This window comes from Streptomyces sp. NBC_01689 (assembly GCF_036250675.1).
Classification (GTDB): domain Bacteria; phylum Actinomycetota; class Actinomycetes; order Streptomycetales; family Streptomycetaceae; genus Streptomyces.
This window is the reverse complement of record NZ_CP109592.1, coordinates 2,302,928-2,531,866: the sequence shown is the minus strand read 5'-3', so window position 1 is coordinate 2,531,866 and position 228,939 is coordinate 2,302,928. Positions and strand designations below refer to the sequence as shown.

At 72.4% G+C, this 228,939-nt stretch carries 197 protein-coding genes, 3 tRNA genes, 2 pseudogenes and 2 riboswitches (2 of these 204 only partly in view); of the genes and pseudogenes, 123 read left to right on the top strand and 79 right to left on the bottom strand.

Translation table 11 applies throughout. From position 1 onward, the window contains the following. A protein-coding gene (locus OG776_RS10775; protein WP_148007368.1) for a creatininase family protein crosses the window boundary here: on the bottom strand, positions 1-706 show its 5' portion. It extends 98 nt beyond the left edge of the window; 706 of the gene's 804 nt are visible here — the first part of the coding sequence; it begins with the start codon at positions 704-706; its stop codon lies beyond the left edge, outside the window. A 49-nt stretch (positions 707-755) separates the two neighbouring features. Here OG776_RS10775 and ribA point away from each other — a divergent pair, with 49 nt between their 5' ends. Genes ribA through OG776_RS10750 form a run of 5 tightly spaced genes read left to right on the top strand, consistent with a single transcriptional unit; the run spans position 756 to position 5,818 of the window. Next, complete coding sequence (ribA, locus tag OG776_RS10770) at positions 756-1,484, top strand: GTP cyclohydrolase II (protein WP_148007369.1); 729 nt, start codon at positions 756-758, stop codon at positions 1,482-1,484. Beyond that, entirely contained in the window at positions 1,481-2,467 is a 987-nt protein-coding gene (locus OG776_RS10765; RefSeq protein ID WP_148007370.1) for an ornithine cyclodeaminase family protein, read from the top strand. The genes ribA and OG776_RS10765 overlap by 4 nt, the downstream gene beginning before the upstream one ends. After that, positions 2,464-3,609 (top strand): NAD(P)/FAD-dependent oxidoreductase, encoded by a 1,146-nt coding sequence (locus OG776_RS10760; protein ID WP_148007371.1) that lies wholly within the window; start codon positions 2,464-2,466, stop codon positions 3,607-3,609. Before OG776_RS10765 ends, OG776_RS10760 begins: the two co-directional genes overlap by 4 nt. Continuing rightward, on the top strand, positions 3,606-4,667 hold the full coding sequence (locus OG776_RS10755) for a saccharopine dehydrogenase (protein ID WP_148007372.1): 1,062 nt from the start codon (positions 3,606-3,608) through the stop codon (positions 4,665-4,667). The genes OG776_RS10760 and OG776_RS10755 overlap by 4 nt, the downstream gene beginning before the upstream one ends. Then, positions 4,664-5,818 carry a saccharopine dehydrogenase family protein gene (locus tag OG776_RS10750; protein ID WP_148007373.1) on the top strand — a complete coding sequence of 385 codons (1,155 nt, stop codon included), beginning with the start codon at positions 4,664-4,666 and terminating at the stop codon, positions 5,816-5,818. The genes OG776_RS10755 and OG776_RS10750 overlap by 4 nt, the downstream gene beginning before the upstream one ends. 6 nt (positions 5,819-5,824) lie before the next feature. On the opposite strand, the gene OG776_RS10745 is transcribed toward OG776_RS10750, so the two are convergent. From OG776_RS10745 to OG776_RS10735, 3 genes are all read right to left on the bottom strand, one after another. Further along, positions 5,825-7,051, bottom strand: a complete 1,227-nt coding sequence (locus OG776_RS10745; RefSeq protein WP_148007374.1) for a serine hydrolase domain-containing protein — start codon at positions 7,049-7,051, stop codon at positions 5,825-5,827. Positions 7,052-7,093: 42 nt separating this feature from the next. Then, positions 7,094-8,140 (bottom strand): MFS transporter, encoded by a 1,047-nt coding sequence (locus OG776_RS10740; protein ID WP_329323689.1) that lies wholly within the window; start codon positions 8,138-8,140, stop codon positions 7,094-7,096. A gap of 266 nt (positions 8,141-8,406) precedes the next feature. Beyond that, the gene (locus OG776_RS10735; protein ID WP_148007376.1) at positions 8,407-8,985 is read right to left on the bottom strand and encodes a TetR/AcrR family transcriptional regulator; all 579 of its coding nucleotides are present in this window, start codon (positions 8,983-8,985) and stop codon (positions 8,407-8,409) included. A gap of 86 nt (positions 8,986-9,071) precedes the next feature. Between OG776_RS10735 and OG776_RS10730 the strand changes: the two genes are divergently transcribed. Both OG776_RS10730 and OG776_RS10725 read left to right on the top strand, forming a co-directional pair. Then, positions 9,072-9,512, top strand: coding sequence for a PPOX class F420-dependent oxidoreductase (locus OG776_RS10730; RefSeq protein WP_329320294.1), 441 nt, complete (start codon positions 9,072-9,074; stop codon positions 9,510-9,512). Positions 9,513-10,161: 649 nt separating this feature from the next. Beyond that, the gene (locus OG776_RS10725; RefSeq protein WP_148007378.1) at positions 10,162-11,124 is read left to right on the top strand and encodes a hypothetical protein; all 963 of its coding nucleotides are present in this window, start codon (positions 10,162-10,164) and stop codon (positions 11,122-11,124) included. 153 nt (positions 11,125-11,277) lie between these two features. Here the strand turns inward: OG776_RS10725 and OG776_RS10720 are convergent, their stop codons facing one another. The 8 genes from OG776_RS10720 to tkt form a co-directional block, all read right to left on the bottom strand. Further along, a complete protein-coding gene (locus OG776_RS10720) occupies positions 11,278-11,733 on the bottom strand; it encodes a tellurite resistance TerB family protein (RefSeq protein WP_148007379.1) in 456 nt (151 codons plus the stop codon). 79 nt (positions 11,734-11,812) lie between these two features. After that, positions 11,813-12,424 (bottom strand): histidine phosphatase family protein, encoded by a 612-nt coding sequence (locus tag OG776_RS10715; protein ID WP_148007380.1) that lies wholly within the window; start codon positions 12,422-12,424, stop codon positions 11,813-11,815. A gap of 9 nt (positions 12,425-12,433) precedes the next feature. Then, complete coding sequence (gnd, locus tag OG776_RS10710; protein ID WP_329323688.1) at positions 12,434-13,312, bottom strand: phosphogluconate dehydrogenase (NAD(+)-dependent, decarboxylating); 879 nt, start codon at positions 13,310-13,312, stop codon at positions 12,434-12,436. 14 nt (positions 13,313-13,326) lie between these two features. Beyond that, on the bottom strand, positions 13,327-14,976 hold the full coding sequence (gene pgi / locus OG776_RS10705) for a glucose-6-phosphate isomerase (RefSeq protein WP_329320290.1): 1,650 nt from the start codon (positions 14,974-14,976) through the stop codon (positions 13,327-13,329). Further along, the gene (opcA, locus tag OG776_RS10700) at positions 14,969-15,904 is read right to left on the bottom strand and encodes a glucose-6-phosphate dehydrogenase assembly protein OpcA (RefSeq protein ID WP_148013406.1); all 936 of its coding nucleotides are present in this window, start codon (positions 15,902-15,904) and stop codon (positions 14,969-14,971) included. Before opcA ends, pgi begins: the two co-directional genes overlap by 8 nt. Continuing rightward, complete coding sequence (gene zwf / locus OG776_RS10695) at positions 15,901-17,562, bottom strand: glucose-6-phosphate dehydrogenase (protein ID WP_148013405.1); 1,662 nt, start codon at positions 17,560-17,562, stop codon at positions 15,901-15,903. The genes opcA and zwf overlap by 4 nt, the downstream gene beginning before the upstream one ends. Next, on the bottom strand, positions 17,559-18,704 hold the full coding sequence (gene tal / locus OG776_RS10690) for a transaldolase (protein WP_148013404.1): 1,146 nt from the start codon (positions 18,702-18,704) through the stop codon (positions 17,559-17,561). The genes zwf and tal overlap by 4 nt, the downstream gene beginning before the upstream one ends. Positions 18,705-18,723: 19 nt before the next feature. Further along, positions 18,724-20,823 (bottom strand): transketolase, encoded by a 2,100-nt coding sequence (tkt, locus tag OG776_RS10685; protein ID WP_148013403.1) that lies wholly within the window; start codon positions 20,821-20,823, stop codon positions 18,724-18,726. A gap of 146 nt (positions 20,824-20,969) precedes the next feature. On the opposite strand from tkt, the gene OG776_RS10680 reads away from it, so the two are divergent. Beyond that, a complete protein-coding gene (locus OG776_RS10680; RefSeq protein ID WP_148013402.1) occupies positions 20,970-21,878 on the top strand; it encodes a helix-turn-helix domain-containing protein in 909 nt (302 codons plus the stop codon). Between the two features lie 67 nt (positions 21,879-21,945). On the opposite strand, the gene OG776_RS10675 is transcribed toward OG776_RS10680, so the two are convergent. The 7 genes from OG776_RS10675 to OG776_RS10645 all read right to left on the bottom strand — a co-directional run bounded on the left by OG776_RS10675 (position 21,946) and on the right by OG776_RS10645 (position 32,479). Then, positions 21,946-23,343 (bottom strand): glycoside hydrolase family 16 protein, encoded by a 1,398-nt coding sequence (locus tag OG776_RS10675; RefSeq protein WP_329320284.1) that lies wholly within the window; start codon positions 23,341-23,343, stop codon positions 21,946-21,948. A 293-nt stretch (positions 23,344-23,636) separates the two neighbouring features. Further along, a complete protein-coding gene (locus tag OG776_RS10670; protein WP_329323686.1) occupies positions 23,637-24,410 on the bottom strand; it encodes an IclR family transcriptional regulator in 774 nt (257 codons plus the stop codon). A gap of 820 nt (positions 24,411-25,230) precedes the next feature. Continuing rightward, positions 25,231-28,149 carry a glycoside hydrolase family 2 TIM barrel-domain containing protein gene (locus OG776_RS10665; protein ID WP_329320282.1) on the bottom strand — a complete coding sequence of 973 codons (2,919 nt, stop codon included), beginning with the start codon at positions 28,147-28,149 and terminating at the stop codon, positions 25,231-25,233. Further along, the gene (locus OG776_RS10660) at positions 28,149-28,985 is read right to left on the bottom strand and encodes a carbohydrate ABC transporter permease (protein ID WP_148011576.1); all 837 of its coding nucleotides are present in this window, start codon (positions 28,983-28,985) and stop codon (positions 28,149-28,151) included. Before OG776_RS10660 ends, OG776_RS10665 begins: the two co-directional genes overlap by 1 nt. Before the next feature lie 11 nt (positions 28,986-28,996). Further along, entirely contained in the window at positions 28,997-29,962 is a 966-nt protein-coding gene (locus OG776_RS10655) for a carbohydrate ABC transporter permease (RefSeq protein WP_148011575.1), read from the bottom strand. Further along, a complete protein-coding gene (locus OG776_RS10650) occupies positions 29,962-31,248 on the bottom strand; it encodes an ABC transporter substrate-binding protein (RefSeq protein WP_329320280.1) in 1,287 nt (428 codons plus the stop codon). The genes OG776_RS10655 and OG776_RS10650 overlap by 1 nt, the downstream gene beginning before the upstream one ends. Before the next feature lie 193 nt (positions 31,249-31,441). Further along, positions 31,442-32,479 carry a carbohydrate kinase family protein gene (locus OG776_RS10645; RefSeq protein WP_329320278.1) on the bottom strand — a complete coding sequence of 346 codons (1,038 nt, stop codon included), beginning with the start codon at positions 32,477-32,479 and terminating at the stop codon, positions 31,442-31,444. 126 nt (positions 32,480-32,605) lie between these two features. On the opposite strand from OG776_RS10645, the gene OG776_RS10640 reads away from it, so the two are divergent. The 3 genes from OG776_RS10640 to OG776_RS10630 are packed head-to-tail and all read left to right on the top strand — an operon-like array spanning position 32,606 to position 37,785. After that, positions 32,606-33,373 carry a DeoR/GlpR family DNA-binding transcription regulator gene (locus OG776_RS10640; protein WP_148014078.1) on the top strand — a complete coding sequence of 256 codons (768 nt, stop codon included), beginning with the start codon at positions 32,606-32,608 and terminating at the stop codon, positions 33,371-33,373. Then, positions 33,370-34,707: a 6-phospho-beta-glucosidase gene (locus tag OG776_RS10635; protein WP_329320276.1), complete on the top strand. Its 1,338-nt coding sequence runs from the start codon at positions 33,370-33,372 to the stop codon at positions 34,705-34,707. The genes OG776_RS10640 and OG776_RS10635 overlap by 4 nt, the downstream gene beginning before the upstream one ends. Before the next feature lie 27 nt (positions 34,708-34,734). Further along, positions 34,735-37,785 carry an alpha-mannosidase gene (locus tag OG776_RS10630; RefSeq protein WP_329320274.1) on the top strand — a complete coding sequence of 1,017 codons (3,051 nt, stop codon included), beginning with the start codon at positions 34,735-34,737 and terminating at the stop codon, positions 37,783-37,785. A gap of 80 nt (positions 37,786-37,865) precedes the next feature. Here OG776_RS10630 and OG776_RS10625 read toward each other — a convergent pair whose 3' ends face one another. Further along, the gene (locus tag OG776_RS10625) at positions 37,866-39,554 is read right to left on the bottom strand and encodes a carbohydrate binding domain-containing protein (RefSeq protein WP_329320272.1); all 1,689 of its coding nucleotides are present in this window, start codon (positions 39,552-39,554) and stop codon (positions 37,866-37,868) included. Between the two features lie 239 nt (positions 39,555-39,793). Next, complete coding sequence (locus OG776_RS10620) at positions 39,794-40,993, bottom strand: ATP-grasp domain-containing protein (RefSeq protein WP_329320270.1); 1,200 nt, start codon at positions 40,991-40,993, stop codon at positions 39,794-39,796. A 289-nt stretch (positions 40,994-41,282) separates the two neighbouring features. Here OG776_RS10620 and OG776_RS10615 point away from each other — a divergent pair, with 289 nt between their 5' ends. Together OG776_RS10615 and OG776_RS10610 are read left to right on the top strand one after the other, a co-directional pair. Next, a complete protein-coding gene (locus OG776_RS10615) occupies positions 41,283-42,191 on the top strand; it encodes a metallophosphoesterase family protein (protein ID WP_148013397.1) in 909 nt (302 codons plus the stop codon). Continuing rightward, on the top strand, positions 42,139-42,981 hold the full coding sequence (locus OG776_RS10610) for a 4'-phosphopantetheinyl transferase family protein (RefSeq protein WP_148013396.1): 843 nt from the start codon (positions 42,139-42,141) through the stop codon (positions 42,979-42,981). The genes OG776_RS10615 and OG776_RS10610 overlap by 53 nt, the downstream gene beginning before the upstream one ends. A 334-nt stretch (positions 42,982-43,315) precedes the next feature. Here the strand turns inward: OG776_RS10610 and OG776_RS10605 are convergent, their stop codons facing one another. Beyond that, positions 43,316-43,558 carry a hypothetical protein gene (locus OG776_RS10605; RefSeq protein WP_148013395.1) on the bottom strand — a complete coding sequence of 81 codons (243 nt, stop codon included), beginning with the start codon at positions 43,556-43,558 and terminating at the stop codon, positions 43,316-43,318. Positions 43,559-43,776: 218 nt separating this feature from the next. Between OG776_RS10605 and OG776_RS10600 the strand changes: the two genes are divergently transcribed. Continuing rightward, positions 43,777-44,820 carry an alpha/beta fold hydrolase gene (locus OG776_RS10600; RefSeq protein ID WP_148013394.1) on the top strand — a complete coding sequence of 348 codons (1,044 nt, stop codon included), beginning with the start codon at positions 43,777-43,779 and terminating at the stop codon, positions 44,818-44,820. Between the two features lie 680 nt (positions 44,821-45,500). Here OG776_RS10600 and OG776_RS10595 read toward each other — a convergent pair. Genes OG776_RS10595 through OG776_RS10580 form a run of 4 tightly spaced genes read right to left on the bottom strand, consistent with a single transcriptional unit; the run spans position 45,501 to position 49,406 of the window. Then, positions 45,501-46,961: an FAD-dependent monooxygenase gene (locus OG776_RS10595; protein WP_329320265.1), complete on the bottom strand. Its 1,461-nt coding sequence runs from the start codon at positions 46,959-46,961 to the stop codon at positions 45,501-45,503. Next, positions 46,945-48,171: an MAB_1171c family putative transporter gene (locus OG776_RS10590; RefSeq protein ID WP_148013392.1), complete on the bottom strand. Its 1,227-nt coding sequence runs from the start codon at positions 48,169-48,171 to the stop codon at positions 46,945-46,947. The genes OG776_RS10595 and OG776_RS10590 overlap by 17 nt, the downstream gene beginning before the upstream one ends. A gap of 15 nt (positions 48,172-48,186) precedes the next feature. Beyond that, positions 48,187-48,717 carry a toxin-antitoxin system, toxin component gene (locus tag OG776_RS10585; protein WP_148014076.1) on the bottom strand — a complete coding sequence of 177 codons (531 nt, stop codon included), beginning with the start codon at positions 48,715-48,717 and terminating at the stop codon, positions 48,187-48,189. A 32-nt stretch (positions 48,718-48,749) separates the two neighbouring features. Then, on the bottom strand, positions 48,750-49,406 hold the full coding sequence (locus OG776_RS10580) for a helix-turn-helix domain-containing protein (protein ID WP_148013391.1): 657 nt from the start codon (positions 49,404-49,406) through the stop codon (positions 48,750-48,752). Between the two features lie 219 nt (positions 49,407-49,625). Here OG776_RS10580 and OG776_RS10575 point away from each other — a divergent pair, with 219 nt between their 5' ends. After that, positions 49,626-50,279: an MmyB family transcriptional regulator gene (locus OG776_RS10575; protein ID WP_187285978.1), complete on the top strand. Its 654-nt coding sequence runs from the start codon at positions 49,626-49,628 to the stop codon at positions 50,277-50,279. Between the two features lie 49 nt (positions 50,280-50,328). On the opposite strand, the gene OG776_RS10570 is transcribed toward OG776_RS10575, so the two are convergent. Beyond that, positions 50,329-51,795, bottom strand: coding sequence for an aminopeptidase P family protein (locus OG776_RS10570; RefSeq protein ID WP_443077251.1), 1,467 nt, complete (start codon positions 51,793-51,795; stop codon positions 50,329-50,331). Positions 51,796-51,819: 24 nt separating this feature from the next. Between OG776_RS10570 and OG776_RS10565 the strand changes: the two genes are divergently transcribed. The 12 genes from OG776_RS10565 to OG776_RS10510 all read left to right on the top strand — a co-directional run bounded on the left by OG776_RS10565 (position 51,820) and on the right by OG776_RS10510 (position 66,180). After that, positions 51,820-52,971 (top strand): NAD(P)/FAD-dependent oxidoreductase, encoded by a 1,152-nt coding sequence (locus tag OG776_RS10565; protein ID WP_148013388.1) that lies wholly within the window; start codon positions 51,820-51,822, stop codon positions 52,969-52,971. After that, a complete protein-coding gene (locus tag OG776_RS10560) occupies positions 52,968-53,267 on the top strand; it encodes a (2Fe-2S)-binding protein (RefSeq protein ID WP_148013387.1) in 300 nt (99 codons plus the stop codon). Before OG776_RS10565 ends, OG776_RS10560 begins: the two co-directional genes overlap by 4 nt. After that, the gene (locus OG776_RS10555; protein WP_329320257.1) at positions 53,257-54,699 is read left to right on the top strand and encodes an NAD(P)/FAD-dependent oxidoreductase; all 1,443 of its coding nucleotides are present in this window, start codon (positions 53,257-53,259) and stop codon (positions 54,697-54,699) included. Before OG776_RS10560 ends, OG776_RS10555 begins: the two co-directional genes overlap by 11 nt. A 355-nt stretch (positions 54,700-55,054) precedes the next feature. Continuing rightward, positions 55,055-55,951 (top strand): dihydrodipicolinate synthase family protein, encoded by an 897-nt coding sequence (locus OG776_RS10550; protein WP_329320255.1) that lies wholly within the window; start codon positions 55,055-55,057, stop codon positions 55,949-55,951. A gap of 50 nt (positions 55,952-56,001) precedes the next feature. Continuing rightward, positions 56,002-57,003, top strand: coding sequence for a proline racemase family protein (locus OG776_RS10545; protein WP_329320253.1), 1,002 nt, complete (start codon positions 56,002-56,004; stop codon positions 57,001-57,003). Between the two features lie 163 nt (positions 57,004-57,166). Further along, positions 57,167-57,871, top strand: a complete 705-nt coding sequence (locus tag OG776_RS10540; protein ID WP_148013385.1) for a GntR family transcriptional regulator — start codon at positions 57,167-57,169, stop codon at positions 57,869-57,871. Positions 57,872-57,912: 41 nt separating this feature from the next. Then, complete coding sequence (locus OG776_RS10535) at positions 57,913-58,911, top strand: LacI family DNA-binding transcriptional regulator (protein ID WP_148013384.1); 999 nt, start codon at positions 57,913-57,915, stop codon at positions 58,909-58,911. A gap of 199 nt (positions 58,912-59,110) precedes the next feature. Next, on the top strand, positions 59,111-60,460 hold the full coding sequence (locus OG776_RS10530; RefSeq protein ID WP_148013383.1) for an ABC transporter substrate-binding protein: 1,350 nt from the start codon (positions 59,111-59,113) through the stop codon (positions 60,458-60,460). A gap of 8 nt (positions 60,461-60,468) precedes the next feature. Further along, on the top strand, positions 60,469-61,440 hold the full coding sequence (locus tag OG776_RS10525) for a carbohydrate ABC transporter permease (protein WP_148013382.1): 972 nt from the start codon (positions 60,469-60,471) through the stop codon (positions 61,438-61,440). Beyond that, complete coding sequence (locus OG776_RS10520) at positions 61,437-62,312, top strand: carbohydrate ABC transporter permease (protein ID WP_148013381.1); 876 nt, start codon at positions 61,437-61,439, stop codon at positions 62,310-62,312. The genes OG776_RS10525 and OG776_RS10520 overlap by 4 nt, the downstream gene beginning before the upstream one ends. A gap of 39 nt (positions 62,313-62,351) precedes the next feature. Further along, complete coding sequence (locus tag OG776_RS10515) at positions 62,352-63,953, top strand: glycoside hydrolase family 13 protein (protein WP_148013380.1); 1,602 nt, start codon at positions 62,352-62,354, stop codon at positions 63,951-63,953. Positions 63,954-64,005: 52 nt separating this feature from the next. Next, entirely contained in the window at positions 64,006-66,180 is a 2,175-nt protein-coding gene (locus tag OG776_RS10510) for a discoidin domain-containing protein (protein WP_148013379.1), read from the top strand. Here the strand turns inward: OG776_RS10510 and OG776_RS10505 are convergent. The 7 genes from OG776_RS10505 to OG776_RS10475 form a co-directional block, all read right to left on the bottom strand. Next, positions 66,149-66,961, bottom strand: coding sequence for an ABC transporter ATP-binding protein (locus OG776_RS10505; protein WP_148013378.1), 813 nt, complete (start codon positions 66,959-66,961; stop codon positions 66,149-66,151). The two genes, OG776_RS10510 and OG776_RS10505, sit on opposite strands and share 32 nt — an antisense overlap. Before the next feature lie 20 nt (positions 66,962-66,981). After that, positions 66,982-67,749: an ABC transporter permease gene (locus OG776_RS10500; RefSeq protein ID WP_329323685.1), complete on the bottom strand. Its 768-nt coding sequence runs from the start codon at positions 67,747-67,749 to the stop codon at positions 66,982-66,984. Positions 67,750-67,835: 86 nt separating this feature from the next. Then, positions 67,836-68,609: an ABC transporter permease gene (locus OG776_RS10495; RefSeq protein WP_329320246.1), complete on the bottom strand. Its 774-nt coding sequence runs from the start codon at positions 68,607-68,609 to the stop codon at positions 67,836-67,838. After that, positions 68,606-69,577, bottom strand: coding sequence for an ABC transporter substrate-binding protein (locus OG776_RS10490; RefSeq protein WP_148013376.1), 972 nt, complete (start codon positions 69,575-69,577; stop codon positions 68,606-68,608). The genes OG776_RS10495 and OG776_RS10490 overlap by 4 nt, the downstream gene beginning before the upstream one ends. 162 nt (positions 69,578-69,739) lie before the next feature. Further along, entirely contained in the window at positions 69,740-70,675 is a 936-nt protein-coding gene (locus OG776_RS10485; protein ID WP_329320243.1) for a PDR/VanB family oxidoreductase, read from the bottom strand. Next, entirely contained in the window at positions 70,672-70,854 is a 183-nt protein-coding gene (locus OG776_RS10480) for a hypothetical protein (RefSeq protein ID WP_148013374.1), read from the bottom strand. The genes OG776_RS10485 and OG776_RS10480 overlap by 4 nt, the downstream gene beginning before the upstream one ends. Beyond that, positions 70,851-71,915, bottom strand: a complete 1,065-nt coding sequence (locus OG776_RS10475) for an aromatic ring-hydroxylating dioxygenase subunit alpha (RefSeq protein ID WP_148013373.1) — start codon at positions 71,913-71,915, stop codon at positions 70,851-70,853. The genes OG776_RS10480 and OG776_RS10475 overlap by 4 nt, the downstream gene beginning before the upstream one ends. Positions 71,916-72,272: 357 nt before the next feature. On the opposite strand from OG776_RS10475, the gene OG776_RS10470 reads away from it, so the two are divergent. From OG776_RS10470 to OG776_RS10460, 3 genes are all read left to right on the top strand, one after another. Further along, a complete protein-coding gene (locus OG776_RS10470) occupies positions 72,273-72,464 on the top strand; it encodes a hypothetical protein (protein ID WP_222723875.1) in 192 nt (63 codons plus the stop codon). After that, entirely contained in the window at positions 72,461-73,156 is a 696-nt protein-coding gene (locus OG776_RS10465; protein WP_329323684.1) for an enoyl-CoA hydratase-related protein, read from the top strand. Before OG776_RS10470 ends, OG776_RS10465 begins: the two co-directional genes overlap by 4 nt. Positions 73,157-73,220: 64 nt before the next feature. Continuing rightward, complete coding sequence (locus OG776_RS10460; protein ID WP_329317956.1) at positions 73,221-74,423, top strand: IS110 family transposase; 1,203 nt, start codon at positions 73,221-73,223, stop codon at positions 74,421-74,423. A gap of 219 nt (positions 74,424-74,642) precedes the next feature. On the opposite strand, the gene OG776_RS10455 is transcribed toward OG776_RS10460, so the two are convergent. The 3 genes from OG776_RS10455 to OG776_RS10445 all read right to left on the bottom strand — a co-directional run bounded on the left by OG776_RS10455 (position 74,643) and on the right by OG776_RS10445 (position 76,661). Further along, positions 74,643-75,074 carry a TIGR03668 family PPOX class F420-dependent oxidoreductase gene (locus OG776_RS10455; RefSeq protein WP_148013371.1) on the bottom strand — a complete coding sequence of 144 codons (432 nt, stop codon included), beginning with the start codon at positions 75,072-75,074 and terminating at the stop codon, positions 74,643-74,645. Further along, positions 75,074-75,898, bottom strand: a complete 825-nt coding sequence (locus OG776_RS10450) for an LLM class F420-dependent oxidoreductase (protein ID WP_148013370.1) — start codon at positions 75,896-75,898, stop codon at positions 75,074-75,076. Before OG776_RS10450 ends, OG776_RS10455 begins: the two co-directional genes overlap by 1 nt. A gap of 424 nt (positions 75,899-76,322) precedes the next feature. Next, entirely contained in the window at positions 76,323-76,661 is a 339-nt protein-coding gene (locus OG776_RS10445; RefSeq protein ID WP_148013369.1) for a MerR family transcriptional regulator, read from the bottom strand. 485 nt (positions 76,662-77,146) lie between these two features. Between OG776_RS10445 and OG776_RS10440 the strand changes: the two genes are divergently transcribed. Then, positions 77,147-77,521, top strand: coding sequence for a hypothetical protein (locus tag OG776_RS10440; RefSeq protein WP_148013368.1), 375 nt, complete (start codon positions 77,147-77,149; stop codon positions 77,519-77,521). A 224-nt stretch (positions 77,522-77,745) separates the two neighbouring features. On the opposite strand, the gene OG776_RS10435 is transcribed toward OG776_RS10440, so the two are convergent. The 6 genes from OG776_RS10435 to OG776_RS10410 form a co-directional block, all read right to left on the bottom strand. After that, entirely contained in the window at positions 77,746-78,063 is a 318-nt protein-coding gene (locus OG776_RS10435) for an SCO5918 family protein (RefSeq protein WP_148013367.1), read from the bottom strand. A 51-nt stretch (positions 78,064-78,114) separates the two neighbouring features. Continuing rightward, positions 78,115-78,357, bottom strand: coding sequence for a CBS domain-containing protein (locus tag OG776_RS10430; protein WP_148013366.1), 243 nt, complete (start codon positions 78,355-78,357; stop codon positions 78,115-78,117). 170 nt (positions 78,358-78,527) lie between these two features. Next, positions 78,528-80,060 carry a DEAD/DEAH box helicase gene (locus OG776_RS10425; protein ID WP_148013365.1) on the bottom strand — a complete coding sequence of 511 codons (1,533 nt, stop codon included), beginning with the start codon at positions 80,058-80,060 and terminating at the stop codon, positions 78,528-78,530. A 364-nt stretch (positions 80,061-80,424) separates the two neighbouring features. Continuing rightward, the gene (locus tag OG776_RS10420; protein ID WP_030224351.1) at positions 80,425-80,628 is read right to left on the bottom strand and encodes a cold-shock protein; all 204 of its coding nucleotides are present in this window, start codon (positions 80,626-80,628) and stop codon (positions 80,425-80,427) included. 348 nt (positions 80,629-80,976) lie between these two features. After that, positions 80,977-84,210 carry a CHAT domain-containing protein gene (locus OG776_RS10415; RefSeq protein ID WP_329326399.1) on the bottom strand — a complete coding sequence of 1,078 codons (3,234 nt, stop codon included), beginning with the start codon at positions 84,208-84,210 and terminating at the stop codon, positions 80,977-80,979. Continuing rightward, entirely contained in the window at positions 84,210-84,599 is a 390-nt protein-coding gene (locus OG776_RS10410) for a hypothetical protein (RefSeq protein WP_148012219.1), read from the bottom strand. The genes OG776_RS10415 and OG776_RS10410 overlap by 1 nt, the downstream gene beginning before the upstream one ends. A gap of 76 nt (positions 84,600-84,675) precedes the next feature. On the opposite strand from OG776_RS10410, the gene OG776_RS10405 reads away from it, so the two are divergent. The 4 genes from OG776_RS10405 to OG776_RS10390 all read left to right on the top strand — a co-directional run bounded on the left by OG776_RS10405 (position 84,676) and on the right by OG776_RS10390 (position 89,124). After that, positions 84,676-85,071, top strand: coding sequence for a hypothetical protein (locus OG776_RS10405; RefSeq protein ID WP_148012218.1), 396 nt, complete (start codon positions 84,676-84,678; stop codon positions 85,069-85,071). Further along, the gene (locus OG776_RS10400; RefSeq protein ID WP_187285864.1) at positions 85,050-85,976 is read left to right on the top strand and encodes a hypothetical protein; all 927 of its coding nucleotides are present in this window, start codon (positions 85,050-85,052) and stop codon (positions 85,974-85,976) included. The genes OG776_RS10405 and OG776_RS10400 overlap by 22 nt, the downstream gene beginning before the upstream one ends. A gap of 198 nt (positions 85,977-86,174) precedes the next feature. Next, the gene (locus tag OG776_RS10395) at positions 86,175-88,226 is read left to right on the top strand and encodes a phosphocholine-specific phospholipase C (protein ID WP_329320232.1); all 2,052 of its coding nucleotides are present in this window, start codon (positions 86,175-86,177) and stop codon (positions 88,224-88,226) included. Positions 88,227-88,278: 52 nt separating this feature from the next. Continuing rightward, positions 88,279-89,124: a phospholipid scramblase-related protein gene (locus tag OG776_RS10390; RefSeq protein ID WP_148012216.1), complete on the top strand. Its 846-nt coding sequence runs from the start codon at positions 88,279-88,281 to the stop codon at positions 89,122-89,124. Positions 89,125-89,253: 129 nt separating this feature from the next. Here OG776_RS10390 and OG776_RS10385 read toward each other — a convergent pair whose 3' ends face one another. Next, a complete protein-coding gene (locus OG776_RS10385) occupies positions 89,254-90,240 on the bottom strand; it encodes a DMT family transporter (RefSeq protein WP_148012215.1) in 987 nt (328 codons plus the stop codon). Next, positions 90,237-91,079, bottom strand: a complete 843-nt coding sequence (locus OG776_RS10380) for a phosphatase PAP2 family protein (protein ID WP_329320228.1) — start codon at positions 91,077-91,079, stop codon at positions 90,237-90,239. Before OG776_RS10380 ends, OG776_RS10385 begins: the two co-directional genes overlap by 4 nt. A gap of 223 nt (positions 91,080-91,302) precedes the next feature. Between OG776_RS10380 and OG776_RS10375 the strand changes: the two genes are divergently transcribed. Beyond that, positions 91,303-91,917, top strand: coding sequence for a TetR/AcrR family transcriptional regulator (locus tag OG776_RS10375; RefSeq protein WP_148012213.1), 615 nt, complete (start codon positions 91,303-91,305; stop codon positions 91,915-91,917). A 171-nt stretch (positions 91,918-92,088) separates the two neighbouring features. Here OG776_RS10375 and OG776_RS10370 read toward each other — a convergent pair whose 3' ends face one another. Then, positions 92,089-93,108, bottom strand: coding sequence for a DUF2510 domain-containing protein (locus tag OG776_RS10370; protein WP_148012212.1), 1,020 nt, complete (start codon positions 93,106-93,108; stop codon positions 92,089-92,091). A 422-nt stretch (positions 93,109-93,530) separates the two neighbouring features. Between OG776_RS10370 and OG776_RS10365 the strand changes: the two genes are divergently transcribed. Beyond that, the gene (locus OG776_RS10365; protein WP_148012211.1) at positions 93,531-96,212 is read left to right on the top strand and encodes an ATP-binding protein; all 2,682 of its coding nucleotides are present in this window, start codon (positions 93,531-93,533) and stop codon (positions 96,210-96,212) included. Between the two features lie 46 nt (positions 96,213-96,258). Here OG776_RS10365 and pcaDC read toward each other — a convergent pair whose 3' ends face one another. From pcaDC to pcaH, 4 genes are all read right to left on the bottom strand, one after another. Further along, entirely contained in the window at positions 96,259-97,551 is a 1,293-nt protein-coding gene (pcaDC, locus tag OG776_RS10360; RefSeq protein WP_329320224.1) for a bifunctional 3-oxoadipate enol-lactonase/4-carboxymuconolactone decarboxylase PcaDC, read from the bottom strand. Further along, entirely contained in the window at positions 97,548-98,897 is a 1,350-nt protein-coding gene (gene pcaB, locus OG776_RS10355; protein ID WP_329323683.1) for a 3-carboxy-cis,cis-muconate cycloisomerase, read from the bottom strand. Before pcaB ends, pcaDC begins: the two co-directional genes overlap by 4 nt. Before the next feature lie 119 nt (positions 98,898-99,016). After that, positions 99,017-99,580: a protocatechuate 3,4-dioxygenase subunit alpha gene (gene pcaG, locus OG776_RS10350; protein ID WP_148012210.1), complete on the bottom strand. Its 564-nt coding sequence runs from the start codon at positions 99,578-99,580 to the stop codon at positions 99,017-99,019. A 2-nt stretch (positions 99,581-99,582) separates the two neighbouring features. Further along, on the bottom strand, positions 99,583-100,353 hold the full coding sequence (pcaH, locus tag OG776_RS10345) for a protocatechuate 3,4-dioxygenase subunit beta (protein ID WP_148012209.1): 771 nt from the start codon (positions 100,351-100,353) through the stop codon (positions 99,583-99,585). Positions 100,354-100,700: 347 nt separating this feature from the next. Here pcaH and OG776_RS10340 point away from each other — a divergent pair, with 347 nt between their 5' ends. Further along, positions 100,701-101,165, top strand: a complete 465-nt coding sequence (locus OG776_RS10340; RefSeq protein WP_148012208.1) for a MarR family winged helix-turn-helix transcriptional regulator — start codon at positions 100,701-100,703, stop codon at positions 101,163-101,165. 84 nt (positions 101,166-101,249) lie between these two features. Here OG776_RS10340 and OG776_RS10335 read toward each other — a convergent pair whose 3' ends face one another. Together OG776_RS10335 and OG776_RS10330 are read right to left on the bottom strand one after the other, a co-directional pair. After that, positions 101,250-102,254 carry a DUF3048 domain-containing protein gene (locus OG776_RS10335; protein WP_329326634.1) on the bottom strand — a complete coding sequence of 335 codons (1,005 nt, stop codon included), beginning with the start codon at positions 102,252-102,254 and terminating at the stop codon, positions 101,250-101,252. 142 nt (positions 102,255-102,396) lie between these two features. After that, a complete protein-coding gene (locus OG776_RS10330) occupies positions 102,397-103,467 on the bottom strand; it encodes an ATP-dependent DNA ligase (protein ID WP_329320221.1) in 1,071 nt (356 codons plus the stop codon). Between the two features lie 75 nt (positions 103,468-103,542). On the opposite strand from OG776_RS10330, the gene ligD reads away from it, so the two are divergent. Further along, complete coding sequence (gene ligD / locus OG776_RS10325) at positions 103,543-104,565, top strand: non-homologous end-joining DNA ligase (protein ID WP_148012206.1); 1,023 nt, start codon at positions 103,543-103,545, stop codon at positions 104,563-104,565. Positions 104,566-104,705: 140 nt separating this feature from the next. Beyond that, positions 104,706-105,752 carry a LacI family DNA-binding transcriptional regulator gene (locus OG776_RS10320; protein WP_329320218.1) on the top strand — a complete coding sequence of 349 codons (1,047 nt, stop codon included), beginning with the start codon at positions 104,706-104,708 and terminating at the stop codon, positions 105,750-105,752. A 224-nt stretch (positions 105,753-105,976) separates the two neighbouring features. Here OG776_RS10320 and OG776_RS10315 read toward each other — a convergent pair whose 3' ends face one another. Further along, positions 105,977-106,768 carry a VOC family protein gene (locus tag OG776_RS10315; protein ID WP_148012204.1) on the bottom strand — a complete coding sequence of 264 codons (792 nt, stop codon included), beginning with the start codon at positions 106,766-106,768 and terminating at the stop codon, positions 105,977-105,979. 278 nt (positions 106,769-107,046) lie between these two features. Between OG776_RS10315 and OG776_RS10310 the strand changes: the two genes are divergently transcribed. Continuing rightward, on the top strand, positions 107,047-107,295 hold the full coding sequence (locus OG776_RS10310) for a WhiB family transcriptional regulator (RefSeq protein ID WP_187285866.1): 249 nt from the start codon (positions 107,047-107,049) through the stop codon (positions 107,293-107,295). Between the two features lie 329 nt (positions 107,296-107,624). On the opposite strand, the gene OG776_RS10305 is transcribed toward OG776_RS10310, so the two are convergent. The 3 genes from OG776_RS10305 to OG776_RS10295 form a co-directional block, all read right to left on the bottom strand. Next, positions 107,625-108,602, bottom strand: coding sequence for an acyl-ACP desaturase (locus OG776_RS10305; RefSeq protein WP_148012203.1), 978 nt, complete (start codon positions 108,600-108,602; stop codon positions 107,625-107,627). A 343-nt stretch (positions 108,603-108,945) separates the two neighbouring features. After that, the gene (gene ddaH / locus OG776_RS10300; protein ID WP_148012202.1) at positions 108,946-109,722 is read right to left on the bottom strand and encodes a dimethylargininase; all 777 of its coding nucleotides are present in this window, start codon (positions 109,720-109,722) and stop codon (positions 108,946-108,948) included. A 192-nt stretch (positions 109,723-109,914) separates the two neighbouring features. After that, positions 109,915-111,540: an ABC-F family ATP-binding cassette domain-containing protein gene (locus OG776_RS10295; protein WP_148012201.1), complete on the bottom strand. Its 1,626-nt coding sequence runs from the start codon at positions 111,538-111,540 to the stop codon at positions 109,915-109,917. A gap of 308 nt (positions 111,541-111,848) precedes the next feature. Between OG776_RS10295 and OG776_RS10290 the strand changes: the two genes are divergently transcribed. Further along, positions 111,849-112,529, top strand: coding sequence for a GOLPH3/VPS74 family protein (locus tag OG776_RS10290; RefSeq protein WP_148012200.1), 681 nt, complete (start codon positions 111,849-111,851; stop codon positions 112,527-112,529). A 222-nt stretch (positions 112,530-112,751) separates the two neighbouring features. Here OG776_RS10290 and OG776_RS10285 read toward each other — a convergent pair whose 3' ends face one another. Beyond that, positions 112,752-113,168: an SsgA family sporulation/cell division regulator gene (locus tag OG776_RS10285; protein WP_148012199.1), complete on the bottom strand. Its 417-nt coding sequence runs from the start codon at positions 113,166-113,168 to the stop codon at positions 112,752-112,754. 266 nt (positions 113,169-113,434) lie between these two features. Between OG776_RS10285 and OG776_RS10280 the strand changes: the two genes are divergently transcribed. From OG776_RS10280 to mmpA, 3 genes are all read left to right on the top strand, one after another. Continuing rightward, entirely contained in the window at positions 113,435-114,526 is a 1,092-nt protein-coding gene (locus OG776_RS10280) for a WD40/YVTN/BNR-like repeat-containing protein (protein ID WP_187285862.1), read from the top strand. 127 nt (positions 114,527-114,653) lie between these two features. Then, the gene (locus OG776_RS10275; RefSeq protein WP_148012198.1) at positions 114,654-115,343 is read left to right on the top strand and encodes an endonuclease V; all 690 of its coding nucleotides are present in this window, start codon (positions 114,654-114,656) and stop codon (positions 115,341-115,343) included. A 107-nt stretch (positions 115,344-115,450) separates the two neighbouring features. Then, positions 115,451-115,606: a morphogenic membrane protein MmpA gene (gene mmpA / locus OG776_RS10270; protein ID WP_187285861.1), complete on the top strand. Its 156-nt coding sequence runs from the start codon at positions 115,451-115,453 to the stop codon at positions 115,604-115,606. A gap of 120 nt (positions 115,607-115,726) precedes the next feature. Here mmpA and OG776_RS10265 read toward each other — a convergent pair whose 3' ends face one another. Continuing rightward, positions 115,727-116,899 (bottom strand): saccharopine dehydrogenase family protein, encoded by a 1,173-nt coding sequence (locus OG776_RS10265; RefSeq protein ID WP_148012196.1) that lies wholly within the window; start codon positions 116,897-116,899, stop codon positions 115,727-115,729. 506 nt (positions 116,900-117,405) lie between these two features. Here OG776_RS10265 and OG776_RS10260 point away from each other — a divergent pair. From OG776_RS10260 to OG776_RS10245, 4 genes are all read left to right on the top strand, one after another. After that, positions 117,406-118,557 carry a CaiB/BaiF CoA transferase family protein gene (locus OG776_RS10260; RefSeq protein ID WP_329320212.1) on the top strand — a complete coding sequence of 384 codons (1,152 nt, stop codon included), beginning with the start codon at positions 117,406-117,408 and terminating at the stop codon, positions 118,555-118,557. Between the two features lie 301 nt (positions 118,558-118,858). Continuing rightward, positions 118,859-120,001: an acyl-CoA dehydrogenase family protein gene (locus tag OG776_RS10255; protein ID WP_148012194.1), complete on the top strand. Its 1,143-nt coding sequence runs from the start codon at positions 118,859-118,861 to the stop codon at positions 119,999-120,001. Positions 120,002-120,030: 29 nt separating this feature from the next. Beyond that, positions 120,031-121,245 carry an acetyl-CoA C-acetyltransferase gene (locus OG776_RS10250; RefSeq protein ID WP_329320210.1) on the top strand — a complete coding sequence of 405 codons (1,215 nt, stop codon included), beginning with the start codon at positions 120,031-120,033 and terminating at the stop codon, positions 121,243-121,245. Between the two features lie 47 nt (positions 121,246-121,292). Next, the gene (locus OG776_RS10245; RefSeq protein WP_148012192.1) at positions 121,293-123,497 is read left to right on the top strand and encodes a 3-hydroxyacyl-CoA dehydrogenase NAD-binding domain-containing protein; all 2,205 of its coding nucleotides are present in this window, start codon (positions 121,293-121,295) and stop codon (positions 123,495-123,497) included. Between the two features lie 301 nt (positions 123,498-123,798). Here OG776_RS10245 and OG776_RS10240 read toward each other — a convergent pair whose 3' ends face one another. Continuing rightward, positions 123,799-124,497, bottom strand: a complete 699-nt coding sequence (locus OG776_RS10240; RefSeq protein WP_187285860.1) for a MerR family transcriptional regulator — start codon at positions 124,495-124,497, stop codon at positions 123,799-123,801. Positions 124,498-124,694: 197 nt separating this feature from the next. Between OG776_RS10240 and OG776_RS10235 the strand changes: the two genes are divergently transcribed. From OG776_RS10235 to OG776_RS10220, 4 genes are all read left to right on the top strand, one after another. Further along, positions 124,695-126,545, top strand: a complete 1,851-nt coding sequence (locus tag OG776_RS10235; RefSeq protein WP_148012190.1) for an AMP-dependent synthetase/ligase — start codon at positions 124,695-124,697, stop codon at positions 126,543-126,545. Between the two features lie 186 nt (positions 126,546-126,731). After that, on the top strand, positions 126,732-128,201 hold the full coding sequence (locus tag OG776_RS10230; protein ID WP_329320206.1) for an amino acid permease: 1,470 nt from the start codon (positions 126,732-126,734) through the stop codon (positions 128,199-128,201). Between the two features lie 61 nt (positions 128,202-128,262). Then, complete coding sequence (locus tag OG776_RS10225) at positions 128,263-128,745, top strand: macro domain-containing protein (protein ID WP_329320204.1); 483 nt, start codon at positions 128,263-128,265, stop codon at positions 128,743-128,745. Positions 128,746-128,894: 149 nt separating this feature from the next. Then, entirely contained in the window at positions 128,895-129,371 is a 477-nt protein-coding gene (locus tag OG776_RS10220; RefSeq protein WP_148012187.1) for a hypothetical protein, read from the top strand. Between the two features lie 174 nt (positions 129,372-129,545). Here OG776_RS10220 and OG776_RS10215 read toward each other — a convergent pair whose 3' ends face one another. Then, positions 129,546-131,045: a M1 family metallopeptidase gene (locus OG776_RS10215; protein WP_148012186.1), complete on the bottom strand. Its 1,500-nt coding sequence runs from the start codon at positions 131,043-131,045 to the stop codon at positions 129,546-129,548. Between the two features lie 216 nt (positions 131,046-131,261). Here OG776_RS10215 and OG776_RS10210 point away from each other — a divergent pair, with 216 nt between their 5' ends. After that, the gene (locus OG776_RS10210) at positions 131,262-133,223 is read left to right on the top strand and encodes a Xaa-Pro dipeptidyl-peptidase (protein ID WP_329320201.1); all 1,962 of its coding nucleotides are present in this window, start codon (positions 131,262-131,264) and stop codon (positions 133,221-133,223) included. 71 nt (positions 133,224-133,294) lie between these two features. Here OG776_RS10210 and OG776_RS10205 read toward each other — a convergent pair whose 3' ends face one another. Further along, complete coding sequence (locus OG776_RS10205) at positions 133,295-134,266, bottom strand: FAD-dependent oxidoreductase (RefSeq protein WP_410093258.1); 972 nt, start codon at positions 134,264-134,266, stop codon at positions 133,295-133,297. A 245-nt stretch (positions 134,267-134,511) separates the two neighbouring features. Here OG776_RS10205 and OG776_RS10200 point away from each other — a divergent pair, with 245 nt between their 5' ends. Continuing rightward, positions 134,512-136,152 carry an ABC-F family ATP-binding cassette domain-containing protein gene (locus OG776_RS10200; RefSeq protein WP_148012184.1) on the top strand — a complete coding sequence of 547 codons (1,641 nt, stop codon included), beginning with the start codon at positions 134,512-134,514 and terminating at the stop codon, positions 136,150-136,152. 425 nt (positions 136,153-136,577) lie between these two features. Here the strand turns inward: OG776_RS10200 and OG776_RS10195 are convergent, their stop codons facing one another. Both OG776_RS10195 and OG776_RS10190 read right to left on the bottom strand, forming a co-directional pair. Then, positions 136,578-138,971, bottom strand: coding sequence for a Tex family protein (locus tag OG776_RS10195; protein WP_148012183.1), 2,394 nt, complete (start codon positions 138,969-138,971; stop codon positions 136,578-136,580). An 88-nt stretch (positions 138,972-139,059) separates the two neighbouring features. After that, entirely contained in the window at positions 139,060-139,926 is an 867-nt protein-coding gene (locus OG776_RS10190; RefSeq protein ID WP_329320198.1) for an SCO6745 family protein, read from the bottom strand. Between the two features lie 125 nt (positions 139,927-140,051). Here OG776_RS10190 and OG776_RS10185 point away from each other — a divergent pair. Then, positions 140,052-141,004, top strand: a pseudogene (locus OG776_RS10185) (GlxA family transcriptional regulator). A gap of 17 nt (positions 141,005-141,021) precedes the next feature. Then, on the top strand, positions 141,022-141,657 hold the full coding sequence (locus OG776_RS10180; protein ID WP_329320196.1) for a DJ-1/PfpI family protein: 636 nt from the start codon (positions 141,022-141,024) through the stop codon (positions 141,655-141,657). On the opposite strand, the gene OG776_RS10175 is transcribed toward OG776_RS10180, so the two are convergent. Next, on the bottom strand, positions 141,644-142,414 hold the full coding sequence (locus OG776_RS10175) for an enoyl-CoA hydratase/isomerase family protein (RefSeq protein ID WP_148012180.1): 771 nt from the start codon (positions 142,412-142,414) through the stop codon (positions 141,644-141,646). The two genes, OG776_RS10180 and OG776_RS10175, sit on opposite strands and share 14 nt — an antisense overlap. A 311-nt stretch (positions 142,415-142,725) precedes the next feature. Here OG776_RS10175 and OG776_RS10170 point away from each other — a divergent pair, with 311 nt between their 5' ends. After that, on the top strand, positions 142,726-143,232 hold the full coding sequence (locus OG776_RS10170) for an ATP-binding protein (RefSeq protein WP_148012229.1): 507 nt from the start codon (positions 142,726-142,728) through the stop codon (positions 143,230-143,232). A 30-nt stretch (positions 143,233-143,262) separates the two neighbouring features. Here the strand turns inward: OG776_RS10170 and idi are convergent, their stop codons facing one another. The 4 genes from idi to galE form a co-directional block, all read right to left on the bottom strand. Further along, positions 143,263-143,856, bottom strand: coding sequence for an isopentenyl-diphosphate Delta-isomerase (gene idi, locus OG776_RS10165; protein WP_148012179.1), 594 nt, complete (start codon positions 143,854-143,856; stop codon positions 143,263-143,265). A gap of 616 nt (positions 143,857-144,472) precedes the next feature. Then, positions 144,473-145,237 carry a class I SAM-dependent methyltransferase gene (locus OG776_RS10160; protein ID WP_443077247.1) on the bottom strand — a complete coding sequence of 255 codons (765 nt, stop codon included), beginning with the start codon at positions 145,235-145,237 and terminating at the stop codon, positions 144,473-144,475. Between the two features lie 410 nt (positions 145,238-145,647). Next, positions 145,648-146,586 carry a cation diffusion facilitator family transporter gene (locus OG776_RS10155; protein ID WP_148012178.1) on the bottom strand — a complete coding sequence of 313 codons (939 nt, stop codon included), beginning with the start codon at positions 146,584-146,586 and terminating at the stop codon, positions 145,648-145,650. Positions 146,587-146,727: 141 nt separating this feature from the next. Next, positions 146,728-147,705, bottom strand: coding sequence for a UDP-glucose 4-epimerase GalE (galE, locus tag OG776_RS10150; protein WP_329320193.1), 978 nt, complete (start codon positions 147,703-147,705; stop codon positions 146,728-146,730). Between the two features lie 380 nt (positions 147,706-148,085). Between galE and OG776_RS10145 the strand changes: the two genes are divergently transcribed. The 20 genes from OG776_RS10145 (at position 148,086) to OG776_RS10050 (ending at position 169,391) form a co-directional block, all read left to right on the top strand. Beyond that, positions 148,086-149,879 (top strand): DUF5941 domain-containing protein, encoded by a 1,794-nt coding sequence (locus OG776_RS10145; RefSeq protein WP_148012228.1) that lies wholly within the window; start codon positions 148,086-148,088, stop codon positions 149,877-149,879. Then, entirely contained in the window at positions 149,876-150,628 is a 753-nt protein-coding gene (locus OG776_RS10140; protein WP_148012176.1) for a phosphocholine cytidylyltransferase family protein, read from the top strand. Before OG776_RS10145 ends, OG776_RS10140 begins: the two co-directional genes overlap by 4 nt. Next, a complete protein-coding gene (locus OG776_RS10135) occupies positions 150,616-151,677 on the top strand; it encodes an iron-containing alcohol dehydrogenase family protein (protein WP_148012175.1) in 1,062 nt (353 codons plus the stop codon). Before OG776_RS10140 ends, OG776_RS10135 begins: the two co-directional genes overlap by 13 nt. Then, positions 151,655-152,434 (top strand): CDP-alcohol phosphatidyltransferase family protein, encoded by a 780-nt coding sequence (locus OG776_RS10130; protein ID WP_148012174.1) that lies wholly within the window; start codon positions 151,655-151,657, stop codon positions 152,432-152,434. The genes OG776_RS10135 and OG776_RS10130 overlap by 23 nt, the downstream gene beginning before the upstream one ends. An 8-nt stretch (positions 152,435-152,442) precedes the next feature. Further along, on the top strand, positions 152,443-153,315 hold the full coding sequence (locus OG776_RS10125; RefSeq protein WP_443077246.1) for a glycosyltransferase family 2 protein: 873 nt from the start codon (positions 152,443-152,445) through the stop codon (positions 153,313-153,315). 97 nt (positions 153,316-153,412) lie between these two features. Continuing rightward, complete coding sequence (locus OG776_RS10120; protein ID WP_148012172.1) at positions 153,413-154,342, top strand: ABC transporter permease; 930 nt, start codon at positions 153,413-153,415, stop codon at positions 154,340-154,342. Next, complete coding sequence (locus OG776_RS10115) at positions 154,335-155,108, top strand: ABC transporter ATP-binding protein (RefSeq protein WP_329320188.1); 774 nt, start codon at positions 154,335-154,337, stop codon at positions 155,106-155,108. The genes OG776_RS10120 and OG776_RS10115 overlap by 8 nt, the downstream gene beginning before the upstream one ends. A 358-nt stretch (positions 155,109-155,466) precedes the next feature. Next, positions 155,467-156,369 (top strand): squalene synthase HpnC, encoded by a 903-nt coding sequence (gene hpnC, locus OG776_RS10110; RefSeq protein ID WP_148012171.1) that lies wholly within the window; start codon positions 155,467-155,469, stop codon positions 156,367-156,369. Beyond that, the gene (hpnD, locus tag OG776_RS10105) at positions 156,366-157,316 is read left to right on the top strand and encodes a presqualene diphosphate synthase HpnD (RefSeq protein WP_148012170.1); all 951 of its coding nucleotides are present in this window, start codon (positions 156,366-156,368) and stop codon (positions 157,314-157,316) included. The genes hpnC and hpnD overlap by 4 nt, the downstream gene beginning before the upstream one ends. Beyond that, on the top strand, positions 157,316-157,456 hold the full coding sequence (locus OG776_RS10100) for a DUF6380 family protein (RefSeq protein WP_222723844.1): 141 nt from the start codon (positions 157,316-157,318) through the stop codon (positions 157,454-157,456). The genes hpnD and OG776_RS10100 overlap by 1 nt, the downstream gene beginning before the upstream one ends. Next, entirely contained in the window at positions 157,453-158,994 is a 1,542-nt protein-coding gene (gene hpnE / locus OG776_RS10095; RefSeq protein ID WP_329320183.1) for a hydroxysqualene dehydroxylase HpnE, read from the top strand. The genes OG776_RS10100 and hpnE overlap by 4 nt, the downstream gene beginning before the upstream one ends. Beyond that, positions 158,991-160,121, top strand: coding sequence for a polyprenyl synthetase family protein (locus OG776_RS10090; protein WP_148012169.1), 1,131 nt, complete (start codon positions 158,991-158,993; stop codon positions 160,119-160,121). The genes hpnE and OG776_RS10090 overlap by 4 nt, the downstream gene beginning before the upstream one ends. 149 nt (positions 160,122-160,270) lie before the next feature. Continuing rightward, the gene (gene shc, locus OG776_RS10085) at positions 160,271-162,274 is read left to right on the top strand and encodes a squalene--hopene cyclase (protein WP_329320179.1); all 2,004 of its coding nucleotides are present in this window, start codon (positions 160,271-160,273) and stop codon (positions 162,272-162,274) included. Beyond that, complete coding sequence (locus OG776_RS10080) at positions 162,274-162,915, top strand: phosphorylase family protein (protein WP_329320177.1); 642 nt, start codon at positions 162,274-162,276, stop codon at positions 162,913-162,915. Before shc ends, OG776_RS10080 begins: the two co-directional genes overlap by 1 nt. Positions 162,916-162,920: 5 nt before the next feature. Further along, positions 162,921-163,943: an adenosyl-hopene transferase HpnH gene (gene hpnH / locus OG776_RS10075; RefSeq protein ID WP_148012166.1), complete on the top strand. Its 1,023-nt coding sequence runs from the start codon at positions 162,921-162,923 to the stop codon at positions 163,941-163,943. A 4-nt stretch (positions 163,944-163,947) separates the two neighbouring features. Continuing rightward, positions 163,948-165,105, top strand: coding sequence for a flavodoxin-dependent (E)-4-hydroxy-3-methylbut-2-enyl-diphosphate synthase (gene ispG, locus OG776_RS10070; RefSeq protein WP_329320175.1), 1,158 nt, complete (start codon positions 163,948-163,950; stop codon positions 165,103-165,105). Positions 165,106-165,133: 28 nt separating this feature from the next. Then, complete coding sequence (dxs, locus tag OG776_RS10065) at positions 165,134-167,032, top strand: 1-deoxy-D-xylulose-5-phosphate synthase (protein ID WP_148012164.1); 1,899 nt, start codon at positions 165,134-165,136, stop codon at positions 167,030-167,032. Continuing rightward, positions 167,029-168,429, top strand: coding sequence for an aspartate aminotransferase family protein (locus OG776_RS10060; RefSeq protein WP_329326397.1), 1,401 nt, complete (start codon positions 167,029-167,031; stop codon positions 168,427-168,429). The genes dxs and OG776_RS10060 overlap by 4 nt, the downstream gene beginning before the upstream one ends. 159 nt (positions 168,430-168,588) lie before the next feature. Next, entirely contained in the window at positions 168,589-169,242 is a 654-nt protein-coding gene (locus OG776_RS10055) for a helix-turn-helix domain-containing protein (RefSeq protein ID WP_148012162.1), read from the top strand. Between the two features lie 32 nt (positions 169,243-169,274). Next, positions 169,275-169,391, top strand: a complete 117-nt coding sequence (locus OG776_RS10050; RefSeq protein WP_148012225.1) for a DUF6126 family protein — start codon at positions 169,275-169,277, stop codon at positions 169,389-169,391. 76 nt (positions 169,392-169,467) lie between these two features. Here OG776_RS10050 and OG776_RS10045 read toward each other — a convergent pair whose 3' ends face one another. Beyond that, positions 169,468-170,265, bottom strand: coding sequence for a tyrosine-protein phosphatase (locus OG776_RS10045; RefSeq protein WP_148012161.1), 798 nt, complete (start codon positions 170,263-170,265; stop codon positions 169,468-169,470). Between the two features lie 425 nt (positions 170,266-170,690). Next, positions 170,691-170,849, top strand: a riboswitch (cyclic di-AMP (ydaO/yuaA leader). Positions 170,850-170,852: 3 nt separating this feature from the next. Between OG776_RS10045 and OG776_RS10040 the strand changes: the two genes are divergently transcribed. Both OG776_RS10040 and OG776_RS10035 read left to right on the top strand, forming a co-directional pair. Then, positions 170,853-171,713 (top strand): LysM peptidoglycan-binding domain-containing M23 family metallopeptidase, encoded by an 861-nt coding sequence (locus OG776_RS10040; RefSeq protein WP_329320170.1) that lies wholly within the window; start codon positions 170,853-170,855, stop codon positions 171,711-171,713. A 227-nt stretch (positions 171,714-171,940) separates the two neighbouring features. Continuing rightward, positions 171,941-172,726, top strand: coding sequence for an SGNH/GDSL hydrolase family protein (locus OG776_RS10035; RefSeq protein ID WP_329323681.1), 786 nt, complete (start codon positions 171,941-171,943; stop codon positions 172,724-172,726). A gap of 101 nt (positions 172,727-172,827) precedes the next feature. Here OG776_RS10035 and OG776_RS10030 read toward each other — a convergent pair whose 3' ends face one another. Both OG776_RS10030 and OG776_RS10025 read right to left on the bottom strand, forming a co-directional pair. Next, complete coding sequence (locus tag OG776_RS10030) at positions 172,828-173,427, bottom strand: TetR/AcrR family transcriptional regulator (RefSeq protein WP_329320168.1); 600 nt, start codon at positions 173,425-173,427, stop codon at positions 172,828-172,830. 257 nt (positions 173,428-173,684) lie between these two features. Continuing rightward, positions 173,685-174,887: a glutamate dehydrogenase gene (locus tag OG776_RS10025; RefSeq protein ID WP_329320166.1), complete on the bottom strand. Its 1,203-nt coding sequence runs from the start codon at positions 174,885-174,887 to the stop codon at positions 173,685-173,687. A 695-nt stretch (positions 174,888-175,582) separates the two neighbouring features. Here OG776_RS10025 and OG776_RS10020 point away from each other — a divergent pair. The 13 genes from OG776_RS10020 (at position 175,583) to OG776_RS09960 (ending at position 188,078) form a co-directional block, all read left to right on the top strand. Next, the gene (locus OG776_RS10020) at positions 175,583-176,839 is read left to right on the top strand and encodes an MBL fold metallo-hydrolase (RefSeq protein WP_148012158.1); all 1,257 of its coding nucleotides are present in this window, start codon (positions 175,583-175,585) and stop codon (positions 176,837-176,839) included. A 355-nt stretch (positions 176,840-177,194) separates the two neighbouring features. Then, on the top strand, positions 177,195-179,315 hold the full coding sequence (locus OG776_RS10015) for an ATP-binding protein (protein WP_329320164.1): 2,121 nt from the start codon (positions 177,195-177,197) through the stop codon (positions 179,313-179,315). 68 nt (positions 179,316-179,383) lie between these two features. After that, complete coding sequence (locus OG776_RS10010; protein WP_148012156.1) at positions 179,384-179,818, top strand: roadblock/LC7 domain-containing protein; 435 nt, start codon at positions 179,384-179,386, stop codon at positions 179,816-179,818. 2 nt (positions 179,819-179,820) lie between these two features. Continuing rightward, entirely contained in the window at positions 179,821-180,192 is a 372-nt protein-coding gene (locus tag OG776_RS10005; protein ID WP_148012155.1) for a DUF742 domain-containing protein, read from the top strand. Continuing rightward, the gene (locus OG776_RS10000; RefSeq protein WP_148012154.1) at positions 180,170-180,769 is read left to right on the top strand and encodes a GTP-binding protein; all 600 of its coding nucleotides are present in this window, start codon (positions 180,170-180,172) and stop codon (positions 180,767-180,769) included. Before OG776_RS10005 ends, OG776_RS10000 begins: the two co-directional genes overlap by 23 nt. 100 nt (positions 180,770-180,869) lie before the next feature. After that, on the top strand, positions 180,870-181,460 hold the full coding sequence (locus tag OG776_RS09995) for a GAF domain-containing protein (protein WP_148012153.1): 591 nt from the start codon (positions 180,870-180,872) through the stop codon (positions 181,458-181,460). A gap of 284 nt (positions 181,461-181,744) precedes the next feature. Further along, a complete protein-coding gene (tdh, locus tag OG776_RS09990) occupies positions 181,745-182,773 on the top strand; it encodes an L-threonine 3-dehydrogenase (RefSeq protein ID WP_329320161.1) in 1,029 nt (342 codons plus the stop codon). A gap of 10 nt (positions 182,774-182,783) precedes the next feature. After that, complete coding sequence (locus tag OG776_RS09985; RefSeq protein ID WP_148012151.1) at positions 182,784-183,977, top strand: glycine C-acetyltransferase; 1,194 nt, start codon at positions 182,784-182,786, stop codon at positions 183,975-183,977. 31 nt (positions 183,978-184,008) lie between these two features. Continuing rightward, positions 184,009-184,914 (top strand): LysR family transcriptional regulator, encoded by a 906-nt coding sequence (locus tag OG776_RS09980; RefSeq protein WP_148012150.1) that lies wholly within the window; start codon positions 184,009-184,011, stop codon positions 184,912-184,914. Between the two features lie 54 nt (positions 184,915-184,968). Beyond that, entirely contained in the window at positions 184,969-185,541 is a 573-nt protein-coding gene (locus OG776_RS09975) for a helix-turn-helix domain-containing protein (RefSeq protein ID WP_329320158.1), read from the top strand. Then, positions 185,538-186,074 carry a GNAT family N-acetyltransferase gene (locus OG776_RS09970; RefSeq protein ID WP_329320157.1) on the top strand — a complete coding sequence of 179 codons (537 nt, stop codon included), beginning with the start codon at positions 185,538-185,540 and terminating at the stop codon, positions 186,072-186,074. Before OG776_RS09975 ends, OG776_RS09970 begins: the two co-directional genes overlap by 4 nt. Positions 186,075-186,218: 144 nt before the next feature. Next, positions 186,219-186,581, top strand: coding sequence for an MmcQ/YjbR family DNA-binding protein (locus tag OG776_RS09965; RefSeq protein WP_187285858.1), 363 nt, complete (start codon positions 186,219-186,221; stop codon positions 186,579-186,581). Between the two features lie 117 nt (positions 186,582-186,698). After that, on the top strand, positions 186,699-188,078 hold the full coding sequence (locus OG776_RS09960; RefSeq protein ID WP_148012146.1) for an MFS transporter: 1,380 nt from the start codon (positions 186,699-186,701) through the stop codon (positions 188,076-188,078). A 405-nt stretch (positions 188,079-188,483) separates the two neighbouring features. On the opposite strand, the gene OG776_RS09955 is transcribed toward OG776_RS09960, so the two are convergent. Then, on the bottom strand, positions 188,484-189,395 hold the full coding sequence (locus OG776_RS09955; protein WP_148012145.1) for a transketolase family protein: 912 nt from the start codon (positions 189,393-189,395) through the stop codon (positions 188,484-188,486). A gap of 137 nt (positions 189,396-189,532) precedes the next feature. Beyond that, positions 189,533-190,234 carry a transketolase gene (locus OG776_RS09950; RefSeq protein ID WP_148012144.1) on the bottom strand — a complete coding sequence of 234 codons (702 nt, stop codon included), beginning with the start codon at positions 190,232-190,234 and terminating at the stop codon, positions 189,533-189,535. 153 nt (positions 190,235-190,387) lie between these two features. Between OG776_RS09950 and OG776_RS09945 the strand changes: the two genes are divergently transcribed. The 8 genes from OG776_RS09945 (at position 190,388) to OG776_RS09910 (ending at position 198,702) form a co-directional block, all read left to right on the top strand. After that, positions 190,388-190,461 (top strand) — tRNA-Pro (locus OG776_RS09945). 407 nt (positions 190,462-190,868) lie between these two features. Further along, positions 190,869-192,038, top strand: a complete 1,170-nt coding sequence (locus OG776_RS09940) for a sensor histidine kinase (protein WP_329320153.1) — start codon at positions 190,869-190,871, stop codon at positions 192,036-192,038. Then, on the top strand, positions 192,035-192,436 hold the full coding sequence (locus OG776_RS09935) for a roadblock/LC7 domain-containing protein (protein WP_148012142.1): 402 nt from the start codon (positions 192,035-192,037) through the stop codon (positions 192,434-192,436). The genes OG776_RS09940 and OG776_RS09935 overlap by 4 nt, the downstream gene beginning before the upstream one ends. Next, a complete protein-coding gene (locus tag OG776_RS09930; protein WP_148012141.1) occupies positions 192,433-192,810 on the top strand; it encodes a DUF742 domain-containing protein in 378 nt (125 codons plus the stop codon). The genes OG776_RS09935 and OG776_RS09930 overlap by 4 nt, the downstream gene beginning before the upstream one ends. After that, a complete protein-coding gene (locus OG776_RS09925) occupies positions 192,785-193,378 on the top strand; it encodes a GTP-binding protein (RefSeq protein ID WP_148012140.1) in 594 nt (197 codons plus the stop codon). Before OG776_RS09930 ends, OG776_RS09925 begins: the two co-directional genes overlap by 26 nt. A gap of 8 nt (positions 193,379-193,386) precedes the next feature. Next, positions 193,387-194,733 (top strand): cytochrome P450, encoded by a 1,347-nt coding sequence (locus OG776_RS09920; RefSeq protein ID WP_148012139.1) that lies wholly within the window; start codon positions 193,387-193,389, stop codon positions 194,731-194,733. Positions 194,734-195,089: 356 nt separating this feature from the next. Next, on the top strand, positions 195,090-197,681 hold the full coding sequence (locus OG776_RS09915) for a tryptophanase (protein WP_148012222.1): 2,592 nt from the start codon (positions 195,090-195,092) through the stop codon (positions 197,679-197,681). A gap of 298 nt (positions 197,682-197,979) precedes the next feature. Continuing rightward, positions 197,980-198,702: a VOC family protein gene (locus tag OG776_RS09910; protein WP_329320150.1), complete on the top strand. Its 723-nt coding sequence runs from the start codon at positions 197,980-197,982 to the stop codon at positions 198,700-198,702. Positions 198,703-198,786: 84 nt separating this feature from the next. Here OG776_RS09910 and OG776_RS09905 read toward each other — a convergent pair whose 3' ends face one another. Then, positions 198,787-199,314, bottom strand: a complete 528-nt coding sequence (locus OG776_RS09905; RefSeq protein WP_187285865.1) for an NUDIX hydrolase family protein — start codon at positions 199,312-199,314, stop codon at positions 198,787-198,789. A 161-nt stretch (positions 199,315-199,475) separates the two neighbouring features. Between OG776_RS09905 and OG776_RS09900 the strand changes: the two genes are divergently transcribed. Next, the gene (locus tag OG776_RS09900; RefSeq protein ID WP_329320148.1) at positions 199,476-200,699 is read left to right on the top strand and encodes an N-acetylglucosamine kinase; all 1,224 of its coding nucleotides are present in this window, start codon (positions 199,476-199,478) and stop codon (positions 200,697-200,699) included. Positions 200,700-200,805: 106 nt separating this feature from the next. Here the strand turns inward: OG776_RS09900 and OG776_RS09895 are convergent, their stop codons facing one another. After that, entirely contained in the window at positions 200,806-201,717 is a 912-nt protein-coding gene (locus tag OG776_RS09895; RefSeq protein WP_148014454.1) for a MurR/RpiR family transcriptional regulator, read from the bottom strand. 192 nt (positions 201,718-201,909) lie between these two features. On the opposite strand from OG776_RS09895, the gene OG776_RS09890 reads away from it, so the two are divergent. The 5 genes from OG776_RS09890 (at position 201,910) to OG776_RS09870 (ending at position 209,477) form a co-directional block, all read left to right on the top strand. Further along, complete coding sequence (locus OG776_RS09890; RefSeq protein WP_148014453.1) at positions 201,910-202,674, top strand: sugar isomerase domain-containing protein; 765 nt, start codon at positions 201,910-201,912, stop codon at positions 202,672-202,674. A 1,432-nt stretch (positions 202,675-204,106) separates the two neighbouring features. After that, complete coding sequence (locus OG776_RS09885) at positions 204,107-206,500, top strand: M4 family metallopeptidase (RefSeq protein WP_329320145.1); 2,394 nt, start codon at positions 204,107-204,109, stop codon at positions 206,498-206,500. Positions 206,501-206,667: 167 nt separating this feature from the next. Continuing rightward, positions 206,668-207,855: a thiolase family protein gene (locus OG776_RS09880; protein WP_148012136.1), complete on the top strand. Its 1,188-nt coding sequence runs from the start codon at positions 206,668-206,670 to the stop codon at positions 207,853-207,855. An 80-nt stretch (positions 207,856-207,935) separates the two neighbouring features. Continuing rightward, complete coding sequence (locus OG776_RS09875; protein WP_148012135.1) at positions 207,936-208,709, top strand: sulfite exporter TauE/SafE family protein; 774 nt, start codon at positions 207,936-207,938, stop codon at positions 208,707-208,709. A gap of 21 nt (positions 208,710-208,730) precedes the next feature. Beyond that, positions 208,731-209,477 (top strand): cobalt-precorrin-6A reductase, encoded by a 747-nt coding sequence (locus OG776_RS09870; protein WP_148012134.1) that lies wholly within the window; start codon positions 208,731-208,733, stop codon positions 209,475-209,477. Between the two features lie 141 nt (positions 209,478-209,618). On the opposite strand, the gene cobF is transcribed toward OG776_RS09870, so the two are convergent. Together cobF and OG776_RS09860 are read right to left on the bottom strand one after the other, a co-directional pair. Beyond that, the gene (gene cobF / locus OG776_RS09865; RefSeq protein ID WP_187285856.1) at positions 209,619-210,389 is read right to left on the bottom strand and encodes a precorrin-6A synthase (deacetylating); all 771 of its coding nucleotides are present in this window, start codon (positions 210,387-210,389) and stop codon (positions 209,619-209,621) included. Between the two features lie 89 nt (positions 210,390-210,478). Next, a complete protein-coding gene (locus tag OG776_RS09860) occupies positions 210,479-211,009 on the bottom strand; it encodes a DUF309 domain-containing protein (RefSeq protein WP_148012132.1) in 531 nt (176 codons plus the stop codon). 101 nt (positions 211,010-211,110) lie between these two features. On the opposite strand from OG776_RS09860, the gene OG776_RS09855 reads away from it, so the two are divergent. The 6 genes from OG776_RS09855 (at position 211,111) to thiD (ending at position 217,659) form a co-directional block, all read left to right on the top strand. After that, a tRNA-Pro gene (locus OG776_RS09855) sits at positions 211,111-211,184 on the top strand. A 192-nt stretch (positions 211,185-211,376) separates the two neighbouring features. Continuing rightward, positions 211,377-211,730, top strand: a complete 354-nt coding sequence (locus OG776_RS09850; protein ID WP_148012131.1) for an SH3 domain-containing protein — start codon at positions 211,377-211,379, stop codon at positions 211,728-211,730. Positions 211,731-212,679: 949 nt separating this feature from the next. Next, on the top strand, positions 212,680-213,900 hold the full coding sequence (locus OG776_RS09845; RefSeq protein WP_148012888.1) for a type III PLP-dependent enzyme: 1,221 nt from the start codon (positions 212,680-212,682) through the stop codon (positions 213,898-213,900). 94 nt (positions 213,901-213,994) lie between these two features. Beyond that, a complete protein-coding gene (locus OG776_RS09840; RefSeq protein WP_148012887.1) occupies positions 213,995-215,101 on the top strand; it encodes a maleylacetate reductase in 1,107 nt (368 codons plus the stop codon). 185 nt (positions 215,102-215,286) lie between these two features. Continuing rightward, positions 215,287-215,381: riboswitch (TPP riboswitch) on the top strand. Then, positions 215,371-216,765, top strand: a complete 1,395-nt coding sequence (locus tag OG776_RS09835) for a purine-cytosine permease family protein (RefSeq protein WP_148012886.1) — start codon at positions 215,371-215,373, stop codon at positions 216,763-216,765. (Overlaps the previous riboswitch by 11 nt.) An 81-nt stretch (positions 216,766-216,846) precedes the next feature. Then, positions 216,847-217,659, top strand: coding sequence for a bifunctional hydroxymethylpyrimidine kinase/phosphomethylpyrimidine kinase (gene thiD / locus OG776_RS09830; RefSeq protein WP_148012885.1), 813 nt, complete (start codon positions 216,847-216,849; stop codon positions 217,657-217,659). A 57-nt stretch (positions 217,660-217,716) separates the two neighbouring features. On the opposite strand, the pseudogene OG776_RS09825 reads toward thiD, so the two are convergent. Beyond that, positions 217,717-218,992: pseudogene (locus OG776_RS09825) on the bottom strand (ArgE/DapE family deacylase). 161 nt (positions 218,993-219,153) lie between these two features. On the opposite strand from OG776_RS09825, the gene OG776_RS09820 reads away from it, so the two are divergent. The 5 genes from OG776_RS09820 to OG776_RS09800 all read left to right on the top strand — a co-directional run bounded on the left by OG776_RS09820 (position 219,154) and on the right by OG776_RS09800 (position 222,579). Next, a complete protein-coding gene (locus OG776_RS09820; RefSeq protein WP_410093282.1) occupies positions 219,154-219,597 on the top strand; it encodes an Lrp/AsnC family transcriptional regulator in 444 nt (147 codons plus the stop codon). A 165-nt stretch (positions 219,598-219,762) separates the two neighbouring features. Further along, positions 219,763-219,987, top strand: coding sequence for a hypothetical protein (locus OG776_RS09815; protein WP_187285933.1), 225 nt, complete (start codon positions 219,763-219,765; stop codon positions 219,985-219,987). Positions 219,988-220,294: 307 nt separating this feature from the next. After that, complete coding sequence (locus tag OG776_RS09810; protein ID WP_315986949.1) at positions 220,295-221,749, top strand: hypothetical protein; 1,455 nt, start codon at positions 220,295-220,297, stop codon at positions 221,747-221,749. A gap of 159 nt (positions 221,750-221,908) precedes the next feature. Beyond that, a tRNA-Pro gene (locus OG776_RS09805) sits at positions 221,909-221,982 on the top strand. Between the two features lie 135 nt (positions 221,983-222,117). Beyond that, the gene (locus tag OG776_RS09800; protein ID WP_329320138.1) at positions 222,118-222,579 is read left to right on the top strand and encodes an RpiB/LacA/LacB family sugar-phosphate isomerase; all 462 of its coding nucleotides are present in this window, start codon (positions 222,118-222,120) and stop codon (positions 222,577-222,579) included. Between the two features lie 46 nt (positions 222,580-222,625). Here the strand turns inward: OG776_RS09800 and OG776_RS09795 are convergent, their stop codons facing one another. Continuing rightward, positions 222,626-224,311 (bottom strand): FAD-dependent oxidoreductase, encoded by a 1,686-nt coding sequence (locus tag OG776_RS09795; RefSeq protein ID WP_329320136.1) that lies wholly within the window; start codon positions 224,309-224,311, stop codon positions 222,626-222,628. A 234-nt stretch (positions 224,312-224,545) separates the two neighbouring features. Between OG776_RS09795 and OG776_RS09790 the strand changes: the two genes are divergently transcribed. The 5 genes from OG776_RS09790 to OG776_RS09770 all read left to right on the top strand — a co-directional run. After that, the gene (locus OG776_RS09790) at positions 224,546-225,682 is read left to right on the top strand and encodes a SchA/CurD-like domain-containing protein (RefSeq protein WP_148009393.1); all 1,137 of its coding nucleotides are present in this window, start codon (positions 224,546-224,548) and stop codon (positions 225,680-225,682) included. 70 nt (positions 225,683-225,752) lie between these two features. Next, positions 225,753-226,235: a cupin domain-containing protein gene (locus OG776_RS09785; protein ID WP_148009392.1), complete on the top strand. Its 483-nt coding sequence runs from the start codon at positions 225,753-225,755 to the stop codon at positions 226,233-226,235. Continuing rightward, a complete protein-coding gene (locus OG776_RS09780) occupies positions 226,232-227,500 on the top strand; it encodes a beta-ketoacyl-[acyl-carrier-protein] synthase family protein (protein WP_148009391.1) in 1,269 nt (422 codons plus the stop codon). The genes OG776_RS09785 and OG776_RS09780 overlap by 4 nt, the downstream gene beginning before the upstream one ends. Continuing rightward, positions 227,497-228,753 (top strand): ketosynthase chain-length factor, encoded by a 1,257-nt coding sequence (locus OG776_RS09775; RefSeq protein WP_148009390.1) that lies wholly within the window; start codon positions 227,497-227,499, stop codon positions 228,751-228,753. The genes OG776_RS09780 and OG776_RS09775 overlap by 4 nt, the downstream gene beginning before the upstream one ends. 24 nt (positions 228,754-228,777) lie before the next feature. After that, a protein-coding gene (locus tag OG776_RS09770) for a phosphopantetheine-binding protein (protein ID WP_148009389.1) crosses the window boundary here: on the top strand, positions 228,778-228,939 show its 5' portion. It continues 96 nt past the right edge of the window; only the first 162 of its 258 coding nucleotides appear in the window; it begins with the start codon at positions 228,778-228,780; its stop codon lies off the right edge, out of view.

Here is a 228,939-nt window from a genome sequence, read left to right as displayed (position 1 = left end):
GCCCCGCGAGGAGCTCCTCGCCCTTCTCCGCGGACGCCTTCGAGGGACGGCCGATGACACCGGACTCGGTATAGCCGGCCATACCGAGGGTGAGCAGATGACGCCGGTCGTCCACGACGAAGTCGGACGTCTCGTAACCGGGCCGGATCAATTCCGGGTGAGTGTGCAGCAGAATGGAGGTCTCGATTTCTCCCGCGTGCATATCCGTGAGCAACGAGGTTTCCACACCGGCCCGTTCGAGCGCGGCTTCCCAGTCCTCCGCGGCCGGGAAAAGCGCCATGCGCGTACCGGTGCCCGCGGATTCCTGGACGACATTGCCCAACACGTAATTGCCGCCGTGCCCGTTGACGAGCACCAGGGTGTCCACACCGGAGTGGCGCAGCGATTCGGCTATGTCACGCACCACCGCGTGCAGCGTGACGGCGGAAATGCTGACGGTCCCCGGCCACGCGGCGTGTTCGTGCGAGCAGGAGATCGTCAACGGAGGAAGGAGGTGTACCGGATGGGCGGCGGCGATCTCACGCGCGACGGCACACGCGACCAGCGTGTCCGTCGCCAACGGCAGGAACGCCCCGTGCTGTTCGAAACTCCCCACGGGAAGCACCGCGATCTGACGGGCGACACCGGCCCCCCGCTCGCGCACATCCTCCGTGGTGTCCGCCGGCAACAGGCCGGACACCGTCGAGTGCGTTCCCGAACCACTCATGTTTCACGGCCTTTCGACTCTTCTTTCGACTCTGCTTAGGAACCAGATCATGACAGATGACTTCGCAGTACTTGCCGGGACCGCGCGCCGCTCTGGTGTCGAACGAGTCGTGATCGCCCCTCTGCCCACCGTGTACGGCAATTTCCAGGCGGTCGGGTACCTGGACCACGACCGCGGTGAGGAGCAGGTGATCCTGGTCCACGGGGAGGTCGGCGATCTCGCCGGGGGCGGAGGGGACGCGACGAAGGAAGGCGTCCTCACCCGGCTCCATTCCGAGTGCCTCACCGGCGACGCCTTCGGATCCACGCACTGCGAGTGCGGCGACCAGCTCGGCGCGGCACTGCGCGCCATCGTCGCGGAGGGACGCGGCGTCCTCGTCTACCTCCGGGGCCACGAGGGCCGCGGCATCGGTCTGCTCGCCAAGCTGCAGGCGATGAAGCTCCAGTCGGAGGGCCTCGACACGGTGGAGGCGAACGTCGCCCTCGGCCTGCCGGTCGACGCCCGCGACTACCGGGTGGCCGCGAACATGCTGCACGACCTCGGCGTACGGTCGGTGCGCCTGCTCTCGAACAACCCGCGCAAGCGTGAGTCGCTGCAGCGCAACGGCATCAGGGTCGCCGAGCAGGTGCCGCTGCTGATACCGCCGTGCGAGGAGAACCTCGCCTACCTGCTGACCAAGCGGGAGCGCCTCGACCACTTCCTTCCCCACCTGGACGGCGGCGACTGGACGAAGGCGATCTTTTGCGGAACGGCGAAGGCGGCTATCACTGAGGAATGACAGAAGACGACGCCGGACCGCTGTACCTGTCCCGTGAGCAGGTCGTGGAACTGCTGGACACCGACGCGGCGATCGCCTCACAGCGCGCGGCGTTCACCGCGCTCGGCGACGGCACCGCGGAGCTGCCCGGCAAGATCATGCACCCCAGCCGGTTCGACGACAGCGTGGTCTTCGCCTATCTGGCCCGGCTGTCCGCGGACACCGGTGCCGTCGCCAAGTTCGGCAGCGTCAACCCGGGGAACGCCGGAGCCGGTCTGCCGACCGTCCACGCGGTGATCAACGCGCTCGACCCGGTGACCGGGCGGCTCGCCGCGGTCATGGACGGCACGGCGGTCACGACCCTGCGCACCGCCGCCGCCAGCGCCGTCGCCCTCGACGCGCTGGCCACCGCGGACAGCGCGGAGCTCGGCCTGCTGGGCTCCGGCACCCAGGCGCTCGCCCACGCGCGGGCCGTCGCCCGGGTACGGGAACTGCGGTCCGTACGGGTGTGGAGCCCGCACCCCGGTCGGCGGGCGGAGGCGGCCCGGCAGCTCGCCGCCGAACTGGGCATCGCCGTCGAGGCGGCCGGCACCGCGCGGGACGCGGTCGCCGGAGCGTCGATGGTCGCGGCCTGCACCCTCAGCCGTACGCCCGTCGTGCGGGGGGAGTGGCTGGCGCCGGGGTGCACGGTCGTCAGCGTGGGATCGTTCGAACCCACCCGCAGCGAGGTGGACGCCGAGGTGGTGCGGCGTGCCGCGGCGGTGGTGGTCGACGATCCGGTGACGGCCGCCGAACACGCCGGACCGGTGGTCGAGGCGCTGGCCCGGGGCGTCCTCACGCCGGACGACCTGATCCCGCTCGGCGGCGTCCTGACCGGCGGCCACACGGCACGCACCGGCCCGGACGACATCGTCCTCTACAACAGTGTCGGACTCGGCATCCAGGACGCCGCTGCGGCCTGGGCCGTGATCGACGCGGCCCGCGCCCGGCGGGCACGGCGGTGAAGGGGACCGCTCAGGTCGTCGTCATCGGCGGCGGTGTGATCGGGACGAGCATCGCCTACCACCTGGCCCGCGCGGGTGTCCGGGACGTCGTGCTGGTCGAGCGCGGCGAACTCGCCTCCGGCTCCACCGCGCGGGCCGCGGGCGGCGTCCGCGCGCAGTTCTCCGACGAACTCAACATCCGGCTGGGCGCCCGCAGCCTGGAGGCGTTCGCCCGCTTCGGAGAGGAACCCGGCCAGGACATCGGTCTGCACCGGGTCGGCTACCTGTTCCTGCTCTCCACGCCCGAGGAGGTCGCGGCCTTCGAGGACGGCGTCAGGCTGCAGAACACGCTCGGAGTGCCCAGCCGGCTGATCGACCCCGCCGAGGCACGCCGGCTGTCCCCGCTCATCACCACCGAGGGCCTGCTGGCCGCCGCGTTCTCCCCGGACGACGGCCACTGCACTCCCGAGTCGGTGGTCCAGGGCTACGCGGCCGGAGCCCGCCGGCACGGGGCGACCCTGCTGCGGCACTGCGAGGTCACCGGCATCGAGACCCGCGGGGACACCGTCACCGGGGTGGTCACCACCGGCGGCCGGATCGCCACCGGCACCGTCGTCTGCGCGGCCGGTGCCTGGTCGCGGCGCGTCGGCGCGATGGCCGGAGTGGATCTGCCCGTGCAGCCGCTGCGCCGTCAGATCGCCGTCACCGGACCCGTCCCCGGACTGCCGCCCGGTCTGCCGATGACCATCGACTTCACCACCAGCCTCTACTTCCACGCCGAGGGCCCGGGGCTCCTCGTCGGCATGTCCGACCCCGACGAGACACCCGGGTTCGCCACCGGGACGCACGAGCGGTGGATCCCGCGGCTGGCCGGGGCCATGCGGCACCGGGCGCCCGCCCTGCTCGACCTGCCCCGCACCGGCGGCTGGGCGGGGCTCTACGAGATCACGCCGGACCACAACGCGCTGATCGGCGAGGCGCGTTCGTGCTCGCGCTTCCTGTACGCGACCGGGTTCTCCGGTCACGGGTTCCTGCAGGGACCGGCGGTCGGCGAGGTGGTCCGGGATCTGTACCTCGGCCGCGTACCCTTCCTCGACATCAGCCCCCTGAGCGTCGATCGCTTCGCCGCCGACGCCCCGCGCCCGGAGGTCAACCTCGTATGACCGGACTCCACTTGTGGCTGCGCCACGAGACCCGTACGACCGAACGGCGCACGCCCGTCGTGCCCTCGGACGCCGCACGGCTCGTCGACGCCGGCGTGACGATCACCGTGGAGGACTCGCCGCAGCGGGTCTTCCCGGTCGAGGCGTACGAGAGGGCGGGCTGCCGTACCGCCGGGGCGGGCTCCTGGGTCTCGGCACCACCGGACGCCGTGGTCGTCGGCCTCAAGGAACTCCCCAAGGGACCGGCCGAACTGACACACCGGCACATCCTCTTCGGGCACGCCTACAAGCGGCAGCCGGGGGCCGAGGCGCTGCTGCGCAGGTTCGTCGCCGGCGGTGGCGCCCTGCTCGACCTGGAGTACCTGGTCGACGACGAGGGGCGCCGGCTCGCCGCCTTCGGCTACTGGGCCGGATACCTGGGCGCGGCGCTGGCGGTGCTGCACCACCGGGGTGCCTTGAAGGCGCCGCTCGGCCCCCTGTCGAGGGAGGAACTGGACGCGGAACTCGCCGCGGGCGCCGGGCCGTTGCCGGCCCTCGTGATCGGCGCTCTCGGCCGCAGCGGCCGGGGCGCACGCGCCGCGTTCGGTGTCGCCGGGACGGAGCCGACCCGCTGGGACCTCGCCGAGACCCGTGATCTGGACCGGGCGGCCCTGCTGGACCACGAGGTGATGGTGAACACCGTGCTCACGACCCGGCCGATCCCGCCCTTCCTCACGGTCGAGGACCTCGACAGGCCAGGCCGCCGGCTGCGCACGCTGTGCGACGTGACCTGTGACGTCGGATCGCCGCTCAACGTGCTGCCGGTCTACGACACCACCACGGACTGGACGCGTCCGGTGCGCCGCCTGCGGGAGCGGCCCGTCCTGGACCTGATCGCCATCGACAACCTGCCGTCCCTGCTGCCGCTGGAGGCGAGCACCGACTTCTCGGCGGCGCTGCTGCCGCAGCTCCTGGACTTCGGTGCCGGCCGCCCCTGGGAGCGCTGTCTCGACCGGTTCCGGCGGGAGTGCCGTGAAATCGGCCTGGAGAAGGAGCCGGAAGCGGGAGGAGCGCGATGACGACCGGGGGCAGGGCGCCGAGCGGCACCGTGCACTGGATCGGCGCGGGTCTGTCCACCGGCAGCGGTCTGGCCGCGGTGTGCGATGTCGCCGACCGGGTGCGCCTGTGGCACCGCACCGAGGAGCGCGCGGCGCGGAGGCTCGAGGCGCTGGGCCTGACCGGGCGTGCCGATCCCCGTGCCCACACACGGCCCGCGCTCACGGCCGCGCTCGCCCCCGGGGACGTCGTGGTCTCCATGCTGCCCGCTTCCGAACACGCCGAGTTGCTCGCCGCCTGCGTGCGGAGCGGCGCCCACTTCGCCTGCTCCAGCTATGTGTCGGACGCGGTGCTAGCCCAGGTGCCCGCGGCGACGGCGGCCGGCACGGTGGTGCTGACGGAGTGCGGGCTTGACCCGGGTGTCGACCACCTCTTCGCGCAGAGTCTGGTCGACCGGGCCCGCCGGGCGATCGGGGACGGTACGGCCGCCTCGTACCGCCTCACGTCCTTCTGCGGCGGTGTCCCGGCGGTGCCCGACGACTTCAGGTACCGCTTCAGCTGGGCGCCGGCCGGCGTCCTGGGCGCCCTGCGCGCACCGGCCCGCCACATCGAGGACGGTGTGCCCGTCACGGTGGAGCGTCCCTGGGAGGCGACCCGGCCCCAGCTCGTCGACGGCGAGACCTTCGAGGTCTATCCCAACCGGGACAGCGTGCCCTTCGTCCGGCAGTACGGCCTCCCCGACGCCTGGACACCGGAGACGTTCGTCCGGGGCACGCTCCGCCTGGACGGCTGGCTGCGGGCCTGGGACGCCGTCTTCGCCGAGCTGAGGACGGGCGACGACCGGCGGATCGCGGACCTCGCCCGGGAACTCGCGGCGGCCCACCCGACGACGGACACGGACCGCGACCGCGTCGTCCTCGTGGTCTCGCTGGACGTGCGGGGCGAGCCGGGCACCGAGTGGTCCGGCCGCTACCTCCTCGACCTCGAAGGCACCGCGGACGAGAGCGCCATGGCGCGCTGCGTCTCCCGCACCCTCGCCCTCGGTGTCCGGCACATCCTCGACGGCTCGTTGCCCCCGGGTCTGTGCCGGGCCGCCGGGACGGCGGCCCGCTCCGCACAGTGGCTCGACGAACTCGCCCGGGACGGGGTGGAGTTCACCCTGAGGACCGAGTGAGCCGGGTCAGTCCTGCACGGCCTCGTGCACGAGCCGCTTCAGTTCGGGGTAGTGGGAGTGGGACCCCGCCGGGCGGACCTGGGTGAAGAACTGCACGGTCAGGTCCCGGCGCGGGTCGACCCAGAAGGTCGTACCGGCCACCCCGCTCCACCCGAACGCGCCCTCGGCGGAGGGGGAGCGGGTGATCCCCGGGTCCACGACGACGGAGACGCCCAGGCCGAAGCCCAGGCCCGCGTTGCCGGGCTCGCGGTGCAGCGGGCTGCCGAAGGTGCGCCGGTCGGCGCCTCCCGGCAGGTGGTTGGCGGTCATCGTGTCCACCGTCTCCGGCTTCAGCAGCCGGACACCGTCGAGTTCCCCGCGACGCCGGAGCATCTCCATGAAGCGGTGGTAGTCGTGCGCGGTGGCCACCATGCCGCCGCTCCCGGACAGGAAGCGCGGCCTGCCGCGCAGCGGGAGCCCGGTGATCGGGGCGAGCCGCCCCTCGGAGTCCTCCCCGTAGAGCTCGGCGAGCCGCCCGGCCTGCTCGTCCGTGACACAGAACCCGGCGTCCGTCATGCCGAGCGGACGGAAGATCCGCTCGGCGAGGTGGACGTCGAGGTCCTGGCCGGACACCACCTCCACGAGCCGGCCCAGGACGTTGGTGGACACCGAGTAGTTCCACTCGGTGCCGGGCTCGAACTGGAGCGGCAGACCGGCGTACACCTCGCAGGTTCCGGCGAGATCCGTGCCCGGCGCCACCGACGACTCCAGACCGGCGTCGCGGTAGAGGGCGTCGACCGGGTGGGAGTGGTAGAAGCCGAACGTCAGGCCGGAGGTGTGGGTCAGCAGCTGACGGATCGTCATCTCGTGCTCGGCCGGACGGGTCCGGGTGCCGGCGCCCGAGCCGTCGAGGTACACCCGCGGTGCGGCGAAGGCCGGCAGGAATCGGGCCACCGGGTCGTCCAGCCCGAAGTGGCCCTCTTCGAGGAGCATCAGCGCGGCCACCGAGGTGACCGGCTTGGTCATCGAGTAGATCCGCCACAGCGTGTCGGTCTCGACCGGGAGCCCCGCCGCGCGGTCGCGCCATCCGTGCGTCGCGAGGTGTGCGACCCGGCCGTGCCGGGACACGGCCACCAGGCAACCGGGCAGCCGGTGGTCGTCGACCAGGTGGGCGAAGTGCTGGTCCAGCCGGGCCAGCGCCTTCGGGTCGAGGCCGACCTCGGCCGGATCGACCTCATGTCGCAGGTGTCCCATCGCTCTCCTCCGCACTGCGGCTCATGGACCGCCGTCTCGTGTTCATCGTCCCGTACGGAGTTCCCGCGACCGCCGCGGGGCAGGCCGGCCCGCGGGTCGGCGGCCCTCACGTCCCGGCAGCCACAGGGTGAGGGGCATCGCGGCGACGGCCACGGTTGCCAGGAACGTGAGAGCGGGACCCGTCCTGACATCGCCCGAGAGGGGCATCAGTACGGCCGCCGCGGCAACTCCCAGTGTGGGCCTCACATTCATGGCCGTCTGCTGGAGACCGCCCGCGACCCCCGCCGACTCCGCGCGCACGTGCCGCACCACGACCGTCGCCGCGGCGAAACCGGCGCTCAGCAGGAGGAAACCGGTCCCGAGGGACACCGCCGTGGACTCCCGGCCGGTCCGCGACAGCAGCAGGACCCCCGTCGCGAGGACGCAGAGCGCGGCCGGAGTCGTCCGGCGAGCCCCGAAGCGGCGCATGAGGAGGGCCGCCGCGGGCGCGCCGAGCACCATCGCGACGGCCGCGGGCAGGGCCCGCAGGCCGGTCTCCAGCGGATCGAGGCCCAGCACCTCCTGGAGGAGGCAACTGCGCGCGAACACCGCGCCGGACATCGCCGCGGAGGCCGCCACCAGAATGCCCAGGGCCGCGCCGACGGTCGCGGAACCCAGCACCCCGGGCGGCAGCAGCGGGTTCGCGGTACGGCGTTCGTCGCGCACGAACACGGCCGCCGCGAACACCGCCACCACCAGCCCCGCTGTGCTCCCGGCCGTCCAGCCGGTCCCCGGGACCCCGACCGGTGTGCGGACCAGACAGGCCAGGGCCACCGCGAGCAGGCAGGCCCCGGGCAGGTCGAGGCGGGCCGCGGGAGCGGGGGAGCGCGCCGGTTCCCGGACGGCGAATGCCGACCCGCCGAGGGCCGGCGCGGGCACGACGTCGAGGAAGAAGACGGCCCGCCGGCCGAACGGGCCGACCAGCGCCCCGCCGAGGACCGGACCGGCGGCGGCCGCGAGTCCGATGGCACTGGTCCGCAGGGCGATGGGCCGGCCGATCCGGTCGGGTGGGTAGACGGCGCGCAGCATGCCGAGCGTGGCGGGTTGCAGCAGCGCGCCGAATACTCCCTGGGCGACCCGTAGTCCGATGACCCAGTCGATGCCGGGGGTCCCTCGTACGGGTCCAGTGGACCAGCACCGGCTATCTCATCGCGGTGGCGGGTCTGTTGGTGTTCGCCGGGCGGCTCGGGCGCCGAAGTCCCGTCGCAGGGTGGGCTGCGCGACCGTCAGAACGGTGCCGTCCAGGGCGACGATCACGGCCGCGACCACGCTGCTCGTGAGCGTGAGGCGGCGGCCGACCGCCGGGCCGGGCCGTCTCACGCCTCCTCCGGTCCGAGGTGCGCCTCCAGCGCGGCCCGCAGCAGGGGTACGAAGTCCGCCGTGCCGGTGCCGAGTTGGAGGCTGCCCCAGCTCCACAGCTGGGCGATGCCGTGCAGGTTCGCCCACAGGGCCCCCGCGGTGAACCGCGCCTCGGTCCCGGGCCTCGCCCGGCCGACGAGATCGACCAGCAGCCCGAACAGCGGCAGGCTCGTCTCCCGCAGCCCCAGCCGCCCGCTCTCCAGCAGGTCGTGACGGAACATCAGTTCGTACATGCCGCGGCGGGACATGGCGAAGTCCAGGTAGACCCGTCCGAGAGCGGTGAGCTGCGCGCGGGGGCTCGCGCCGCCGTCGCCGACCGCCTCGGTCACCCGGGCCCCGAGGTCGGCGAAGCCCCTCCGTGCGATGGCCGACAGCAGTTCCAGATGGGTCGGGAAGTAGCGGCGCGGCGCCCCGTGCGAGACCCCCGCCCTCCGGGCGATCTCCCGCAGGGTCAGCGCCTGTGCCCCCTCCTCGCCCACCAGAGCGACGCCGGCATCGACCAGTCGGGCCTTGAGTCCGGTCTCCCGTTCGTCCATGGACATGGTCTACCAGCCGGGCGTAGACAGTGTCTACCACTCGGCGGCCGGGGAATGACGATCCGCTCCGGAGGGTTGATCCCGGTATGACTGAGGACGCGACACAGGACGCACTGCTCAAGCTGCTCTCCGAGTACAAGGGCGGGGTGCTCACCACCCTCAAGAGGGACGGCCGCCCCCAGCTCTCGAACGTGGTCCATGCCTACAGTCCCGACGAGAGGGTGGTCCGGGTCTCCCTCACGGACGACCGCGCCAAGACCCGGAACCTGCGCCGGGACCCACGCGCGTCGTACCATGTGACCAGCGACGACCGCTGGGCCTACACGGTCGCCGAAGGCGCCGCCGAGCTCACGCCGGTGGCCGCGGACCCGCACGACGAGACCGTCGAGGAGCTTGTCCGGCTCTACCGGGACCTGATGGGCGAGCACCCCGACTGGGACGACTACCGCGCCGCGATGGTCCGCGACCGGCGGCTCGTGCTGCGCCTGCACGTGGAGCGCGCCTACGGCGTGCCCCGCGCACACTGACCGCGCCGTCCGACCGGTGGCGGGCTGCGGGGCCCGCCTGTGTCTGCCGGTGTCCGCCGCACGAGGATCGGCGGGAGCTCCGCGCATCCCGGCCGCCCCTGAATCCGGCCGGGGTGCGCGGAGCGGCTCCGTGCGGCCGCGCCGTCGCGCGCCGCCTCCGCCGTGATGACGGCCGTGGTCCCGCGCTCGGTCCCGGCCCGATGTTCTTGCCGTCCGACACCGGCTGTCAACCGGGGCCAGGGGCGGTGTTCACCAAGGAACACCCAAGTCCACGGTGGCGACGGCGAGTCGGGGACCCGGGCGACGGGGGGCGGCGGGGAGGTGTTCTCGGCCCCGCCGCCGCGCCGGCCCGGTTCGCGGGGCAGGTCACGGCCCCTCGGTCTCCTGCCCAGCGGATGTTACCGACGAGTTGACATTGAAACGCCAAACACCACCGCTATCATCACACCACCTGCGGAACACCTCCTGCGGAGCCATCGACGGCCGACAACAGCGGCCGTCGGACAACCGAAGCAGCGCATCCATGAACGACGACAGGGGCAGAGGGCTCTTCCAACCGGAGCCCTGGGTTCGTCCGACACGGTGGTGACGGCGGTCGAGCGGTCCTTTCTCCACAAAGGTCTCCCCACCGACTTCTGAGAGAGCCCGCATGGCGAGAGACCGCTTCACTCCCGATTTCGACCCCGACGGCGGAGACACGCTCCTCAGCTCCGCGCGCCAGGACATCGCCGTCGGCCGCTGGCAGAGCCTGCGCGACCTGTTGCGGGCCACCGGCCCCGCGTGGCCCGTGCGCGGCCACCGTATGCGGGTACTGGCGGCGGCCTGTGTGGACAACTCCTCGGTGGAGTCCTGGCTGGCCGCCGAACCCCGGGGCGGCGACGCCCTGGTGCTGCGGGCGGCGACCGAGGTGGCCCGGGCCTTCCACCTCGCCGGCCCGGCGGGCGGGGGCGCCCCGGTCGAACGGCGTCGCGTCGACCAGGCCGTGATGGCCTGCCTCCAGGGCGCCGAGGCCTACCCGGACGACCCCACGCCCTGGATCTGTCTCATCTCCGTCGCCCGGCTCTATCCCACGGGAGTGCGCCGCCAGGAACTCGGGCGCTGGTGGGACGAGTTGCACGCCCGTGATCCGTACAGCGTGGACGGGCACCTGCAGGTGCTGCGGTACTACTCGGCGCGCTGGCACGGGTCGCACGACCTCATGTACGACTTCGCGCGGGACGCGGCGGCCGTCGCCCCGGCGGGCTCCGCGCTGCCGGTGCTGCTGCAGGTCGCGCGCGTGGCGGAGTACCGCGCCGTACGGGAGGAGGCGAGCGGACGGCGGGACACACCCGACGGGTTCGACCGGCACTGGAACCACGACGAGGCCGTCGGTGACGTACGGCGGAGCTGGCAGCGCTGGCTCACCGCACGCGCCGAGGGGCCGCCCGCGCCCGACGAGGTGCGGCACTTCAACTACCTGGCGCACGCCGCCTGTTACGCCGGTCTGCCGGAACTGGCGGGCCCGCTCTTCCGGATGGTGGGGCCGCGCGCCAGCCGTTCGCCCTGGTCCTGCACCGGCGATCCGGAGAAGGAGTTCGTGAGGTGGCGCAAGCGGTCGTCGCGCGGCACCTGAGCCGTTCACGCGCCGCCGGGGCCGCCGCCCGGACCGGGTGACGGGTGGCGGGAGTGCGGGCGCCGCCGCGCCCCGGCCAGGACGGCGGGTCCCGGCCAGGACGCCGGTCCCGGCCCACGTCGGGCGACGCGACCAGAACCCGGCGGCTGGCTCCTACAGGTCGAACTCGTGCGGCGGCAGGTCGAGCGTGAAGCACGCCTCCCTGACCACGGCCTGCTCGGTCTTGTCGAAGTCGCCGTCGGCGCCGCCGATCACGATGCCGATCTGGATGACGGCACGCGCCTCGGCGGGCTTCTTCTTGGCCTTGGCGACCTCCTGGAGGACGCTGACCTTGCCGAAGGCGAAGTCGGCGGTCAGCTTGTTCAGGTTGTCGTCGAAGCGGCGGCGCAGGTCGTCGGCGTCGAAGTTCTGCAACACCTCGTTCGTGGCGATGAGCTGGGCGACGCGCTGCCGCTCGGACGGATCGACCGACCCGTCGGCCGCGGCGACGAGCGCGCACATCGCCATGCTCGCGTCGCGGAAGGCCCCGCTCTTGAGATCGTTCTTCTTCGCCACGAGCTGGGTCTGCATCGTCGACGCGGATTCCTTGACGCGGTCCCACAGAGCCATGAGAACTCCATACGTTGGGAGAGGTCCGGTCCGCCCGCGGGCGGACCGGACCTCCTCGTTTTCTACAGCACCGTAGAAACTAGCGGACCGGCGCAGAAGTTCCGGTGGCGTTCCACTCGGCGATCACCGGGTGCCCGTGTTCGGTGGACAGCCGGCTGACGGTTCCCGTCGAGAGCTGGAAGAGGCGTCCGGCGTCCGGCGCGAGGCCGAGCCGACGGGCCGTCAGCACCCGGAGGAAATGCGCGTGGGCCACCAGGACCACGTCACCGGGGTGGTCCTGGAGCGCCGCGTCCACGCGGGACAGGACCCGGTCGGCGCGCTCGCCCACCTCCCGCGGAGATTCGCCGGGGTGACCGTCCGGGCCGGGCGGCACCCCGTCCTCCCACAGGACCCAGTCGGGCCGGGTCCGGTGGATGGCGCGGGTGGTGATCCCCTCGTAGCCCCCGTAGTCCCACTCGTGCAGCTCGTCGTCGGTCACCAGCCCTGTCAGGCCCGCGAGTTCCGCGGTACGGACCGCCCGGTCGAGGGGACTGGTGAACACCTGCGCGAAGGACCGCCCGGCGAGGAACGGCGCGAGGGACTTGGCCTGTTCCTCGCCGTGGCCGGTGAGCGGCAGATCGGTCCAGCTGGTGTGCCGGCCCGACAGGGTCCACTCGGTCTCGCCGTGGCGGACGAGTATGAGGTCGCCCATGGCCCGGCCCTACTCCGCGGACTCGACGGCGTGGCCGCCGAACTGGTTGCGGAGTGCGGCGATCATCTTCATCTGCGGGGAGTCGTCCTGGCGGGAGGCGAATCGGGCGAAGAGGGAGGCGGTGATCGCGGGGAGGGGTACGGCGTTGTCGATGGCGGCCTCGACGGTCCAGCGGCCTTCGCCGGAGTCGTCGGCGTAGCCGCGGAGTTTGTCGAGGTGTTCGTCGTCGTCGAGGGCGTTGACGGCGAGGTCGAGGAGCCAGGAGCGGATGACGGTGCCTTCCTGCCAGGAGCGGAAGACCTCGCGGACGTCGGTGACGGAGTGGACCTTCTCCAGGAGTTCCCAGCCCTCGGCGTAGGCCTGCATCATGGCGTACTCGATGCCGTTGTGGACCATCTTGGAGAAGTGGCCGGCGCCGACCTTGCCGGCGTGGACGAAGCCGGAGTCGCCTTCGGGCTTGAGGGCGTCGAAGACGGGCTGGACGCGGGCGACGTTCTCGGCGTCGCCGCCGACCATGAGGGCGTAGCCGTTCTGCAGGCCCCAGACGCCGCCGGAGACGCCGGCGTCGACGAAGCCGATGCCCTTGGCGGCGAGTTCGTCGGCGTGCTTCTCGTCGTCGGTCCAGCGGGAGTTGCCGCCGTCGACGACGGTGTCGCCGGGTTCGAGGAGGTCGCCGAGTTGGTCGATGGTGGACTGGGTGGCGGCGCCGGCCGGGACCATCACCCACACCACGCGGGGGGCTTCGAGCGCGCCCACGAGTTCTTCGAGGCTGTGGACATCGGCGAGTTCCGGGTTGCGGTCGTATCCGATGACGGTGTGGCCTGCGCGGCGGATCCGCTCGCGCATGTTGCCGCCCATCTTGCCGAGGCCGATGAGACCCAGTTGCATCGCGGTCATGTCGTTCACTTCTTCCGGAGAGTGCGGTACGCGGCCACGAGGGCGGCGGTGGAGGGGTCGAGGCCGGGGACGGGGGTGCCGTCGGTGAGGGCGGGTTCGATGCGTTTGGCGAGGACCTTGCCGAGTTCGACGCCCCACTGGTCGAAGGAGTCGATGTCCCAGACCGCGCCCTGGACGAACACCTTGTGCTCGTACAGCGCGATGAGCTGGCCCAGGACCGAGGGAGTCAGCTCCCGGGCCAGGATCGTGGTCGTGGGGTGGTCGCCCCGGAACGTCTTGTGCGCGACGAGTTCCTCGGGCACCCCCTCCGCACGGACCTCCTCCGGCGTCTTGCCGAACGCCAGCGCCTGGGTCTGCGCGAAGAAGTTCGCCATCAGCAGGTCGTGCTGCGCGGCCAGCCCCTCCTCCAGCTCCCCGACCGGGTTCGCGAACCCGATGAAGTCCGCCGGGATCAGCTTCGTGCCCTGATGGATCAACTGGTAGTACGCGTGCTGCCCGTTCGTCCCCGGCGTGCCCCACACCACCGGACCCGTCTGCCAGCCCACCGGCTCACCCCGCCGGTCCACCGACTTCCCGTTCGACTCCATGTCCAACTGCTGCAGATACGCCGTGAACCGGCTCAGATAATGCGAGTACGGCAGCACCGCGTGCGACTGCGCGTCATGGAAGTTCCCGTACCAGATCCCCAGCAGCCCCATCAGCAACGGCGCGTTCGCCTCCGCCGGAGCCGAACGGAAATGCTCGTCGACCAGCCGGAACCCCTCCAGCATCTCCCCGAAACGCTCCGGACCGATCGCGATCATCAACGACAGACCGATCGCCGAATCGAACGAGTACCGGCCCCCCACCCAGTCCCAGAACTCGAACATGTTGTCCGTGTCGATCCCGAAGTCCGACACCTTCCCCGCGTTCGTCGACAACGCCACGAAATGCCGCGCCACCGCCTCCGGACCCGCCTTCAGCCCCGACAGCAGCCACGCCCGCGCCGACGTCGCGTTCGTGATCGTCTCGATCGTCGTGAACGTCTTCGACGCCACGATGAACAGCGTCTCCGCCGGATCCAGATCCCGCACCGCCTCGTGCAGATCCGCCCCGTCCACGTTCGACACGAACCGCACCACCAGACCACGGTCGGTGAACGCCCGCAACGCGTCGTACGCCATCGCCGGCCCCAGATCGGACCCGCCGATCCCGACGTTCACCACATTCCTGATCCGCCGCCCGGTATGACCCGTCCACTCACCCGAACGCACCCGCTCGGCGAACCCCGCCATCCGCTCCAGCACCGCATGCACCCCGGGGACCACATCCTCCCCGTCGACCTCCACCACCGCACCCCGCGCCGCACGCAACGCGGTGTGCAACACCGCACGCCCCTCGGTCGAATTGATCTTCTCACCACGGAACATCGCGTCCCGCAACCCGAACACGTCCGTCGCGACCGCGAGTTCCTGGAGCAGGGCGAGGGTCTCGTCCGTGATCAGGTGCTTGGAGTAGTCGATGAGCAGGTCACCGACCCGCACGACATACCGTTCGGCGCGGTCGGGGTCGGCGGCGAACAGGTCCCGCAGCCCCGTGTGGAGCATGCCGTCCGCGCGGTGGTCCTCAAGGGCCACCCACTCCGGACGTCGTGTGAGCTTGGGGGTGTCAGGCATGACGGGAGGTCTCCTTGGTGCCCTCGCCCCGCAGGGCGACGGCGTACATCTCGTCGGCGTCGAGCCGGCGCAGTTCCTCGGCGATCAGTTCGGACGTGCTGCGCACCTTCAGGGCGAGGGTGCGCGGGGGCTGTCCGGGCAGGGTCAGGGTGGCCAGCGGTCCCTCGGGGCGGTCGATGACGATCTCGCCGCCCGCCGTGCCGAGCCGTACGGCGGTGACCACCGGACCGGCGGTGACGACGCGTTCGACCGGGACGCCGAGCCGGGCGCCCAGCCAGCGGGCCAGCAGTTCGGCGCTCGGGTTGTCGGCCTCGCTCTCGACGGCGGCCGAGGTCACCTTCGTACGGGCCTGGTCGAGCGCGGCGGCCAGCATCGAGCGCCACGGGGTCAGCCGTGTCCAGGCCAGGTCGGTGTCGCCCGGCGCGTACGAGGAAGCCCGGGACTCCAGGGCCACGAGCGGGGCCTCGACGGCGTACATGTCGGTGATGCGGCGCTGCGCGAGAGCACCCAGCGGGTCCTTGGCGGGCACGTCGGGCGCGTCCACCGGCCACCAGACGACGACGGGCGCGTCGGGCAGCAGCAGGGGCAGCACGACGGAGTCGGCGTGGTCGGACACCTCGCCGTAGGTCCGCAGGACCACCGTCTCACCGGTGCCGGCGTCGGCGCCCACCCGGATCTCGGCGTCGAGGTGCGAGTTGGTGCGGTCGCGCGGGGAGCGGGCGTGCCGCTTGATGACGACCAGGGTGCGCGAGGGGTGTTCGCGCGATGCCTCCTCGGCGGCCTTGATCGAGTCGTAGGCGTTCTCCTCGTCGGTGACGATGACCATGGTCAGGACCATGCCCACCGCGGGAGTGCCGATGGCCCGGCGTCCCTGTACGAGCGCCTTGTTGATCTTGCTTGCCGTGGTGTCGGTCAGGTCGATCTTCATGGCCTGCGCCAGCTCCGTCCGTCTCGTGCGAGCATCTCGTCGGCTTCCTTCGGACCCCAGCTGCCCGAGGGGTACTGCGCGGGCTTGCCGTGCGTCTCCCAGTGCTCCTCGATGGGGTCGAGGATCTTCCAGGACTCTTCCACCTCCTGATGACGGGGGAAGAGATTGGCGTCGCCGAGCAGGACATCCAGGATCAGCCGTTCGTACGCCTCCGGGCTGGACTCGGTGAACGACTCGCCGTAGGCGAAGTCCATCGAGACGTCCCGGATCTCCATGGAGGTACCCGGCACCTTCGAACCGAAGCGGACCGTCATGCCCTCGTCGGGCTGGACACGGATGACGATCGCGTTCTGGCCCAGCTCCTCGGTGGCCGTCGAGTCGAAGGGGGAGTGCGGGGCGCGCTGGAAGACCACCGCGATCTCGGTGACCCGCCGGCCCAGACGCTTGCCGGTCCGGAGGTAGAAGGGGACGCCCGCCCAGCGGCGGTTGTCGATCTCCACCTTGACGGCCGCGTAGGTGTCGGTCTTCGACGCGGGGTCGATGCCGTCCTCCTGCAGATAGCCGCGTACCCGCTCGCCGCCCTGCCAGGCCGCCGCGTACTGCCCGCGCACCGTGTGCTCGCCCAGGTTCTCCGGGAGCCTGACCGACTTCAGGACCTTCAGCTTCTCCGTCAGCAGCGACTCGACGTCGAAGGCGATGGGCTCCTCCATCGCGGTGAGCGCCATCAGCTGGAGGAGGTGGTTCTGGATGACGTCACGGGCCGAGCCGATGCCGTCGTAGTAGCCGGCCCGGCCGCCGATGCCGATGTCCTCGGCCATGGTGATCTGTACGTGGTCGACGTACGACCGGTTCCAGATCGGCTCGTACATCTGATTGGCGAAGCGCAGCGCCAGGATGTTCTGGACGGTCTCCTTGCCGAGGTAGTGGTCGATCCGGAACACCTGCTCCGGGTCGAACACCTCGTGCACGATCGCGTTCAGCTCCCGCGCGCTGGCCAGGTCGTGGCCGAACGGCTTCTCGATGATCGCGCGCCGCCAGGAGCCCTCCGGGGCGTCCGCCAGCCCGTGCTTCTTCAGCTGCTGGACCACCTTGGGGAAGAACTTCGGCGGGACCGACAGATAGAAGGCGTAGTTGCCGCTGGTGCCCCGGGAGGCGTCCAGCTCCTGCACGGCCTCGCGCAGCTGCTTGAACGCGGTGTCGTCGTCGAAGTCGCCCGGGATGAACCGCATGCCCTCGGCGAGCTGCTGCCAGACCTCCTCACGGAACTCCGTCCGCGCGTGCTCACGCACCGAGTCGTGGACGACCTGGGCGAAGTCCTGGTCCTCCCACTCGCGCCGGGCGAACCCGAGGAGCGAGAAACCCGGCGGCAGCAGACCCCGGTTGGCGAGGTCGTACACGGCCGGCATCAGCTTCTTGCGGGACAGGTCGCCGGTGACACCGAAGATGACGAGACCGGACGGGCCCGCGATCCGCGGCAGCCGGCGGTCGCGCGGGTCGCGCAGCGGGTTGTCCCAGTCGTCGGGGTCCGCCGGGGCCGCCGGGCCGGGCCCGGGCGCGGCCTTCACAGCACCCGGTTCCACGGCCTGGTCACCGGATCCCTCCGGCGTGGCGGACGCATCCTGCGGGGCACCGTCGGGAAGCGCTTCATTCCTGGTCATTCCCCCTGTACTCCCTTCCCGCTCAGCGAGACCTGCACCGCGTCGAGCAGATCGCCCCACGCGGCCTCGAACTTGGAGACGCCCTCGTCCTCCAGCTGCTTGACGACCTCGTCGTACGAGATCCCGAGCCGCTCCACGGCGGCGAGGTCGGCGCGCGCCTGGGCGTAGCCGCCGGTCACCGCGTCGCCGTGGATGTCGCCGTGGTCGGCGGTGGCGTCGAGCGTCGCCTCCGGCATGGTGTTGACCGTGCCCGGCGCGACCAGCTCGTCGACGTAGAGCGTGTCCTTGTAGGCCGGGTCCTTGACGCCGGTCGAGGCCCACAGGGGCCGCTGCCTGTTGGCGCCCGCCGTGGCGAGGGCCGTCCAGCGGTCCGCGCCGAAGACGTCCTCGTAGGCCTCGTAGGCGAGCCGCGCGTTGGCCAGCGCGGCCCGGCCCTTGAGGGCCAGCGCCTCGTCGGTGCCGACCTTCGCCAGCCGCTTGTCGATCTCGCTGTCGACGCGGGAGACGAAGAAGGAGGCGACGGAGTGGACGCCGGCGAGGTCGACGCCGGCGGCCCGGGCCTTCTCCAGTCCGGCCAGGTAGGCGTCCATCACCGCGCGGTAGCGCTCCAGCGAGAAGATCAGCGTGACGTTGACGCTGATGCCGAGGCCGATGACCTCGGTGATCGCGGGGAGGCCCGCCTCGGTCGCCGGGATCTTGATCATCACGTTCGGGCGGTCCACCAGCCAGGCCAGCTGCTTGGCCTCGGCGACCGTCGCCACGGTGTGGTGGGCCAGGCGCGGGTCGACCTCGATCGAGACCCGGCCGTCGCGGCCGCCGGTCGCGTCGTACACCGGGCGCAGGATGTCGGCGGCGGCGCGGACGTCGGCCGTGGTCATCATCCGGACGGCCTCGTCGACCGTCACCCCGCGCACGGCGAGCTCGGCCAGCTGCTCCTCGTAGCCCGCTCCGGAGCCGATGGCGGCCTGGAAGATGGACGGGTTGGTGGTGACACCGACCACGTGCCTGGTCGCGACGAGTTCGGCGAGGTTGCCGGACGCGATGCGTTTGCGGGAGAGGTCGTCCAGCCAGATGGACACGCCTTCGTCGGAGAGGCGCTTGAGGGTAACCGCGGTCGCGGCTGCTTCGGTCACAGTGATCATCTTCCTTGGTGCGATCGGATCAACCGCGGGCGGCGGCGAGGGATTCCCGCGCGGCGGCGGCGACGTTCTCGGCGGTGAAGCCGAACTCGGCGAACAGGGTCTTGGCGTCGGCGGAGGCACCGAAGTGCTCCAGGGAGACAATGCGTCCGTGGTCACCGACGTACCGGTACCAGGTCAGGCCGATGCCCGCCTCGACCGCCACGCGGGCCTTCACGGACGGCGGAAGCACGCTCTGCCGGTACTCGGCGGGCTGCTCCTCGAACCACTCGACGGACGGCATCGACACCACCCGGGTGCCGACCCCCTCGGCCTCCAGCAGCTCGCGCGCCTCCACCGCGAGGTGCACCTCGGAGCCGGTGGCCACCAGCACCACGTCCGGCGTCCCGGTGGACGCCTCACGCAGCACGTAACCACCCTTCGCGGCCTCGGCGTTGACCTCGTAGACGGGTACGCCCTGACGGGTGAGGGCGAGGCCGTGCGGTGCCGGGTTCGTGGCGTGCCGGCGGAGGATCTCCGCCCAGGCGACCGTCGTCTCGTTGGCGTCGGCCGGGCGCACGACGTTCAGGCCGGGGATGGCGCGCAGCGAGGCGAGGTGCTCGACCGGCTGGTGGGTGGGACCGTCCTCGCCCAGCCCGATGGAGTCGTGGGTCCAGACGTAGGTGACGGGCAGCTGCATCAGCGCGGACAGCCGGACGGCGTTGCGCATGTAGTCGGAGAAGACGAGGAAGGTGCCGCCGTAGATGCGGGTGTTGCCGTGCAGCGCGATGCCGTTCATCTCCGCGGCCATCGAGTGCTCACGGATGCCGAAGTGGACGGTGCGGCCGTACGGGTCGGCCTCCGGCAGCGGGTTGCCCTCCGGCAGGAAGGAGGAGGTCTTGTCGATGGTGGTGTTGTTCGAGCCCGCGAGGTCGGCCGAGCCGCCCCACAGCTCGGGGAGCACACCGCCGAGCGCCTGCAGGACCTTGCCCGAGGCGGCACGGGTCGCGACGGAGGTACCGGGCTCGAACACCGGCAGCGCGGTCTCCCAGCCCTCGGGCAGCTGGCCGGCGACGACGCGGTCGAAGAGCTTCGCGCGCTCGGGCTGTGCGGCGCGCCACTCGGCGATCCGCTTGTCCCAGGCGGCGTGCTCCTCGGCACCCCGGTCGAGGGCGGTCCGCGCGTGCGCGAGCACGTCGGCGTCGACCTGGAAGGTCTGCTCGGGGTCGAAGCCCAGCACCCGCTTGGTGGCGGCGATCTCGTCGGCGCCGAGCGCGGAGCCGTGGGAGGCCTCGGTGTTCTGCGCGTTCGGGGCCGGCCAGGCGATGATCGTGCGCATCGCGATGATCGAGGGGCGCCCGGTCTCGGCCTGCGCGGCCCGCAGGGCCGTGTGCAGGGCGCGCACGTCGACGTCCCCGTCCGCGGTGGGCTCGATCCGCTGCACGTGCCAGCCGTACGCCTCGTAGCGCCCGAGGACGTCCTCGGAGAAGGCGGTCGCGGTGTCGCCCTCGATGGAGATGTGGTTGTCGTCGTAGAGGAAGACGAGGTTGCCGAGCTTCTGGTGGCCCGCGAGCGAGGAGGCCTCGGCGGAGATGCCCTCCTCCAGGTCGCCGTCCGAGACGATCGCCCAGATCGTGTGGTCGAAGGGGGACTCGCCCCGGGGGGTCTCCGGGTCGAACAGGCCGCGCTCGTAGCGGGCGGCCATGGCCATGCCCACCGCGTTCGCGACACCCTGGCCGAGCGGGCCGGTGGTCGTCTCGACGCCCGCGGTGTGCCCGTACTCGGGGTGGCCCGGCGTCTTCGAGCCGTGCGTGCGGAACGCCTTCAGGTCGTCGAGGCTCAGCTCGTAGCCGGACAGGAAGAGCTGGGTGTAAAGGGTCAGCGAGGTGTGACCGGGGGAGAGGACGAAGCGGTCGCGGCCGGTCCACTCCGGGTCGGCGGGGTCGTGCCGCATCACCTTCTGAAAGATCGTGTACGCGGCCGGAGCGAGGCTCATCGCCGTGCCCGGGTGGCCGTTCCCGACCTGCTGCACGGCGTCCGCCGCCAGGAGACGGGCGGTGTCGACGGCACGCCGGTCGAGTTCGGTCCACTCGAGTCCGTCGGGGGAGCGGTCCGGTGTCTGGGGGCTCTGCTGCGTGCTCATCTTCAAGAAGTCCTCATGGGAAGCGTCTCAACTGCTCGGACGCGTTCAAACTTAAAAGTCTGACTTTTGCCGGGAAAGGTGCCCCTGTGTCAGCCTTCGGTGAAAGTGGGACACGCAGTGCCGCACCGAGCCGACGCGAGAAGGACATGGCAGACAGAACCACCCAAGGCGGTGCCGGGGGCGAGGAGCCCCAGGACGGGATCAAGACCTTCCCCTTCCCCGCCGACCTGAGCCTCTCCGGCGTCGGCATGCAGATCGGCGCGATGGGGGAGGGGCGCACCTGGCACGTGGACGCGCCGCTGGAGCGCGTCCACCGCATCGACTTCCACGTCGTGATGCTGTTCCACGAGGGACCGGTCCGGCACATGATCGACTTCGCCGAGTACGAGGTGGGCGCGGGCGACATCCTGTGGATCCGCCCCGGCCAGGTGCACCGCTTCTCCCGCACCGACCGCTACCGCGGCACCGTCCTGAGCATGCAGCCCGGCTTCCTGCCGCGGGCGACCGTCGAGGCGACCGGCCTCTACCGCTACGACCTGCCCCCGTCGCTGCATCCCGACCCCGAGCAGCTCGCCGCCCTGGAACACGCGCTGGCGCAGCTGGAGCGCGAGTACGTCGACACGGCCACCCTGCCGCTGAGCCTGCACACCGCCGTCCTGCGGCACTCCCTCACCGCGTTCCTGCTGCGCCTGTCGCACCTCGCGGCCAGCTCCGCGGAGGCCGACCGGGAGCGGGCCGACACCACCTTCACCCGCTTCCGGGACGCGGTGGAGAAGGACTTCGCCACCAACCACAGCGTCAGCGCGTACGCCGACACCCTGGGCTACTCCCGGCGCACCCTGGTGCGCGCGGTGCGTGCCGCCACCGGGCACACCCCGAAGGGCTTCATCGACAACCGGGTGGTCCTGGAGGCCAAGCGGCTGCTGGCGCACACCGAGATGCCCATCGGGCGTATCGGGGTCGCCGTGGGCTTCCCGGACTCGGCGAACTTCTCGAAGTTCTTCCACCAGCACACGGGGACGACTCCGGTGGCGTTCCGGGCGGAGCTGAGCTGACCGAGGGGGCGGACCGCGCGGCCCGCCCCCTCGTCGTCCGTGCACCGTGCGGTGCCCGTGTCACCCGTCAGTGGCCGAAGTCGAACCAGTTGACGTTGACGAAGTCGGCGCCCTGGCCGCTGGTGAAGGTCAGGTAGACGTCGTGGGTGCCGGTGACGCCGGTGATGTTGGCCGGGACCGTCCGCCAGCTCTGCCAGCCCCCGGTGTTGCCCACCGCGAAGCTGCCGACGGGCGTGCTGGTACGGCTGTCGAGGCGGACCTCGACCAGACCGCTGACGCCGCTCGCCGCGCCGCTCGCGACCCGGGCGTAGAACTGCCCGGCCGCCGAGGAGCCGAAGTTGACGCCCTTGTAGAGCGCCCAGTCGCCGTTCGCCACCGAGCCGATGTCCTGGCCGCCGCCGGTGTCGGTGGTGGTTTCCGCGACGGTGCCGGACTGGCTGTCGTACGACTCGGCCTGGATGGCGCTGTACGCGTCCCGGTTGCCGGTCGGCGGCGGTGTGGTACCGCTCCCATTGGCCTGCAGCACCTGGACGTAGTCCACCACCAGCGGGTGGCCCGGCACCGTACCCGCGTCGGGGCCGCCGCCGAACGCGCCCGGGAAGCCGCCGCCCATCGCCACGTTCAGGATGATGAAGTAGCCGTGGTTCGTGGCGTTCGCCCAGGTCGTCGCGTCCACCTGGTTCGCCCGCACCGTGTGGAAGTTGACGCCGTCGAGGTAGAAGCGGATCTCCTCGGGGCTCGTGGACCTGTCCCACTCCATCGCGTACGTGTGGAAGCCGGCCTGGCACGTGGTGCCGGCGCAGGGGGTGTTGCCGCCGATGCCGCTCGTCTCGTTGCAGGGGCCGCCCGGGTTGGTGCCGCAGTGCATCGTGGCCCACTCGGTGTTGAGGCCCTGGACGTTCTCCATGATGTCGAGCTCGCCGACGCCCGGCCAGTTCTGGTAGTTGCCGCGGTAGGGCGCGCCGAGCGCCCAGAAGGCGGGCCAGTAGCCCTTGGCGGCGGCGCCGGTCACGTTCGGCATCTGGAGCCGTGACTCGACGCGCAGTTTGCCGCCGGCCGGTGGCCGGAAGTCGGTGCGGGTGGTCTCGATACGGCCCGAGGTCCAGTTGCCCGAGGCGTCCCGACGCGGGGTGATCAGCAGGTTGCCGTTGCCGTCCAGGGCGACGTTGTTGGTGCTGGAGGTCATCGTCTCGACCTCGCCGGTCCCCCAGTTGGCGGCGCCACCCGGATAGCTGGTCCCGGTGTCGTACTGCCAGTTGGAGGTGTTGACGCCGGTTCCGGCCGCTCCGTCGAAGTCGTCGAGGAAGACCTGGGACCAGCCGGAGGGGGGAGTGGGCGCGGACGCGTTCGCGGGGAGGGTGGCGGCCGCGGCGGCGGCCGCCACCAGGCTCAGGGTGCCGAGGACGGCCACGACGGTGCGCCGCAGGGGACCGCGTCTTACGAGGGTGCCGGAGGGTTCACGCATGGGTGCCTCTCAGGTACGGGGTGGGGGTGCGCGGGTGCTGCCGACGCACTCTGAGAGCGCTCTCAGAGTGCGTCGGCCAATGTGCTCTCCGGCACTCGTACCGTCAAGAGGTAGAACCGAGAAACTCCTTACGCCACAAGGGAGTTCACGGCATGAAGGGGGAAATGCCCAGACACGGAGACGGCCCTCGGAGGGCGCTGCCGGCCTGCCGGCCGGACCAGGCCGGGTTCCGGGTGCCGGTGCGTACGGCTTCCGCGGTGGGTCCGGGGTTCCGCGGCGGGCGGGCCGTCGTCCTACGGTTCCGGGGCGGCCGGCGGGGGAACGGCCACCCCCGTTCCGCCGGCCGGAGGCCCCGGCTGCCAGCCCAGGGCCCGTGAGATCCCGCGCGCCGCGAGCCGGACCGCCGGGACCAGCGCGGGGACCCCGCCGTCGTGCCAGGGGACCACGACCGAGACCGCCGCGACCACGGCCCCGCCCGCCCGCCGCACCGGGGCCGCCACCGACACGGCGTCGTCGGTGACCTGGCGGCTGCTCACCGCCACACCGGTACGGCGCACCTCGGCCAGCTCGCGGCGCAGCCGTTCCCCGTCGGTGATCGTGTACGGGGTGAACGCGACGAACGGACCACGGCAGTAGGACTCCTGCAGCGCGGGATCGCCGTGGGCGAGCAGGGCCAGCCCGACGCCCGTCGCGTGCAGCGGCCAGCGCGCGCCGACCTGGATGCGGACGCCCACCGCGGAGCGTCCGGACAGCCACTCGATGTAGACGACCTCGGCGCCGTCGCGCACCGCCATCTGCACGTTCTCGTGCGTGGCCTCGTACAGGTCCTCCAGGTAGGGCAGCGCGGCCTGCCGCAGCGCGAGGCCGCGCGGAGCGAGCGCCGCGAGCTCCCACAGGCGCAGCCCCACGTGGTACGCGCCGTCCTCGTCGCGTTCCAGGGCGCCCCACCCGGTGAGCGCGCCCACCAGCCGGTGCGTGGTGGTGAGGGAGAGCCCGGCCCGGCGGCTGATGTCGGTGAGACACAGGGCCGGGTGCTCGTGGTCGAAGGCGGCGAGCACCGAGAGCAGCCGGTCGGGCGCCGACCGCGGGGCACGCGCGGTCCGGCCGCCGCGGTCCGTCGCCGGGGAGCGCGGCGGGAGATCCGTCCGGCGGGGGCCGGAGGGCCGGAGCGGATCGCCGGTCGCCCGGGGACCCGCCTCGTCGGTGGCACGCTGCCGGCCTGCGATGGCGGACTCCCTGGGCCGGGCCCCGGGCGGGGCGGATCGTCCGTATCCCGCACAGCATGCCGCGCGGACGGGTCCGCAACAACCGTCGGGGCGGACGGCGGCAGACCTTCGTCCTGATCCCGTGGTCCGGGCCGGAGGCCACCGGCACGCCGGCGAACACCCGCGAACACCAGCGATCACCGGGGTACACCCGCGATCACCGGGGTACACCCGCGATCACCTGGGTACGCCCGCGGTCACCGGCGCGGACCCCGGTCGCGGGCCATCGGCGGTGACCGCGGGGCCGTCGGCCGAGGGAAGCCCGTAGCCGAACCCGCCCCTGCCCGCCGCGTCGCCTCAGCCGTGGCGATCACCTCCGCCGCCCCCGGTCGTCACCTCCGCCGCCCCTGGTCGACGGCCGCCCCCCATTGATCGTCGTCGTTCACGTGATCGTCGCCCTTCACGACCGGGAGCACGGATCTCCTGGCGCCCGGCGACCGCGGCGGTGGAACCGGGGCGCGGGTGAGGCGGGCCGCGGGGCCGGGGGTCCGCGTCGCGCCGCCCGGTCGGCGCACCCGTCGCGCCCGCGGGGGGGAGACCCCGGCCCGCGTCCCGGTGTGCGAGGTGCGCCTGTCTGTCACGTCTGCTCCATCGGGACGAGGGGGTGAGAGCGGGATCGGCGTCAGAGCGGGCGCAGCGTCCAGGACCAGCGATGGGTGCCGGGCCGGACGAGATGGCGCGGCGAGGTGTCGGGTCCGCAGGAGGCGGTGCCGAGACCCCGGTGGGCGGCGTCGAGCCGGACGACGCAGCCGGGCCGCGCCACCAGCTCGTCGTGGTGGGCGGCGGCGGCCAGATCCTCGGCGCGGTAGCGGGTCACGGACACCTGACGCGGTTCGTCCAGCGTGACCGCGAGGCCGGTGGCGTCCGGCGCCGAGAGCGTGAAGCGGCGCACACCGTGCCGCCCGCCGCTCTCCTGCGGCCGCAGATACGGGGTGAACAGGTCGTCCACGGCGAGCGCGTGATGATCCACGGGCGCGCCCGCGCTGCGGTCCGGATAGGACTCCCAGGGGCCCTGTCCGTACCACTCCAGGAGATCGAGCCCGGGGACCGTCTCGAAGACGGAGCCGACGCGCGGTACGTCGGTGAGCCCCTCCGGCAGTTCGGCCGTCTCCTCGATCCGTATCCCGCCCTCGAACCGGGTGAACACCTGCTCGTGCCGGACGGCTCCGGCGAGGGTCGCGTACGCGGACACCACCGTGACGCCCGCGTTCCGGCGCCGCACGTCGAGCACCTCGCGCCGCGGCGCGTCGAGCCCCCAGGCCCGCCAGCGCGCGGCCATGCCGCCCAGTTCGTCGTTGTCGGTGGGGGTCCGCCACAACGAGAGCACGGGGGCGGCGGTGAGCAGCGGATGGACGAGCAGCCCGTCCTCGTCGACCTCGACGGGCGGGCCCGGCAGGCCGGCCGGTGTGGTGGGGACGGCGGCCCGCAACCGCACCTGCGGCAGGCACACCTCGGTGCCCCGCGGCGCCCACGCCTCCTCGCCGGCCGTCGTCACCCGCAGCGTCAGCCAGGCCTCGCCACCCTCCGCGGGCAGGGGGAACGGCATCGGGACCACGGCCGATCCACCCGCGGCGACGGCGGGCAGTTCGGCCGGCGCGACACGGGTGCCGCCGTCCGCGAGGGACAGCCGCCACTCGGCGGCGAGCCAGTCGAGACCGCGGAAGTGCTGATGGTTGCTCACCCTCAACTCGCCTTCGCTGAAGGTGAGTCGGACCGGCGCGGCGATCTCCCGGTGCTCGAACATCACCGGCTTGGGGGTGCGGTCGGGGAAGACCACCCCGTCGGCGACGAAGGCCCCGTCGTGCACCGCCTCGCCGAAGTCGCCGCCGTAGGCCCAGCGATGGCCCGGGGCGGTGACGCCGTGGCCGTACAGTCCGGCTCCGCCGCGTCCGGCCGGTCGTCCGTCGCTCACGCGCTGAAGGATGCCGTGGTCCCAGAACTCCCAGATGAAACCGCCCTGAAGCCCGGGGGTGGACTCGATGGCCGCCCAGTGCTCGGCGAGCGTGCCGTTGCTGTTGCCCATGGCGTGCGAGTACTCGCACTGGATGAGCGGCTTGGTCTGCCGGCCGGAGAGGGCGTGCGCGACGCAGTCCTCCAGGGGCGCGTACATGGGGCAGGCGATGTCGGAGGCGATCGTCGCACCGGCCCAGTCGAGCTTGGCCGCGCCCTCGTACTGGAGGGGACGGGTGGGGTCGTGGCGGCGGACCCAGCCCGCGGCGGCGTCGTGGTTGGCGCCGTGGTCGGACTCGTTCCCGAGCGACCAGACGATGACGCAGGGGTGGTTCTTGTCGCGCAGCACCATCCGGGAGACGCGGTCCACGAAGGCGCCGAGGTAGCGCGGGTCGTCGGCGATCTCGTGCGCGTGGTCGTGGGCCTCGATGTCCGCCTCGTCGACCACGTAGAAGCCGAGTTCGTCGGCCAGGTCGAGCAGGGAGGGGTCGTTGGGGTAGTGGGCCGTGCGGATCGCGTTGAAGCCGAAGCGTTTCAGGGTGACGAGGTCCGCGCGCATGTCCTCGTACGACACCGTGCGGCCGGTCAGGGGATGGAAGTCGTGCCGGTTGACGCCCCTGATGTAGACGCGCTCGCCGTTGACGAGCAGGTCCCGGCCGCGGATCTCGACCTCGCGGAAGCCGACGCGGTGGTGCGAGGTGTCGGCGACCGAACCGTCGGCGCGGTGCAGCCGTACGGTCAGCGGGTGGAGCACGGGTGTCTCCGCGGTCCAGGGGCGCACGCCGGTGACGACCGTGCGGAGGCGGGCCTCGCCGAGGAAGTCCGAGACCCGCCCGTCCTCCTCCTTGAACCGCTCGAACTCCGCGTCCTGGGTGAGGAGAAGTCCGTCCAGTTCACCGGTGACGTACCAGCCGGCGGGCAGCGCGCCCGCCGCGTCCCGCACCTGGCAGTCGACGCGCAGTGTGCCGTCGGACCGGGTCCGCACGGTCACGTCGGCGAGCCGCAGCGGATCGGTGGCGTAGAGCAGGACCGGGCGGGTGACCCCGGCGTGCCACCACTGGTCCTGGTCCTCCAGGTGCGAGGCGTCGGACCACTTGACGACGGTGAGCCGCAACACCGCGCGCCCACCGGGTCGTACGACAGCCGAGAGGTCGAACTCGGCCGCGAGATGGGAGTCCTTGGAGACGCCCACCGGCCGCCCGTCCACATGGACCAGCAGCACGCTCCCGGCGGCACCGACCTGGAGCACGATCCGGCGCCCGGCCCATTCGGCGGGAACGTCCACCTCCCGCTCGTACACCCCCGTGGGGTTGTCGGCGGGGGAGGCGGGCGGGAACTCGGCCCACGGCATCGCGAAGTTGGTGTACTGCGGCAGGTCGTCGGTGTCCTGGACGGTCCAGGCGCCGGGGACCGGCTGGCTGGACCAGTCGGCGTGGACGGGGGCGTCCGGGGAGGGCAGCAGCTGGAAACGCCAGTCGCCGTCCAGCGAGAGGGCGCCCGCCCGGCGGTCCAGCGCGTTCATCGGCAGCCGCCCCCAGGAGGTCACCTCGGGGGACTCCCAGGGGCGGAGCGTGCGGAGCGGGTCGCTCATCAGCGGATGGCCCCCTTGCCGAGGTCCGCGATGATCTGCCGGGCGCCGATCGCGAAGACGATCAGCAGGGGGACGAGGGCGAGCAGTGCGCCGGTCATGACCATTCCGTAGTCGGTGGTGCCGTGGACGCCGTTGAGCTGGGAGAGCGCGACCTGCAGCGTCACGTTGTCCGGATTGGTGAGGGCGATCAGGGGCCAGGCGTAGTCGTTCCACTGGCCCATGAAGGTGAAGATGCCGAGGAAGGCGAGACCCGGCCTGACGACCGGGAGCGCCACATGCCAGTACTGGCGCAGGAAGCCGGCCCCGTCGAGCTTCGAGGCGTCCAGCAGCTCGTCGTGGATGGCGCTCTTCATGTACTGGCGCATCCAGAAGATGCCGAACGCGTTGGCCGCCGCGGGCACGATCAGCGCGGTCATCGAGCCGATCCAGCCCAGCTTCGCCATGATGACGAACTGCGGGATGGCCTGGAGCTGGGCCGGGACCATGAAGATGGCCATCATCAGCGCGAACAGCACGCGCCGGCCGGGGAAGCGGAACTTGGCGAAGACGAACGCGGCGAGCGAGTCGAAGAACAGGACCAGGACGGTCACCGAGCCCGCCACCAGCAGCGAGTTGGCCATCGACCCGAAGAAGTCGACGTTGTCGAAGAGATGGCGGGCGTTCTCCAGGAAGTGCGAGCCGGGCAGCAGCTTCGGCGGGTAGGAGAAGATCTCGGTCGACGAGTGCGTCGACATGATGACGGCCCAGTAGAACGGCAGGACCGAGAGCAGCAGACCGGCGATCAGGACGAGGTGGAGACCCGCGCCCCGGCGCCGTGAACCCTTGAGGGATGCCATGGTGGGGCCTCCTAGTCTTCGCCCCGGCGCTGCACCAGCCGCCAGTTGATGATCGAGAAGATGATGACGACGAGGAAGATGCCCCAGGCCACGGCGGCGCCGTAGCCGAAGTCGTTGTTGTCGAAGGTCTGCTGGAAGAAGTAGAGGACCATGGTCTGGCCCGAGTGGCCCGGTCCTCCCGCGAACGACGAGTTGTTGTCCGTGGACTGCAGCAGCACCTGGGGCTCGGAGAACGTCTGCAGACCGGTCACCGTGGAGATGACGAGCACGAAGAGCAGCACCGGCCGCATCAGCGGGAGGGTGATCCGGAAGAACGTCTGCACGGGACCGGCGCCGTCCATCCGCGCCGCCTCGTACAGCTCGCCGGGGATCGTCTGGAGCCCGGCGAGGAAGATGATCGCGTTGTACCCGGTCCACTGCCAGGTCATCAGCGTCGCGACGGCGACCTTGATGCCCCAGGGGGTGTTCAGCCACGCCACCTGGTCCAGTCCGACCGCCTGCAACAGGGCGTTGACCAGACCGAAGTTGGTGGAGAAGACCGAACCGAAGATGATCGCGACCGCCACGATCGAGGTGACGTTCGGCAGGAAGTAGGCGAAGCGGTAGACGTTCTTGAAGCGCACCGCGGAGTTGAGCAGTACGGCCGTGACCATCGACAGGAAGATCATCGGGAAGGTTGCCAGCGCCCAGATCACGAGCGTGTTCCCGATCGAACTCCAGAACTGGCTGTCCGTCAGCAAGTAGCGGTACTGCGACAGTCCGGCGAACTCCATCGGCCCGAGCCCGTCCCAGCGGTGGAACGAGAGATAGAGGGAGAAGCCGACGGGGACCAGTCCGAAGACGAGGAAGAGCAGATAGAAGGGGGAGATCGCGGCGTACAGCCGCCAGTGGCTGAGGACGCCCTTCCCGGGGTGGACGGTGGGCGGCGGGGAGGCCGGAGGCGGAGGTGTCGTCTCCAGCGTCTGCGCGATGGCCATCAGTAGCTCACCCCCAGGTGGTCCGCGATGCGCCGGCACTTGCTCATGGCGTCCCTCCAGGCCTTCTCCGGGTCCTTGCCGAGGACGTAGAAGTTCCGCATCTCGTCGTTGATCGGGGTGCTGAGCGCGATGTCGTACGGGCTGTTGTAGGCGACCGGGATCTCGCGCGCGGCCGGACCGAAGACGTCCATGGTGATCTGTCCGCCGAAGAACGGGTCGGGCTCGCGCAGCTTCTCCATGGCGTACGACTCGGGGGTCGAGGGGAAGAGCACGGAGTCGACGAACCCCTGCGCCTGGTTGTCGGCGTCGAGCATCCAGGTGATCATCTCGAAGGCCTTCTCCGGCTGCCGGCACGCCTTCGTGATCGCCAGGAACGAGCCGCCGATGTTGGACGGTCCGCCGGGGCAGTTCGCGACCCGCCATCTCCCCTTGGTCCTGGGCACGTTGAGTTTGATGTCGCCGGCCGCCCAGGAGGCGTTCAGCTGGCTGGGCAGCAGCCCGCGCTCGGTGGCGGAGGTGTTGTCCGGCGTACCGTTGACGATCTTCGAGACCAGACCGCGGTGGGTGGCCTCGACGGCGCGGTCCCAGGCGGTGCGCACATGCTCCTGGTCGCCGATGAAGTGCCGGTCCTTGTCGACGAACCGCTTGGTCGACTGGTTGACCGAGATGCTGAGGACGCTCAGCGCGTCGGTGAGGATGAAGGAGCCCGGGACACGCTTCTTGAGCTGCTCGCCGGCCGCGAAGAACTGTTCCCAGGTGGCGAGTTCCCTGGAGACGTCGGCCGGTTCGTGCGGCAGCCCCGCCTTCTCGAAGACGGCCGGCTGGTAGTAGTGGGCGACCGGTCCGCAGTCGATGGGGAAGCCCACCATCGAGCCGTCCTCGGCGATCGCCTGGTCCCATTTCCACCCGAGGTACCGGTCCTTGAACCGGTCCGCGCCGAGCGTCCGCAGGTCCACGAACTGGTCGGCGTCGGGCAGGTACGAGGCCATGTCCTCGCCCTTGAGCCCGGCGATGTCCGGGATGTGGGCCCGTCCGGTCAGGGTCGTCAGCAGCTTCGAGCGGTAGTAGCCGCCGATCTGGATGGCCTGGAGGTTCACGGCGCTGTCGTAGCGGGCCCGGGCGTCCTGGACGACCTTCGGGCTCAGCCCGCCGCTCCAGTACCAGAGCACCATGTTCCGTCCGGTCGAGCCGGTCGGGACACCGCAGCCGGCCGTCAGGCCGCCGAGCGTCGTGGCGGCCGCTCCGGCCAGGCCGGCGCGGAGCAGGCCCCTTCGTGAGAGCAGCACTGCTCCCACCGCCTTTCGGATCTTTTCGGTCTTCGTGTACGAGGGATCGAACGATGGGGGGTCGAACCATGTGGGGGCGGACCATGTGGGGGCGGACCATGGGGCGCTGGACGGTGTGGGGGGCGGACCATGGGGGGCGGACGCGGGGGAGGAGACGCGGGGCGAAGGACCGTACGGGGTGTCGTGACGGGGGTCATCGGGGGACGTACGGACGACGCGTGGTGTCGGGGGGCGTCACCGGGGCGTGGTGGACGGGCGGGCCGGGATCGGCCGGGATGCGTTCGGCCAGGAATCCGTAGGTACGGCGCAGCGCGGGATCGCGCAGCGACCGCCACCAGCGGTGGATGCCGTACCAGCCGGGCGCGGCGAGGGCGCCGCCGTGCCGTCGAACGGAGAGTCCGGCGGCCAGTACCGCGAAGCGCAGCCGTTCCTCCAGTGGCCAGCCGCCGAGCGAGGCGGCGACGAAACTCGCGCCGAAGACGTCTCCGGCCCCCGTCGCGTCCAGGACATCGATGTCGAGGGCCGGGACCTCCGCGTACTCGCCCGTGGTCTGGTCGACCGCCATCGCGCCGTCGCCGCCGCGGGTGACCACGGCGACCGGTACCAGCTCGCTCAGTCTGCCGAGGGCCGCTCCCGCGCTCCCGGTACGGGTGTAGGCCATCGCCTCCGCCTCGTTGGGGAGGAAGGCGTGGCACAGGGAGAGCTGGTCCAGCAGGTCCTGGGACCACCGCTGGGTGGGGTCCCAGCCGACGTCCGCGTGGATCAGGGTGCCGTGCGCGGCCGCCTCGGCGAGCCAGGCACGCGGTTCGGCCTCCAGGTGGACGAGGGCGGTGCGCGCCGCGGGCGCGTCGCGCATGAGCTCGTCCTGCGAGTACGGCGGTTTCTGCCCGTGGGTGACCAGGGCCCGGTCGTCGCCGTGGGCCAGCGAGACGGTGACGGGGGTGTGCCAGCCGTCCGCGGTGCGGGAGAGGGAGAGGTCGATGCCCTCCTGGCCGGCGAGGACCTCGCGGCAGTACGCCCCGTAGTGGTCGTCGCCGAGGACGGTGGCCAGGGACGTGCGCAGACCGTAACGGGCCGCCGCCACGGCCAGGTTGGCGATGCCGCCCGGGCTCACGCCCATGCCCTCGGTCCAGATCTCCTCGCCGGGGGTCGGCGGCTTCCCCAGTCCGGTCAGGACGAGGTCGTAGAAGAGCAGCCCGGTCAGCAGGACATCGGGCCGTTCGTCACCCACGAGCACATCCTCTCGTCAAAAGTCTGCAAGCGGTGACCAGGATCGTGCGCGCATCGCGTCAATTTGGCAAGAGTCGAGCAGAACTGAGCATAGAAATGATTGAAGATGACGAGTACTGTTCGCAGGGTGCTGGCAGAGCGACGACATCAACTCATCCTGCGGGCCCTGCGCTCCGGCGGGCCCGCGGCCGTGACCGATCTCTCCGAACAACTGGGCGTCAGCCCGGCCACGGTCCGCCGTGACCTGCTGAGACTCGAGGAGGAAGGGCTGCTCACCCGGGTGCACGGCGGCGCGGTCGTCGACGAGGGCGACCAGCCCTTCGCCGAGGTCGCCGAGGTCCGGGTGGCCGAGAAGGACGCCATCGCGGCCTGCGCCGCGTCGATGGTCCAGGACGGCCAGTCCGTCCTGCTCGACATCGGCACGACCGCCTACCGGCTGGCCCGGCAGCTCCACGGCCGCCGGATCACCGTGATCACCAGCAACCTGGTGGTCTACGAGGAGCTCGTGGACGACGAGGACATCGAGCTGGTGCTGCTCGGAGGCATGGTCCGCCGCGAGTACCGCTCCCTGGTCGGCTTCCTCACCGAGGACAACCTGCGTCAACTGCACGCCGACTGGCTCTTCCTCGGCACCAGCGGGATACGCCCCGGCGGGCAGGTCATGGACACCACCGTGGTCGAGGTGCCGGTCAAACGCGCCATGATCCGGGCCGGTGACAAGGTCGTGCTGCTCGCCGACCGCGCGAAGTTCCCGGGGACGGGGATGGCGCGGGTCTGCGGGCCCGAGGAGCTGAACGTGGTGGTGACGGACGGCCCGCCGGACCCGGCGACGCGGTCCTCGCTGGAAGAGGCGGGCGTGCAGGTGGTCGTGACAGGAAAGGCGGAGACGGCGTGAAGCTGACGATTCTGGGCGGCGGCGGGTTCCGGGTGCCGCTCGTGTACGGGGCGCTCCTCGGGGACCGCGCCGAGGGCCGCGTCACCCGTGTCGTCCTGCACGACGTGGACGCGGGCCGGCTCGCGGCCGTCGCCCGCGTGCTGGGCGAGCAGGCCGCGGGGGACCCCGACGCCCCCGAGGTGTCCTTCACCACCGATCTCGACGAGGCCCTGCGCGGCGCCGACTTCGTCTTCTCGGCGATCCGGGTCGGCGGTCTGGAAGGCCGGGCGGCGGACGAGCGGGTCGCCCTCGACGAGGGGGTCCTCGGCCAGGAGACGGTCGGCGCCGGCGGCATCGCCTACGGCCTGCGCACGGTGCCGGTCGCCGTCGACATCGCCCGGCGGGTGGCCCGGCTCGCCCCCGACGCCTGGGTCATCAACTTCACGAACCCCGCCGGTCTGGTCACCGAGGCCATGTCGCGCCACCTCGGCGACCGGGTCATCGGCATCTGCGACTCACCCGTCGGCCTCGGCCGCCGGATCGCCACCGTCCTCGGCGCGAACCCCCGCGAGGCCTTCATCGACTACGTCGGCCTCAACCACCTCGGCTGGGTTCGGGGGCTGCGCGTCGAGGGCAGGGACGAGCTGCCGCGACTGCTCGCCGACCCCGCTCTGCTCGGCTCCTTCGAGGAGGGCAAGCTCTTCGGCGCCGACTGGCTGCGGTCCCTGGGCGCGGTTCCCAACGAGTACCTGCACTACTACTACTTCAACCGGGAGGCCGTCAGCGCCTACCAGCGCGCGGAGAAGACCCGCGGCGCGTTCCTGCGCGACCAGCAGGGCCGGTTCTACGAGGAGATGAAGCGCCCGGACACCGCCGCGCTCACCGCGTGGGAACGCACCCGGGCCGAGCGCGAGGCCACCTACATGGCCGAGAACCGGGACGCGGCCGGCGCGGGCGAGCGCGCCGCCGACGACCTCTCCGGCGGGTACGAGAAGGTGGCGCTCGCGCTGATGCGGGCCATCGCCCGCGACGAGCGGACCACCCTGATCCTCAACGTCCGCAACCGCGGCACCCTCGCGGTGCTGGACGCGGACGCCGTCATCGAGGTGCCCTGCCTCGTCGACGCCAACGGCGCGCACCCCGTCTCCGTCGACCCGCTGCCCGGCCACGCCACCGGACTGGTGTGCGCGGTCAAGGCGGTGGAGCGCGAGGTGCTGTCCGCGGCCGAGTCCGGCTCACGCACGACCGCCGTCAAGGCCTTCGCCCTGCACCCGCTGGTGGACTCGGTGAACGTGGCCCGGCGGCTGATCGACGGATACACCTCCGCCCACCCCGGTCTGGCGTACCTCAAGTAGCGCTCCCCGTCCGCTTGGAGACCTCATATGCACGACGAACGCCGCCGGATCGAGGAGCGCGTCCAGCGCGTCCACGACCAGCGCATCAAGCCCGCCGTCCACGCCGCCTCCGTCCCCTTCGAGGTCGAGGTCTGGCAGGCGCCCGGTGAACCGGTCCCCTTCGAGGAGGCCGCCGCCGCGCCGTACGAACCCTTCGCGATGGGCACCCCCTGGGGACCGCCGTGGGGCACCACCTGGTTCCGGATGCGCGGAACCGTCCCGGAGGACTGGGCGGGCAGGCGGGTCGAGGCCGTCTTCGACCTCGGGTTCGTGGGGGACTGGCCCGGCAACCAGGCGGAGGCGCTGGTCCACCTCCCCGACGGGGTGCCGCTGAAGGCGGTCAACCCGCAGAACCAGTACGTGCCCATCGCCCGTCCGGCGGCGGGCGGGGAACGGGTCGACTACCTCGTCGAGGCGGCCTCGAACCCCGACATCCTGGCGGACGACTTCGCGCGCCCGACCCCGCTCGGCGACCGGCTCACGGCGGGATCCGCGCCGCTCTACACCTTCCGGCGCGCGGACATCGCCGTTCTCGACGAGGACGTCTGGCACCTCGATCTCGACCTCCAGGTGCTGCGCGAGCTGATGCTGGAGCTCGGCGAGAGCGACCCGCGCCGCCACGAGATCATGATCGCGCTCGACCGGTCGCTGGACGCCCTGGACCTGGACGACGTCTCCGGGACCGCCGCCGCGGCGCGCGCCGTCCTGGCACCCACGCTCGCCAGGCCCGCGCACGCCAGCGCCCACACCCTCTCGGCCGTGGGCCACGCGCACATCGACTCCGCCTGGCTCTGGCCGATCCGCGAGACCAAGCGCAAGACCGCGCGGACCTTCTCGAACGTGACCGCGCTCGCCGAGGAGTACGAGGAACTGGTCTTCGCCTGCTCGCAGGCCCAGCAGTACGCGTGGGTGCGCGACCACCACCCGCATGTGTGGGAACGCATCAAGAAGGCCGTGGCGGACGGGAACTGGGCGCCGGTCGGCGGCATGTGGGTGGAGGCCGACGGCAACCTCCCCGGCGGCGAGGCGCTGGCCCGCCAGCTCGTCCACGGCAAGCGGTTCTTCATCGAGCACTTCGGCGTCGAGACCAAGGGCGTGTGGCTGCCGGACTCCTTCGGCTACAACGCGGCCTACCCGCAGCTGGCCAAGCTCGCGGGCAACGACTGGTTCCTGACCCAGAAGCTCTCCTGGAACCAGACCAACAAGCTGCCCCACCACAGCTTCTGGTGGGAGGGACTGGACGGCACCCGCATCTTCACGCACTTCCCGCCCGTCGACACCTACAACGTGGAGTTCTCCGGGCAGGAGATGGCCCACGCCGTCCGCAACTACCAGGACAAGGGCCGCGGTTCGACCTCTCTCGCGCCCTTCGGCCACGGCGACGGCGGTGGCGGCCCCACCCGCGAGATGATGGAACGGGCCCGCCGGCTGGCGAACCTGGAGGGCTCGGCGAAGGTACGCGTCGAGCACCCGGACGCCTTCTTCGCCACCGCCCGCGAGGAGATCCCGAAGGACCAGGTCTGGTCGGGCGAGCTCTATCTCGAACTGCACCGCGCCACCTACACCTCGCAGGCCCGCACCAAGCAGGGCAACCGGCGCAGCGAACACCTGCTGCGTGAGGCCGAGTTGTGGGCGACCACCGCCGCACTGCGGGCACCCGGGTACGCGTACCCGTACGGGGAGCTCGACCGGCTCTGGAAGACGGTCCTGCTCCACCAGTTCCACGACATCCTGCCCGGCTCCTCCATCGCCTGGGTGCACCGGGAGGCGGAGGCGGAGTACGCGCGGGTGGCGCGCGAGCTGGAGGAGATCACGCGGCAGGCCGTGGCCGCGCTGGGCGGCGGCGGGACCCGGGTGTTCAACACCAGCCCCGTCGCGCGCGCCGAGGTGGTGCGCACCGCCGAGGGTGTCCCGGTGTACACCGAGGTCCCGGCGAACGGCAGCGCGCCGCTGGGCACGGACAGCCCCGCACGGCCGGTGACCGTCGTCGACGGCCACGTCCTCGACAACGGCCTGGTCCGGGTCGAACTGGCCGCGGACGGCACGCTGGCCTCCGTGCGCGACCTGGTGGCCGGCCGCGAGGTCCTCGCCGACCGCGGCAACCTCCTGCGTCTGCACAGCGACCTCCCGAACCACTGGGACGCCTGGGACATCGACAAGCACTACCGCAACCGCTACACGGACCTGCTCGTCGCGGAGTCCGTGACCGTGGTCGAGGACGGACCGCTGCTGGGTGCCGTACGGGTGGAACGGGCCTTCGGCAAGGGCTCGCGGATCGTGCAGACGGTCACCGTGCGGGCGGGCAGCCGCCGGATCGACGTCGAGACCGAGATCGACTGGCACGAGGCGGAGAAGATCCTCAAGGCGGCCTTCCCGGTGGACATCAGGGCTCCGCACTCCTCCGCGGAGATCCAGTTCGGTCACGTCCAGCGCCCCACCCACACCAACACCAGCTGGGAGTCGGCGCGCTTCGAGGTCTACGGGCACCGCTGGGTGCACGTCGCCGAGCCCGGTTACGGCGTCGCCGTCATCAACGACTCGACGTACGGCCACGACGTCTCCCGCACGGTCCGCGAGGACGGCGGTACGACGACGACGGTCCGCCTCTCCCTGGTGCGTGCCCCGCGGGTGCCCGACCCCGGCGCCGACCAGGGCAGGCACCGCTTCACCTACGCGCTGCTGCCGGGGGCGAGCGTCGAGGACGCGATCGCGGAGGGCTACGCGCTCAACCTGCCGCTGCGGGTGGCCGACGCGGCCGACAGCGGGGCGCCCGTCGTCTCCGTCGACGGCGAGGGGGTGACGGTGGAGGCGGTCAAGCTCGCCGACGACGCCTCGGGTGATGTCGTCGTACGTCTCTACGAGTCACGCGGCGGCCGGGCCGCCGGCACCCTGCGCACGGGCTTCCCCCTCGCCGGGGCTGAGGTCACCGACCTGCTGGAACGCCCGCTGGGCGCGGCGGAGACGGACGGGGACACCGTCGCGGTGTCGCTGCGGCCCTTCGAGGTGCGGACGCTGCGGCTGACCGTGCGGAAGGACTGAGCGTCCCGGGTCCCGGCGAAGGGACGCACGGGTGGGGGTGGCCGGGCCGGACGAGGGCCGGACACCCCCACGGGGCGGTGTCAGCCGGTGAACCCGGCGGTGATGGAGGTGAACTGCCAGGTGCTCTGGCTGATGCCGGAGCAGTTGCTCACCACGCCGCCCCCGGGGCAGGACCGGTCGCGGTTGACCGCCCAGTAGGCGAGCCGGGCGATGTGGTGGCTGTTCGCCCAGTCACGGATCGACGTCCAGATGGCCGGGGTCGTGTTCTCCTGCTGGTCGGACAGGCCGTTCATGCCCGAGATGCCGATGTGGGAGTACGCGGTGGCGTCGTCCCAGCCGAAGGTCGACTTCAGCTTGGTCTTCAGCGCCTCGGTGGCGTTGACGGTGTTGCCGTACATGTCGGAGCCGCCGCCGAAGTCGAAGGGCATGATCGTGAAGACGTCGATCCCGGCGTTGAGCGACTGGGCCTGCTCGATGAGCCGGTTGCCGTAGTACGACGGACCGGTCGTCGAGGTGCCGAAGGTGACGATCGTGCGCAGGCCGGGATTGTTGGCCTTCACGGTCTTCAGCGCGGTCAGGATCTTCGCCTGGACGGCCTCGTTCTCGAACTCGTCGGTGTTCTCGATGTCCATGTCGATCGCCTTGAGGCTGTAGGCGTCGATCACCTTCTGCAGCGCACCCGCCAGGGCGCTCGCGGAGGAGCAGTTGGCGCCGAGCTTGCTGCCCTGCCAGCCGCCGAACGACGGGACGATGTCACCGCCCGCGGAGCGGATCTGGTTGATGACGGTCTGGTCGGTGCCGCCGGTCAGCGGCCGGCTGCTGTCCCAGGCGGGGTTGCAGCCGCCCGAGTCGAGCATGAACGCCATCGTGTACCACTTGATCCCGGTCGCGCTCATCACCGAGGTCGCGCTCGGCGGGTCGCCCCAGCCGAGGTAGAGGTAGGGCGCGGCCTGCTTGAAGCCGGTGGTGCCGCCACCGCCCGCGCTCGTCGTCACGCTCACGGAGTTCGAGGCCGCGGAGGTGTTCCCGGCCGCGTCCCGCGCCTTCACCGTGAAGGTGTACGCCGTGCTCGGCGACAGCCCGCCGACCGTAGCGCTGGTGCCGGAGACGCTGAGCACCTGGTTCGAGCCGCTGTAGACGTCGTACCCGCTGACGCCGACGTTGTCGCTCGACGCGCCCCACGACAGCGACACGGTCGACGAGGTCTTGCCGGTGGAGGTCAGGTTCGTCGGAGCGGTCGGCGCCTGGGTGTCGGAGCCGCCCCCGCCGCCCGGACCGTCGAGGCTGATGTCGTCCGCGTAGTAGGTGCCCTGCGCGTACCAGCCGTGGACGTAGATCTTGGCGCTGGTCTGCGAGGCCCCGGTGGTGAAGGACACCGAGAGCTGACTGTAGGCCGACGGGGAGGTGGTCCAGGTCGAGGCACCGCCGTCCACGCCGAGGTAGACGTAGTTGCCACGCACCCAGCCGGAGAGGCTGTACGTGGTGTTCGGCTGCACCGCGACGGTCTGGCTGCACTGGGCGTTGTCACTCGAACTGACCGCGCCCGCGAGGGCCTTGGAGCCTCCGTGCACGGGGCTGGAGACGACCGAGCCGAGATTCCCCGTGCAGGACCAGGGGGAGAGACTGCCCGACTCCAGGCCGGGGTTGGAGAGGATGTTGGCCGCCTGGGCCGTGGTGGGCAGGGCGACCGCCCCGGCCAGGGCCAGGGCGGCGGTGCCGAGCAGAGCGAAGAAGCGACGTCTGGAACGTCCGAGGTCGGTGATGCGCACGCGATCTCCCTGAAGAAATGGGGGTGTTCGGGAGTGCTGAGAGGTGCGCAACCAAGTTGGTATGGACCAATCGAGCTGTCAAGACGCTGTGCGTCAACTGGTCCGGACCGGTGTGCCGACCGGAGATGCGAGGGGGCGGGGCATGGGACGGAGGGACGGGTCGAGAGGGCCGGGTGGCGGGGGTGACAGAGGTGGCACGGGGGAGTGGCAGGAGGAGCGGAGTGGCCGGCCCGTCTCGCTCAGGCGGGAGCGGTGGCGGCGCTGCTCGCACCGGTCGGCGCACCGGCGGAGGCGGACGCCGGGGCCGCCGTCACCTGCGCCGCGGGGGCCGGGACGGCCGGCAGCGGGGGAGCGGCGGGAACGGCAGTGACGGGGGTGACCGGGACGGCCGTGTCGGTCCGCTGTTGCGGCAGCGACACGGGACGCACCGGACGCGGGCCCGCCACCACGGTGTAGTCCGGCGCGAGGATCGGCGGGACGAGGTCGCCCGTCTCCTCACCCAGGGCCAACTGCACAGCGGCCCAAGGGGCGTTGACGCCACACTGGGCGAGCTGGTGCAGACCGCCCGCCGGGCGGGTGTTGACGTCCATCAGGACCGGCTCGTCACCGAGCATCCGGAACTGAATGTTCGTCAGATAGTGCAGCCCGAACGCCTCCGCGAGCAGCCGCGCGGGCTCGATCCACGAAGGATGGAGCGTGAAGCCCCGGCGGCGGCCGTTCTTGGTGCGCCCGACCGCCATGCGCACCACGCCGTCCGGACCGGTCAGGCAGTCCACGGACACCTCCGGCTCCGCCAGCCGCGGCATGACCAGCCAGTCGACGGGCTCGTCGGTCTCCCGCATCGCCTCCACCACCAGGTCGAGGGGCACGTACGGGCTGGGAAAGCCGCTGAGGTGCATCATCGAGAAGGGGGTGCGCGTCAGGACCCGGAAGCCCACCCCGCCCGCGCCCGCCGCGGGCTTGAAGCAGGCCCGGTGGCCGTCGGCCTCCAGCAGCTCGACCGCCTCGGTCAGCTCCTCCGGGGTGCGCACCCGCCACCACGGGGGCACGGGCACGCCCACGGCCTGCACCGCCTGGTAGGCGGTCGCCTTGTCCTGGAAGACGGCCACGGCCTCGGCGGAGGGCGCCAGCAGGGCCGTACCGAGCGCGGCGAACTCCGCGCGGTGCGCCACGATCGCCGGCTGGTGCAGGACCGGCACGAACACGTCGACGGAGTGCCGCGCGCACTGGTCGAGCGCGTACTCGACGTAGGCGGCGGGGGAGAGACCGTCCGGCTCCATGGCGGCCGTGTCGGCGGCGGCCAGTACGGGGGAGTCCGGGTCACCGTGGGTGGCATGGATCTCGACCGCGCGGCGCTGCGGATTACTTCGCAGCTGGTCCATGAAGAACACGTTCTCCGCGTACGTGCGGTTGAGCCAGACGCGTACGCGAGAGACCATGCAGGCCGCCTTTCACGGTTCCCGGGCACGGCGGAGCGGGCCGTGCCCGGCCAGGGGGGAGGGAGGGACACCGAGCCGCCGTACGCCAAGGTAGGTTCATGGCGGCCGTGTTGGGGCGATCATAAGGGGAGCGGGACCGCAGTGGTGCTACGGGCCTGTTACGGATTTCCCCACCCGCGGCACCGGGCGTCCCGGGCCGGGCCGGGACCCCGGCGCGCACAGTCCGTCCTTGTCCCGCGAGGACGAATGTGTTCTTGTGTTTCCAGTCCTTTTCTCGGAGGTGGCGAGGGTGCGGTCGACGGCCGGCGGACACGGGAACCTGCTGGCCATCAGCGACCTGCACATCGGGTATCCGGAGAACCGCGCCCTGGTCGAGGCGATGCGCCCCTCGACGGACGACGACTGGCTCCTGGTCGCCGGTGACGTCTCGGAGACCGTGGCCGACATCCGCTGGGCCCTCGAAACGCTCGCCGGACGCTTCCGCAGGGTCGTCTGGGTGCCCGGCAACCACGAGCTGTGGACCCATCCCAAGGACACGGTGACGCTGCGCGGGGTGGAGCGCTACGAGCATCTCGTCGCCCTCTGCCGCGAGCTCGGCGTCACGACCCCCGAGGACCCCTACCCCGTCTGGGACGGACCGGGCGGCCCCGTCGTCGTCGCGCCGCTCTTCCTGCTCTACGACTACTCGTTCCTGCCGCCGGGCTGCGCGACCAAGGACGAGGGCCTGGCGTACGCGGAGAAGACCGGGGTGATCTGCACCGACGAGTACACCCTGCACCCCGACCCCTACCCGAGCCGCGAGGCCTGGTGCCGGGCGCGGGTCGCCGAGACGGAGCGCAGGCTCGCCGAGCTCCCCGAGGACCTGCCCACCGTGCTGGTCAACCACTACCCGCTCGACCGCCACCCGACCGACGTCCTGCGCTACCCCGAGTTCGCGATGTGGTGCGGCACCGGACTGACCGCCGACTGGCACCGCCGGTTCCGCGTCGAGGTCATGGTCTACGGACATCTCCACATCCCGCGGACCACCCACCTCGAAGGGGTCCGCTTCGAGGAGGTCTCGGTGGGCTACCCCCGGGAGTGGCGTCCCCGCCCGGGGCCGCCGGGAACACTGCGCCGCATACTGCCGATGGAGGTCGGAACCGGTGATCGAGGAGCTGCTCCCGGACTCGGTCGTGAGCGTGGAGGCGCTGGGTGACGACGCCGCCCGGGGCGCGCGGCTGTATCCTGAGGAAGAGGCGCTCGCGGTGTCGTTCGTACCCAAACGGCGCAATGAGTTCGCCGCCGTGCGGGGCTGCGCACGGCAGGCCATGGAGAAGCTCGGGGTGGCCCCGCGCGCCATTCCGCGCGGGGACAGCGGCGCGCCGGTCTGGCCGGCCGGGCTGATCGGCAGCATGACGCACTGCGAGGGCTACTGCGCCGCGTCCCTCGCCCGCGCCGGTGACCTGGCCTCGCTGGGCATCGACGCCGAACCGCACCAGGAACTGCCCGAGGACGTCATCGTCTCTGTGGCGCTTTCCACCGAGCACGTCCGTCTGCGGCGGCTGGCGGAGCGGGACCCCTCCGTGCACTGGGACCGGCTGCTCTTCAGCGCCAAGGAGTCCGTCTACAAGGCCTGGTTCCCCCTGATGGGGCAGTGGCTGGACTTCCTGGAGGCGGACATCGACCTCTTCGAGGACGGCGGTCCGGCGCCGCACGGCGCCGGCGCGGGGGCCTTCGCACCGGGGGAGACCCCTGTCGGGGGCTGGGTCTCCCGGGGCTCCGTGTCCCGCGGACCGGTGGGCGGGAAGTCCGTGCGGGGCAACCCCCTGGCCGGTCCCGTCTCGGGCGGTCCCGAACGGTCCGGCGGATTCCGGGCGGCGCTCCTGGTACCGGGACCGGTGGTCGGCGGGCACCGGATCCAGTCCTTCGACGGGCGCTGGACCCTTCGCCGGGGCCTGCTGGCGACGGCCGTCACCGTGCCGCACGCCGGGCCGGGCGTGGCCTAGGCCGGGCGCGGCCTGTGAGGGGACGGGCGACCTCACGGTCGTGCCTTGGTCGGTGCCTCTGCCGCTGCTGCTGTCGCGGTCGCCGGGGTCGGGGCCGGGCGGGCCGGTTCCACCGAGGGCGTTCTGAGGGGCCGTGAGGCGCGCTCCGGGGGGGCGAGGCGTCCTCAGGGGTGGCCACCGCTCCCGGATCGAGGGGGGCGCCGCCACCCGGACGGCCCAACCCGGCGCCGGGTCGGACCGTCCGGGTGAGCGGGAGAACCCTCACCGCGGCCGGGGCCGCCGGCCACCCGGCCGGGACCGGGTCCGGTGGGCCGGACCCCCGGAGTACGGGGGTTCAGGGCAGCCGTCCGCCGGGCTCCGGACACCAGCGGTGCAGCAGCCGGAAGAACTCCTCCTCGTTGCCCGCGAGTCCGGCCGCCGCCAGCGCCCGCTCCGCCTCCGCGAGCACGGACGGCGCCACCACAGGCGGCCGGTGCGCGTCCGGCGTACCGTCGAAAGCGGCCCGTACGGTCTGGAGGAGACGCAGATAGGCCTGCACGGCGGCGCGTTCGTGGTCGGTCAGTACGGCGGTCTGCATCGGACGGCTCTCCCCGGGTCGGCTGGTCGTGAGCGGTGCGTGGCACTACGTGACCCCAGCTTGCCGTCCACCACTGACAATGCCGTTTCGATGTGCGGCGGTTCGCCCGCTTAGCGGAGGCGAAACCTCACGGAAATCCCTCGTGGGACAGGAGCCCTAGGCTGGCAACGGAGTCCGCAGGCCGCCCGCTCGGCGGCCCGGGAACAGGAGGTGAGCCCGTGGTCGACGTACCGCCTCGGCGTCCGGGACGAAACCCGCGACTGCGCTCGGTGGGCGACGCTGAACTGTGCCTGCGGCACGACGTCGTGCACGGCTACCGGCGTGCCTACCGCGTCGCGGGCGAGGGGCCCGCGCTGGTCCTGATCCACGGCATCGGCGACTCGTCGGCGACCTGGGCCGACCTGATCCCCGACCTCGCCCGCACCCACACCGTGATCGCGCCCGACCTGCTGGGCCACGGGGAGTCCGACAAGCCGCGCGCCGACTACTCGGTGGCCGCGTACGCCAACGGGGTCCGCGACCTGCTGACCACGCTCGACATCGAGTCGGCGACCCTGGTCGGTCACTCGCTCGGCGGAGGCGTCGCGATGCAGTTCGCGTACCAGTTCCCCGACCGTACGGAACGGCTGATCCTGGTCAGCGCCGGGGGTGTCGGCAACGAGGTCAACCCGGTGCTGCGGGCCGTCTCGCTGCCGGGCGCCGATCTCCTGCTGGCCGCCCTGCGGCTGCCCGGCATGAGGTTCCAAGTGGGCCTGTTCCTCCGCCTGATGAGGCTTCTGGACACCGACATCGGCCAGGACGCGCCGGAACTGCTGAACCTCGTGGACGCCCTGCCCGACGCGACCTCCCGCAGCGCGTTCATCCGCACCCTGCGCGCCGTGGTCGACTGGCGCGGCCAGTCGGTGACCATGCTCGACCGCTGCTACCTCACCGAGGGCATGCCGACGATGCTGCTGTGGGGAGACCGGGACAGCGTGGTGCCCGTGCGGCACGCGTACGGGGCGCACCGGGCGATGCCCGGCAGCAGGCTGGAGATCTTCGAGGGCGCGGGCCACTTTCCGTTCCACAGCGACCCCGCGCGCTTCCTCGGCCTCGTCGAGGAGTTCACCAGCACCACCAGACCGGCGGACTGGAGCCGCGAACACTGGCGGGAACTGCTGCGGGTCGGCCGTCCCGGCACGACGGTGGGGCAGCCGGACACGGCGCACAACCGGCGGGTGGAACGGGACCTGCGGGAGGCGAGCGAACGCAGCGCGACGTGACGGGCCGCCGCTGCGCCCGCTCCGGGCGCCCACCGCGGCCGGACCGCTCGGCCGCGGTGTACGCCGGAGCGGGCGCCGGGACGGATCGGTTCCCGAGCCCGGCGGGCGACGCCCTCACCCGTCCGGCCGAGTCGGGCCGTGGGATCGGCATCGGCCGGCCGGTCCCGTCCGGCTGACGTCGGACCGCTCGGCGCCCGGCGTCGGGCGGGCTGGGACCGGCCACTCTGCGCTCGGACGTCGAACCGCCCGGCCCGACCGGTCGGCATGTGACCCCCTGCCCCGCGACCGACCTCCGTATGACGTGCGACGGGGGACGGGGGACGTGCGACGTGCGACGGGGGACGTGGGGGACCGACCGTGCGGGGCCGCACCGCCTGAGCCGCGCCGTCGGCCCGTCCCGCCCGGAGTCGGCTCGGTCCGGCCCCTGTCCCTCGTCCGGGCGGGGTCGGGGCCCGGTCCTTCACGGGCGGCCCCGCTCCGCTCCGGTGGGCCGAGCCCGTTCGTATCCATCCGTGGCCCGTCCCGGACGGCCGGATCGGGCCCTCGGGGGAGCGGTTTCGCCCGTGGGGCCCACGGGCCCGGTCCAGCCGCGCCCGGCGCCCCCCGGGCCGGACCCCGCCCCCGGGACGGCCGCCCGGGGGCGGAGCCGCCTCCGGGGCCGGCGCGTCCTGCCCCGTCCCTCAGCCCGTGGCCGGGGTCACCGACGGCTCCGGCGCGTCGAACACCGCGGAGCGCTCGTCGGGCGTGAGCGGAGGCTCGGTCAGCGCGGGATGCCGTGGACCTCGCAGCACCGCGAGGAGCACCTCGGGTCCCACGAGGGCGGTCAGCGGCGCCGAGAGGGTGGTCACGGAGAGGAGGGCCTTGGCGGCGAGCGGATGTCCGGCCGCGGTCCGCGTCACCCGCTCCACGTAGCGGCCGAACAACGTCCGCGCGACGCCCGCCTGTTCGCCGATCGCCTCGGGGTGGCGGAGGTCCGTGGCCCTGGCCAGTTCCCAGGCCGCCGCCACCGGCAGGGCCACCGCGCGCTGTGCCCGCCGCGCGAGCCCCGGTGCCGTGACCCCGTACTCGGCCACCTGTCCGCGCAGCGCCAGCGCACCCTGGGCGGCCACCGACATCCCGTGTCCGTGGACCGGGTTGAACGTGGCGACGGAGTCGCCGAGAGCGACGAACCCCTCGGGCCAGTCCCGTACCTTCTCGAAGAGACGCCGGCGGTTGATCGTGCTGCGGGTGAGCACGACGTCCGTCAACGGCTCGGTGTGCGCGACCAGCTCCCCGACCAGGGGATGCCTCAGGCTGCGCGCGAACAGCTCGAACTCCTCGGCGGCCGCGGTCGGTTGTCCGCCACGGGTGCCCGAGAGCGTCACCAGCCAGCGTTCGCCCTCCAGGGGGACCACGGTCGCGGACCGTCCCGGCACGGGCTGCGCCGGGTCGGGCCGCACCATGACCACCGGGAAGTCCCCGGCGCCGGCCGGTGCCCGGAACACCCGGCTGGCGAAGGCGAGTCCGGAGTCGATCTCGTCCATCGGCGCCGGCGGTACACCGAGCACGTCGAGCCACGCGCTGGAGCGCGAACCGCGTCCCGCGGCGTCCACCACCAGATCGACGTCGAGGACCCGCTCCGCGCCGTCGGACGTCCGTACCCGCACGCCCTTCACCCGCGAGGCGTCTCCCTCGAGACCGAGCAGTTCCGTGGAGTCCAGGACCGTCACCCGCCCGGAACGCGCGACCTGTTCGCGCAGCACCGCGTCGAGCAGATCACGGCTGCACGAGATCATGAACTCCGTCTCGGGCCAGCGCCGCAGCCAGCCCCGCGACGAGAGGGTCACCAGTCCGGTCGGCAGCGCGATCCGGCGGGCACCCGCGGCCAGCCAGGCGGCGGTCACACCGGGGACGAGTTCCTCCATGGCGCGGGCTCCGCCCGACCACAGGGGATGCGCGTGCCGGGCCTGTGGTATCCCCTTGCGCGGCCCGGGCCCCGCGGGCAGGACGTCGCGCTCGACGACGGTGACGTCGGCGTACGCCTGCAGGGCCGCGGCGGCCAGCAGGCCGGCCGGCCCGGCACCGATGACGACGGCCCGGCCGGGAACCGGGGCACGGCCGTCTGCTGCCACGCCCCGGGGGGCGCTAGCGGGATTGCTCATGGAAGTCGCTCTCTGACCTGGCCGCGGCGCGCCCTCGGGCGGCCGCGACGACGGGGGACTGACGCAGGGCCATCGACATCCGCACCAGGTCGCGCGGACCGTCGGTGTAGGCGTACGCGGACCCGGGTCCGGCGGGGGCGGTGGCCGCCTCCGCCGCGCTGATGACCCGGCCCTCCGGGTCGGCCGCCCTGGCCCGTACCGCCACCGTGACCATCGCCGCGTCCGCCTCGGCCTGCGCCTGCACGGGCTCGGAGCCCGCCGCCAGCGCCGCGTCGTAGGCGAGGGCGCGCGCCTCGGAGTCGAAGTAGGGGTAGAGGCTGAGCATGCCGTCGTGGATGTCGGACTCCCGCTGGGTGACCCGCAGTTCGCCGGGGGACCACCAGGAGATCCGCACGGCGCGGTCCTCGTGGGCCGAGACCGGCCGCAGCTCGCGCCACAGCGGACCGAGCCGGCGGTACGTCGACCAGGTGCACCAGCTGTCCCCGGCACGCTGGCAGGCCAGCGGGAGCAGGAAGCCGACCGCGCTGACCTGAGCCCCGGCCGAGGCAAGCACGGGTGCCACGTCCGTGCTGAGACCGTCCAGGTCGGTGCCGTTCCAGCGGGCGCCCACGGCGATGAACTTCAGTGCCGAATAGGGGACGTTGAAGAGGAAGCCGCACGCGATGGTCAGGAGTCCGGCCCGCAGCCAGCCGCTCACCTGCAGCGCCCAGCGCCAGCACATGATGTTCATCGCGACGCCCGCGACGGTCAGCGCCGCGAGGTAGAGCACGATCATCTCGCGGACGAACGGAGTGTTGGCGTAGTAGGTGTCGAAGTCCCGCAGCCGCTCCTCGCGGCAGTCCCCGATCAGGTAGAGCACCACCAGTACCGCGCTCACCACGCCGTATCCGGCGATCCAGCGGCGGGAGAGGCGCCGGGTCACCTCGGCGGGGCCGCCGCGCCAGTAGATGATGAGCACCAGACAGGAGGCGCTGAAGGCGGTCAGCAGACAGTAGACCAGGGGCGCCGAGACGTTGGGGATCCCCGTGAGGTCGTTGACCTCGCGGATGGTCGGGGGCGCCGCGAACAGGAAGACCAGACAGGTCAGCGCCAGCAGGGCGCCCACGGACCTCAGCAGCGGGTCGCGCCTGCCGCGGACGAGGGACGGCGCTTTCACGGCGAGGGCGACGCCCATCGCGACCGCCGGGACGTAGTAGCTGGATCCGTCCATTCCCGGGGAGTGTCCTCAGGCCTTCGGCCCGCGACAGCCGAGGGACGCCTCGATCCGGCCGGCCAGACCGTCCCGGCTCACCGGTCCGCGCAACGGCGAACCGGCCAGCCACGTACGGCACTTGCTGGCGAGCAGCAGGCCGAAGCTCTCGGCCTCCTTCTCGTCGGCGAGATCGAACCGGGTGCGTGCGGCGACCTTCAGGACGGTCGCCCGCAGGTCCGCGTCGTCACTGAGCAGCCGGGCGGCCACGGCAGCACCCTCGACATGATGGCCGCAGTGCCCGGCCGTCATGTGCCACAGCTCGTGGCCGAGGATCACCAACTGGTGGTCGGGGGCGGTGCGTTCCTCGATGACCACCAGGTCCTGCTCGGCCATGTCGAGCCACAGCCCGCTGGCGGTGCCGGGCGGGAACGCGGCGGTGCGGAACCGGACGGGACGACCGCGCCGCCGGCTCATGGCGTCGCACAGGGCGGCGTACAGCGTGGCGGGCTCCGCCGGTGCCGGGAACGAGAGCTCCGCCACCAGCTCGCCGCACAGCCGGCGCATGTCCTTTCCGATACCCACGGATCTCCCCCGGATCATGACTCGGGCCGCTTGACGCTTTCCAAGAGCATGTCCAGCCATTCGGCGACCTTGTCGCGGTGCTGGTCGGTGGGCAACTGCGCGGCCCGCCAGGCGATGCCGCGGACGCCGTGGTCCTGCAACAGTCTCTCCAGCGGGTCCTCCGCCGCCGCGGCGGCCTCCCGCTCACGGTCGGCGAGCCGTTGCAGCAACTCCTGTTCGGAACGCTGCAGCGCGCCCACGAGCGCTTCGGAGTCCTCGGCCGTCAGGAATCCCGCGTGCACCCGGAAGAAGCGCTGGATGGCGTCGCAGTGCTCCATCGTGGGGCGCCGGTCGCCGTTGATGAGGGCGCCCGCCTGCTGGCGCGACATACCGGCGCCGTCGGCGATCTCCTGCTGGGTGTACCTGCGCCCGTTGGGCTTGAGCCGGGTGCGGCGCAACAGGTCGAGACGCTGCAGGAAACGGGCCTGCAGATCGGGCTCGCCGGCCGGGCGGCCGCCGAGCAGGGCCCGCACCACGGGCTCGGGGACGCCGGACTCCGCCGAGAGGCGCCGTACGTCGAAGACCTCGGTGTGCTGCACACCGAGGCGGTCGGCGAGCGCGGTGACCCGGGCCACGACGGCCGGCAGCAGAACCGTCGCCGTGGCGCCCGGAACTTCGAAGCCATCCGTCACCGACAGATCTCCTACGTCTCTCTCAGGTCTCTCACATGATGCTCAGGACCCCCGGAGACTAGTCGCTCGTTCGAACCCACATCCAGGTCTCGCCACAACTGTGGCGCGAATCAGCCGTCAACAAGCGCCAAATGCCACGATAGTTGACACGACTGAGCTTCGGGTATCAGGATCGGGGCGCCGCGTGAAGGCCGCATAGGCAAGAGGGGTGACCTCCCGATGGCGTACCAGGCAGGAAGGCAGCGGTCCCAGCCGCGACCTGTCCCCGAGAGCCCCGAGGCTCAGGCGTATCTCCAGGACTACGCCGCCCTCCTCGAAGCCGTGCCGTTCCCCTCCGTCGTCTTCGACCACCGCTGGGACGTCGTGCTGTCCAACGCCGCGTTCGAGACACTTTTCGGCGGTGTCGGTCCTCATCCCACGGCGATGCCGGGCGACAATTTCCTCCGGTTCGTCCTCTTCCACCCGGACGCGGCCACCGTCCTCGGCGAGCACGAGGCGAGCTGGTGCCTGCCGATGCTGGCCCACTTCGCCGCCGCCCTGGAGCGGGACGGGCAGGACCGCGTGCTGCAGTCGATCCGCCGGGACATCGCCCAGGACCCGATCATGGAGGCGGCCTACCGGCACGGACTGCCGCACTGGATCCGCTCGGTGGGGCAGGACGCCCTCCAGCACGACGGCGCGGTGCGGCCGTTGATCCATCCCGACCCCCGCTGGGGACGGACGGAGTGCCGGATCGTCGACGAGACCCCCAGGAACCTCCAGGAGCTGGGCTACACCCGGATGACCCTGGTGCCGCGTGAGACGCGCCGCGACGCGCGGCCCCGCGTGACCGCCCGGACCCGCCTCGGCGCCACCCACCTCAGGGTCGTCTGAGCCCGCGTGCCGGAGCCCGGTCGAGGGCCCCGGCCCGCGGACGGCCCGGTCAGCCGGCGAACTCCCGCATCCAGGCCTCCACTTCGGCGGACGACCGGGGCAGCCCGGCCGACAGGTTCTCGTAGCCGTCGGCGGTGACCAGCAGGTCGTCCTCGATCCGGACGCCGATCCCGCGCCACTCCTCGGGCACGGTCAGGTCGTCGGACTGGAAGTAGAGCCCCGGCTCGACGGTCAGCACCATGCCCGGCTCCAGCACTCCGTCGACGTAGTCATCGGTGCGGGCCCGGGCACAGTCGTGCACGTCGAGGCCGAGCATGTGGCCGGTGCCCGCCATGGTGAAGCGGCGCTGCAGGCCGAGTGCGCAGGCGCGCTCGGCCGGGCCCTCGACCAGGCCCCAGGTCACCAGCCGTTCGGTCAGGGAGCGCTGCGCCGCCTCATGGAAGTCGCGGTACCGGGCGCCCGGCTTCACCGCGGCCATCCCGGCCTCCTGGGCCTCGTACACCGCGTCGTAGACCCTCCGCTGGAGTGTGCTGAACGTGCCGCTGATCGGCAGGGTGCGCGTGACGTCGGCGGTGTAGAGGGTGTGGGTCTCCACGCCCGCGTCGAGCAGCAGCAGTTCACCCGGCCGGACCGGGCCGTCGTTGTCCGTCCAGTGCATGATCGTGGCATGCTCGCCGGCGGCGCAGATGGACCCGTAGCCGACGTCGTTGCCCTCGACCCGGGCGCGGCGGAAGAACGTGCCCTCGATCCATCGCTCCGAGGTGGCCACCGCCCGCGACAACTCCCGCACGACATCGGTGAATCCGCGCACCGTGGCGTCCACGGCCCGGCGCATCTCGCCGATCTCCCAGGCGTCCTTGACCAGTCGCAGACCGGACAGGGCCTCCTCCAGTCCGGCGTCCCGCTCGGCGTCCGCCCCGGGCGCCGCGTCCAGCACGGGATCGTGGCCGCGTACGACCCGGGTCGGTGTGCGGGTGTCCCGCAGGTGCTCGGGGAGGGTGCGGATGTCCCGGCAGGGGAGGCCGAGTTCACGTTCCGACTCGGCGAGCGAGCGTCGCCGCCCCGTCCACAGCTCGGCGGTCGCGCCCGTCCAGAACTCGTCGGTGTCCCGGCCGTCACGGGGAAGCCGGTAGCAGTACGCGTCGTGACCGCCCCCGGGCCGGGGTTCGAGGACCAAGGCGCAGTCCCGGGACCGGTCACCCGTCAGATGGGCGTAGCCGGTGTACGGGCGGAAGGGGTAGTGGCTGTCGTTCGAGCGGACCCTGAGGCCTCCGGAGGGGACGACGAGTCGCTCGCCGGGGAAGAGCGCACTCAGCGCCGCGCGGCGGCGGGCCGCGTAGGGCGCCTGTTCGACCGGCCGCAGGTCCCGCAGTTCGGTGTCCGCCCAGCCGGTTCGCATCACGGCGGACAGCTCCCCGGACATCTCTCGGTACAGGCCGTTCTTCCGTGCCTTGGTCACGGTGGACACCTCTTCCGTCGATCGGTCCGGGCAGCTCCCGGCACTGTTCCCAGCCATAGAAGCATGTGACATAGTACTGATGTGAGTAAGCGACTGACCTGCGATGTCGTGGTGGTCGGAGCCGGAATGGTGGGCGCCGCCTGTGCCCTCTACACGGCTCGGGCCGGCCTCGACGTGGCCGTCGTGGACCGTGGCCCGGTGGCGGGCGGCACCACCGGAGCCGGCGAGGGCAACCTGCTCGTCTCCGACAAGCCGCCCGGCCCCGAACTCGACCTCGCGCTCCTGTCGGCACGCCTGTGGGCCGGACTGGGGGAGGAACTGGGCGGCGCCGTCGAGTACGAGCCCAAGGGCGGCGTCGTGGTGGCCGCCACGCCCGAAGGGCTCACCGCGCTCGAGGAGTTCGCGGCGGGGCAGCGATCGGCCGGTGTCTCGGCCGTACCGGTCCCGGCGGACCGGCTCCGCGATCTGGAACCCTATCTGGCGCCCGGACTGGCGGGCGCCGTGCACTATCCGCAGGACACCCAGGTGATGCCGGCGCTGGCCGCCGCACACCTGCTGCGTGCTTCGGGCGCCCGGCTGCTCACCGGCCGGACCGTGACCGAGGTGCTGCGCGGTACGGGCGGATCGGTCCGGGGCGTGCGCACCGACCGTGGAGACCTGCACGCGCCGGTGGTGGTCAACGCGGCCGGGACCTGGGGCGCCGAGGTGGCCGCGCTCGCGGGGGTACGGCTGCCCGTGCTGCCCCGGCGCGGCTTCGTGCTGGTGACCGAGCCGCTGCCCCCGCGGGTACGGCACAAGGTGTACGCCGCGGACTACGTCGCCGACGTGGCCAGCGACTCGGCCGCGCTGCAGACCTCGCCGGTCGTGGAGGGCACGGCGGCCGGCCCGGTGCTGATCGGCGCCAGCCGCGAACGGGTGGGCTTCGACCGTTCCTTCTCCCTGCCGGCCGTACGGGCGCTGGCGGCGGGGGCGATCGGGCTCTTCCCGTTCCTGGCGGAGGTCCGCGCCCTGCGGACGTACCTGGGGTTCCGCCCGTACCTGCCCGATCACCTGCCCGCCATCGGTCCCGACCCGCGGGTGCCCGGACTCCTCCACGCCTGCGGGCACGAGGGCGCAGGCATCGGGCTCGCGGCCGGGACCGGGCATCTCATCGCCCAGGTGCTCACCGGCGGGCCGACCGACCTGGACCTCACGCCCTTCGGACCCGACCGTTTCGCGCAGGAGGCCGTGTGAATCCCCTGGAACTGGCGGGCGCCGAGCCGGGCCCCGCGTTCACCGTCACGCTGGACGGCCGCGCGGTCGCGGCGCTGCCGGGACAGACCGTCGCCGCCGCGCTGTGGACGGCGGGCATCACCTCCTGGCGCACCACCCGTGGTTCGGGCCGCCCCCGCGGCGTCCTCTGCGGTATCGGCGTCTGTTTCGACTGTCTGGTGACCGTCAACGACCGCCCCAACCAACGGGCTTGTCTGGTGCCGGTGCGACCGGGCGACACGATCCGTACACAGGAGGGGAACGGACATGGCGACTGAGCGGACGCGTCTCGCGGTGATCGGCGCGGGTCCCGCGGGCCTGGCCGCCGCCCTGGCCGCGGCGGGGCGCGGGATCCGGGTCACCCTGATCGACTCGGCCGCCCGGGCGGGCGGACAGTTCTACCGGCAGCCGGCGACCGGACTGCGGGCACGGCGCCCGGGGGCCCTGCACCACCGGTGGCGGACCTGGGAGAGGCTCGCGCGGGCACTCGCCGCCCAGGTGGAGGCGGGCACGATCACTCACCTGACGGATCATCATGTATGGCTGATGGAGAGCCGGGTGGCACGCTCCGAGGCGGCCCATCCGCCCACGGACCCCGGCGGCTTCGTGGTGCACGCGCTCGAAGGACCTCTTCAGGAGGAGCCCCGCGCGGTCCGCGCCGACGCGGTCCTGCTCGCCACCGGCGGCTACGAGAAGGTGCTGCCCTTCCCCGGCTGGACCCTCCCCGGCGTCGTCACCGCGGGCGGCGCGCAGGCCATGCTCAAGGGGGCCCTCGTCGTGCCGGGACGCACGGCCGTGGTGGCCGGCACCGGCCCGCTGCTGCTGCCCGTCGCGACCGGGCTCGCCGCGGCCGGCGTCGAGGTCGCCGCGCTCGTCGAGTCGGCCGACCCGCGGGCGTTCCTGCGCCACGCGGCGGCGCTGGCCGCGCGGCCGGGCAAGGTCGCCGAGGGCGCCGGGTACGCGGCCCGGCTCCTCCGGCACCGCGTCCCCCTGCGCACGCGGCACACCGTCGTCGAGGCGCACGGCGACGACCGGCTTGTGGCCGTGACCGTCGCCGCGCTCGACGGGGACGGACAGGTCAGGCCCGGCACCGGGCGGCGCATCCCGTGCGACTCACTCGCGATCGGGCACGGCATGCTGCCGCACACCGATCTCGCCGACTCACTCGGCTGCCGCGTCGAGGGGCCCGGGGTAAGGGTAAGGGTCGACGAGGAGCAGCGGACCGACGTACCCGGCGTGTGGGCCGCGGGGGAGACCACCGGGGTCGGCGGCGCGGCCCTGTCGTTCGCCGAGGGCCACATCGCGGGCGTCTCCGTCGCCGCGCGGCTGCGCGGCGCGGCACCCGACCCCCGCGACACGTCGGCGGCCGCCGCGTCCCGCGGGCGGCTGCGGGCGTTCTCCGCCGTGCTCGACGCCGTCTACGCGCCGCCCGTCCGGTGGACGGAACGGATCACGGACGAGACCGTCGTCTGCCGCTGCGAGGAGGTCACCGGCGGGGCGGTGCGGGCGGCCGTCGAGGAACTCGGCGCGGGCGATGTTCGGACCGTGAAGCTGCTCACCCGCGCGGGGATGGGCTGGTGCCAGGGCCGGATGTGCGAGCCCGCGGTCGCCGGGCTCACCGGGTGCGAACAGGCACCCGTACGACGGCTGTTGGCACGCCCCGTCCCGCTCGGCGTGCTCGCCGCGTCCGGGGAGCCGACGGACGACTGACCGCCGCGCCGGCCGCCCGGCACCCCGTCCGCGACCCCGCTCGCCCGCCCGTACGGACGCGGTCAGGGCCGGCACCGCGCAGCCGGGCAGGACCGCACCCGGGGCGCAGCACGTCCCACGCCACCGCTCCACGACAACGGGCGCCCGGCACCCGACCACGAGAACCAGCACCCGGCACTCGGCACCCGACCACGAGAACCAGCACCCGGCACTCGGCACCCGACCACGAGAACCGGCACCCGGCACCCGACCACGGCGTTCCGCCACAGCACTCGACCACGGCATCCGCTCACAGCACTCAGTCGCCGTACGCGACCTCAGTAAAATGTCACACCCCATGGAGAGGGAACCGCTGATGACCCCTACCGAGAACCGACCCTGGCGTGGCGTCCTCGTCGCCACCGCGCTCCCGCTGAACGACGACCTCTCCGTGAACCACGACCGGTACGCGGAGCACTGTGCCTGGCTCGTGGAGAACGGCTGCGACGGCGTCGTCCCCAACGGCTCGCTCGGCGAGTACCAGGTGCTCACGCCGGAGGAGCGGGCCCGGGTCGTCGAGACGGCCGTGTCGGCGGTCGGCGGCTCCCGGGTGATGCCCGGGGTGGCGGCATACGGCTCCGCCGAGGCCCGCCGCTGGGCCGAACAGGCCCGTGACGCCGGCTGCGGGTCCGTGATGCTGTTGCCGCCCAACGCCTACCGTGCCGACGAGCGTTCCGTCCTCGCGCACTACGCGGCGGTCGCGGAGGCGGGCCTCCCGGTCGTCGCCTACAACAACCCGATCGACACCAAGGTCGACCTGGTGCCCGAACTCCTCGCGAAGCTTCACGCGGAAGGCTTCGTCCAAGGGGTCAAGGAATTCTCCGGCGACGTCCGCCGCGCCTACCGGATCGCCGAACTCACTCCCGAACTGGATCTGTTGGTCGGCGCGGACGACGTCCTCCTGGAGCTGGCCGTCGCGGGCGCCAAGGGCTGGGTGGCCGGCTACCCGAACGCGCTGCCGGCCGCGAGCGTCGAGCTCTACCGGGCCGCCGTCAAGGGCGACCTCGACACGGCCGGCCGGCTCTACCGCCTGCTGCACCCGCTGCTGCGCTGGGACTCCCGGGTCGAGTTCGTCCAGGCCATCAAACTGTCCATGGACATCGTCGGCCGTCCCGGCGGCCCGGTGCGCCCGCCGCGCGTCCCGCTGCTGCCCGAGCAGGAGGCCGCCGTGCGCGCGGCCACCGAGCAGGCCGTCGCGGCCGGACTCGGCTGAGCCGCCCCACCGTCCCCCGCCCGCCCCGCCCACCAGGAGTTACGGACCTCATGCGCAGCAAACTCGTCCTGCACGCCGTCGACTCGCACACCGAGGGGATGCCCACCCGGGTGATCACCGGCGGCATCGGCACCGTCCCCGGCGCGACGATGAACGAGCGGAGGTTGTACTTCCGCGAACACCGCGACGACATCAAGCAGTTGCTGATGAACGAGCCGCGCGGCCACGCGGCGATGAGCGGCGCCGTGCTGCAGCCCTCCACCCGCCCGGACTGCGACTACGGGGTGCTCTACATCGAGGTCTCGGGTTACCTCCCGATGTGCGGGCACGGGACCATCGGCGTCGCCACCGTCCTGGTGGAGACCGGCATGGTCGAGGTCGTCGAGCCCGTCACCACCATCCGGCTCGACACCCCGGCCGGGCCCGTCGTCGCCGAGGTCGAGGTCGAGGACGGCTCCGCGAGGGCGGTCACGCTCAGGAACGTGCCGTCCTTCTCGGCCGGACTCGACCGCAAGGCCACCCTGGCCGACGGCCGGACGGTGACCTACGACCTCGCGTACGGCGGCAACTTCTACGCGATCCTGCCGCTGGAACAGCTCGGACTGCCCTTCGACCGCTCCCGCCAGGACGACATCCTCAAGGCGGCCCTGTCCCTCATGGAGGCGATCAACGAGGAGGACGAACCGGTCCACCCCGAGGACCCGACGATCCGGGGCTGCCACCACGTCCACCTCTACGCGCCGGGTGCCACCGCACGGCACTCACGGCACGCGATGGCGATCCACCCCGGCTGGTTCGACCGCTCGCCCTGCGGCACCGGTACCAGCGCGCGGATGGCGCAGCTGCACGCGCGCGGTGAACTGCCGCTGCACACCGAGTTCGTGAACGAGTCGTTCATCGGGACGCGGTTCACGGGCCGGCTGCTGGGCGCCACCGAGGTCGCCGGTGTCCCCGCCGTGCTGCCCAGCTTCACCGGCCGCGCCTGGATCACCGGAACCGCCCAGTACCTGCTGGACCCCTCCGATCCCTTCCCGGCCGGATTCGTCCTCTGACGGCCCCGCGGGCCGGGCGGCACCGGCAGACGGCGCCGCCCGGCCCGCACGACACACCCCGGTGCCGCGGGGGATACTGGGTGGCACGTGCCCGGGTGGCACGTGACATTGCACCAGCCGCCGCGGACCGGTCCGCGCGCCGGCCCGTACGAGGAGACGCCCCATGCCCGCCCAGCGCAGCAGCGCACCCTCCGCCGCTCCGGCCGCCCTGCCCACGCTCGGCGGCAAGAAGAGCAGCTACCGCGAGCGCGTCGCCGACGCCCTGCGGGCCGCGCTGATCGCGGGCGAACTGCGGGCCGGCGAGGTCTACTCCGCGCCGACGCTCGCGGCCCGCTTCGGCGTCTCGGCGACACCCGTGCGCGAGGCCATGCTCGATCTCGCCAAGGAGGGTCTGGTCGACGCCGTGCCCAACAAGGGGTTCCGGGTCACGGCGGTCTCCGAGAAGCAGCTCGACGAGTACACGCACATCCGCTCCCTCATCGAGATCCCCACCACGGTGCAGCTGGCCACCACCGCCGACCGGGTCTCCCTGGAGGCGCTGCGCCCCGCGGCCCGGGAGATCGTGACCGCGGCGGCGGCCGGCGACCTGATCGCGTACGTCGAGGCGGACATCCGCTTCCACCTCGGCCTGCTCGCGCTCGCCGGCAACGCGCATCTGGTGGAGGTGGCCGGCGACCTGCGCAAGCGCTCCCGGCTCTACGGTCTCAACGCCCTCGTCGAGGCGGGCCGCCTCCAGGACTCCGCGGAGGAACACCTCGAACTCCTCGACGCTCTCCTGGACCGGGACGGCGAGGCCGTGCGCAGAGTCATGACCCGGCACCTGGGTCACGTCCGGGGCCTGTGGGCGGCGGGCACTTCGATGGCTTGATTACGCAAGTCGTTTGCATTTCTTGCGGTATTCTTGCGCTCATGACACGACGACTTGCTCAGGTGGCGAAAAAGGTCGGGGTCAGCGAGGCCACGGTCAGCCGGGTGCTCAACGGCAAGCCGGGCGTCTCGGACTCCACCCGGCAGGCGGTGCTCTCCGCGCTGGACGTGCTCGGCTACGAGAGGCCCACCCAGCTCCGCGGCGAGCGCGCGCGCCTGGTGGGCCTCGTCCTGCCCGAGCTGCAGAACCCGATCTTCCCGGCGTTCGCCGAGGTGATCGGCGGGGCGCTGGCCCAGCTCGGGCTGACCCCGGTGCTGTGCACCCAGACCAAGGGCGGCGTCTCCGAGGCCGACTACGTGGACCTGCTGCTCCAGCAGCAGGTCTCCGGCGTGGTGTTCGCGGGCGGTCTCTACGCGCAGGCCGACGCGCCCCACGACCACTACCGCCGGCTCGCGGAGCGGCACATCCCGGTGGTGCTGGTCAACGCGGCCATCGGGCACCTCGGTTTCCCGGGCGTCTCCTGCGACGACGCGGTGGCCGTCGAACAGGCCTGGCGGCACCTCGTCTCGCTCGGCCACGAGCGGATCGGCCTGGTGCTCGGACCCGCGGACCACATCCCCTCCGGCCGCAAGCTGGCGGCGGTGCGCAGCCTCGCGCCCGAGCTGCCCGACGAGTGCATCGGCCGGGCCATGTTCTCCATCGAGGGCGGTCAGGCGGCGGCCTCCCGGCTCATCGACCGCGGGGTCACCGGCTTCATCTGCGCGAGCGACCCGCTCGCCCTCGGCGTGGTGCGGGCCGCCCGCCGCAAGGGGCTCGACGTGCCGTCACAGGTGTCGGTCGTCGGGTACGACGACTCCGCGCTGATGAACTGCACCGAACCGCCGCTGACCACCGTGCGCCAGCCCATCGAGGCCATGGGCCGGGCGGCCGTCGAGTTGCTGAACGCGCAGATCGGCGGGAGCAGCGTGACCCCCGAAGAGCTGCTGTTCGAACCCGAGCTGGTGGTGCGGGGGTCGACCGCGCAAGCACCCCGTCCGTGAGATCCGGCGGACGGCGTGAGCGGCCGGTCGTCGGCATGCGTCGACCGCGCAAGCGCCCCGCCGCCGAGATCCATTCTCCTGTCAAATAATTACAGATTCTGCGTGACATCTTGCGCACCCCTGTCGGCGGTGCTTGAGTGTGCGGCGCCCACCGCTCCTGCCCAAGCGCCCAACCGCTCCTGCCCAAAGGGGTCCACCGATGAGAAATCCCGGGTTCCGCCGTACCTTCGTGGTCTTCACGGCGTCCGCTTTCGCGCTCACCGCCACTGCCTGCGGTTCGAGTGACGACGGTTCCGCGGGTGGCAAGACCCGCATCACGGTCAACTGCGAACCGCCCAAGAGCGCCAAGGTCGACCGCTCGTTCTTCGAGGCCGACGTCAAGGCCTTCGAGAAGGCCAACCCGGACATCGACGTCGTCACCCATGACGCGTTCCCGTGTCAGGACCCCAAGACCTTCGACGCCAAGCTCGCCGGAGGTCAGATGGAGGACGTGTTCTACACGTACTTCACCGACGCCAAGCACGTCGTCGACGTCAACCAGGCCGCCGACATCACCAAGTACGTCAAGGAACTCAAGAGCTACAGCACCATCCAGCAGCAGCTGCGCGACATCTACACCGTCGACGGCAAGATCTACGGTGTCCCGCGCACCGGCTACTCGATGGGCCTCATCTACAACAAGGCGCTCTTCGAGAAGGCCGGTCTCGACCCGAACAAGGCCCCGGCCACCTGGGACGAGGTGCGCGCCGACGCCAAGAAGATAGCCGCGCTCGGCAAGGGCACCGTCGGCTACGCCGACTACAGCGCCCAGAACCAGGGCGGCTGGCACTTCACCGCCGAGCTCTACTCGCAGGGCGGCGACGTCGTCGGCCCGGACGGCAAGTCGGCGAACATCGACACCCCCGAGGGCAAGGCCGTCCTGCAGAACCTGCACGACATGCGCTGGACCGACAACTCCATGGGCAGCAAGCAGCTTCTCGTCATCAACGACGTCCAGCAGATGATGGGCTCAGGGAAGCTCGGCATGTACCTCTCCGCGCCGGACAACATCCCGATCCTCGTCAAGGAGAAGGGCGGCAACTACAAGGACCTCGCCCTCGCGCCCATGCCCGGCGGCAAGGGCACGCTCATCGGCGGCGACGGCTACATGTTCAACAAGAAGGACTCGCCCGCGCAGATCAGGGCCGGCCTCAAGTGGCTGGAGCACATGTTCCTGACGCCCGGCAAGGGCTTCCTCGGCGACTACGCCCGCGCCAAGCAGAACAACGCCCCGGTCGGCCTGCCCGAGCCGCGTCTGTTCACCGGCGCCGCGGACGCCAAGGACCAGGAGGTCAAGAAGGCCAACGCGAACGTGCCGGTGGAGAACTACCAGTCCTTCCTCGACGGCAACCAGAGCCTGCAGATGAAGATCGAGCCGCCGCAGGCCCAGCAGATCTACTCCGTCCTCGACGGCGCCGTGTCCGCGGTCCTCACCAAGAAGGACGCCGACATCGACCAGCTCCTCAAGGACGCCTCCGGCAAGATCGACTCCATCCTGGCCCGAGGCTGACACCGTTCATGAAGACCGCATCGAAGCCCCCCGCAGCGTTTCCTCCGGCCGCCGCAGGCGCGCCGGAGGCGCCGCGGTCGGCCAGGCGCCGGCCCGGGACCCCCTGGCGCCGGCGCCTGGCCGACCAGTCTCGGGCCTACGCCTTCCTGATCGGCGGTGTGCTCTGCTTCGCGCTGTTCTCCTGGTACCCGGCGATCCGCGCGGTCGTGATCGCCTTCCAGAAGTACACGCCGGGCAGCGGCGGCGAATGGGTCGGCACCGCCAACTTCACCCGGGTCTTCCACGACCCGGAGTTCACCGCCGCCTGGCGCAACACCCTCACCTTCACCCTCCTCGCCCTGCTCATCGGGTTCGCCGTCCCGTTCGTGACGGCCCTGGTGCTCAACGAACTCCGGCACGCGAAGGCCTTCTTCAGAGTCGTGGTCTATCTGCCGGTGATGATCCCGCCGGTGGTCAGCGCCCTGCTGTGGAAGTGGTTCTACGATCCCGGAGCGGGCCTCGCCAACGAGACGCTGCGCTTCCTGCACCTGCCGACCTCCAACTGGTCCAACGGCGCCGACACCGCCCTCGTCTCGCTGGTGATCGTCGCGACCTGGGCCAACCTCGGCGGCACCGTCCTCATCTACCTCGCCGCGCTCCAGAGCATCCCCGGTGAGCTGTACGAGGCGGCCGAGCTGGACGGCGCGAACCTCTTGCAGCGCATCCGGCACGTGACGATCCCGCAGACCCGCTTCATCATCCTCATGCTGATGCTGCTGCAGATCATCGCCACCATGCAGGTGTTCACGGAGCCGTTCGTGATCACCGGCGGCGGCCCCGAGGACAAGACCGTCACGGTGCTCTACCTGATCTACAAGTACGCCTTCCTCTACAACGACTTCGGCGGAGCCTGCGCGTTGAGCGTCATGCTGCTCGTCCTGCTCAGCGCCTTCTCCGCGGTGTACCTGAGGCTGACCCGCTCGGAAGGGGACGACGCATGAGCACACGCACCCTGGTCTCCCCCCTCACCCTGGCCCGCCCCCGCGGCAAGGCCGTGTACTGGACGGTCTTCGGCGGGGTGGTCCTGCTCTTCGCGCTCGCCTTCCTCTTCCCCGTGTACTGGATGGTGACCGGCGCCATGAAGTCGCCGGACGAGGTGACGCGCACCCCGCCGACCCTCGTGCCGCACGGCTTGCACCTGGGCGGCTACACCGACGCCTGGGACCTGATGGACCTGCCCACGCACCTGTGGAACACGGTCGTGCAGGCGGCGGGCGCCTGGGTCCTGCAGCTCGTCTTCTGCACCGCCGCCGCGTACGCCCTCTCCAAGCTGAAGCCGGCCTTCGGCAAGGTGGTCCTCGGCGGCATCCTCGCCACCCTGATGGTCCCCGCCCAGGCGCTCGTGGTCCCGAAGTACCTGACCGTCGCGGACCTGCCCCTCATCCACACCAGCCTGCTGAACTCACCGCTCGGCATCTGGCTGCCGGCCGTCGCGAACGCCTTCAACCTCTACCTCCTCAAGCGCTTCTTCGACCAGATCCCGCGCGACGTCCTGGAGGCCGCCGAGATCGACGGCGCCGGGAAGCTGCGCACCCTGTGGTCGATCGTGCTGCCGATGTCCCGGCCCGTCCTCGGAGTCGTGTCGATCTTCGCCCTGGTCGCCGTCTGGCAGGACTTCCTGTGGCCGCTGATGGTGTTCTCCGACACCGACAAGCAACCCATCAGCGTGGCTCTCGTCCAGCTGTCGCAGAACATCCAACTGACCGTGCTGATCGCCGCGATGGTGATCGCGAGCATTCCCATGGTCGTGATGTTCCTGGTCTTCCAGCGGCACATCATCGCCGGGATCAGCGCGGGCAGCACCAAGGGCTGACGCCTGTACGTGACCCCCTCGAACGAAAGGCAACGCACCGTGGGACAGCCCCGCCCTGCCCGAAATCAGTCCGCGTGGTGGCGTTCAGCCGTCATCTACCAGGTGTACGTCCGCAGTTTCGCGGACGGCGACGGCGACGGCACCGGCGACCTCGCGGGCGTCCGCGCCAGACTTCCCTACCTGGCCGAACTCGGGGTGGACGCCCTGTGGTTCAACCCCTGGTACCGCTCACCCATGGCCGACGGCGGCTACGACGTGGCCGACTACCGCTCCATCGACCCGGCGTTCGGGACGCTCGCCGAGGCGGAGAAGCTCATCGCCGAAGCGCGCGAGCTGGGCATCCGCACCCTCGTCGACATCGTGCCCAACCACGTCTCCGACCAGCACCCCTGGTTCCGGGCGGCCCTCGCCGGCGGCCCGGAGCGGGAGCTGTTCCACTTCCGCCCCGGGCGCGGGGAGCACGGCGAGATCCCGCCCAACGACTGGCCCTCACAGTTCGCCGGCTCCGCCGAACCGGTCTGGACCCGGCTGCCCGACGGCGACTGGTACCTCCATCTCTTCACCCCCGAACAGCCCGACCTCAACTGGGCACACCCGGCGGTCCGCCAGGAACACGAGGAGATCCTGCGTTTCTGGTTCGAACGCGGCGTCGCGGGTGTCCGCATCGACTCGGCCGCCCTGCTGGCCAAGGACCCGGAGCTGCCCGACTTCGTCGAGGGCCGCGACCCGAACCCGTACGTCGACCGTGACGAGCTCCATGACATCTACCGCTCGTGGCGATCGGTCGCGGACGCCTACGACGGCATCTTCGTCGGCGAGGTCTGGCTGCCCGACACCGAGCGCTTCGCCCGCTACCTGCGCCCGGACGAGCTGCACACCGCGTTCAACTTCTCGTTCCTGTCCTGCCCCTGGGACGCCGCCCGGCTGCGCACCTCCATCGACGAGACCCTCGCCGAGCACGCGCCCGTCGGAGCGCCCGCCACCTGGGTGCTGTGCAACCACGACGTGACGCGCACGGTCACCCGCTACGGGCGCACCGACACCGGCTTCGACTTCACCGCCAAGGCCTTCGGCACCCCCACCGACCTGGCCCTCGGCGCCCGCCGGGCGCGCGCCGCCGCCCTGCTCTCGCTCGCCCTGCCCGGTTCCGTCTACATCTACCAGGGCGAGGAACTGGGTCTGCCCGAGGTCGAGTTGCCGCTCGACAGCATCCAGGACCCGATGCACTTCCGCTCCGGCGGAACGGACCCGGGGCGGGACGGCTGCCGGGTCCCGCTGCCCTGGGACGCCGAGGCCCCGTACGCCGGGTTCGGCGGCGAACCGTGGCTGCCCCAGCCCGCCGGCTGGGCCGACCACGCCGCCGACCGGCAGTCCGAGGACCCCGCCTCCATGCTGAACCTCTACCGCGCCGCGCTGCGCGTCCGCCGCGCCGAGCCGGGTTTCGGCGACGGGCCGCTCAGCTGGCGCCCCGCCGCCGAGGGTGTGCTGGCCTTCGCCCGCACCGACGGGCTGCTCTGCGTCGTCAACCTCGCCGGCGGACCGGTCGAGCTCCCCGAGTACTCCGAACTCCTGCTCAGCAGCGACCCGTTGACCGCCGGCGGGCTCCTTCCCCCGGACACGGCGGTGTGGCTGCGCGCCTGAGCCACCGGATGACGCACCGCTGTCCCCACCCCCCACTCGAAGGGATCAGCACATGCACAGCAGAACTGCCGGACGCGTGCCCCTGGCGTGCGCCGCGGCCGCGGCCCTCGCCGCGGGCATGCTCGCCGCCGCCACCACGGCCCACGCCGCGGTGGCGGCGGGCGCGAGCCTCCCCTTCACCTCGGTCGAAGCCGAGTCCGCCACCACCACCGGTACGAGGATCGGCCCCGACATCACCCAGGGGACCCTCGCCTCGGAGGCCTCCGGGCGGCAGGCCGTACGCCTCTCGGCCGGCCAGCGCGTCGAGTTCACCGCCCCGCGCGCGGCCAACGCGGTGAACGTCGCCTACAGCGTTCCCGACGGCCAGTCCGGCAGCCTCGACGTGTACGTCAACGGCACGAAGATCTCCCGCACGCTCGCGGTCACCTCCAAGTACTCCTACGTGGACACGTCCTGGATCGCCGGCGCCAGGCAGCACCACTTCTTCGACAACGCCCGGCTGCTGCTCGGCCAGAACGTCCAGGCGGGGGACAGGATCGCCTTCCAGGCCACCTCCACCCAGGTCACCGTCGACGTGGCCGACTTCGAACAGGTCGCCGCCGCGTCGGCCCGGCCCGCCGGGTCGGTGTCCGTCACCGACAAGGGCGCGGACCCCAGCGGCCAGGGGGACTCCACCCAGGCCTTCCGGGACGCGATCTCCGCCGCTCAGGGCGGTGTCGTCTGGATCCCGCCGGGTGACTACCGTGTGACGTCCTCGCTCAGCGGCGTCCAGAACGTCACGCTCCAAGGAGCCGGCGGCTGGTACTCCGTCGTCCACGCGTCCCGCTTCATCGACCAGGGCGGCTCCGCCGGCCGGGTCCACCTGAAGGACTTCGCGGTCATCGGCGAGGTCACCGAACGCGTCGACTCCAACCCGGACAACTTCGTCAACGGATCACTGGGCCCCGGGAGTTCGGTCTCCGGGATGTGGATCCAGCACCTCAAGGTAGGTCTCTGGCTGACCGGCAACAACGACAACCTCGTGGTCGAGAACAACCGCATCCTCGACACCACCGCGGACGGGCTCAACCTCAACGGCAACGCCCACGGCGTCCGCGTCAGCAACAACTTCCTGCGCAACCAGGGAGACGACTCGCTCGCCATGTGGTCGCTGAACGGCGCGGACAGCAACTCGAGCTTCGAGAACAACACCGTCTCGCAGCCGAACCTCGCCAACGGCATCGCGATCTACGGCGGCACGGACATCAGCGTCAGGAACAACCTGGTCTCCGACACCAACGCGCTGGGCAGCGGCATCGCCGTCTCCAACCAGAAGTTCCTCGACCCGTTCTCCCCGCTGGCCGGCACGATCACCGTCGACGGCAACACGCTCGTGCGGACCGGGGCGATCAACCCCAACTGGAACCACCCGATGGGCGCCCTGCGGGTCGATTCCTACGACAGCGCGATCAACGCGACTGTCAACATCACCGACACGACGATCACCGACAGCCCCTACAGTGCCTTCGAGTTCGTCTCCGGCGGCGGTCGTGGCCTCCCCACGTCCAACATCAACGTGACCGGGGCGACCGTGAAGAACACCGGGACGGTCGTCGTCCAGGCCGAGACACCGGGCTCCGCGAGGTTCAGCAACGTCCAGGCCACCGGCGTCGGGGCGGCTGGCATCTACAACTGCCCCTATCCGACCGGCTCGGGCACCTTCACGGTCGGCGACGGCGGCGGCAACTCCGGCTGGAGCAGTACCTGGTCGGACTGCTCGGCCTGGCCGCGGCCCGGTCAGGGCAACCCGCCCCCGGACCAGAACGCCAACCTGGCCAAGGGCCGCCCGGCCACCGCGAGCGGCTCCCAGGACGTCTACACACCGGGCAGGGCCGTCGACGGCGACGCGAACAGTTACTGGGAGTCCACCAACAACGCCTTCCCCCAGTCCTTCACCGTGGACCTCGGCTCCACACAGGCGGTCCGCCGGGTCGTCCTCAAGCTGCCGCCGTCCCCGGCCTGGGGCGCGCGCACCGAGACCCTCTCCGTGCTGGGCAGCACCGACGGGTCCGGCTTCTCCACCGTGGTCGGTTCGCAGGGCTACCGGTTCGACCCGGCGACCGGGAACACCGTGACGATCGCGCTGCCGGCCGGCACCGGCCTGCGCCATCTGCGGCTCTCCGTCACCGCCAACAGCGCCTGGCCGGCGGCCCAGTTCAGTGAAGTGGAGGCCTATCTCTCCTCGTGACAGCCGCCCCGCGCTTCGCCGACTGGATCTGCTCGTACACCTGGGTCCGCAACTCGGCGAAGCGCGGGGTCACCCGGGTGTGCAACTGGTCCCGCTCCTCGGGCAGGTCGACCTTCAGCTGCTCCCGTACGACGGTGGGGGAGGACGAGAGGATCAGGACCCGCTCACCCAGGTAGACGGCCTCGTCGATGTCGTGGGTCACGAACAGGATGGTCATCCCGCGTTGCCGCCACAACCGGCGGACCAGGTCCTCCAGGTCGGCCCGGGTCTGCGCGTCCACCGCCGCGAAAGGCTCGTCCATCAGCAGGACCTCGGGCTCGTAGGCCAGCGCCCGGGCGATCGCCACCCGCTGCTGCATCCCGCCGGAGAGCTGCCACGGATAGGCCCCCGCCGCGTCGGACAGACCGACCGACTCCAGCGCGTCCGCGACCAGTTCACGCCGCCGGGGTCTGCTCAGCCCCTTCTGCCTGAGCGGGAGTTCGACGTTCTCGCCGACCCGCATCCAGGGGAACAGACTGCGTCCGTACTCCTGGAACACGAACGCCATGCCGGGCGGCGGCCCGACCACCGGACGCCCGGCGAGCCGCACCTCGCCACCCGTCGGCGCGAGCAGCCCGCCCACGCACTTGAGGAGCGTGGTCTTGCCGCAGCCCGACGGGCCCACCAGACAGACGAGTTCACCCGTGTCCACCGTGAAGGTGAGATCGCCTACCGCCTCCACCCGGCGCCCCGACCCCTCGTAGACCTTCCGCAGACCGGTGACGACCAAAGACGCGTGCATGGACCGCCCTCTCGCGAGCGTCACGGGGACCGCCGGGAGGACTCCCGGAGGCCGTGGTACCAGCCCAGCGCCCGGCGTTCCACGAACTGGAAGACGACCGACAGCAGCAGGCCGAGCAGTCCCAGGACGAGGATCCCGGTCCACATGTCGGGGATCGCGAAACCGCGCTGGAACTGCACGATGGCGAAGCCGAGGCCGTTGCTGGCAGCGAACATCTCACTGATGACCATCAGGATGAGCCCGATGGACAGCGCCTGGCGCAGGCCCGCGAAGATCTGCGGGCTCGCCGAGCGCAGGACCACGTGCCGCAGCCGGGCGGCGCCCGTGACACCGTACGAACGTGCCGTCTCCGCCATCACGGAGTCGACGGCCCGTACGCCCTCGACCGTGTTGAGCAGGACCGGCCACAGACAGCCGCTCGCGATCACGACGATCTTCATCGTGTCACCGATGCCCGCGAACAGCATGATGACCGGCACCAGGACGGGCGGCGGCACCGCGCGCAGGAACTCCAGTGCCGGCTCGCAGAACGCCCGCACCCGCCGGTACGAGCCGATGACGGTGCCCAGTGCCACGCCCGCCACCGCCGCCGAGGCGTACCCCGCCAGCAGGCGCAGCACACTGGGCAGGACGTCCGTGCGCAGCCGTTCGCCGGTCCAGACGTCGGGAAAGGTCTTGAGGATGGTGCGCAGCGGCGGCCAGTAGACCGCGGTGCTGCCGTCGGACGCGATCCACCAGGCCGACACGAGCAGCGCCGGCAGCGCGACGACGAGCAGCGGACGCAGCAGGACGGCCCACCGTCCGCCGTACCGCGCGCGGGCGGCCGGGACCCCTGCGCCGGCCTTCGGTCGCGTCCGGCCGGAGCGGACGCTCCTCACACCGCCACCTCCCCGCGCACCGACTGGTGCCAGGCCAGCGCCCGTCGCTCCACCGCGCGGGCACCCCCGTTGATCAGCAGTCCGAGCAGACCGGTGACCACGACCAGCGCGTACAGGTCGGGGACTGCCTGGGAGGCCTGGGCGACCGCGATCCGCGCCCCCAGCCCCGGCGCTCCGATGACCAGTTCGGCGGTCACGGCGAGGATGAGGGCGACCGCCGCGGCCAGCCTCACCCCGGTCATCACATAGGGGAGCGCGGTGGGCCACAGGACGTGCCGGGTGCGCGCCCAGGGGCCGAGGCCGTACGAGCGCGCCGTCTCCTCCGCCACAGGGTCGACGTCGCGGACGCCGTAGAGGACCTGGACGAGGACCTGCCAGAAGGAGGCGTACACGACCAGCAGGAGGACGGAGCGCAGCTCGGTGCCGTACAGCAGGACGGCGAGGGGGATCAGCGCGACGGAGGGGATCGGGCGCAGGAACTCGATCGTGGAGGCCGTGGCCTCGCGCAGATACGGCACGACGGAGACCACCAGCCCCACGGCGACGCTCGCGACGACCGCGGCCGTGAGCCCCAGCGCCCAGCCGGTGAGGGTGTCGCCGAGCGCCGTCCAGAAGGCCCCGTCACCTGCCTCCCGGCCGAGCGCGGCGGCGATACGGCTGGTCGGCGGGAAGTAGGCCTCCTTGACGAGGCCGAGCCGCGGTGCCGCCTCGCCCAGCGCGAGGAGGACGGCGAGCCCGGCCGCGCCCAGCGCCGTGTCGGTACCCCTCACGGCAGCAGCGTGTCGAGATCGGGGGCCGACTTGAAGAGTCCGTCCCGCGCGCCCAGCTTCTCGAGCGCCTCGATCGAGGCACGGTTCGGCTCGGCCGGCCACTTCGGCAGGGTCACCTTCGCGAGGACCGCTGCGGGGATCTTCGTGTACGAGGTGACGACGGAACGGACCTCGTCGGGATGGGCGTCGGCGTAGGCGAGCGATTCCGCGGTGGCCTCCTGGAACCTCTTCACCACATCGGGGTTCTTCTGCGCGTACTGGGCGGACGTGAAGTACATGGCCACGGTGAGGTCCGGGGCGACGTCGACCAGGGAGGAGGCGATCTCCGTGCCGCCCTGGCTCTTGACGGTGGCGAGCGCGGGCTCGACCACCATCGCCGCGTCGATCCGGCCACCGTCCAGAGCGGCGGGCATCTGGTCGAAGGCCAGCTCGACGAAGTTCACCTCGGAGGGGTCACCGCCCGCCTTGCGCACCGATTCGCGCACCGCCGTCTCGTTGATGTTCTTCAGGGTGTTGACGGCGACCTTCTTCCCCTCCAGGTCCTTCGCCGACGTGAGGGCGCTGCCCTTCTTCACCGTGAGGGCGCCGAAGTCCTTGCCCGCCACGCCTGTCGAGGCGACGCCGTTGGCCACCGCCTTCACCGGTACGTTCTGGCTGCGGGCGATCATCAGCGAGGTCATGTTGGAGAAGCCGAACTGGAACTGGCCGCTGACGACGCCCGGGACGATCGCGGCGCCGCCCTGGGCGGTCGTCAGGGAGAGTCTCAGACCGTGGTTCGCGTAGAAGCCCTTCTTCTGACCCAGGTAGAGCGGCGCTACGTCGACGATGGGGATGATCCCGACCTTGACCGTGGTGGTGCCGCCGGACGACGTGTCCGTGCCCGGCGTTCCGGAGTCGTCGGACGAGCCGCAGGCCGACGCGGCGACCAGGAAGGCTCCGACCGCGAGACCGGCGAGCAGACGACGCATGGCTCCTCCTGTGCAGACGACGGTGTTCCGACAGGCTGTGCGCACACCGCACAGTGGTGCTCAGCGGAAGGTAGAACTCCTGTACGGCGGGGTCAATGCCCTTGGCTGACAATATTGTTGACAGTTACCGAAGCGTGCTCCCGGGGCGGGTGAGCCGCGTCTTCACAGGTCGAGCACCAGCCGTTTCCCCCGGCAGCGCGAGACGCAGATGAGCATGGCCGAGCCCGCGGCCCGCTCCGCGGCCGTCAGCACCGAGTCCCGGTGGTCCGGTATCCCTTCGAGCACGTCCGTCTCGCACGTGCCGCAGGTGCCCTCGGTACAGGAGAAGAGCACCTCGGCACCGGCGCCGCGCACCGCGTCGAGCACGGAGGTGCCCGCGGGGACGGTCAGCGTACGGCCGCTGCGCGCGAGCACGACCTCGAACTCGGCCTCGGTGCGGAATTCTTGGGCCTTCGGGCGGAAGCGTTCGACGTGCAGCAGCCCGGCGGGACACCGCTCCTCCACCGCGTCCAGCAGCGGGCCGGGACCGCAGCAGTAGACGAGGGTGCCCGCGGGGAGGCCGGAGAGCGCCGAGTCGAGGTCCAGCAGCCCGCTCTCGTCCTGCGGCGCGACCGTGACCCGGTCCCCGTACCGGCTCAACTCCGCCAGGAACGCCATGGAACCCCGGGACCGTCCGCCGTACAGCAGCGTCCACTCCGCGCCCGCCGCCCGGGCCGCGGCGAGCATCGGCAGGATCGGGGTGATGCCGATGCCGCCCGCGACGAACCGGTACCGGGAGGCCGGGACGAGGGCGAAGCCCTGGCGTGGACCGCGGACACGGACCGTGCTGCCCGCGCCCACCCGCTCGTGCAGATACGCGGACCCACCGCGCCCGTGCGGTTCCCGGAGCACCGCGATCCGCCACGCCCCGCGGTCCGCCGGGTCGCCGCACAACGAGTACTGCCGCTCCAGCCCCGGACCGCACACCACGTCGATGTGGGCGCCCGGCTCCCAGCCGGGGAGTTCCGCGCCGTGCGGGTCGCGCAGCGTCAGGGCGATCACCCCCGCCGCCACCGACTCCCGCCCCGTCACGACGAGTTCGGCCTCCAGGAGAGTCATCGGCGGGCTCCCCCGGAGGGGTGCCCTTCGGGGTGGGAGAGCATCCACTCCCACATCTCGACCGGATCGTGGGCGGTGTGCTCGGCGCCGCAGTGACAGGTGCCGCGCAGGACGTCGGTGCCCGGCAGCCAGTCGACGCGGTAGACCTCGCGCCGGGGCGACCCGGACGCGGGCCTCACAGGACCCTCTCCGTCGGCTTGTCGCCCTCCTCGGCGAGCCGGGCGAGGATGCGGCGGGCCGCGAGGCCGCCGGTGTCGATGTTGATGCTCAGCTCCTGGTACCCCGCGTGTTCGCCGCCCAGGGTCCGCTGCAGGAGGTTGAGCGCGTCGACGTCCTGCATCACGACGGTGTGGTTGAAGTCCCGCATGAACGTGGTGACTTCGTCGTCCTCACGGGCGAAGTCCCGGGAGACCGCCCAGAAGTCGTAGACGTGGCCGTCGCGGGAGGGAGTGATGGCGTACGTGATCTCGGTGTGGAAGGCGTGGGGATCGGCGCCGTCCGCCTCGGGCAGCACGCCGGCCGGCGCGACACGGCTGTGCAGCAGATACAGGCACGGCGCGTGGTACTCGATGTCCTGCCAGCGGGTGATCCGGCCCTCGACTCCGGTGGAGCGGGCGTAGAACGGCGGGCACTCGGCGTCGTCCATGTGGCGGCTGACCCGTACGACGCCGGCGGCCTCGTCGACCTCCGTCGTGATCGGTGTCTCGGCGACCTCGGGGGTGCCGATGTAGCCGCCGTGCAGATACGTCTCGTGGGAGAGGTCGAGCAGGTTGTCGACGAGCAGCCCGTAGTCGGCGTCGATGGGCTCCATGCCCGAGACCGTGGTCCAGTCCGGCGAGTCCATGTGCCGGGCCCGCGGGACGGTCTCCGGGTCGGCGAGCGCCGGGTCGCCGATCCACACCCAGACGAACGAGTCCCGCTCGGCCACCGGGTATGCGGCGACCCGGGCCGTGCGCGGGACGCGCTGCTGCCCGGGCACCGACACGCAGCGGCCCGTGACGTCGTAGGTGAACCCGTGGTACCCGCACACGACGCGGTCACCGTCGAGCCGGCTCGCGGAGAGCGGGAACCGGCGGTGCACGCAGCGGTCGGCCAGGGCGACGGCCGTCCCGTCCTCCTCGGTGCGGTAGAGGACGAGCGGCTCGCCCAGAACGGTCCGGCCGAGCAGCTCGCGCCCCACCTCGTGGGTGTAGGCGGTGACGTACCACTGGTTCCTCGCGAAGGCGGTCGTGTGCGGCATGGCGTTCCCGTCCCTGTCGGCGGGGCGCCGTCGCCCCGCGTGCCGTGGTCCGTGGTGGGTGGTGGGGTGGTCCGTCCCAGGGTCGTGACGCGCCCGCGCACCCGGCAACGCGGCTTCTGCCAGACGGAAGGGCTTCTGCGAGAGCCGCGCGGGGACCCGGACCCGCGGTCGGCGCTCACCGGACGCGGAGGACGGTGCGGTGCGTCGACGGATGCGCACCGGGTGCGGACACGGGTACGAGCGCCGGCACGGGTGTGAGCGCGGGGAACGGGTGCGAGGACGGCTTCGGGGACGGGGGCGGGCACAGTACGGGAATTCCGGGGAGCGAACGCGGAGGGGAGTGGAGAGGACGTGAACATGGCGGACACGGACATGCCCGGTCCGCTCGCCGGCAGGGACGGCGTGCGCGTCCAGCGGGTCTGCTCGACTCTCCTGATCACCATCGACCGTCCCCGGCCCCGCAACACGCTGACCGCCGCGGCCGGCGCCGGCCAGGCCACCGCGCCGGCCGTGCTGGAGGCCGACACCGGGTTGCAGGCCGGGTCCTGACCGGGGCGAAGGGAAACTTCAGCGCGGGCGCGGACCTGGCAGGCCCGCGCCCGGGCGCGCCGCCCACCCTCCCGGCGCGCGGGTTCGCCGCGCTGGCCGAGGCGCGGGCCGGACGCACGAAACCGATGATCGCCGCCGTGGAGGGTGCCGCGCCCGGCGGCGGCCTCGAACTCGCCCTGGCCTGCGACCTGATCGTCGCGGCAGAGGACGCGACGTCAGGTCCGCCCGAGGACGCGACGTTCGCCCCGCCCGAGGCCGGGAGCGGTCCGTACGCCGCCGGGCGCGGGGCGATCGGGCTGCCCCGGCGCGACGGTGGCCGTCGCCATCGGGCTCGCCGAGAGGCTCGCCCGCCGTGCGCCGCTCGCGCCGTCCGAGGTGAGGAAGCTCGTCCGGGCCGCCGACGGCCTGCCCCGGGCGTGACCTGTTCGCCCTGCGGTGCGAGGAACTTGGCGCCTGACGGACTCGGCCCGCGCGCACGGGGCATGACCACCCCCCCCGTTATGTTTTCCGCGGTCCTGCAAGAGGGCCGCTGGCCTCCGGGCCCGGCATGGCTGTTCCCCCCTGTCGAACCGATGACCTGGGGGGTGGTGCCACCGGGCCCGAGAGGCGCCGTTGGAGACGCTGATCAGAGGTCCGGCCACCGTCCGGTCCGGCGCAATGCCGGGCAGTTCGCGGGCGGCAGGTCTGCATAACGTGGATGCGCGCACGACGCCAACGCCCCGGCCAGCACACACGACATCCGTTCGGGAGGACGGCTTGAACGACAGCGACGAGACAGACGTCTTCCTCGGTTTGGACGTCGGCAAGACCACCCACCACGGGCACGGGCTCACCCCGGCCGGCAAGAAGGTCTTCGACAAGCAGCTGCCCAACACCGAACCGAAGCTGCGGGACGTCTTCGAGAAGCTGAAGACCAAGTTCGGCACCGTCCTGGTGATCGTCGACCAGCCCGCCTCCATCGGCGCCCTCCCGCTGACGGTCGCCCGGGACACCGGCTGCAAGGTCGCCTATCTGCCCGGCCTGGCCATGCGGCGGATCGCCGACCTCTACCCCGGCGAGGCGAAAACCGACGCGAAGGACGCCGCGGTGATTGCGGACGCGGCCCGCACCATGCCGCACACCCTGCGCTCGCTGGAACTCACCGACGAGATCACAGCCGAGCTGACCGTGCTCGTCGGCTTCGACCAGGACCTCGCCGCCGAGGCCACCCGCACATCCAACAGGATCCGCGGCCTGCTCACCCAGTTCCACCCCAGCCTCGAGCGGGTCCTCGGCCCACGCCTGGACCACAGCGCCGTGACCTGGCTGCTGGAACGCTACGGATCTCCGGCGGCCCTGCGGAAAGCTGGGCGACGCAAGCTTGTTGAAGTGATCCGGCCCAAGGCCCCGCGCATGGCGACACGCCTGATCGACGACGTCTTCGACGCACTCGACGAGCAGACCGTCGTGGTCCCGGGCACCGGCACCCTCGACATCGTGATCCCATCCCTGGCCCGCTCGCTCGGCGCCGTTCACGAACAAAGACGGGCGGCACAAGCCCAGATCACAGCCCTGCTGGAGGATCACCCTCTTTCCAAGGTCCTGACGTCGCTGCCCGGCGTCGGCGTCAGGACCGCCGCTGCATTGCTGGTCACCGTCGGCGACGGAACCAGCTTCCCCACCGCCGCCCATCTGGCCTCCTACGCCGGCCTCGCCCCGACAACAAAGTCGTCGGGGACCTCGATCCACGGCGAACACGCGCCCAGAGGCGGCAACCGGCAGCTCAAACGCGCGATGTTCCTGTCCGCGTTCGCCGCTCTGCACGATCCCGCCTCCCGCACCTACTACGACAAATGCCGCACCAGAGGAAAGACCCACACGCAAGCCCTCCTCCGGCTCGCCCGACAACGCATCAACGTGCTCTTCGCCATGCTCCGCGACGGCACCTTCTACGAACCCAGAACCCCACGCCTCGCTTGACCAAAGACATAGAGGCACCCCCCCCGCCAGGCGCCGCGCCCCACGGCGGCCGGGAAACCGACCTGAGGAGCGAGGACGTCGACCCCTGAGGGAAGCGGATGCCGCTGTGGGGCCTCCGGCCCTCCGGTGCCCTGGCCCTCGGGGTCTTCGGCCATCCGGCGCCCCCGTGTCCCGTTAGCGGCTCGACGCGTGCGGGGTGCGGGGCCAGGGCGCTTCAGCTCAGCTCGCCCGCCACCCCGTCCAGCGGGTGACGAGGACCTCCACCACCTCGCCCGCCGGCGGACGGCCGGTGTACTGCGCGGAGTACTTCGCGGTGAGCAGCCGCGTGCAGCGGGCCGCTTCGGCGGACCGGCCGGCGGGCGGGAGCACCTGGGCCCGCCCGTCCGCGCGGGCCCACCAGAGCTGGTCCCAGTCCTCGTCGTACCGGTCGGCGAGCAGGGAGACGGCGGGGTTGGCGAGGATGTTGGCGAGCCGTTTGAGGTGGGTCGACCGCTTGGGCTTGTGGTCGACGGCCATGGCCACCGTGTCCCCGGTCACCACGAAGACCACCGGCACCAGGTGCGGGCGGCCGTCGGGGTCGGCGGTGGCCAGGCGGGCGACCCGGGACGCCGCGAACCTCTCGCGGGCCTCGGACGCGGTCAGGGCGGGCATCAGCGGAAGCGGGCGGCGACCTCGGCGAACTGGTCCAGGTGTGCGACGGCGGCCGGTTCGGGGTCGGACGGCAGATAGAACAGCACGCGTTCCACGTCCAGCCGGGCGTAGGCCTCGACCGCCTCGGGGGTCGCGGGCACACCGTAGACCGTCACGGGGACCGGGCGGCCGGCGGCGGCCCGCATCTCCTCGATCTGCGGTGCCAGCACCTCCGGCGGCAGGCTGTTGGCGAGCCAGGCGTCACCGAGTTCGGCGATCCTGGGGAAGGCGCCCCTGCCGCCGCCGATGTAGAGGGGCGGGTGCGGCTTGCGGACTGGCTTGGGCCAGGCGTAGACGGGGTCGAAGTCGACGAACTCCCCGTGGAACTCGGCCTTCTCCTTGGTCCACAGTTCGAGGATGGCACGCAGCCGCTCGTCGACCAGCCTGCCCCGGGTGGCCGGATCGGTGCCGTGGTTGGCCATCTCCTCACGGTTCCAGCCGACACCGACTCCGAACACGGCCCGGCCGTCGGAGACCAGGTCCAGTGAGGCCACTTCCTTGGCGGTGTGGATCGGGTCGCGCTGCGAGACCAGGGCGATTCCGGTGCCCAGCAGGAGCCGTTCGGTGACGGTGGCCGCGGCGGTCAGCGCCACGAAGGGGTCGAGGGTGCGGTAGTAGATCTCGGGAAGGTCCCCGCCCTGGGGATAGGGGGAGCGGCGTTCCACCGGGATGTGACTGTGCTCGGCGATGAACAGCGAGTCGAACCCGTGCTCCTCGACGGCCCGCCCGAGCGGGGCCGGCCGGGTGCTCAGATCGGTGATGAAGGTGGAGATCCCGAATTTCACGCGGCTCCTTCGTCGCTCTTCCCGCGGGATCCGGTGGATACCGGTCCCGGCCCGGCGTACCGCCCGGACCCGGACGCCGCCGGTGGCACGGGCTGCCGCTCATTGTCGGCGAGGGCGACGGTCCAGGGGCGCGTGGCGCGCCGGTCCGTGCGCGAGGGCGCGGGCCGGAGCCCGTCGGGGGAATGCCGTCGGGGCCCAGGACGTTCTCTCCCATGTGGTGGTGGAGGGAACTGTGTCCCCGGGCCTCATCTTCACGCCCATGAGGACGATCGTTCGGCTGAAGCCTCATGGAGCCCCCGCCGCGGAGGCGACCGCCCTTCACCGCCACGCTCGACGCACCGCTCCCGCCGGGGTACGGCGAGGACGCGTGTGACGCCGCCGGCGCAGGGTCGCCCGTTCGGGTGGCGTCCGTTCCGCTCGGTGCTCAGCCGGAGTTCTCGGTCCCCTTGTCCGCGGAGCGGCGGTACTCGGCGTTGATGCGCTGTGCTTCCTCGAGCTGGTCCTCGAGAATGATGATGCGGCACGCGGCCTCGACCGGTGTCCCCTTGTCGACGAGCTCGCGGGCGCGCGCGGCGATCCGCAGCTGGTAACGGGAGTACCGCCGATGTCCGCCCTCCGAGCGGAGAGGCGTGATCAGCCGTGCCTCGCCGATGGCGCGGAGGAAGCCGGGTGTGGTGCCGAGCATCTCGGCCGCCCGGCCCATGGTGTACGCGGGGTAGTCGTCGTCGTCCAGACGGCCACCGAGCGGAGTATCTGCTGTCATTTCACCTCGTTGAGCAACGCGTCGAGGGGCCCTGGCGCCGTACGGCACCAGGGCCCCGAAGGAAATTCAACACCATCTGTCGGCCTTACTGCTGCGCCGACCGTCTGTTTCCGCTACCCGGGCCCCGGGAGGGACGGGAGTGCGGGGATCGAGGATGCGTAACCGGGGACCACCTTCCGTTCTGGGGCCGTGCGGTACCCGGCCTGATCGTGCTCGGGCCGGGCGATCCTGATGGCGTCCGTTCCTCCGTTCTTCCTCTGTGTCCGTCACGCGTCGCTCTCGTGCGCCCAACGGCCCTCTGAGCTGCGGGCCGTGTACGTGACGGTCATGTCTACAAGAGAAACCCTAGCCACGCCGCCGACCAATGTCTACTTTCGCGAGCATAGATTTTGGTGTCGGCGTGTCGCACACATGGCGAGGCCGACGGGTGACGGGACATCGCGTACGCGTCCGGAGGGACGGGAACGCCCATAGAATCGGCTCCCATGTCGAACCCTGACGAGCTGCTCGTGGACATCTCCGCCATGGTGGAGTCCGGGCAGAGCAATCAGATGTCGCTGACCGTGGTCGTCGGCGGAACCGTCATCACCGGCCGGCTGGCTCCCGAGGCCGTCTGGCGGGAACGTGTCTCGGAGGTCCTGAAGGACTCCGACCGTCTCGGGCCGTTCGCCGACGTCTTCACCGCGGGGCGGGCCCAGCACCGCCCGGAGCGGGGCGAGCCTCCCACGCATCTCCACTTCCACCTCGCCCGCATCCTGCAGGGCAGTGTCGGGATCCCGGAGACGGGCGGCATGTACCGCGTCGCGATCGAGGACGTCGGCGCCTGGACCGTGGGCGACTTCAGCTATTCCGACCAGTGAGACCCCGCGCCTGAGGGCGGTCCCCGGACTCCTGATGGTCCTCATGTGGAGGGTGACGCACGACGAGGGCCCCACCGGCACCTGCCGGTGGGGCCCTCGTCGTGCGTCCGGGCGGCGGGTTCCGTCGCGGGTCCGCGGTGGCGGACTCGCGTGGTCCCCGACGCCGTGAGGTCCCGGCCCCCTCGGAGCCCCGGTGGGGCGGGACCTCAGTGCCCCTCGGGACCTCAGTGCCCCTGGGGGGCCGGACTGCCGAGCAGGGCCGACGCGTTCTGCAACGGTGTGAGAACCGCCGTGGCCTGGACGGCCGTGCGGCCGTCCTGGCAGGTGAAGCCGAGGCGGATCATGGCCCGGGTGACCTCCCCGCCGGTGAAGTCCCGCCGGTCCTGGCGGGTGATGACCTCACCCACCTGCTTGACGGGGTAGTGGCGACGGCCGATCAGGACCGACTCGCCGGTGATCGGCTCGGGTTTGACGCCCTTCATCGAGGCCAGCACCCCGCTTTTGGACAGGTCGAACGGGAACCGGGCGATGACGCAGCGCATGGGACCTCACAGGGGAACGGGGACGAGGGGTGTCCGGCGGGAGGGGACGGGTCACCAGGCGGGAGCGCAGGCGCCTCCGGCGCGGTCCTGCCCGCCGACGCCGAGCACGTCCCGCACCCGGATCCGGTCCGTATAGGCGGAGCTGTCGCGGACCGCGACGAGCTGGGCGCGGGTGACCGCGCCGGTGCACCGCTCGTCCCCGTCGCACAGGAGCAGGTACCCGACCCGCGCGCCGGTCATGACGGACAGGGCGACCTCGACGGTCATGTCGTCGAGGACCCGGGGTCCGGACATGTCCACGGCATGAGCCGGGGTCGGGACGGCCGCGGCGGGATGTTGCCGGGTCCGGGCTGTCGTCAGTGTCAGGGCCGGTGCGGATGTCAAAGGATGCCTCCTGCGAAGTGGGGTGAGCTGTCCCGTCACGACGCGCGGCGCCGGCGGCGCCGCGCGTCGCGGTCGCCGTACTAGGCCGCGGGGTCGAGGGCCGACGGTCGTCGTGCCGTACGGCGTGCCGCCGCGCCGGCGGACTGTCCCTGCCCGGAGCCGCCGCGACGGCCCCGGGGAGAGCCGCTTCCCCGTGCGGAGGTGCCGCGACGGGTGCGCTCCGTGGCCGGCGCGGTGATGACCACCGGCACGCCCGAGGGGGTCTGCGCGCCCGTGATGCGGCTCAACTCCTCCTCGCCCGAACGGACTTGAGTGGTCCGCGGGGTGATGCCGGCCGCGACCATCAGGCGGCTCATGTCGCGGCGCTGCTGGGGCGTCACCAGGGTGACGACGCTGCCGGACTCGCCCGCGCGCGCGGTGCGGCCGCCCCGGTGCAGGTAGTCCTTCGGGTCGGTGGGCGGATCGACGTTCACGACGAGGTCGAGGTGGTCGACGTGGATACCGCGCGCCGCGACGTTGGTGGCCACCAGGACCGTCACGTGGCCGGCCCTGAACCGGTCCAGGGTGCGGGTGCGCTGGGGCTGGGACTTGCCCCCGTGCAGCGCCGCGGCGCGGACGCCGCTCTGCAACAGGTGATCCGTCAGGCGGTCCACGGCGTGCTTGGTGTCGAGGAACATGATCACCCGCCCGTCGCGGGCCGCGATCTCGGTCGTCGTCCGCTGCTTGTCCGCACCGTGCACATGGAGGACGTGGTGCTCCATGGTGGTGACGGCGCCCGCGGACGGGTCGACGGAGTGGACCACGGGGTCGGTCAGATAACGGCGCACCAGCAGGTCGACGTTGCGGTCCAGGGTGGCGGAGAACAGCATCCGCTGGCCCTCGGGCCGCACTTGGTCGAGCAACGCGGTGACCTGCGGCATGAAGCCCATGTCGGTCATCTGGTCCGCCTCGTCGAGGACCGTGACACCGACCTGGTCGAGACGGCAGTCGCCGCGGTCGATGAGGTCCTTGAGCCGTCCCGGCGTGGCGACGACGACCTCCGCCCCGCCACGCAGCGCGCCCGCCTGCCGGCCGATCGACATCCCGCCGACGACCGTGGCCAGCCGCAGCCTGACGGCGCGTGCGTAAGGAGTGAGCGCGTCGGTGACCTGCTGGGCGAGTTCACGGGTGGGTACGAGGACCAGGGCCAGCGGCTGCCGGGGCTCGGCGCGCCGGCCGGCCGTACGGGCCAGCAGGGCGAGTCCGAAGGCGAGGGTCTTGCCCGACCCGGTGCGTCCGCGGCCGAGCACGTCGCGGCCGGCGAGCGAGTTCGGCAGGGTGGCCGCCTGGATCGGGAAGGGCACGGTCACGCCTTCGTGGCCGAGCGCCGCCAACAGCCCCGCGGGCATGGCGAGATCGGCGAACGACTCGACGGCGGGCAGGGCGGGGGTGAGGGTCTTCGGGGGTGCGAACTCGCCCTGCGCCGCGCTCTGTCGGCGGCCCTGGCCCGCGGGCCGCCGCGGTCCGCCGGAGCGGCCGGCGGTCGAGGCGCCGTAGTGGCCGCCGGTCCTCGGGGAGCCGGACCTCTCGGCGCGGGTGCGGGAGTAGCGGTCGTTCGTGCGCGTGCGGTTCATGCGGAACCTTCCTCGATGCGGCGCGTATCAAGGAATTCCCGCAGCGAAAGGCAGCGCAGAGAACCGCAAGAACGAACCGGGACTGCGCGGAACCGATGCGGTTCCGCGGGAGAATGCTCAGGGAAAACGGCGCTCGGGAAACCGGAGCGGTTCCGATGACGAGGGCCGGGGACTCCGTGGGCAGGGTGGAAAATCCGTACCCGGAGTGTCGTGCGGAGCATTCTCGTGGGGTGGGGATGTGCATCGTCTCCGTCGCGCGGCGGATGTGAACGCGCGGTCCGACGGAGACGCCGTACGGAAAAAGACCGCGAGCCGGGGCCCGCACCCCATGGTGCGGGCCCCGGCTGCGAAGTGGGTGAGGGCGTCAGGCGGGAACGATGTTCTCGGCCGTCGGGCCCTTCTGGCCCTGCGCGATGTCGAAGGACACCTTCTGGCCCTCCTGGAGTTCACGGAAGCCCTGGGCGGCGATGTTCGAGTAGTGGGCGAAGACGTCGGCGCCGCCGCCGTCCTGCTCGATGAAGCCGAAGCCCTTTTCCGCGTTGAACCATTTCACGGTGCCGGTGGCCATAAAGATCTCCTTCGGGGCGATGTCCGGAGTGCGCCGTGCGCGGACTCCGCGTCGCCGTGATGATCGCCCCGCCGGAGAGGAATCCGGAGACAAAAAGGAGTGTCACCGGAACGGGATTCGGGTGAGGGCACTCGCAAGTTTTAGGGAACCACAACTGCAACTGACATCGACAGTAGCACGGAGCGATCGATCATGTGCGCTGGATAACTCTGCTCCGCCTGTCGGGCGAGGAATCCTCATGGTGCGTCCTATTCATTTCTCACTTCGTGGTCACAGATATGGTGGGCCGAGCGGTGTCCCCGTGACGGGGTCCGGGCCCGGGTGGCCGCGGCGCCCGGACTCGGGTGGCTACGGCCCGACGTGGATGTAGGGGGCCCACAGGCTGGGGTTCTCCCGGACCCCTTCGGCGTGGTCGCGGATCCCGCGGACCGCCTCGCGCAGGGCGTGTGCCGACCGCCCGGGGAAGGGATGAGCGGTGCCGAAGGCCGCGTAGAAGCGGTCGGACACCTCCAGGGAGGTGTCGTCCGCGACCGCCCAGAGGGTTCCGACGACGTGGGTGAACCCGGCCATGTGGAACGCGCCGGTGATGTGCAGGGCCTCGTCGGCGAACTCCCGGCGTGCGCTGGTGGTCTCGCACGCGGAGAGATAGGCGAGTTCCGCGTCCGGGAGGCGGAGCCGGGCGATGTCGGAGAGCGTGAGCGGAGCCGTGGCGTGGTCGTGCAGCACGACGTGACCGGCCGCCGCTCCGGAGAGCGCGCCGACGGCGTGGCACGCGAAGTGCGCCCACGCGTGGCGGGGGAGCGCGTCCAGCACCGACTGCCGCACGGCGTCCTCGGCCAGGAGCAGCCGGGCGCCCGGAAGGCGGGCGAGCCGTCCGGCCTCCTCCCGTACGCCGTCCAGCGGTGGCGAACCGGAGCCCGGCGCCGCGGGGACGGCGACGACCAGCGGGGCGGCGGGCTCGGGCCGGTCCGGACGCGCCGCCCCGCGCCGGCGGGCGTGCACGAGGCTGTTGACGGTCGGGGCGTACGAGCAGACCGCGCGGTCGAGCAGACTGTCCCCGGCGTCCCCGGCGTCCCCGGCGTCCCCGGCGTCCCCGGCGTCCCCGGCGTCCCCGGCGTCCCCGTGCCGGCCGGCCGCGTGCAGCGGCAGCGCGGTGAGGGGTCCGGTGGGAACCCACCAGAGGCGGCCCGGCTCTCCCCCTGAATCCGCACCGGGCCATCCCCAGGCGGTGAGCGCGGCGAGAACCGGCTCCGCGAGGGCCGTCCACAGCCAGCCGAGCGTCTCCCGGACCACCCCCTGGGCGTCGCGCTGCCCGGACAGCGGCAGGGCGGGGTCGCCGGACGCCCGGATCGCGGCGAGGAAGACGGCCGCCCGCCGTTCTGCCTCCGCGTGCCGCAGCCGTTCCAGCCTCACCGGCCGTACGCGCCCCTGGTACAGGACGAGCGCGTCGCAGCGCAGCGGGCTGACGTTCACGACGACGACCGGGCCCGTCTCCCCGATCCCGGCGAGCATCTCGTCCGTGCGCGGGAGCCGCAGGAAGTCCTCGCAGCCCGGCTCCCGCCGGATCGTCTCCACGAGCCGCTCCCATCGCTCGGCCAGGGTGTGCCGGTCCTCGCCGGTCAACGGGTCGTCCGCCGCCGGGTCTTCGGCCCCGCCGGGCTCCGTCGAGGTGAAGGAGGATGCCTCCGGACGGTCGAGCTGCGGGATCAACCGCGCCCACTCGGAAGCGAGTTCGTCCGGCAGCCGGCTCAGCAGCTCCGAGGTCTCCGTGCGGGCGTCGAGCGCCTGGCCGAGCAGCACACCGCGGCCCTGTTCGAGCAGCCGCAGGGCGAGTTCGGCACCGGACGTCTCCACGTCGGACGTCTCCGTCTCAGGCGTCCCTGTTCCGCCGGCCCGCGTCCCGGCCGACCCTGTTCCGTCCGCCCGCGTCCCAGCCGCCCCAGCCGTCGCTGTTCCGGCCGTCTCCGTTCCGGACGGTCGCGCGCCGGACGGTTCCAGCCCGGCCGGGGTCGGAGCCGTGGCGGGCGGCCGGAGCTCGGCGAGATCCAGCGCGCACGCGGCCGCGTCGCAGGCGAGACCCGCGAAGTCGCCCAACTGGCGTGCGCGGTCCATGCGTCCCACGCGATACGAGGCGGTACGCGGCAGCAGCTCGACCGCGAGCCGGTACGGTTCCATCGCCGCGGCGGGCCCGTACGCCGACGCCGGGGAGCCCCCGCCGCCTTCGAGGACGCTCAGGGCCCACAGCCGGGCACAGCCCACCCGGACGCTCACGTCCATCGCCGGGTCCCGCGCCGCCCGCCGGTACAGCGCGATCGCCGTCTTTCGGGCCCGCGCGTCCCCTTCGGTCACCCCCTTCGTGGCCAGGGCCGAACCGTGGTGGAGGAGGGCGAGCCCGCGCAGCACATGTCCGTCGGGAGTGGCGGCGTACGCCTGACCGGTGGCGTGCACCCAGGCGCGCAGGGCACGTCGTTCACGCCGGCCCGGCCGGCGACGGATCCCGGCGCCGGCCGGCCTCCCGCGCTCCCCGGGACGCTCGCCCGTTCCCGGACCCGCCCCGCCCGTCTCCGTGACAGCGGGGACGGCGAGGCCCGCGGCATCGGCACCCGCGGCGTCGGCGACGGTGTCCGGCCGGCCGACGGCAGGAAGCCCGACGGCGCGGCGGCCGGTGGCGTCGACGAGTTCCAGGCGGCGCACGGTCGCCAGTACCGCGTGGCGCTGTACGAGATTGGGGTGCCCCGCCGGGGTGGCGGCCACCGCGCGCCGCGCGGCGCGGGCGGCCTCGCGGAGGTCGGCGGGGTCCGGGCGGGCCGTATGACGGTCGGTCAGGATCAGGGCGAGGTTCGACAGGAAGCGTGGATACAGCCGGTGGCGCCGGGAGACGCCGGCGAGCACCTCCCGTGCCAGGGCCGCGGCCTCGTCGAGCGCCTCCGGCACGCCGTAGGGGGACCAGCGGTGCTGGTGCCGGAGCGCCTCGGCGAGGTTGGAGCGGGCCCAGAGCCCCTGGTCCGTCTCCGGTTCGGTGCAGGCCACCGCCTCCCGGAAGCTGCTCAGGGCCTCGGTCAGCGCGCTGGAGTCACCGTGCAGCTGGAAGAGGCTGAGCAGGGCGTCGCCGAGGCTGTTGAGACGGTTGGAGCGCAGCGCGCCCCGGGACGGTGTCGAGGCCAGAGCCGTCCTGACGGCGTCCACGGAGGCGCCCAGGTCACGTGTGTCACGGGTACGCAGCCAGCGCAGCCGCAGCGCGCCGGACAGGTTCGCCCAGTAGGACGGGGTGGCGACGGTGACCTCCGTGCCGTACGGGGCCAGCGCCTCGCGGAACAGGGTGACGGCTCCGTCCAGGTCCGTCAGTTCCCCGAACCGCTCGTAGCGGGACCAGAGCACCATCCCGACGCCGTTCATGGCGGCGCTGCGCAGATCGGTGTTCTCCGCTCGGGTCAGCAGCGCGTCGAAGAGCACCAGGGCGCGTTCGAGATCGGAGAGGCGGCCCGCGCGCTCGTAGCGGGCGAGCGCTTCCTCGGCGCCTCCCAGCACGGCCAGCAACTGCTCGTACCCGGGCGTGCCGAACAGGTCGTACGGGGTGGCCATCAGTGAGCGGGCCGGCCGGCGGAACCGGGACCGTCGTCCTCGTCGCGCCGTTCCCGGATGCGCCGGGCCATCGCCTCGCCCATCGGACCGTTCCGCTCGAACCAGACGGCGGCCTCCTCGTCACGTCCGAGCGAGAGCAGGGTCAGGGCGAGATTGGCCGTCGCGTCCTGGTGGCCGGCCTCCGCCGCCGGGGTCAGTACCTCGACGGCCTCCGCGAGACGCCCGTCGATCCGTAACTTGACGCCGTACTGGTTCAGGGCCTGCGGGGACCCGGTCCCGGCAGCGCGGCGCAGCTCGGCCTCCGAGGGCATCGCGCGGAAGGTGAACCGCGGTCCGTCCCCGCCGCCCCGCTCCGCCTCGCGTGCTCGTGCGCGTCGACGCCAGAACATCGGCATCACCCCCCGTGATCGTCGGTGAGCGCCCAGTATCCTCGCAACCCGGTTGTCGTGTGGAGGGGTTGAGCGGATGAGTGAGACCGGCACCGGGGACGGGAACACCGCACCGACGGTGATGCGCTCCGACGTCTGCGTCCGGCTGGACCAGATCCGGGACGTCGTTCCCGCGGACGGACAGCGGCAGTTGGAGGAGATCCTCGCGGCGCTGCGCGGTGGCGGCGACCCCGCCGCCGCCCGGGCGGAGCTGCACGGGCTGCTGCGCCGCAGCGGGGTGGCGCTCGGTCTGCGGGCCTTCCGGGGCGCGGGGATCGGCGGACTCCCGGCGGCCGTCGCGGGACACCCCGTCGTGGAGGCGTACGTCTGCCCGCGCGAACGTTGTGACCGGCGGAGCCCCGCCCGCAACCAACCGGTGCCCCCGCTCTGCCGGTTGTACGGCGAACCCCTGTGCCGTCGCAGGGTCTCGTGAACGCCGTCCTCGCGGAGCTCGGGAAGAATCTCGCCGCGCGCTGGCTCACCTGGGTGCTGCCCTCGGGCCTGCTGTTCCTGGCGGTCGCCGGGGCCGGACGGCTGCTCGGACAGGCGCACTGGTACGAGCTCGGACGGATCACCCGCGCGCTCGACGAGCTGGCCGGGCACCCGGCGAGCCGGTCGACGGGCGGCGTGGTGCTGGCGGCCTCCGCGACGCTGATCGCGTCGGCCGGGGCGGGTCTCGCCGCCCAGGCCCTGGGCGGCGCGGTGGAGCGGTGCTGGACGGGGGACTGGCCGGGCCTCGCGAGGGCGGCGGAGCGCCGGCTGGCCGGACGCAGACGGCGGCGGTGGCGGGCGGCCGAGGACGCCTACACGGCGGTGGAGTTGCGGGCCGTCGCGCTGGGGACGCCGCTCGACCCCGCTACCACCGCGGACCTGGCGCGCCACGCGGCGGCCCGCAACCGGATCTCCCTGGAGGAGCCCGTCCATCCCTGCTGGACCGGTGACCGGGTGCGCGCCCTCGACGTGCGGATCCACCGGGCCTACCGGCTCGACCTGGACTCGGCCTGGTCCCGGCTCTGGCTCGTCCTGTCCGGAGAGACCCGTACCGAACTGCGCGGCGCGCGTGACGTCTACGACGCGGCCGTCCGGCTGGCCGCCTGGAGCGTGCCCTATCTGCTGGTCGCCGTCCGGTGGTGGCCGTCCGCGCTGATCGCGCTGGGTCTCGCGGCCGTCGGCCTGCGCCGGGGACGGGCCGCCATGGACGCGTTCGCCGAGCTGGTGGAGTCCGCGGTCGACCTGCACGGCCGCGAACTCGCCCTCGCGCTGGGCCTGTCCTGCCCGGACCGGCTGGATCCCGAGACCGGTGCGGAGATAACCGCCCTCCTGCGCAAGGGCGTCTGAGTTCCCGCCCCGCCACGGAGGACCGGGCGGCGTCCGGGACCGCGCCCGGGGAGCACGGGCGCCGCGCTGTTCGCGTCGCGGACTCCTGTCGGCCACAAGGGCGCCACGAGGTCTTCCCCGGCATTCGTTCCTCTTGGAACACTCCCTCCGCGCAGGTCCCATCCCACGCAACACGTCCGGACAAGAGGTCACCCAGTCATGCCTGAAGTGAACCGACGCCGATTCCTCCAACTCGCCGGCGGCACAGCGGCGTTCACCGCGCTGTCGAACAGTGTCGAGCGTGCCGCGGCACTGCCCGCGCACCACGGCTCCGGCACGATCGACGACATCGAGCACATCGTCGTGCTGATGCAGGAGAACCGGTCCTTCGACCACTACTTCGGGTCACTGAGAGGTGTCCGGGGCTTCGGGGACCCGCGTCCGGTCACCCAGCCGAGCGGCAAGTCGGTCTGGCACCAGTCGGACGGCACCAAGGACGTCCTCCCCTTCCGACCGGACGCCGACGACCTGGGCCTGCAGTTCATCCAGGACCTGCCGCACGGCTGGAGCGACGGCCACGCCGCCTTCAACCAGGGCAGGTACGACAAGTGGGTGCCCGCCAAGTCGTCGACGACGATGGCGTACCTGACGCGTGAGGACATCCCGTTCCACTACGCGCTCGCCGACGCGTTCACCATCTGCGACGCCTACCACTGTTCGTTCATCGGCTCCACCGACCCCAACCGCTACTACATGTGGACGGGTTACACGGGCAACGACGGCAAGGGCGGCGGCCCGGTCCTCGGCAACGACGAGGCGGGGTACGACTGGACGACGTACCCGGAGCGGCTGGAAGCGGCCGGGGTGTCGTGGAAGATCTACCAGGACGTCGGCGACGGCCTCGACGCGAACGGCTCCTGGGGCTGGATCCCGGACGCCTACCGCGGCAACTACGGGGACAACTCACTGCTGTACTTCAACCAGTACCGCGACGCCCGGCCCGGTGACCCGCTCTACGACAAGGCGCGCACCGGCACCGACGCCCGCAAGGGCGAGGGATTCTTCGACCGGCTCCGGGCGGACGTGAAGGGCGGGAAGCTGCCGGCGGTCTCCTGGGTGGTGGCACCCGAGGCGTTCACCGAGCACCCCAACTGGCCCGCGAACTACGGCGCCTGGTACATCGCGCAGGTACTGGACGCGCTCACCTCCGACCCGAAGGTGTGGGCGCGGACGGCCCTGTTCATCACGTACGACGAGAACGACGGCTTCTTCGACCACCTGGTGCCGCCGTTCCCGCCGCAGTCCGCCGCACAGGGCAAGTCCACGGTCGACGTCGGTCCGGACCTGCACACGGGCGACGCCGGCCACGCCGCCGGCCCCTACGGGCTGGGCCAGCGGGTGCCGATGCTGGTCGTCTCCCCCTGGAGCAAGGGCGGTTACGTCTGCTCCGAGACGCTCGACCACACGTCGATCATCCGGTTCATGGAGCGGCGCTTCGGGGTGCACGAGCCCAACATCTCGCCCTGGCGCCGCGCGATCAGCGGTGACCTGACCGCCGCCTTCGACTTCTCCCGCAAGGACACGAAGCCGGTCGCGCTGCCGGACACCGACGGATACCGGCCGCCGGACCACGACCGGCACCCCGACTACGTCCCGGCCCCGCCCGCCCACCCCGAGCTGCCCCGGCAGGAGCGCGGCTCGCGTCCGACCCGCCCGCTCAAGTACGCACCCCAGGTGGACGGTTCGGCCGACCCCGCGGCGGGGAAGTTCACCCTCACCTTCGGCTCCGGGGCCAGGGCCGGTGCCGCCTTCCTCGTCACCTCCGGCAACCGCACCGACGGCCCGTGGACGTACACCACCGAGGCCGGGAAGACCGTGTCGGACATCTGGAACTCGGCGTACTCGAACGGCTCGTACGACCTGACGGTGCACGGACCGAACGGCTTCCTGCGGGTCTTCAGGGGTCCGGGAAGGAGCGCGGGACCGGAGGTCACCGCCCGTCACGTCGGCGTGGACGTGGAGCTGACCTTCACCAACAGGGGCGCGGGCACGGCCGATCTGAAGCTCAGCGACGGGTACGGGGGGCGGCCCCGTTCGTTCAAGGTGCGGCCGGGCGCGACGGTGCGCCACCGGGTGGATCTGCGGGACAGCCACCGCTGGTACGACCTGACCGTGGAATCCGTCACCCACCCCGGCTTCTCGCGGCGGTTTGCCGGACATGTCGAGAACGGCCGGCCGGGTGTGAGCGACCCCGCGATCGTCACCGGCTGACGGCTGTGCGGACGGGGGGCAATTTCCGGCCGGTGCGGGGTAGTGTGCCCCGGTGACCACGCATTCGAACACTCCTGCAGGTTGGTACCCGGATCCGCACGGGGCGCCCCAGACACTCCGGTACTGGGACGGCTCGCAGTGGACCGAGCACACGAATGCGGACCAGCAGGCCCCGGCCGGACAGCAGGTCCCGCATCAGGCGCAGCAGCCGTACGGATCGCCGGCGGCGGCCCCGGACCCGCGCGTGCAGAAGCAGGTGCAGCAGCAGGCAGGGGTCACCGCCGGCGGTGCCGGTGGCGGCACCCTGTTCACCGAGCCGGTCCTGGTGGTGAACCAGAAGGCCAAGCTGATCGAGCTGACCAACGAGTACAAGGTCATGGACCAGCAGGGCAACCAGCTCGGCGCGGTCGTCGAGGTCGGTCAGAGCGGCCTGAAGAAGGCGCTGCGCTTCGTGTCCAGCATCGACCAGTACATGACGCACAAGCTGGAGATCCGTGACGCGCACGGGCAGCCGGTGCTGCTCCTCACGCGTCCCGCGAAGTTCATCAAGTCGCGGGTGGTCGTGGAGCGTCCGGACGGCCAGCCGGTCGGCGAGATCGTGCAGCAGAACATGATCGGGAAGATCAACTTCGCGATCAACGTCAACGGCCAGCAGGTCGGCGCCATCAAGGCGGAGAACTGGCGCGCCTGGAACTTCGCCATCGTCGACCACAGCGGCAACGAGGTGGCCCGGATCACGAAGACCTGGGAAGGCCTCGCCAAGACGATGTTCACCACCGCGGACAACTACGTCCTGCAGATCCACTACCAGCTGCCCGAGCCGCTCCTCAGCCTCGTGATCGCGACGGCGCTGACCGTGGACACCGCGCTCAAGCAGGACTCCCGCGGGCTCGGCTGACCCGGCACGGGTGAGTGACCTGGCGACCACGGAAGGGGGCGGCCGCGGAGAGATCCGCGGCCGCCCCCTTCCGTGGCGGGCCGTTCCGGCGGGTCCGGCCGGCGGGGGTCCTGTTCACCCGTGCCCTTCTCACAAGGGCGTCAGATGTCCCGGGTTCGCGCGTTTCCCCGGGTCCGGCTGGTTCGGGATCAGCGAGGGCGCGTACTTGGCGGCCTCCGCCTCCGCCTCCAGCGCCAGGACCGCGGCAACCGGGTGCTCGTCGTCCTCGAAGGGCTCGGGCGGAGCGGCGGGCACCGGATCCGGCGCCGAACGCGAGAGCGTCACGACCCCCCAGGACGCCACGGCCGCGCCGAACGCCGCGAGCAGCAGGCCCGCCGGGCCGCCCTGGAGCTGTTCCCCGAGCAGGGAGAGACCGATCGCCGCGGCGGCGAGCGGGTTGGCGAGCGTCACGACGGCCAGCGGGGCGCCGAGTCCGCCGCGGTACGCGGTCTGCGACAGGAGCAGACCGGCGCTCGCGAAGGCCGCCACGAGCAGCGCCACCACGACGACCTGCAGACTGAGGATCGGCCCGGACCGGTCCGTCACGGCCACCGTGACCGTCTGGGTGAGCGCCGAGGCGACACCCGAGGCGAACCCGGAGGCGGTCGCGTGCCGCAGCCCCGGCCGGGTGCCCGGCCGGGACAGGAAGCCGATCGCCACGGAGGTGGCCGCGGCCACGCCCAGTGCCTGCGGCACGCTCAGCACGTCGTCGGGCGCCGGGCCGGACGCGGTCACCAGCAGGGCGGACAGCCCGACCAGGGTGAGCGCGGTGCCTCGCCACTCGACCGCGCTGACCCGGCGGCCGGCGACCCGGGCGCCGAGCGGCACCGCGGCCACCAGGGTGAGCGCGCCGAGCGGCTGCACCAGCGTGAGCGTGCCGTACTTGAGCGCGGCGACGTGCAGCAGCGCGGCGGACGCGTTCAGCGCGACCGACCACCACCACGCGCCGTTGCCGAGCATGCTCAGGACGCCGGGTTCGGTGGTCCGGGACGCGAGCCGTTCCTGTGCCACGGCCGCCGCGGCGTAGGCCACGGCGGAGAACAGGGAGAGGACGACGGCGGCGAGCGTGGCGTTCATCGGCCGGCCCCCACGAGCTCCGGTACGGATTCCCTGCCGTCTCCGGCGGCGGCGTGCCGCTGCGCGCGTCCGGCCGTCGACTCGGTCCGGTGCGGAAGGTGGATCACGGCCAGGGCGGCACCGAGCAGCGCCGCTGCGGCGACCGAGTCGAGCCAGTAGTGGTTCGCGGTGCCGACGATCACCAGCAGGGTGACGAGCGGGTGCAGCAGCCACAGCCAGCGCCAGCGGGAGCGGGTCGCGGCGATCAGGCCGATCGCCACCATCAGCGCCCAGCCGAAGTGCAGGGAGGGCATCGCCGCGAACTGGTTGGCCATCTCGTCGGTGGCCGGGTGGGCTCCGTACACCGTGGGCCCGTACACCTGCCCGGTGTCCACCAGGCCCGCGGCGGCGAGCAGCCGGGGCGGCGCGAGCGGGAACGTGAGATGCAGCACGAGCGCCGCTGAGGTGATCACGGCCAGGACCCGGCGCGCCCACACGTAGTGGACCGGGCGGCGCAGGTACATCCAGATCAGGAAGGCCGCCGTGGCCGGGAAGTGGACGGTCGCGTAGTAGGCGTTCGCCGTGTGCACCAGCGCGTCGCTGTGCAGCAGCACGTTCTGTACGGAGCCCTCGCCCGGCAGGTGCAGGGTCCGTTCCCAGTCCCAGACGTGTCCGGCGTTGCGGAAGGCCTCGGCCGTGTGCCCGGTGGCCAGCTGCCGGCCGACCTTGTAGACGACGAAGAGCCCCGTGACGAGCAGGAGTTCACGGACGAGCGGAGGCCGGGCGGCGGTGTCGCGCCGCGACGGTCGCCGTACGGCCGCGGTTGGCTCGGGTTCTGCAGGCTCGGTTCGGGAATCCATCCCCCGGCCCCTTTGCTGACGTTCTTGTGTGGGGTGGTGTGCGGTGAGCCCAGGACAGGCGCCACTCGGCGTCTGATTCGACAGAAGGGTGGATCCTGTCCAAGGCTCATCGATACGACAGTGTACCGATACGCCAGTGTACCGATACCAATGCGTTCCGGTACACTGGCGTATCGATTAGACTCTGTGAAACGGACCACCCGCACGAGCGAGGAGAAGAGCCATGACGTCGCAGGCCGCGGAGGGACCGGAGTCGGTCGTCGCCTCGCGCCGCTCCAAGATCACGCCCGAGCGTGAGCAGGAGTTCTACGACGCCGTGCTCGAACAGATCCGGACGTGCGGATACGACTCGTTCACCATGGAGGCCGTGGCCGCGAGCACCCGCTGCAGCAAGTCCACGCTGTACCGCCAGTGGAAGACGAAGCCCCAGTTCGTGGCCGCCGCACTGCGCAGCAACCAGTGCCCGCGGTTCTCGGGGATCGACACCGGCTCGCTCGTCGGTGATCTGCGCGCGATGGCGCGGGCCGCCGGGGACTGGTCGGGCCGTGACACTCAGCTGCTCCAGGCGCTCGGTCACGCCGTGCTGCAGGACCAGGAGCTGCGGGAGGCCCTGCGCGAGGCGCTCATCGAGCCCGAGATCAGCGCGGTGAGGGAGATCATCGCCCGCGGGGTCGCACGGGGAGAGGTGCCGGCCGACCATCCGGCACTGGAGTTCATCCCGGCGCAGCTGTTCGGCGTCGTGCGCGTGCGCCCGGTTCTGGAGGGCGAGTACGCGGACGCGGCGTACATCACACAGTTCGTGGAGGCCGTGGTGATTCCGGCACTCGGACTGACCTGAGACCCAGGTCGCCGTCCGCGGGATGACCGGACGTCGGCCTGCTCGCGCCGCACCGTGGGGACGGGGGCGGCGCGCACCCCCCGGCCGGGTGGGGTTCCTCTTGAGCGGAGAGGCACCCCGCCCGGCCGAACCGTGTCCGGGGGCGGGCGCGGGGAGGCGCGGCGGCCTCGGTCAGACGTTCTGCCCGTCGCCGGCCACTCCGGACGCCGGCTTGATCCCCTTGGTGATGTCGTCGATGACGGACTGCCGAGGGGCCTTGGAACCGGCGTCCACGCCGAAGCGGACGACGACCAGCGACCTGGGGTCGGCGGGGGAGGGGAGGACGAGTGATTCGACGTAGCCGTCGTCGCCCTTGCTGGTGACGACCTTCCAGCGGACGAGATAGCCCTTCTGGCCGGCCACGGTGACCGCCTTCGAGGCGAGCCGCGTGTGCGAGGTGATCTCGCCGTAGCCCTTGCCGTAGGACTCCTGCGCGTTCTTGGCGATGTCCTCCTTGGCGGCCGCCTCCGGCGTGGTGGACTTCAGTTTCTGGAAGCTCGCGGGCGCCGAGTAGGCACCGCCCCGCTGGCACTTCTGCGAGGTGTCGCCGGGGCACTCGTAGGTGTCCTTGGTCGACAGCACCGCGCCCGCCATGCCGCTCTGGCCGGTCCAGTCGTCGGGCACCGGGAGGCTGATGCCGCTGGAGACGTCGGTGGCGTAGCCGTCCTCGGTGCCCGGCAGACCCGACGCGCCCGGCGCCGGGGTCTGTCCCCCGGAGCCGCCCGGTCCGCCGTTCTGCCCGTCTCCGGAGCCGCCGCTCCCGCCACCGCCCGAGCCGCCGTCCTGCCCGCCGCCGAAGCCGCCCGGGCCGTTCTGTCCGCCGGGCTGCCGGGCACCGGCGCTGCTCGCGCCGTTCCCGTCGTCCTTGGTGAGGGCGTACACGCCGCCCCCGATGCCCGCGAGGACCGCGAGCGCGGCGGCGACCGCTATGCCGGTGCGCAGCAGGTGACGGCGCGGCCCGGGAGGCGCGGGCGGGAAGACCGGGTACGGCCCGGCGGCCGGCGGCTGTCCCGGGGGACCCCACACGGCACCGGACCCGAGGGGGCGGGTCTGCTCTGTCCACGCCCTGCCGTCCCACCAGCGTTCGGTGGCGGGACTGTCACTTGTCTGCCCGGGGTCGGGATACCAGCCGGGGGGAGTCGCCTGCGTCATGGACCCACCGTATGAGCCCTGGGTGAAAGGCGGATGAGAGGGGACCGCCCGCACCGTCCCCGGAGACCGGAACCCCCACCCGTGAGGCACCGGTGCGCGCCGCCCCGGCGCCGGCCGCGCCGATCACCCGGCAGCACGCCCCGCCCGTCGGACCTGCCGACCGGTCCGACCCAACTCCCGCCACCCGCAAGGATTTTGGCCCGACGGCGCACCGAGCGCGCTCCGCCGGGAAACGGCGTCATCCCGACGGCCGTCGACCGGCCGGGGCGTTCCCGTGCCCGCTCGGCACCGGAGCGCGTCGCCTTCGGGTGCGCGACATCACCCGTCCCGGCAACAGGTGCCCCGACCCCTCTCCGTATCGGCTCGGTGACGGCTACGCTCGATGCCTGTACGTCGTCCGTGCGGCCTGGGGAGGTAGCGGCATGACGCAGGCGCGGCCGGGACCGGCGGCCTCCGCCGCCCTCTGGGAGCGCGAGAGGGAGATCGCGGACGTCGCGGCGGCCGTCGAGGCCCTGCGCGCGGACGCCTCGTCCGCGGGCAGCCTGCTGGTGTTCGGCGGCGAGGCGGGCATCGGCAAGACCGCACTGCTCGCGGAGGCCCGCCGGGTGGCCGAAGCCCGGGGCTGCACGGTGTGGTCGGCCCGCGGCGGCGAGACCGTCACCTCCGTCCCCTTCAACGTCATACGGCAGCTCCTCCAGCCCGCCATCGTCTCGCTGATGCCGGAGGAGGCCCGCGAATACCTGGGCGACTGGTACGACATCGCGGGCCCCGCCCTCGGCATCGCCGAACCGGGTGACCGCCAGGCCGACCCGCAGGGCGTGTGCGACGGCCTGGTCGCGGCCGTGCGCCGCCTCGCCAAGCGCGAGTGGCCGCTCGTCCTGATGGTCGACGACGCGCACTGGGCCGACCAGGAGACCCTGCGCTGGCTGGCCGCGTTCGCCGAGCGCCTCGACGACCTGCCCGTCCTCGTCGTGGTCGCCCGCCGCCCCGGCGAGGTCACCGGGGAGCGGGCCCGGCACCTCGACGCCGTCACCGCCGCGGCCCGCCCGATCGTCACCCTCAGCGCCCTGACCCCCGAAGCCACCGAGGGACTCACCCGGGCCACCCTCGGCGAGCACGCCGACGCCCCGTTCTGCCGCGAGGTGTGGGCGGTCACCGGCGGCAACCCCTACGAGACCGTCGAACTCCTGGCCAAGGTGCAGGACACCGAGCTGGAACCGGTCGAGGCGTCGGCCGCCGAACTGCGCGCCCTGAACCGCTCGGCGCGCGGCCGCGGACTCGTCGCCCGCCTCGAAGGCCTCGGCATCGACGCCACCCGCTTCGCCTGGGCGGCCGCGATACTCGGCACGGGCATCTCCCTCGACCTCGCCGCCCAACTCGCGGGGATGCCAGTCGACGAGGCCGAGCGCTGCGCGGAACTGCTCGGCGCCGCACGCATCCTGACCGACGCCGAGCCCACCGGCAACCACATCGCGGGCAGCGAGCTGGAGTTCGTGCACCCGCTGATCGCCAGCGCGGTCTACCGCTCGATCCCCGACGCGCTGCGCACCGCGATGCACGGCCAAGCCGCCTGGGCGGTCACCGAGTCGGGCCGCGGCGCCGCGGCCGCGTCCCGCCACCTTCTCGAAGTGCACCCGGACGACGACCCCGAACTCGTCGAGCAGATGCGGGAGGCGGCCCGCGAACACCTCGCCGTCGGCGCTCCCGACGCGGCCCGGCGCTGTCTGGAACGCGCGCTCAGGGAACCCCCGCTCCCCGAGGTCCACGCACGCGTCCTCTACGAACTCGGCTGCGCCACCCTGCTGACGGCCCCCGCCACCACCATCGGCCATCTGCGCGCCGCACTCGAACGGCCGGGACTCGCCGGCGATCTGCGGGTGGACGCCGTGTTCCGGCTCTCCCAGGCACTCGTCCACAACAACCAGTTGGACGAGGCCGTGCGCACCGTCGACGCGGAGGCCGCCCGGCTCGCGGCCGGCCCGGCCCGGATGCGGCTGCAGGCCGTGCACTACATGTGGGAGGGCATCCACGCCGGCGAGGACCACGTACCGGGACGCTCCCAGGGGCTCGCCGAACTCGCCGGGACCTGCACCGGGCGGGACAACTCCGAGCGGGCCCTGCTGATACTGCGCGGCTTCGACGCGATGACCCGGGGCGAGAGCGCGGAGGAGGTCGTGGCACTCTGCGACCGGGCCCTCGTCAACGGCCGCCTGGCCCCCGGGCTCGGCTGGACCGACACCGAGTGGGGACTCGAACTCCTCATGATGCTGGGCAGTTCGTACGCCTACGCGGACCGCCTGGACCGGGCCGAGAGCCTCTTCTCCGAAGCACTGCGTGCGTACACGACCGCCGGCTGGAGCGGCGGCCATCTCTCCCTGGCGCACGCCTTCGTCGGGCTGGCGCACCGCAGGCGGGGCCGGCTGAGGGACGCCGAGACCACCCTGCGCGAGTCCCTGCGCATCGCCGAACGGGTCGGGCGCGGACTGCCCCTGTACTGGTCCGCCACCTGCGGCCTCGTCGACACGCTGCTCGCCCGCGGCGACGTCCGGGAGGCCTGGGCCATCGCCGAGCAGTACGGCTTCGCACCGCCGTACCCGACCACGATCGTGCTGCCCGACACCCGCTCCGTCCGGGGCCGGCTGCTGATCGCCGTCGGCCGGGTCAAGGACGGCATCAACGAACTGGAGGCCGCCGAGAAGGCCTCCGCCGTCCGGGGCCACCACAACACGGTGATGGCGCCCTGGTCGATCGACCTCGCCCGCGCGCTCGCCTCGGAGGACCCGGCGCGGGCCGCCGCGCTGGCCCTCGACACCCGCCGCCGGGCCGAGCGGTTCGGCACCGACACCGCCATAGGAGAAGCACTGCGCTGCGCGGCGGCCCTGGAGTCGGGCCAACGCGCGGTACGCCTCGCGGCGCAGGCCGTCGCCTATCTGGAGGCCTCGCCCTGCCAGTACGAGCACGCCGCGGCCCGGGTCGAGTACGGCATCGCGGCGCGCTCGGTCTCGGAGCTCAACAAGGGCCTGACGCTGGCGCGTTCATGCGGGGCCGACGGGCTGGTGGCGAAGGCGGAGGAGGTCCTGGCGACGGGCCGGGGACTGCGCTGACCCCTCCCCCCGGCCGCCTTCGAGCGGCCGGGCCCGCGGGGGCGGCTCAGGATTCCCCGGATTCCCCTGAGACCCGAGCCGCGTCGCCTTCACCGGTCCCGCCGCGATCACCACGTCTGCCGTCCTCGGGGCCACCTTTTCCGTGGGGGTCACCTTTTCCGTCGGGTCCGTCGGGTCCGTCGGGTCCGTCGGGTCCGTCGGGTCCGTCGGGTCCGTCGAGTTGGTCGAGCACGCGCCGGGCCACCGCGAACGCCGCATTGGCCGCCGGGACACCGCAGTACACGGCGGTCTGGAGCAGTACGGCTCCGATCTCCTCGGGGGTCAGACCGCCCCGGCGCGCGGCCCGGACGTGCATCGCGAGTTCGTCGAGGTGCCCGTGCGCCACCAGCGCCGTCAGCGTGATCAGGCTGCGCTCCCGGCGGGACAGCGTCGGGTCCGTCCAGACCTCCCCCCACGCGTAGCGCGAGATGAAGTCCTGGAAGCGGGCGGTGAACGGGGTCTGCCCGGCCTGTACGCGGTCCACGTGCGCGTCGCCGAGAACCTCCCGGCGCACCCGCATGCCGCGTGCCGCGAATCCGTCGAAGTGCCCCCGCAGCGCGGCGAGTACGGCCTCGGGCCGCTCCGCGGGCGCCAGGTGCGAGGCACCCGAGATCTCGGTGAGCGAGGCACCGGGCACCGCGTCCGCGATCTCCCGCAGATGCGCGGGCGGCGTCGCCGGGTCCTCCCGTCCGGCGACCAGCAGGGTCGGAGCGGTGATCGAAGCGAGCCGGTCGCGGAGGTCGAAGGCGGCGAGCGCGTCGCAGCAGGCGGCATACGCGTCCGGGTCCGCGGTCCGCTGGTCCTCGATCAGCCGCGGAACGGTGAACCCCGGTGTGAACCAGCGGGAGTTGGCGTTCTCGGCGAGCGCGGCCAGGCCGTCGCGCCGGACGGTCCGCGCGCGCTCCTCCCAGGGCCCCCGGCCGTCGAAGTGGGCCGAGGAGCAGAGGACGGCGAGGGCGGACACCCGGTCGGGATGGTGCACGGCGAGGTGCAGACCGACCGCGCCGCCGAGCGACACCCCCGCGTAGGCGAACCGGTCGACGCCGAGCGCGTCGGCCAGAGCGAGCACCAGCCCGGCGAGGTCGGCGACGGTCGCGCCGGGCCCGATCAGGTCCGCTCGGGAACCGCCGTGCCCCGGCAGGTCCCAGCGCACCACCCGGTGGGTGACGGACAGTTCGGGCGCGACCCCGTCCCACAGGGCCGTCGAGGTGCCGAGCGAGGGGCCGAGGAACAGCGGGGGAGCGGTGGCCGGCCCCTCGGTGCGGTGGTGGGGCAGCCGGTCTGCGGGCACGGTCGTCAACGTCGCTCCAGGGCGCGGTCGGTGAGGGCCCCGGCGGCGCCCGTGTAGCGGGCCGGGTCGGTCAGGTCCTCCAGGTCGACGTCGACGTCCTTCAGACGCGGCTCCTCGCCCAGGACGTCCAGGAGGGGCCGGCCCTCGGCGACGGCCCGTTCGGCGGCCGCTGTCAGCAGCTCCCTGGCGCGGGCCCGCCCGAGAAGGGGGGCGAGCGCGACGGCCAGCCGCTCGGAGACGATCAACCCGTGGGTGAGGCCCAGGTGTTCACGCATGACGTCCGTGTTCACCCGCAGTCCCTCGGCCAGTTCGGCGGCGTTGCGGGCGGCACCGCCGACCAGCCGCAGCAGCTCGCGCAACGGCTCCCATTCGGCATGCCAGGCACCGGCAGGCCGCTCGTCCTCGGCCGCCATCGACGCGTACAGGGTGGCCGCGAGTCCCGGTGCGCGCCGGGCGGCGGCGGCGATCAGCGTCGCCGCCACCGGGTTGGCCTTGTGCGGCATGGCGGACGATCCGCCGCGGCTCCCCTCGGCGACCTCCGCGATCTCGGTTCGGGAGAGGGTGAGCACGTCGGCCGCCGTCTTGCCGAGGGCACCCGCCGTCAGGGCCAGCGCCCCGGTGAGGTCACCGATCGGGGTACGCAGCGTGTGCCATGGCAACGCCGGTTCGACGAGGCCGAGTTCCCGGGCGTACGCGGCCACCAGGGCTCCCGGGTCCTCGGCACCGAAGGCGGTGAACGCGGCCAGGGTTCCTGCCGCGCCGCCGAGTTGGGCGGGAAGGCGCAGGGCGGCGAGCCGGTCCCGCGCGTCCAGGACCAGCGCGCGCCACCCCGCCGCCTTCAGCCCGAAGGTCGTCGGCACCGCGTGCTGGGTCAGTGTCCGCCCCGGCAGCACCGTCTCCCGGTGCGTGGCGGCGAGTCCCCGCAGCGCCAGCGCCGTCCGGTCGAGGTCCTCCAGGACCGTCCGCAGCGTGCGCCGGGCCACCAGCATCATCGCGGTGTCCATGATGTCCTGGCTGGTCGCGCCGCGGTGGACGTAGGCGCCGTACTCGCCGCCCACGGCCGCGGTCAGATCCGCGACCAGCGGGATCACCGGGTTCCCGGCGTCCCGGGCGCGCCGGGCGATCGACCGTACGTCGAGGTCGGCGGTGGTGACGGCGGACAGGGCGGCCGCCGCGGCGGCCGGAGCCAGGGCGATCCCGGCCCAGCTATATGTCAACGCCGTCTCCGCGTCGAGCAGCGCCTGCAGGAACGCCCGGTCCGAGGTCGATGCCGACGCGGGGGAGCCGGCCAGGCCGGGGGTGAGCAGCCCGACGTCGACGTCACCGAGCTCCTCGGAGCCGCCACGAGCGCTCAGGCCGTCGGAGCCGTCGGAGATCCCGGAGTCGCCCTGACGGATCCGGCCCGTCGGATCGGCGGGATCGCCGGAACCCGTGGGATCGAGGGGGCCCGCGGGACCGGCCCGGTCGGCAGGTGTCACTGGAACTCCAGGAAGACAGTTTCGCCTTCGCCCTGAAGACGGATGTCGAAACGGTACGTGCGGTCGGTCCCCTTCGCCGCGAGCAGTGTGGCCCGTCGGTCGGCCGGGAGTGAGTCGAGCAGCCGGTCGGCGCCGTCGGCGAGGTACGCCCGGGTGAAGAGGTGGTGGGTCAGACCGCGGGCGAACACGCACACACCGAGGTACGGCAGGCCCGCGTTGCCCGGCGGCAGCGTACGCAGGGCCCAGTGCCCGTCGGCGTCCGTACCGACCCGGCCGAAGCCGGTGAAGCCGACCCCGTCCCGGCCCAGGAAGGCGCCCGTCGAGGGATCGCGGCGCATCGAGCCGGGAGCGCCCGTCAACGAGCCGCCGGGCGCCGCCTGCCAGAACTCCAGGAGGGCGTCGGGCACCGGTCTTCCCGCGCCGTCGGACACGTATCCGTGCACGGTGATCGTGTCGGGGTGCCCCGGGGGCGCCATCTGTCCACCGCCGGGGAAGGGGAGCGCGTGGCCGTAGAAGGGACCGATGGTGTGGGACGGGGTGGGGCGCAGCCGCTCGGTCATGCTCAACGGCCTTCCTCGATCCAGGTGGCGGAGGGACCGTCGAGGACGATGTCCCAGGTGTAGCCGAGGGAGAAACCGGGCTCGGAGAGTCCGTGGTCGTAGGCGGCCACCAGCCGCTCACGGGCCGCCCCGTCGGTCACGGACCGCAGGATCGGGTCGTACGGGAAGAGCGGGTCCCCGGGGAAGTACATCTGCGTGACCAGGCGCTGGGTGAAAGCGGTACCGAAGACGGAGAAGTGGATGTGCGCGGGCCGCCACGCGTTGGTGTGGTTCCCCCACGGGTAGGGTCCCGGCCTGATCGTCGTGAACCGGTACGTTCCCTGATCATCCGTCAAGGTACGTCCCACGCCGGTGAAATGGGGGTCGAGCGGCGCCGGGTGCTGTTCGCGCAGATGCGCGTAGCGGCCGGCGGCGTTCGCCTGCCAGATCTCGACGAGCTGGCCGCGGACCGGCCGTCCGGCGCGGTCCAGCACCCGACCGGAGACGGTCATCCGCTCGCCGATCGGTTCGCCCCGGTGCTGCCGGGTCAGGTCGTTGTCGATCTCGGTGATGTCGGTGACGCCGAAGACCGGCCCCGACAGCTCGACGGCCTCCGGGTCGCCGCCGCCGACCGCGACGAGCGGCTGCTCGGGATGGCGGAGCAGGGAGCTGCGGTAAGGGGGGTAGTCGCGCTCCGGATGGTCCCGGACCGGAGCGCCCGCGGCGACCGCCTTGTCGTACCCGTCCTGGTGGTCCTTGATCTCGGTGTCGATGTCCGACTGGGTGAGAGCCATACGGGGTTTCCTGCCGTTCGAGAAACGAGACGAGGACGAGGACGAGGCTCTGGACCGACTCCGGTGGGCGTGCGCGGGACGGACGCGGGGGTGGGCCGGGCCGTGCGCCCTGTCTCCCAGCGTTCCGTCCCGTCCTCCGACCGGGTGAGAGATAGTCAGGGCACTGAGTATCCTTCCGTGGTTCCCTGCACGCTGCCATCGGACCGTCCCGTGGTCAAGACTCCCTGTCCGGCGGGGCGGTCAGGCATCAGTCCGGCGGGGAGACGTTATGACGTGTTCGCGATATCGTTCAGTGCACCTACCGAAATGCCGAGCGTACGACCGTGTCGGTGGACCCTGGAGCGCATATGGCCGCGGTGGACCTCTCCACCCACCCCGGGCACCTGGCCCGGCGGCTGCAGCAGGCGCACTACCTGCTGTGGAACACGATGGTCTCCGAGGAGATCACCTCGCCGCAGTTCGCGGTCCTGAACGCGCTCGTCGCGGAGCCGGGGCTGGACCAGCGCACGGTGGGGGAGCGGGTGGGCCTGGACCGCTCCACCATCGCCGAGGTCATCAGCCGGCTCGGCCGCCGGGGTCTGCTCGACAAGGTGCGCGACCCGGGCGACGGCCGGCGCTCCCTGCTGAGCCCGACCGAGGAGGGGACGCGCACCCACCGCAGACTGACGGTCCGCACGGCGCGGATGAACCAGATCTTCCTGGCCCCGCTCGCGGCCGAGGAGCGGACCGTGTTCCTCGACCTCATCCGGCGTGTCTCGGACGCGGCGGAGAGCCTCCGCGATCCGGCGGACGTGGTGCCCGCGCCGCGGTAGGTCGTGCGGGCGCCGCGCCGGCCGTGAGGGCGGCGCGCGGCCGTGAGGGCGGCGCGCGGCCGTGAGGGCGGCGCGCGGCCGTGTTCACGCTTTGGCGAGGACGACCCAGACCTGACCGCGGGCGAAGTTCATCGGGGCGCCGTGGTTCGTCGTGAACTCCGTGCCGTCCGTCGCGGCCGGCCGTTTCCACTCGGCGTCGAAGACCCGGCCGTCGCGCAGCACCTTCGCCGTCCCCGAGCCGACCGTCTGCGTGAAGGGCGTGTTGTTGCCGAGGAAGTCGTGGTACTTCGACTGGCTCACCTTCACGTACTGCACGACGACGGTCGCGGGAGCGACCCTCTTGCCGTCCGTCGTGACCGTCGGGGTGCCGTCCATCGACACCAGCCAGCGGTGTCCGCTCGCGGACCAGGAGAAGGTGAAGCGGGCCGCCGGGAAGCGCACCGTCCGGGACGTCTCAGGGCTGCCGCCCGCGGGGGCGGCACCGAAGCGGAACCCAGTGGTGAGAGCGTCGGCACCCGGGGCCGACGACCCCATCAGGCGGCCGGGCCTGACATAGAGGTTGTGCGGGGCCGGCTTGGCGGTCCCGCGGTAGAAGGAGCCGGAGGAGCCCGGGTTCTGCTCGGGCGTGGCCGGCCGCAGTGGCGCCTTGTCGATGACCGGCAACAGCTTGTGCTGTGCGCCGGAGAAGGCGAGCGTCGGGTTGTCGAACTGACGCAGCAGCTCCAGGTCGGACTCGCGTGCGCTGCGCACCGGCCCGACGGCCGCGGGGAACCGGGTCGCGTAGATGGCCATCAGCCGGCTCAGACCGCCCTCGACCTGTTCCGCGTAGACGACGTCCGCGGCGTCGAGGCCCGTCTGGGGGCGGGCCGCACCCGCGTTGTCGATCTTCACTGCGAGGACGGGGCCCGTGCTCGCGGCACTGGCGTGACCAGGGGTGGGTGTCGCCGTCCGGGTCGCGGCGGGTATGCGGGCCCGTCCGTCGGCGGATGCTCCGCCGCCCGAGCCGCAGCCCGTCGCCAGGGAGCCCGCCGCGACCGCCAGCAGCGCCGCCGCCCACGCGCCGTGCCGCATCGACACCTTCTGTCGCATGCTCACCGTGCCATCCTGTCTCGTGCCATCGATTATGCGCTTATAAGTTCATCGGTGCTCATACCCGTTCGTTTCGAGGTCGTGCACGGTGAGGGGTGAGGGTGTGATCGGCGCGCGGATCGATCTCCGGTGTGCCCGCTCGTCACCCCCGTGGTCCGAGGATCTCCGCCAGGTCGTACCCCACGGGCTCGTCCAGCTGGGCGTACGTGCAGCTCTCGGCGGTCCGGTCCGGGCGCCAGCGGCGGAAGCGGGCCGTGTGGCGGAACCGTACGCCGTTCTCCATGTGGTCGTAGGCCACCTCGGCCACCCGCTCCGGCCGCAGCGGCACCCAGGAGAGGTCCTTCTTCCCCGACCATCTGCTGGGTGCGCCCGGCAGCCGCGCGGACTCGTGCGCCGACTCCTGCGACCAGGCGGCCCAGGGATGGCGCTCGACCTCCGCCATGCGCAGGGGCTCCAGCTCCGCCACCAACTCGGTCCGCCGCTTCATCGTGAAGGCCGCGCTCACCCCCACGTGCTGGAGGATGCCCGCGTCGTCGTACAGCCCGAGCAGCAGGGAACCGACGACCGGACCGCTCTTGTGGAGGCGGTAGCCCGCCACCACGACGTCCGCGGTGCGCTCGTGCTTGATCTTGAACATGGCCCGCTCGTCCTGCCGGTACAGCAGGTCGAGCGGTTTGGCGATCACCCCGTCGAGCCCGGCGCCCTCGTACTGCTCGAACCACCGCTCAGCCACCTCCCGGTCGGTGGTCGCCGGTGCCAGGTGGACCGGTGGCCCCGTCCCGGACAGCGCCCTCGTCAGCAGGGCGCGCCGGTCGACGAGCCCCACGTCGAGCAGGGACTCGTCGGCCAGCGCGAGCAGATCGAAGGCCACGAAGGAGGCCGGAGTCCGCTCCGCCAGCGTTCGCACACGCGAGGCGGCCGGGTGGATGCGCTCGGTGAGCGCGTCGAAGTCGAGCCGGCCGTCCCTGGCGATCACGATCTCGCCGTCCATCACACAGCGCTCCGGCAACCGCTCGCGCAACGCCGCCACCAGCTCGGGGAAGTACCTGGTCAGTGGCTTCCCGGTGCGGCTGCCGAGTTCGACCTCGGCTCCGTCGCGGAACACGATCGCGCGAAACCCGTCCCACTTCGCCTCGTAGTGCATGTCCGGCGGGATCCTGGCCACGGACTTGGCGAGCATCGGCTTCACGGGCGGCATCACCGGCAGATCCATGGTTCCGATTCTCCGGCGGCACGGAGCGGTTCGCCCGGTGTGCGGGGCGGGCGGGCTGCGCCTACCGTGACCGGCATGGGCGAAGCGGTGGAACTCGAGGCAGCCGGCAGGACCGTACGTCTGTCCAGTCCGGACAAGATCTTCTTCCCGGAGCGCGGTTTCACCAAGCTGGACCTGGCGCGGTACTACCTCGCCGTCGGCGACGGCATCCTGCGCGCCCTGCGCGACCGTCCCACCACCCTGGAGCGCTACCCGGACGGAGTCGAGGGCGAGAACTTCTTCCAGAAGCGGGCGCCCAAGAACATGCCGGACTGGATCCCGACCGCCCACATCACCTTCCCCAGCGGGCGCGCCGCCGACGAGATGTGCCCCACCGAGGTGGCGGCCGTGCTGTGGGCCGCGCAGTTCGGCACGCTCACCTTCCACCCGTGGCCGGTGCGGCGCGACGACGTCGACCGTCCCGACGAACTCCGCATCGACCTCGACCCGCAGCCCGGTACGGACTACGAGGACGCGGTGCGTGCCGCCCACGAACTCCGCGAGGTCCTCCACGAGTACGGGGACCTGCGCGGCTGGCCCAAGACCTCCGGCGGCCGCGGCCTGCATGTCTTCGTGCCGATCGCGCCGCGCTGGTCCTTCACCCAGGTGCGCCGCGCCGCCATCGCCGCCGGGCGGGAACTGGAGCGCCGGATGCCCGAGCGGGTGACCACGGCCTGGTGGAAGGAGGAGCGGGGCGAGAAGATCTTCGTGGACTACAACCAGACGGCCCGGGACCGCACCATCGCCTCCGCCTACTCGGTACGCCCGCGCCCGCACGCCCCGGTCTCCGCGCCCCTGCGCTGGGAGGAGGTGGCCGAGGCCCGCCCCCGGGACTTCGACCTCGCGACGATGCCCCGGCGCTTCGCCGAACTCGGCGACGTGCACGCGGACATGGACGACCACGCCTTCTCCCTCGAAGCGCTGCTGGAACTGGCCGCTCGCGACGAGCACGACCACGGTCTCGGGGATCTGCCCTATCCGCCCGAGTACCCGAAGATGCCGGGCGAGCCCAAGCGGGTGCAGCCGAGCCGTGCCAGACGCACAGAGGGCCGGGCGTAGACCGGCGGCCGGACGGTCCGGGCGACGGACGGGCGGCCGCCCGATTCCGCCACGGGCCGCCCGGTCCGGCGCCGGGAGCGCTCTCATCGGGTGCGTCCCGGGGCTATCCTGATCGGCAACCGCCGAGGAGGAGCCCTGAGGTGACCGAGACAGCGTCGCGCCCCACACTGGAGGCCGTGGCCGCCAGGGCGGGGGTCTCCCGGGCCACCGCGTCACGCGTGGTCAACGGCGGCGACGGAGTGCGCGAACCCCTCGTCGAACGGGTCCGCCGGGCCGTCGAGGAACTGGGCTACGTTCCCAACCAGGCCGCCCGGAGCCTGGTCACCCGACGCCACGACGCGGTCGCCGTCGTCATTGCCGAACCGGAGACGAGGGTCTTCGCCGACCCCTTCTTCGGTCTCCAACTGCGAGGCATCAGCAAGGAGTTGACGGCGCACGACTCGCAACTCGTCCTGCTCCTCACGGAGGGCCGTGACGACCACGCCCGGGTGGGCCGGTACCTCGCGGGCGGACACGTCGACGGGGCGCTCGTCTTCTCGCTGCACCTCGACGACCCGCTGCCCGGGCTGATCCACGGCGCGGGCGTGCCGACCGTGTTCGGCGGCAGACCCGGCTGGGGCGACGGCCCCCGCGACACCGCGTCCCCGGTGTACGTCGACAGTGACAACCGGGGCGGTGCCCGCGCGGCCGTACGCCACCTGGTCGCGCTGGGGCGCACCCGCGTCGCGCACATCACCGGCGCCCTCGACCAGACCTCGGCGGTCGACCGGCTGGACGGGTTCCGGGACGTCATGGGCGACGCCGACCCGCGGCTCGTCGTCGAGGGCGACTTCACACCCGCCGGTGGTGAACGGGCGATGCGCGAACTGCTGGAGCACTGCCCCGACGTCGACGCGGTGTTCGCCGCGAACGACCTGTCCGCGGCGGGGGCCCTGCGGGTGCTGCGCGAGCGGGGACGGCGGGTGCCGGACGACGTCGCGGTGATCGGCTTCGACGACATGCTCCCGGTCGCGGAGCAGACGGACCCACCACTCACCACGGTCCGTCAGGACATAGAGGAGATGGGCCGGCTGATGGCCCGGCTGCTCCTGCGGGACCTCGACCGGCGGACCGCGAAGGAGACCGAGGCGCACGGCGCCTCAGGTGTCGTCCTGCCGACGACGCTGGTACGACGGGCCTCCGCGTAGCCAAAACCGGGGGCACGGGACGGGATCGGGCGGACCCTGGCGGGGTCCGCCCGTGTGCGGGAGCACCCGGTCCGGCCTGCGGTACCGGCCGGTTCGGGCGTACGCGGGACACGGGTCCGGCGCGCGGGAGTACCGGGACCGGCGTCGGGCCGGACCGGCCGGACCGGCCGGTGGGGTCGGCCGGCCCTGGCACCCCTTGACGTCGCCGCGTCGCCGCGTCGGGGTCAGCTCGGGCGCGGGGCGCTCTTGATGACCGCGAAGCGCGCCCCGTACGGGTCGGTGAGCTTGGCCATGCGGCCGACGCCCTCCAGGTCCGTGGCGGGCATCCGGACCGTGCCGCCCAGCTCCTGCGCCCTGGCGACGGTCGCGTCCGTGTCGGCCACCTCGAAGTACGGCAGCCAGTACGCGCCGGACGCGGCCTCGGCCGGGTCGTCGGCCAGCGCCACCACGCCGCCGAACATGTCCGTCTCCTCGGTCCCGGCCGGGTTGACGCAGGTGTACGTGCCGCCGGGGAACGGCGCGGCCGAGGTCTCCCAGCCGAACACGGAGTTGTAGAACGCGGCGGCCGCGGCGACGTCCGGGGTGTAGAGCTCGACCCAGCACAGCGAGCCGGGGTCGCCCGCGACGTCGACGCCCTTGGTCCGGGCCGGCTCCCAGAGCCCGAAGGGCACGCCCGCCCGGTCGGTGAGGATCGCCATGCGGCCCTCGCCCATGACGTCCATGGGCGGGAAGACCGCGCTGCCGCCGACCTGCTCGGCCGCCTTGGTGGTGGCCTCCGCGTCGGGGGTCTGGAAGTACACCGTCCAGGAGGGCGGGCCCTGTTCGGAGGTGGTCTGCATGCCGCCCGCGACGGTCTTCCCTGCGAGCTGGAAGAAGCCGTAACCGCCGGCGTCGGGCCCCGCGGACTGGAACTGCCAGTCGAAGAGGCCTCCGTAGAAGGAAGTGGCGCCCTCGATGTCGGGCGTGCCGATGTCGAGCCAGTTCGGAGCGCCGGAAACAAAGCGGGTGGTGAGCATGAGTGCCCTCCTTTGAAGGGTCCCGTTGTCTGCTCCGCCGAGTCTTGCACCGCCCACTGACAATCGTCGCCGGGACGCGGGCCGACACCGGCTTCGGCGCGGACGGCCGCGCCGGTCACCACGGGTGAGAGGGCATGTGTGTCCAGTTCCCGTGCCGCCCGCGCGCCGCCGTGCCCGCTGCGGTCGGAGGGAGCATCATCGGGCCGGCGGAGCGCTCGGAACGCGGCGTTGATCCGGCGTTGATCGAACGTTTTTCGATACCGGGCACGCTCTTCGGCATGCACACCGACACCATCATCCCGGCCGACTCCGACTGGCAGGAGCAGGCGCTGTGCGCGCAGACCGGGGCAGAGTTCTTCTTTCCCGAACCGGGCAGCTCGGTGCGTGAGGCGAAGCGCATCTGCGGCATGTGCGAGATGCGCCCGGCCTGCCTCGAATACGCGCTGGACAACGACGAGCGGTTCGGCGTCTGGGGCGGCCTCTCCGAGAAGGAACGGCTCAGCCTCCGGCGCGCGGACCGGCACTGACCGGGCGCCCTTCCTCACCCGTCCGGTCTCCGACCCGCGCCGACCGCCTGGTCGCCCGGGGCGACCACGGCCGCCGTGTCCACGGCGCTGGTGGCGAGTTGGTGGTGGCGCTTCATGTACGGCCAGGAGGCCACCGCCGATTCGGTCGGGTGGCCGGGAAACCCGGTGGCCGGGGAAACCGGTGGCCGGGAAACCCGGTGGCCGGAAGCACCGCGCCGCCACCCGGTTGCCGGCGCGCGGGACGCGGCGTCGGACCGGATGACGGCGGTGGAGCGGGGAGTACGTGCGGGGAGGGCCCCGGCGCCCCGGCGGAGTGCGGGCGGGGCGGGTCAGCCGGCGGCGCGTGCGGCCATCCGCACCTTGCGCGCGGCGAGCTTCTCGTCGAACTTCGAGGCCTCCGCGTCCAGGCCGCGCATGAAGAAGCCGAGCTCCTCCTGGGCTTGCAGGCCCTCGGGGCCGAGGCCGTCCATCTCCAGGACCTTGAGGTGGCGCAGCACCGGCTGCATCACGTCGTCGTGGTGGATACGCATGTTGTAGACCTCGCCGATGGCCATCTGGGCGGCGGCCCGCTCGAAGCCGGGCATCCCGTGGCCGGGCATCCGGAAGTTGACGACGACGTCGCGGACGGCCGACATGGTCAGGTCGGGGGCCAGTTCGAAGGCGGCCTTGAGCAGGTTCCGGTAGAACACCATGTGCAGGTTCTCGTCGGTCGCGATGCGCGCCAGCATCCGGTCGCAGGCCGGGTCGCCCGACTGGTGGCCGGTGTTGCGGTGCGAGATGCGGGTGGCGAGTTCCTGGAAGGCGACGTACGCGACCGAGTGCAGCATCGAGTGGCGGTTGTCCGACTCGAAGCCCTCGCTCATGTGCTGCATGCGGAACGCTTCGAGCTTGTCCGGGTCCACGGCGCGCGAGGCGAGCAGGTAGTCGCGCATCACGATGCCGTGCCGGCCCTCCTCCGCGGTCCAGCGGTGCACCCAGGTGCCCCAGGCGCCGTCACGGCCGAAGAGCGTCGCGATCTCGTGGTGGTAGCTCGGCAGGTTGTCCTCGGTGAGGAGGTTGACGACCAGCGCGATCCGGCCGATCTCCGTGACCTTCGACTGCTCCTTGCCCCAGGCCTCGCCGCCCTCGAACTGGCCGGGGAAGTTGCGCGCGTCGCTCCACGGCACGTACTCGTGCGGCATCCAGTCCTTGGCCACCTTGAGGTGGCGGTTGAGCTCGGTTTCGACCACTTCCTCCAGCGCGTACAGCAGCCGAGCGTCGGTCCAGGCGGCGGACGGGCTGCCGAGGTGGGGAGAAGTAATCGTCACGGGTGCTCCAGGGGGACGTGAAAGTACTGAGCGAACAGCGCATTACAGGGCGAGCTGAGCGAACTGCGAGAGCGGGGCGAACTGCTGGGACGGATGACGGCACGGACGACCGGACGTGTGGCTGAGCGGACGAACGGACGAACGATGGGGGCGGACGCGGAACCTACGGCATCGTAGGCTACGTATCCGTAGGTTACGAAACCGTAGGTTAAGTGTGCTGTAAAGAGTGCCTGATCACGGGGTCCGCCAGGCGGTGCCCGGTCTCCCGGGCGCGTTCCGGTACCAGGCCGGCCCGCCTCTGCCTCGCAGGTCCCGGAGCCGAACGGGTGAGTCGCTCACTCGGTCAGATGTACAACTCCCGGAGTCTCACCGAGAGACAGGTCACACAGCCCTCGAGCTTCTCGAACTCGCCGATGTCCACGAGGACCGGCTCGTGGCCGAGGCCCGCGAGCAGTTCGGCGGTCTTCGGGGCGCTCGCCGCCATCAGCAGCTTCTCGCCGCCGAGCAGCACGACGTGCGCACCGGACTCCTCCGGCACCGGCAGGAAGCGCGGGAACAGCGACGGGGTGTCCACCAGCGGTTCGTGACCGATCACCGTGCCGTCGGGCAGTGCCGTGACGGCCGACTTCAGATGGAGCACCTTGCTCACGGGCACGGGGACGACCCGCGCCCCGAGCGGTTCGAGAGCCGCGCGCAGCTGTTGGACCCCGGCCGCGTTGGTGCGTCCGCCGAGGCCGACGTAGACCGTGTCGGCGACCTTGAGGACGTCGCCGCCGTCCAGGGTGCCGGGCTCCCAGATCCAGTTCACCGAGCAGCCCAGCCGGGCCACGGCCTCCTCCACCCCGGCGGTCTCGCCACGCCGGGACTCGGCGCCCGGGCGGGTGATCAGCGCGACGTTGCGGAAGACGACGACGGCGTCCTCCACGAACACCGAGTCGGGACAGTCGTCGGCCGGTTCCACCTCGACGGTGTCCCAGCCGTGCGTCCGCAGGGCCCCCGCGTAGGCCTCCCACTGTTCGAGCGCCAGGTCGACGTCCACCTTCTCGCGCTCGATGTGCGTCACGAGGCCCTCGGCGAGGCGGGGGCCGGGTCTGCGGATGAGTGCTTTCTGGCTGGGCACGTGCGGTCTCCGAATCGGCAGGGTGCGTCGGCGCACATCATGCAGCGCCGTTCGCGTGCGCAACAGCCCCCGCCGGACGCGACGCGGCCCGGGCCCGATGACAGGAGGCCGCCGGCCGGCCCCGGAGTTCCGGGACCGGTGCCGGGCGACCCCCGCGTTCCGACCGACGTTAGCCAGCCCCGCGGGTCCCCGCTATGCGGGATACCCGACAGCTTCCGGCGTGGTTTCTTTCAGTTCTCCTCCTTCCAGCACCAGCCAGCGTGTGATTCCGATCGACTCCAGGAACGGCACGTCGTGGCCGGCGACGATCAGCGCGCCCTCGTACGAGTCCAGGGCCGTGGTGAGCTGCCGGACGCTCGCCATGTCGAGGTTGTTCGTCGGCTCGTCGAGCATCAGGAGCTGCGGCGCGGGATCGGCCAGCATCAGCGCCGCCAGCGCCGCACGGAAGCGTTCGCCGCCGGAGAGGGTCCCCGCGGGCTGGTCGGCCCGCGCCCCCTTGAAGAGGAAGCGGGCCAGCCGCGCCCGGATCCGGTTGTTGGTGGCGTCCGGCGCGAAGCGGGCCACGTTCTCGGCGACCGTCAGCCCGTCGTCGAGGACGTCGAGCCGCTGGGGCAGGAACCGGGTCGGCACATGGGTCCGGGCCTCTCCGGACACCGGGGGCAGTTCCCCGGCGATCGTCCGCAGCAGCGTGGTCTTGCCCGCGCCGTTGCGCCCGATCAGCGCGATCCGCTCGGGTCCGCGCAGCTCGAACAGGCCGTGCACCCACCCGCCGTATCTCAGCTCCAGCTTCTCCAGCGTGAGGACGGTGCGGCCCGGCGGCACCGCCGTGTACGCCAGGTCGACGCGGATCTCGTCGTCGTCACGGACCGCCTCCACCGCGTCGTCGAGCCGTTCCCGCGCCTCGGTGAGCCGTTCCTCGTGCATGATGCGGTGCTTGCCCGCGGACTCCTGGGCGGCCCGCTTGCGTGCCCCCATGACGATCTTCGGCTCCCGCTTCTGGTCGTTCATCTTCTGGCCGTACCGCTTGCGGCGGGCCAGTTTGACCTGCGCGTCGACCAGCTCGCGCTTCTGTTTGCGCAGATCGGCCTCGGCGACGCGCACCATGCGCTCGGCCGCCTCCTGCTCGTCGGCCAGCGCCTCCTCGTACGCGGAGAAGTTGCCGCCGAACCAGGAGACCTCGCCGGAGCGCAGATCGGCGATCTGGTCCACCAGGTCCAGCAGCTCACGGTCGTGGCTGACCACGACCATGACCCCGGACCAGGCCTCGACGGCCGCGTACAGCCGGTGCCGCGCGTACAGGTCGAGGTTGTTGGTGGGTTCGTCCAGCAGGAGCACGTCGGGCCGGCGCAGCAGGAGCGCGGCCAGCCGCAGCAGGACCGACTCGCCGCCCGACACCTCGCCGATGGTGCGGTCCAGGCCGATGTGGCCGAGACCGAGTTCGCCGAGCGTCGCGAGCGCGCGCTCCTCGACGTCCCAGTCGTCACCGACGGCCTCGAAGTGTTCCGCGGACGCGTCGCCCGCCTCGATGGCGTGCAGCGCGGCGCGGGTGGCGGCGACACCGAGCGCCGCGTCGACCCTGAGGCCGGTGTCGAGCGTGACGTTCTGCGGGAGGTAGCCGACCTCGCCGGCGACCCGCACCGTGCCGTCGGCCGGGGTGAGTTCCCCCGCGATCAGCTTCAACAGGGTCGTCTTCCCCGATCCGTTGACGCCGACGAGTCCGGTCCTGCCGGGGCCGAAGGCGACCCGGAGACCGTCGAAGACGGTGCTGCCGTCCGGCCAGGCGAAGGAGAGGGAGGTACAGGTGATGGATGCAGACATGGGGCCTCGCGGTTGCTTGAAAGGGTCAACGGCAACGCGTGTGAGACACCGCTGGGCGACGGCGGACCGGAGGGAGAGAGGGAAGTCCCGTGACGGAAGGGTGCTCATGCACCGAGGTCGCACGCCACACACGGACCGGCCGGGAACGGCGGGTCGTGGGGAGCGGTGTCATCCGACCTCAGTAGAGCAACGTCCTTCTCCGTTCGACGGCAACAGAACCGATGTACACGGTAGGAACGGGTATGAGGGCTGTCAACGCATTAACGTGGCCGACCCGCGTCGCCGCCCGTCCCCCCGAAGGAGCCACCGTGCCCAACGGCCCGCTGTCGCTGCCCGCCCGGCTCTACCTGCTGTCCTGGGACACCACACGGCCCAAGGTCACCGGAGAGACCCACCTCCACCATCTGGTCCGGGCCGGCGCGCTCACGGAACTGGCCCAGCGCGGGCTGCTCGCCGACGTGGACGGCATCGCCACGCCGGTGGACGTCGACGTCCGGACGGGTGACCTCGCCCTCGACGGGCTGCTGGAACTCGTCGAGGAGTCCCGGCCGCGCAAGTGGAAGACCTGGGTGACCCTGCGGGCACGCGTCACCCTCGACGCGGTCCGCGCGCAGCTCGCCGCCGAGGGGTATCTACGGGCCGGGAAGAAGCGGGTACTGGGGCTTTTCCCGTCCGTCGACTACCAGCTGGAGCGGGTGGAGGCGGTGGACGCGCTGCGGGAGGAGGCGCGGGCGGTCCTGCGCGGCCCCGTGCCCGTCGCGGAGGTCTCCGACCGGGACGCGGCCCTCGTCGCCCTGGCCGCGGCGGCCGAGCTGCGCACCCTCGCGCCGGGCAAGGACCGCAAGCTCCACAAGGAGCGCATCGAGGAGCTCACCGAACGCAGTGGAGCGGCGGCCCCGGCGCTGAAGAAGGTCATCCAGGAGGTGCGTACGGCGATGATCGTGGCGGCCACCGCGGCCGCCACCGCGGGCGCGTCGTCGGGCGCCTGACCGGCACCCTGGCCGACTGACCGGCACCCTGGCCGGCTGTGCTGGTGCTGGTGCTGGTGCTGGTGCTGGTGCTGGTGCTGGTGCTTGTACTTGTGCTCGTGTTCGTACTCGTGGTCCCGGTCCGTGCCGTCGGGGCGTCGCGGGGGGTCGGGGCGTCGCCGTCCGCGGGGGCACCGGGGCGCGCCCGGCTGAGGCGGCACCCGCGCGGGGCGGCGTCCCGCCTCAGCAGGTGCCGCGCATGAGTTCCGCCAGGTCGTGGTCCAGGTCCACCTGGAGATGTTCGTGCCCGACGGGCACCAGTTCGGTCGTGCGCCGCAGGAAGTGCCGCATCTCGCCCGACCGCACATGGACCACGGCGGTGCCCTCGGGGGCGTGGAACTCCAGGACGGTGCGGTCGTACCCGTACGGCCGGACCCGTACGTCGCCGTGGCCCACGGCGTCCTCCAGGCCGGAGGTGAGCAGTTCGCGCGAGAACGTCCAGCACACCTCCACACCCTCCAGTGTGGCCGGGGCCGGGAAGGTCATCCGGACGGCGAAGGGATCGCTGCGGTCGTAGTGGAGCGTGGCGGGAATGCTCGGCATCCGCGGCGCGGCGGCGACGAGACGGGCCTCAACGGGCTGCTCGATGACGGTGGACAACGCCTTGCTCCCTTGTGACGGCTGGACGAACTTCGGGCGGATGACACCAGGCACCTGAAGAGACGGAAGAACGAGCCGTTCAGTGCACCTGGGAGCCGAGTGACATCTGTCACCGAGCCCCCGCGCGGGCACCCCGAGGGGGACCGTGATGATCCATTCCAGTCCCCAGCGTGCCCGCGATACCGGAGAGGACACCAACCGGCGCCCCCGGGTTCCCGCCGAGGCCATCTGGACGGTACCGGGCGAGTGGGCTAGCTTCGCCCGCCATGAGGGCCTTGGGGAAGTCGAGACGTACGAGTCGGACGGTCACCGTGGGACTGTGCGCGGCCGCGTTCGCCGCCGCGCTGACGGCGGCGGCGCCCGCACAGGCACACGGAACGGGAGGCACCGCCCACTGGGAACTCAAGGCCAGCGGTACCGACGTACGGTTCCGCGGACTGTCCGCCGTCAGCCGGGACACCGCCTGGGTGGCCGGTTCGAAGGGCACGGTGCTGCGCACCACGGACGGCGGCGCGAACTGGCGCGACGTCTCACCGCCCGGCGCGGCGGCGCTCGAGTTCCGTGACATCGAGGCGTTCGACGCACGGCGCGCCGTGGCCCTGACCATCGGCGAGGGCGAGGACTCCCGGGTCTTCCGCACCGACGACGGCGGTGCCACCTGGACCGAGTCCTTCCGCAACACCGATCCGAAGGCCTTCTACGACTGCCTCACCTTCTTCGACCGGCGCCACGGCCTCGCGATGAGCGACCCCGTGGACGGCAGGTTCCGCATCCTGTCCACGAGCGACGGCGGCCGCTCCTGGAAGGTGCTGCCCGGGGCCGGCATGCCCGCCGCGCAGGAGGGCGAGGCGGGTTTCGCGGCGAGCGGGCAGTGTCTCGTGAGCGCGGGACCGCGGGACGTGTGGCTCGCCACCGGCGGGGCCGCACGCGCGCGCGTGCTGCACTCCGCGGACCGGGGGCTGACCTGGAAGGCGGCCGACACGCCGATTCCCGCCGGCGACCCGGCACGCGGCGTCTTCGCCCTCGCCTTCCGCGACCGCGCCCACGGCCTCGCGGTCGGCGGCGACTACCGCGCCGACCAAGCCTCACCCCGGTCGGCGGCGGTCAGCGGCGACGGCGGCCGGACCTGGAAGCCCGCGGGCAGCCCGCCGGCCGCCTACCGCTCCGGTGTCGCCTGGCTGCCCCACAGCCGTACCTCCGCCCTCGCGGTCGGTCCGACCGGCACCGACCTCACGAGCGACGGCGGCCGCACCTGGCGGACCGTGGACACCGGGTCGTACGACACCGTGGACTGCACCCCCGACCTGGGCTGCTGGGCCGCGGGCGAGAAGGGCCGGGTGGCACGCCTGGAGCGCTGACCCGGCGCGGGCCGCGTGAGAGGCGGCTCCCGGCACCGGGCCGGGCGAGGGGCGGGGTCCCGCGCCCGGCGGGACGCGAACCCGGGTCCCACCGGCCGCCGTTGGGCCCCGTAGGCTCATGGGCACCATGAAGACCGTACGCGTTCCCGCGGGTTGGCCCGCGACGGAGGAGCAGGCCCGTGCCACGCAGGACGAACTGCGCGGGCTCGTGGTGCTCGACGAGCCGGGACCGCCGCCCGGCACCGGCAGGGTGACGGGGGTCGACGTGGCCTACGACGACGAGCGGGACCTCGTCGTGGCCGCCGCCGTCGTGCTCGACGCGGCCTCCCTCCGCGTGGTCGCCGAGGCGACCGCCGCCGGACGGGTGCCCTTCCCGTACGTTCCCGGCCTGCTCGCGTTCCGTGAGATCCCGGCGGTGCTGGCCGCGCTCGACGCGCTGCCCTGCCCGCCGGGCCTCGTCGTCTGCGACGGTTACGGGCTCGCCCATCCGCGCCGCTTCGGCCTCGCCGCCCACCTCGGCGTCCTCACCGGGCTCGCCACGATCGGCGTCGCCAAGAACCCGTTCACCTTCGCGTACCAGGAGCCCGGTGCCCGTCGCGGCAGCGCGTCCCCCCTGCTCGCCGACTCGGAGGAGGTGGGACGGGCGCTGCGCACCCGGGACGGCGTCAAACCGGTGTTCGTGTCGGTCGGCCACCGGGTGAGCCTGGACAACGCCTGCGCGCACATCCTCGCGCTCACCCCGGCGTACCGCCTGCCGGAGACCACCCGGCGCGCGGACTCGCTCTGCCGGCGGGCCCTTCGGGAGGCGACGCCCTGACGGCCGTCGCTCCGCCCGGACATCGCCCGTCGACCGCGCGGGCGTTCTGACGATCTGATTATGTGTACGGATGTGCCGTCACCCGCCTGGTCGGCAGGCTGTGCCCCATGACGAGACACCGCTCCTTGAAGTCCGCCGCCCGGCCTGACCGGACCGGCCCCGCCGTCGCGCCCGCGGTGACGGCCGCGCTGGTCCTCTCCGTGGTCGCAGGGGTCGGCTGGGTGGGCGGAATGATCTACACGGTGCTGGTGTGGCCGTTGTAGACCGCGGACCGCGGACCGCGGACCGCGGTCTGCGGTCTACCGGGGACCCGTGCGCGGGCCATCAGCGGGTCACCCAGTCGGCCGCCGCGCCGGTCCGAGGGCCGACGGGCCCGACGGCCGCTACCGGGTGGCCGCGACCCGGAAGGTGATCCCCGCGGCGCGGAGCCGCTCGATGAGCGCGTCGCCCATCGCCACCGCCGTCGTGACCTGACCGGCCGTCCGCGGCAGATCGTCGAAGGCGAGCGACAGCGCGGCCTCGGCGAACATCTTGGCCGTCTCGTCGTAGCCGGGGTCGCCGCCCGCGACCTCCGTGAACACCCGCTGTCCGCCGCCCTCGCCGACGAACCGCACCGAGAACCAGCTCCTCGCGCGGCGTGCGGCGCTCGGCCCCTCGCCCGGCTTGATCCGGTCGGACAGCCAGCGCCGCGCGGGCGGGAGCTGGGCCGCCGCGAACACCGCGCCGACGAGGGCGACCCCGCCCACCGCGGTCGGCAGCCGCTCGACGGCCGCGTAGTGGCGGTAGCGGAAGTCCGGTCCGTACCGCTGCAGCGCGCGCGCCGAACGGCGCACGATCTGCGGGTCGATCGTGGGCAGCGGAATTGCCCAGGCGCCGATCTCGCCGGCGTACCGGGGGCCGCTCAACGGGGCGGTCGCGCGGCGCTCCATCAGCCGCGGCTCGTGCCGCTGCCGGTCCCGCGCCGCCGACAGGATCCGCCGGCCGCGCGCGAACTGGGTGAGCGCGGAGGAGAACGTGCCGCCCGAGACCATCGCCCGGGTGCGCACGAACCCGTCGATCCTCAGCGGTACGCCCTCGGGAAGCTGCCGCACGGTGAAGTACGCGCCCAGGTCGTGCGGCACCGAGTCGAAACCGCAGGCGTGCACGAGCCGGGCCCCGGTCTCGCGGGCGCGCGCGTCGTGCCGGACGTACATCAGGTCCACGAACTCGGGCTCACCGGTGAGGTCGAGATAGTCGGTGCCCGCGTCGGCGCAGGCGGCGACGAGTTCCTCGCCGTGCACGATGTACGGGCCCACCGTCGTGGCCACCACGCGCGCGCGGCGGGCCAGTTCGCGCAGCGACGCCGGATCGGAGACGTCCGCCCGGATGACGTCGGGGGCACCGGCCAGCCCCTCGCGCAGCCGCTCCAGCTTCTTCGCGTCGCGCCCCGCGATCGCCCAGCGCAGCCCCTCGGGCGCGTGCGCGGCGAGGTACTCCGCGGTGAGCGCCCCGACGAAGCCGGTGGCTCCGAAGAGCACGATGTCGTACGCGCGGTCCGTCTCTTTCGCCCTGCTCATGACACTCCCACTCTCGACCGCGCCCGAGCGGGCGATGCCCCCGCCGCCGTGCGCGCAGCGCCGTTGTCGGTGGCTGAGGCTAGCGTGAGGGACGAACAGCCGGACCACGAGGTCGGACGAAGAGGCCGGAGGCGACCATGGCCGTACGGGGAGGAGCCCCGAGCCGGCGTGCCCGTGCCATCGGGTCCGCCCGCCGCGCGCCGGGCGCGCGCGGCTCCGCCCGCGTCCTGCCGGGCGGCCCGGGAGCGACCGCCTCCGGCCTGCCCGGACGCGACCGGGCCCGCATACCCCGGCCGGGCCCCGGTGCCGCACCGGTGGCCGGGCCCGCGGAGCGCGCGGCCCGCTGACACGTCCGCCTCCGGCTGGTTTCACCCGGTTTCCGGAGATCTCTCCGTGATTCCCTCGCGGATTCGACTAAGCGCTTGCTCGCCGGGGCTTGCCCGGCGTGGAACACGTTCTTAACATCTCTGATGTCACATCAGTGGTGTCACAGTGCTGGGGGCTTGATGGCAGTGGCAGGGACGACGGCGCACGGCCCGCTCGCCGGGGTGCGCGTGGTCGAACTGGCGGGCATCGGCCCGGGCCCGTTCGCCGCCATGCTCCTCGCCGACCTCGGCGCGGACGTCGTCCGGGTGGACCGGCCCGGCGGTCCGGGGCTCGGGATCGATCCGCGGTACGACGTCACCAACCGCAACAAGCGGTCGGTCGTGATCGACCTCAAGTCCGTGGACGGTCCGGCCCGCGTCCTCGAACTCGCCGACCGCGCGGACATCCTCGTCGAGGGGTTCCGCCCCGGCGTGGCCGAGCGCCTCGGCGTCGGCCCCGGGACCTGTCACGCGCGCAACCCCCGGCTCGTCTACGGACGGATGACCGGCTGGGGACAGCAGGGCCCGCTCGCCGAGCGCGCCGGACACGACATCGCGTACATCGCCCCGACCGGCGTCCTCGGCCTGTCCGGCCGGCCGGACGAACCCCCGGCGGTCCCGGCGAACCTCGTCGGGGACTACGCGGGCGGCTCGCTCTACCTCGTCGTCGGCGTCCTCGCCGCGCTGCACCACGCCCGCGCGACCGGCGTCGGGCAGGTCGTGGACGCGGCGATCGTGGACGGCACCGCACACCTCGCCTCGATGATCCACGGCATGGCCGCCGCGGGCGGCTGGCAGGACCGGCGGGGCGCCAACCTCCTGGACGGCGGCTGCCCGTACTACGGGACGTACGAGACGTCCGACGGGAAGTACATGGCGGTGGGCGCCCTCGAAGCCCGGTTCTACGACGAGTTCGTCCGGCTGCTGGGCGTCGAGGAGCACGCGGGCGCCCGGACGGACATCGCCCGCTGGGACGCGCTGCGCACGGCGGTCGCCGCCCGCTTCCGGACCCGTACCCGGGATGAGTGGACCGCTGTCTTCGACGGCTCCGACGCGTGCGTGGCCCCGGTCCTGTCGCTGGCCGAGGCCCCCGCGCACCCCCACCTCGCCGCCCGCGGCACCTTCACCGACCACGGCGGCATCACCCAGCCGGCCCCCGCGCCCCGCTTCTCCGCGACCCCCACGTCCGTCCGCTCCGGCCCCGCGCTGCCCGGTACGGGCGCGGCCGGCGTGGCCCGCGACTGGGGTCTGCCCCACCCGGCCGAGGGCGACCGCCCGAAGGACGGCGGCTGATGGAGACCGCCCTCCCGCCCGGCCACGTGTGCCGGCTTCGGCGGGCAGCCCCCGGTACCGCCCGCCCGCCCGCGCGGGCGGGGACCGAAGAACCGCCCGCGGACCGCGCGCCGTTGCCCCGGGGAGACCGCAGCGACCGGGCTGAGCGCGGCCACCGGGGAGACCGCGGCGACCGTCCGCCCGGACGCGCCGACGTCCCCCGGGAAGCGGCGACGGAGCTTCCCGGCGTCACCCCGACCGGGGTCCGGAACCGGGCCGGCCGGCCGAGACCGTCACGAGCCGGCTCCAGGAGGGGACACGCATGAAACGGCAGATCTTCGGTACCGAGCACGACGCGTTCCGCGAGACCGTGCGCACCTTCCTCGCCAAGGAGGTGACGCCGTACTACGAGCAGTGGGAGCAGGACGGCATCGTCTCGCGCGAGGCGTGGCGGGCGGCGGGGGCGCAGGGGCTGCTCGGACTCGCCGTACCGGAGGAGTACGGGGGCGGCGGCAACGCCGACTTCCGCTACAGCGCCGTCCTCGCCGAGGAGTTCACACGCGCCGGAGCCGCCGGGCTCGCCCTCGGCCTGCACAACGACATCATCGGGCCCTATCTGACCGGTCTGGGCACCGAGGAGCAGCGAGGGCGCTGGCTGCCCGGCTTCTGCGACGGCTCGCTGATCACCGCGATCGCGATGACCGAGCCCGGCGCCGGGTCCGACCTCCAGGGCATCAGGACCCACGCCGAGGACCGGGGCGACCACTGGCTGCTCAACGGCTCCAAGACGTTCATCTCCAACGGGATCCTCGCCGACCTGGTCATCGTCGTCGCCCGGACGACTCCCGAAGGCGGAGCCCACGGCCTGTCTCTGCTGGTCGTCGAGCGTGGCATGGAAGGCTTCGAGCGTGGCCGCAATCTCGACAAGATCGGACAGAAGGCGCAGGACACGGCCGAGCTGTTCTTCCACGACGTCCGCGTCCCCAAGGAGAACCTGCTCGGCGAGCTCAACGGAGCCTTCGTGCATCTCATGACGAACCTCGCCCAGGAGCGCATGGGCATCGCCGTCGCGGGGATCGCCGCCGCCGAGCACCTGCTGGAGATCACCACGCGGTACGTCAAGGAGCGCGAGGCCTTCGGCCGTCCGCTGTCCAAGCTCCAGCACATCCGCTTCGAGATAGCCGAGATGGCGACCGAGTGCGCCGTCACCCGGACGTTCCTCGACCGCTGCATCGTGGACCACTCGAACGGGGAACTCGACGCCGTGCACGCCTCGATGGCCAAGTGGTGGGCCACCGAACTGCAGAAGCGGGTCGCCGACCGCTGCCTGCAACTGCACGGCGGCTACGGCTACATGACGGAGTACCGCGTCGCCCGGGCCTTCACCGACGGCCGTATCCAGACCATCTACGGCGGGACCACCGAGATCATGAAGGAGATCATCGGACGCTCCCTCCTCGGCTGACCCTCCGCACCCTCCCCGAAAGGCTCAACGTGACCACCGAAGCGTACGTGTACGACGCGATCCGCACCCCGCGCGGCCGCGGCAAGGCGAACGGTGCCCTGCACGGCACCAAGCCCATCGACCTGGTCGTCGGGCTCATCCACGAGATCCGGCGCCGTCTCCCGGGCCTCGACCCGGCCGCGATCGACGACATCGTGCTCGGTGTCGTGGGCCCGGTCGGCGACCAGGGCTCCGACATCGCGCGTATCTCGGCGATCGCCGCCGGACTGCCCGACACGGTCGCCGGCGTCCAGGAGAACCGCTTCTGTGCCTCGGGCCTGGAAGCCGTCAACCTGGCCGCGATGAAGGTCCGCTCGGGCTGGGAGGACCTGGTGCTCGCGGGCGGCGTCGAGTCGATGTCGCGGGTGCCGATGGCCTCGGACGGCGGCGCCTGGTTCGCCGACCCGATGACCAACATCGCCACCAACTTCGTGCCCCAGGGCATCGGCGCGGACCTCATCGCCACCATCGAGGGCTTCTCACGGCGCGACGTCGACGAGTACGCGGCTCTCTCCCAGGAGCGGGCCGCCGCCGCGTGGAAGGACGGCCGCTTCGACCGCTCCGTCGTCCCCGTGAAGGACCGCAGCGGTCTCGTCGTCCTCGACCACGACGAACACCTGCGCCCCGGCACCACGGCCGACTCGCTCGGCAAGCTGAAGGCGTCCTTCGCGGACATCGGCGAACTCGGCGGCTTCGACGCCGTGGCGCTCCAGAAGTACCACTGGGTAGAGGCGATCGACCACGTCCACCACGCGGGCAACTCCTCCGGCATCGTCGACGGCGCCTCCCTGGTCGCCATCGGCTCCAAGGAGGTCGGCGAGCGCTACGGCCTCACCCCCCGCGCGCGGATCGTCGCCGCGGCCGTCTCCGGGTCCGAGCCCACCATCATGCTGACCGGCCCCGCGCCCGCCACCCGCAAGGCGCTCGCCAAGGCCGGGCTGAGCATCGACGACATCGACCTCGTCGAGATCAACGAGGCCTTCGCCGCGGTCGTCCTGCGCTTCGTCAAGGACATGGGCCTCTCGCTGGACAAGGTGAACGTCAACGGCGGAGCGATCGCGCTCGGCCACCCGCTCGGCGCCACCGGCGCGATGATCCTCGGCAGCCTCGTCGACGAACTGGAGCGCCAGGACAAGCGCTACGGCCTCGCCACCCTGTGCGTGGGCGGCGGCATGGGCATCGCCACCATCGTCGAGCGCGTCTGACCTTTCCCACGGATCACCGGACCCACGCATCTAACGGAGCACCCCTGATGAGCACTGAGCCCACCACCATCCGCTGGGAACAGGACGAGACCGGCGTCGTGACCCTCGTCCTCGACGACCCCAACCAGTCGGCCAACACGATGAACGCGGCGTTCCGCGCCTCCCTCGCCGCGGTCACCGACCGGCTCGAAGCCGAGAAGGACTCGATCCGGGGCATCATCCTCACCTCCGCCAAGAAGACCTTCTTCGCGGGCGGCGACCTGCGCGACCTCATCCGGGTCACGCCCGAGACGGCCCAGGACCTCTTCGACGGCGGCCTCGCCATCAAGCGCAACCTGCGCCGTATCGAGACCCTCGGCAAGCCGGTCGTCGCCGCGATCAACGGAGCGGCCCTCGGCGGCGGGTTCGAGCTCGCCCTCGCCTGCCACCACCGGGTCGCCCTCGACACCTCCGGCACCAAGATCGGCTGCCCCGAGGTCACGCTCGGCCTGCTCCCCGGAGGCGGCGGAGTCGTCCGCACCGTACGCCTGCTGGGCATCGCCGACGCCCTCCTGAAGGTCCTCCTCCAGGGCACGCAGTACAACGCGACGCGCGCCCGCGACAACGGCCTCGTCCACGAGGTGGCCGCCACCCCGGAGGAACTGCTCGCCAAGGCCCGCGCGTTCATCGACGCCAACCCCGTGTCGCAGCAGCCCTGGGACAAGCCCGGCTACCGCATCCCCGGGGGAACCCCGTCGAACCCGAAGTTCGCGGCCAACCTGCCCGCCTTCCCGGCCAACCTGCGCAAGCAGACGAACGGCGCCCCCTACCCCGCCCCGCGCAACATCATGGCGGCTGCCGTCGAGGGCTCCCAGGTGGACTTCGAGACGGCCCAGGCCATCGAGGCCCGCTACTTCGTCGAGCTGGCCGCGGGCCAGACCTCGAAGAACATGATCCAGGCGTTCTTCTTCGACCTCCAGGCCGTCAACTCCGGAGCCAACCGACCCCAGGGCATCGAGCCGCGGCCGGTCCGCAGGGTCGCCGTCCTCGGCGCCGGGATGATGGGCGCGGGGATCGCCTACTCGTGCGCCCGGGCCGGTATCGACGTCGTCCTCAAGGACGTGTCCGCGGAGGCGGCGGCCAAGGGCCGCGCGTACTCCGAGAAGCTCTGCGCCAAGGCCGTGTCCCGCGGCCGTACCACCCAGGAGCAGGCCGACGCGCTCCTCGCCCGCATCACCCCCACCGCCGACCCGAACGACCTGGCCGGCTGTGACGCGGTGATCGAGGCCGTCTTCGAGGACACCTCGCTCAAGCACAAGGTGTTCCAGGAGATCCAGGGCGTCGTCGAGCCCGACGCCCTGCTCTGCTCCAACACCTCGACCCTGCCGATCACCGTGCTCGCCGAGGGCGTGGACCGGCAGGAGGACTTCATCGGACTGCACTTCTTCTCGCCCGTGGACAAGATGCCGCTGGTCGAGATCATCAAGGGCGAGCGGACCGGGGACGAGGCGCTGGCCCGCGCCTTCGACCTGGTGCGTCAGATCAAGAAGACCCCGATCGTCGTCAACGACTCGCGCGGCTTCTTCACCTCCCGCGTCATCGGCCACTTCATCAACGAGGGCGTCGCGATGGTCGGCGAGGGCATCGAGCCCGCCTCCGTCGAGCAGGCCGCGGCGCAGGCGGGCTACCCGGCCAAGGTGCTGTCCCTGATGGACGAGTTGACGCTCACCCTGCCGCGCAAGATCCGCAAGGAGTCGAAGCAGGCCGTCGAGGAGGCGGGCGGCACCTGGCAGACGCACCCGGCGGAGGCGGTCATCGACCGCATGGTCGACGAGTTCGGCCGCCCCGGACGCAGCGGCGGCGCCGGCTTCTACGAGTACGGCGAGGACGGCAGCCGCGGCAGGCTGTGGCCGGGACTGCGCGAGTACTACACCAAGCCCGGGTACGAGATCCCGTTCCGGGACATGCAGGAGCGCATGCTCTTCTCCGAGGCGCTGGACACCGTCCGGCTCGTGGAGGAGGGCGTGCTGACCTCCGTCGCGGACGCCAACATCGGGTCCGTCTTCGGCATCGGCTTCCCGGGCTGGACGGGAGGTGTCCTGCAGTACATCAACGGCTACGAGGGAGGTCTCCCGGGTTTCGTGGCCCGCGCGCGGGAACTCGCCGAGCGTTACGGGGAGCGGTTCACCCCGCCCGCGCTGCTCGTCGACAAGGCGGAGAAGGGCGAGCGGTTCGGCGACGGGCGGGGCACGGCGTCGTCCGCCGGACAGTGACCCGTCACCGGAACGACCTTCACCACGACCGCCCCTGAGGGGTGCCTGGCTCCCGCTCCCCGGGGGCGGGAACCGGACGCCGACCGGCGATCCGGCTCCCGCCCCCGGGGGTACGCACCACCCGGCGCACGCGGGGGCGCTGGACCCGACCGGCTCCACGGCCCTGGCGGCTCCACGGCCACAGGGGATCCGTGATCCGGACGGGTCCGCCGTCCCGACGGTGCGGGACTCCTTCGGCGCGGGACTCCTGGTGCAGGACTCCAAGGGCGCCAGGACTCCGAAGACTCAGGACCCCGACGGCTCAGGACTCCTCCAGCCACTCCCGCAGCTCGCGCTTGAGGGAACGCTGGAACGTGGTCAGCAGTGCCTGCACCACCAGCGGCTGCATGTGCGCCGACAGCGACCGCACCGCCGCCGCGGACTCGTGCCGGCCCACCGCCTCCCGCAGCAGCGCTGACAGCTCGTGGGCCACGGCCCGCGAGTGCTCCAGCAGGACGCCCTGCGCCGCGAGAATCGTCCCGTGCGCCAGCGGTACGTCGAGGAGCTGGACACCGAGTCCCAGCAGCCCGGGGTCCACCCGGAAGGAGTCCCCGGCCCGCTCGACGACGTTCATCGCCACGAGCCGTTCCAGATGCTCCTCGTCCAGCGGCCGGCCCGCCCTCCGCTCCAGCTCCTCGCGCGTCACGTCCTCCACCGCGTCCGGCGCCCAGGAGGCCACCACCGCACGGTGGAGCGCGAGATCACGCGCGCTCAGGTCGGACGGCAGCTGACGCAGATGACGTTCGATGGCGGCCAGGGTCATGCCCTGGCGCTGCAACTCCTCGATGAGCGCCAGCCGGGCCAGGTGCTCCTGGCTGTAGTGCCCCACCCGGCGGGGACCGATGACGGGCGGCGGCAGCAGACCCCTGGTGCTGTAGAAGCGGACCGTACGGACCGTGACGCCCGCGCGCGCGGCCAGTTCGTCGACCGTGAGCGAGGGCCCCTCGGTGTCCGTCGTCATGGCAGGTCCCCGCCTTTTCGGTGGTGCAGCGATCAGGTGCAACAGTATTGCTGTCTCACCGGTGTGGTGAAAGCGTCCGGAGCGGTTCCCGATCGACACGCTCCGTGGAACCACCGGCACGCTCCGTACGTTCATCCGTCATCCCGGCAGGACGGCCGGGACGCGCATTGCCGAGCCGATGGCGCCAGGAGGCGGTCATGACCAAGATCCTGCGACTCCCCGGGGACCCCGCCGAACTCACGCTCCCCGCCCTGCTGTTGCGCAACGCCGAGGACCACGCGGACCTCCCGGCCCTGTCCTGGCGCACCGGTGCCGCGGCCGGCTGGACCACGCTCGGCTGGGGTCAGGTGCGCCGGGAGGCGGCCGCACTGGCCGCCGGATACGCGGCACTGGGCGTCGAGCGCGGCGACCACGTCCTGATGATGATGACCAACCGCCCCGAACACTGGCTCAGTGACCTGGCCCTGACCCACCTGGGCGCGGTCCCGGTGACCGTCTACGGCACCGCGGCGCCCGGACAGGTGGCCCACATCGCCCGGCACAGCCGCGCCCGCCTCGCGGTCGTCGAGGGCGCCCGCGAACTCGCCCTCTGGGAACCGTTGTTGACGGACGCCGACACCCGGCTGGAGCGCCTGGTGGTGGCCGAGGCGGCGGAGGCGGGACCGCACCGGACGTACGCGTCCCTCAAGGAGCACGAGATCCTCGGGCCGCTCGGGAGCCTGGGCGTCCTGGAGAAGAACGGCGGGGTGCTGGAGAAGAGAGGACTCCTCGGGGCGGACGCCCGGGAGCGGACGGACCTTTTCGAGAAGGCCTGGCGCGAGACCCGCGCGACCGACCCGCTGACCGTCGTCTACACCTCGGGCACCACGGGTGAGCCCAGAGGCGTACGCGTCACCCACCGCAACGTGGTCCTGAACGCGCAGGCCCTGAACCGCCTGGTCGAGCTCCCCGACCACGTCGAGCACCTCAGCTACCTCCCCCTGGCGCACATCGCGGAGCGCATGCTCGGCATCTACCTCCCGGTCCTCCGCGCCTCGCACGTGTACCTGTGCCCCGATCCGGCGCAGGTCGGGGCGGTTGCCCGGCAGCTGCGCCCGGCACAGTTCTTCGGGGTCCCGCGGGTGTGGGAGAAGCTCGCCGCGGCCGTACGGACGGTCCTCGCGGGGCTCCCGGCGGCGCGCCGGGAGGCGGTGGACGCGGCCAGGGAAACGGCCCGCACGCGCGTGGCGTGCCGGGAACGGGGGGAGGAGCCGTCCGCCGAGCTGGAGCAGGCGTACCGGACGGCCAAGGAGCGGGTGCTCGACCCGGTCCTCGCCCTCGCCGGATTCGACCGCCTGGTGTGGACGGCGAGCGCCTCGGCTCCGCTGGCCCCGGACGTGGCGGACTTCTGGGCGGGCTTCGGACTGGTGATCATGGACGCCTGGGGGCTGACCGAGACGACGGGCGTCGCCACGACCAACGGTCCGGCCGCGTTCCGCCGCGGTTCGGTCGGCAGACCTCTGGACGGCCTGGAGCTGCGCACCGCTGCGGACGGCGAGATCCTGGTGCGCGGCGCGACCGTCTTCGACGGCTATCTGCGCGAGGACGGCACGGTCGAGGACGCCCGCGACGCGGAGGGCTGGTTCGCGACCGGCGACATCGGACGGATCGACGAGGACGGCTTCCTCCTCCTGACCGGCCGCAAGAAGGAGATGATCGTGACCTCGACGGGCAAGAACGTCGCGCCCGCCCACGTGGAGAACACGCTCAAGGAGCACCCCGTCGTCGACCAGGCCTACGTCCACGGCGACGGCCGCCCCTACCTGGTGGCCCTGCTCGTCCCGGACCCCGCGGCGGTGGGATCCCCGGCGGAACTGGCGGAGGCGGTAGCCGGGGCGGTGGCGCGGGCGAACGCACGCCTGAGCCGCACCGAGCAGATCCGGCGCTACCGCGTGCTCGACCGGGAATGGGGCCCCGCCACAGGCGAGCTCACGCCCTCGCTGAAGCTGCGCCGGGAAGTGGTGCGGGAGCGCTACGGGGACCTGATAGAGCAGCTGTACACCTCCTGACCTGCGACGGAGACGTTGTTGATCAACATGTGAGATGTTCCGCGATGTGAGGTGTGCCATCGCGTACGCGCGGACTCGTGGGGAAGGTGGCTCCTTGGTCCGTGCCGCGACAGGGGAGGTACGGGCCGCGACATGTCCGGACCCGCGTGCACAGTGCGCCGGGCGCACCAGAGAGTGGATCCACCCGTGAGCAAGGACGCCGTAGACACGGCCAAGGCCACCGCATCCCGTACCGACGCCGCCCGCCCGCCCGCGGACGCGGGCGACGCCGGCTACAGCAAGGCCCTCAAGCCACGCCACGTCAACATGATCGCCATCGGTGGCGCGATCGGCACCGGACTCTTCCTGGGCGCGGGCGGCCGCCTCCACACCGCGGGCCCCGCGCTGGCGATCGCGTACCTCGTCTGCGGAACCTTCGCCTTCTTCGTCGTGCGCGCCCTCGGCGAGCTGGTCCTCTACCGGCCCTCCTCCGGGTCCTTCGTGTCGTACGCGCGAGAGTTCCTCGGCGAGAAGGGCGCCTACGTCGCCGGGTGGATGTACTTCCTCAACTGGTCGACGACCGGTATCGCCGACATCACCGCGATCGCGCTCTACACCCACTACTGGAGCTTCTTCACCGACATCCCGCAGTGGGTGCTGGCCCTGATCGCCCTCGCGGTGGTCCTGGCCGTCAACCTGATCTCGGTCAAGATCTTCGGCGAGATGGAGTTCTGGTTCGCGATCATCAAGGTCGCCACCCTCGTCGCCTTCATGCTGGTCGGCATCTTCCTGCTGGCCACCCAGCACGACGTGGACGGCCGCAAGCCCGGTCTGAGCGTCATCACCGACCACGGCGGCCTCCTCCCGCACGGCCTGATGCCGGTCGTCCTCGTGATGCAGGGCGTGATCTTCGCATACGCGGCCCTGGAACTGGTGGGTGTCGCGGCCGGCGAGACCGCCGAGCCCCAGAAGGTCGTGCCGCGCGCGGTGAACTCGATCATGTGGCGCGTCGGCCTCTTCTACGTCGGCTCGGTCGTGCTGCTCGCGCTGCTGCTCCCCGGCTCGGTCTACTCGGCCGACGAGAGCCCCTTCGTCACGGTCCTCTCGAAGATCGGTGTCTCGGGCGCCGGTGACGTCATGAACCTGGTCGTGCTCACCGCGGCGATGTCCTCGCTGAACTCCGGCCTGTACTCCACCGGACGCATCCTGCGCTCCATGGCGACCGCGGGCTCCGCGCCCCGGTTCACCGCCCGGATGAACCGCAGCCAGGTGCCCTACGGCGGCATCCTGCTCACCTGCGCGGTGTGCGTGCTCGGTGTCGTCCTCAACTACCTCATGCCCGACCAGGCCTTCGAGATCGTCCTGAACGTGGCGTCGCTGGGCATCATCAGCACCTGGGTGATCATCATGATCTGCCACCTGGTCTTCGTCCGCCGCGCCAGGGCCGGCCTGCTCACCCGTCCGTCCTTCCGCCTCCCCGGCAGCCCCGTCACGGAGACCGTGACGATCCTCTTCCTGCTGTCCGTGCTCGCCCTGATGTGGGACGACCCGGAGGTCGGCCGCAAGACCCTGCTGCTCATCCCGGTGATCGCGGCCCTGCTGGTCGGCGGCTGGTTCGCGGTCCGCCGCCGGGTCGAGAGGACCGCGGAGGAGGAGCTCAGCGGTATGACGAGGTAGCGGCCCGCCGCCCGGCGGTCGTACCGCGGGCGTTGTCAGACCCCGCTTCTACGGTGGCGTCATGTCGGAGATCACGTATGTCCGGGGTGACGCCACCGTTCCGTCGGCGGGCGGCGTCAGGCTGATCGCTCATGTCTGCAACGACATCGGGGGCTGGGGACGCGGCTTCGTGCTCGCGCTCTCTCGTCGCCGGCCGGAGCCCGAGAGGGCCTACCGCGCCGGGTACCGCGGCCGCGCATCCAACGACTTCGGGCTGGGTGCCGCTCAGTTCGTCCAGGTCGAGCCGTCCCTGTGGGTCGCGAACCTGATCGGCCAACGGGGCATCCGGAGCCGCGGCGAGGGGGTGCCCGTCCGGTACGAGGCGATCGACACGGCGCTCGGACGGCTCGCGGACCGGGCGGCCGGGCTCGACGCTTCCGTCCACCACATGCCCCGCATCGGCTGCGGCCTGGCGGGCGGCACCTGGGCGCGTGTGGAGCCCCTCGTGACCGGGCGGCTGGCGGCACGGGGGATCGCGGTGACGGTGTACGGCCACGACGGGTGACGACCACGACGGGTGACGGCCACGACGGGAGACCGCCACGGCGGGTGACCGCCGCGTGGGACGGTCCTGGAGCGTGGCCGGTTGTCGATTTCGGCCAACTGTGGCGGGCGCGGGCTTGGTCCGTACCGGTGAGCGGGTACATCACGGTCATGGATCGCGTCCCGTACCCGATCGGCCCGCTCGACCCGAAGGTTCGGGATCTGCTGCTCGCGTTGCCGCTGGTCGCCCTCGTCGGCCTGCTCGTCGCCCGTGCCCTGCCCCGGGTGAACCGGCTGCTCACGGCGCGGCGCGACGCGGACGACTGCACCGGGGAGCGGTCCGAGGCCGTGCGCGCCCGCGCCGAACGTGAACGCGCCCAGACCGAGGCGCTGCTGGCCGAGGCCCCGCGCGACACCGTCCGGATCCGGCCGCGGGTCCCGTCCCAGGCCGCTGTCGTGAACCTCCAGACCCGGCAGGCCGCGCCGCGCGCCCACGACGCCGCCCCGGCCGGGGACCGTGCCCGGAACGACGCCGACCGCGCGGCCGCCGAGGTCGAACTGCGCATATCGGTGTCCGAACTGGCCTCGAACCTGGTGAGCCGGATCGTGGGGGAGGGACTCGGCGCCCCCGCGGAACAGGGCGGCTGAATCCTGTCGTCACCGCGTGGGCCCGGTCGCCGGACCCGCGGGGGGCCGCCCGTGTCCGGGACGGCTCGCACACCTTGCGACGGCCGGCCGGCCGGCCGGTCGGCCGCCCGCCCCGGACGGGACGGACGGCCGACCGAAAAGCGCACCGGACCCCGGCGGGCCGCCGGGCCGCGCTCAGCCGGAGTGCACGGAGTCGGTCGCCTCGATCTTCTTCCACGACCTGGGCCGCGCCGGAATCGTCTTCGCGGTCCGCGCCCCGGCGAGCGAGACGCCCCGCGCCGCGGGTCCGGCCGGCTTCGAGGGCTGGAACAGCCAGGTGTCGAAGAGGCCCGCGAGGGACCGGCCGGAGACCGCCTCGGCGTACGTGCGGAAGTCCTCGACCGTGGCGTTCCCGTACGGGTGCTGCTTCGGCCACCCCTTCAGCACGGTGAAGAACGCGTCGTCCCCGATCTCGTCGCGCAGCGCCTGGATCGCCAGCGCCCCGCGGTCGTAGACGGCGGTGTCGAACTGGTTGTCCGGGCCGGGGTCACCGGGCTTCACGGTCCAGAAGACGTCGTCCGCAGGGTGCGACGCGTACGTGTAGTCCGCGAGCTCCTGTGTCGTCCCCTCGCCCTCGTGCTCCGACCAGAGCCACTGCGCGTACCGTGCGAAGCCCTCGTTGATCCAGATGTCCTTCCACCCGGCCAGTGACACGTCGTCGCCGTACCACTGGTGCGCCAACTCGTGAACGACCACAGAGGTGTTGGAGCCGTTCGCGAACTGCCGGGGGCTGTAGTAGACGCGCGTCTGCGTCTCCAGCGCGTACCCGGTGGTGGTGTTCGGGACGTAACCGCCCACCGAGTTGAAGGGATACGGCCCGAAGTAGCCGGTCAGCCAGTCGACGATCTCCCCGGTCCGCTCGACGCTCGCCCGCGCGGCCCCGTCGTTGTCGCCGAGGTCCTTGCTGTACGCGTTGACGACCGGAACCCCGTCGGAGGTCGTCCCGGTGGTGAGGTCGAACCTGCCGATCGCGAGCGTGGTCAGATAGGTCGCCTGCGGCTTGTTCGAGCGCCAGTTGTAGCGGGTCCAGCCCAGCCGCGAACTCGACGACTGGAGCGTGCCGTTGGAGATGGCCTGGGTGCCGTCCGGCACGGCCACCGAGACGTCGTAGGTCGCCTTGTCGCTCGGGTGGTCGTTGCTCGGGTACCACCACCACGCCGACTCGGGCTCGTCCGCCGCGACGGCGCCGTCCGGGGTGCGGTGCCAGGTCGAGAAACCGTAGGCGCTCTTCGTCGAGGGCACTCCGCTGTAGCGGACCACCACCGTGACGGGCGTGCCCTTCGGCAGCGGGGTCGCCGGCGTGATCTCCAGCTCGTGCCGGCCCGAGGCGGCGAACGAGGCCTTCGCGCCGTTGACCCGCACCTCGCTCACGTCCAGCAGGAAGTCCAGGTCGAAACGTGAGAGGTCCTGTGTGGTGGTGGCCGACAGGGTGGCCGTGCCCTCCAACTCGTCCGTCGTGGGCCGGTAGGTGAGCCGGAGGTCGTAGTGCGAGACGTCGTACCCGCCGTTGCCGTAGGCCGGGTAGTAGGGGTCGCCGATGCCCGGCGCCCCGGGGGTGTAGTCCGCCGCCGAGGCCGGGACGGCCAGCAGCAGGGCGGCGGCGAGCGCGCCCGGGGCGATGAGTCTGCGATGCACGTCAAGCTCCAAGTCGTGGGGGCACAAAGTCTGTTCGGAGCCTATTGAGTCCCTGTGACCCCGATCGTGTCCATGGCCACCCCTGTCACACGATCGCCATTCGGCCGACACCTTTCGCGGGCGGCCCGCACCCCTTCGGCCCGTCCCGGGGCCTTCTTCCACCGGCCCTCCAAGTGCCCCCTTTTGCACAGGAGTTGACCGGGGTACCGTCCGCGCATGCCGATACCAGCGCGCCGCAGGCGCTTCACGACCTGGAGATCGCTCGCGACGGTGGCCACGGCCGCACTCATGGCCGCCTTCCTCACCCCCGCCGCCGCGCACGCCGCCGTGCGGGAGAGCGCCCCGGTCTACTCCTACGACAACGCCGTCCGCGAGTCCGTCTGGGTGGACACCGGCCTCGACGGCGACGGAGACGGAAGGAACGACCGCGTCGCCGTCGACATCGTGCGACCCCGGGAACCCGCCCAGCAGGGCCGCAAGGTGCCCGTGATCATGGACGCCAGTCCGTACTACTCCTGCTGCGGACGCGGCAACGAGAGCCAGCTCAAGACGTACGACGCCCACGGCGACGTCGTCCAGATGCCCCTCTTCTACGACAATTTCTTCGTACCCCGCGGCTACGCGGTCGTCGGCGTCGACCTGGCCGGAACCAATCGCTCCGACGGCTGCGTGGATGTCGGGGGCCGCTCCGACATCCAGTCCGCGAAAGCGGTCGTCGACTGGCTGAACGGCCGGGCCAGGGCCTACACCACCCGTACCGGCGCCGACCGGGCCAGGGCCACCTGGACCAACGGCCGGACCGGCATGATCGGCAAGAGCTGGGACGGCACCATCGCCAACGGAGTCGCGGCCACCGGCGTCGAGGGTCTGAAGACCATCGTGCCGATCAGCGCCATCTCCTCCTGGTACGACTACTACTTCGCCCAGGGCGCCCCGCTCTACGACTCGGGCCCCGACTGGCTCTCCGACTACGTCGACAGTCCCGACGCCCGGGCCAGGTGCGCCGCCGTCCAGCAGAAGATCGTCGCGGGCGCCCCGCGCACCGGCGACTGGACGCCGTTCTGGACCGAGCGCGACTACGTGAAGGACGCCGGCAAGGTCCGGGCCAGCGTCTTCCTCGTGCACGGCATGCAGGACCTCAACGTCCGCACCAAGAACTTCGGCCAGTGGTGGAGCGCCCTCGCCAAGCACGGCGTCGAACGCAAGATCTGGCTCTCCCAGACCGGTCACGTCGACCCGTTCGACTACCGCCGCGGCGCCTGGGTCGACACCCTGCACCGCTGGTTCGACCACGAACTCCTCGGCTACGACAACGGGATCGACCGCGCCCCCATGGCGGACATCGAACGCCATCCCGACCAGTGGGTCACCACGTCCGTCTGGCCGCCCCGCTCCACCCGGACGACCACGCTCCGTCCCGGCACCGGCGCCCAGCAGGGCGTCGGCACCCTCGGACTGCGCAAGGGCTCCGGAACGGAGACGTTCACCGACGACCCGTCCCTGAGCGAGACCGACTGGGCGGCCCACGTCGACCGGTCCACCGCGGAGAAGGCCGGGTTCGTCACCAGGCCGCTGACCGAGGACCTGCGGCTGTCCGGCTCCTCCGCGGTGACGGTCACCGCGACGCCGACCACCTCCACCGCCCACCTCAGCGCGGTCCTGGTCGACCTCGGCGCCGACACCATCCGGGACTACGCGGGCGGCGGCGAGGGCATCACCACCCTCACCGACCGGACCTGCTGGGGAGCCAGCACCGCGGGCGACAGCTCCTGCTACAAGGTCACCGCGGCGGCGACGACCGCCGTCGACGCCACCGTCCTCAGCCGGGGCTGGGCCGACCTGGGCACCTCCGCCTCGCCGCGCAAGGGAGTACCCCTGATTCCCGGCAAGGCCTACACGATCACGCTCGACCTGGCCCCCACCGACCACGTCGTGCCGGCGGGCCACCGGCTCGCGCTGATCGTCGCCGGCACCGACCGGGATCTCATCGACCCGCCGTCGAGCACCCCGAGCCTGACACTCGACCTGGCCCGAACCTCGGCGCGGGTCCCGGTGGTCGGAGGGGCCGAGGCCTTCGGCAGGGCGACCGCGGGGACCGGCAGGGCCGCCGGCCCGGCCGTCCACGAGGGCGTACGCGATCCGGGCACCGCCCGCCGGATCCCGGGCGACCGCCACTGACGGCACCCCGGACCCGGACCGGGGCCGTACCGGTCACTCACCGGTACGGCCCCGGTCGTATCCCGGGCGGTTCAGGGCGTCGTGACCCGATCCCCGTCCGTGACGAGCGCGGCAGCCTCCAGGGCGCATCCCCAGGCCACGGTGACGCCCGCGCCGCCGTGGCCGTAGTGATGCACCACGACCGGCCCGTCTGCCCGTACCTCGCGTTCCAGTCGCACGGAGGCGCGCGCCGGCCGCAGCCCCACCAGATGACCGAGGACGCGCGCCCCCGCGATCTCCGGGCGCAGGGCGCCGCACCGCTCGATGATGGCCGCGGCCACCGCAGGGTCGGGGGTGAGCGACCAGTCGTCCTCGTCGCCGGTCCCGCCGAGCACCAGCCGGTCCGGCTGCGGGAAGACGTACGTACTCGTCCCGGTGACGTCGTCGGTGGCGACGATCCAGGAGTCGAGCCCCGGGTTCTCCGTGATCACGAGCTGTCCCCGCACGGGCCGGACGGCCGGGTCCGGGACCAGCGTCCGTGCCCCCAGCCCCGTGCAGTTGACGACGACCGGCGCCGGCACCCGGGCGAGGTCGGTCACCGTCCGGATCTCGACGGTTCCGCCGGCTGCGGTGAGCCTCTCGCACAGCCGGCGCAGATACACCGGCATGTCGATCAGCGGCAGTCGCGCGCGCAGCCCGACCCCCGCGTACTCCTCGGCCGTGGCCGCGCGCAGCCCCGGTACCCGGGCGGCCCAAGGGGCCTGACCGTCCAGCCGGGCCCCGGCCAGGACGCCGTCGGCCATGCGCACGCCCGTGATGTCCGGTCGCGCGGCCAGCTCCTCGTACACGGAGAGCGACGCGAGCGCCCATGCGCCGACGAGCTCCTCGGGCTCGATGCGGTACGGCCACCACAACGCGCCGGCCACCGCGGAGGTGGCCCGCTCGGCGGGCTCCCGCGTCCACACCCGCACCCGCAGGCCGCGCTCGGCCAGGACGACGGCCGTCGTCAGCCCGATGACACCGCTGCCCACCACGATCACGTCGTCGCCCCGAGCGTTCTCCACGCCTCGGGACGCTAGCGCACCAGCCCCCGCCGCGCTCACCCCCTGCGGACGTACGGCTCGGGCCGGGCGGACGTACGGCTCGGCGGACACGCGGCCTGGTCGTCGTGCGGCCCGGTCGGTGTGTGGCTCGGTCGGTGTGTGGCTCGGTCGCGGGCGGACCCGGGGCAGGACCCGCCCACGGGTCCGCGGCGCCGGGAATCCGGGGTCCTCGGACGGTCGGCCGGGCCGTTAGGATCGGCGTCCTGATGACTGCCACCCTCGTCGCCAAGAACCTCGCCGCCGGACACGGCGACCGCTCGCTCTTCACCGGGCTCGACCTCGTCGTCGCGCCCGGCGACGTGATCGGGCTCGTCGGTGCCAACGGCGCGGGCAAGTCCACACTGCTGCGGCTGCTCGCCGGGCTGCTCACCCCCGAGCAGGGAGAGCTGCGGCTCTCCCCGCCGTCCGCCGCGGTCGGACACCTCCCGCAGGAACCGGAGCGCCGGGACGGCGAGACCGTACGGGCCTTCCTCGCGCGCCGCACCGGTGTGGCCGACGCCCAGCGAGTGATGGACGAGGCGACCCAGGGACTCGTCGACGGCGCTCCGGGCGCGGACGACGCCTACGCCGAGAGCCTGGAGCGCTGGCTCGGCCTCGGCGGTGCCGACCTCGACGAGCGGGCGGAGGAGATCGCCGACTCCCTCGGACTGGCGGTCGACCTGGACCAGCCCATGACGGCCCTGTCCGGCGGCCAGGCCGCCCGCGCGGGCCTGGCCTCGCTGCTGCTCTCCCGTTACGACGTCTTTCTGCTCGACGAGCCCACCAACGACCTCGACCTGGACGGCCTGGAGCGGCTCGAACGGTTCGTCTCCGGCCTGCGCGCGGGCACCGTCGTCGTCAGCCACGACCGCGAGTTCCTCACCCGCACGGTCACCAAGGTGCTCGAACTCGACCTCGCGCAGCAGCAGATCACGCTGTACGGAGGCGGCTACGAGGCGTATCTGGAGGAGCGGGACACCGCCCGTCGGCACGCCCGCGAGGACTACGACGAGTACGCGGACAAGCGGTCCGCCCTCGAAGGACGCGCCCAGATGCAGCGGTCCTGGATGGACAAGGGCGTGAAGAACGCCCGGCGCAAGGCGAACAACGACAATGACAAGATCGGCCGCAAGTTCCGCAGCGAGGCCAGTGAGAAGCAGGCCGCGAAGGCCCGCCAGACACAGCGCATGATCGAACGGCTCGACGTCGTCGACGAGCCGCGCAAGGAGTGGGAACTGCGCATGGAGATCGCGGCTGCGCCGCGCTCCGGAGCCGTGGTCGCCACCCTGCGCGACGCCGAGGTGCATCGCGGCGACTTCACCTTCGGGCCCGCCACGCTCCAGATCGACTGGGCGGACCGGGTGGCCGTCACGGGCGCCAACGGCGCGGGCAAGTCGACCCTCCTGGGAGCCCTGCTCGGCCGCGTCCCGCTGGACGCCGGGCACGCCGTCCTCGGGTCCGGTGTCGTCGTCGGCGAGGTCGACCAGGCCCGGAAGCTCTTCCACGGCCCCGAGTCCCTGCTGGACGCGTTCTGCGCGGCCGTTCCCGACACCGAGCCGGCCGAAGTCCGCACGCTGCTCGCCAAGTTCGGGCTGAAGGCGGACCATGTGCTGCGTCCGGCCGCGACCCTCTCCCCGGGTGAGCGCACCCGTTCGGCACTGGCCCTGCTCCAGGGGCGCGGGGTCAACCTCCTCGTCCTCGACGAGCCGACCAACCACCTCGACCTGCCCGCGATCGAGCAGCTGGAGTCGGCCCTCGACAGCTATGAGGGCACGCTGCTGCTGGTGACCCACGACCGCCGCATGCTCGACGCCGTCCGCACCACGCGCCGTCTGGAGGTGGCCGCGGGCAAGGTGACGGAGCGCTGACCGGCCCGCCCGGACACCGCGCTTCCTCGCGACAGCCCTCGCCGCACCCCCGTCCGCGCCGCGCACGCGGTCCGCGCCGCGCACGCCGTGCGGGCGCGCGGACGCGATCCGGGAGGCCCGGCACCCCGCTCCCGGACAACCCGCCGACGGCACCCTGCCGGTGACGACCCGTGAACCGGCCGTACGGTCACTCCCGAACGGGCCGTGCCCGCATCTCGGACGAGTCGCGCCCGCGCTCCGGACGGGTCGTGTCCGTGCTACGGACGGGTCGCGCCCGCGCTCCGGACGGGTCGTGCCCGTGCCACGGACGGGTCGTGCCGCGCAACGAACCGGTACGTGCCCGCGCCCCGAACGGGACGCGGGCACGTACGCGGTGACGGTCCCACCGCACTGCTCCCCGGTGGTTCAGCCCTGCCGCTCCGGGGTCAGCGCCTGCCCTTCTTCGGGTCCACGAGCCCCGCACGGCGCAGCGCGTCGGCCATCGCGCTGTTCGCGGGCGGCGGCGAGGCCTGCCGCGCACCGCCCCCGCCGCCCGAGCCGCCGCGCGCCTGACGCTGCTGCCCGCGCTGCTGCGGAGGCCGTCCGCCGCCGCGCTGCGGGCGTCCGTCGCCCTGCTGGTCCTGCGGGGCGGCCTCGTCGTCCAGACGCAGCGTCAGCGAGATCCGCTTGCGCGGGATGTCGATGTCGAGCACCTTCACCTTGACGATGTCGCCCGGCTTCACGACGTCCCGCGGGTCCTTCACGAACGTCCTGGACATCGCCGAGACGTGGACCAGACCGTCCTGGTGGACGCCGATGTCGACGAAGGCGCCGAAGGCGGCCACGTTCGTGACGACCCCTTCGAGCACCATCCCGGACGTCAGGTCGGAGATCTTCTCGACGCCCTCCTTGAACGTGGCCGTCTTGAACGCGGGCCGCGGGTCACGGCCGGGCTTCTCCAGCTCCTTCAGGATGTCCGAGACGGTCGGCAGACCGAACGTGTCGTCCACGAAGTCGGCCGGGCTGAGCGAGCGCAGCACACCGGTGTTGCCGATCAGGGTCGCGACCCCGCCGCCCGCCGACTTCACCATCCGGCGCACCACGGGGTACGCCTCGGGGTGCACGCTGGACGCGTCCAGCGGGTCGTCGCCGCCGCGGATGCGGAGGAAGCCCGCGCACTGCTCGTACGCCTTGGGGCCGAGCCGGGCCACGTTCTTCAGGGCCGTACGGGAGCGGAAGGGGCCGTTGGCGTCGCGGTGCGCCACGATGTTCTCGGCGAGCCCCGACGTGATGCCGGAGACCCGGGAGAGCAGCGGGGCGGACGCCGTGTTCACGTCCACGCCCACGCCGTTCACACAGTCCTCCACGACCGCGTCCAGGGAGCGGGAGAGCTTCACCTCGGAGAGGTCGTGCTGGTACTGCCCGACGCCGATGGACTTCGGGTCGATCTTCACCAGCTCGGCCAGCGGGTCCTGGAGCCGGCGCGCGATGGAGACGGCGCCACGCAGCGACACGTCCATGTCGGGCAGCTCCTGCGAGGCGAACGCGGACGCGGAGTACACCGACGCCCCGGCCTCGGAGACCATCACCTTGGTGAGCTGCAGCTCGGGGTGGCCGGCGATGAGTTCACCGGCGAGCTTGTCGGTCTCGCGGGACGCCGTGCCGTTGCCGATGGCGATCAGATCGACCGCGTGTTCCTTGGCGAGGCGGGCGAGCTTGGCCACGGCCTCGTCCCACCTGTTCGCCGGTACGTGGGGGTGGATGACGTCGGTGGCGACGACCTTGCCGGTCGCGTCGACCACGGCGACCTTCACGCCCGTGCGGAAGCCGGGGTCCAGACCGAGCGTCGCGCGGGTACCGGCCGGGGCGGCCAGCAGCAGGTCACGCAGGTTCGCCGCGAAGACGTCGACCGCCTCGTCCTCCGCGGCGGTGCGCAGCCGCAGCCTGAGGTCGATGCCGAGGTGCACGAGCAGGCGGGTCCGCCAGGCCCAGCGCACCGTGTCCTGAAGCCACTTGTCGGCGGGACGGCCGCGGTCGGCGATCCCGAAGCGGTGGGCGACCATCCCCTCGTACGACGAAGGGGCGGACGGGGACTCGGCGGGCTCCTCGGGCTCCAGGACCAGGTCGAGGACCTCCTCCTTCTCGCCCCTCAGCATGGCGAGGACGCGGTGCGAGGGCAGCTCCTTGAAGGGCTCGGCGAAGTCGAAGTAGTCGGCGAACTTGGCGCCCGCCTCCTCCTTGCCGGCCCGCACCTTGGCCACCAGACGTCCGCGCGTCCACATGCGCTCCCGCAGCTCGCCGATCAGGTCGGCGTCCTCCGAGAAGCGCTCGGTGAGGATCGAGCGGGCGCCGTCGAGCGCGGCCTGCGGGTCGGCGACGCCCTTGTCGGCGTCGACGAAGGCCGTCGCCGCGGCGAGCGGGTCGACCGTCGGGTCGCCGAGCAGGCCCTCGGCCAGCGGCTCCAGCCCCGCCTCCCGGGCGATCTGCGCCTTCGTGCGCCGCTTGGGCTTGAACGGCAGATAGATGTCCTCCAGGCGCGCCTTCGTCTCCGCGCCCCGGATCCGCGCCTCGACCTCCTCGGTGAGCTTGCCCTGCTCGCGCACCGATTCGAGGATCGCCGTACGCCGGTCCTCCAGCTCCCGCAGATAGCGCAGCCGCTCCTCGAGGGTGCGCAGCTGCGCATCGTCGAGCATCTCGGTCGCTTCCTTGCGGTAGCGGGCGATGAAGGGCACCGTCGAGCCGCCGTCGAGCAAGTCGACGGCGGACCTGACCTGCCGTTCCCGTACGCCGAGCTCCTCGGCGATCCTGCTTTCGATGGACCCTACGAGGGGTGTCGTCACGATCCCGTACCGCCTTCTCCACTGAGGTTGCGCGGCAATTGTGGCAGGTGACACCGACAACGGGGGATCAGGGCGCCGATCGGGGGTGTCAGCCCTTGCCGGTCATGCCCTCGGGGAACGCGCCGGCCGCGAGAGCCGTCATCAGCAGTCCCTTCGCCAGTTCGGTGAGGCGCTCCACGCCCGCGGCGCCCAGATGCTCGTACGGGGCGCGGTCCAGCTGGTCCGTCCGGGCCTCGATCTCCTGGCGCAGCGCGACACCGGACGGCGTCAACTCGCCCTCCGCGTCGAGCAGTCCGCGCCCGTGCAGCCGCTCGACCGCCGCCTCCCAGTCGGTCCGCGACCAGCCGCGGGTGCCCAGCGCCCACTTCGGGGCCATCCCCTTGCCGGTCGCGGTGTGGCTCACCAGCGCCTCGACCGGGTCGAGTTCCGCCGCGAGCAGCACGGCGAGGTGGCCGTCGCCGCGGTGTTCGCGCAGCAGCGTGGCCGCGTGCCAGAGCGCGAGGTGCGGCGCGTCGGGCACGGGCAGGTCCGCGTGCGCGGCGTAGAGCGGACGCGCGGTCCTGGTGCACGCCTCGGCCGCCCGCAGGGCCAGCTCGGCCGCCTCGGCCATCTCCTTGGAGGCGAGCGTCTCCTCGCCGAGCAGCCGGCGCAGCGTCGCGTCGACGGCCCGCGCGCGTGCCGCCAGCACCGTCCCGGGGGAGGCCTTCTCCCACACCGCGGGCACGTGCCGGGCCACGAGTCCGTGGCGGAAGTTGTAGAACGTCGCCGTCACCGTGCCCGGTCCCACCGCCCCCATGGCCGCCGCCCGCACCGCGAAGTACGCGCCCCGGCTGTCGTCGATGCCGACCGCGGCGAGCTCGCGGCCCAGGTCCGGCGAGAAGTAGTGGGTGGAGTGCAGCGGATTGAGGACGTTGTGGCAGCGCCGTCCGGCGCGCTCGGGCAGAGGAGTCGTCATGCCCGCAGGTTACCGACTGGTCGGTACGCGGGGAACCGGTGGGCGCGGAGCCCCGCACGGAGGTGGCAGGAAAGGTGGGATGTCCGTCCTTGCGGCCATCGTGGCGACCGCCAAGAATCGAGGAGATGCGAACCGTTCTGGTCGTCCTCTTCGACGGGGTGCAGAGCCTCGACGTCACCGGGCCCGCGGAGGTCTTCTCGGGCGCCGGGACCTGGCGTGCCGGCGCGTACCGCGTCCGTACCGCCTCCCTCCACGGGGTGGCGGTCCGTACCTCCAGCGGTCTGACCCTCGTCCCCGACGGCACCCTCGCCGAGGCGCCCGCCGCGCACACCCTGCTCGTCCCGGGCGGGCCGGGCACCCGGCAGCCGGACCCCCGGTTCACCGACTGGCTGCGGACGCACGGTCCCCGTGCCGACCGGCTGGTCTCCGTCTGCACCGGCGCGCTGCTGCTCGCCCGGGCGGGCCTGCTGGACGGCCGGCGCGCGACCACCCACTGGGCGTACTGCGACAGGCTCGCCCGGGACCACCCGGCCGTGCGGGCCGACCCCGACCCCATCTACGTACGCGACGGCCGGGTCTCCACCTCCGCGGGCGTCACCTCCGGCATCGACCTCGCCCTCGCGCTCGTCGAGGAGGACCTCGGCCGCGAGGCCGCCCTCGTCGTCGCCCGCCATCTGGTCGTGTTCCTGCGGCGCCCGGGCAGCCAGGCCCAGTTCAGCGCCCAGCTCGCCGCGCAGACGGCCCGACGCGAGCCGCTGCGCGAGGTCCAGCAGTGGATCACCGAACACCCCGGCGAGGACCTCTCCGTCGAGTCGCTCGCCGCCCGCGCCCGGCTCTCGCCCCGGCACTTCGCGCGCGTCTTCCGGCCGGAGACCGGCGTCACGCCGGGCCGGTACGTCGACCGGGTCCGCCTCGAACACGCCCGGCGCCTCCTGGAGGAGACCGCCGACGGCGTCACGGAGATATCCCGCGCCTGCGGCTACGGCACCCCCGGAGGCCATGCCGCGCGTTCCTCCGGGCGCTCGGCGCGGCCCCCGCCGAGTACCGGCGCCGTTTCCACCCCGTACCCACGCACTGAACCGGGAAGGGACCCCGATGCAGATCGCCATCGTCCTCTACGACCGCTTCACCGCCCTGGACGCGGTGGGCCCCTACGAGAGCCTCGGCAGGCTGCCCGGTGCCGGGACCGTCTTCGTCGCCGAACGCACCGGCCCGGTCCGCAACGAGACCGGCGATCTGGCGCTCACCGCCGACCGCTCCCTCGACGAGGTGCCGCACCCGGACATCGTCGTGGTCCCCGGCGGCCCGGGGCAGACCCCGCAGATGGACAACCGGGTCCTCCTGGACTGGCTGCGGGCCGCCGACGCCACGAGCACCTGGACGACCTCCGTGTGCACCGGCTCGCTGCTGCTGGCCGCGGCCGGGCTCCTCGACGGCCGCCGGGCCACCTCGCACTGGCTCGCCCTCGGCACCCTCGCGGAGTTCGGCGCCGAGCCGACCGGGGAGCGGGTCGTCTTCGACGGGAAGTACGTGACGGCCGCCGGCGTCTCGTCCGGCATCGACATGGGACTCCACCTGCTCGGGCGGATCGCGGGCGACGAACACGCCCAGGCCGTGCAACTGCTGACCGAGTACGACCCGCAGCCGCCCTACGACGCGGGATCCCCGCGGAAGGCGCCCGCGCACCTGGTGGAGGAGCTGCGCGGGAGGAGCCGGTTCATCCTGCGCTAGCCGTGCCGGGATCCGGCGTGGTCCAGGTGAACCGTGGCGGGCGGCGCTCCAGGAAGGCGGCGACGCCCTCCGCGGTGTCGCCGCTGCCGCGCGCCTGCCGCGCCCAGTGGGCGTCCCGGTCGGTGCGTCCGTTCGCGAACTCCTTCGCCGACGCCTGCGTCAGCAGCGACCGCGCCGCCAGCACCCGGGTGAACTCCGCGACCCGCTTGTCGAGTTCGTCCTCCGCCAGCACCTCGTCCACCAGACCTGTCCGCAGCGCCCGCTCGGAGTCGATCAACTCGCCCGAGAAGAGCAGGTACTTGGCCGTGGCGGGTCCCACGAGCGAGACCAGGCGCCGGGTCGCGGAGGCCGGGTAGACGATGCCCAGCTTCGCCGGGGTCACCCCGAACAGCGCGCCGGTCTCCGCGAACCGCAGATCGCAGGCGGCCGCGAGCTGGGACCCGCCGCCGACGCAGTACCCGCGGACGGCCGCGAGCGTCGGCTTGGGGAAGGCGGCGAGCGCGTCCTCGGCCCGCACCGCGAGGCCCTGCGCCTCGTCCGCGGAGTCCCGCAGGGCCGAGATGTCGGCCCCCGCGCAGAAGGTGGCGCCCTCGCCGGTGAGCACCAGCGCGCGGACGCCCGGGTCGGCGGCCAGTTCGTCGAGCAGGGGCGGCAGCGCCCGCCACATCCCGGCCGTCATGGCGTTGCGCTTGGCGGGGTGGTGGATGACGACGGTGGCGATGCCGTCGCCGACACTGTGCAGCAGCTGCGGCTCCATACGCCGGATGCTATCCGGGCCGCCGGCGTGCGGGCGGCGCGGGCGGGAAAGGGGGCGAGCGCCTCCGGGGCCCCGCCCGGGCGCGGGTGGGGTTTGCCGCCGGGAGACCCCGGTGGCAAACCCGTACAACCCGAATAGTTCTCGAAGTGGGCACAACAGGGGCAGGACTGGTCACCAGGTCGACCGGTTCGTGCGTCGACGGTCGGAATCCGTCGATAATCGCTGACTTCTGTTCAGTCCTCGGGTCCGGACCAGCGTGTTCCCACACTCGACGTGTGGTGACAATCGAGCGCAAGGGTGGCGACCGGACGATGGAGAACCACGGGCGGGGGTCCGGCTCCCGTCCCGAAGTCGGCGGGGACGGGCCACTCGATCAAAGACCGCCGGGTCCGCTGCCGTACGAGGGGGTGTGGCGGTTCACCGCGCCCGCCGTGGACGCCTCCGTGCCGCAGGCGCGACACGCGGTTCGTGACCTGCTCGTACGGCAGCGGGTGCCCGCCTCGGACGACCTCGTGCAGGGACTCCTGCTGATCGTCTCGGAACTGGTCACGAACGCCGTCCGGCACGCGGCGCTGCTGTCCCCGACGCTGGCCGTCGAGGTCGCCGTCGGGGCCGAGTGGGTGCGGGTCTCGGTGGAGGACAACCACCCCTACCGCCCGACGGCCCTGGAGGCGGACCACGGCCAGACCGGCGGGCGCGGACTGCTGCTGGTACGAGAGGTCACCAAGGAGTCGGGCGGGGTGTGCGACGTCGAGCACACGGCGAGCGGCGGCAAGGTGATCTGGGCGGCCCTGCCGCTCACGCCGGGCGTCGGGTAGGTCCGGCCGGGAAGCGCCCCCGCGGGTCCGTCACCAGCCGGCGGACGGGCCCGTCAGCTCCCTGACCGCCGGACGGGCCGCGTCCAGGACGGTCATGAACCACGACGAGAAGGGGTCCTTCTCGTGCCGCTCGGCGAGCTCGGCGGCGGTCACGAAGGCCGTGTCGCCGACCTCCTCCGCGTCGGGGCGCAGCGAGGCCTGCACCATGCCGACGAAGAGGTGGTTGTACTCCTGCTCGACCAGGCCCGACTCCGGGTCCGGGTGGTTGTAGCGGACCGTACCCGCCTCCGCGAGCAGCGAGGGGGAGACCCCGAGCTCCTCGTACGTCCGGCGGGCGGCGGCCGCGAAGGGGGCCTCGCCGGGGTAGGGGTGGCCGCAGCAGGTGTTGGACCACACCCCGGGGGAGTGGTACTTGCCCAGGGCGCGCTGCTGGAGCAGCAGGCGTCCGCGCTCGTCGAAGAGGAAGACGGAGAAGGCCCGGTGCAGCTGTCCGGGCGGCTGATGGGCGGCGAGCTTCTCCGCCGTGCCGATCGTATTGCCGTCCTCGTCGACCAGTTCGAGCAAGATCGCTTCAACGGTGCCGTTCGACGAACTGTGCGTCGCGGTGGCAGGTGTGATCGGCATACCCATCCTTCGCATCGGTCTTCGAGCCCCAAGTCTGCCGTACGAAACCGGCACTCCCGGCACTTCGCGGCTCCCCGCATGTCCCGCTCCGGACTCCGGGGGCGGGACGGACGGCCGGTCGGCCACGGGCGCCGGACGTGGCCGGACACCTGATCGTGCCCGGTGCCGCGGACGGGGAATCGTCCAGGACGGGGGCCGACAGATGTTCGCCTCGCACTCCCCTCCCGGTTCCTTGACGGGCGCACCGGCCCGGTCCGGCCCGGTCCGGACGCCGTGACCCGGACGAGTACGACGAGCAGCGCACGGCGGATGACGGACGGACCGCACGGCGACGGGGGCGTACGCCGGGTGGCCCGTGCGGCCCGGGTCCGGGCCGGTCCGCGTCCGGACCGGGCGGGTCGTACGCGGTGGGGGCGGGTCGTACGCGGGGGGTGGGTGTTCCACCGGAGGGCGCCGGGTCCGCCGTCGGCACCGGACTCGGGGCATCGTGGCCGTCGGCGTCTCCGTCGGACCGGCCGTCCGGTGGGTCGGTTCGTCGGCTCCGGGACCGTCTCGGGCAGGCGGGCAGGGGAGTGCAGGCGGGCGGGTCCTGGGGCGAACCCGCCCGCCCGTGGGGTCAGCCGGCGTCGGCCGCCGGGCGCAGCACATACCCGACGTAGCCGTACTCCCTGCCGTGCGCGCGGCGCAGGGCGATCTCCGCCCGGGCGTCGGCGACGGCCGCGGCCATGCCCGGCCGGCCGAGGTCGGCCGCGTCCGCGTGGGCTGCGAGCGGCCGGTAGTACTCGTGCCAGTCGGAGTCGGGCAGGAGCACCGTGCCGAGCACCTCGTAGCCGGCGTCCCGCGCGGCCCGGGTGTCCTGCGCGGTCGTGCGCAGCAGGTCCTCCCAGAAGGCGCGGGCCCGGTCGGAGGGCATCTCGACCGTCCACGCACAGTGCGTGAGCACCAGCGTGCCGCCGGGAGCGAGCAGCCGCCGCCAGCTTCGCAGGGCGGTGTCGAAGCCGATCAGATACGCCGATCCCTCGGCCCAGACGAGGTCGAACGAACCGTCCTCGTAGGGGAGTTCGCCCATGTCCGCGCGCACGGCGTGGACGGAGGCGGAGAGGGAGCGGGCCTCGGCGGCCGCCCGCAGTTCGTCGAGGAACGGTTGGTGCAGGTCGACGGCGGTCACCCGCGCCCCGGCCTCCTCGGCGAGCAGCAGCGCGGAGCGGCCGGGACCGCAGCCCAGGTCGAGCACGCGCGGGCGGTCCGGAAGCGGACCGGCGAGCGAGAGCAGATACCGGGTGGTGGCGTCGGAGCCGGGACCCTGCCGGGGAAGCCCGTGGTGCAGGGCGAAGAAGGCCTCGTGGGAGGCGTCGAGGGAGGGGTCGTGGTCGGGGAGCATGGGCAGACCTTCGGATGCGGGGCCCGGACCGCCGAGCACGCCGTACGGCGTGGGTCAGCCGTGGACCCGGAGGACGGGGACACACCTGTCGCCGCGCGCGGTGGCGGCGTACACGACAGTCATCGACCCATCTCCTCCCAGGACGGCCGTCACGCTAGCACCGGCCGGTACGGCCCCGCACTCGGGTATTTCCCGCCCGGCCGACCAGGGGGTTGGGGCCGGGGCCGGGCACCCTCCCCAGCCGGTCAGCCGGTCAGCCGGTCAGCCGGTCAGCCGGTCAGCCGGTCAGCCGGTCAGCCGGTCAGCCGGTCAGCCGGTCAGCCGGTCAGCCGGTCAATCGTCGCCCGTCGCCCGTCGCCCGTCGCCCGTCGCCCGTCGCCCGGGACCCGCACCCCGTCCCGCCCGCTCGCTCAGTGACAGAGCCGTGCCTCGTGCCGCGCGTGTCCGTCCGGCTCCAGCTGGAAGGTGCAGTGCTCCAGATCGAAGTGGTGGCCCAGGCAGTCCCGGAGTTCGAGGAGCACCTTCTCGTGCCGGCGGGCGTCGAGCACGTCCTCGGCGACGACCACGTGGGCGGAGAGGACCGGCAGACCGGAGGTGATCGTCCAGGCGTGCAGATCGTGGACGTCCTCGACGCCGGGCAGCGCCACGATGTGGGCGCGCACCTCCGCCATGTCGACATGCTGGGGCGCCGCCTCCAGGAGCACGTTCAGCGTCTCCCGGAGCAGCTTGCAGGTACGCGGGACGATCATCAGCCCGATGAGGATCGAGGCGATCGGGTCGGCGGCCTGCCGGCCGGTGGCCATGATCACCACCGCGGAGACGACGACGGCCACCGAACCCAGCGCGTCCGCCGCGACCTCCAGGAAGGCGCCGCGCACGTTCAGGCTGTCGCGGCGGCCGCCCATCAGCAGCGCGAGCGAGACCGTGTTCGCGGCCAGGCCGAACAGGCCGATGACGACGGTCGGGCCGCCCGCGGTCGCCGTGGGCGTCACGAAGCGCTGGACCGCCTCGAACAGGACGTAGCCCCCGACACCGAGGAGCAGCAGGCAGTTGGCGAGCGCGGCGAGGATCTCGGCCCGCGCGTACCCGAAGGTGCGGTTGTGGCCGGCCGGGCGGTTGGCGAAGTGGATCGCGAGCAGGGCCATGCCCAGGCCCAGCGCGTCCGTCGCCATGTGCGCCGCGTCCGCGACGAGCGCGAGCGAGTCGGCGAGGACGGCGCCCGCGATCTCCACCGCCGTGACGGCCAGGGTGATCGACAGCGCGACCCGCAGCCTCCCGCGGTACGCCGCCGCGGCGGTGCCGGTCGTCTGCCCGCCGTGCGCGTGCCCGTGATCGTGTCCAGCCCCCATGGAAAGCCGCCTCCCGTCCGCCGCCGCCCGGAGGAACAGTGAACTACGGGTGGGGGGTATCGGGCCAAGGCCGCGCTGAAGACCGTTGTCATCTGCTCTGACCTGCGTGGACGAGACGCAGGTCAGAGCAGGTGAAGATCGTTAATCCTGGGTCGGGGGGTGATGAAGTCGCCATCCGTCCCAGGCCGACGCGACCATCTCGCGCACCCCGCGCCGCGCGCTCCAGTCCAGCTCGCGGGCGGCCAGCGCGGCCGAGGCGACCGCGCGCGGCGCGTCACCGGGACGGCGCGGCTCGACGACCGGCTCCGTGGCGTCACCGCTGACCTCCGCGACGAGCGTGATCAGCTCACGTACCGAGACACCCTCGCCCCGGCCGATGTTCACGGTCAGATCGCCCGTCGCGTCACCCGCGAGCCGGCGGGCCGCCGCGAGATGGGCCTCGGCGAGGTCGGCGACATGGATGTAGTCGCGGACGCACGTGCCGTCCGGCGTCGGATAGTCGCCGCCGAAGATCCGCGGGGCCTCGCCCCGGGTGAGGCGGTCGAAGACCATCGGGATGACGTTGAACACCCCGGTGTCGGCCAGCTCGGGCGCGGCCGCGCCCGCCACGTTGAAGTAGCGCAGGCAGACCGTCGCGATGCCGTGCGCCCGGCCCGCCGCGCGCACCAGCCACTCCCCGGCGAGCTTCGTCTCGCCGTACGGGCTCATCGGCGCGCAGGGGGTGTCCTCCGTGATGAGGTCCACGTCCGGATTGCCGTACACGGCCGCGGACGAGGAGAAGAGGAACCGCCGCACACCCGCCTCGGCCACCGCCTCCAGGAGCGTCGCGAGCCCGCCCACGTTCTCCTGGTAGTAGCGCGTGGGCTGCTCCACGGACTCGCCGACCTGCTTGCGCGCCGCGAGATGCACCACACCGGTCACTTCGTGCTCCGCCAGGACCCGCTTGAGCAGGTCCCCGTCCAGGGACGAGCCCCGGACCAGCGGGATGCCCTCCGGGAGCCGCCGCGCCACCCCGGCCGAGAGGTCGTCCAGGGCGACCACGCGCTCCCCGGCCTCCGCCATCGCCCGCGCCACGTGTGCCCCGATGTATCCGGCCCCGCCGGTGATCAGCCATGTCATGGACGACCACCCTATGCCGGACCCGGCGCCCCGTCCGTCCTGCCGTGATCCGGACCGGTGCGCCGGTTCTCGTACGCAATGCCCCCGATGGTCCGGTCTGGGGCCGCGGTTTGTCGCGCGGACCCCGGATCACCGATGATGATCGCGGCGGAGGCGGCCGCTCAGACCAGGTTGATCGGACCGTGAACGGGTGGTGAACACCCGCTTCCCATCATCCGATAGCCTCTGCCGACATGCCGCCCCGGCGGCCACAGGCGCTCTCCGCGCGCTCCCGCCCGCCCCGGGTCGGACGGCGGGAGGACGAGGAGAGGGCCCGGCCCGGGCCGTCCCACCACGCACATGCCGGCGCCAGGCCGCCCGGCACCCAGGGAGTGAGTTCGCTGTCGACCGCCATCCTCACCGGCCAGCCGGTCCCCGGATCGTCGCTCGAGGGCGATCTGCGGTCGCTCGGGTTCGACGTCCACTCCGCCGCGGAGGCCGGTGACGCCGAGACCCTGCTGGCAGCCGTGCCCGCGGGGGAGCGGGTCGCCCTCGTCGACGCCCGCTTCGTCGGGCACCCGCACGCCCTGCGCCTCGGCCTCACCGACCCCCGCTTCCCGGCCTCCGCCGTCCCCGGCGCCGTCGCCGTGCAGCCGGAGGCCCGCCGGGCGCTGACCCGCGCCCTGGCCCGCGAGAGCTCCGCCGCCGGCGGCCTGGCCGTCGCGACCGACAACCTCGCCGAGCGTCTCACCGCGGCCCTCGACGCGGACGGCGTCGCCGTCCACCGCCCGGAACTGGGGTCCCTGGTCGCCGCGGTCCCCGGTGACCCGCAGGAGCGCAACGAGATCCGGCAGGCCGTCGCCTCCGTGGACGACGAGGCGGTCCGGCTGCGCAGCGCCGTGAAGGCCCGCGACGGCTTCTTCACCACGTACTGCATCAGCCCGTACTCCCGCTACCTCGCCCGCTGGTGCGCCCGCCGCGGCCTGACCCCGAACCAGGTCACCACCGCCTCGCTGCTGACCGCGCTGATCGCCGCGGGCTGTGCCGCCACCGGCACCCGCGCCGGGTTCGTCGCGGCCGGCCTGCTGCTCCTCTTCTCCTTCGTCCTGGACTGCACCGACGGGCAGCTCGCCCGCTACTCCCTGCAGTACTCGACACTCGGCGCCTGGCTGGACGCGACCTTCGACCGCGCCAAGGAGTACGCCTACTACGCCGGACTCGCCCTCGGCGCGGCCCGCGGCGGCGACGACGTGTGGGCGCTCGCCCTGGGCGCGATGATCCTGCAGACCTGCCGGCACGTCGTCGACTTCTCCTTCAACGAGGCGAACCACGACGCCACGGCCAACACCAGCCCCACCGCGGCCCTCTCCGGCAAGCTCGACAGCGTCGGCTGGACGGTCTGGGTGCGCCGGATGATAGTCCTGCCCATCGGCGAACGATGGGCGATGATCGCCGTTCTCACGGCTCTGACCACACCCCGCATCACCTTCTACGCGCTGCTCGCCGGCTGCGCCTTCGCGGCCACGTACACCACGGCCGGCCGCGTGCTGCGCTCGCTCACCCGCAAGGCCCGGCGCACGGACCGGGCCGCGCAGGCGCTGGCCGACCTCGCGGACAGCGGACCGCTCGTCGAACTGCTGGTCCGCCGCGTCCGCGGCACCGTCCGGCACGCCGCGCCCGTCAGCGCCTTCGTCGGCGGCTTCCTCGTGGTCGCCTCGGCCGTGCTGTGGGGCCCCGGCTGGCAGACCGTCGTGTTCGCCGTCGTCCACACGCTCATGTCCGCCGTCGCCGTCGCCCGCCCCCTCAAGGGCGCCCTCGACTGGCTCGTCCCCCCGGTCTTCCGGGCCGCCGAGTACCTCACCGTTCTGGTACTGGCAGTCGAAGCCGACGTGAACGGAGCGCTTCCGGCGGCTTTCGGCCTGGTGGCCGCGGTCGCCTACCATCACTACGACACGGTGTACCGCATCCGCGGCAACGCGGGCGCGCCGCCGCAGTGGCTGGTGCGGGCGACCGGCGGCCACGAGGGCAGGACGCTGCTGGTCACCGTCCTGGCCGCGGTGCTCACCGCCGCACAGTTCGAGGTCGCGCTCACGGTGCTCGCCGTGGCCGTGGCCGTGCTGGTGCTCTTCGAGAGCATCCGCTTCTGGGCGTCCTCCGGGGCGCCCGCCGTACACGATGAAGGAGAACCCGCATGATCGGCCTCGTGCTGGCGGCCGGCGCCGGACGGCGTCTGCGCCCCTACACCGACAGCCTCCCCAAGGCTCTCGTGCCGGTTGGTCCCGCGGGCATAGAGGACAGCATCACGGTCCTGGACCTGACCCTCGGCAACTTCGCGGAGATCGGTCTCACCGAGGTCGGCATCATCGTCGGCTACCGCAAGGAGGCCGTCTACGACCGCAAGGCGGCCCTGGAGGAGAAGTACGGCCTGCGGATCACCCTCATCGACAACGACAAGGCCGAGGAGTGGAACAACGCCTACTCCCTGTGGTGCGGCCGTGACGCCCTCACGGACGGTGTGATCCTCGCCAACGGCGACACCGTGCACCCGGTCTCCGTCGAGCGGACCCTGCTCGCCGCCCGTGGCGAGGGCAAGCGGATCATCCTGGCCCTGGACACGGTCAAGAAGCTCGCCGACGAGGAGATGAAGGTGGTCGTGGACCCCGCCAAGGGTGTCCGCAGGATCACCAAGCTCATGGACCCCGCGGAGGCCACCGGCGAGTACATCGGCGTCACCCTCATCGAGGGCGCGGCCGCCGCCGATCTCGCCGACGCCCTGAAGACGGTGTGGGAGACGGACCCGCAGCAGTTCTACGAGCACGGCTACCAGGAGCTCGTGAACCGGGGCTTCCGGATCGACGTGGCACCGATCGGCGACGTCAAGTGGGTCGAGATCGACAACCACGAGGACCTCGCCAAGGGACGTGAGATCGCGTGCCAGTACTGACGAGGCTCATTCCCTCGCCGGTCGTCGTCGACATCCGTCCGGGTGCCCTGGACGACCTGGCGAGCGTGCTCTCCGACGAGCGGATCTCCCACTCGGGCAAGCTGGCCGTGGCGGTCAGCGGCGGCTCGGGAGCCGGGCTGCGCGAGCGGCTCGCCCCCGCCCTGCCCGGCGCCACCTGGTACGAGGTCGGCGGCGGCACCCTCGACGACGCGATCCGGCTCGCCGGCGCCATAAGGGCCGGCCACTACGACGCCGTCGTGGGACTGGGCGGCGGCAAGATCATCGACTGTGCGAAGTTCGCCGCCGCGCGGGTCGGCCTGCCCCTGGTCGCCGTGCCGACGAACCTCGCTCACGACGGCCTGTGCTCCCCGGTCGCCACGCTCGACAACGACGCGGGCCGCGGGTCCTACGGCGTGCCGAACCCGATCGCGGTCGTCATCGACCTCGACGTGATCCGCGAGGCCCCCGTGCGCTTCGTCCGGGCCGGCATCGGCGACGCCGTCTCCAACATCTCCGCGATCGCGGACTGGGAACTGGCCAACCGCGTCAAGGGGGAGAAGATCGACGGCCTGGCCGCCGCGATGGCACGGCAGGCCGGCGAGGCCGTGCTGCGTCACCCCGGCGGCGTCGGGGACAACGACTTCCTCCAGGTGCTCGCCGAGGCACTGGTCCTCAGCGGCATCGCCATGTCCGTGTCGGGCGACTCAAGGCCCTCCTCGGGCGCCTGCCACGAGATCAACCACGCCTTCGACCTCCTCTTCCCCAAGCGCGCCGCGAGCCACGGCGAGCAGTGCGGCCTGGGGGCGGCCTTCGCGATGTACCTGCGGGGGGCGCACGAGGAGTCGGTGTACATGGCCGAGGTACTGCACCGCCACGGGCTGCCGGTGCTGCCCGAGGAGATCGGCTTCACGGTGGACGAGTTCGTCCAGGTCGTGGAGTTCGCCCCCCAGACCCGGCCGGGCCGCTACACGATCCTCGAACACCTCGACCTGAAAACCCACCAGATCAAGGACATCTACTCCGACTATGCCAAGGCCATCAGTAGCTGAACTCCGCCCCGTCGTTCATCCCGCAGGGGTGAAGGACCGGCGCAGCGGTGAGCATTGGGCGGGACGCCTGTACATGCGAGAGATCTCGCTGCGCTGCGACCGCTACCTGGTGAACACCAGGGTCACGCCCAACCAGCTCACCTACCTGATGACCGTCTGCGGCGTGCTCGCGGCCCCGGCCCTGCTGGTGCCGGGGATCGCGGGCGCCGTGCTCGGCGTGGTCGCGGTCCAGCTGTACCTGCTGCTTGACTGCGTCGACGGCGAGATCGCGCGCTGGAAGAAGCAGTACTCGCTCGGCGGGGTCTACCTGGACCGCGTCGGCGCCTACCTGACCGACGCGGCCGTCCTCGTCGGCCTCGGGCTGCGCGCCGCCGACCTGTGGGGCACCGGGCGCGTCGACTGGCTGTGGGCCTTCCTCGGCACCCTGGCGGCCCTCGGCGCGATCCTGGTCAAGGCCGAGACCGACCTCGTCGGCGTCGCCCGCCACCAGGGCGGGCTGCCGCCGGTCAAGGAGGCGGCGTCCGAGCCCCGCTCGTCCGGCATGGCCCTCGCGCGCCGGGCCGCCGGCGCGCTCAGGTTCCACCGGCTGATCCTCGGCATCGAGGCGTCGCTGCTGATCCTGGTCCTCGCCATCGCCGACCAGGTCAGGGGCGACCTGTTCTTCACCCGCCTCGGCACCGCGGTGCTCGCCGGCATCGCGCTCGTGCAGACCCTGCTGCACCTCGTGTCCATCCTCGCGTCCAGCAGGCTCAAGTGAGCGCGGCGATGAAGGTCGGCGCAGTCGTCATCACCATGGGCAACCGTCCCGACGAGCTCCGGGCCCTGCTGGACTCCGTGGCGAAGCAGGACGGCGACCGTGTCGAGGTGGTCGTGGTCGGCAACGGTTCGCCCGTCCCGGACGTCCCCGAGGGCATACGCACCGTCGAGCTGCCCGAGAACCTCGGCATACCCGGCGGCCGCAACGTCGGTATCGAGGCCTTCGGGCCCGGCGGCGCCGACATGGACATCCTGCTCTTCCTCGACGACGACGGACTCCTGGCCACCCACGACACCGCCGAGCTGTGCCGCCGGGCCTTCGCCGACGACCCGGAGCTCGGGATCATCAGCTTCCGGATCGCCGACCCGGAGACCGGCGAGACCCAGCGCCGGCACGTGCCGCGGCTGCGTGCCTCGGACCCCATGCGCTCCTCCCGGGTCACGACCTTCCTCGGCGGCGCCAACGCGGTCCGCACAAAGGTCTTCGGCCAGGTCGGAGGGCTCCCCGACGAGTTCTTCTACGCCCACGAGGAGACCGACCTGGCCTGGCGGGCGCTCGACGCGGGCTGGATGATCGACTACCGGTCCGACATGGTGCTGAACCACCCGACCACGGCGCCCTCGCGGCACGCGGTCTACCACCGGATGGTGGCCCGCAACCGCGTCTGGCTCGCCCGCCGGAACCTTCCCGCACCGCTCGTCCCCGTGTATCTGGGGGTGTGGATGCTCCTGACCCTGGCCCGCCGCCCCTCCGCACCCGCGCTGAAGGCCTGGTTCGGCGGGTTCAAGGAGGGCTGGACCAGCCCGTGCGGACGCAGGCGGCCCATGAAGTGGCGTACGGTGTGGCGGCTGACCAGACTGGGCCGTCCTCCCGTCATCTGACAAGCTCGTTCCTGTGAGCACGTGGTCCCGACCCCGGTCCCGTGCCATGGCCCTGCCCCACCCGGCCGTGCGCATCCGAAGACGAAAGTTTCCCCTTGTGAGTGACACAACGCAGGACGGAGCGGTCGCGGTGAGCGACCGCCCGTCGCCCGATGACGGGCTCTCCGCCGCCGAGCTGGCCGGAAAGTACGGGCTCGCCGTCAGCGGCGCCCGGCCCGGTCTCGTCGAGTACGTGCGTCAGCTGTGGGGGCGCCGGCACTTCATCCTCGCCTTCTCGCAGGCGAAGCTGACCGCCCAGTACAGCCAGGCCAAGCTGGGCCAGCTGTGGCAGGTGGCGACGCCGCTGCTGAACGCCGCCGTGTACTACTTCATCTTCGGTCTGATCCTCAAGGCCAGCCGAGGGATGTCGCACGACACCTACATCCCCTTCCTGGTGACCGGGGTCTTCGTCTTCACCTTCACCCAGAGCTCGATCATGGCCGGCGTCCGCGCGATCTCGGGGAACCTCGGCCTGGTCCGCGCCCTGCACTTCCCGCGCGCCTCGCTGCCCATCTCCTTCGCGCTCCAGCAGCTCCAGCAGCTGCTGTTCTCGATGCTCGTGCTGTTCGTCGTGGCGATCGCCTTCGGCAGCTACCCGGGTCTGTCCTGGCTGCTGATCGTGCCGGTGCTCGTGCTGCAGTTCCTCTTCAACACCGGCCTCGCACTCATCGTGGCCAGGCTGGGCGCGAAGACGCCGGACCTCGCCCAGCTGATGCCGTTCATCCTGCGCACCTGGATGTACACCTCGGGTGTCATGTTCTCCATCAGCAACATGCTCGTGGGCCGCCCGGAGTGGGTCATCCGCGCGCTCCAGGTGAACCCGGCCGCGGTCTACATGGACCTGATGCGCTTCGCGCTCATCGACGGATACGGTGCCTCGCACCTGCCCCCGCACGTGTGGGCGATCGCCACCTTCTGGGCCGTGCTCCTCGCCGGGGGCGGGTTCGTGTACTTCTGGAAGGCGGAAGAGAGGTACGGCCGTGGCTGACCAGGTGTCCCACATCCCCACCGTCATCGCGGACGAGCTGCACATCGTCTACCGCGTGAACGGCGCCAAGACCGGCAAGGGCAGCGCCACCGCCGCGCTCAGCCGCATCGTCAAGCGCGGCGAGGAGCGGGGCGTGCGCAAGGTGCACGCCGTCAGGGGCGTCTCCTTCACCGCCTACCGCGGTGAGGCGATCGGCCTGATCGGCTCCAACGGCTCCGGCAAGTCGACCCTGCTGCGGGCCATCGCCGGACTGCTGCCCGCCGAGAAGGGCAAGGTCTACACCGACGGCCAGCCCTCGCTGCTGGGCGTGAACGCGGCCCTGATGAACGACCTCACGGGCGAGCGGAACGTCATCCTGGGCGGCCTCGCGATGGGCATGTCCCGCGAGCAGATCAAGGAGCGCTACCAGGAGATCGTCGACTTCTCGGGCATCAACGAGAAGGGCGACTTCATCACCCTGCCGATGCGGACCTACTCCTCCGGCATGGCGGCGCGGCTGCGCTTCTCCATCGCGGCGGCCAAGGACCACGACGTGCTGATGATCGACGAGGCGCTGGCCACCGGCGACCGCTCCTTCCAGAAGCGCTCCGAGCAGCGCATCCGCGAGCTGCGCAAGAGCGCGGGCACGGTGTTCCTGGTCAGCCACAACAACAAGTCGATCCGCGACACCTGCGACCGCGTCCTGTGGCTGGAACGCGGTGAGCTGCGGATGGACGGCCCGACCGAAGAGGTCCTCAAGGAGTACGAGAAGTTCACGGGCAAATGACCCGTCTCGACCAGGGCCCCGCCGGAACGGTTCGGCGGGGCCCTGCGTCTGCAAAGGAAACGCCAACTCCGGCTGCCCTTAGGAATCTTGACGCCAATCGGTGTGTTGTTGTGATGTGCAGGACACCCCGACGGACCGTGCAGCGTTGTACAACGTAAGCTGTACCGGTGCTGAATCGCGGCAAGTGGGGCGATATTGCGCGACGCCCGGTACCTGCGCGCTGCGCGGACCTCCGGGCGGCGTGTCCGAAATGGGCAGTATTGGGTCGGCAGTGTAGAACGGGAGATGTGACGGCAATGGCTACGGAAACTCTCCAGCTCCGCGATGCGTGTGCCGTCCCCGCGCCGGGCGGCGAGCGGTGACCGAAGCCGGGACGGCCCGCTCCGGAGACCCGGAGCGCGGCACCCTCGACAAGGCCGCGGACGAGAACTTCCCCGTCGCGCCCTTCTTCCTGCCCCGGGCGTGGCGCGACGACCTGATGGCGGTCTACGGCTTCGCCCGCCTCGTCGACGACATCGGTGACGGCGACCTCGCCCCCGGCGGCGCCGACGCCCGGCTGCTCGGCGTGTCGCCGGAGGGGGCCGAGGACCGGCTCCTCCTGCTCGACGCCCTCGAGGCGGACCTCCACCGGGTGTTCGATTCGACCCCGCGCCACCCGCTGCTGCTGCGCCTGCGGCCCACGGTCCGCCGCGCCGGCCTCACCCCCGAGCCCTTCCTCGGCCTGATCGGGGCCAACCGCCAGGACCAGGTCGTCACGCGCTACGAGACGTACGACGACCTGTTGGCCTACTGCGAACTGTCCGCCAACCCGGTGGGCCGCCTGGTCCTCTCGGTCACCGGTACCTCGACGCCCGAGCGGATCCGCCGCTCCGACGCGGTGTGCACGGCGCTGCAGATCGTCGAGCACCTCCAGGACGTCGCCGAGGACCTCGGCCGCGACCGCATCTACCTTCCCGCCGAGGACATGAAGCGTTTCCATGTCCAGGAGGCGGATCTCGCCACGGCCACAGCAGGCGCATCGGCGCGCGCGCTGGTTGCATACGAAGCAGAACGCGCGCTCCACCTCCTGAATGAAGGCACCCCCCTCGTGGGTAGCGTCCACGGCAGGCTCAAGCTGCTGCTCGCGGGGTTCGTGGCAGGGGGAAGGGCGGCGATCCGTGCGATCGCCGCCGCTGAATACGACGTACTTCCCGGCCCGCCCAAGCCCGGCAAGCTCCAGTTGCTGCGCGAGGTGGGAGTGACTCTGCGAGGAAAGGGGTGATCCGGACCGTGGAGTCGGAACAACACGTGTCCGCACCGGTACTCGCCGCTTACAGCTACTGCGAAGCAGTGACCGGTCAGCAGGCGCGCAATTTCGCGTACGGCATCCGACTTCTCCCGACGCCCAAGCGTCGTGCGATGTCGGCGCTCTACGCGTTCTCACGGCGTGTCGACGACATCGGCGACGGCACGCTCGCACCGGACGTGAAGGCGGCCCGTCTGCAGGACACCAGGGCGCTGCTCACCCGGGTCCGCGAGGGCCGGGTCGACGAGGACGACACCGACCCGGTCGCGGTCGCCCTCAGTCACACCGCGGCGTCCTTCCCGGTGCCGCTCGGCGGCCTCGACGAGCTCATCGACGGCGTCCTCATGGACGTACGCGGTGAGACGTACGAGACCTGGGACGACCTCAAGGTGTACTGCCGCTGCGTGGCCGGGGCGATCGGGCGGCTCTCGCTCGGTGTGTTCGGCACGGAACCGGGGGCGCGAGGCGCCGAACGCGCGCCGGAGTACGCCGACACGCTCGGGCTCGCGCTCCAGCTCACCAACATCCTGCGGGACGTCCGCGAGGACGCCGGCGACGGGCGCACCTACCTGCCCGCCGACGACCTCGCGAAGTTCGGCTGCTCGGCCGGTTTCGACGGGCCGACGCCGCCGGAGGGCTCCGACTTCGCGGGCCTGGTGCACTTCGAGGTGAGACGGGCCCGGACCCTCTTCGCGGAGGGTTACCGGCTGCTGCCCATGCTGGACCGGCGCAGCGGCGCCTGCGTCGCGGCGATGGCCGGCATCTACCGGCGGCTGCTGGACCGTATCGAGCGGGACCCGGAGGCGGTGCTGCGCGGACGCGTCTCGCTGCCGGGCCGGGAGAAGGCGTACGTCGCCGTGCGCGGCCTGTCCGGTCTGGACGCGCGGCACGTGTCCCGCCGCACCGTCAGGAGGCGCACCTGATGGACAATCCGGTCCAAGGTGATTCCGCCGGAGGAAAGCGGCAGGCAACCCTCCGGTGGTCCGCGGCGTCCCTGACTGCGACGGCCGGTCGTACACCGTTCGAGTACCGCGGCGGGCCGCAGGGGGAGGGCGCACGATGAGCGAGGCCACGCAGCCGGGGGAGCCGGGCGCGGACGGTCCGGTCGGCCCGGACCGTGCCGGCACGTCCGCGGGCACGGCCGGGACGGGCACGTCCGCCGTGGTGGTCGGTGGCGGGCTCGCCGGGATCACCGCCGCGCTCTCGCTCGCCGACGCCGGGGTGCGCGTGACGCTGCTGGAGGGCAGACCGCGGCTCGGCGGGCTGGCCTTCTCCTTCCGGCGCGGCGAGCTCACCGTCGACAACGGCCAGCACGTGTTCCTGCGCTGCTGCACCGCCTACCGGTGGTTCCTCGACCGCATCGACGCGACCTCGCTGGCACCGCTGCAGGATCGTCTCGACGTGCCCGTTCTCGACGCGGACGGCACCCCGGGACGGCGGCTCGGGAGAATCGGCCGCACCGCGCTGCCGGTGCCCCTGCATCTCGCGCGCAGCCTGGCGACCTATCAGCATCTCTCGCTCACCGAGCGCGCCAAGGTCGGCCGTGCCGCTCTGGCGCTCAAGGCGCTCGACCTGGACGACCCGGCGCTCGACGACCAGGACTTCGGCAGCTGGCTCGCCGCGCACGGTCAGTCGGAGCGTGCCGTCGAGGCACTGTGGGACCTCGTGGGGGTCGCCACCCTCAACGCGGTGGCCGGAGACTCCTCGCTCGGGCTCGCCGCGATGGTGTTCAAGACCGGTCTGCTGTCCGACCCGGGCGCGGCCGACATCGGCTGGGCACGCGTCCCGCTGGGCGAACTGCACGACACGCTGGCCCGCAAGGCGCTCGGCTCCGCGGGCGTCCGTACCGAGGTCCGTACACGAGTCACCTCCATCTCCCGACACGAGAACGGGCGTTGGAGCGTTCAGGTTCCCGGCGAGACACTCGACGCGGACACCGTGGTGCTCGCCGTGCCCCAGCGCGAGGCGCACGATCTGCTGCCGGCGGGCGCCCTGGACGCCCCCGAGCGGCTCCTGGAGATCGGCGACGCGCCGATCCTCAACGTCCACGTGGTCTACGACCGCAAGGTGCTCACCCGTCCGTTCTTCGCCGCGCTCGGCTCGCCGGTGCAGTGGGTCTTCGACCGCACCGAGGCGTCGGGGCTGCGGGAGGGGCAGTACCTGGCCCTGTCCCAGTCGGCCGCGCAGCTGGAGATCGAGGAGCCCGTCGCCGTGCTGCGCGAGCGCTATCTGCCGGAGCTGGAGCGGCTGCTGCCCGCCGCCCGCGACGCGGAGGTGAAGGACTTCTTCGTGACCCGGGAGCGCACCGCGACGTTCGCCCCCGCCCCCGGCGTCGGGCGGCTGCGGCCCGGCGCCCGTACCAAGGCTCCCGGCCTGTATCTGGCCGGCGCGTGGACCGCCACCGGGTGGCCCGCGACCATGGAGAGCGCGGTCCGCAGCGGTGCCGTTGCGGCGGCAGCCGCACTGGGCGCCCTGGGCCGGCCGCGCGATCACCTCCTCCGGTTCGAGGAGACGGCCCGCACCCTGCCGGGGGACGCACCCCCGGCGTCCGGCCGGACACCGGCGGGAACCGGCGCTTCACCGCGAGGTGGACTCAGGTGAGGGTCGAGCAGCGCGCGGTGGACCCCCGCACCCCCGGTACCGCAACAAGAGGAGAGACTGTGCCCACTGTGCCCCCGGCCGAATCGGCTGCCGACGCGGTGGACGTGACCGCGCTCCTGGAGCGCGGCCGGACCCTGGCCACACCGGTGCTGAAAGCGGCCGTCGACCGTCTGGCGTCGCCCATGGACACGGTCGCCGCCTACCACTTCGGCTGGATCGACGCGGCGGGCAACCCCGCCGACGGCGACGGCGGCAAGGCGGTGCGCCCGGCGCTGGCCGTGCTGTCCGCGCAGGCCGCCGGGGCCGCTCCGGAGGTCGGCGTGCCCGGCGCGGTCGCGGTGGAGCTGGTGCACAACTTCTCGCTGCTGCACGACGACCTGATGGACGGCGACGAGCAGCGCCGTCACCGCGACACCGTCTGGAAGGTGCACGGCCCCGCCCAGGCGATCCTGGTCGGCGACGCCCTGTTCGCGCTGGCCAACGAGATCCTCCTCGAACTCGGCACCGCCGAGGCCGGCCGCGCCACCCGCCGCCTGACCACCGCCACCCGCGCCCTCATCGACGGCCAGGCACAGGACATCTCCTACGAGCACCGCGACCGGGTCAGCGTCGAGGAGTGCCTGGAGATGGAGGGCAACAAGACGGGCGCCCTGCTCGCCTGCGCCTGCTCGATCGGCGCGGTCCTCGGCGGCGCGGACGACCGCACCGCCGACACCCTGGAGCGGTACGGCTACCACCTCGGACTGGCCTTCCAGGCCGTCGACGACCTCCTCGGCATCTGGGGCGACCCGGAGGCCACCGGCAAGCAGACCTGGAGTGATCTGCGCCAGCGCAAGAAGTCCCTGCCGGTCGTGGCGGCGCTCGCCGCGGGCGGGCCCGCCTCGGAACGGCTCGGCCGGCTGCTGGCCGAGGACGCCAAGGCCAGCGACTTCGAGAACTTCTCCGAGGAGGAGTTCGCGGCCCGCGCCGCGCTCATCGAGGAGGCGGGCGGCCGCGAGTGGACCGCCCAGGAGGCACGCCGTCAGCACACCATCGCCATCGAGGCCCTGAACGCCGTCGAGATGCCCGACCGGGTGCGGGCCGAACTCGTGGCGCTCGCCGACTTCGTCGTCGTACGGAAGAGATGATCACTATCGGTCGAATAAACCTCGCGTAGTCGCCGGCCGGCGTCTTCCCCGGGTCCTTCGTTCCGTACCGGACCGGGGATCCACGAGAGCGACACACCGGCCGACGGCGGACCCACAGCAGAGACGTACCACTGCACGAAGGGGAAGCCATGACAGCGACGACCGACGGAAGCACCGGGGCCGTGCCGCCCCGGGCTGCCGCGGCCAGCGAAACCCATCCAGAGACGACTCCCGTGGCGGCCGGGACGGTCGAGACCCGAGACGTCGCCAAGATCGCCATAGAGCGTGCCGTCGACCACCTGCTCGCACGGCAGGACGCCGAGGGCTGGTGGAAGGGCGACCTCGAGACCAACGTCACCATGGACGCCGAGGACCTGCTGCTGCGTCAGTTCCTGGGCATCCGCGACGAGAAGACCACCCACGCCGCCGGCCTGTTCATCCGCGGAGAGCAGCGCGCGGACGGCGCCTGGGCCACGTTCTACAACGGTCCGGGCGACCTCTCCGCCACCGTCGAGGCGTATGTCGCCCTGCGGCTGACCGGGGACGCCCCCGAAGCGCCGCACATGACGAAGGCCGCCGCCTGGGTGCGGGAACGGGGCGGCATCGCCTCGGCCCGCGTCTTCACCCGCATCTGGCTCGCCCTGTTCGGCTGGTGGAAGTGGGACGACCTCCCCGAACTCCCGCCGGAACTCATCTACTTCCCGAAGTGGATGCCGCTCAACATCTACGACTTCGGGTGCTGGGCACGGCAGACGATCGTGCCGCTCACCATCGTCTCGGCGAAGCGCCCGGTGCGGCCCGCGCCGTTCCCGCTGGACGAGCTGCACACCGACCCGGACCACCCGAACCCGGTCGGGCCCATCGCCCCCATGGCGAGTTGGGACGGCGTCTTCCAGCGGCTGGACAAGGCGCTGCACCAGTACCGCAAGGTCGCGCCGGGACCGCTGCGCCGGGCCGCGATGAACGCGGCGGCACGCTGGATCATCGAACGGCAGGAGAACGACGGCTGCTGGGGCGGCATCCAGCCGCCCGCGGTGTACTCGGTCATCGCGCTGCACCTGCTCGGCTACGACCTCGAACACCCCGTGATGCGCGCCGGACTGGAGTCCCTGGAACGCTTCACGGTCTGGCGCGAGGACGGCGCCCGGATGATCGAGGCCTGCCAGTCGCCGGTCTGGGACACCTGCCTGGCCACCATCGCGCTCGCCGACGCGGGCCTGCCCGCCGATCACCCGCAACTGGTCAAGGCCGCGGACTGGATGCTCGGCGAGGAGATCGTCAGACCCGGCGACTGGTCGGTGAAGCGCCCCCATCTCCCGCCCGGCGGCTGGGCGTTCGAGTTCCACAACGACAACTACCCCGACATCGACGACACCGCCGAGGTGGTCCTCGCGCTGCGCCGCGTGCGCCATCACGACCCGGAACGCGTCGAGAAGGCGATCGGGCGCGGAGTGCGCTGGAACCTGGGCATGCAGTCGAAGGACGGCGGCTGGGGTGCGTTCGACGTCGACAACACCAGCTCCTTCCCCAACCGGCTGCCGTTCTGCGACTTCGGCGAGGTGATCGACCCGCCGTCGGCGGACGTCACCGCGCACGTGGTCGAGATGCTCGCGGTGGAGGGCCTCGCGCACGACCCGCGTACCCGCCGGGGCATCGAGTGGCTGCTCGCCGAACAGGAGCCGAACGGCTCCTGGTTCGGGCGCTGGGGCGTCAACTACATCTACGGCACGGGGTCGGTGGTGCCCGCACTGGCGGCCGCCGGTCTGCCCGCCTCGCACCCGGCGATCCGCCGGGCGGTCGGCTGGCTGGAGACCGTCCAGAACGAGGACGGCGGCTGGGGCGAGGACCTGCGCTCCTACGACGACGCCGCCGAATGGAGCGGCCGGGGCGCCTCGACCGCCTCCCAGACCGGGTGGGCGCTCCTCGCGCTGCTCGCGGCCGGGGAGCGCGACTCCAAGGCGGTGGAGCGCGGCGTCGCCTGGCTCGCGGAGACCCAGCTGGCGGACGGCTCCTGGGACGAGCCGTACTTCACCGGCACCGGGTTCCCGTGGGACTTCTCGATCAACTACCACCTCTACCGGCAGGTCTTCCCGCTCACCGCGCTCGGCCGCTATGTCAACGGCGAGCCGTTCATCGAGGTCAAGGGGGGTTGATGAGCACCAAGCCCGAAGCGGCGCCGCTGCTGATCGCCTGTGCGCTCGGCATCGAGCACCTCGCCCTGCGCACCGGCGACCGGAGCGGTTCCGACGGGCCCGTCACCGTCCTGCGCACCGGCATGGGACCCAGGGCCGCCGAGCTCGCGCTCACCCGGGCCCTCGCCGGACCGGATCTGCGCGGGGCGGCCGTCCTGGCCACCGGGTTCTGCGCGGGGCTCGCCCCGGGCATGCACCCCGGCGACCTGGTGGTCGCCGAGGAGACCCGCGACCCGCACGGCAGCACCCCGTGCGCGGGCACCGAACTGCTGGTCAAGGAGCTGGCGCGCGCCGCGCCCGGGCGCACCGTCCACACGGGGCCGCTCACCGGCTCCGATCACGTCGTCCGCGGTCACGAACGGTCGGACCTGTTCGCGACCGGCGCCATCGCGGTCGACATGGAGTCCGCGGCCACGCTGCACAGCGCCGTCCGCGCGGGTCCACGTCCGGTTGCGGCCGTCCGGGTGGTCGTGGACGCTCCAGAACATGAACTCGTCCGTATCGGCACGGTGCGCGGTGGAATATCAGCTTTCCGTGTTCTCCGTGCCATCCTTCCCGCTTTCTTTGAATGGCACCGTTCTTTGCTGCTCCCTCGGAGGTGAGCCAGATGGCCATGCCGCTTCGGCAGTCCATGAAGGTCGCTGCATACCTGTTTGAACAGAAACTCAGGAAGCGGGACAAGTTCGCGCTGATTGTCGAGTTGGAACCCCTCTTCGCGTGCAATCTCGCATGCGAGGGATGTGGCAAGATCCAGCACCCCGCGGGCGTGCTGAAGCAGCGGATGCCGGTGGCCCAGGCGGTGGGCGCGGTACTGGAGTCCGGCGCCCCGATGGTGTCCATCGCGGGCGGCGAACCTCTGATGCACCCGCAGATCGACGAGATCGTGCGGCAGTTGGTGGCCAAGAAGAAGTTCGTCTTCCTGTGCACCAACGCGATGTTGCTGCGCAAGAAGATGGACAAGTTCAAGCCCTCGCCGTACTTCGCGTGGGCCGTGCACATCGACGGGCTGCGTGAGCGGCACGACGAGTCCGTGGCCAAGGAAGGCGTCTTCGACGAGGCGGTCGAGGCCATCAAGGAGGCCAAGCGGCGCGGCTTCCGGGTCACCACCAACTCGACCTTCTTCAACACCGACACCCCGCAGACCGTCATCGAGGTCCTCAACTACCTCAACGACGACCTGAAGGTCGACGAGATGATGCTCTCGCCCGCCTACGCCTACGAGAAGGCTCCCGACCAGGAGCACTTCCTCGGCGTCCAGCAGACCCGGGAACTGTTCAAGAAGGCCTTCGCGGGCGGCAACCGGCGCCGCTGGCGGCTCAACCAGAGCCCGCTCTTCCTGGACTTCCTGGAGGGCAAGGTCGACTTCCCGTGCACCGCGTGGGCGATTCCGAGCTACTCGCTCTTCGGCTGGCAGAAGCCCTGCTACCTGATGAGCGACGGGTACGTGCAGACGTACAAGCAGCTCCTGGAGGAGACCGACTGGGACTCCTACGGCCGCGGCAAGGACGACCGGTGCGCCAACTGCATGGCGCACTGCGGCTACGAGCCGACCGCCGTCCTCGCCACCATGGGGTCCCTCAAGGAGTCCCTGCGCGCCGCCCGCGAGACGTTCACGGAAAGCCGCGGGTGACGTCATGACCGCCGTTTCCTTGGGCCTCCCCGAGGTGCCGGTCCGACCGATCGCGGAACGCCGTGTGTCACGGCGGATCCAGGTCGGACCGGTGGCGGTCGGGGGAGGAGCACCCGTCTCCGTGCAGTCGATGACGACGACGCGTACGTCGGACGTCGGCGCCACCTTGCAGCAGATCGCGGAACTCACCGCGTCCGGCTGCCAGATCGTCCGCGTCGCCTGCCCCACGCAGGACGACGCGGACGCCCTCGCGACGATCGCCCGCAAGTCGCAGATCCCGGTGATCGCGGACATCCACTTCCAGCCCAAGTACGTCTTCGCGGCCATCGACGCCGGCTGCGCCGCGGTCCGGGTGAACCCGGGCAACATCAAGCAGTTCGACGACAAGGTGAAGGAGATCGCGCGCGCCGCTTCCCAGGCGGGCATCCCCATCCGGATCGGCGTGAACGCGGGCTCGCTGGACCGGCGGCTGCTCCAGAAGTACGGGAAGGCGACGCCGGAGGCGCTCGTCGAGTCGGCGCTGTGGGAGGCGTCCCTCTTCGAGGAGCACGGGTTCCGGGACCTCAAGATCTCGGTGAAGCACAACGACCCGGTCGTCATGGTCAACGCCTACCGGCAACTGGCGGCGGCCTGTGACTACCCGCTCCACCTGGGCGTCACGGAGGCCGGACCGGCGTTCCAGGGGACCATCAAGTCCGCCGTGGCCTTCGGGGCGTTGCTGTCCGAGGGCATCGGGGACACCATCCGGGTCTCGCTGAGCGCGCCGCCGGCCGAGGAGTGCAAGGTCGGTATCCAGATCCTGGAGTCGCTGGGCCTGCGGCAGCGGCGACTGGAGATCGTCTCGTGCCCGTCCTGCGGGCGCGCCCAGGTGGACGTCTACAAGCTGGCCGACGAGGTCACCGCCGGTCTGGAGGGGATGGAGGTCCCTTTGCGCGTCGCGGTCATGGGCTGCGTCGTCAACGGCCCCGGGGAGGCGCGGGAGGCGGACCTGGGGGTCGCCTCCGGCAACGGCAAGGGGCAGATCTTCGTCAAGGGCGAGGTCATCAAGACCGTGCCCGAGTCGAAGATCGTCGAGACCCTCATCGAGGAAGCCATGAAGATCGCCGAGCAGATGGAGAACGACGGCGTCGGGTCCGGGGAACCGGCCGTCACCGTGAGTTGATCAGCACGGACCGAGAGGGGGCCCGAGCGTGACGATTCTGGAGAGCATCCGGGGACCACGCGACCTGAAGGCGCTGTCCGAGGCGGAGGTCGGTGAACTGGCCGATGAGATCCGGGAGTTCCTGGTGCACGCGGTCACCAGGACCGGTGGACATCTCGGGCCCAATCTGGGGGTGGTGGAACTCTCCATCGCACTCCACAGGGTCTTCGAGTCACCCGTCGACCGCATCCTGTGGGACACCGGTCACCAGAGTTATGTGCACAAGCTGCTGACGGGACGTCAGGACTTCTCCAAGCTGCGGGGCAAGGGCGGCCTGTCCGGCTACCCCTCGCGCGAGGAGTCCGAGCACGACATCATCGAGAACAGCCACGCCTCCACGGCGCTCGGCTGGGCGGACGGCCTGGCCAAGGCCCGTCAGGTGCAGGGGGAGAAGGGCCATGTCGTCGCGGTCATCGGCGACGGCGCGCTGACCGGCGGAATGGCGTGGGAGGCACTGAACAACATCGCCGCCGCGAAGGACCGCCCGCTGATCATCGTCGTCAACGACAACGAACGCTCCTACGCACCGACCATCGGCGGACTCGCCAACCACCTCGCCACCCTGCGCACGACGGACGGCTACGAGCGGGTGCTGGCCTGGGGCAAGGACGTACTGCTGCGCACCCCTGTGGTCGGGGCCACGCTCTACGAGTCCCTGCACGGCGCCAAGAAGGGCTTCAAGGACGCCTTCGCCCCGCAGGGCATGTTCGAGGACCTGGGACTGAAGTACGTCGGCCCCATCGACGGACACGACACGAGGGCCGTGGAGTCCGCGCTGCGGCGCGCGAAGCGCTTCCACGGGCCGGTGCTGGTCCACTGCCTGACGGAGAAGGGCCGCGGCTACGAACCGGCCCTCGCGCACGAGGAGGACCGCTTCCACACCGTGGGTGTGATGGACCCGCTGACCTGCGAGCCGCTCGCGCCCTCCAACGGACCATCCTGGACCTCGGTGTTCGGCGACGAGATCGCCCGGATCGGGGCCGAGCGCGAGGACGTCGTGGCGATAACCGCCGCGATGCTGCACCCGGTGGGGCTCGGCAGGTTCGCCGAGCGGTTCCCGGACCGTGTGTGGGACGTGGGGATCGCCGAGCAGCACGCCACGGTCTCCGCGGCCGGACTCGCCACCGGCGGCCTCCATCCGGTCGTCGCCGTCTACGCCACCTTCCTCAACCGAGCCTTCGACCAGCTCCTGATGGACGTCGCCCTGCACCGCTGCGGCGTCACCTTCGTCCTGGACCGGGCCGGTGTCACCGGAGTCGACGGCGCCTCGCACAACGGCATGTGGGACATGTCCGTCCTGCAGGTCGTGCCGGGTCTCAGGATCGCCGCGCCGCGCGACGCCGACCAGCTCCGCGCCCAGCTGCGGGAGGCGGTCGCCGTCGACGACGCGCCGACGCTGATCCGCTTCCCCAAGGAGTCGGTGGGCCCGGCGGTCCCGGCGACCGACCGGGTGGGCGGCCTCGACGTCCTGCACCGGTCCGCGGAGACCCCGCAGGTCCTCCTGGTGGCCGTCGGCGTGATGGCGCCGGTCTGCCTCCAGGCCGCCGACCTGCTGGAGGCCCGGGGGATCGCCTGCACCGTCGTCGATCCCCGCTGGGTCAAACCCGTCGACCCGGCGCTGCCCGGCCTCGCCGCCGAGCACCGGCTCGTGGCGGTCGTCGAGGACAACAGCCGGGCGGCCGGCGTCGGCTCGGCGGTCGCGCTGGCCCTCGGGGACGCCGACGTGGACGTACCGGTAAGGAGGTTCGGGATCCCGGAGCAGTTCCTTGCGCACGCCAAGCGCGCGGAGGTGCTGGCCGACATCGGGCTCACGCCCGTCGAGATCGCCGGGCGGATCGGGGCCTGCCTGGCCGTCAAGGACGAGTTGTCCAAGGAGAAACAGGAATGACGACCCCTTCCGGGAAGCGGGAGTTCGACCTCGGCGCGCTGCTGGCGGAGCGCGGGGCCGAGCGGTACGAGCTGCACACCAAGTACCTGAACCACCAACTCCCGCGCATGCTGCACACCATCGGCTTCGACAAGGTCTACGAGCGGGCCGAGGGCGCGCACTTCTGGGACGCGGACGGCAACGACTACCTGGACATGCTCGCCGGGTTCGGGGTGATGGGCCTGGGCCGCCATCACCCCGTCGTCCGGCAGGCGCTGCACGACGTCCTGGACGCCTCGCTCGCCGACCTGACGCGCTTCGACTGCCAGCCGCTGCCCGGGCTGCTGGCCGAGAAGCTGCTCACCCACAGCCCGCACCTGGACCGGGTGTTCTTCGCCAACAGCGGTACGGAGGCCGTGGAGACCGCCCTGAAGTTCGCCCGGTGCGCCACCGGCAGACCGAGGATCCTCTACTGCTCCCACGCCTTCCACGGCCTGACCACCGGGTCGCTCTCCGTGAACGGCGAGGACGGGTTCCGGGACGGCTTCGCCCCGCTGCTGCCGGACACCGCCGTCCCGCTCGGCGACCTCGACGCGCTCGGCCGCGAGCTGGCGCGGGGCGACGTCGCCGGGCTCATCGTCGAACCCATCCAGGGCAAGGGCGTGCACGAGGCCCCGCCGGGCTATCTGCGCGCCGCACAGGAGCTGCTGCACCGGCACAAGGCGCTGCTCATCGCGGACGAGGTGCAGACGGGCCTGGGACGGACCGGGGACTTCTACGCCTACCAGCACGAGGACGGCGTGGAACCCGACCTGGTGTGCGTGGCCAAGGCGCTCTCCGGGGGCTACGTCCCGGTCGGCGCCACCCTCGGCAAGGACTGGATCTTCAAGAAGGTCTACTCGTCGATGGACCGGGTCCTCGTCCACTCGGCGAGCTTCGGGGCCAACGCGCAGGCCATGGCGGCCGGGCTCGCCGTGCTCTCGGTGATGGAGAACGAGCAGATCGTCGCGAACGCGCGGGCCACGGGTGAACTGCTGAAGACCCGGCTCGCGGCGCTCGTCGACACGTACGAACTGCTCAGTGACGTCCGCGGCCGGGGGCTGATGATCGGCATCGAGTTCGGGCGGCCCAAGTCGCTGAAACTCCGCAGCCGCTGGACCATGCTGCAGGCCGCGCGCAAGGGGCTCTTCGCGCAGATGGTCGTGGTCCCGCTGTTGCAGCGGCACCGCATCCTCACCCAGGTCTCCGGGGACCATCTGGAGGTGATCAAGCTGATCCCGCCGCTGATCGTCGGCGAGCGGGACGTGGACCGCTTCATGGAGGCCTTCGTCGCCGTGATGGACGACGCGCACAGCGGCGGCGGGCTGATGTGGGACTTCGGGAAGACGCTGGTCAAGCAGGCAGTGGCGAACCGCTAGGCGAACCGCTCCTGTCCCGCCCTGTTTCGTCACACTTTTTGTATCCCGATCCGCCCCGTCCCGAGTGCCGTCCGGTCCTCGGGGTGGGGGCGGTCGTGAGTTCTTTGCCTCTGAGGCAATAAATTTGCCCGAGAGGCAAGTCTGCGGCTCAATGGAGGCATGAGCCCCATCGAGCCGGGGGCGGCGGACACGCCGCCCGAGCCCGGGGCAGCCGAGGTGCTGCCCGTCGTCGCGCCGCAACTGCGTGAACTGCGGCGGCGCGCCGCACTGACCCTGGAGGCCGCGGCCCGCGCCGCCGGCCTCTCGGCCGCGCATCTCTCCAGGCTGGAGACGGGACAGCGCCAGCCCTCGCTGCCGATGCTGCTCGCCCTCGCCCGCATCTACGGTACGACGGTCTCGGAGCTGCTGGGCGAGAGGGCCGCCGAACGTGACGCGATCGTCCGGGCGGCGGACATGGAGCCGACCGCGGCGGGCGGCTGGACCTACTGGCAGGCCGGTTCCCCGGGCCGCGGGATGCAGGCACTGCGTGTGCACGTCCCCCACGGGTCCCAGGGCGACATCGTGCGCGTCCATCCCGGCGAGGAGTGGCTCCACGTGCTCCAGGGACGGCTGCGGCTGCGCCTGGGCGACACCACGCAGGTCCTGGCGCCCGGGGACAGCGCGCACTTCGACTCGTTGACCCCGCACCGGATAGCCGCCGCCGACCAGGCGGGGGCCGATCTCCTCTTCGTACACACCCTGCTGCAGAGCCCCGCCGCCGCGCTGTGCCTCGGCCCGGCGGCGGCGCACCCGACCCTGGGAGAGACGTCATGACGGAACCCACGGAGCCCGGCCCCCGGCGGTCCATGGAGGACAAGTTCCCCCGTGCGCTGTGGGTGCGGCTGATCATCTACGTCGCTGTCGGCCACCTCTTCGCGGCCTTCATCTACCTGCTGTTCACGCTGGGAGCGCAGAACCAGTAGAGCCGGGACCGACCCGTGCCCGTACGGCCGTGTCCACATGGCTGTACGGGCGCGGCCGTACGTACGGGCGCCGACGTCAGTCGAGGAGGCGCTCGCGCAGCCGGTCGCGCAGCTCCGGGGTCAGGCGCAGGGCCTTCTCCAGATAGCCGTCGACACCGCCCCAGGTCTCCTCGATCGTCTCGAAGGCCGCCGTCAGATATTCGACCCGCGCGTCGAACAGCGGGCTGAGCAGCTCCATGACCTCGGGGGAGCGGGCCGCGTCGGAGGTGCCGTTGCGGTGGACCTTGTAGCGGCGGTGCCGGGCGTTCGACTCCAGGTAGTCGGCGACGATCGCGTCGCGCTCGACGCCCACGGCGAGGAGCGTCACGGCTATGGACAGGCCCGCGCGGTCCTTGCCCGCCGCGCAGTGCATCAGCGCGGGCACGCTGTCCTCGGCCAGGGCGTGCAGCACCTGGGTGTGCTCGGCGGTCCGCTCGGTGATGATCGCGCGGTACGAGCCGATCATCCGGGCCGCCGCTCCGCCGTTGCCGAGGTGGGCGCGGAGCTGGTCCAGCTCGCCGTCGCGGACCATCTTCCAGAACTCGCTGCCGTCGGCCGGGTCGGTCAGCGGCAGATTCACGTTCCGCACACCCGGAAGCTCGACGTCCGGCCCCTCCAGCTTCTGGTCCGAGGCGTTGCGGAAGTCGAAGACGGTGTGCAGCCCGAGGGAGGAGAGGAACGCGGTGTCCTCCGGCGTGGCGTGCGCGAGGTGACCGCTGCGGAACAGCCGCCCGGGCCGCACCCGCCGGCCGTCCACGGTGGGCAGGCCGCCCACGTCCCGGAAGTTGCGCACGCCGGTCAGTTCGGGCTCGGTCGACGGGACCTGCTGCGTCACGGGGGCTCCTCCCATAGGTCCGTCGGCACCGCTCGTCGTCGCCCGCCGACGGGAATCGCCTCTCGACGATACGACATGGGTTCCTGGGGCAATGAGTTGTCCACAGGGTTGATATCACCCATAGGTCCCATATGTGCAATCTGTCGGATGTGATGGAACTGGCCCTGGAATATGCACTCATGGGGTGACGTGCGTGAGCAGCGTCATACATGTGACGATGCGTTGCGGCATCCGATTTCCGGTGCGCCCGTGCGGCCGGGCGGGGACCCGGGTGGAGGGCTCTTCGTGCACGGAGGGTGACGGGCAATCAGGGCATCGATCAAGAAAGAGGTGCGTACCGGGTTCGCGGACGGTTGTCGCCGCGCCGGTCCCTCGCCTACGTTCGCCCTCAATCCGGACGGACGCCCAATCCTGCCGCCGCCCGGAATCCGCACTCACCCGTACACGGCAGGAGCGGGGGACCCACAGGTATCGCGCCTGTTCCGGTCTCCGGAACGGCTAGGGGTACAGCCGTGCCGTCGCGCGGCCGGACATCTCCAGTCCGCACCCGACAGCTCACCTCGCAGGCGCCGGAGAGGAAATGCGCCATGCCCGCGAAGGGTAAGCACCGTCGTCCCAAGTTCCTGCGTCTGCCCCGCTCGATCGCCGTGGCCGGCACCGGTGGTGCCGCGCTCGCACTGCCGTTGATGGGGGCCGTCTGCGCCCACGCCGCGGCCCCGGCGGCCGCCGTCCCGTCCGCCGCGCAGAAGATCGCGACGGTCTCCGTGTCCGCCGGAACCGCGGTGGAGAAGACCTATGTCGTGAAGGCCGGTGACACGCTCGCGAAGATCGCCGACCGTCAGCACGTCAGCGGCGGCTGGAAGAAGCTCTACGCCGACAACCGCGCGGTCGTGGGCGCCGATCCGGCGGCGATCCGGCCCGGTCTGAAGCTGACGATCGCGGGGCCGGACACCACGCACTCGTCCGTGTCCACCGCCACCCCGACCTCCGTCGGGCCCGCGGTCGAGGCCGCCGCCAAGGCTCCCCAGGCCGCCGCCGCGGCGTACACCCTCCCGGTCGAAGGGGCCACCATCGGCACCGGCTACAAGGTGCCCGGCAGCATGTGGTCGAGCGGCTATCACACCGGTGTGGACTTCGTGGTCCCGACCGGCACCACGGTCAGGTCCGTCGCCGCGGGCACGGTCGTCTCGGCCGGCTGGGGCGGCGCCTACGGCAACCAGGTCGTCATCCAGCACGCCGACGGCCGGTACTCGCAGTACGCCCACCTGTCCGCGCTCTCCGTCTCGGCGGGGCAGAGCGTGACCGTGGGGCAGCGCATCGGCCTCTCCGGCGCGACCGGCAACGTCACCGGTCCGCACCTGCACTTCGAGATCCGCACGACACCGGACTACGGCTCGGACCTGGACCCGGTCGCGTACCTGCGCGCGCACGGCGTCGTCGTCGGCTGACGCACCCCCACACGTCCCGCGGGCCGGACCCCTTGAAGCAAGGGGTCCGGCCCGCGGTGTGTCGGCTGTTCAACCACGCCTGGGGAAGCCCTATTCCGGATTTCGGCCATTCTTTATGAGTGGCTTATATCACCACCCGTCAACCCATTCCTACGGTCGCGTAGCTCACATCCCAAGGTGAATCATGGCTCGACGTGGCAGACGATTCGAAGAGTGACAACAGAGCGGTGATCGGGTCGTACGTGGCGGTGGGGGACAGCTTCACCGAAGGCGTCGGCGACCCCGGCCCCGAAGGAGCCTTCGTCGGCTGGGCGGACCGTTTCGCGGTCCTGCTCGCGGACCGGCAGCCGGAGGGCGACTTCACCTACACCAACCTCGCGGTCCGCGGGAAGCTGCTCGACCAGGTCGTCGAGGACCAGCTCGGGAGGGCCAAGGAACTCGCCCCGGACCTGGTCTCCTTCTGCGCGGGCGGCAACGACATCATCCGGCCCGGCACCGACCCCGACGAGGTGGCGGAGCGCTTCGAGCGCGCCGTCGCCGACCTCACCTCCGCCGTCGGCACCGTCATGGTGACGACCGGCTTCGACACCCGTGGCGTCCCGGTGCTCAAGCACCTGCGCGGCAAGATCGCCACGTACAACGGGCACGTCCGGGCCATCGCCGACCGGTACGGCTGTCCGGTCCTCGACCTGTGGTCCCTGAAGACGGTCCAGGACCGGCGCGCCTGGGACGGCGACCGGCTGCACCTGTCGCCGGAGGGCCACACGCGGGTCGCGCTGCGGGCCGGTCAGGTGCTCGGCCTCGACGTGCCCGCCGACCCGGACCAGCCGTGGCCTCCCCTTCCGCCCAGGGGCACGCTGGAGGTACGGCGGGACGACATCCACTGGGCGCGCGAGTACCTGGTGCCGTGGATCGGGCGGCGGTTGCGCGGGGAGTCCTCGGGCGACCACGTGGCGGCCAAGGGGAGCCTGTCGCCGGACGACATCAAGATGCGGATCGGGTCCGTCGCCTGAGCCGTATGAGTCGTATGGGCCGCGCGAGGCGGCGGGACGGACGGCGGACGGGTCCGCGGGGACGCCGGCCCTGACGGGGACGGTGCGCGGGGGCGGACTGCTCAGCGCACCGCCGCCGTCAGGGCCGCGCGGTCGAGTCCCAGCTCACGCGCCAGCGCGTCGTCCACCCACTCCTGGGCCCGCGTCCGTGACACGGCGCCCGTGTACGCGGTCATCTGCACCGCAAGCCCGTCGAGCAGGGCGGTCAGCCGCAGCGCGGCACCCGCGGGATCCGGGCACCGGAACTCCCCGCCGGCCACGCCTTCCGCGATCACCTCGGTGATCGCCGCCTTCCACTGGCTGTCGAGATGGCGGGTGACCTCCCGCAGCGCGGGCTCGCGCAGCGCCGCGCCCCAGCCCTCGATCCACAGCCGCCACCCCTTGGCCTGGCCGGTCGGGGCGTACCAGCGGACGGCCGAGCGGAGCCGCCGCAGCGCGGACGTGCGACGGCCGAGCAGCTTGCGCAGATGGGCGAGGTCGTCCTCGGCGGCATGGGTGAACGCGGCCGCGACCAGCTTCTCCTTGGTGGAGAAGTGGTACAGCACCAACGCGTTGCTCACCCCGAGGGAGGAGGCGACGTCGGCGATCCGCACCGCCGCGACGCCCCGTGCCTCGATCTGTCCGACGGCGGCCCGCAGCAACTCCTGACGCCGCTCCGCCACGCTCAACCGCACCCTTGCCACGCGGTAACCCTAGTGCCTCGCCGGGGCGGCACGGCGGGGCACCGCCCGATCCGGACGCGGGCCGCCCTTTCCGGCGCCCCCGAACTCCCGTATCGCTCAGGCGAGTTGGGTGAGGCGTGGGGTCCTCGGGCGAAGGGCGGTACGGAGGAGCGGCCCGGACCGCGGGACCCGGACGACTGGTGCGAGGGCCGGTGCGAAGGCCCGGCACGGGCGGCCGGCCCGGAGCCCCGGGACGGTCAGCGGTACCACCCGAAGCGTTCCGCGATCACCGGGAGCCGGTCGGCGACGATGGCGTGCGCGGCGGCCCGGGGCGTCGTGCCGTCGGCCTCCGCGCGGGCCAGCACCCGGTCGATCAGACCACGCATCGAACGCCGGGTGTACGCGAACGCCTCCTCGGCGTCCGCGCCGATGTCGCCGAAGAGGGTCCACCACCACCAGGCGTTCGTACCGGAGTTGACGACCACGTCCGGCAGCACGAGGACGCCGCGCGCGGCGAGCAGGTCCTCCGCCTCGGGCAGGACCGGCATGTTGGCCGCCTCCACGATCCAACGGGCCGTGACGCGACCCTGGTTCGTGGTGTCGATCGCGTACGAGACCGCCGCGGGCACCAGGACGTCCGCGTCGGCCGACAGCCAGGCGTCGGCGGGGAGTTCACGGTCGGCCGGGCGCAGCGCCGCGCGGTCCACCGTCCCGTAGGCGTCCCGCGCCGCGAGCAGCGCGTCGACGTCGAGCCCTCCGGGGTTCCCGATCGTGCCCCTGACGTCGGCGACGGCCACGACGGTGAGGCCGGCCCGCGCGAGGAAGCGCGCCGTGGCACCGCCCATGGTGCCGAAGCCCTGCACGGCGACGCGCGTTCCCCTGTACGCGGTCCCGGCCCGGTCGAGGGCCGCGAGCACCGACTCGGCGACACCGCAGCCGCCGACCAGTTCGTCGAGCCCGATCCCGTCCACCTCGACCGCGAAGGCGTCGGCGAGACGGCTCCGCGCGCTCTTCTCGTCGTCGAGCAGCGGGTACACGGCCTGGATGGACGAGACGAGTCCCGCTTCCGCGGCGGCCCGGTCGACGAGGTCCTGGGTGAGCCCGAGGTCCTCGCCCGTCGTCCAGAAGGCCTCGATGTACGGGCGCATGGCCCGCAGGTAGCGCACCAGGAGGCCGTACGCCGCCGGGTCCCGGGGGTCGCAGTCGATGCCGCCCTTCGCGCCGCCCAGCGGGATGTAGCGGCCCTCGGGGTTGTAGTGCAGGGCCTCCTTCATCGTCATGCCCCGCGCCAGTCCGGCGACCTCGTCCAGGGTGCAGCCCTCACGCATCCGCAGCCCGCCGCTGGAGACACCGCGGACCAGACGGTCGACCACCAGGAAACCCGGGCGGCCGGTGACGTGGTCGGTCCAGGTGAGGGTGATCAGTGGCGAGGCCGGGGGCACGGTCGACGGCGCGGTCATGGGGTCTCCTCGGGGGGCGGCGATCGGGGTGGGGCGGAGGGGCGTGCGTGGGTGCCGCTCGGGAACGGCACTCCTCCAGGAAGCGGCCGTCCTCGGCGGGAGCGTCGGCATCCTCTCGTACCTCCCGGCGCGGACGGTCCGGCGCGAACGCCCCCGACCGGAACCTTTACTGAATCGCGAGTCAGTATCGTAGGGCCGTGCCGACCGTGCCGACCGTGCCGACCGTGTTGACCCGCGGCCGATCCGCGGCCGATCCGCCGTTCGTCCGCCGTCGGTCCGCGGGACGGACGACCGTACGGGGGACGGCCGACGGGAGGTCGAGGGGCGGTCGGGGTGTGCGCGAGCGGCCGGACGCGCGGTGATGACGCGACGGTCCGGGCGGTCCGGGACGCGCCGGGGTCCGGTCCGTCCCCGTGTCGCGCCGGGCGGAGCCGCGAGCCCTGAATCCCCGCGCCCGGTGCGGGAGGAGTGCCGCCCGGAATTCCGTCGCCCGGTGCGGAAGAAGTGCGGACGCCCCGGGGTTGCGCGTTACGGGTGGACGGGCCTTCGCGGCGCGCCCGCCCGATACCGCGGGCGCGGGGAGGCCGCGCTCGCGGTGTGTGTGCCGGGGGACACCGCGCCGTGACACCGTCGACCCGGCGCTGTCAGAGGGGCCGACCATAATGGGAGGCCTGACCGACTCCATTGGAGGTACCGTGACCGGTTTCCGTACGTTGAGCTCCGGGCTCCGCGCGCTGCAGCCCGCCGCCTTCGGCGCGGAGCCGGGCGGTGAGCGCATGGAGCGCATCCGCAGATCCCCGAATTTCGCGGACGGGGTCTTCCAGAACCCGGTGAGCGCCCGGACCCGCCCCGACGGCTCCATGATCGAGTTCGCGAAGGTCTTCTTCCGCAGGGAGGAGCGTGTCCGCCGCGCCCCCGCGGGCGCGGTGCCGGTGCACCCCACGACGCTCGCCGACCTCGCCAGGCCCGCGGCGAGCGGGCTGCGGCTCACCTGGATGGGACATTCCAGTGTGCTGGCGGAGATCGACGGACACCGGGTGCTGTTCGACCCGGTCTGGGGCGAGCGCTGTTCCCCCTTCGCCTTCGCCGGTCCCAAGCGGCTGCACCCGGTACCGCTGCCGCTGGCCGCGCTGGGTCCGGTGGACGTCGTCGTGATCTCGCACGACCACTACGACCACCTGGACCTGCCGACCATCAAGGCCCTCGCCGGCACGGACACCGTGTTCGCGGTGCCGCTCGGCGTCGGCGCCCATCTGGAGCACTGGGGCGTCTCCCCGGACCGTCTGCGCGAGCTGGACTGGAACGAGTCCACGAAGGTCGGCGGCATCTCCCTCACGGCGACGCCCGCCCGGCACTTCTGCGGCCGGGGCCTGCGCAACACCCAGCACACCCTGTGGGCCTCCTGGGCGGTGGCGGGCGACGAGCACCGGATCTACCACAGCGGCGACACCGGCTATTTCGAGGGCTTCAAGGACATCGGCGCCGAGCACGGTCCGTTCGACGCCACGATGATCCAGATCGGCGCGTACAGCGAGTTCTGGCCCGAGATCCACATGACGCCCGAGGAGGGCATGCGCGCCCACCTGGACCTCCAGGGCGGCCCCGGTGGCGTGATGATGCCGATCCACTGGGCCACGTTCAACCTGGCGACGCACCCGTGGGTGGAGCCCGGCGAGGGGACCATAACGGCGGCGCACGCGGTCGGCGCGCGCATCGCGCTGCCCCACCCCGGCGAGCCTTTCGAGCCCACCTCCGAGACCGTTCCGTCCGAGCCCTGGTGGCGCGGTGTGGCGCTGCCGCCCGAGGGCGGCTGGCCCGTGGCGGAGGCGAGCGGTACCGCCGCTCCGGCCGCCGGCCGGGCCGGCTCCGGCGCGGACTCCGACACGCCGGGTGACGCCGGGGGCGGAGCCGCCGAGGACACCGGCGAGCCGGAGACGGTGCCCGCCGGCTGAGAACCCGGACACCACGACCTGCGGCGAGGGCCGGGGAGCTGCGCGCTCCCCGGCCCTCGCCGTCTGTTCTTGACCGCTTCTGACCAGCCCTGATCGGACCCCGCCCTCCGGGGAACGTGTGTCCGACGGTGATATCGGTCTGCCGTACGAGGCCTCATACCAGAGCGGGACGCCGACCGGGGGACTTTGTCAACTGCCCATCGCACCTGTCCCGTTGCCGACTACTGTCAGTTGCCGTCGGGCGACGCGGGGCCGATTTTTTCGGCTCTCTCGACCGGCACCGCGATGGCGCACGCCCGAGTCACGCAGACCCGCGGGAGCCCGAGTGCCCCCGACGCCGAGTACGAGGACGCAGATGTCTCACCTTCGCGCACCGGCCGCCCGCGCAGACCGCCGTGAGGGCGGGCGGCACGGACGGCCGGTCGCCCGTGTCGTCCCCTCGCAGCCCGAGACCCACCTCCGGCCCCAGCTGCTGCGGATGGCGGTCCTGCCGCCCACCGCGGTGGCGCTCAGCGCGTGCGCGGCCGTCCTGTTCACCGTGCGCTCCACCGGCGCACGCCCGGGCGCGTCCCTCTGGGCGGTCCTCGCGGGCGCCTTCGGGGTGGCCCTCGCCGGCATCCTCATCGCCGCCGTGGCCGCCGACCGGGCCGCACGGTCCGTCCGCGACCGCCTCGGCGCGTTACGCCGCACCAGCGCCCGTACGGAAGCGGACCTGCGCGCCGTCGTCGAAGGCCTGCGCCGCGGCGAGACGCCGACCCCGCGTGCGCCGAGCCGCCGGCCCGTCCCGGACGCCGACGACTTCGAGCTGCTCGCCGCCGACCTCTCCCGGGCGCACGACGGCGCCGTCACCGCCGTCGTCCAGGCCGCGCAGCTCTCCAGCCGGGCCGGCAGCGAACAGAAGGTCGAGGTCTTCGTCAACCTGGCACGGCGGCTTCAGTCCCTCGTGCACCGGGAGATCTCGATCCTCGACGAGCTGGAGAACGAGATCGAGGACCCGGACCTGCTCAAGGGCCTCTTCCACGTCGACCACCTCGCCACCCGCATCCGCCGGCACGCCGAGAACCTCGCCGTCCTCGGCGGCGCCGTCTCCCGGCGGCAGTGGAGCAACCCGGTCTCCATGACCGAGGTGCTGCGGTCGGCGATCGCCGAGGTCGAGCAGTACTCGCGGGTCAAGCTGGTACCTCCGATCGACGGCACCCTGCGCGGGCACGCGGTCGCCGACGTCATCCATCTGCTGGCCGAACTGGTCGAGAACGCCACGGTGTTCTCCGCCCCGCACACCCAGGTCCTGCTGCGCGTCAACCTCGTCACCTCCGGGCTCGCGGTCGAGGTCGAGGACCGTGGCCTCGGCATGCCGCCGGGCGAGCAGGACAAGATGAACGCGCTGCTCACCGACCCCGATCAGGTCAACGTCGCGAGCCTTCTCCAGGACGGCCGGATCGGCCTCTTCGTGGTGTCGCAGCTCGCCCGGCGACACGGCATCCACGTCCGGCTCCAGGGCAACATCTACGGCGGTGTCCAGGCCGTACTGGTCATGCCCCAGGAGCTGTTGGGCACCGGGCCGGGCGCACCGGGACAACGCGCGCAGGGACAGCCCCACTCGACGGCGGGCGGGGCGCTCCCTCCCGGGGCGCCGCCCGTACCGGCGGCCCCTCCGCCGCCCGCGGGCGGGCCGGCGGCACCCGTACCGCGCCAGTCGCGCCGGGACCAGGGAGCGCCCGCGCCGTCACGACGTGACGACGCGGGCGGCGGCGGGCCGTTGCCGCTCCCGGTGCGCGGCGCCCGCGCCGGACGCCCCAACCCGGCGGAGGCCGTGCCCGGCATCCGCCCCGACGACCGGCACATCGTGGCCGAGAACGCGGAGATGCCTCCCACCCCGCGCAACAGCGTGGTCCGGGGCACCATGACGAGGCCCCAACTGCCGCGCCGGCGCGCCCAGGAGCACATCGCCCCCCAACTGCGCGACGGGCCCCTGCCCCGCCAGGACACGGAGCACGTCGCCGGCCACGACCCCGGGCTGATGGCGGCGTTCCAGCGCGGAATCGGTATGGCGGAGTCCCAGCGGACGGAGGCCCCGGCCGACCGGCCGCACCCCGTGCACCCGGATTCCGGGCGCCCGGACCCCGGACGCCCGGCCCCCGAAAGCCCGGACGCGCTGCCGCCCCTGCGGGTGGTCCGGGTCGACCGGCCGTCCCCGCGCTCGCCCCACCTGGAAGGCCACCTGGACGTACCGCCGCTGGGGGCCGTCCGGACGAGCGGCGACCCCAGGGGCACGGCACGTCCGACCGCCCCGGACCCCGGGCAGGACCCCGCCCCGCACACCGAGCGGGCACCCGGCCCGGACACCGGACAGGCACCCGCCCCGCACACGGCGCACGCGTCCGCTCCGCCCGACGCACAGCCGACCCGGGACACCGGACCCCGGCCCGGACCCGACCGCACGGCCCGGCACGACGGGAGCGCACCGGCCGGATGACCCTCCCCAGCACGACCACCCCCACCTGCGCTCCCGCAGACCTTCGTACCCCAAGGAGTCGATCCACCATGGCGAGCGACGTGCCGACCGGCCATGCATCCGATCTCGACTGGCTGATGAGCGGCCTCGTGCAGCGTGTGCCGCACACCACCAGCGCGGTACTCCTGTCCTGCGACGGGCTGGTGAAGTCCGTCCACGGCCTCGACCCGGACAGCGCCGACCACATGGCGGCGCTGGCCTCCGGGCTGTACTCGCTCGGCCGCAGCGCGGGCGTCCGCTTCGGCGACGGCGGCGACGTGCGCCAGGTCGTCGTCGAACTCGACTCGACCCTGCTGTTCGTGTCCACCGCGGGCTCCGGCACCTGTCTCGCGGTGCTCGCCGGGCGCGAGGCGGACGCCGCGGTGCTCGGCTACGAGATGGCGATGCTCGTCAAGAGCGTCCGCCCGTATCTGATGACCGCGCCCAGGCAGACCACCGTCGGCCCCTCGGCGATGAGGCCTTGAGGGTGGCCGCGGCCGGCGACGGGCCCTGGCTCGACGACGCGGCCGGGCGGCTGGTGCGTCCCTACACGGTCAGCAACGGCCGGACCCGTCCGACCACCGCGCTCGACCTGTTGTCGCAGGTCATGGTCACCGGAGCCACGCCCCTCGGCTACCTCGGCCCCGAGCACACCCAGGCGCTCGAACTCTGCCGGGCGCCCGTCTCGGTCGCGGAGATCGCCGCCCAGCTCACGCTGCCGGCGGCGGTCACCAAGGTACTGCTGTCCGACCTCGTCGACTGCGGAGCACTGACCACCAAACCACCCGAGTTCCACCACAACCCCACTGACCGGTCTCTTCTGGAGGCAGTGCTCGATGGACTACGACGACAGCTCTGACCCTTTCCCCACCGCGCTGAAGATCCTGGTGGCGGGGGGATTCGGGGTCGGCAAGACGACCTTCGTGGGCGCGGTGAGCGAGATCGCGCCGCTCAGCACGGAGGAGCTGCTCACCACGGTCAGTGCCGCGACCGACAGTCTCGACGGCGTCGAGAACAAGGTCGAGACCACGGTGGCGATGGACTTCGGCCGCATCACCCTGGATCCGGAACACGTGCTGTACCTCTTCGGCACACCCGGCCAGGAGCGGTTCTGGTTCATGTGGGACGAACTGTCCGAGGGGGCGCTCGGCGCGGTGATCCTCGCCGACACCCGTCGTCTGGAGGACTGCTTCGCCGCGGTCGACTTCTTCGAGCAGCGCGGTCTCGGCTTCATCGTCGCCGTCAACGAGTTCGACGGCGCCTTCCGCTACGACCCCGCCGAGGTGCGCACGGCCATCGACCTCGACCCCGCCATCCCCATCGTGCGGTGCGACGCCCGGATCTCCAGCTCGGGCGTGCAGACGCTGCTCACCCTGGTGCGCCACCTCCTCGCCCACGCACCCGCGCACGCCCCCTCCCACGGTGCCCACAGGTGACGTACCGACGTACGCCTCCCGCGAAGGAGCCCGCCCATGCCCCACGTCCCCGACCACGGAGCCCGCATATGACCCCCGCGCCCCGCCACGGAGTCCGCCCATGAGCTACGACCCACCGCGCCCGTCCGGCCGCCTCCTGCTGACCCCGGAGGACAAGGACGCCCCCGAACGGGTCCGGCGGCTGCGCCGGCTCGGGCTGGGGGAGTGCACCGAGCCCGCCTTCGACGCCTTCGCGGACCGGCTCGCCGATGTCGCCGCGGTGCCGTACGCGATGGTCAACTTCATCGACGAGAACCGGCAGTTCTTCGCGGGCCTGCACACCCCGGACGGCAACGTCGCCGCCACCCGGCCGGTCCCGGTCCCGGTGGACGGCACCCACCAGGGCGTGAGCCGCTACCTGACCCGCGACTACGGCTTCTGCCCCTACGTCGTGGTCCGCCGCAGAGCGCTGGTGCTGGAGGACGTCTGCGACTACCCGCGCTTCGCCGGCAACCCCGTCGTCGACGAACTCGGCGTCCGCTCCTACCTCGGCGCCCCGCTCATCGACCGCACGGGCATCGCCCTCGGCACCGTCTGCGTCGTCGACCTCGAACCGCGCCCCTGGGGAAGAGCCGGCCTGGAGACCATCAAGGCGATGGCGGCGGAACTGGTCGAGCAGCTCGGGAAGCGGGAGACCGGCCCGCGGATCTGAGCCCGCGCGCGGCGCCGCGCGCGAGGTGCCCGCGCCCGCCCCCGCACCGCTCGCCCGCTTCGCACGGGGGCAGGTGCCCGGGGAGCCGCGACCGGACCGGGAATCCGACGCGTGACGGGGCCGGGAATCCGACGCGTGAAGGAAAGCTGCGGCCGCGTTTAAGAAAACCTCGATGGACCCGGACTACGGTCGTACGGCAGATTCCTCAGGGAATACACCCCTCTCCCCGGTACGGGCTCCTTCGGCGTGCCCGGCCCCGGGGCCTCACCCACAGGAGCCGTTGCGTGAAGGCGCTGGTCAAGGAGAAGGCGGAGCCCGGGCTCTGGCTCGTGGACGTCCCGGAGCCGGAGATCGGCCCCGGCGACGTACTGATCAAGGTCCTCAGGACCGGGATCTGCGGCACCGACCTGCACATCCGCAACTGGGACGGCTGGGCGCGGCAGGCCATCAGCACACCCCTCGTGGTCGGCCACGAGTTCGTCGGCGAGGTCGTCGCGACCGGCCGTGACGTGGTGGACATCAAGGCCGGCGACCGGGTCAGCGGCGAGGGCCACCTGGTGTGCGGCAAGTGCCGCAACTGCCTGGCGGGCCGCCGCCACCTCTGCCGTGCCACGGTCGGCCTCGGTGTCGGCCGCGACGGCGCGTTCGCCGAGTACGTCGCCCTGCCGGCCGGGAACGTGTGGGTGCACCGGGTCCCCGTCGACCTCGACGTCGCCGCCATCTTCGACCCCTTCGGCAACGCCGTGCACACGGCGCTGTCCTTCCCGCTGGTCGGCGAGGACGTACTGATCACCGGGGCCGGACCGATCGGCCTGATGGCCGCCGCGGTGGCCCGGCACGCGGGTGCGCGCAACGTCGTCGTCACCGACGTCAGCGAGGAGCGCCTCGAACTCGCGCGCAAGATCGGCGTGAGCCTCGCCCTGAACGTCTCCTCCGCGACGATCGCCGACGGACAGCGTGAGCTGGGGCTGCGCGAGGGCTTCGACATCGGTCTGGAGATGTCCGGCCGCCCCGAGGCCCTGCGCGACATGATCGCCAACATGACCCACGGCGGCCGGATCGCGATGCTGGGCCTGCCCGCCGAGGAGTTCCCGGTCGACTGGTCCCGGATCGTGACGTCCATGATCACGATCAAGGGCATCTACGGCCGGGAGATGTTCGAGACCTGGTACGCGATGTCGGTGCTGCTCGAGGGCGGCCTCGACCTCGCGCCCGTGATCACCGGCCGCTACGGCTTCCGCGATCACGAGGCCGCCTTCGCCGAAGCGGCCGGCGGCCGCGGCGGCAAGGTCATTCTGGACTGGACCCTCTAAGGAACTGATGATGTTCGATTCCGTACGCGACGATCTGCGCACCACCCTCGACGAGATCCGCGCCGCCGGGCTGCACAAGCCCGAGCGCGTCATCGGCACCCCGCAGTCCGCGACCGTGAGCGTCACCTCGGGCGGCCGTCCCGGCGAGGTCCTCAACTTCTGCGCCAACAACTACCTGGGGCTCGCCGACCACCCCGAGGTCGTCGCCGCCGCCCACGAGGCCCTCGACCGCTGGGGCTACGGGATGGCGTCCGTGCGCTTCATCTGCGGCACCCAGGAGGTGCACAAGGAGCTGGAGGCGCGGCTGTCGGCGTTCCTCGGCCAGGAGGACACGATCCTCTACTCCTCCTGCTTCGACGCCAACGGAGGCGTCTTCGAGACCCTCCTCGGCGCCGAGGACGCGGTGATCTCCGACGCCCTCAACCACGCCTCGATCATCGACGGCATCCGCCTGTCCAAGGCGCGCCGCTTCCGGTACGCCAACCGGGACATGGCCGACCTGGAGGCCCAGCTCAAGGACGCGTCGGACGCCCGGCGCCGGCTGATCGTCACCGACGGCGTCTTCTCGATGGACGGCTACGTCGCCCCCCTCCAGGAGATCTGCGACCTCGCCGACCGGTACGACGCGATGGTCATGGTCGACGACTCGCACGCCGTCGGCTTCGTCGGCCCCGGCGGCCGGGGCACGCCCGAGCTGCACGGCGTCATGGACCGCGTCGACATCATCACCGGCACCCTCGGCAAGGCGCTCGGCGGTGCCTCGGGCGGCTATGTCGCGGCCCGCGCCGAGATCGTCGCCCTGCTGCGCCAGCGCTCGCGCCCCTACCTCTTCTCCAACACGCTCGCCCCCGTGATCGCGGCGGCCTCCCTCAAGGTCCTCGACCTCCTGGAGTCGGCGGGCGACCTGCGCGAGAGGCTGGCCGAGAACACCGCGCTGTTCCGCTCCCGGATGACCGCCGAGGGCTTCGACATCCTCCCCGGCGACCACGCGATCGCGCCGGTGATGATCGGTGACGCGTCCGTCGCCGGGCGCATGGCGGAACTGCTCCTGGAGCGCGGCGTGTACGTGATCGGCTTCTCGTACCCGGTGGTCCCGCAGGGCAAGGCCCGCATCCGGGTGCAGCTGTCCGCGGCGCACTCGACGGACGACGTGCACCGCGCGGTGGACGCGTTCGTGGCGGCGCGGGCGGAGCTCGACGGCTGAAAGTCGCCTGTGACCTGAGAGAATCGGTCACATGATCGAGGCGCGGCGGCTCCACATCCTCCGTGCGGTGGCCGACCACCGCACCGTGACGGCGGCTGCCGCCGCGCTCTATCTCACACCGTCGGCGGTCTCCCAGCAGCTGACCGCCCTGGAGCAGGAGACCGGGCACCGGCTCGTCGAGCGGGGGGCCAAGGGCGTACGACTGACGCCCGCCGGCGAGATCCTGCTCGGCCACACCCACGCGGTACTGGCCCAGCTGGAGCGGGCCGAGGCCGAGCTGGCGGCCTACAGCTCGGGTTCCGCGGGCACGGTCACCGTCGCCGCCTTCGCGACCGGCATCGGCCTCGTGGTGGCTCCCGCGCTCACCCGCCTCGCCGTCACCGCACCCGGGATCCAGGTCCGAGTGCAGGACGCCGAGGGTGACGCCAGCCTGCCGATGGTGCTCGACCGGCAGGTCGACATCGCGGTCGCCGTCGAGTACCGGGGCGCCCCGGCCGCGGACGACCCCCGGCTGACCCACGTGCCCCTCTACGCGGAGCCGTTCGACGCGGTGGTCCCGGTCACCCACCGCCTGGCCGACGCCGGGGAGGTGCCGCTCGCCGAGCTCGCAAAGGACCCCTGGATCGGCCAGTACCCCGGCAATCCCTGCCATGACGTGGTGGTCCTGGCCTGCGAGAACGCGGGATTCGAACCGCGTCTCGAACACTCCTCGGACGACTTCCGCGCCGTCGTCGCCCTCGCCTCCGCCGACGCGGGCGTGGCGCTGGTGCCCCGCTCGGCCCTGATCGGCATGGACCTCACGGGCGTGGTCGTGCGCCCGGTCGACGGGATCGCGCCCACCCGCCGGGTCTTCGCGGCCGTACGGCGCGGCGCGGAGGGGCATCCGCTGATCCGCCCGGTTCTGGACGCGCTGGCCCGGGCCGCCACCGTGGAGTGACGTCCGCGCCCCACCCGCCCGGCGTCGTTTCGCATCTGGGATAATATCTCGAATATGGGAAACGAGGTGCAGGAAGCCGTAGACGTCCGGCTGGGCGCGCGGCTCGCCGAGCTGCGGGCCGAACACGGCTGGTCGCTCGCGGAACTGGCGGAACACAGCGGTGTCAGCCGCTCCACGCTGTCCCGGGCCGAGCGCGCCGAGATCAGCCCCACGGCCTCCCTCCTGAACCGCCTGTGCGCCGTGTACGGCCGGACCATGTCGCAGCTGCTCAGCGAGGTCGAGGCGGAACCCGCCGGGCTGGTGCGGGCGGCCGACCAGACGGTCTGGACGGACGGTGCCTCCGGTTTCGTACGGCGGTCGGTGTCGCCCCCGCACCCGGGGCTGCGCGGCGAGCTGGTCGAGGGACGGCTCGCGGCCGGCGCCGACATCGCGTACGACCGGCCTCCGGTGCCGGGTCTGGAGCAGCACATCTGGGTGCTCGACGGGTCGTTGGAGGTGACGGCGCGGGACGTCGCACACCGCCTCGCCACCGGCGACTGCCTCCGGCTGCGGGTGTGGGGCCCGACCCGCTTCCGCTGCCCCGGCCCGCGGGATGTGCGGTACGCGCTGGTGGTGGTGGCCCCGTGACCGCCGTCTCCCGGCTCGACGCCACCGGACTCCTCTCCCACGTCGGGGAGTTGGCGGACCTGCTGACTGCCACCGTGGACGGCGGCGCCTCCGTCGGCTTCCTCGCGCCGCTCGGCCGTGCGGCGGCCGTGGCCTGGTGGGAGGAGCGTGCGGCCGGGGTGGCGGCCGGCCGTCTCGCGGTGTGGGTGGCGCGGAGCGCGGACCGGGTGCTCGGCACGGTCGGTCTCGCCTTCCCGGACAAGGCCAACAGCCGCCACCGCGCCGAACTGGTGAAGCTGATGGTGCACCCCGACGGGCGGGGCCGGGGACTCGGCCGCACCCTGCTCACCACCGCCGAGGGTGCCGCGGCGGAGGCCGGGATCACCCTCCTGCACCTGGACACGGAGACCGACAGCCCGGCCGAGACCCTCTACCTGTCCGCGGGCTGGACCCGGCTCGGTGCGATACCGGACTACGCGACCACTCCCGCGGGCGTGCTGTGCCCGACGACCGTCTTCTACAAACGGCTGGGTGCCGCGGCCGCGGCGGTGTGAGGCGGCGCGGTGCGACGTGGGGCGGCGGTGGTCCGCCCGTGCTTCCCGCGGCCGGGAGGGCGGAACCGACCTGCGCCGCCGGGACGCCCGCTGATCGCGCAGGTCAGCGCCCATCTGTCGGTGGCGTTGGCTACCGTTTCCGTCATGTCGCCGAACGCCGAAGACGTACGCCGGATCGCGCTGTCCCTGCCGGACACGACGGAGAAGACCGCCTGGAGCATGCCCACCTTCCGGGTCGCGGGGAAGATGTTCGCCACCCTGCCCGAGGAGGAGACGTCCATCGCCGTGCGCTGCCCCAAGGAGGAGCGGGACGAACTCGTCCTCGCCGAGCCCCGGAAGTTCTGGATCGCGGGCCATGAGGCGGGCTTCGCCTGGGTCCGGGTCCGGCTCGCCGCGCTGGAGGACGACGAGGAGCTGCGGGACATCCTCGCCGACTCCTGGCGGCAGGCGGCCCCGCCCCGACTGCTCGAATCCCACCCGGCGTTGGGGCTCCCCGCGGAGCGGTGAAAATCCCTCCGTGACCCGTCGTGGCGCGTGACATGATCCGGATGCCGGAGCGGAGGCAGGGCGCCCGGTTCGCGGAGGGGAGCCGCGGGGCGACCGCGGGTGAGGGGCACGGGCGGGATGTACGGGACGTCACCGAAGGGTGAGCCGACGCGGTCCGGATCGCGGGCCGACGAGGACGCGAAGGGCGCGCAGGACGCGACGGGGGGCGACGGCAGGGGGAGGGGCCCCGGCCCGCACCGTTCCGCCGTCACGACCGGCCTCGCACCGGTCTGGTCGCGGGACTTCGCGCTGTTCTTCGTCGCGCGGGCCCTCGCCCGGCTCGGGGACACCATGCTCCCGGTGGCGCTCGCCGCCGGACTGCTCCAGCACGGCTACGGAGCGGGGGCCATCGGCCTCGCGATGGCCGCGTCCGCCGCCCCGTTCGCCGGGCTGGTGATCTTCGGCGGGGTCATCGCCGACCGGTTCAGCACCCGCAGACTGATGATCGGGGCCGACCTCGTACGCCTGGTCACCCAGGCGCTCGCCGCCGGGCTCTTCTTCGCCGGCCACGTCGTCCTCTGGCAGATCTGCGCCATCGGCGCGGTCAACGGAGCGGCCGGAGCCGTCTTCCAGCCGGGCGTCGCCAGCACGGTGCCGCGCCTGGCGGCCGACGTACAGGGGGCGAACGGCGCGATCCGGATCGCCGAGTCCGCGGCGCAGCTCGCGGGTCCCGCCCTCGCCGGACTGCTGGTCGCGTTCTCCTCGGCCGGCGGGGTCTTCGCGGCGCACGCGGGGACCTACGCGCTGAGCGCGCTGTGCCTGCTCCTGCTCCGGCTCCCGGCGGCCGCGCCCGGAACCCGTCCGCACGGCGGCACCTTCCGTGGTGATCTCGTCGTGGGCTGGCGGGAGTTCAGGGCGAGGACCTGGTTGTGGGGCGTCATCCTCATCTGGTGCGCGTACATGCTCTTCATCTCGGGCCCCACCGCGCCCCTGGTGGCCACGGAGGTGGTCCGGCAGCACGGCGCGAGCGCCTACGGCCTGGTCAACTCCGCGCTCGGCGCCGGCACCGTCGTCGGCGGGCTGCTGGCCCTGCGGTTGCGTCCCCGCCACATGCTGCGGGCCGGCTCGGTGGCCCTGTTCGCCTTCGCGTGCTTCCCCGCCTGCGTCGGCGCGGGCCTCGGAGTCCCGGCCATGTCGGCCGGAGCGGTGGTCGCCGGCGCGGGCATGTCGTTCTGGGCCGTGATGTGGGCGACCAGCGTGCAGACCCAGGTCGCTCCGGACGTCCTCAACCGCATCCACGCCTATGACGTCGCGGGCTCCCTGGCGATGATGCCCTTCGGCCAGGCCCTGGCGGGTCCGGCCGCGACGGTCCTCGGTGCCGACCACGTCCTTCTGGTGGCCGGGGTGATGACCCTGGGCGTCTGCACGGCCTTGCTCCTGGTGCCCGCGATCCGCAACCTGCCGCGCGCCGACCTGACATCGCCCCCGCGTACGCCCCCGCGCGGCGCCCGCCGTTGAGTCCCGGCCCCGGGCCGCGTGGGCTGTGGTTGAGTCCGGACTCGTGGGGGGCGGGCTGCCGTTGAGTCCCGGCCTGGGCCGCGTGGGCTGTGGTTGAGCCCCGACTCGTAGGGGGCGGGCTGCCGTTGAGCCCCAGCCCTGGGCCGCGCGGGCTGTGGTTGAGCCCCGACTCGTGTGGCGCGGGTTGTCGTTGAGTACCGACCCGGCGCGCACGGGGCGCCCTGGCGTCCCGACTCGGGCCGTGCGGGCCGCCGTTGAGTCCCCATTCGAGCCGTGCGGGCCGCCGTCGGGGCCCTGCTCGGGCTGACGGTGGCACCCCTCGTGAGCGGTCCGGGCGCCCGGCCCCCGCGTCCCGCCCACCCCGGACCGCCGGTCACGCGTGGCCCGGGGCGTGGTGCCGGTCGCTCACGCGGCCCCGGCGCCGCGCAGGAACCCCCCGATCCGCTCCCGCAGGGACCCGCTGTCGAGTCCGTGCGCGGCCACGTGCTCGTCGACGGTTCCGTACTTGCGCAGTTCGCGGCGGCCGACACCGAGGGCGAGCACGCGGTGGGGCACGTCGGCGAGCGCGTCGGCCACCGTGGCCGTGGACGTGCCCGCGAGGCAGGGCTCGACGAGGACGACGTCGGTGCCCGCGGCCTCCGTCGCACGGCGCAGCCCCGCCGCGTCGAAAGGACGGACGGTGGTGGCGTAGAGCACGGTGACGTCGAGGCCCTCCGTCGCGTCGAGCACCGCGTCGAGCATCGGCCCGACCGCGACCACCACGCCGCCGCGCCCCTCGCGGACCGTGTGCAGCCGTGCCCCGTCGACCGGGCGGCCCTGCGCGTTGGACTGCGCCGACAGCCGTACGTACACCCTGTCGTCGCCGGCGGCGACCGCGTGCCGCAGCAGGGTCTCGGCCTCGTCCGGATGGCCCGGGACATGGACGGTCCAGCCGTCCAGCGTGTCGAGCAGGGCCACGTCGCCGGGTGCCATGTGGGTGAAGCCCCCGGCGGGCCAGTCGAAGGACGCGGCGGCGCTCACCAGCACCGCGCCCACGTCCTGATGGCCGAGGTCGAGCTTCACCTGTTCGAAGGGACGCTCGACGAGGAAGGCGGCGAAGGTGTGGAGGACGGGCCGCAGCCCGGTGAGCGCCAGACCGGCGCCGGCCCCGACGAGGAGCTGTTCGCGGATCCCGACGTTGATCACCCGCTCCGGATGCCTGGTCATGGCCTCCGTGAAGCCGTCCTTGCCGATCTCGGCCAGGACGACCGCGACCCGGGGGTCCTCGTCGAGGAGTCGGGACACGACGGGGGCGAAACGGTCGCGCATGGTGTCCATGGGGGTGGTCCTTTCGGTGACGTACGGACGGAGGGGCCGGCACGGTCCCCAGGGCGGGGGACCGCGGGCGGTGTGACCGGTGGCGGGGTGACCAGTGGCGGGGTCCGGGCCGGGACGGCCGCGTGCCGGGACGCCGTTCAGCCGAGCTTCGGCTCGACGCGGGCGACGACGACGTGCGGCCGGCCCGGATGGGACGCGGTGAAGGCGGCGTACAGCGCCTCGTGGTCCCGGCCGTCGACGGTCAGGGACGACCAGCCCGCGGCCTCGAACCGCGCGGCGATACCACCGGGCCGGGCATGACTGGCCGACGAGTTGTCGACCACGACGCTGTGCAGCCGGTCGAGCCCGGCCGGCCCGGCGTAGGCGATCGCCTCGTGATTGCTGCCCTCGTCCAGCTCCGCGTCGCCGGTCAGCACCCAGACCCGCGGCTCGTCGAGCCCCCGCGCGCGCAGGCCGAGCGCGGTGCCGACAGCGATCGGGAGCCCGTGCCCGAGCGAACCGCTGCCGATCTCGGCGCCCGGCACCAGCACCCGGTCCGGGTGGTGCCCGAGCGGCGAGTCGTACGAGCCGAAATCCGGCAGCCAATCGACGGGCAGGAACCCCTTGGCGGCCAGCACCGCGTAGTACGCCATCGGCCCGTGCCCCTTGGAGAGCAGGAACCGGTCGCGCGACGGATCGTCCCGCCGCTCGGGCGTGACCCGCAGCACGCGGTCGTAGAGCACCCACAGCACGTCGAGGGTGGAGGTCGCCGCCGGTCCGTGCTTCTCGTCGCCGGTCATCAGCCCCATCAGCCGGGGCAGGTCCTGGTAGCCGTGCTCGCGTTCCCTCGTGATCGTCATGAGGACGAGCGTGCAACCTCCACCAAGGTTGAGGTCAAGGGCGGGCCCGGGGGCGCGTCGGCTCCGAGGAAAGGGGTGCGCGACCACGGGTGCGAGTGCGGTATTGTTTCGGTGCACGTTCGGCCAGGGGGAAACCCCAGGTCAGGCGGGCAACGGGACGTGGCGCAGCTTGGTAGCGCACTTGACTGGGGGTCAAGGGGTCGCAGGTTCAAATCCTGTCGTCCCGACTTTTGAAGTCGTAGCTCGGAGGCCGTCTTCTCAGCGATGAGAAGACGGCCTCCGAGCTTTTTCGCGTCCACTCCGGGCACCCGTTGACGAAAGCGACAGAGCATCCTTTTCGGATATCACCCCTTGATGTGGGGCAGGGGGCTGATCGGGGAAGGAATCCCGCATGGCCGGAGGGTGTACGGGTAACTGATCGACCGTCAATGTTTGCAAGTGCTCCCCATATTGACGGTCCGTCATGACTTGCGGCGATGATACGATCGCCGCACTTGCCGAGCGGGCTACGGGCACAAAACGACTTTTCCGGCCAGCAGTGCGGCCCGGGCGGTAATCCCTGCGCAGTGGGCTCCGGGCCCGCCGTGCTGACGGGAATTCAGTAGCTGGCTGCCAGTCGCTTGAAGAGAGTCTTATGACGCAATACATACAGGACCCGGCTCTCTGGGCTCTAATCGCTGGGACTCCGCTTGCAGCTGCCGCCATTATCCGTGGACAGCGGGCGGCACGTGGTTTAAAGCAGGAGAATCAAGGGCTCAAGGATCACTACGCTGAGCTCGAGAATCAGTATTCCGCCTCGGTGAAAAAGGCTCAGGAACAAGCCGAAGAATCAACGAGAACGGCGCTCAAGTCGGCGATGCGTACCCTTCAGGGCCTCGCCGGCGAACAGCAGCTCGCGATTTCGAAGCTGCAGACGAAGTACGGCGAGTCGCTCATCCTCCAGGACCTCCTGGAAATCGACCACATGAACTCGCAGTTCGGTCGGCGCGCCCAGTCCATCGCCGTTCTCTGCGAAGGCTGGCTGGGACGGCAGCGCGATATCGCCTCCGTCTACGACGTGGTCCGCAGTGCACAGGGCAGGATCCGGCACTTCCAGCGGGTCGAGATTCTCTCGCAGGTCGATTTCGCGGTCACCAGCCGGGCGGTCGAACCGGTGGCACTCGCGCTCGCCGAACTCCTCGACAACGCCACCAGCTATTCCGCGCCGGAATCCACGGTCGAGATCAATGTCCGCGCCGTGCCCAAGGGCATCTGCATCGTCGTCGACGACGCCGGTGTCGGCATGAACGAGGAGGAGAAGACCAGGGCGGCGAAACTTCTTTCGAGTGAGCGGGCCTCGGGTGTGTCCGGGCTCGGCAATCCTCCGCAGTTCGGCTTCGCGGTGATCGGTGTGCTCTGCGAGCGCTACGGCTTCACGGTGTCCGTCGACTCCACCTCCCCCTACGGAGGTGTGCGGGCCGTGGTGCTGCTGCCGGACGAGCTGCTCACCAGCATGCCGCAACCGAAGGAGCGGGCGCAGACCGTGAGCACTGTTCCCTCGCTGAACCCGAGCAGTCCGGAACCCGTCGTCGCCGCGTCGACGACCGCCGACGGACTGCCCAAGCGCCGCCGCAGGCGGGCGATGGCCATCGTGCCGCAGAGTTCCGACACCGCGAGCGCGCCGGCCCGCTCCGAGGAGGAGACCGCGTCGATCATGGGTGCCTTCCAGCGAGGCACCCAGACCGGTCGCGCCGCGCACCCGGACCCCGCGGACCGGACGAGCAACGCACATGAGGCAAGCAGCGAAGGGCATGAGGTTTCGTGAACAACGATCTGTCATGGATGCTTGACGGCGTCCTGGAGATTCCCGGCGCTCTGCACGCGGTCCTGGTCTCCGCCGACGGGCTCCTGATGGCCTCCTCCAAGGGGGTCGGCAGGGACCACGCGGACACCGTGGCCGCCGCGATGAGCGGCGTGCAGTCGTTGAGCCGCTCGATCGGCTTCTTCTGCGACGGGACCGACCTGAAGTGGCGTCAGACGCTGGTCGAGTTCGACGGCGGCTGGGTTTTCCTCATCTCCGCCGGTGACGGCGCCTACCTCGCGGTCTCGGCCTCCACCGACATCGACATGGCGGACATCACCTTCCGCATGCAGCAGTTGGTCGGCCAGCTGGGCAAGGCGCTGACGACACCGCCGCGCGAGAACATCGGCGCACGCCCGTGACCGACTCCGACAAGCAGGAGCCCGAGGCCGCGGAGTTAGTGCGGCCGTACGTCATCACCAACGGCCGGGATCTCCCCGAGGGCGACCAGTTCTCGCTGATCACCCTGGTCACGGCCGCCGCCGACCACCCCCAGCGGCGGACCCGGCTCTCTCCCGAGGAACAGAGCCTGTTGGAGATGTGCTCCGGCGGTTACCTCTCGGTCGCCGAGATCGCCGGCCACATGCGCCTGCCCATGGGCGTGGTGAAGATCCTCCTCAACGCCCTGGCCGAGGGCGGTTACCTCATCACGCGCGCGCCGGTGGCGCGCGCCCGCCTGGTCGACGAGCAGATACTTCAGGAGGTGCTGGATGGTCTCCGGGCCCGTTTTGGATGAGAAGGCCTACGTCCGCGGCGGAGCGGCGCAGACCGCCGTGAAGATCCTGATCGTCGGGCACTTCGCGGTCGGCAAGACCACCTTCGTCGGGACGATGTCCGAGATCCCTCCGCTGTCGACGGAGGAGACGATGACGCAGGCCGGCGAGGAGATCGACGACCTCAAGGGCGTCCGCGGCAAGACCACCACCACGGTCGCCATGGACTTCGGGCGCCTGACGATCAGCGATCACGTCGTGCTGTACCTGTTCGGTACGCCGGGGCAGCAGCGGTTCGTGCAGATGTGGGAGGACATGGCGCGCGGCGCGCTCGGCGCGCTCGTGCTGGTCGACCCCGAGCGGCTGGCGGACTCCTTCGCCGTCATCGACCTGATCGAGCAGTACGGACTGGCCTACGCCATCGCCGTCAACCGCTTCGACGGCACTCCGGTGCGCGAGGAGCGCGCGCTGCGTGAGGCGCTGGACCTGCTGCCCGACACCCCGGTCGTCACCTGCGACGCGCGTGACGAGAACTCATCAGCCAGCGCTCTGATCACCCTCGTCCACTATCTGCAGGACCGTGCCCGCTAGGAGCAAGAATGAACACTGATTCGACCGTTCCCGTGCCGCCGCCCGGCTGCCCGGCGCACGCCACGGGTGAGCCGGTGCCGCTGCACGGACCGGAGTTCGCGGCCGATCCGGGGGCCTACTACGAGTACATGCGGCACTACGGGCCGACCGCGCCGGTCGAACTCGCCCCCGGTGTCGAGGCGACCCTGGTCACGGACTACTCGGCGGCGCTCCAACTGCTGCAGAACGCGGGCGCCTTCCGCAAGGACTCGCGCCGCTGGCGTGACCTCAACGACGGCGTGATCAGCCCGGACAGCCCGGTCCTCCCGCTCCTGGTGTACCGGCCCAACTGCATGTTCAGCGACGGCGCGGAGCACATGCGGCTGCGGCAGGCCGTCACGGACAGCTTCGCGCGGGTCGACTCGCACTGGCTGAGCCAGAGTGCCGAGCGGGTCTCGAACTACCTCATCGCGCAGTTCAGCACGCGCGGTTCGGCCGATCTGCTCAACGACTACGCCAAGCTGCTGCCGCTCTTCGTCTTCAACGAACTCTTCGGCTGCCCCGCGGAGATCGGCGACCGTGTCCTGTTCGGCATCTCCGGCATCTTCGACGGTGTGAACGCCGAGAAGGCGAACGAGGTCCTGTCCCAGGCGGTGGGCGAACTGGTCGCGCTCAAGCGGTCCCGCCCGGGCGACGACGTCACCTCCTGGCTGATGCAGCATCAGGCCGCGCTGACCAACGAGGAGATGGCACACCAGCTCGTCCTGCTGCTGGGAGCCGGCGCCGAACCGCTGCGCAACCTCATCTCGAACACCCTGCACCTGCTGCTCACCGACGACCGGTACGCGGCGGGCGGGCTGATCGAAGAGGCGATCGACACCACGCTGTGGAAGAACCCGCCCATGGCCAACTACGCACCGCACTACCCGGCGACCGACATGGAGTTCGCCGGACAGAAGCTGGCGGCGGGCGATCTGGTCCTGGTCAGCTTCGCGGCGGCCAACGCCGATCCCGCGCTCGCGGCGTCCCGCCATGCCGCCAGCAACCGGTCCCACCTCGCGTGGAGCGCCGGACCGCACGCCTGCCCGGCGAAGGACCCGGCGCGGCTCATCACCGTGACGGCCATCGAGAACCTCTTCAACCGGCTGCCCGATGTCGAACTGGCCGTCCCCGAGGACAGCCTGACCTGGCGGCCCGGCCCCTTCAACCGTGCCCTGGCCGCGCTCCCGGCCCGTTTCCACCCGGTCCGGGCGGCACGGCAGGCGGACGCGCAGCCCCAGCCGCAGACCGCGGCCCGCGGTGACCAGGGCGGCGCACCGGGCCGGCACGACCGCGGCGGCCTGTGGAGTTCGTTCCTTTCGTGGTGGAAGGCGTGAGCTACGCAACAGGCGGCGACATCCACGCACAGCATGAACGTTCAACCGTGGGGGTAGGGAAGAGCGCGGCCGTGTTGTACACAAGTTAAAGGAGGTGTCGTGGAGCCCTCGTCCACCGACGCCACTTCAGCTCAGCACCCCGCAGCATCCCATCGCCCCCGACGACCGGCCCCGCGGAGCAACTCCCGTCTCCGCCGGGCCATACGCAGCACCTCGCACAGTCCGGAAGGCGAGATACCCGCCCGCACAGGCGGGTATCTTTTTGCCCGCTCCGCGGAGCCCCGCTCCGGCCGGGCCTCCGTCCCGCCCCACCCGTGTCCCGCGAACTCCGTCGCGCCGCGGGAGGGTTGCCTGTGATCTCCTCCCGTCTCAGCGGTGGACAGATCCTGGCGACCCAGCCCCTGGGCACCTTCGTGTCGGACCAGTTACGGCGGCTGTGCCGAGTCGTGGGACTGGACCGGTCCGACGCCGAGATCTACGCGCGTGTCCTGACGGACTGTCTGGGCAGCGGTGCGGAGCGTCCGTTGGACCGGCCGCCGCCCCACCCGAGTTTCCTCTCCGACGACCACACGCCGGTCGAGTACTCCCTCGCCCTGGTCCCCGACGCACCCCCGACGCTGCGGGTGCTGCTGGAACCGGGATACGCGGCCGGGTCCCTGGAGCAGCAGGGACGTGCCGGACTGCGTGTCGTCCGTGCCATGGCCGAGCGATGGGGCTTCTCCACCGACCGGCTCGACGGGCTGGAGGACCTGTTCCTCCCTCCCGGCCCCCAGGGCCCGCTGGCGTTGTGGATCGCCCTGGAACTGCTTCCCGGCGGGGTCCCCAAGGTCAAGATCTATCTGAACCCCGCGGCGTCCGGGGCGGACCGGGCCGCCGGGACCCTCCGTACGGCTCTGGAGAGACTCGGCCACCCGCGGGCGTTCGACGCACTGCCCCCGGCCGACGGCTACCCCTTCCTCGCCCTCGACCTGGGCGACTGGGAGACACCCCGGGTGAAGGTCTACGTCACCCACCGGGACGCGTCGGCCGCCGACGTCGGCTCGCTGTCCCGAAGTGACGCCGGCCCGGGGCGGGAGACCGTCGAGGAGTTCTTCCGGACCGCGGCGGGCCTGGAGAGGACGGACCGGAACTCCGGTCCGGGGGAGGCCGTCCGGCTGACGGGACGGCCGGTGCTCTCCTGCCACTCCTTCACGGAGGCGGTGACCGGTCTGCCGAGCGGCTTCACCCTCCACGTACCCGTCCGGGACTACGTCCGGCACGACGGGGAGGCGCACGCCCGGGCCACCGCCGTGCTCCGCCGGCACGGCATGGACCCCACCGCGCTCGACCGGTCGCTGGCCGCCGTCGGCTCACGACCGCTGCACGACGGCGTCGGCCTCATCGCCTACCTGGCGCTGGTCCACGAACGGAACCGGCCGCCACGTGTCACCGCGTACCTCTCCGCCGAGGCGTACGCCGTGCGGCCGCCGCTGCCCGCCCGGCCGCGCCACCAGCCGTTCCCTCCCCCCGACGCGGCCCGGACCGGGCCGCGCGACACCCTCCACTCAGTAGGACACGGAAAGGCAGGAGCAGAAATCAGGATGGAGCCGTACCGGATCAAAGTCGTCGAACCCATTCCGCTCACCACGCCCCAGCAGCGCAAGGCGGCCATCGAACGGGTTCACTACAACCTCTTCGACCTGCGTGCCGACGAGGTGACCATCGATCTGCTGAGCGACTCGGGCACGGGCGCCCTGTCCTCGGCACAGCTCGCCGTCGGCATGGCCGGTGACGAGTCCTACGCGGGCTCGCGCTCCTTCTACCGCTTCCGGGAGACGGTCTCGGAACTGACCGGCTACGAGCACATACTCCCGGCCCACCAGGGGCGCGCGGCGGAACGCATCCTCTTCTCCAACCTCCTCGAACCCGGCGACACGGTCCTGTCCAACACGCACTTCGACACCACCCGGGCCAACGTGGAGCTGAACGGCTGCGTGGCCCGCGACCTGCCCTGCCCCGAGGCCCGGAACCTCGACAGCCGGGAGCCGTTCAAGGGGAACATCGATCTGCCGGCCCTGGAACAGGCGCTCGGCGAGTCGACCGGCTCCCGCGTCGCGGCGGTGGTCATGACGATCACCAACAACGGCGGCGGCGGTCAGCCGGTCTCCATGGACAACCTGCGGCGGACGTCGGAACTGTGCCGCCGGCACTCCGTCCCGCTGATCCTGGACGCGGCCCGGTTCGCCGAGAACGCCTGGCTGGTCACCCGGCACGAGGAGGCCTACCGCAACCACACGCCGCGGCAGGTCGCGGAAGAAGCTTTCCGCCTCGCCGACGGCTGTGTGATGAGCGCCAAGAAGGACGGCATCGTCCACATCGGCGGCTTCATCGGCCTGAACGACCCGGAGCTCGCCCAGAAGTGCGAACTCCTCCTGATCGCCACCGAGGGATTCCCCACCTACGGCGGTCTCGCCGGGCGTGACCTCGACATGATGGCCCAGGGCCTGCAGGAGGTGACCGAACCCTCGTACCTCGCGGAACGGGCCGAGAGCGCCGACCATCTCGCCCAGCGCGTCCGCGCCGCGGGCGTCGACATCCTCGAACCGCCCGGCCTGCACGCCCTGTACCTCAACGCGGGACGGCTGCTGCCCCACATACCGCCCCACCAGTACCCCGGACACGCCCTGGCCTGCCGGCTCTACCTGGAGGGCGGCATCCGCTCGGCCGAACTCGGCTCGCTCTACCTCGGCGAGGAGGACGAGGACGGGAACCCGGTCAAGAGCCCGCCGTACGAGCTGGTGAGGCTGGCGCTGCCGCGTCGCGTCTACACCCGCAGCCACTACGACCATGTCGGCAGGACCCTGGAACGGATCGCCAAGTCCGCGGAGTCCGTGCGCGGTTACCGGATCGTGGAGCAGTCCCCGATCCTGCGGCACTTCCGCGCCAAGCTCCAGCCGGTGACCGGCTAGCACGGAGTGCGGGGCGGCGCCCGACGAGCCCCGCGCGGGCCGGCGGGCGTCCGTGCCCGCCCCGGTCCACGGGACGGCGGGTGCGGGGAGGCCGTGGCGGTGCGCCGCCACGGCCGCTCCCGCGGTCCGGGGCCGCGGGCGACGCCGGTGCCGTCCGGCGCGACGAGGGTCCCGGGATCCACCGAACCCCGTGCTCCACGACGGAAATCCGCATGCGGACGCCGCCCGGTCAGCCCTAGGCTGCACACGCCGGGCGGGACGCGGCGTGACCGCCGTCAGTGGATCGGAGACGCACGGGATGACCAGTCGACTGTTCGCGATCTGCTTCGACGCGAGCCGGCCGTCGGACCTGGCCCGGTTCTGGTCCGGGGTCCTGGATCTGGAGTCCGTCGAGGGCCCGAACGGCGAGGCCGAGCTCCTGCCTCCCGACGCCACCGGGTTCCGTATCCGCTTCCTGCCGGTCCGGGATCCGAAGACCGGCCGGAACCGGGCGCACTTCGACCTGACGAGCGCCTCGCCGGAGGAGCAGCTGCGGACGGTGGCCAGGGCGCTGGAACTCGGCGGGGACCACTTCGACGTGGGTCAACTCCCCGACGAGGAGCACGTGGTGCTCGCCGACCCGGAGGGCAACGAGTTCTGTGTGATCGAGGCGGGCAACAGGTTCCTCGCCGACACCGGCCGTATCGGAGCGCTGGCCTGCGACGGGACGCAGCGGGTCGGACACTTCTGGAGCGAGGCGCTGCGCTGGCCTCTGGTCTGGGACCAGGACGAGGAGACGGCGATCCAGTCGCCGGACGGTGGCACGAAGATCACCTGGGGTGGTCCTCCGGTCGCGCCGAAGACGGGCCCGAACAGGATCTGCTTCGAACTGGCGCTGCCCGCCGGCCTCGGCCCGGAGACCGAGACCGACCGCCTGCTCTCGCTCGGCGCCACGCGCGACGGCACCGGGGAGGACGCCAGGGGCCGGGTGCCGATGCGCGACCCCGACGGGAACGAGTTCTTCCTGCGAAGGCCCCGGTGACCGGGCCTGCTCCGGCCGCGCGACCCCGGTCGTGCCGGGGCCGGCCGGGTCGGTGCCGACCCGGCCGGGGTGCCTCCGACGGGTTCAGGACAGGCGGCCCACATGGGCCAGGGCCTGTTTGAGGAGAGCGCCGTGACCGCCCGGCATCTCGTTGAGGACGACGGACGTCGACGCCTCCTCCGGGCTGAACCAGACCAGGTCGAGGGCGTCCTGCCGGGGACGGCAGTCACCGGTCACCGGCACGATGTAGGCCAGTGACACCGCGTGCTGGCGCGGGTCGTGGAAGGGCGTGATCCCCTGCGTCGGGAAGTACTCGGCGACGGTGAAGGGCTGCAGGGAGGTGGGGATGCGGGGCAGCGCCACCGGCCCGAGGTCCTTCTCCAGATGACGCAGCAGGGCGTCACGGACCCGCTCGTGGTGCAGCACGCGGCCGGAGACGAGCGTGCGGCTGACGGTCCCGTCCGGCCCGATGCGCAGCAGCAGTCCGATGCTGGTGACTTCGCCGTTGTCGTCGACGCGCACCGGAACGGCCTCGACGTACAGGATCGGCATACGGGCCCGCGCCATCTCGAGCTCGTCGGGGGACAGCCAGCCGGGCGTGGTCTCGGTCATGTCAGACATTGGCTGATCATACTTTCAACCCCTCCGGATGTGCGGGTGTCGCTCGACTCGACACGGGCGACGGCGTCCCGTCGGCCGAGGCGCGCCCGCCCGCGGAACCGAGGATGCGCTGGTCTTGTCCTGGGTGAATGCATCAACCACCATGGGCGCCGATGAGTAATGAATCGAACCAGGATCTCGTGGTCGGCCTGGACGCCGGAGGCACCCGCATCCGCGCCGTTCTGGCGTCCGCCGCGACCGGACGCACCCTGGGCGAGGCCGCCGCGGGACCCGGCAACGCCCTGACGGTTCCGCTGTCGCAGCTCACCGACCACCTGGCCGAGGCCATCGGCCGGGCGGTACCGGAGCGGGACCGTGACCGTGTCGTGGCCGTGGTGGGCGGATTCGCGGGCGCCGCGAGCGGCCCCCCGGCCGCGGGCTCCTCGGACGAGGGCTCCGCGGACCCCTCGGAGCTCTCCGGCCCTCCGGATCTCCCGGGCTTCTCCGACCGTGACCCGGGGCGGCTGAACGCCCTCGCCGCCCTGGCCGAGGCGCAGCGGCGGCTCGGCGTCGCACCACGGACGGTCGGGGTGAGCAGCGACATCGAGGCGGCCTTCGCGTCCGCGCCCGGAACGCCCGCCGACGGGCTGGCCCTGGTGGCCGGCACCGGAGCGGCCGCGACCCGGATCAGCGGCCGTCGCTGCACGGTCAGTGTGGACGGAGACGGCTGGCTGCTCGGTGACGAGGGCAGCGGGTTCTGGATCGGGCGCGGCGCGGTGCGCGCGGCCCTGCGCATGGCGGACGGGCGCGGCGACCCGACGACGCTGGCCCGGTCGGTCGGGCTGGCCCTGGGGCTGCCCGCCGATCTCCTGGAGGGTGCCGAGGGTGTCGATGGCGTCTATGAGGCCCATGAGACCGATGGGGTCGATGGGGGAGGAGCGGGAGCGGTGGAAGGAGCCGGGGGAGCCGGCGCGCCCCGGCGGTACGGGCCCGGGCGGGGGGCGGCCGGCGCATCGCGCTGGTCCCGGGCGCGGCGTGAGGCCTTCCGCACGAGGCTGCTGCCCACCGTGATGGCGCAGCCGCCCGTCGCGCTCGCCCGGCTCGCCCCGCTGGTGGCCGAGGCGGCGCGGCGGAAGGACCCGGTCGCGACGGCGATCCTGCGCGAGGCGGTGGACCATCTGACGGCGGCGGTGCGCGCGTTGGACCCCCGGCCGGGTGAACGGATCGTCGTCACCGGCGGGTTGCTCGGCCCGGACGGTCCGCTGGCCGCACCCCTGACGAGGCGGCTGGAGGGACTGGGACTGACGGTCGACCGGGTGGCGGACGGCTGCCGGGGAGCGGTGGCGCTGGCCCGGCTCGGCCACGGCTCCCCGTCGCACGCCGCCGGGACGTCCTGACCGGCTGTCCGGCTGTCCGGCGGAGCCTGCACGGTCCCCCGGCGAGGGGGCGGTCTGCGGTCCGGTGTGCGGTCGGCGTCCGGCGGCAGCCGTGGCGCCGGAGTGCTCAGCGGGTGCGACGGGACGGGACCGCGTGCTGCCCGGCGATGTGACCGGTCAGGGTCAGTGAGGCACTGGCCCGCGCGTACGACAGCTGCGCGACCCGTACGTACAGGCAGTCGATGAGCACCAGGACGGAGTGACGGGCGCCGATGCTTCCGGTGCGGAAGCTGGTCTCGGACGAGGCGGAGACCAGCCGGACATCGGCGGCGCGGGCGAGCGGCGAGCGCGGGTCCGCGGTGAGTGCCACGGTGGTGGCGCCGCGCTCCCTGGCGAGTTCGAAGGGCTCGATGGTCTCGCGGGTCGACCCGGAGTGGGAGATGCCGATGGCGACGTCGGCCGGGGTGAGCAGGGCCGCGGAGGTGGCCGCGGCGTGCACCTCGGTCCAGCCGCGCACCGCGCAGCCGATGCGGAAGAGCCGGACCTCGGTCTCCAGGGCCACCGCGCCGCTGCCGCCGACGCCGTACACGTCGACGCGGCGTGCGCGCGCCACGGCCTGGGCCGCGCGCTCCAGCGCGTCGAGGTCGATCCGGTCGATGGTCTGCTGGACCGCGCGCAGGTCCGCGCTGCCGACCACGGCGACGACCCGTTCGAGACCGTCGTCGGGGGAGATGTCCGAGCCGATCTCGGCGGTCCCCCAGTCCGAGACCTCGCCCCGGCCGCGCTCCTGGGCCAGCGCGATCAGCAGGTGCTGGTAGGAGTCGAGGCCCACGGCTCGGCAGAACCGGGTGACGGTCGCCTGCGAGGTGCCGGTGCGGCGGCCGAGTTCGGCGGCCGAGCAGTGGGTGACGGCGGCCGGGTCCGCGAGGACGAGCTCGCCGACCTTCCGCAGGGAGCCGGTCAGCCGCGGCAGTTCGGTGCGGATCAGCGCGGTGACATCCACCGGGGGAAGCCCGCTGCCGGCACCGGTCCGTTCCATGTCCTACCCGATCTCCTCGGCTCCGCGTACGTCCTGGCCGCCGGGGGGATGCCCGGGGCGCGAACGCACGTGAATGTATCAGCCATCGTCCGTCCGACAGCTTGAATCACGGGACCGGAGGAAGGGTATGGTTGAGTCATTCATGAAAGCACGCATGAAGTGGTGGTTCGATCCACCGGTGGGGAGTGTCACGTGTCCGCAGGATCCGTCAGCGCCGACAGCTTCGCGCGCGAGAGCCGTACCGTCCTCGACGGCATCACCACGTCCGCCCGTGACGACGTCCGGCGTGCCGCCGCGCTGATCGCGGACTGCGTGCGGGCGGGGGGTGTCGTCCAGGCTTTCGGTACCGGGCACTCCCAGGCCCTGGTGCTCGAAATCGCGGGCCGCGCCGGTGGGTTGGTGCCCACGAACCGGCTGAGCATCGCCGACCTGGTGCTGTACGGCGGGGAGCGGCCGGACGTCCTGGCCGACCCGCTGCTGGAGCGCAGGTCCGGGGTCGCCGCCCGGATCTACGGTCTCGTGGAGCCGCGGCCCGAGGACCTCTTCGTCATCGTCTCCAACTCGGGCGTCAACAACGTGGTCGTGGAGATGGCCCTGCACGCCAAGGAGCGGGGGCACCGTGTCCTGGCCGTCACCTCGCTGGCCCACACACGGGCGGTGCCCGCCGCGCATCCGGGCGGACACAAACTCGCCGATCTGGCCGACGTCGTCCTGGACAACGCCGCGCCGCGCGGCGACGCGCTGCTCGAACTGCCCGGCGGGGGAGCCGTCTGCGCTCTGTCCACGCTGACCGGGGTGATGCTCGTGCAGATGGCGGTCGCGGAGACCGCCGCGCTCCTGCTGGCCGAGGGTGTCACGCCGCCGGTCTATGTGTCGGCCAACGTGCCCGGAGGCTTCGAGGGCAACCTGGTGCTGGAGGAACGCTACGCGGGACGCATCCGCCGCACCGCGAGCTGACCCGCGCCGCCACGTTCCGCGTCCCGCGTCCGAACAGGCCCCTCGACAGGGGGAGTCGGCATCAGTAGGGGAGGATCCGCCCCGAAGGCGTCCGCCGGTCGATCTCCATCCTGACGTCACGTCCGGTGGTGGTGCGGCGGCTGGTACGAATACGGATCTGGCGGTTCATTGCGCCTCCTTGGACTCGTACGACCGGCTTCCACGCCGCCCGGCTCGGGCGCCGCGGAGTCATCTGCCCCAGCCCTGGAGGAACGGGCGTGTGCCTCAGGGGAACTGCCGGGAAAGGAGATCTCCCCCGGCCGGCACGGCCCGGTGCGTCGCCGTGCTCTTCGGAGTTACCCCGTTCCGCGTTCGCATATTCCGTCGTCATGCCTCGGGTGAATTCGGGTGCCGCGGAACGCCGGTGGCGGTGGCCCCCGGCAACGCGCGGCGGCGGACGGGCAGATGGGTGAAACGAGTGGGCGGGCGGGTGGCAGAGCGGACGGTGGAGTACCGGGCCGGTGAACGAGGGGTCGAAGGACCCGGCCCGCTCCCGGCGCCCTGATCCGCACGGGTGCGCGCCCCTGTCGGACGGCAGGCCCGGCGCGGTGGATTCCGGCGGCTCCGGGGCTCCCGGCTCCCGCGACCGGTTCGGGCGGGATCGGACCGGCGCGGGCCCGGTTCACGGGCTCCCACGGCCGGTTCACGGCCGGTGAGGTGGTCGGATACGGGCACACCCCGGGCGCGAACACATCGCTCGTCGGGCGGGCCGACCGTGACGACCTCCATCGTGGCGGTACCGGCCGGTCCGGCCGTGCGCCGCCCTTCGCGTCCATCCTCCGCCCGTCCGGGCCGCGCCGCCATCCGGGCCGCGCGGCCGTCCGAGCCGTGTGCTCGGCCGGGGCGTGTGGCCGTCCGGGCCGTGTGCCCGTCGGGGGTGTGCCGCCGTCCTGGCCGTGCGGCCGTCGGGGCCGTGCCGCCGTCAGGGCTGTGTGCCCGTCCGGGCCGTGCTCCTGTCCGGGCCGTGCCGCCTCATGGCCGTCGGGGCGATGTGCCCGTCTGGACCGTGTGACCGTCGGGGCCGTGCGGTCATCGGGGCCGTGTGCCCGTGCGGCCGTCGGGGCCGTGCCCCCGCCCCGGCCGCCCCGCTCGTCTCGTCCGGGTGCCGCAGGGCCGCGGGATCCGTTCCGTGCGGTCTCCGTGGCCGTTCCGCCCGGGCCGCGCGCGGCCCGGGCGCCCGCGTCGGACGGTCCCGCCGAGGGTTAACCCTCGAATGCCCCGGCGATGCATGACATGGATGCGTCAAGCTGCCATTCTTCCTCCACCTGCCGGACAGGCCCCCACGGCCTGCGCAGGGGCCCCGCACCGCACTGCTCAGCTCGTCCCGGGCAGCACATCCCGTCTGTCCGGGCTGTCACCGGTCGTCCCCGCGACCGCAGCAGTAGGAGTACGAGTGAGACGAATTCCCCGTCAGGCGGCCGCAGCCGGAGCACTCGCGGCCACCGCCGCGTTGCTGGCCGTCGGCATACAGACGGTTCCGGCGGTCGCCAAGCCCGCCGCCCCCCACCCCAGCCCGTTGCGCAGCGGAGGACTGGAGGCCCGGCTCACCCCGGCCCAGCACGCGGCTCTGCTGAAGAGCGCGGCGCAGAGGACCACGGCGACCGCCGGCACCCTCGGCCTCGGTGCCAAGGAGAAGCTGGTGGTCAGGGACGTCGTCAAGGACCAGGACGGCACGGTGCACACCCGTTACGAGCGCACCTACGCCGGCCTGCCGGTACTGGGCGGCGACGTGGTCGTGCACACCCCGCCGGCCTCGCTGGCGGCCGGCACGGTGAGCAGCACCTTCAACAACAAGCACGTCATCAAGGTCGCTTCGACCACGGCGGCCTTCAGCAAGTCGGCGGCCGCGGGCAAGGCCCTGAAGGCCGCGAAGTCCCTCACCGCCGAGAAGGCCACCACCGACAGCGCCCGCAAGGTGATCTGGGCCGGCAGCGGCACCCCCAAACTTGCCTGGGAGACCGTGATCGGCGGACTCCAGGACGACGGCACCCCGAGCCAGTTGCACGTCATCACCGACGCCACCACCGGCAAGGAGCTCTACCGCTACCAGGCCGTCAAGACCGGTACCGGCAACACCCAGTACAGCGGCACGGTCACCCTCAACACCACGCTGTCCGGGTCGACGTACCAGCTGTACGACACCACGCGCGGCGGTCACAAGACGTACAGCCTCAACAACGGCACGTCGGGTACGGGCACGCTGATGACCGACGCCGACGACGTGTGGGGCACCGGTGCCGGGTCCAACACCCAGACCGCCGGCGCCGACGCCGCCTACGGCGCCCAGATGACCTGGGACTTCTACAAGAACACGTTCAACCGCAGCGGCATCAAGAACAACGGTGTCGCCGCGTACTCCCGCGTCCACTACAGCACGGCGTACGTCAACGCGTTCTGGGACGACAGCTGCTTCTGCATGACGTACGGCGACGGTTCGGGCAGCACCCACGCGCTCACCTCGCTGGACGTGGCGGGCCACGAGATGAGCCACGGCGTCACCTCCAACACCGCGGGCCTCAACTACACCGGTGAGTCCGGCGGCCTGAACGAGGCGACCTCCGACATCTTCGGCACCGGCGTCGAGTTCTACGCCAACAACGCCTCCGACCCCGGTGACTACCTCATCGGCGAGAAGATCAACATCAACGGCGACGGCACGCCGCTGCGTTACATGGACAAGCCGAGCAAGGACGGCGGCTCCGCGGACAGTTGGTACTCCGGCGTCGGCAACCTGGACGTCCACTACTCCTCGGGTCCGGCGAACCACATGTTCTACCTGCTTTCCGAGGGCAGCGGCACCAAGGTGATCAACGGCGTCACCTACAACAGCCCCACGTCCGACGGTGTCGCCGTCGCGGGCATCGGCCGGGCCGCAGCCCTGCAGATCTGGTACAAGGCGCTGACGACGTACATGACGTCCAGCACCAACTACGCCGCCGCCCGTACCGCCGCGCTCAACGCCGCCACCGCGCTGTACGGCGCCAACTCCACCCAGTACGCGGGGGTGGCGAACGCCTTCGCGGGCATCAACGTCGGCAGCCACGTCACCCCGCCGTCGAACGGGGTGACCGTCACCAACCCGGGCAGCCAGTCCTCCACCGTCGGTACCGCGGTGAGTCTGCAGGTCTCCGCCAGCAGCACCAACGGCGGCTCGCTGAGCTACTCCGCGAGCGGGCTGCCGACCGGCCTGTCGATCAACAGCTCCACCGGCGCGATCACCGGCACCCCGACCACGGCGGGCACCTACAGCACCACGGTCACCGTCACGGACAGCACCGGAGCGACCGGCACCGCGTCCTTCTCCTGGACGGTGTCCTCGGGCGGCGGTGGCACCTGCTCCTCGGCGCAGCTGCTCGGCAACCCGGGCTTCGAGTCGGGCAACACCACCTGGACCGCCTCCACCGGTGTCATCACCACCGACAGCGGTGAAGCCGCCCACGGCGGCTCCTACAAGGCCTGGCTCGACGGCTACGGCGCCACCCACACCGACACGCTCTCCCAGTCCGTGACCATCCCCGCCGGCTGCAAGGCCAGCCTCACCTTCTACCTCCACATCGACACCGCGGAGACCACCACCAGCACCGCCTACGACAAGCTCACCGTCACCGCCGGATCCACCACCCTCGCCACCTACTCCAACCTCAACAAGGCCACCGGATACACCCAGAAGACCTTCGACCTCTCCTCCTTCGCCGGCACCACCGTCACCCTCAAGTTCAACGGCGTCGAGGACTCCTCCCTCCAAACCAGCTTCGTCCTCGACGACACCGCCCTCACCACCAGCTGACCGGCGCCGGCACCGTCCGGCCGAGTCGGAAGCGGTACTGACGTGGGCCACCCCCGGGGTGGCCCACGTTCGTCTACCCACCCCGTGTCCGGCGGTCTATAGTCAAAAACTAGCGGTGGTAATTAATGGCCGATCCCGTCGGCCCTGTGTCCGTCAGGAGTCCAGTCGTGCGTCCTGTCCACTTCGCGGCGGCCCGCCGCACCCCCATCGGCAAACTGCGCGGCGCCCTGTCCGGGGTGCGGCCCGACGACCTCGCCGCGACGGTGATCCGCGGTCTGCTCGCCGACGTGCCCGCGCTCGACCCCGCCAGGATCGACGACGTCTACTGGGGCGCGGCCAACCAGGCGGGCGAGGACAACCGCAACGTCGCCCGCATGGCCGTCCTCCTCGCGGGCCTGCCCGAGACCGTGCCCGGCGCGACCGTCAACCGGCTGTGCGCCTCGGGCCTCGAAGCCGTCACCACGGCCGCCCGGGCGATCGCCGCGGGCGAGGCCGACATCGTGCTCGCGGGCGGCTCCGAGTCGATGAGCCGGGCCCCCTTCGTCCTGCCCCGCCCCGACGAGGCACTGCCGCACCGCATCGAGACCGTCGACACCCGGCTCGGCTGGCGGCTGGTCAACCCGGCGATGAAGGATCTGCACGGACTCCTGTCGATGGGGGAGACGGCCGAGGAGGTCGCCGCCCGCCACGGCGTCTCCCGTGAGCGCCAGGACGCGTTCGCGCTGCGCAGCCACCAACGCGCCGCGGACGCCCGGAAGAACGGCCACTTCGACGCCGAACTGCTCCCCGTGGAGCGCCCCGACGGCGTGATCGTCGACACCGACGAATGCGTACGCGAGGACACCTCGCTGGAGAAACTGTCCCGGCTCAAGCCGGTGTTCCGCCCGGGCGGCACCGTCACCGCGGGCAACGCGTCGCCCATGAACGACGGGGCCGCCGGACTGCTCCTGGTCGGCGAGGACGCCCTGCGCGAACTCGGCCTGGAGTCGCTGGGCCGTTATGTCGCGGGCGCCTCGGCGGGAGTCGACCCGGACGTCATGGGCATCGGCCCGGTACCCGCCACGCAGAAGGCGCTGGCGCGGGTCGGCTGGAGCGTCGGCGACCTCGAGGAGGCCGAGTTCAACGAGGCGTTCGCGGCCCAGGCCCTGGCCTGCGTGGACCGGCTCGGCATCGACCCGGAGCGGGTCAACCCGACCGGCGGTGCCATCGCGGTGGGGCACCCCCTCGGATGCTCCGGTGCCCGTATCCTCACCACCCTGCTGCACCGGATGCGCCGCACCGGTGCCGGGCGCGGCCTGGCCACCATGTGCGTCGGAGTCGGCCAGGGCAGCGCGGTCCTGGTCGAGCGGTCCTGATCCCGTCCGGGCGGGAGGCCGGCGCCTGACGGGAGGCTCCGCACCGGGACGAGATGCGTGGGCATAGCATCGGTCCCCGCATGAACACGATGACGCTCTGGCACATATCCGGCTGGGAGTTCGCCGCCCTCGCCGCCGCGGCACTGCTCGTCGGCTTCTCGAAGACCGCCGTCAGCGGAGCCAACACGGTCAGTCTGGCGATCTTCGCCGCCGTGCTGCCCGCCCGCGCCTCGACCGGCGTGCTGCTCCCCCTCCTCATCGTCGGGGACGTACTGGCCGTGGCGACCTACCGGCGGCACGCGCACTGGCCCACGCTGTGGCGGCTGTTCCCGGCGGTCGCCGCGGGCGTCGTCCTCGGCACCCTGTTCCTGGTGTGGGCCGACGACGGGACGGTACGGACCTCGATCGGCGCGATCCTGCTGCTGATGGCGGCGGTGACCCTGTGGCGCCGGCGGTCGGCCGCCCAGGAGGAGGAGCCCGACGCGGTCGCGACCCGGTCCGGCCGGATCAAGGCACGCTCCTACGGCGTCCTCGGCGGGTTCACCACGATGGTCGCCAACGCGGGCGGTCCGGTGATGTCGATGTACCTGCTGTCCGCCGGCTTCCGCAAACTCGGCTTCCTGGGCACCTCGGCCTTCTTCTTCCTGATCGTCAACACCTCCAAGGTGCCCTTCAGCGTGGGCCTCGGACTCATCGACGGCCACTCGCTGCTCCTGGACGCGGTGCTCGCGGTCTTCGTCGTACCGGGCGCCTACCTCGGCCGGTGGGCCGTGCACCACATCGACCAGCTGCTCTTCGAACGGCTGGTGATCGCGGCGACCGTGGTGGGCGGGGTCCAGCTGCTGCTGCGCTGACCGCCTCGTAGGCTCGACCCCATGTCCCCCCACGTCCTGGTCCTCGGCGGCACCACCGAGGCACGCCGGCTCGCCGCCGAACTGGCCGGCCGCCCCGGGGTGCGGGTGACCACGTCCCTCGCGGGGCGGGTGTCCCGGCCCGGCGCGCTCGAAGGGGACGTCCGGGTGGGCGGGTTCGGAGGCGTGGACGGGCTGGCGCGATGGCTGCGCGAGCAGCGGGTGGACGCCGTCGTCGACGCCACCCACCCCTTCGCCTCCCGCATCACCGGGAACGCCGTACGGGCCGCCGCCGCGGCCGGCGTCCCGGCGGTCGTCCTGCGCCGCCCCGGCTGGCGGCCCGGCCCCGACGACCGGTGGCACCACGCCGACTCCCTCGCCGAGGCCGCCGCACTGCTTCCGCCGCTGGGCCGCCGGGTCTTCCTCACCACCGGCCGGCTGGGCCTCGCGGCCTTCGCGGATCTCGCGGAACTCCACTTCCTCGTACGGTCCGTGGAGGCGCCCGAGCCGCCGCTGCCAGCGGACACCGAGGTGCTCCTCGCCCGCGGCCCGTTCACGGTGGACGATGAGCGGACCCTGCTGCGCGCCCACCGCATCGAGGTGCTGGTGGCCAAGGACAGCGGGGGAGAGGCGACGGCCGCGAAGCTCACCGCCGCCCGCGCACTGGGCCTGCCCGTGGTCGTCGTACGCAGGCCGCCGCTGCCGGACGGGGTGACCGCCGTGCCCGACGTGACGTCGGCCCTGGCCCGCCTGGGCCTCCGCGGCCCCTGAGACGGGCGCGGACCGACGCGCCGGCCACGACGGCCGACGGTCCGGCGGCCCGCCACCCGCGTACCGTCCGGCGGGTCGGACGAGGGCCCCGGACAAGCGGCCGGGACCGACCGGCGAGCGACGGGTCGGCGCGGGCGCGCCCTAACCGCGCGGACGCCTGCGCAGCAGATACGTGTCCATGATCCAGCCCTTGCGCTCACGCGCCTCGGCCCGCAGCCGTTCGATCCGGGGCGCCGCCTCCGCTATCGGGCCGGACACGAGGATCTCGTCCGGCGTGCCGATGTACGCGCCCCAGTAGATGTCGATGTCCTCCCCGGCGTACCGCCGGAAGGCCTGGTGGGCGTCGAGCATGACGACCACGTCGTCCACCCCGTCGGGAAGGCCCTCCGCGAGACGCCTGCCCGTGGTGATCTGGACCGGCCCCGCCACCCTGTTGAGCCCCGTACGGTGCCGGGCGACGAGCGCGGAGACGCTGCTGATGCCGGGCACCACGTCGTACGTGAACGCCACCGCGCCGCGGTCCAGGATCTCCTCCAGGATCCCGAGCGTGCTGTCGTACAGCGCGGGATCGCCCCACACCAGGAACGCGCCGCTCTCGTCCTCGCCCAGCTCCTCGGTGATGAGCCGCTGGCAGATGTCGGCGCGGGCGCTGCGCCAGTCGCCCACGGCGGGGGAGTAGGCGGCGCCGTCGGCGGCCCGGTCGCGCTCCGGGTCGCGCGCCTCGACCAGGCGGTACGCCCCGTCGGGAAGGTGGGCGTCGAGGATGTCACGGCGCAGCCGGACGAGGTCCGCCTTCACCTCGCCCTTGCCCAGGACGAAGAACACGTCCGTGCTCCGCAGCGCCTTGACCGCCTGGAGGGTGAGCTGGTCGGGGTCGCCCGCGCCGATGCCGATGACATGTATCTTTCGCACCCCCCGAGTCTGCCGCACGGCCCGGACGGGGGACGCACCGCGTCCGTCCGGGATCCCCGCCCCGCCCGACCGGCGCGGGAACCGTCCGCTCAGCCCGTGCCGCCGCGCAGTCGGGGTGCCCGGTCCGCGGCTCCGACGGCGACCCCGTCACCCTCCACGGAGGCGGCCAACTCCCTTGCCCACGCCGCCAGTCCGGCAAGGTCGAGCCCGTAGGGAGGACGGGCCCCGGCGGCGGTGCCGGCCCGCCACTCGTCGACGGCTCCGGCCCCGCGCCGCAGCAGCCGGGCGCCGCCCGTCGCGTTGCCCCGGGCCGCGTGGGTGAGGCCCACCGCGAGCTGGGCCAGCCCCCGCCAGAGCGTGCGCTCCTCCTCCGGACCCGACTTCCAGGCGTCCTCGAAGACCTCGTGCGCGTGGAAGGGCCGCCCGGCGTCCAGCAGGGCCTGCGCCTCGGTCACCGTCCGGTCCGGATCGCGCACGACCCCTTCCGGCTGCCGTTCGACGCCCTCGGCCCCGTACGGCAGGGGACGGCCCAGCCCGTCCCGCGGCCGGGCGTTGCGCGCCCTGCCCTCGACGTCCCGATCCCGCCCGTCGTCACGCCGACTTCCGGATGTCCCGCTCATGCCCCGATTGTCGCCCGTCCCGCGCCCTCTTCGGAGCAGCCCCCGCTGTGGGGTAAAGTTCTGTACGCACGATCCCGCGGCACGTCGCGGGGGAGGCGCATCGGGACGTGGCGCAGCTTGGTAGCGCACTTGACTGGGGGTCAAGGGGTCGCAGGTTCAAATCCTGTCGTCCCGACGGTGCGAAGGGTCTTCACGGGTGACAGCCTGTGGGGGCCCTTTCTTCATGTGCGGCGGCCCCACGATTCGAGCGTGGTCGAAAGAAGTTCCCTGCCCGGCTCCGGCCTTGCAGGGTTGTCCCGAGGGGCCGGGCGGGACGCGCGGTCCCCTCCGGTGAGCACACCGGGACTCCACCACGGGGAAGGGCAGCATGACCATGAGGATGAGGACCAGGGCGTCGATCACTGCGGGTGCCGGGGCGTTCGCCGCCGGACTGCTCCTGGCCGGCGCCGCCGGCGCGCAGGCCGCGGCCGCGGGACTGCCGTACGCCGTCACGCCGTACGCGAACGTCAACGTCCGCTCCGGCCCGTCGAGCCAGACCGGCATCACCGGGCACGTCACCGCGGGGGATCCGCGCGGCGCGTCGTGCTGGACCCACGGCGAGACCATCCGCGACAACGGCTACGTCAACGACGTGTGGGTGCGGCTGGCCGAGGGCTATGTGAGCGCCGTGTACCTCAAGGGTGACCAGTACGGCGGACTGCCCGCGTCGGCCACCTGCTGAACGGACGCGGTGCCCGGTTCCGGACGGAGCCGGGCACCGCGCCATGTCCGGCCCCGGCCTGTTCCACCCCGCTCCGGCACGCACGGACAGCGGTGCCCGCCTCCGGGTCCGACCTGATCCGAGCCATTTCGCCACACGCCGTTCCACCTCGGGTCCGCCTCGGTCCGACCGGCCACGATGAGATCCGTCACCCACTCCGCGACCCCCTCCACCGACCGCGCACCGCGCGACCACATCCACATCCGCATCCACGCTCCGCGCACCGCGCACCGCGCACCAAGATCTTCTGGGCCCGGGTGTCGCTCCGTACCCGGACGTGGCCGGAACACGCATCGGCCGCGCGACGGCGGAACCAGGGCGTGCCAGGGTGGCGTGAGTGTGATGTGGGGCGGGGCGACCCTCCCGGGAGGGTTCCCGCGAGCGGCTCGAGGTGCCTGAGGATCTCTCACCGGGTAGAGATCGCCTCCGGGCCACGGGTGGGGAGTCGCGGATCAGCATGAGGGTGGGAGGCCACGGGGCGCGAGCCCTGCGAGCGAGGGCGTCGGGCCGCCGGAGCGCGGCGGCGCCCTCCGGGTCCCCGGTCGCCGCACCGGACCGGACGCCCGGTCGGCGCGCCCCGCACCTCCCCCCTGACTCGCCGGACCCGGCACGGACGCCGGACGCGCCCCGCGCGCCGCACTCGCGCCCGGTCCCCACGCGGCCGCACCCCGCGCCGCACACGCCCGCCCGCCCCCGGCCGCATCCGCGCCCGCCGCACCCCGTGCCGCACGCTCCGCGCACGGCGCCGCCGCGGGTGTCCGGCGCGTTCGGTACGTCCGGTGTGTCCGGCCTGTCCCGCGTCCCCCCGCTCCCCGTACCGCGCGCCGGCGGCCCGGTGATGCCGTCCGGCCGCGCGCCGCCCGTGTGACGTGCCGACGACATCCCGCGCCATACGACCCGGAGTGCCCCGATGATCACACCCCCGCGCGCGGTGCGCGACCGCATCCTTTCCCTCTCACCCACGGAACTGCCCGCCTTCGTCTACGACTTGGCGGGACTGCGCGTCCACGCCGCGTCCGTCAGAGCCGCCCTGCCCGACCGCGTCGAGCTGTACTACGCGGTCCGGGCCAACGGGGAACCGGAGATCCTGGCCGAGCTGGGCCCGTTCGTGGACGGCTACAAGGTCTCCTCCGACGTCGAACTGGCCCAGGTCGCCGAGGCGTCCGTCGCCCGGCCACGGGCCTTCGGCGGCACGGAGAAGTCACCCACCGAGCTGGCGGACGCGCTGGAGCGGGGCGTGACACGCTTCCAGGTCGAGAGCGAGTACGAGCTGTACATGCTGGCCGGACTGGCCCAGCGGCACGCGCCGGACCGCCGGGTGGCGGTGCTGCCCCGGTTCGGTCTCCCGGTTCCCCGGGGCCTTCTCGCGGCGGACGGCGCCGGGTACGCCACCGCCGCAGGCCTCGACCCGGCGCAGGCCGACACGATCGTCGGTCTGCTCACCGACGGCAGCTACCCGAACCTCGAACTCCGCGGTGTACACGCCCACTTGGCCGACGGGGTGCGGGCCGGGGAACATCTGGCACTGGCCGGGTCCGTCGTCGCCTGGACGGCGGAACTGGCCGCCCGGAACGGAGTTCGGCTCACCGAGGTGGACATCGGCGGCGGCATGGCGGTGGACTACGACCACCCCGAGCGCCGCTTCGACTGGCGCGCCTACGGCGAGGGCCTCGCCCGACTCACCGCGGCCCACCCGGAACTGACGCTGCGGATCGAGCCGGGCCGCGCGCTGACCGCGTACTGCGGCTGGTACGCGAGCGAGGTGCTGGACGTCGAGCACGGCGCCGGCGAGGACGTCGCCGTCGTCCGCGGCGGCGCCGTCCACCTGCGCACCCCGGCGGCCGGGCGGGGGGACCAGCCCTGGTCCGTCCTGGAGGTGGAACCGTGGCCGTACTCCTGGCCGCGCCCCGAGGTGCGGCGCGAGCACGCCACCCTCACCGGGCAGCTGAGCACCCCGAAGGACATCCTGGTCCGCGCCGCGCGGGCGCGGGGTCTGCGGGCCGGCGACCGGGTGGTGTTCGGCCTCGCGGGCGCCTACACCTCGTCGGCCCCGCACCGGGCCCACGCGCGCTATCCGGAACCCCGTTTCCACTTCCTGGGCGACGGCGCCCACGGAGACCGGTCCCGATGACCGTAACGGAGGACGTCAGGAGTTGCCGTCGCGGGCGCGGCGGCGCATCCTCGGGAACGCCTGGCAGGATCGTGCGCCGGACCAGGAGAGTGGCATGACCGTCGAACCGACCGACTTCGCGACAGACGCCCCGCTCGACTTCTCGTACGAGACGCGGCCCGGCCGGGTCGTCTTCCGGCCCGGCGCAGCCGTGTCCGCGACCCCCGGCGAGGCCGCCCGGCTCGGTCTGCACAGGGCCCTGGTGGTCTGCGGCAGCCGGGGCGAGGCCACCGCCCGCGCGGTCGCCGACGCGCTGGGCGGTCAGTGTGCGGGGGTGCATCCCGAGGCCCGGATGCACGTACCCGCCGAGGTCGCCGCCCGTGCCGTCGAGGTGGCCCGGGAGATGCGCGCCGACGGCTGCGTTGCGGTCGGCGGCGGCTCGGCGATCGGCCTGGGCAAGGCGATCGCGCTGCGCACCGGACTGCCGCTGATCGCCGTGCCCACCACCTACTCCGGCTCCGAGATGACCCCGGTGTGGGGCCTGACCGAGGACGGTGCCAAGCGGACCGGGCGCGACCTGGGCGTCCAGCCCCGGAGCGTCGTCTACGATCCCGAGCTCACCCTCGGTCTCCCGGTCCCCCTCTCCGTGACCAGCGGGATCAACGCCCTCGCGCACGCCGTGGAAGCCCTGTACGCGCCCGACGCCTCGCCGCTCGTGGCGCTCATGGCCACGGAGGGCGTCCGGGCGATGACGGCCGCCCTGCCGGCCGTGGCCGCCGCTCCCGGCGACCTCGACGCGCGCGGCCGCGCGCTGTACGGCGCGTGGCTGTGCGGTGCCTGTCTCGGCACCTCCACCATGGGCCTGCACCACAAGCTCTGCCACGTGCTCGGCGGCACGTTCGGGCTGCCGCACGCCGAGACGCACACGGTGGTCCTGCCCTACGTGCTCGCCTACAACGCGGCCGCCGCGCCCCGGGCGGTCGCCACCCTGTCCCGGGTCCTCGGCACGGACGACGTGCCACGCGCCCTCCGGGAGTTCGCCAGGAGCCTGGACGCGCCCAGCACCCTCGCCGAACTCGGCCTCAGGGAAGCCGACTTGGCGGTGGCCGCGGCGCAGGCCGCCGGTCAGGCACCCCCGAACCCCCGCGAGGTCACCGCACACGGCGTGCTGGGCCTGCTGACGGCGGCCTACGAGGGCTGGGAGCCGCGCTTCGGGTCCTGAGGGCCGTCCCCTGATCCCGGGCGGGCGCACGACGACGGCCACGGCACCTCACCGCGTCCGGTCCATCGGTTCAGGGTGCCGTCCCGAGCTGTCGGCGGCGCGCGGGTCCCGGTCCCACGCACCGGTCACGTGGTCCGCGCGGCCCCTGCCTGGGACGGACGCGCGGGCCGGGCTATCCTGACGCCGAACCGGACACGGGGTGCCCCGAACGAGGGCTGAGATCACACCCGTCGAACCTGAACCAGTTAGGACTGGCGGAGGGATGTCTCATGTCGTTGCCGTATGCCCGTGGTGAAGTGGCCGTCGGAGGCCCGCAGGGCGTCTTCGACGGGCGGATGCCCGAGGCCGCGGGCGATCTGCGCGTCGAGGCGCGCGGTATCGCCCCGGTCCCGGAGGACCACCGCTACGGCGGCCCCGGCCGCCTGTTCACCGTGTGGTTCGCCCCCAACCTGACGATGACCGGCGTCTTCACCGGCACCGTCGGCATCGCGCTCGGCCTGGACTTCCCCACCGCGCTGGCCGCCGTCGTGCTGGGCACCCTGCTGGGCGCGGTGCCGACGGCGTACCTCGGCACCTGGGGCAGCCAGACCGGCGCCGGACAGCTGCCGCTCGCCCGGCTCGCCTTCGGGAGGGCGGTGCTGGTGCCCGGTGCGCTGCAGTGGCTCTCCTCGATCGCCTGGGACGCGCTGATCGGCCTGTTCGGCGGGGACGCGCTGGCCCAGCTCTGCGGCTGGCCGTTCTGGCTGGGCGTGCTCGTCATGATGGGCGCGCAGGGAGCACTCGGCGTCCTCGGGTACGAGGTGATCCACCGGCTGCAGACCGTGATGACCTTCGCCCTCGCCGCCGCCTTCGTCGCGCTGACGGTGAAGCTCCTGAACGGCACCCACCCCGCTGCCGCCGCCTCCGCGCACGGGGCCGACCGCGCCGGGGCGTTCGTCCTGACCTGCACCATCGCCCTCAGCCTCGCGCTGTCCTGGGCCCCGTACGCCAGCGACTTCAGCCGCTATCTGCCGCGCACGGCGTCCCGGCCGCGGATGTTCTGGTGCACGCTCGCCGGTGTCGGCGTCTCCTTCGTGGCCGTCCAGGCGCTCGGCCTGTGGGGCGCCGCCGTCTTCACCGACCAGACCGCCCGCGGCGTCGACACCCTGCTCGGCGGCGGTGCCCTCGGCGCCTTCGGACTGCTCGCCGTCGCCCTGGCCGCACTGAGCAGCAACGCCATGAACGACTACAGCGGCTCGCTCGCCCTGCAGACCATGGGCGTCCGTCTGCCGCGCCCGGCCGCGGCCGCGCTCGCGGCCGTCCTGGGCTTCCCGCTCGTGCTGTGGATGCACGCCGCCGACACCACGACCCGGTTCCAGAACGTGCTGCTGCTGGTCGGCTACTGGATCCCCGGGTTCGTCGCGATCGTCGCCGTCGACTGGCTCGTCCGGGCCAGGGCACGGGCCGGCGCGCCGGTCGACCTGGCCGCCGAGAGCGCCCGTCCGCAGCCGTGGTGGCCCGCGCTGGTGGCGTTCGCCGGCGCCTTCGCCGCGGCGGTGCCCTTCATGAGCACCAGCCTGTACGTCGGCCCGGTCGCGCGGGCCCTGCACGGGGCGGACCTCGCCTACGGGGTGGCGTTCCTCGCGGCCCTCGCGGTGTACACGCCGCTGCGGCTGCGCCGCTGACCCGGTGCTCCGCCGCCCGCCTCGCCTCTCGCCCTTCTCCTCGTCTCCCACCCGTCTCGTCCCGTACGGAGCGAACCCGTCATGTCCTCGAAGACCCCCGCCGCCCCGCCCCGCGTCCTGACCGTCGCCGGATCGGACTCGGGCGGCGGCGCCGGTGTCCAGGCCGATCTGAAGACCATGCTGGCGCTCGGCGCGCACGGGATGAGTGTGCTGACCGCGGTCACCGCGCAGAACTCCCTCGGTGTGCAGGGCGCCTGGGAGCTTCCGGCGGAGGCGGTGCGCGCGCAGTACCGCAGTGTCGTGGACGACATCGGGGTGCAGGCGGTGAAGACCGGCATGCTCGGCTCCGCGCTGCTCGTCGAGACCGTCGCCGAGCTGCTGTCGGACGTCGCCGCGCCCGTCGTGGTGGATCCGGTGAGCGTGTCCAAGCACGGTGACCGGCTGCTGGCGGGCGACGCGCTGGACGCCGTACGGGGCGCGCTGCTGCCGGTCGCGACGGTGGCGACGCCGAACCTCGACGAGACCGCCGAGCTGACCGGGATCGAGGTGACGGGCGAGCGGGACATGTCCCGCGCCGCCGAACGGCTGCTGTCCTACGGCCCCCGCTGGGTCCTCGTGAAGGGCGGCCATCTGCCCGGCGAGGCCGTCGACCTGCTGACCGACGGCACCGAACGGCACTGGTTGCGGGCCCCGCGCCACGACAACCGGCACACCCACGGCACCGGCTGCACCCTGGCCTCCGCCGTCGCGGTGGGACTGGCACGGGGACACGCGGTGCCGGAGGCGGTCCGGCGGGCCAAGGAGTACGTCACGGGCGCCATCGCGGCGGGCTTCCCGCTCGGTGCCGGACTCGGACCGGTCGACCACGGCTGGCGGATGCGCGCGGGAGGCTGAACACCGGGGAGGAGCCCCCTGGGCCGTGCCCGCCCCGAGATCCGCCAGACCCGGGTCCTACAGGGTGCCCACCGTGCGCAGTGTCGCCAGGACCAGGGCCCGGGCGACGGCGACCGTCTCCGCGAGGGACACGCGCTCGTCGGGGCCGTGGGCCAGCCGCACGTCGCCGGGGCCGTACTGGAGCGTCGGTATGCCCGCCCCCGCGTAGAGCCGCAGGTCGCTCCCGTAGGGGGCGCCACGTTCCCGGGCGCCCGGCGCCCCGGTGACGTCGGCGTGCGCGCCGCCGACCGTCTCGCGCAGCGGATGGCCGGCCGGGAGCCTGCCGCTGGCGAACTGGCCGCCGGGCCACGAGACGACCGCGGGATGCCCGCGCAGCCACGGATCGGCCGCGCAGGCCTCCGCCACGCAGCGTTCGAACGCGGCGCGCGCCGCGGCAGGTTCCTCGTCGAGTCGCAGTCCGAGCCGTCCGTCGGCGACGAGCAGCCCCGGCACGCTGCTGGCCCAGTCCCCGGCCTGGAGCATCCCGACGGAGACGGTGTACGGGAAGGGGTACTCGGCCATGAGGGGGTCGGGCGTCTCGCCGCGGGCGGCCTCCAGGCGGGCCAGCGCGGCGGAGACGGGCGCGTAGGCGTCGATGGCGCTCACCCCGGCGTCCCGGGTGCTCGCGTGGGTCGACCGGCCCGGCACGGTGATACGGAAGGTCAGGGCGCCGGCGTTCGCGGTGACCAGCGTGCCGCCGGTCGGCTCGCTGATGACACAGGCGTCGCCGGTGTGGCCGCGGTGCAGGGTCCCGAAGGCCCCGACGCCGCCGTCCTCCTCGCCGACCACGAAGTGGCCCGCCACGCTGCCGCGCAGCCGTACCCCGGAGGCGCGGATCGCGGCGAGCGCGGCGACGTTGGCGACGACCCCGGCCTTCATGTCGCAGGCTCCCCGGCCGTGCACGACGTCCCCGCGGACGCTGGGTACGAACGGGGGCGCCCGCCCACTGCGCGAGGTCACCGGGCGGTACGACGTCCACATGCCCCTGGAGGATCATGGTCGGGCCGTCCTCGGCACCGGGCAGCGTCGCGACCAGTCCCCAGGCCTCGTCGCGCGGCACCTCCATGCCGGGGAAGCCGGGCTCGGCGCGCAGGGCGGCCAGGTCCATCGACCAGAGGTCGATGTCCAGACCGGACCGTCCGAGGTCCCGCGCCAGACGGTGCTGCAGCTCGGACTCGGCCGCGCTTCCCGTCATGCTCGGCACGGCCAGGGTGTCGAGCAGCATCGTGGCGACGGCCGTCTCGTCGACGGCCTCCAGGGCGGCGGATTCCTCGGCGCTGAGCACTGCGCGCATGCCACACGCTCCTTTCGCGGGTGGGATGACGAGGGGGGCGTGAGGATGTTACGAACAGCCCCGGTACGCAAACAATCGCCGTTCGTTTCCGTCTGGGCCCGATTTCTTGTGAAGATTGCGCCCGCGTGGTGATTTCTTGCGTGGAGCAGGGAGAGAGTGACATGGCCATGGACGCCATCGACGAGGCCATCGTCCGGTGCGTGCTGCGCGACGCGCGCAGCACGTACGCGGAGATCGGCCGCGCCGCCGGGCTCTCCGCACCGGCGGCGAAGCGGCGCCTGGACCGGCTCGTGGCCGACGGCACGATCCGGGGCTTCACCGCGCTCGTCGACACCCAGGCGCTGGGCTGGCGGACCGAAGCGTTCGCCGAGGTGTACTGCAAGGGCAATCCGGCCCCGGCCGAACTGCGGCGGGCCCTGGAGGACGTGCCCGAGGTGGTCGAGGCCTACACGGTCTCCGGGGCCGCGGACGCGATCGTGCATCTGATGGCCCTGGACATCCCGCATCTGGAACGTGCCATCCAGCAGGTGCGCGAGGCCAGGGTGATCGAGCGGACGGAGAGCGTGATCGTGCTGTCCGGGCTGATCAACCGGCCGCGGGTGTGACCGACGGCGGTCCCCGGGGCGTGGGTCGCGCGATAAATCGAACACGTGATTGAATTTGGCCATGACACACCCACACTTCCCCGGCGGCCCGTCGACGGCGCGCGACGGACGAGCGACAGGTCGGGCCGGGATGCACGCCGGGACCGGAGAGGCGAGGCTGGATTCATGTCCGAACCGCTGCCTGTGATCGTGTCCCCGCCGGCTCCGACGGGTGGCCGTCGGGTCCGTGTGCACGGAGAGAGTCTGGGCCTGGCCTACAACCTGGCCGACCTGTCCGAGTTCCTGCGGCGCGCGGGGCTCGATGTCGATCCGCTGACCCTCGCGGTGTCCCCGCTCATCGACTGGCGGGGGATCGGCCCGGAGTACTGGGGACCCGAGACCGGAAGGTGAGGGGGTCGGCCCCGGGGTGAGGGCGAAGGCCCCGGGGCCGCTGGCCGCCCCCTCCGGCGGGCGGAGCGCGGCCGGTTCGGGCGGGCTGTCCGACGCCGGGTCAAGGTGACTGCTGATCGGTCGAGCCGGGGAGTGTGCGACCGAGTGGGGGACTGCGCGACGCGACCGTCCCGAGGGGGGCGGCGTGGCGCACATCACCCTGGGTGGATACGGAAAGGCGAGGCGGACCTTCGCGGCCGCATGGCATGCTCACGCCTAGTTACTCGTCGGTAATTTCCTGCCACCCCCACCCCCCTCAGGACTGATCTTGCGTATCCGCAAGCGGCCTCCGCGCGCCCTCGTGCCCGCGCTCGCCGCATCCGCCCTCCTCCTCGTCACCGGCTGCTCCGCCGACCCCGGCGCGCACACCTCGTCCGCCGCCGGACCCGCCCCGGACGCCACCGCCTCCGTTTCTCCTTCCGGTTCCTCCGGCTCCTCAACCGGCACCACGGACCGCGTCGGTCGGCCGCTCGCCGTCGCCGCGGCGCCCGCGGCCACCTCCGCCGCCGTCGCACGGCCCGGCGCCGCCGGCGGCCGGGCCCACCGGACGGCGGTCGAGGTGACCTCGTACGACAGCCGCACCCGACGCGCCGTCATATCGCCCGCGCGGCACGGGAATCCGTCCGTGTCGCCGACGCCCGCGGGGACACCGGCGCCGGGCCGTACCGCCGTCGGTGACGTCATCGCCAGCGCCCCCGCCCCGGGCGCCCCCGACGGACTGCTCGCCGAGGTCACCGAGGTGATCGGGGAGAAGCCCGGCGGCACGGAGGTGCGGACCGCGCCGACGACCCTGGACGCCCTTCTCGGCGACGGCCGGGCGAAGGGCACGGTCCCCGTCGATCCCGCGTCCTTCGACGTCGAGAGGCTGCTGCCCGACGTCAAGGTCTCCTGGACACGGACCGGAGACGTGCACGCGGGCCCCGAGGGCGCGAAGGTCCCGCTCGGCGGCCTGCGGGTCGACCTCGCCACCCGGGTCGCCGCGGCCGAGGGCACGCCGGCCTCCGCGGCGGCGACCGTGTCCGGCTTCGTCCAGGTCGAACCGGAGGTCGACTTCTCCTACGGCGGCGGATCCACCGCGGGAGGCCCGGCGAGCGCCCGTCTCGGCGTCTCCGGCGAGTGGACCTCGCGCTGGGCGCTCAAGGGGCGCGCGGCGGCCTCCGCCCAGCCGCTCCGGCTGCCGTTCGCGAAGCTGCACGCCGATCCCGTCCTCCAGGTCGGCCCGGTCCCCGTCGTCGTCAACCTGGACCTGACCTGCTACCTCCGGATCAGCGGCGACGGCGGCGTCACCGTCGACATCGAGCAGGACCTCAAGGGCGACTTCGACGCGGGCGGCACCTACGACCCGGCCGGCGGCTGGACCCCGGTCAGCGCCTCGCACATGACGAGCACGCCGGTGCACGCCCGGGTCACGGCGGCCGGCGGGGTGAAGGCCGCCCTCGGCGCGGAGGCCACCGTCGGCCTGTACGGAGCCGTGGGCGTCACCGCCGACCTGGCCCCCTACCTGCGCGGTGAGGCCGCGGGCACGGTCGACGCCGCCTCACCGACCCGGTCCGGCACGAAGGCCGGTGTCGGGACGGCCGGCACCTGGGGTGTCTACGGCGGCCTCGACCTGAACGGGACGCTGCACGTCCAGCTGTCCGTCTTCGGCACCCCGGTCCTCCGGCGCGGCATTCCGCTGGGCGCGCTGCACCGGGAGTGGAGGCTCGCCGGCAGCCCGGGATAGCCGCCGCCCCGAAGCCCGTACGCTCCGGTGCCGCGCCGCGCGCCGCCGCGGGCGCACCGGACGCACCGCATCGCCGTCCGTCGCGGGGGCGGGCCGCCCCCGCACGTACGGTAGGGTTTACCTGCACGATCACGCGGGATCACCGCGGGTGAACCGCATCGGGACGTGGCGCAGCTTGGTAGCGCACTTGACTGGGGGTCAAGGGGTCGCAGGTTCAAATCCTGTCGTCCCGACGGTGCGAAGGGTCTTCACGGACATGGGTCCGTGAGGGCCCTTCTTCGTGCCGGCTTCGTGTCCGCGGGTCCTGCCCCGGGTGCCGGACGCGGCGCGCGTTCCGCGCCTCCGCGCCGCTGGGTAGGCTGCCGGGCATGCGGATCGCCGTCTCCTCGGACATGGACGAACCCGTGGCCCGCTCCCTCGTCGCGGAACTGCGCGGGCGCGGCCACGAGGTCACGACGCACGGGGCGCTCCACCCCGGCCGGGACCCACGGTGGGCGGTGTGCTCGGAGGCCGCGGCCCGCGAGGTGGCCGCGGGGACCGCGGAGCAGGCGGTGGTGTGCTGCTGGACCGGCACGGGCGCGTCCATCGCCGCGAACAAGGTGGCGGGCGTCCGGGCGGCCCTGTGCACGGACGCCTACTCGGCCGACGGCGCGCGCCGCTGGAACGACGCGAACGTGCTGGCGCTGAGCCTGCGGCTGACCTCCGAGCCCCTTCTCAAGGAGATCCTCGACGCCTGGTTCGGCGCCGACGCCGGCGAGGACCCCGGCGACCTGGCGAACCTGGCGCACCTCGGACGGCTCGACCTCGGCAGGGCGGCCCCGGGCCCCTGACCCGTCCGGGTGAGGCCCCCGCGCGCGCCCCGGCGCGGCGGATTCGTCAGCGCCGGTCCAGCAGCGTCACCAGCACCTCCCGCAGCGTCGCGCCGGGGTCGGGCGACGGGCCCGCGGACCGCCAGGCGACGAACCCGTCGGGCCGGACCAGCACCGCGCCGTCCCCGCCGACCCCGTGCGCCCCCGCCCAGTCCGTGCCGCCCTCGGGGGTCAGGTCCGCGCCGGTCCCGAAGCCGATCCGGTAGGAGTCCAGCGGCACCGACAGCCGCGTCGCGACCTCCCCGGCCGCCGCGTGCCATCCGGCGGTGCCGTCCGCCGAGCTCAGGAGCACCATGGACCGCTCGTACAGGTCGAGGGCGGAGATCCGGTCACCGGCCCGGTCCAGCCACAGGTGGGGCGCCCGGCTGCCCGGCTCGCCCGTCAGCCGCATGCCGTCCGGCACGATCGGCTGCGTCGGATCGGCGCCCAGGACCGCACCGCGCGGATAGCGGTAGCCCAGCGCCACACCGAGGAGGCCGCCGCCCTTGCCGCCCGGGCCGCCCGGGCCGCGGGGACGCCGGGGCCCGCCGGCCCCGGGAGCGGGCGTGTACCCGGGATGACTGTGCTCGACCGAACGCGAGGAGGCGCGGGCGCTCGTCGCCTCCGCGACCGGACGGCGCTCCGCGTCGTACGAGTCCAGCAGCCCGGGGCCGGCCCAGCCGCCGAGGACGGCGGCCAGCTTCCAGGCGAGGTTGTGCGCGTCCTGGATACCGGTGTTCGAACCGAACGCCCCGGTCGGGGACATCTCGTGGGCCGAGTCACCGGCGAGGAACACCCGGCCGTCCAGGTACCGCTCGGCGACCCGCTCCGCCGCGTGCCAGGCGGCCCGGCCGGTGATCTCCACGTCGAGAGCCCGGACACCCGTGGCCCGCCGGATGTGCTCCGCGCACCGCTCGTCCGTGAACTCCTCCAGCGTCTCCCCGCGTTCGGGGTGCCAGGGCGCGTGGAACACCCAGTGCTCCTTGTTGTCGACCGGCAGCAGCGCCCCGTCGGCCTCCGGGCCGGTCAGGTAGCAGACGATGAACCGCCGGTCGCCGACGGCCTCCGCGAGGCGCCGCGAGGTGAAGGTGACACTCACGTTGTGGAACAGGTCGCCCGGACCGTTCTGCCCGATGCCGAGCCGCTCACGGACGGGACTGCGCGGTCCGTCCGCGGCGACGAGATACTCCGCCGCGACCGTGCTGCACTCACCCGTCACCCGGTCCCTGAGCCGCGCCGTCACCCCCTCGGCGTCCTGCTCGAACGACACCAGCTCCGTGGAGTACCGCAGATCCCCGCCCAGCTCCCGAGCGCACTCCAGGAGCACCGGCTCCAGGTCGTTCTGGCTGCACAGACACCACTTGCCCGGGCTGAAGCGGGCCAGGCCGCCGCCGGGGTCCATGGTCGTGAACAGCCACTCGCCCGAGTCACCCACCAGATCCGGTGCCTGCAGGATGCCGTGGTTCTCCGCCAGGACGGACGCGGCCCGCTCGATGCGCCGCTGCGCCCCGGCCACCCGGAACAGCTCCATCGTGCGGACGTTGTTGCCGCGCCCCCGCGGGTGGACCGACGTACCCGAGTGACGCTCGACGAGCAGATGCGGCACACCGAGGCGTCCCAGGAACAGTGAGGTGGACAGCCCCACCAGAGAGCCGCCGACGACGAGGACCGGTGTGCGGTGAGTGACCTCGCCGGCCACTTCCGATCGGTTCATTGCATGCCTCCAGCGTCACCTGCGGGCCGAGTCGCGCATCGGATGCAGGTTCCATGCCCTGCGCCGGCCCGCTCGCGCGCCCGGGGCACCCGGATGGCACGCGGTTCACTCGTCCGCCCCGTGGGGCTCGCGCCTCCCCGGCCTCCCGTCAACGATCGGCTCATGACGACCCCGGCCTTTCGGCCACGGCGGTCGTTCCTGACCTTCCGTGAAGAATGAAGAGAGGTGTGCCGGATGACCAGCTCGGGACGTATCTCGCAGTCGGCGTTCGACGGCTCCAGGCTGCGGGTGATCCTGCTGCTCGATCTGTACGACGGAGCCCAGCAGAAGTTCCTCGACGCCTACGAACTCATGTGCAACCAGGTCGCGTCCGTCCCCGGTCACATCAGCGACCAGCTCTGCCAGTCGATCGAGAACCCCTCGCAGTGGCTCATCACCAGTGAGTGGGAGAGCGCCCCGCCCTTCCTCGCCTGGGTGAACAGCGAGGAGCACGTCGAGACGGTCAAGCCGATGCACAGCTGCGTCAAGGACACCCGCTCGATGCGCTACAGCATCCTGCGGGAGACCCACCGCAACCAGCAGCAGGCGGCGCCCGAGGCGGCCAAGGGCGCCACGGGCGGACAGCAGGTGCAGGCGCGCGTGGGGGACGGGGTGGCCCGCCACGCCCTCACCTTCACCGTCAAGCCGGGCTCCGAGTCGAAGGTCGCGGAGATCCTGGCCGGGTACGAGGCCCCCCAGGCCCAGGTCGACGACGTCACCCGCCTGCGCCGCACCTCGCTCTTCATGCACGGCAACCGCGTCGTGCGCGCGGTGGAGGTGGAGGGCGACCTTCCCGCCGCCCTGCGCCATGTCGCCCGCCAGCCCGAGGTAAGGGCGGTCGAGGAGGCCATCAACCCGTACCTGGAGCAGGAGCGGGACCTCCGCGACGAGGGATCGGCCCGGGTCTTCTTCACCCGCGCGGCCCTGCCGGCCGTGCACCACGTGGTGGCGGACCGGCCGGAACCCGCGAACCTGCGCCGGCACGCGCTGTACTACCCGGCCAAGCACGGTCAGGGCATGGAGCTCGCCCGGCTGCTCGCCCGTCAGGACGAGTCCGCCGCGGCCGATCCGAAGAGCGCGGTCCACGCGAGCACCGTCTTCCAGCGCGACGACATCGTGGTGCGCCTCATCGACATCACGGGCGAACTCGACGCCGACCCGGCCGCCTCGCTCGGCATCAGGGGCGCCGGCAGGGCCGCGGAACTGGAGCGGCTCCTCGACGGTCCCGCGATCGGCGTCGAGGGCTCCCTGGAGACGGAGCGCAACGCCAACCGTCTCCTGTCGCACGCCGACATGATGCCCGTCACCGACCGCACCTCGGCGCGGTCCTGACGGACGGCCGCGGTCCCCAGGCCCGCGGCCGCCCCACCGCACGCCACTTCCTCAGTCGGAGGTATGAAGAATGATCCAGAAGCATCCACGCATCGTGGACCTGAGCGAGACGGAACCCAACCGCAGGCGCGGAGGCGACATCCGGGCCATGCTCACCCCCGCCACCGCGGGTTCCACCAGCGGGTTCATGGGCCTGGCCATCATCCAGCCCGGCGAGCGCATCGGCGAGCACTACCACCCGTACTCCGAGGAGTTCGTGTACGTCGTCACCGGCGCGCTCGAGGTGGACCTGGACGGCGAGGCGCACGCGCTCCGGCCCGACCAGGGGCTCCTGATCCCGATCAACATGCGCCACCGCTTCCGCAACGTCGGTGACACCGAGGCCCGCATGGTCTTCCACCTGGGCCCGCTCGCCCCCCGTCCCAGCCTCGGGCACGTCGACACGGAGGTGACCGACGGCCACGGGCTCACCCCCGAGTTCGTCGCCGCCGGGACGGACCTGTCCGCGCCTGACCACGGACAGCCGTCCGAGCGAAGTGGGGCCATAAAGTGACCCGGCGGGTGGCCGTCACCGGTATCGGTGTGGTCGCTCCGGGCGGCACCGGAGCGACGGCGTTCTGGGACCTCCTCGCCAACGGCCGTACCGCGACCCGCGGCATCACCCTGTTCGATCCGGTCGGCCTGCGCTCGCGCATAGCCGCCGAATGCGACTTCGACCCCCTCGCGCACGGACTCGACCCGGAGCTGAGCCGGCACACGGACCGGTACATCCAGTTCGCCGCCGTCGCGGCCGGCGAGGCCGTACGCGACTCGGGCCTCGACACCGACAGGGAGGACCCCTGGCGGGTCGGTGTCTCGCTGGGCAGCGCGGTCGGCGGCACCACCCGCCTGGAACACGACTACGTCAAGGTCAGCGCGGGCGGGCGACGGTGGGACGTGGACCACCGCGAGGCCGATCCGCAACTGCACCTGGCGTTCTCGCCCAGCACGCTCGCGTCGGTGGTCGCCGAGCAGTTCGGCGCGCAGGGTCCGGTCCAGACCGTCTCCACGGGCTGCACCTCCGGACTCGACGCGGTCGGCTACGCCTTCCACACGATCGAGGAGGGCCGGGCGGACGTCTGCATCGCCGGGGCGTCCGACTCTCCCATATCCCCGATCACCATGGCCTGCTTCGACGCCATCAAGGCGACGTCGCCCGACAACGACGACCCGGAACACGCCTCCCGGCCCTTCGACGCCCACCGCAACGGCTTCGTCATGGGCGAGGGCGCGGCGGTGCTGGTCCTGGAGGAGTACGAGCACGCCCGGGCCCGCGGCGCGCACATCTACTGCGAGATCGGCGGCTACGCCACCTACGGCAACGCCTACCACATGACCGGTCTGACCAGCGAGGGACTGGAGATGGCCCGTGCCATCGACACCACCCTCGACCAGGCGCGGCTCGATCCGACACTGATCGACTACGTCAACGCGCACGGGTCGGGCACCCGGCAGAACGACCGCCACGAGACCGCCGCGGTCAAGCGGTCACTGGGCGACCACGCGTACAAGACCCCCATGAGCTCCATCAAATCCATGGTGGGGCACTCACTGGGCGCGATCGGCGCGATCGAGGTCGTGGCCTGCGTCCTCGCGCTGAAGCACCAGGTGGTACCGCCCACCGCGAACTACGAAACTCCCGACCCCGAGTGCGACCTGGACTACGTGCCGCGCACCGCACGCCCACGGAAGCTGAACAACGTGCTCTCCGTGGGCAGCGGATTCGGCGGTTTCCAGTCCGCGGTGCTCCTGACCGGGCCGGGTGGGAGGAACCGATGACCAGTCAGCGCACTCAGCGCCCACGGCGCGCGGCGATCACCGGAATCGGTGTGGTCGCGCCCAACGGCCAGCGGGCGGACGCCTACTGGAAGTCCGTCAGTGAGGGGCTCGGCGTTCTGGACCGGATCACCCGCGAGGGATGCGGGCACCTGCCCCTGCGTGTCGCGGGCGAGGTCCGTTCCTTCGACGCCGCGTCCCTCATCGAGGAGCGTTTCCTCGTCCAGACCGACCGCTTCAGCCACTTCGCGATGGCCGCGACCGTTCTCGCCCTGGACGACGCCGGCCTCGGCCACACGGATCCCGCGGAGCCGTACAACATCGGCGTGGTCACCGCGGCCGGTTCCGGAGGCGGTGAGTTCGGACAGCGGGAGCTCCAGAAACTGTGGGGCCAGGGGTCCCGGTACGTGGGCCCGTACCAGTCCATCGCCTGGTTCTACGCCGCCAGCACCGGCCAGATCTCCATCCGGGGCGGCTTCAAGGGGCCGTGCGGGGTGGTCGCGAGCGACGAGGCGGGCGGGCTGGACGCCCTCGCGCACGCCGCCCGCGGCGTACGGCGCGGCACCGGTGCGGTTCTCGCCGGGTCCGCCGAGGCACCCCTCGCCCCGTACTCGATGGTCTGCCAGCTCGGCTACCCCGAGATCAGTACCGCCGAGGACCCCGAGCGCGCCTACCGGCCCTTCACCCAGGGGGCCTGCGGGTTCGCGCCCGCGGAGGGCGGCGCGATGCTCGTCGTGGAGGAGGAGGCCCGCGCCCGCGACCGCGGCGCCGCGATCCGGGCCACCGTGGCCGGGCACGGAGCCACCTTCACCGGGGCGTCCCGCTGGGAACGGTCCCGGGAGGGACTCGCCCAGGCCATCCGGGTCGCCCTCGACGAGGCGGGCTGCGCCCCTGAGGAGATCGACGTCGTGTTCGCCGACGCCCTGGGCGTACCGGAGGCGGACCGCGCCGAGGCGCTGGCCATCGCCGACGCCCTGGGGGCACACGGCACCCGGGTGCCCGTCACGGCGCCCAAGACCGGGATCGGGCGTGCCTACTGCGCCGCACCCGTGCTGGACACCGCGGCCGCGGTGCTCGCCATGGAGAACGGACAGGTGCCCCCGACCCCCAACGTGTTCGACATCTGCCACGACCTGGACCTGGTGATGTCCAGCGCTCGCCCCGCCGAGCTGAACACGGCCCTGGTCCTCAGCAGGGGACTCATGGGATCCAACGCGGCGCTGGTCGTGCGCCGCGGCGGCGACTCCGCCCGATAGGACCGGGCGGGAAGGAGAACACAGATGATCATCGAAGTGACCGTCGACGAACTGGCCAAGCTGATGAAGCAGGCCGCCGGAGTCACCGTCGACCCCCAGCAGCTCCACCACGCGTCGGACTCCCCGTTCGGCACCCTCGGCCTCGACTCACTGGGCCTGCTCGGCATCGTCGGCGAGCTCGAGAAC

Excerpts from the sequence above, each read along its gene's own strand:
- OG776_RS10510 (WP_148013379.1), top strand. The coding sequence starts at position 64,006 with ATGCACAGCAGAACTGCCGGACGCGTGCCCCTGGCGTGCGCCGCGGCC.
- OG776_RS09965 (WP_187285858.1), top strand. The coding sequence starts at position 186,219 with ATGTCGCCGAACGCCGAAGACGTACGCCGGATCGCGCTGTCCCTGCCG.
- OG776_RS10440 (WP_148013368.1), top strand. The coding sequence starts at position 77,147 with ATGTCGAACCCTGACGAGCTGCTCGTGGACATCTCCGCCATGGTGGAG.
- ribA (WP_148007369.1), top strand. The coding sequence starts at position 756 with ATGACAGATGACTTCGCAGTACTTGCCGGGACCGCGCGCCGCTCTGGT.
- OG776_RS10245 (WP_148012192.1), top strand. The coding sequence starts at position 121,293 with ATGAGCACTGAGCCCACCACCATCCGCTGGGAACAGGACGAGACCGGC.
- OG776_RS10445 (WP_148013369.1), bottom strand. The coding sequence starts at position 76,661 with ATGACAGCAGATACTCCGCTCGGTGGCCGTCTGGACGACGACGACTAC.
- OG776_RS10725 (WP_148007378.1), top strand. The coding sequence starts at position 10,162 with ATGGCGAGAGACCGCTTCACTCCCGATTTCGACCCCGACGGCGGAGAC.
- OG776_RS10235 (WP_148012190.1), top strand. The coding sequence starts at position 124,695 with ATGACCAAGATCCTGCGACTCCCCGGGGACCCCGCCGAACTCACGCTC.
- OG776_RS10275 (WP_148012198.1), top strand. The coding sequence starts at position 114,654 with ATGAAGACCGTACGCGTTCCCGCGGGTTGGCCCGCGACGGAGGAGCAG.
- OG776_RS10745 (WP_148007374.1), bottom strand. The coding sequence starts at position 7,051 with ATGGGACACCTGCGACATGAGGTCGATCCGGCCGAGGTCGGCCTCGAC.
- OG776_RS09920 (WP_148012139.1), top strand. The coding sequence starts at position 193,387 with ATGAACACTGATTCGACCGTTCCCGTGCCGCCGCCCGGCTGCCCGGCG.
- OG776_RS10180 (WP_329320196.1), top strand. The coding sequence starts at position 141,022 with ATGCAGATCGCCATCGTCCTCTACGACCGCTTCACCGCCCTGGACGCG.
- OG776_RS10530 (WP_148013383.1), top strand. The coding sequence starts at position 59,111 with ATGAGAAATCCCGGGTTCCGCCGTACCTTCGTGGTCTTCACGGCGTCC.
- OG776_RS10010 (WP_148012156.1), top strand. The coding sequence starts at position 179,384 with ATGGCGAGCGACGTGCCGACCGGCCATGCATCCGATCTCGACTGGCTG.
- OG776_RS09905 (WP_187285865.1), bottom strand. The coding sequence starts at position 199,314 with ATGACCGAGACCACGCCCGGCTGGCTGTCCCCCGACGAGCTCGAGATG.
- OG776_RS10620 (WP_329320270.1), bottom strand. The coding sequence starts at position 40,993 with ATGGTCTCTCGCGTACGCGTCTGGCTCAACCGCACGTACGCGGAGAAC.
- OG776_RS09845 (WP_148012888.1), top strand. The coding sequence starts at position 212,680 with ATGATCACACCCCCGCGCGCGGTGCGCGACCGCATCCTTTCCCTCTCA.
- OG776_RS10455 (WP_148013371.1), bottom strand. The coding sequence starts at position 75,074 with ATGCCCGCCCTGACCGCGTCCGAGGCCCGCGAGAGGTTCGCGGCGTCC.
- tkt (WP_148013403.1), bottom strand. The coding sequence starts at position 20,823 with ATGAGCACGCAGCAGAGCCCCCAGACACCGGACCGCTCCCCCGACGGA.
- OG776_RS10755 (WP_148007372.1), top strand. The coding sequence starts at position 3,606 with ATGACCGGACTCCACTTGTGGCTGCGCCACGAGACCCGTACGACCGAA.
- ligD (WP_148012206.1), top strand. The coding sequence starts at position 103,543 with ATGGGCGAAGCGGTGGAACTCGAGGCAGCCGGCAGGACCGTACGTCTG.
- OG776_RS10025 (WP_329320166.1), bottom strand. The coding sequence starts at position 174,887 with ATGACCGCGCCGTCGACCGTGCCCCCGGCCTCGCCACTGATCACCCTC.
- OG776_RS10125 (WP_443077246.1), top strand. The coding sequence starts at position 152,443 with ATGAAGGTCGGCGCAGTCGTCATCACCATGGGCAACCGTCCCGACGAG.
- mmpA (WP_187285861.1), top strand. The coding sequence starts at position 115,451 with ATGACGAGACACCGCTCCTTGAAGTCCGCCGCCCGGCCTGACCGGACC.
- OG776_RS09785 (WP_148009392.1), top strand. The coding sequence starts at position 225,753 with ATGATCCAGAAGCATCCACGCATCGTGGACCTGAGCGAGACGGAACCC.
- OG776_RS10425 (WP_148013365.1), bottom strand. The coding sequence starts at position 80,060 with ATGAACCGCACGCGCACGAACGACCGCTACTCCCGCACCCGCGCCGAG.
- OG776_RS10765 (WP_148007370.1), top strand. The coding sequence starts at position 1,481 with ATGACAGAAGACGACGCCGGACCGCTGTACCTGTCCCGTGAGCAGGTC.
- OG776_RS09870 (WP_148012134.1), top strand. The coding sequence starts at position 208,731 with ATGTCCCCCCACGTCCTGGTCCTCGGCGGCACCACCGAGGCACGCCGG.
- OG776_RS10520 (WP_148013381.1), top strand. The coding sequence starts at position 61,437 with ATGAGCACACGCACCCTGGTCTCCCCCCTCACCCTGGCCCGCCCCCGC.
- OG776_RS10420 (WP_030224351.1), bottom strand. The coding sequence starts at position 80,628 with ATGGCCACCGGCACCGTGAAATGGTTCAACGCGGAAAAGGGCTTCGGC.
- OG776_RS10200 (WP_148012184.1), top strand. The coding sequence starts at position 134,512 with ATGACTGCCACCCTCGTCGCCAAGAACCTCGCCGCCGGACACGGCGAC.
- OG776_RS10630 (WP_329320274.1), top strand. The coding sequence starts at position 34,735 with ATGCACGACGAACGCCGCCGGATCGAGGAGCGCGTCCAGCGCGTCCAC.
- OG776_RS10050 (WP_148012225.1), top strand. The coding sequence starts at position 169,275 with ATGGAGGACAAGTTCCCCCGTGCGCTGTGGGTGCGGCTGATCATCTAC.
- OG776_RS10680 (WP_148013402.1), top strand. The coding sequence starts at position 20,970 with ATGGCAGACAGAACCACCCAAGGCGGTGCCGGGGGCGAGGAGCCCCAG.
- OG776_RS09775 (WP_148009390.1), top strand. The coding sequence starts at position 227,497 with ATGACCAGTCAGCGCACTCAGCGCCCACGGCGCGCGGCGATCACCGGA.
- hpnH (WP_148012166.1), top strand. The coding sequence starts at position 162,921 with ATGGCCATGCCGCTTCGGCAGTCCATGAAGGTCGCTGCATACCTGTTT.
- OG776_RS10430 (WP_148013366.1), bottom strand. The coding sequence starts at position 78,357 with ATGTCCGGACCCCGGGTCCTCGACGACATGACCGTCGAGGTCGCCCTG.
- OG776_RS10315 (WP_148012204.1), bottom strand. The coding sequence starts at position 106,768 with ATGCTCACCACCCGCTTTGTTTCCGGCGCTCCGAACTGGCTCGACATC.
- OG776_RS10485 (WP_329320243.1), bottom strand. The coding sequence starts at position 70,675 with ATGACTCTCCTGGAGGCCGAACTCGTCGTGACGGGGCGGGAGTCGGTG.
- OG776_RS10505 (WP_148013378.1), bottom strand. The coding sequence starts at position 66,961 with ATGCACGCGTCTTTGGTCGTCACCGGTCTGCGGAAGGTCTACGAGGGG.
- OG776_RS09860 (WP_148012132.1), bottom strand. The coding sequence starts at position 211,009 with ATGAGCGGGACATCCGGAAGTCGGCGTGACGACGGGCGGGATCGGGAC.
- OG776_RS10595 (WP_329320265.1), bottom strand. The coding sequence starts at position 46,961 with ATGAGCAATCCCGCTAGCGCCCCCCGGGGCGTGGCAGCAGACGGCCGT.
- OG776_RS10475 (WP_148013373.1), bottom strand. The coding sequence starts at position 71,915 with ATGCCGCACACGACCGCCTTCGCGAGGAACCAGTGGTACGTCACCGCC.
- OG776_RS09995 (WP_148012153.1), top strand. The coding sequence starts at position 180,870 with ATGAGCTACGACCCACCGCGCCCGTCCGGCCGCCTCCTGCTGACCCCG.
- OG776_RS10140 (WP_148012176.1), top strand. The coding sequence starts at position 149,876 with ATGATCGGCCTCGTGCTGGCGGCCGGCGCCGGACGGCGTCTGCGCCCC.
- OG776_RS10060 (WP_329326397.1), top strand. The coding sequence starts at position 167,029 with ATGACGACCCCTTCCGGGAAGCGGGAGTTCGACCTCGGCGCGCTGCTG.
- OG776_RS10435 (WP_148013367.1), bottom strand. The coding sequence starts at position 78,063 with ATGCGCTGCGTCATCGCCCGGTTCCCGTTCGACCTGTCCAAAAGCGGG.
- OG776_RS10605 (WP_148013395.1), bottom strand. The coding sequence starts at position 43,558 with ATGCAGACCGCCGTACTGACCGACCACGAACGCGCCGCCGTGCAGGCC.
- OG776_RS10585 (WP_148014076.1), bottom strand. The coding sequence starts at position 48,717 with ATGCGCCGGCTGTGCGGCGAGCTGGTGGCGGAGCTCTCGTTCCCGGCA.
- OG776_RS10525 (WP_148013382.1), top strand. The coding sequence starts at position 60,469 with ATGAAGACCGCATCGAAGCCCCCCGCAGCGTTTCCTCCGGCCGCCGCA.
- OG776_RS10395 (WP_329320232.1), top strand. The coding sequence starts at position 86,175 with ATGCCTGAAGTGAACCGACGCCGATTCCTCCAACTCGCCGGCGGCACA.
- OG776_RS09910 (WP_329320150.1), top strand. The coding sequence starts at position 197,980 with ATGACCAGTCGACTGTTCGCGATCTGCTTCGACGCGAGCCGGCCGTCG.
- shc (WP_329320179.1), top strand. The coding sequence starts at position 160,271 with ATGACAGCGACGACCGACGGAAGCACCGGGGCCGTGCCGCCCCGGGCT.
- OG776_RS09835 (WP_148012886.1), top strand. The coding sequence starts at position 215,371 with ATGTCGTTGCCGTATGCCCGTGGTGAAGTGGCCGTCGGAGGCCCGCAG.
- OG776_RS10715 (WP_148007380.1), bottom strand. The coding sequence starts at position 12,424 with ATGGGCGACCTCATACTCGTCCGCCACGGCGAGACCGAGTGGACCCTG.
- OG776_RS10720 (WP_148007379.1), bottom strand. The coding sequence starts at position 11,733 with ATGGCTCTGTGGGACCGCGTCAAGGAATCCGCGTCGACGATGCAGACC.
- OG776_RS09840 (WP_148012887.1), top strand. The coding sequence starts at position 213,995 with ATGACCGTCGAACCGACCGACTTCGCGACAGACGCCCCGCTCGACTTC.
- OG776_RS10335 (WP_329326634.1), bottom strand. The coding sequence starts at position 102,254 with ATGCGACAGAAGGTGTCGATGCGGCACGGCGCGTGGGCGGCGGCGCTG.
- OG776_RS10555 (WP_329320257.1), top strand. The coding sequence starts at position 53,257 with ATGGCGACTGAGCGGACGCGTCTCGCGGTGATCGGCGCGGGTCCCGCG.
- OG776_RS09820 (WP_410093282.1), top strand. The coding sequence starts at position 219,154 with ATGGCCATGGACGCCATCGACGAGGCCATCGTCCGGTGCGTGCTGCGC.
- OG776_RS10570 (WP_443077251.1), bottom strand. The coding sequence starts at position 51,795 with ATGGCTGGGAACAGTGCCGGGAGCTGCCCGGACCGATCGACGGAAGAG.
- OG776_RS10540 (WP_148013385.1), top strand. The coding sequence starts at position 57,167 with ATGCCCGCCCAGCGCAGCAGCGCACCCTCCGCCGCTCCGGCCGCCCTG.
- OG776_RS09800 (WP_329320138.1), top strand. The coding sequence starts at position 222,118 with ATGCGGATCGCCGTCTCCTCGGACATGGACGAACCCGTGGCCCGCTCC.
- OG776_RS10655 (WP_148011575.1), bottom strand. The coding sequence starts at position 29,962 with ATGGCCATCGCGCAGACGCTGGAGACGACACCTCCGCCTCCGGCCTCC.
- OG776_RS09895 (WP_148014454.1), bottom strand. The coding sequence starts at position 201,717 with ATGGAACGGACCGGTGCCGGCAGCGGGCTTCCCCCGGTGGATGTCACC.
- zwf (WP_148013405.1), bottom strand. The coding sequence starts at position 17,562 with ATGACCAGGAATGAAGCGCTTCCCGACGGTGCCCCGCAGGATGCGTCC.
- OG776_RS09975 (WP_329320158.1), top strand. The coding sequence starts at position 184,969 with ATGGGAAACGAGGTGCAGGAAGCCGTAGACGTCCGGCTGGGCGCGCGG.
- OG776_RS10080 (WP_329320177.1), top strand. The coding sequence starts at position 162,274 with ATGAGCACCAAGCCCGAAGCGGCGCCGCTGCTGATCGCCTGTGCGCTC.
- OG776_RS10575 (WP_187285978.1), top strand. The coding sequence starts at position 49,626 with ATGGCGTACCAGGCAGGAAGGCAGCGGTCCCAGCCGCGACCTGTCCCC.
- OG776_RS10295 (WP_148012201.1), bottom strand. The coding sequence starts at position 111,540 with ATGTCTGCATCCATCACCTGTACCTCCCTCTCCTTCGCCTGGCCGGAC.
- OG776_RS10220 (WP_148012187.1), top strand. The coding sequence starts at position 128,895 with ATGGATCGCGTCCCGTACCCGATCGGCCCGCTCGACCCGAAGGTTCGG.
- OG776_RS10665 (WP_329320282.1), bottom strand. The coding sequence starts at position 28,149 with ATGAGCGACCCGCTCCGCACGCTCCGCCCCTGGGAGTCCCCCGAGGTG.
- OG776_RS10550 (WP_329320255.1), top strand. The coding sequence starts at position 55,055 with ATGACCCCTACCGAGAACCGACCCTGGCGTGGCGTCCTCGTCGCCACC.
- pcaG (WP_148012210.1), bottom strand. The coding sequence starts at position 99,580 with ATGACCGAGCGGCTGCGCCCCACCCCGTCCCACACCATCGGTCCCTTC.
- OG776_RS10265 (WP_148012196.1), bottom strand. The coding sequence starts at position 116,899 with ATGAGCAGGGCGAAAGAGACGGACCGCGCGTACGACATCGTGCTCTTC.
- OG776_RS09985 (WP_148012151.1), top strand. The coding sequence starts at position 182,784 with ATGTTCGATTCCGTACGCGACGATCTGCGCACCACCCTCGACGAGATC.
- OG776_RS10470 (WP_222723875.1), top strand. The coding sequence starts at position 72,273 with ATGGCGGACACGGACATGCCCGGTCCGCTCGCCGGCAGGGACGGCGTG.
- OG776_RS10535 (WP_148013384.1), top strand. The coding sequence starts at position 57,913 with ATGACACGACGACTTGCTCAGGTGGCGAAAAAGGTCGGGGTCAGCGAG.
- OG776_RS10415 (WP_329326399.1), bottom strand. The coding sequence starts at position 84,210 with ATGGCCACCCCGTACGACCTGTTCGGCACGCCCGGGTACGAGCAGTTG.
- OG776_RS10015 (WP_329320164.1), top strand. The coding sequence starts at position 177,195 with ATGTCTCACCTTCGCGCACCGGCCGCCCGCGCAGACCGCCGTGAGGGC.
- OG776_RS10660 (WP_148011576.1), bottom strand. The coding sequence starts at position 28,985 with ATGGCATCCCTCAAGGGTTCACGGCGCCGGGGCGCGGGTCTCCACCTC.
- OG776_RS09900 (WP_329320148.1), top strand. The coding sequence starts at position 199,476 with ATGAGTAATGAATCGAACCAGGATCTCGTGGTCGGCCTGGACGCCGGA.
- OG776_RS10260 (WP_329320212.1), top strand. The coding sequence starts at position 117,406 with ATGGCAGTGGCAGGGACGACGGCGCACGGCCCGCTCGCCGGGGTGCGC.
- OG776_RS09955 (WP_148012145.1), bottom strand. The coding sequence starts at position 189,395 with ATGGACACCATGCGCGACCGTTTCGCCCCCGTCGTGTCCCGACTCCTC.
- OG776_RS10675 (WP_329320284.1), bottom strand. The coding sequence starts at position 23,343 with ATGCGTGAACCCTCCGGCACCCTCGTAAGACGCGGTCCCCTGCGGCGC.
- opcA (WP_148013406.1), bottom strand. The coding sequence starts at position 15,904 with ATGAAGATCGACCTGACCGACACCACGGCAAGCAAGATCAACAAGGCG.
- OG776_RS10410 (WP_148012219.1), bottom strand. The coding sequence starts at position 84,599 with ATGTTCTGGCGTCGACGCGCACGAGCACGCGAGGCGGAGCGGGGCGGC.
- OG776_RS10750 (WP_148007373.1), top strand. The coding sequence starts at position 4,664 with ATGACGACCGGGGGCAGGGCGCCGAGCGGCACCGTGCACTGGATCGGC.
- OG776_RS10385 (WP_148012215.1), bottom strand. The coding sequence starts at position 90,240 with ATGAACGCCACGCTCGCCGCCGTCGTCCTCTCCCTGTTCTCCGCCGTG.
- idi (WP_148012179.1), bottom strand. The coding sequence starts at position 143,856 with ATGCCGATCACACCTGCCACCGCGACGCACAGTTCGTCGAACGGCACC.
- OG776_RS10545 (WP_329320253.1), top strand. The coding sequence starts at position 56,002 with ATGCGCAGCAAACTCGTCCTGCACGCCGTCGACTCGCACACCGAGGGG.
- gnd (WP_329323688.1), bottom strand. The coding sequence starts at position 13,312 with ATGCAACTGGGTCTCATCGGCCTCGGCAAGATGGGCGGCAACATGCGC.
- OG776_RS10160 (WP_443077247.1), bottom strand. The coding sequence starts at position 145,237 with ATGCTCCCCGACCACGACCCCTCCCTCGACGCCTCCCACGAGGCCTTC.
- pcaH (WP_148012209.1), bottom strand. The coding sequence starts at position 100,353 with ATGGCTCTCACCCAGTCGGACATCGACACCGAGATCAAGGACCACCAG.
- OG776_RS09925 (WP_148012140.1), top strand. The coding sequence starts at position 192,785 with ATGGTCTCCGGGCCCGTTTTGGATGAGAAGGCCTACGTCCGCGGCGGA.
- pgi (WP_329320290.1), bottom strand. The coding sequence starts at position 14,976 with ATGCCTGACACCCCCAAGCTCACACGACGTCCGGAGTGGGTGGCCCTT.
- galE (WP_329320193.1), bottom strand. The coding sequence starts at position 147,705 with ATGACATGGCTGATCACCGGCGGGGCCGGATACATCGGGGCACACGTG.
- tal (WP_148013404.1), bottom strand. The coding sequence starts at position 18,704 with ATGATCACTGTGACCGAAGCAGCCGCGACCGCGGTTACCCTCAAGCGC.
- OG776_RS09850 (WP_148012131.1), top strand. The coding sequence starts at position 211,377 with ATGACCATGAGGATGAGGACCAGGGCGTCGATCACTGCGGGTGCCGGG.
- OG776_RS10240 (WP_187285860.1), bottom strand. The coding sequence starts at position 124,497 with ATGACGACGGACACCGAGGGGCCCTCGCTCACGGTCGACGAACTGGCC.
- OG776_RS10210 (WP_329320201.1), top strand. The coding sequence starts at position 131,262 with ATGCCGATACCAGCGCGCCGCAGGCGCTTCACGACCTGGAGATCGCTC.
- OG776_RS10040 (WP_329320170.1), top strand. The coding sequence starts at position 170,853 with ATGCCCGCGAAGGGTAAGCACCGTCGTCCCAAGTTCCTGCGTCTGCCC.
- OG776_RS10000 (WP_148012154.1), top strand. The coding sequence starts at position 180,170 with ATGGACTACGACGACAGCTCTGACCCTTTCCCCACCGCGCTGAAGATC.
- OG776_RS09960 (WP_148012146.1), top strand. The coding sequence starts at position 186,699 with ATGTACGGGACGTCACCGAAGGGTGAGCCGACGCGGTCCGGATCGCGG.
- OG776_RS10365 (WP_148012211.1), top strand. The coding sequence starts at position 93,531 with ATGACGCAGGCGCGGCCGGGACCGGCGGCCTCCGCCGCCCTCTGGGAG.
- OG776_RS10490 (WP_148013376.1), bottom strand. The coding sequence starts at position 69,577 with ATGCGTCGTCTGCTCGCCGGTCTCGCGGTCGGAGCCTTCCTGGTCGCC.
- OG776_RS09795 (WP_329320136.1), bottom strand. The coding sequence starts at position 224,311 with ATGAACCGATCGGAAGTGGCCGGCGAGGTCACTCACCGCACACCGGTC.
- OG776_RS09980 (WP_148012150.1), top strand. The coding sequence starts at position 184,009 with ATGATCGAGGCGCGGCGGCTCCACATCCTCCGTGCGGTGGCCGACCAC.
- OG776_RS09790 (WP_148009393.1), top strand. The coding sequence starts at position 224,546 with ATGACCAGCTCGGGACGTATCTCGCAGTCGGCGTTCGACGGCTCCAGG.
- OG776_RS09940 (WP_329320153.1), top strand. The coding sequence starts at position 190,869 with ATGACGCAATACATACAGGACCCGGCTCTCTGGGCTCTAATCGCTGGG.
- OG776_RS10130 (WP_148012174.1), top strand. The coding sequence starts at position 151,655 with ATGCCAAGGCCATCAGTAGCTGAACTCCGCCCCGTCGTTCATCCCGCA.
- OG776_RS10100 (WP_222723844.1), top strand. The coding sequence starts at position 157,316 with ATGGACAATCCGGTCCAAGGTGATTCCGCCGGAGGAAAGCGGCAGGCA.
- OG776_RS10310 (WP_187285866.1), top strand. The coding sequence starts at position 107,047 with ATGCACACCGACACCATCATCCCGGCCGACTCCGACTGGCAGGAGCAG.
- OG776_RS10175 (WP_148012180.1), bottom strand. The coding sequence starts at position 142,414 with ATGGAGCCGCAGCTGCTGCACAGTGTCGGCGACGGCATCGCCACCGTC.
- OG776_RS09950 (WP_148012144.1), bottom strand. The coding sequence starts at position 190,234 with ATGACGATCACGAGGGAACGCGAGCACGGCTACCAGGACCTGCCCCGG.
- OG776_RS10405 (WP_148012218.1), top strand. The coding sequence starts at position 84,676 with ATGAGTGAGACCGGCACCGGGGACGGGAACACCGCACCGACGGTGATG.
- OG776_RS10170 (WP_148012229.1), top strand. The coding sequence starts at position 142,726 with ATGGAGAACCACGGGCGGGGGTCCGGCTCCCGTCCCGAAGTCGGCGGG.
- OG776_RS09815 (WP_187285933.1), top strand. The coding sequence starts at position 219,763 with ATGTCCGAACCGCTGCCTGTGATCGTGTCCCCGCCGGCTCCGACGGGT.
- OG776_RS10280 (WP_187285862.1), top strand. The coding sequence starts at position 113,435 with ATGAGGGCCTTGGGGAAGTCGAGACGTACGAGTCGGACGGTCACCGTG.
- OG776_RS10340 (WP_148012208.1), top strand. The coding sequence starts at position 100,701 with ATGGCCGCGGTGGACCTCTCCACCCACCCCGGGCACCTGGCCCGGCGG.
- OG776_RS10380 (WP_329320228.1), bottom strand. The coding sequence starts at position 91,079 with ATGGATTCCCGAACCGAGCCTGCAGAACCCGAGCCAACCGCGGCCGTA.
- OG776_RS10735 (WP_148007376.1), bottom strand. The coding sequence starts at position 8,985 with ATGGACGAACGGGAGACCGGACTCAAGGCCCGACTGGTCGATGCCGGC.
- OG776_RS10730 (WP_329320294.1), top strand. The coding sequence starts at position 9,072 with ATGACTGAGGACGCGACACAGGACGCACTGCTCAAGCTGCTCTCCGAG.
- OG776_RS10225 (WP_329320204.1), top strand. The coding sequence starts at position 128,263 with ATGTCGGAGATCACGTATGTCCGGGGTGACGCCACCGTTCCGTCGGCG.
- OG776_RS10330 (WP_329320221.1), bottom strand. The coding sequence starts at position 103,467 with ATGGATCTGCCGGTGATGCCGCCCGTGAAGCCGATGCTCGCCAAGTCC.
- OG776_RS10590 (WP_148013392.1), bottom strand. The coding sequence starts at position 48,171 with ATGGACGGATCCAGCTACTACGTCCCGGCGGTCGCGATGGGCGTCGCC.
- OG776_RS10255 (WP_148012194.1), top strand. The coding sequence starts at position 118,859 with ATGAAACGGCAGATCTTCGGTACCGAGCACGACGCGTTCCGCGAGACC.
- hpnE (WP_329320183.1), top strand. The coding sequence starts at position 157,453 with ATGAGCGAGGCCACGCAGCCGGGGGAGCCGGGCGCGGACGGTCCGGTC.
- OG776_RS10375 (WP_148012213.1), top strand. The coding sequence starts at position 91,303 with ATGACGTCGCAGGCCGCGGAGGGACCGGAGTCGGTCGTCGCCTCGCGC.
- OG776_RS10155 (WP_148012178.1), bottom strand. The coding sequence starts at position 146,586 with ATGGGGGCTGGACACGATCACGGGCACGCGCACGGCGGGCAGACGACC.
- OG776_RS09875 (WP_148012135.1), top strand. The coding sequence starts at position 207,936 with ATGAACACGATGACGCTCTGGCACATATCCGGCTGGGAGTTCGCCGCC.
- OG776_RS10190 (WP_329320198.1), bottom strand. The coding sequence starts at position 139,926 with ATGACGACTCCTCTGCCCGAGCGCGCCGGACGGCGCTGCCACAACGTC.
- OG776_RS10055 (WP_148012162.1), top strand. The coding sequence starts at position 168,589 with ATGAGCCCCATCGAGCCGGGGGCGGCGGACACGCCGCCCGAGCCCGGG.
- thiD (WP_148012885.1), top strand. The coding sequence starts at position 216,847 with ATGTCCTCGAAGACCCCCGCCGCCCCGCCCCGCGTCCTGACCGTCGCC.
- ispG (WP_329320175.1), top strand. The coding sequence starts at position 163,948 with ATGACCGCCGTTTCCTTGGGCCTCCCCGAGGTGCCGGTCCGACCGATC.
- OG776_RS10370 (WP_148012212.1), bottom strand. The coding sequence starts at position 93,108 with ATGACGCAGGCGACTCCCCCCGGCTGGTATCCCGACCCCGGGCAGACA.